Here is a 221,410-nt window from a genome sequence, read left to right as displayed (position 1 = left end):
CTGCTGCTGGTCTTGACCTTCGCCAACGGCGTGGGCCTGGCGATGCGCTGGCCGGTGTTCGCGGCGATCGTGCCGGAGCTCGTGCCGCGCGCGCAGCTGCCGGCGGCCCTAGCGCTCAACGGCGTGGCGATGAACTCGTCGCGCATCATCGGCCCGCTGGTCGCCGGCGCGCTGATCGCGAGTGCCGGCAGCGCCTGGGTGTTCCTGCTCAATGCGGTGCTGTCGGTGGGCGCGGGCTTCATCGTCATGCGCTGGCGGCGCGAGCACCGCGAAAGCCCGCTCGGCCGCGAACGCCTGAAAAGCGCGATGCGCGTCGGCCTGCAATACGTGTGGCAGTCGGGCCGCATCCGCGCGATCCTCCTGCGCGTCGCCCTCTTCTTCCTGCACTCGACGGCGCTGCTCGCCTTGCTGCCGCTGGTCGCGCGCAGCCTGCCCGGCGGCGCGGCGGGCACCTTCACCGTGCTGCTCGCCGCGATGGGCGCGGGCGCCGTCACCGGCGCGCTGCAGATGCAGATGGTGCGCCGCTTCGTGCAACTGCAGCCGCTGATCTTCGCCGGCACCGCCTTGCAGGCAGCCGCGGCCGTCGTGGTCGCCTTCGCGCCCAACATCTACGTCGCCGTGCCCGGCATGTTCATCGCCGGGGCCGCCTGGCTGGCGGTCGCCAACTCGCTCACGGTCGCCGCGCAGATGGCGCTGCCCGACTGGGTGCGCGCGCGCGGCATGGCGATCTACCAGATGGCACTGATGGGTGCGACGGCAACCGGGGCGGCGCTGTGGGGCCAGGTGGCGACCTGGACCAGCATCCAGGACGCATTGCTGATCGCCGCGGTGGCGAGCGTGTCGCTGATGGCGATCGCGCAGCGCCTGGTGATCGACCGCGGCATCGAGGAAGACCTCACGCCTTCCAACGCGATCAAGGCGCCGCATGCCGAAGCGCCGCCGCGCACCGGCCGCATCCTCGTCACGGTGGAATACCGCATCGACCCCCAGCGCCTGGACGAGTTCATGCGGGTGATGCAGGACAGCCGGCGCAGCCGCATGAGCCAGGGCGCGCTCGACTGGCAGGTGGTGCGCGACCTCTACGACGAGGGCCGCGTGGTCGAGCACATCACCGACGAATCATGGACGGAGCACCTGCGGCGTTTCGACCGCGTCACAGCCTCGGATGTGGCGCTGCGCGATCGCAAACTGGCGTTCCACGTCGGCGAGTCGCCGCCGGTGGTGACGCGCTACCTCATCGAGAAGTGACGAGATCGGCGTACTCCGGGCGCTTGCGCACGAAGCCCTGGACGTAGCTGCAGGTCGTGACCACTTTCAGGCCGCGCGATCGGGCATCGTCCAGCGCGAAGGCCGCGATCTTCCCGGCCAGGCCCTGACCTTCGAATCCGGGCTGCACCACGGTGTGCTCCAGGTCGATCGTGCCGGAACCCAGCATGTGGTACACGATCTCCGCGGCCTTGCGGCCGCCGATGGCCAGCTCGTAGCGGTGTCGTTCGGGATGGTTGGCGATCAGCATCCTGGAATCATAGAAGAGCTGCGCCCAGCCGCGCCATGCCCTCGTCCCAGGCGCGCGCCATCACGGCCAGTGCCTCGTTGGCGTCGAACAGCTTGCCGGTCGCGGCCGTGCGCGCGCCCTTGAGGATCAACGACTTGTTGGCCGAGGAGATTTCGCGAAAGCGCGCGGCGGGCTCCTCGATGCCGAGCCATCGCAGGTGCGCCGCCGCCAGTTCGAAGGCCGCGCCGGCCTGGCGTATCGTCGCGAAGGCCCACGCGTGGTACTGCGCGAGGCCCGCTTCGCGCATGGCAGGCAGCTCCTGCGCCAGCCGTTGGCCGAAGGCGCCGAAGGGATTGCGCCGGGGCCGCCATTCGTAGTGGTTGCGCAATAGGCGCAGCGCACGATCCTTCAAGTCGCGGTCGCTGCGCTGCACGCATCGCTCGATCCGCACGAGTTCCGCGAACAGCGGCATCGGCCCCGCGCGAAAAAGCTCCTCCCAGTCTTCCCCTTCCAGCTCGAAGTAGCCCGCGTTGTGGAAGTACCCGAGCCGGCGCGCCTCGGTGTCGATGGTGTTGACCAGGATGGTGGTCTTGGTGTGCTGGCTGCGGTAATCGGTGCCGGCCGTATCGGGCAGCCAGAACGAGTCCGCTTCCGTGCTCACGAGCTTGCCGGCGGCGAGGTGCTCGAGCACGTGGTCGGCCAGGGGCCGCCACACCGTCATCTCCTGCACGTCGACGCCATACAGCTCGCGCAGCTCGGCATGCGGCGGCTTGAAGAAGGTCCACTGGTCGCCTTCGAAATCGACCGCCACCGTGTGCCCGAGCATCGCCAGCGGATCGAGCTTCAGGGCGTGCAGCAGTTCGATCCACAAGTCGGCATAGCAGTTCTTCTCGGGCCAGTCGCTGCCCTCGCCATGCAGCGCGTGGCGCGCGTCCCTGCGCGCGTCCAGGCCTTCGATCACGCACAGGCGCGTCATGGCCACAACTGACGGCGCACGTCGTTCGACCACTCGCGGGTGTCCAGGCCATGCGTGTTGAGCAAGGCCAGCGCCACGCGCTCGAGCCCGAATCCCAGGCATGCGGTCTGCGCCGTCGCGCCGTCCGCCGAGCGGATGCCGAACTTGCCGCTGAAATGCTCCTGGTGCCAGTTGAACGAGCACACCGCCGTCGGCTGCTCCTGCGAGATCACCGGCACGAGGATCTCGAACTTCAGGCGCTGCTCGACCTGCTGGGCGGCCATCATCTTGCCCGTGCGGCCGAAGAACGGGTCGGCGGCGACATCGCTGGTCGCCTCCAGACCGAGGCGCCGCAGCAGCTCCAGCCCGCGCTGCAACCAGCCATCGCGCCACGCGACCACTTCGTCCTGCGCGCCGAGGCGGATGAATTCGCGCATGCGGAACGACTGCAGGCGGGTCGGTTCGTCGGAAGGCTCATGGCGGAAGACCCAGCCCATCACCGTCACGAGCCGGCCGCCCCCGGGCAGCAGGCCGCTGAAGTTCGGGTACACCGGGTAGCATGCCGCGGGTGCAAGCATCACGTCGGTGGGCGCGAGCATGCCTTCCCAGCGCTCGCCCTCGCGCGCGCGCCGCGCGATTTCGCGCGCCTCGCCCTGTCCACCGAGGAAGCTGTGCACCGATCCCGCGAGCTGCGGGAAGTTGTCGAGGTAGCCGAGCTTCTCGATCAAGCTGCGCGGCACCACCGGCGGGAACTGCAGCGGCTGCGCACCGTCGTCCTTCGTTTCGCGCATCACCAGGTCGTCGAAGCGCTGCACGATGTCCTCGAAGGCCGTGCCGCGTCCCCACACGCCTTTCACGCCGGAAGGCATCACGTAGCCGTGCTCCACCAGGCCGCGGTGGAAATCGTCGATGGCGTAACGCATCAGGGCAGGTCCTTCGATACCAGCAGCATCGACGCACTCCTGGCGTTGATGCGGTCGTTGGAGATCATGATCGATGCCGACAGCACGTCGCGGTAGTGGCGCCCGAGGCTGAACGGGCTGTCGTTCTTGTAGCCCAGGATGCCGACGATCTGCAGCGCGCGATGCACGATGCGCGGGGCCGCTTCCGAGCACGACACCTTCAGGTTGTTCAGGCGCAGCGCCCAGGGCATGCCCATCAAGGGTTCGCGCTCGTCGGCCAGCGCGTCGAACGCGTGCGCGGCAGCCCACCAGGTCTGCTTCATCGCCTGCAGGTCGGCCCACAGCTCGGCAAGCCTGGGCGCCGTCGGCGGCACCGAGCCCGGAGCCTGGCGCGCCTGGCCGCGCACGAAGGCCGCGGCACGCGCGACCGCGTCCGCCGCGATGCCCCACCACAGCGAGGACCACAGGATGTGCGAGTACGGCACCATGGTCTGCGCACTGCTGTCGGCGAACGCACCGGGGATGATCTGGCGCTCGTCGCCGCCCGCCTCGAGCCGGAAGCCCGGGCTGCAGGTGCCGCGCATCCCCAAGGTGTCCCAGCTCGTGGTCTGCCTGAGCGTGCAGTCGCCCTGCCGGACCATCACCAGCACCTGGTCACCGCGCGCGGCTTCGCTGTCGCGCCGGCAGGTGACGAGGATGGCGTCGGCGTGCTCGCAGTACGAGCCGGTGGTGGCGTCCTTGTTCAGCACGAAGCGCCCACCGTGCCGTTCGACGGCACAGATGCTCGAGCGCGTGTCGCCGAAGGTGCCGACCTCCGAGGTCATGGACGCGAGCAGCCATTGCTCGCGCACCATGGCGCGCGTCCAGTCGCGGAAGAAGTCGCTGCGCAGTCCGTGCCGCGCGATGCAGGCCAGCTGGCTGTAGTGCATGGCCAGCACCATCGCGCTCGAACCGCAAGCCTGCGCGAGTGTGGAGCACAGTTGCGCGAGCTCGCCCATGCTGCAGCCCGCGCCGCCCAGCTCGGGCGGCACGCAGGCGGACAGCACGCCGCTGCCCCGCAGCGCATCGATCGTTTCCCGGGGGAAGCGCGCCTTGGCATCGACGTCGGCCGCGTTCGGGGCCGCGATTTCCAGCGCGATTCGTTTGACCGAGCCCAACAATGACTGGAAGTCCTGCACGGATTTCGAAACAGCTGCATCCATGGCGCGGATTGTTGCCTCATCGGCTGCGCGCGGTGTTGCCCTGCCGTGTCAGACAACGCCGCGAGACGTCGAGAGTGCCAGCGTGAGCGGTTCCGCACGAGATGGAATTTGGGTACAAACCCAGCATATCGGAGCAGCAGCAGTACACGCAGGAACAGGGAGAAACGACGTGCCCGAACTCGAGGTTGGCCCCCAGTGGCCCGCGTTGCAAGGCGCAAGGTTGGGCTTTGACCTCGTGCATGTGAGCGGCATCGCCGAATCGATCCGCCTGTTCGGCCGGCGTTTCACCGACCGGCTGTTCACGTCCCAGGAACTCGACTACGCCCTTTCGGGCGCGGGCCAATGCGCCGAACGCCTGGCCGCGCGCTTCGCTGCGAAGGAAGCAGTCATCAAGGCCCTGGGGCTGTCGGAGGCCGGCGTGGGCTGGCGCGACATCGAGGTCGTCAAGCACAGCGACGGCAGCTGCGCCGTGGCGCTGCATGGTCCGGCGCGCCGAACTGCCAACCGGATGGGCGTGCGCGAGATCCTACTGAGCCTGAGCCACGACGGCGATTGCGCCGGCGCGGTGGTGCACGTCCTGCTCGACCCAGAGGAGAAGAAACCCCATGAACACCGCCACTGACATCGAGTTCGAACCACGCATCCGACGGGTGCTGCGCGAGCACGGGCGCCTGAACAAGGACGTCGATCACCTCGCGCCCGACACGGACCTGTATCAATCGGGCATGACCTCGCACGCCAGCGTCAACGTGATGCTCGCGCTGGAAGGCGCGTTCGACGTCGAATTCCCGGACCACATGCTCAAGCGCAGCGTGTTCGCCAGCATCGGGGCGATCCAGCAGGCGTTGATGGAACTGACCGCGGGCTGAGCGGATGGAGGCGATCCGGCGCCAGCTGCCCCAGGCCCAATGGTCGCTCGGCGACGCGGACCCGGTCGCCATGGCCGGGCCGATGACGGCCGCTGCGGCGCTGCGTGCGGCGGGCCGCTGGAGCCTCGACGGGCCGAAGCGCGATTTCGACGACGAGTCGTGGGTGTTCCGCGCACGTTTCGATGCCGCCGATGGCGCGCAAGTGCTCGGCCTGGACGGCATCGCCACGATCGCGGAGGTCTCGCTCAACGGCGAGCGGATCCTGGCGAGCACGAACATGTTCGCCCGACACCGCGTGGACGTCACCCGGCTGCTGCGCGCGCGGAACAACGAGTTGCTGGTGCGCTGCGCCCCGCTGAATGCGCAGCTGAAGGGCAAGCGCCCTCGCCCCCGCTGGCGCGCTCCCATGGTTGCGCACCAGCAGCTGCGCTGGTGGCGCACGACGCTTCTCGGCCGCACGCCGGGCTGGTCCTTGCCCGCAGCGCCCGTCGGCTTGTGGCGCGACGTGTGGCTCGGCCCGCGCGAGGCGCCGGCGCTCGATGCGCTGTGGCTGCACGCGCGTGTCGAAGGCGGCGACGGTGTCGTGCAGTGCCGCATCGATGATCCACTGCTTGCAGACGCGCAGCTTCGGCTCAGCCGCGACGGACGTGAATGGTCGCTGCGCCTGTCCGAGGCTGAACTGCGCATTCCCGGCGCCGCTCTGTGGTGGCCGCACACGCACGGCGAGCCGGCGCTCTATGAAGCGCGGCTGCGCATCGGCTCGCGGGAGATCGAATTGCCGCCGCTGGGGTTCAGAACCATCGAAGCCGATACGTCGGATGGCGGCTTCGCGATCCGCGTCAACGGCGAGCCGGTGTTCTGCCGCGGCGCGGTGTGGACGCCGCTCGACGGCGTGAGCCTGCGCGCGAGTACCGGCTCATACATCAAGGCCCTGGCGCAGGTGCGCGAAGCCGGCATGAACATGTTGCGCGTCGCCGGCACGACGGTGTACGAGGAAGATGCGTTCTACGAAGCCTGCGACCGCGCGGGCGTGCTGGTCTGGCAGGACTTCATGTTCGCCAACATGGACTACCCCTCGGACGACGAAGCATTCGCGCCGTCCGTGGACACGGAGGTGCGGCAGCAATTGCAGCGCCTGCACGCGCATCCCTGCCTGGCGGTGCTCTGCGGCAACAGCGAGGCGGAACAGCAGGCCGCCATGTGGGGCGCGCCGCGCGAGGCCTGGCGGCAACCGCTTTTCCACCGGACATTGCCGCGCCTGTGCGAAGAACTCGCCCCCGGCATTCCGTATTGGCCTTCGAGCGCCCACGGCGGGGCCTTGCCGCAGCAGCCGGACACGGGCACCACCTCGTACTATGGTGTCGGCGCGTACCTGCGGTCGATCGAGGACGCACGCCTGTCGAACCTGAAATTCGCCACCGAATGCCTCGCGTTCGCCAACGTGCCGGGCGAGTCCACCGTGGCCCGCATGCCGCCGGGCGCCCTCGCATGGAAGGAACGCACGCCGCGCGATCTCGGCGCCTCGTGGGACTTCGAGGACGTGCGCGACCATTACCTCGAGCGCCTGTACGGTGTCGATGCGCGCGAGCTGCGGCGCGGCGACAGGGAGCGCTATCTCGCTCTTTCGCGTGCGGTCACGGGTGAGGTGATGGTGCGCGCCTTCAGCGAATGGCGCCGCCCGGGCTCCGCATGCCGCGGCGCGCTGGTACTGATGTTGCGCGACTTCTGGCCCGGCGCGGGCTGGGGGCTGCTCGACGACCAGGGCGCACCGAAACCCTGCTGGCACGCGCTGAAGCGCGTTCTTCAACCCGTGACGGTGCTGCTCACCGACGAGGGCATGAACGGCCTGTACGCGCACGTGCTGAACGAAACCGCGCAGGCCCGACGCCTGAAGCTGCAATTGCGCGCCTGGCGCGACGGCGACGTGCTGGTCGCGAACGCCGCCCGCGAGCTCGACGTGGCGGCACGCAGCGGCACCACGGTTCCTTGCGCCGACCTGCTCGATCACTTCATGGACCTCAACGGAAGCCATCGCTTCGGCCCGCCGCCCTGCCACGTCGTGTCCTGCACGTTGCTCGATGAAACAGGCGCGGCGCTGGCGCAAGCGCGACACTACGCGCCCGGACACCTCCCGCTGGAGTCAGCATGAACGGCCGGCCGGTCCTCTTTCATTGCGGCGCGGGCGCCTGCGTCGGGTGGTTCCATGCGGGCGCGTCGCCTCGGCGGCGCGTCGCCGTCGTGATGTGCCGCCCGATGGGCTACGAGGCCCTGTGTTCCTACCGCACTTACACGCAACTGGCCGAGACGCTCTCGGCCGCCGGCTTCGACGTGCTGCGCTTCGACTACCAGGGCACGGGCGACTCGAGCGGCGGCGACGCCGATCCGCAGCGGGTGGACGCGTGGCTGGCCAGCATTCGCGCCGCCATCGACAAGGCCTGCCGGCTCGCCGGGACCACGCAGGTCGCGCTGTTCGGCATGCGCTTCGGCGCGACGCTGGCCGTCCGGGCGGCGCTGGATCGCGGCGGCATCGGTGCGCTCATGTTATGGGCGCCCTGCCCCAGCGGGCGGGCGTTCGCGCGCGAGATGCGCGCGGCGGAACTCGCGCGCGGCGTCGCATCGACCGCCCCGGGCCTGGAAGCCCTCGGCACGCACTTCACGCCCGAGACGCTGGATGCGATGCGCGCGCTCGACGCGACGAAGATCGAGGCCGCGCCGGCGCGCGATGTCCTGATCATCGGCCGCGACGACCTGCCCGACCAGGGACCGCTGCCCGAACGCTTCCGCACGCTCGGCGCTGAAGTGACCTTCACCGTCTGGCCGGGCTATGCCGGCATGATGGCCGAGCCGCACGAAGCGGTGCTCGCGCCCGAGACACTGGCGTCGATCACGCAATGGCTGTGCGCGCGCCATCCCGACCTTCACCCCGATCCGGCACCGCCGTGGTCGCCGGCGATGCCGGGGCCGCTTGCCGCCGGGCCGGTGATCGAGACGCCGGTCGCGTTCGGCAACGACGGCGGGCTCTTCGGCATCCTTTCGGAACCCAGCGCCGGCGCAGCGCCCGTGCGCACGCAGACGGCCGTGCTGATGCTCAACGTGGGCGGCAACTACCGCATCGGCCCCAACCGCAATTACGTGAAGGCCGCGCGCGAGCTCGCATCCGCCGGCTACTGCAGCCTGCGTTTCGACGTGTCCGGGATCGGCGACAGCCGCACCGAAGCCGGCTTCTCGAGCGACAGCATGTACCGCGACTGGGCTGTCGTCGACGTGAGCGCGGCCATCGACATGCTCGCCGCGCGCGGCTGCCGGCGCTTCTTCCTCATGGGCATCTGCTCGGGCTCGTACCTCGCGTTCCAGACCGCGCTGAAGGACCCGCGCGTGAGCGGCATCATGCTGATGAACAGCCGCCTGCTCGAGTGGAATGCGCAGAAGAGCGGGCCATGGCAGATGGCCATGCAGCAGTACTACAAGTCCACGCGCTACTACCGCCAGGCCCTGCTGCGCTCCGAGCTGTACGCGCGGCTGCTGCGCGGCGACGTCAACGTGCGCGGCATCGCCGGGCGGATGTGGGACCTGGCGCGCGCGCGGCTGGCGCGCACATGGGACCGCTGGGTGCGCCGCGGTCCGCCGCAGGAAGGTGTGCTGGCGAAGTTCAGGCACCTGGCGAGCCGCGGCGTGGAGACGCTGGTGGTCATGTCGGAGCACGACGACGCGCTCGACTATGTGGAGTTCCACCTGGGCGTGGGCGGCAGCCGAATGCAGGGCCACAAGGGCTTCCGGTACGTGCTCATTCCGAATGCGGACCACACGTTCTCGACCGTGGCGAGCCAGCGCGCACTTCTCGATGTGCTCCGGGACCACCTGCAGCGCCGGCACGAGCGCGGCGAAGCAGCACGGAAGAGCAACACTACCCGAGCGACCCGTGGGGAGACTGCCCCCATCGCATGATGGGTGCTTCCGTTTCCACACAAGGACAACCCATGGCCAATACAAAAATCGCCGTCGTCGTCGGCAGCCTTCGCAACGACTCGATCAACCGCAAGCTCGCGCTGGCGCTGGCAGCGCTGGGCCCCAAGGACTTCAGCTTCGAGCATGTGCGCATCGACGACCTGCCGCTGTACAACCAGGACCACGAGAAGAACCCGGCCGAGACCGTGAAGCGACTGAAAAGCGAGATCAGCGCCGCCCAGGGCGTGCTCTTCGTGACGCCGGAATACAACCGCTCGATTCCCGGCGTGCTGAAGAACGCCATCGACCATGCCTCGCGCCCCTACGGCCAGAGCGCCTGGGCCGGCAAGCCCGTGGGCGTCATCGGCTGCTCGGGCGGCCAGGTCGGCACGGCGCTGGCGCAGCAGCACCTGCGCAACATCTGCGCTTACCTCGACATGCCCGCGCTCGGCCAGCCCGAAGCCTTCATCCAGTTCAAGGAAGGACTGGTGGACGAGAAGGGCCACATCACCGTCGATGCGACGAAGCAGTTCCTGCAGAAGTGGATGGACGCCTACGTGGCGTGGGTGAGGAAGCACGCGCCGGCGCGCTGATCACGGCACCGCCGCTCAACGCCTCGCCACGTCGATGGCGCGTTGAATGTCGGCGCTCGACGTGAAGTCCCGCAGTTTGCTGATCGACAGGCTGGGAAAGTTGTCTCGCTCGCAGGTGACTGCGACGAACGGCGTCCCGGCCGACTGGGCCGCCTCCCAGTCGCCGACGGAATCTCCGAAAAATACGGGCAGGACTGATGGGGACTTTGCGCTAACGATGGCTAGCGCTTCGCTCTTCGGCGTGGACGCACCGAAGACGGCATCGAAGCATGGAAGCAGGCCGCGCGTTTGCAGTTGCTGGTGAACCTCGCTGTCGGGCGCCGACGAACTCAGGGAAAAGCTGTATCCGGCGCTCCGGACAAACTCTCCCACACCGGGAACCAGCGGCGCCGAAAGGAGAGCGTCTTCGAGCTGGTCCGAATACCGCGACAGGTAGTGCGGCAATTCATCCTCCGGCCGGGAATGTCCCAGGAAGGTCCCCAAAATGTGCGCGATCTTCAGGTCGCGCCGGACGCCACCGTTGGAGAGGATGTAATCGCTGATCCGGCGCTTCAGGCGATCGTCCACGTCGAATAGCGACAGCATGGCCGCATGCTTGATGCCGTTGGTCTGCAGCACCACGCCATCGAGATCGAGGACGATGGGGGAACAGTCAGACAGAATGGCGTAGCTCCACCAGTTGGCCCGGCTCTTTCAGCAACCGCGACGGCTTAGCCGAGCGTAGCTCCTCTTCCGAGCCGTGGCCCCAGAGCACACCAATGGCACCGAGGCCGTTGGTGCTGGCTGCTTCCACATCGACAGCGCGGTCACCGATCATCAACGCCGCCTTCGAGACGGCGCCTTGCGCCAGCAGCGCGGCGAGCTGCTGCTTCTTGTGCACGCCGATCTCGCCGCCGCTCAGGAAGGCGAAGTGGTGCCGCAGGCCGAACATCCGGAGGATCGACTCGGCGAAGTCGACGCGTTTGGACGTGCACAGCCCGAAGCGGACGCCCGCCTTCGACAGCGCATCGAGCGCCTCGGGGATGCCCGGATACAGCACGTTTTCCGAATACCCCACGTCAGCGTAGCGCTCGCGGTACTTCGCCACCAGCGCCGCGATGTGCTCGGCCGAGGAGGTGCCGGTGAGCGCCCGGAACGACTGGTCCAGCGGCGGGCCGATGAACGGCGAGACCTGGTCCAGCGGGACCGGTGCGTAGCCGAAGTGCTCCAGCGCGTAGTTGATCGAGCGGCCGATGCCGACGGCCGGGTCGCTGATCGTGCCGTCGAGGTCGAAGACCAGGTGCGCGCGCTCGCTCACGCCGACTTCTTCTGCCCCAGCTTCGATTCCTTGCCGGCGACCAGGCGCGAGATGTTCTCGCGGTGGCGCCACGCGAGCAGCAGGGCCATCACGAACAGCGCGGTAGCGATGCGGGCGTCGGCATACCACGCCACGCGGTCGGCGAGCAGGTAGTACACCGGCGCGAACGCGGCGCTCACCAGCGAGGCGAGCGAGGAGTAGCGGAAGAAGAACGCGATGATGATCCACGTCGCGCCGGTGCCCAGGCCCAGGATCCAGTGGATGCCGAACACCACGCCGATGAAGGTCGCGACGCCCTTGCCGCCCTTGAATTTGAAGAAAACCGGATACAGGTGGCCGAGGAAGGCCGCCACGCCCACCGCCGCGACGGTGCCGTCGTCCAGGCCGTAGGGCTGGCCGAACAGGCGGACCAGCAGCACCGGCACGAAGCCCTTCAAGCCATCCAGCAGCAGCGTGACGATCGCAGCGGCCTTGCTGCCCGAGCGCAGGACGTTGGTCGCGCCGGGGTTCTTGCTGCCGAAGGTGCGCGGATCGGCCAGGCCCATCGCGCGGCTGACGATCACCGCGAAGGAGAGCGAGCCCACCAGGTAGGCCGCGAGGGTCGCGCCGATCGCATACACGTAATCCATGTCGTCTCCTCCTTGGCCTATTCTGCCAGCGCGCAGTTCACCGGCTTCGCGCCCAGCAGCTTCACGCACACCTGCGGCTCGATGCCCACGAGGTAGCCGCGCCGGCCGCCGTTGATCAGGATCTTCGGCAGCGCGAGGATCGTCTCCTCGATGTACACCGGCATCTGCTTGCGCGTGCCGAAGGGCGAGGTGCCGCCGACCAGGTAGCCGCTGTGGCGGTTCGCGACTTCCGGCTTGCAAGGCTCCACCGATTTCGCGCCGATCTGCCGCGCGAGGTTCTTGGTCGAGACCTTGCGGTTGCCGTGCATCAGCACGACGAGCGGACGCGCCTTCTCGTCTTCCATGACGAGCGTCTTCACCACCGCGAACGGATCCCAGCCCAGGACTTCCGCGCTGTGCTGCGCGCCGCCGTGTTCGAGGTACTCGTACGGGTGCTCGGTGAAGGCGACCCCATGGGCCTTGAGCATCGCCGTCGCCGGCGTTTCGCTGACGTGCTCCTTCTTCGCCATCAGACGGCCGGGTCGCGCATCTCCCAGCGGATCTTGTCGATTTCCGCCAGGAGCTCGGGCGACAGCTGCGTGCCCCAGGCGGCCAGGTCTTCGTCGAGCTGCGCCAGCGAGGTGACACCGATGATCGTGCTGGCCACCTGCCACTTCGTGTAGCACCACGCCAGCGCCATCTTCGTGGGCGTCAGGCCGTTCGCGCGCGCGAGCGCGTTGTAGCGGCGCGCCGCCGCCAGCGCCTCGGGCCGGCCCCAGCGCTGCTTGCGCACGGACTCGAACTTGCCGATGCGCGCGTTGCGCGGTGTGTTCGGGCCGTCGGTGCCGCTCTCGTCGTACTTGCCGGTGAGCAGGCCGAATGCGAGCGGCGAATAGGCCAGCAGCGACACGCCCAGGCGATGCATGGTCTCGTCCAGCCCGTTCTCCAGCGAGCGGTTCACCAGGCAAAAGGCGTTCTGCACGGTCGCCACGCGCGGCAGCTGGTGCTGCTCCGCCAGCCGCACGAACTCGTGCACGCCGTAGGGCGTTTCGTTCGACAGGCCGATGTGGCGCACCTTGCCCTGCTTCACCAGCTGACCCAGGGCCTCGAGCTGCTCGTGGATCGAGGTCTGCGACCGCTCCTTCGCCGGGTCGTAATACATCGCGCCGAACATGGGCACGTTGCGCTCGGGCCAGTGGATCTGGTAGAGGTCGATGACGTCGGTCTTCAGCTGCCTCAGGGACTTCTCGCAGGAGTTGAAGATGTCCTGCGCCGTCATGCCCTCGCCTGCGCGCACCCACGGCATGCCGCGCGACGGACCGGCGACCTTGGTCGCCAGCACGACCTTCTGGCGCATGCCGGGGTTCTTCTGCAGCCAGTTGCCGATGATGGTCTCCGTCGCGCCGAAGGTCTCCTTGCGCGCCGGCACGGCGTACATCTCCGCCGTGTCGATGAAGTTCACGCCGCGCTCGACGGCGCGCGACAGGATGGCGTGCGCGGTGGCTTCATCCACCTGCTCGCCGAAGGTCATGGTGCCGAGGCAGATGGGGGTGACCTTGAGGTCGCTTTGTCCGAGGGTGATCGTTTGCATGGGTCGATCTTATCCACGCTTCCTGGCCAGGATCTTCTCGATCTCGTCCATGATCGAGTTCATCCGCGCGACGATCGCCTGGTACGGCGCAGGCGTGGCGAGGTCCACGCCGGCCTTCTTCACCAGCTCGTAGGGATAGTCGGAGCTGCCCGATTTCAGCAGCGTGGTGTACCTCTCCAGCGCGCCGGGCTCGTTGGCGAGCACCCGCTGCGCGAGCAGCGAACTCGCCGCGATCGAGGTGGCGTACTGGTACACGTAGAAGTTGTAATAGAAGTGGGGAATGAAGGCCCACTCGATGCAGTACGGATCGTCCACCTTCAGCACGCCTTGCGCGTCGCCGTGGTAGCGCTTGAGGATCTCGCAATAGGTCTTGCTGAACGCCTCGCCCGTGAGCGCCTCGCCGGCATCGACGCGCTTGTGCACGTTGCGCTCGAACTCCGCGAACATCGCCTGGCGGAAAAACGTGCCGCGCAGGCCTTCCAGCGCGGATCCCAGGTAGAACAGGCGCTCCTCGTCGGTCTTCGCGACCTTGAGCATGTGGTCCAGCAGCAGCTCCTCGTTGAAGGTCGACGCGATCTCCGCGATGAAGGTCGCGTAGTCCGACGTGACGAAGGGCTGGTGCCTGTTGCTCAGGTACGAGTGCATCGCGTGGCCCCACTCGTGGGCGATGGTCGTGAAGGACTCGTAGTCGTCGTTGTAGTTGATCAGCAGGTACGGATGCACGTCGTACGCCGATCCGGCCATGTGCCCGCCCGACTGCTTGCCCTTGCGCGGGTACACGTCCATCCAGCGCTCGTCGAAGCCCTTGCGCATCGCGGCGACGTAGTCCGGCCCGAGCGGTGCCACGGACGCGAGCGTCTCGCGCCGCGCCACGTCGATCGGGAACTTGATGGCCGATTGCACCAGCGGCGGGTAGATGTCGTAGTAGCGCATCTCCTGCACGCCCAGCATCTTCGCGCGCAGCTTGAAATACCGATGCAAGGTGGGCAGGTTCGCGTTGGTCTGCGCGATCAGCGTGTCCATGATGGCCACCGGCAGGCGGTTGTGGTCCAGCGATGCGCTGATCGAATCGGGATACTTGCGCACCTTCGCGAAGGTCATGTCCTCCTTCAGCTTGGCGTACAGCATGATGCCGAAGGAGCGCTCGTAGGTCTTGAGCGAGGCCATGAAGGTGTCCATGGCCAGCTTGCGGTCGGCGCGGTTCGTCGCCTGGCGGTACTTCTCGTAGCCGGGCTGGTCGATGACGGCCTCCTCGCCGCTCGCGAACTTCACCTTGGGCCACGGCAGGTCGGAATTGGTGAGCGTCGTGTGGACGTTGTAGCCCGTGCCGCCGATCAGGCCGAAGCTCGCGACCAGTTCCTCGCCCTTCCTGTCCAGCGTGTGCTGCGCCGTGCGCAGCACGTCGTCCAGCGGGTGGGCGTAGATGCGCAGCGACGCGTCCTTGGCGAGGAAGGCATCGATGCGCTTGCGCCCGATCTTCAGCAGCTCGGGCGCCACGAAGGACTCGGCCTCGCCGAGCTTCGTGCCCAGCAGTTCGGCGCGCTGCTGCAACTCCAGGTTGGCCGCCGCGCCCGTGTCGTCGGAGAACTTCTCTCCGGCGTAGGTGGACAGGCGCGCCATGCGCTTGTCCATGTCGGCGCGTAGTTGAATGCATTGCTTGAAGCGCGCGCCGCTGTCGCCCAGGTGGCCCGCACACTTGGCGAAATCGGCCATCTGCTTGTCCAGCTTCGCGGCATCCGCGTTCCACGCCTCGGCGGAGGCGTAGATGTCGGCCAGGTTCCAGGTGTCCTTCACATCGACCGTCTGCGCGTGGGTCGTGCAGAGCGTCAGCGCGGCGATCGCCGCGGCCAGGTGGTTTCCTTTTCTCACGGGTTCTCTCCTCGGGCTTTTTCTTCCTCGCGCAGCCGCAGCACGCGGCGTTGCACTTTCCCCGTCGTCGTCATCGGCAAGGCGTCGATGAACTCGATCTCCTTGGGGTATTCGTAGGGCGCGAGCTTACCCTTGACGTGCAGCTGCAGTTCCGCGACCAGCTTGTCGCTGGCCTGCGCGCCGGGGGCGAGCACCACGAAGGCCTTCACCAGCGCGCCGCGCTCCTTGTCGGGCTTCGGCACGACGGCGGCATTGGCCACCGCCGGATGCTTCACCAGGCAGTTCTCGATCTCGCTCGGGCCGATGCGGTAGCCCGCGGCCTTGAAGACGTCGTCGGCGCGGCCCTGGTACCAGAGATAGCCGTCCGCGTCGCGCGTGGCGAGGTCGCCGGTGCGGCACCAGTCGCCCGTGTACTTGCGGCGGGTGGCGTCCTCGTTCTTCCAGTAGCCGAGGAAGAAGATCGGGTCGGGGTCGCCGTGCACGTCGTAGCGGTTCACGGCGACATCGCCCGGCACGCCGTCGGCGCATTCGTTGCCGTCGTCGTCGATCACCGCGACACGATGGCCCGGGTACGGCCGGCCCATGCTGCCGGGTCGTGCCGGCCAGTACTTCGCGCAATTGCCGACGACGTAGTTGATCTCGGTCTGCCCGAACATCTCGTTGACGGTCACGTCTAGGTGATCGCGGCAATACGCGAACACCGCGTCGCCCACGGCTTCGCCCGCACTCATGAGGCCTTGCAGCTTCAGCTCGAAGCGCTTCTTCGGCTCGGGAAAGGCCTTCATCATGGCCTTCAGCGCCGTGGGGAAGAGGAAGCTGTGCGTCACGCCGTGCTCCTGCATCAGCGTGAACGCGAGTTCGGGCGAGAAGCGGCCGTTCCAGGCGACGATGGGGCGTCCGAAATACAGGGAAGGCAACAGCGCGTCCATCAGGCCACCGGTCCAGGCCCAGTCCGCCGGCGACCAGAACACGGCGTCGCTCGACTCATTCTTTTTCCCGTCGAAGCCGAACCAGTTCTGGCTGCAGACGAACCCGGGCAGGTTGCCGATCAGCGCGCGGTGCGGGATCAGCGCGCCCTTGGGCGGGCCGGTGGTGCCGCTGGTGTAGATCAGCACCGCGCCCTCGTCGGCCTTCGTGCGTACGCTCGTGAACTCCGGGCTTTGTCGCGCCGTCATCCGTGCGTAGTGCACATCGGCCTGCTCGGCGGCGGCGCCCACGCCGATCACCTGCCGCAGCGCGGGGCACGCGGCGCGCACCTCCTGGATCGCTGCGAACGAGTTCTCGTCGCAGATCGCGATGGTGGCGTCGCTGTTCTGCAAGCGGTATTCGAGCGCCTCGGGCCCGAACAGGATCGACAGCGGCATGGCCACCGCCCCCATCTGGAATACCGCCATGTAGGCGACGGCGGTCTCGAAGCGCTGCGGCATCACGATCGCGACGCGATCGCCGCGCTGCACGCCGCAGGAGGCGAGCACGTTCGACAGGCCGTTGGCCATCAGCTGCAGCTCGGCGAAGGTGAGCGTGCCCCACGCTTCCTCCGCGCCGTGCGCGCGGATCGCGACGCGCGTGTCCGCATCGGGCCGGCGCGCCCAGCGCCCGCAGCACACCTGCGCGATGTTGAACTCCTCGGGCACTTGCCAGCGGAAGTTCGCATGCATCGCGGCGTAGTTGTCGCTGCGTTGACTGACGGCCATGGGCGTGCTCCTTATGATCCGTCGAATGTACCAACCGAAGAAAGCCGCGCGCAGCGAGTTTGTCCGCATCCGCGGCCTGAAGTACCACGTGCTGCAGTGGGGCGAGCCCGCCCCGGGCAAGGTGCCGCTGGTGATGGTGCACGGCTGGATGGACGTCGCCGCCTCCTGGCAGTTCGTCGTCGATGCCTTCGAGGGCGACCCGTGGGTGATCGCCCCCGACTGGCGCGGCTACGGCCTCACCGAATCGCCGCACGCCGACAACTACTGGTTCCCGGATTACCTCGCCGATCTCGATTTCCTGCTCGATCACTATTCGCCCGGGTCGCCCGTGAACCTGGTGGGCCACAGCATGGGCGGCAACGTCGCGATGCTGTATTCGGGCTCGCGGCCCGAGCGCGTGCGGCGCCTGGTCAATCTCGAGGGCTACGGCATGCCCGCGACGAGTCCATCGATGGCGCCCAAGCGCTATGCAAAGTGGATGGGCGAGCTGAAAGCGCTGCATCGCGGCGAGTTGGCGCTGAAGACCTACGATTCTGCGGCCGGCGTGGCGCAGCGCCTGATGAAGACCAACCGGCGGCTGACCCAGGACAAGGCCGACTGGCTGAGCCTGCACTGGGCGAAGCCCGACGCCAGTGCCCAATGGCGCATCCTGGGCGATGCGGCGCACAAGATCACCAACGCGCAGCTCTACCGTGTGGACGAGGTGTTGGAAATCTACAAGTCCATCAGCGCGGCTACGCTGCACATCGACGCCAGCGACGACAGCCTGGCGCAGTGGTGGCAAGGCAGGTACACGCTGGCCGAATACCACGAACGTTTACGATCTGTTCCCGATTACCGCACCGCCCGGGTGCAGGATGCCGGGCACATGCTCCACCACGACCAGCCCGGGCAGGTGGCCCAGCTCATCGAGCGCTTCGTGGCCTGACGCCAGTGCGGCGCGCCGAAAGCGCGAAAAATTACCGCTGGGCTGGCCTGCTCGACGTAAGACGCACGGAGGCCTTGAAGTAGGAGCCGTCCTACCGCACACTGAGGTCACGCTTTGTGATCGAGGTGACGAATGCGTCGTGGTTGTTGGGGTTTATTGCTGGCTTTCCTGCTGTTGCCGTTCTCGGCGATGGCGGATGAACTCGACCAGGGTCTGCAGACCCTGTGGGAAGTGCTGTGGCACCAGAGCGGCACGCCCACGCGCATCGTGCGCTGGGAAAACGACATGCGCGTGCGCTTCACGGGCGTGAACGTCGCCGCGCACCGCGACCACATGATGGACGCGCTGCGCACCGTCTCGGGCGAAGCGCACGTCAAGCTCACCGACGTCACGGGTACCGTGGACGAGCAGACCGCGAATGTCACCGTCGAGATCCTTCCCGACACGGCGCTGGAAGACAACCAGCCCTGCGTCACCTTCCTGGACTTCAAGACCGAAACGAAGATCGACACCGCGTCCGTGCAGATGCGCGACCACGACGCGTGGCGCTGCGCGTTCCACGAGTCCATGCACGTGATGGGCGTGCGCGGCCACCCGGCCGGCCAGACGGTACTGAGCTACTTCCCCTGGAAGATCGACGGCCTGCTGCCGCTGGACCGCGTGATGCTGCGCGCCTGGTACAACCCGCGCATGCAGGGGGGCATGACGCCCTTCGAAGCGCTGCCTATCCTCGCGGACGAACTGGTCGCCACGGTGCCGCCGGCACAGCGCCAGGCGGCGATGAAGGCGCGCGACACCTTCTATGTCGACACCATCCGGCAGATGCACGCCTATGCCAACGGCACGGGCGACGTGCCCTCGATCGTGAAGCGCTCGGGCAAGTCCACGCCCGACGGCATCCGCTACGGCCGCGCGGAGATGAGCTACTTCCTGGGCATCGCCTATCTCGAAGGCGCGACGGTGCAGCGCGACGCCACCCAGGCCGTGCGCTGGCTGGAGCGCGCATCGGCGATGGGCAACCGCGGCGCGCAAGCGAAGCTGGGCGCGTTCAAGTAAGCCTTGTCACCCAGGCGCAAGCCGGAGGTCGTGAGCGGTGAGTCAGCTAGACTGGCTCATCCATTCCTTCCCACGACGCCCCGATGCTTTGCTCTGGCCGACTCTTCCTGCTACTGGCCCTATTTGGGCTGACAATTTTCGGTACGGCCGATGCCTACGCCGAAAGCAAGCGCGTTGTCGACCTGCGACTGGACACCTTCCAGACGGGTCTTCAAGCGATCGGCTGGTCCATGTGGGTCGACGACAACCACTTCATCGTCACCACTTTGGAAGAAGGTGCCGAAGAGCATGTCACCGGCACACCCTCGCGCGTAGCCTTGGTCGACTTCAAGAACAAGACTATCAAATACATCGCGCGGAATGCTGAGGTGATGAGCTATTCCTTCGATAGGAATGCCCGGTCTTTCTTCGTCGGTCACGTGCACCGCACAGAATTTCTGGACGCTCAGGGTCGCATGATCAAGAACGACCTGATCGAATACGAAGATCTTCGGGAACTTCGCATTCAGCCAGGCGGTGAAATCATTGAGGTCAAGCGCTATCCACCTGATTCGAGTCCGCGAAGCTCGATGGCTGATAAGCCAAAGGAACTGCAGCCTTCTTATCGATCGCTGGATGACGGAGCAGGCGGGTTTCTCTTCGAGAAGAGCAAGAACTCCTCCGTCATGAATTGGGTGCGCCGAGGGAAAGACGACGTCGAGGTTCGGATCCGTTGGGAGGAGATCGATGGAGGCGAATACCTGCCCTTTCTCGACAAATACCTTGTCGGGTGGTCGTGGAAATTAGACAAGCCACTACGCCTGCTGGCACAGGACGGAAAAATCGAGGAAGTTCCTTATCCAAAATTCATCGCCGAATACGGAATCGGTGATCGGGCACGCAATGGCTTCCAATATTCGAATTTGACTCTCACGCGTCGCGGGATCGTCGTTCGGCGGCAGCGCGAGAACGGAGTTCGACCGGCGATCTTTCTCTATCGCCAAGACCGGTTGTATAGGGTTGCAGCAGGAACCGAAAAGAAAGCTTCGACAGGCTCGCTTCCGCCTGCCGACGGGATTTGGTCGCAACAGCTCTCTCCCGACGGCTGCAAGATTGCGTACCAACAGCGCCGTGACGCTGACCGCGGCAAATACGACGCGCCGCGTTTTTTCGCGATCATCGACATGTGTTCCGAGGGAGTCACGCCGTCCCCCCACCAGCCGGCTACGCGAAGCGCTGAAGATTCAAAGAAGTTCGCAGTGGCGTCAAACCTCATGTACATGAAGGCGATGGTCGTAGGTTGTCCGCTTGATTCCAACATTTCGTTGGCGCTGGACATGGTCGCGATGAGGGTGTTTCCGACCTTGGGGCTTGATCCGGACGACGCGGATGATGCAGAAGACGAAGCAGGTGCCCGAGCGGCTCGCGCGTTGGCGAGCTCGAAAGCCAACTCGTGTCATGAAGCCCAGACCGCGGTTGAGGGTGCGGTCAAGCTGATGCTGAAGAGCCGCTAGAGCGTGAACTGACGCCAACGGGCCCGGCATTCGCTGCGGTGGCTACGTCGTGCGAAAATCCGCCCTTTCGAATCGGCAGAACAACATGGACGCAGAACGCATCAACCTGATCGGCACCCAACTGGCCGATCTCGCCTCCCGCACCCAGGCCCTTCGGGGGTATCTTTGACTTCGACGCCAAGTCGGAGCGCCTGAGAACGGTCAACGCCGCCCTGGAAGACCCGGCCGTCTGGAACGAGCCGAAGAAGGCCCAGGAACTCTCCAAGGAGAAGAAGCAGCTCGAAGGCATCGTGGTCACGCTCGATGACCTCACGCGCGAGCTGTCGGACAACCTCGAGCTCTACGACATGAGCAAGGAGGAAGGCGACCTGGCCGGCCTCGAAACCATCGAGACCGACACCGGCCGGCTGGCACGCCAGGTCGAAGGGCTCGAATTCCGCCGGATGTTCAACAACCCGGCCGACCCGCTCAACTGTTTCCTCGATATCCAGGCCGGCGCCGGCGGCACCGAGGCCTGCGACTGGGCGTCGATGCTGCTGCGGCAGTACCTGAAGTACGCCGAGCGCAAGGGCTTCAAGGCCAGCGTCGAGGACGAGACCCCCGGCGACGTGGCCGGCATCAAGAGCGCCACCATCAAGATCGAGGGTGACTACGCCTACGGCCTGCTGCGCACCGAGACCGGCGTGCACCGGCTCGTGCGCAAGTCGCCGTTCGACTCGGCGGGTGGTCGGCACACGAGCTTCGCCTCCGTGTTCACCTACCCCGAGATCGACGACTCGATCGAGATCGACATCAACCCGGCCGACGTGCGCGTGGACACTTATCGCGCCTCGGGCGCGGGTGGCCAGCACATCAACAAGACCGATTCGGCCGTGCGCCTGACCCACATGCCCACCGGCATCGTGGTGCAATGCCAGGACAGCCGCAGCCAGCACTCCAACCGCGACGTCGCGTGGCGGCGCCTGCGCTCGCGCCTGTACGACTTCGAGATGCGCAAGCGCATGGAAGAACAGCAGAAGCTGGAAGCGACCAAGACCGACGTGGGCTGGGGCCACCAGATCCGCAGCTATGTGCTGGACCAGAGCCGGATCAAGGACCTGCGCACGAACGTGGAAATCTCCAACACCCAGAAGGTGCTGGACGGCGACCTCGATGCGTTCATCGAGGCCTCGCTCAAACAGGGCGTATGACACAAGGCGTGTAAGCGCCGCGCACAAGGAGACTGCACATGCGAGAAGGACACACGAACGTCATCTACCGCGCCGATTACCGGCCGCCCGCCTACTGGATCGACAGCGTCGAACTCACGTTCGACCTGGACCCGGCCAAGACGCGCGTGCTCAATCGCATGAAGGTGCGGCGCAACGACCAGGTCGAGGCGCAGGCGCTGCGCCTGGACGGCGAGGAACTCAATCTCGCGCGCGTGCTGGTCGACGGCCAGGGCACCTCGTTCAAGCTGGAGGACAACCAGCTGGTGCTGGAGAACCTGCCGGCCGAACCGTTCGAGCTGGAGATCTTCACGACCTGCGCGCCGGGCAAGAACACCAAGCTCTCGGGCCTGTACACGAGCAACGATTCCTTCTTCACGCAGTGCGAAGCCGAGGGCTTTCGCCGGATCACGTATTTCCTCGACCGCCCCGACGTGATGGCCAGCTACACGGTGCTGATCCGCGCCGACAAGGACAAGTACCCGGTCCTGCTGTCCAACGGCAACCTGGTCGAGCAAGGCGAGCTGGGCGACGGCCGCCACTTCGCGAAGTGGGTCGACCCGTTCAGGAAGCCCAGCTATCTGTTCGCGCTCGTCGCCGGCCAGCTCGTCGCCCGCGAGCAGCGCATCACCTCGCGCGCGGGCCGCGACCACCTGCTGCAGGTCTACGTGCGCGCCGGTGACCTGGACAAGACCGAGCACGCGATGAACTCGCTGATCAAGTCGGTCGCGTGGGACGAGGCGCGCTTCGGGCTGTCGCTGGACCTCGAGCGCTTCATGATCGTCGCGACCAGCGACTTCAACATGGGCGCGATGGAGAACAAGGGCCTGAACATCTTCAACACGAAGTACGTCCTGGCGTCGCAGGCCACCGCCACCGACATGGACTTCTTCAACATCGAGTCCGTCGTCGGCCACGAGTACTTCCACAACTGGACCGGCAACCGCGTCACCTGTCGCGACTGGTTCCAGCTGTCGCTGAAGGAAGGCCTGACGGTCTTCCGCGACCAGGAATTCAGCCAGGACCTCGCGGGCGAGGCCTCGGCACGCGCGGTGCGCCGCATCGAGGACGTGCGCGTGCTGCGCACGGCGCAGTTCCCCGAGGACGCCGGCCCGATGGCGCACCCGGTGCGGCCCGACCAGTACCTGGAGATCAACAACTTCTACACGGTCACGATCTACGAAAAGGGTGCGGAGGTCGTGCGCATGCAGCAGACGCTGGTCGGACGCGAGGGCTTCCGCCGCGGCATGGACCTGTACTTCCAGCGCCACGACGGCCAGGCCGTGACCTGCGACGATTTCGCGCAGGCGATCGCGGATGCCAATCCCGAATCGAAGCTAGCGCAGTGCCTCGACCAGTTCAAGCGCTGGTACTCGCAGTCGGGGACGCCGCGCGTGAAGGTCGCGCGCGAGTGGGATGCCGCTGCCGGCATCTACAAGCTCACGCTGTCGCAATCGTGCCCGCCCACCGCGGGCCAGGCGGTGAAGCAGCCTTTCGTGATCCCGATCGCGCTCGGCCTGATCGGCAACGACGGCCGCGAACTCGCGAGCGGCCTTCACGTGCTCACGCAGGAGAGCGAGACGCTCACGTTCCCCGGCCTGCAGTCCGAGCCGGTGCCGTCGCTGCTTCGCGGGTTCTCCGCGCCGGTCGTCCTGGAGTGCGACTACAGCGACGAGCAGCTCCTCACGCTCCTCGAACACGACACCGACCCGTTCAACAGGTGGGAAGCCGGCCAGCGCCTGGCGCTCAATCGCGCCCTCGCGTTCCTGCGCGAGCCCGGCCTGACCAAGAACGACGTGCGGCTCGACGAGCCCTATGTCGAGGCGATGCGCCGCATCCTGCGTCACCCGCAACTCGACGCCGCGTTCAAGGACCTCGTGCTCACGCTGCCCGCCGAGAGCTATATCGGCGAACAGCTCGATGTCGTCGATCCGCAGCAGGTCCACGCGGTGCGCGAAGGCATGCGCGAACAACTCGCGCTGGCGCTGCTGCCGGACTGGGAATGGGCGTATGAAGAGAACAAGGACACCGGCGCCTACGTGCCCGAGCCGCAGTCGGCCGGGCGCCGTTCGCTCGCCGGCCTCGCGCTCCTGAACCTGTGCCTGGCCGCGCGCAAGAACGGCGACACGGTGTGGCCGGGCAAGGCGCTGCAGCGTTTCAAGGACGCGAGCAACATGACCGACCGCTTCAATGCGCTGACCGCCCTGGTCATCGCCGGCAGCGGGCTGGCGCCTGCCGCGCTGGACCGGTTCCACGCCCAGTTCAAGCACGAGGCGCTCGTCATCGACAAATGGTTCGCGCTGCAGGCGGGCGCGCCCGACCGCGGCGGCAACGTCCTGGGCATCGTGAAGCAGCTGATGTCCCATCCGGACTTCACGCTGCGCAACCCGAATCGTGCGCGCGCGCTGATCTTCGCGTTCTGCAATGCGAACTCCGGCGCGTTCCATCGCGCCGATGCGGCGGGCTACGTGTTCTGGAGCGAGCGCGTGATCGAGATCGACGGCATCAACCCGCAGCTGGCCGCGCGCCTGGCCCGGGCGATGGACCGCTGGAAGAAGCTGGCCGAGCCGCAGCGCAGCGCCGCCCGCGAGGCGATCGCGCGCGTGGCCGCGAAGCCGGACCTGTCGAACGACGTGCGCGAGGTGGTCTCGCGCGCGCTCGCGGATTGAGGAGAACCATGGCGACGAAAAAGAAGAACGCGTTCTACGCGCAGTCCGGCGGCGTGACGGCCGTCATCAACGCTTCCGCCTGCGGCGTGATCGAGACCGCGCGAACCAACAAGGACAAGATCGGCAAGGTCTACGCCGGCCGCAACGGCATCATCGGCGCTCTGACGGAAGACCTGATCGACACCAGCAAGGAATCGGCCTCGGCGATCGCCCAGCTGCGCTACACGCCGTCCGGCGCGTTCGGCTCGTGCCGCTACAAGCTCAAGTCGCTGGAAGCGAACAAGCGCGAGTACGAGCGCCTGATCGAGGTCTTCAAGGCCCACGATATCGGCTACTTCTTCTACAACGGCGGCGGGGACTCGGCCGACACCTGCTACAAGGTCTCGCAGCTCTCGGAAGCCATGGGCTACCCGATCCAGGCGATCCACGTGCCCAAGACCGTGGACAACGACCTGCCGATCACCGACTGCTGCCCCGGCTTCGGCTCGGTCGCCAAGTACGTGGCCGTGTCGGCGCTCGAGGCATCCTTCGACGTGCGTTCCATGGCGAAGACCTCGACCAAGGTCTTCGTGCTGGAAGTCATGGGTCGCCACGCCGGCTGGATCGCGGCTGCGGGCGGCCTGATCGAGGATCACGGCATCCCGGTCGTCGTGCTGTTCCCCGAAATCGAGTTCGACGAGAAGAAGTTCCTCGCGCGCGTCGACGCGCTGGTGAAGAAGCACGGCTACGTGACGATCGTGGTGAGCGAAGGCTGCCATTACCCGGACGGCAGCTTCCTCGCCGAACAGGGCACGAAGGACGCCTTCGGCCACGCGCAACTGGGCGGCGCCGCGCCGGTGGTCGCCAACATGGTGAAGAACGCGCTGGGCCACAAGTTCCACTGGGCCGTCGCGGACTACCTGCAGCGCGCCGCGCGCCACATCGCGTCGAAGACCGACGTGAAGCAGGCCTACGAGCTGGGCGTGGCCGCGGTGAAGCTCGCGCTCAAGGGGCACAACGCCGTGATGCCGACCGTCGACCGCGTGAGCGACAAGCCCTACAAGTACAAGATCGGCGTGGCCCCGCTCGCGAAGGTGGCGAACGTCGAGAAGTTCATGCCGCGCGACTTCATCACGGCCGACGGCTTCGGCATCACCGACAAGTGCCGCCGCTACCTGCTGCCGCTGATCCAGGGCGAGGACTACCCGAAGTACGCCGGTGGCCTGCCGGTGTACGCGACGATGAAGAACGTCGCCGTGGAAAAGAAGCTGCCGGCCTTCGACCTGAGGTGAGAACTGCGCCCGAAAGGGCGCAGCGCATCTCAGTCCAGCAGGCGGCCGTCGGCGTCGATGCGGTGCACCTCGCCGAGGCCCAGCTTGCGGATACCGGCTTCGACCTTCGCCATGTCGCCCACGACGACCCACACCTGCCGGTCGGCAAGGATGGAGCGGCGCGCGAGCTCGTTGGCCTGCGCCGGCGTCAGCGCCAGCGCCGTCGGCGTGAAGCGCGTGTAGTAGTCCTGCGGCAGCCTGTACTGCACGATGCTGCGGTACGCGCCCGACAGTTGTGCCGCCGTTTCGTAGCGGCCGGGCAGCGCGAGCGTCTCGCGCTTTTGCACCTGCGTGAGCTCGTCGGGCGTGATCGGCCGCCCGCCCGCGACGCCTGCGTACTCGCCCGCGATCTCCTTGAACGCCTCGGCCGTCTTGTCGGTCTGCACCGGCGACTGCGAGATCAGCAGGCGCTGGCCCGTCACCATGGGCGAGAGAGAGCTGAACACGCCATAGGACCAGTGCTTGTCCTCGCGCAGGTTCATGTTCATGCGCGAGCTGAAATTTCCGCCGAACACGCCGTTCACCAGCTGCAGCTGCACGAGCTCCTCGGGATTCTTCGGCTGCGCCAGCTGCGCGCCCACGATCACGCTTTGCAGCGAACCGGGCCGGTCCATCAGGTAGACCACGGACTTCGCGGGCGGCTGCACGGGCGCGATGTTCTTGGCGGGCACGTCGCCCCGCGCCCAGCCCGCGAAGGCCTTCTCGAGCAGCGGCTTGATCGCGGCTTGCGTGGTGTCGCCCACCACCAGCAGCACCGCGTTGTTCGGACGGAACCAGCTGCGGTGGAACGCCGCCAGGTCCTCGCGCGTGGCGCGCTTGACGGCCGCTTCGGTTCCCGTGCCCGTCAGCGGTTGCGCATAGGCGTGGCCGCTGCCGAACAGCAGCGGGGCCAGCACACGCATGGGCGCCGAACGCGGATCGGACTTCTCGCGCGCGATGGCGGCCAGCTGGCGCACGCGCACGCGCTCGAGTTCATCTGCCGGAAAGGCCGGATGCAGCACGATGTCCGCGTAGATGTCCAAAGCGCGCGGCAGCGTGGTGCGCAGCGCATTCAGGTCCACCGACACGCCGTCGAGATTCGCGTTCGTGCCCAGTGTCGCGCCCAGGGTCTCGAGCTCCTCGCTGATGCGCGCGGCGTTGCGGGTGGCCGTGCCCTCTTCCATCATGCGCAGGGTCAGCGTCGCCAGGCCCGGCATGTCCTTCGGATCGGCCGCATAGCCGCTGTCCACGAGCAGCGAGAGGTTCACGACGGGCGCGGTGTGGCGCTCGGCCACCAGCACCTTCAGGCCGTTCGCGAGCGTGAACTCCTGCAGCGGCGGCATCTTCAGCTCCTGCGGGCCGCCCACCGGCGCACCGGCCTTGCGGTCGAACGCGGGGGCTGCGGCGGCTGCCACTTCCGGATACGGCTGCACCTGCAGCACGTAGTCGCCGTCGGCCAGCCATTCGACCATCGCCTTGTGCACGCTCGCCGGCGTCGCTTCCTTGATGCGGCGCACGTACTTCTTGTAGCACTCGGGATCGGCGGCGTACGTCATGCATTGCGCCAGCGTGTCGCTCTTGCCGCCGAAGCCGCCGATGCGCTCGGCGCCGCGCGCGTAGCGCGCGAGGATGGTGGTGCGGGCCAGCTCCAGCTCCGCCGCGGTAGGACCGGTGCGCAGCAAGGCCTGCAACTCCTGCGCGGCGGCCCCTTCCATCCTGTGCACGTCGGCGCCGGGACGCGCCGTGAGCGTCATTCCGAACTGGCCGGCGATCTCGCTGCTGTCGTTGCTGGCCTCCACCGCGGTCGCGAGCTGGTCCTTGTAGACCAGCCGCTTGTACAGGCGCGAGGTCTTGCCGCCGCCGAGCACCTGCGCCGCGAGGTCGAGCAACGGCTCCTCGGGCGTGTTCGCCCCGGGCACGTTCCACACGCGGTAGATGCGCGCCTGCGGCACACGGTCCTGCACGGCGGCGCGGTGCGTGCCGGTCATCTTGGCGACCCACGCATGCTGGCGCGCGATCGGCGGGCCGGGCGGGATGTCGCCGTAATACTTCTCCACCTTCTGGCGCGCGGCCTCGGGCGTGATGTCGCCGGCCAGCACGAGGGTGACGTTGTTCGGGCCGTAGTAGGTCTTGAACCACTCGCGCACGTCGTCCATCGACGCCGCATCGAGGTCCTTCATCGAGCCGATCACGGTCCACGAGTACGGGTGCCCCTTGGGCCAGGTGTTCTCGGTGAGGATTTCCTCGACCACGCCATAGGGCTGGTTCTCGCGCTGGCGCTTCTCGTTCTGCACCACGCCGCGCTGCAGGTCCAGCTTCTTCTGGTCCAGCACGCCCAGCAGGTGGCCCATGCGGTCGCTCTCGGCGAACAGCACGTAATCGAGCATCGACGTGGGCACGTTCTGGAAATAGTTCGTGCGGTCCTGGTTGGTGGTGCCGTTCAGGTCGGTGGCGCCGATGGCCGACAGCGCCGAGAGGTAGGTCTTGTCGAAGTTCTCGCTGCCGCTGAACATCAGGTGCTCGAACAGGTGCGCGAAACCGGTCTTGCCCGGCCGCTCGTTTTTCGAGCCCACGTGGTACCAGGTGTTCACGGCCACCACCGGCAGCTTGTGGTCCTCGTGCACCAGCACCGTCAGGCCGTTCTTCAGCACGAACTTCGTGTACGGGATGTCGGGCACCGGCACATCGGCGGTTTGCGCGCTTGCATGCATCGCGCCGGCAAGCGCGATCGTGGCGAGCGCGGCACGCGCCCACGTCGTCTTCTTCATGGTTTCCCCCTCAGGCTTGCGCGTGGTATCCGCGCGGAATCGCGGCCAGCAGCTGCTTCGTGTACGGATGCTGCGGGTTCGCGTAGATGTCCTCGGCGCTGCCGCGCTCGACCACTTCGCCACGGCTCATGACGAGGATGTCGTCGGCCATGTACTTCACTACCGCCAGGTCGTGACTGATGAATACGTAGGTGAGGCCGAACTCCTCCTGCAGGTCCAGCAGCAGGTTCAGCACCGTGGCCTGAACGCTCACGTCCAGCGCGCTCACGCTCTCGTCGCAGACGATGATCTCCGGCCGCATCGTGAGGCAGCGCGCGATCGCGATGCGCTGGCGCTGGCCGCCGGAGAACTCGTGCGGGTACTTGCCGAAGGCCGCCTGCGGCAGGCCCACGCGCTCGAGCCAGCCCAGCGCGAGGCGGGCCCGCTCGTCGTCGCTCGCACCGATGCCGTGGATCTTCATCGGCTCCATCAGGATCTGGCCGACCGTGAAGCGCGGGTTGAGGCTGGCGTACGGGTTCTGGAAGATGATCTGGATGCGCGGGCGGAACGGCCGCAGCGCCTTGCCTTCGAGCTGCGCGAGGTCCTGCCCTTCGAACAGGATGCGCCCGCCCGTGGCCTGCGTCAGCCGCGTGAGCATCATGCCCACCGTCGTCTTGCCCGAGCCCGATTCGCCCACCACGCCCAGCGTGCGGCCCTTGTGCAGCACGAAGTCCGCACCCTTCACGGCATCGACCGCCTTGCGCTGGAACAGCCCCGTCTTGAGCTTGTAGGTTTTCGCGAGGCCTTGCACCTCGATCAGCGCGGGACCCTCGACGGGTCGCGGCTTGCGCTGCTCCGTCACGAGCGGCCGGTTGTTCACGATGTCGTCGATCACCGGCAGGCGGCGCGGCCGCGTGTCCAGGCGCGGTCGGCAGGCCAGCAGGGCGCGTGTGTACGAATCCTTGGGCGCGTCGAAAATCTCCCTGACGGACCCCGCCTCGCGCACGATGCCGTGACGCATCACGACGACCTGCCTGGCCACCTCGCCGACGAGGCCCAGGTCGTGCGAGATGAACAGCATGCTCATCTTCTTGCGTTCCTGCAGCTTGGCGAGCAGGTCCACGATCTGGCGCTGCACCGTGACGTCGAGCGCGGTGGTCGGCTCGTCGGCGATCAGCAGCTTGGGCTCGCAGGCGATCGCCATCGCGATCATCAGGCGCTGCTGCTGGCCGCCCGAGAGTTCGTGCGGGTAGGCGTTCAGGCGCGCCTTCGCTTCTGGGATGCCGACCTCGGTGAGCAGCTCCAGCGTGCGCTCGCGGATGCCTTTCGCATCCAGCGGCATGTGCATGCGCAGCACTTCGGCGACCTGCTCGCCCACGGTGAGCACCGGGTTCAGCGAAGACATCGGCTCCTGGAACACCACGGAGATGTCCTTGCCACGCATGCGGCGCATCTCCTCGGGCGAGGCTTGCAGCAGGTTGCGGCTACCTTCCCAGAGGACCTGGCTCGCGGGGTCGACCACGGCGTTGTCCGGCAGCAGCCGCATGATGCTCATCGCGCTCACGCTCTTGCCGCTGCCCGACTCGCCCACCAGGGCGACGGTGGTGTTGGCGGGCACCTCGAAACTCACGCCCTTCACGGCCTCGTGCAGTTCGTCGCCCAGGCGGAAGGCGACCTTGAGGTCGCGCACTTCGATCAGTTTGTCCATTCCAGCCCCTAGCGCAGTTTCGGGTCCATCGCATCGCGCAACGCGTCGGTGAGCAGCGCGAAGGCGGTGACGAAGACAGCCATGAAGAGCGTGGCCGCCGCGAGCTGCCACCAATAGCCCAGCACCAGCTCGGTCTGCGCGTCCGACAGCATCGTGCCCCAGCTGACCATGTCGATCGGCACGCCGAGCCCGAGGAAGGACAGGATCACCTCGGCCTTGATGAACGAGACCACGTGAAGGCTCAATTGCACGAGCACCACGTGGCTCACGTTCGGCAGGATATGCACGAACATGCGCGAGGCGTGGCTGGCGCCGATGGCCTCGGCCGCTCGCACGTACTCGCGCGAGCGGTGCTTGATGTATTCGGCGCGCACCAGCCGGTAGATGCTGGTCCAGCCGACGGCGCTCAGGATGATGACCACCGCGGCGATGCCGTTCGTGAAGGTCTTCGCGAGCGGCCCCGACTTGAAGATGGCCGCGAGCGCGAAGATCAGCAGGATGTACGGCATCGCGGTGAAGACGTTGTAGAGCCACTCCAGCGCGTCGTCCACCCAGCCGCCGAAGTAGCCGGCCAACGCGCCGAGGAGCGTGCCGATGATGGTCGCCAGCAGGGCCGCGCAGATGCCCACGAGGATGGAGATCTGCGCGCCCTTGATCGCCTTGGCCAGCACGTCGCGCCCGAGCCGGTCAGCCCCGAACGGACGCGTGTCGGACTTGACGACGATCTCGGTCTTCACCTCGGCGGCGCGCTGGTCCCATTCCTTGTAGCGCGGGGCGAGCGGGTCGACGTCGCTCAGGTCGATGTTGGGGATCCTGGCTGCCTGCTCGTCCACCTGCTCCTGCACGGCGGGGCCGAGGAAGGTCGGCGGCGCGAAGGGCTCGGCAACGTCGCGCTGCCAGTCCGACGCGACGACCCCGAACTGCGCGAGCAGCACCAGCACCAGGAACACCGCCACGACCCAGAGCGACACCACGCCGACGCGGTCGCGCCGCAGCCGCTCCCACGCTTGCGCCCAGACACCGGGAGATTTGGGCAGCGCCACCGCCGCGGTGGGCACGGCTTCGGCCAAAGGTGCGAGCTGGTCCTGCAGGGCGCTCATTTGAACACCACCCGCGGGTCGACCACCTTGTACATGAGGTCCGTGATGAGGTTGATGACCATCGTGAGCACCGCCAGGTAGATCGTCACCGCCTGGATCACGGGGTAATCGCTGCGGTTCACGGCGTTGTAAACCTCGCGCCCGAGCCCGGGTACCGAGAAGAAGATTTCGAGCAGGAACGAGCCGATGAAGATGCCGGGCAGCTGCGTCGCCACGTTGGTCAGGATCGGGATCAGCGCGTTGCGCAGCACGTGCCTGAACAGGATGGCTTTCTCCGGCACGCCCTTGGCGCGCGCGGTGCGCACGTAGTCGTGCCCCATCTCGTCGAGGAAGAAGGTGCGGTACAAGCGCGTGTTCGGCGCCAGGCTCACGAGCACCGCGAGCATCACGGGCAGCGGGGTGAACACCGTGAGGTTGGTCCAGAGGCTGTTGGTCCAGCCCTGCACCGGGAACCACCCGAGCCGGAACGCGAACAGGTACTGCGCGACGATCACGTAGACGAGGAAGCTGATCGACAGCGCGAGGGTCGTGATGATCATGACCGCCCGGTCGGTGAGGCTGCCGCGCACGTAAGCGACCGCCATGCCCGCCACCGTGCCCAGCACCACTTCCAGCACCATGATGGGCACCATGATGGTCAGCGTCGCCGGCAGGCGCGTGCGGAAGATGTTGGAAATCGCCTCGTTGGTCGTCCAGCTGCGGCCCCAGTCGAACGTGACCACCTGCTGCACGAAGATCCACAGCTGCTCCAGCACCGACTTGTCCAGGCCAAGCTGCTTGCGGATGGAGGCGATCTGTTGCGGCGTCGCCCGCAATCCCCCCAGGATCTCTGCTGGGTCACCCCCGAAATACTTGAAGAGGAAAAATACCAGCAGGATCACTCCGACCAGGGTCGGAATCATCTGCCAAATCCGTCTTATGGCGTATGAAAGCATTTGTTGGAGCCGCGTCGGGGGTGGGACGGCAGCACATGACTTAGGGGAAACCGCTCGTGGCGGGACTCTGGGCGCGCATTATGCTTGCGGCCTCGCGATCCCGTATAGGTGTTTCCAAGCATGAACATCAAGAACTGGGCCCGGGCCATCAGCCTGTGCCTGGCACTGGGCGCCGCCTCCTACCCGTGTGGCGCGCAAAGTCCCTCCCCACCGGCCGAAAAGGTCTTTCGCTACGCGTTCCCGATCGCCGAGACGGGGTTCGATCCCGCGCAGTTGTCCGATCTGTATTCGCGGATCGTCACCGCCAACATTTTCGAGTGTTTGTACGGTTACGACTACCTCGCCCGTCCCGCCAAGGTCGTGCCTGCGCTGGCCGAAGGCATGCCGCAGATCTCGAGCGACTTCAGGACGTACACGGTCAAGCTGCGCCACGGCGTCCATTTCGCCGACGACGCCGCATTCAACGGCAAGAAGCGCGAGCTCACCGCGCAGGACGTCGTCTACACGTTCAAGCGCTTCTACGACCCGGTCACCAAGAGCCCGTCGCTCTCGAGCATGCTGGAAGAGGGGATCGTCGGCCTGGAGGAACTGAACAAGCGAGCGGTCGAAACGGGAAAGTTCGACTACGACACGCCGGTCGAAGGGATCCAGGCATTGGATCGCTACACGGTGCAGTTCAAGCTGCAGCGGCCCCGCCCGCGCTTCATCTACACGCTCGCCGACCCTGGCGTCGCCGGCATCGTCGCCCGCGAAGTCGTCGAGAAATACGGCCCCGCCATCATGGAGCACCCCGTGGGCACCGGCGCGTTCATGCTCAGCGAATGGCGGCGCGCGTCCAAGATCACGCTGGTCAAGAATCCCAACTACCACGAGGTCTACTACACCGCCGAGCCGCCCGCCGATGACGCGAAGTCGCAGGCGATCTACGCGAAGCTCAAGGGCAAGCGCCTGCCGCTCCTCGACAGGGTCGAGGTCTCGATCATCGAGGAGCCGCAGCCGCGCTGGCTTGCGTTCCTGAACAAGGAACAGGAGTTCGTCGAGCGGCTGCCCTACGCGTACGCGCCCGAAGTTGTGCCGCACAACAAGCTCGCGCCCAAGCTGGAAAGGCGCGGCATCCAGCTCGAACGCGTGCCGCTCTCGGACGTGACGTTCATGTACTGGAACCTGCAGGACCCGGTGGTCGGTGGCTACACGCCCGAGAAGATCGCATTGCGGCGCGCCATGGCGCTCGCGTATAACGCGCAGGACGAAGTGAAGCTGCCGCGTCGCGGTCAGGCGATCGTTGCGCAAGGCCCGATCATGCCGCGGACCAGCAGCTACGACCCCAACTTCCGCTCCGAGATGGGCACGTACGACGTGGCGCGCGCGAAGGCGCTGCTGGACATGTACGGCTACAAGGACCGCGACGGCGACGGCTGGCGCGAACTGCCCGACGGCTCACCCCTGTCGATCGACTATTACACGCTCGCCTCCGCCGATTACCGTGAACTGGACGAGATCTTCAAGCGCTGCATGGACGCGATCGGCATCAAGGTGGTGCTGCGGATCGGCAAGTGGCCGGATCACCTGAAGAACGCGCGCGCAGGAAGACTGCAGATGTGGGCGCTGGGCCTTTCGGCGAGCACGCCGGACAGCGGCCCCTCTCTCTCGTATGGCTACAGCAAATCCTGGGGCGAGGACGACATCGCATTCTTCAAGAACGCGAAGTTCGACGAGCTGTACGAGAAGCAGGGCTTGATGCCCGACGGCCCGGAGCGCGACGCCGTGCTTCGCGAGGCCGTGAAGATCATGGTGGCGTACATGCCCTACAAGTACCGCACGCACCGCATCGGCATCGACCTCACGCAGCCCTGGGTGGTCGGGTACCGCCGCCATCCCTTTGCGCGCGATTTCTGGCGCTACATCGATATCGACACCTCGAAACTCCCGAACAAATGAAAAAGACCTCCCTTACCCTCGCCGGTGTCCTGGCGCTCGCCCTTGCGCTGCCCGCTTCCGCCGCGCTCGTTCCCCCCGGCGTACAGCTGCACGCGACGCAGACGCTGATCCGCAACAACGGCTCCGAGCCCGAGTCGCTCGACCCGGCGGTGGCCGAAACCGTCGGCGCCAACAACATCACGCGCGACCTGTTCGAGGGCCTCACGGCCAACAACATCGACGGCAAGATCGTCCCCGGCGTCGCCGAAAGCTGGCGCCAGGTGAATGCGATCACCTGGGTGTTCAAGCTGCGCCAGAACGCCAAGTGGTCCAACGGCGACCCGGTCACCGCGCAGGACTGCGTGTACGGCATCCAGCGCTTCCTCGACCCGAAGACGGCCTCGAAGTACGCCTCGACCTACGGCGTGTTCCTGCTCAATGGCAAGGAGGTCGCGGCCGGCAAGATGCCGCCCAGCGCCGTCGGCGTGAAGGCGCTGGACAAGTACACAGTGGAGATCAAGACCGCCTTCCCGGTCTCCTTCCTGCCCTCGCTGCTGTCCAACAACAACCTCGGCCCGGTGCACAAGGCCACCGTCGAGAAGTTCGGCAAGGACTGGACCAAGCCGGGCAACATGGTGAGCAACGGCGCCTACGTGCTGAAGGAATGGGTGGTCAACCGCAGCGTCGTCATCGAGAAGAACCCGAACTACTGGGACGCCGCGAACGTGCAGCTCACGCGCGTGACCTACCTGGGCGTCGAGGACGGCAACGTCGACGTGAAACTGTACGAAGGCGGCCAGAACGAATGGGTGTACCAGCTGCCGCCCGGCACCTTCGACGACCTGAAGAAGAAGTACCCGAAGGAGATCCGCAACGCCCCGATGCTGGGCCTGCGCTTCTACGACTTCCAGACCAAGAGCGCGGCATTCAAGGACGTGCGCGTGCGCAAGGCACTGTCGATGGTGCTGGACCGCGACATCCTCGCCAACAAGATCACCGCCGACGGCCAGCTGCCGTTGTACGGCCTGATCGTCAAGGGCATGGAAGGCGCGGACATGACCGAGTACGACTGGGCGCACTGGCCCATGGCGAAGAAGGTCGAGGAAGCCAGGAAGCTGCTGGCCGAGGCCGGCGTGAAGCCGGGCACGAAGTTCACGTTCTCCTACAACAACAGCGAGTACCACAAGAAGATGGCGATCTTCGCGCAGTCGGAGTGGAAGACGAAGCTGGGCATCAACATCGAACTCGAGGCGATGGAATTCAAGGTACTGGTGAAGAAGCGCCACGACGGCGCCTTCGAGATGGCGCGCGACGGCTTCATCGCCGACTACAACGACGCCACCAACTTCCTGGCGCTGGTGCGCTGCGACTCGGACCAGAACAACAACTTCAACTGCAACCGCAAGGCCGAGGAGTTGATCCAGCACGCCGAACAGAGCGACGACCCGGTCAAGCGCAAGGAACTTCTCACGCAGGCGACGAAGATCGTGATGGACGACTACCCGATCATCCCGCTGGTGCAGTACTCGCTGCCGCGGCTGGTAAAATCGTACGTTGGCGGGTACTCGCTGCTGAACGCCCAGGATCGCTACCGCAGCAAGGACCTGTACATCGTCAAGCACTGAGTCGCGCGACCCGCGCGGCCGGCATGACGCCCCACGCAGCACCCCGCGCGGGGCGTTTCACCGTTTGAGGAGCCACCACGTATGTGGTCTTACACATTGCGCCGCCTGCTGGCGACGATCCCGACGCTGCTGGCCGTCATCACGGCCTGCTACATCCTCGTGCACGCGGCGCCCGGCGGCCCGTTCGACGAGGAACGCAACGTCTCCGAGGCGGTGCTCGCCAACCTCCAGGCCAAGTACCACCTGGACGAGCCGCCGCTGATGCAGTACCTGCACTACCTGTGGAGCCTGCTGCACGGCGACCTAGGCGCGTCCTTCCGCTATGCCGACTGGTCGGTGAACGACCTGGTGGCGGCGGCGCTGCCGATCTCCCTGTCGATCGGCGGCATCTCGATGGTGTTGTCCATCGTCATCGGCGTGGGGCTCGGCGTGACCGCAGCCCTGCGCCAGAACAGCGCGGTCGATTACGGCGTGATGATGGTCGGCAACCTGGGCAGCGTCTTTCCTTCGTTCGTGATCGGGCCGGTGCTCGTGCTCGTGTTCGCGATCATGCTGCACTGGCTGCCCGCCGGCGGCTGGGACGGCTTCGCCCCAGCCTACATGATCCTGCCGATCGCCCTGCTCACGTTCATCAACGTGGCGACGATCGCGCGCGTGATGCGCGGCAGCCTGATCGAGGTGCTGCACAGCAACTTCATCCGCACCGCGCGCGCCAAGGGCCTGCCCACGCGCGTGGTGGTCCTGCGCCATGCGCTGAAGCCGTCGCTGCTGCCGGTCGTGTCCGTGCTCAGCCCGCTGGCGATTTCGTCGATCACCGCCGCGCTCGTGACCGAAACCGTCTTCTCGCTGCCGGGCATCGGCAAGTTGATGGTCAACGGCGCGGGCAATCGCGACTACACGCTCGTGCTCGGGCTGGTCGTGCTGATCACCGTGATCGCGGTGACGCTCAACTTCCTGGTCGACCTCGCCTACGCGGCGCTCGACCCGAAGATCCGCTACCGCTGAGGCCGGCCCCGATGATGCTTTTCACCCGCAAGACCGAGCTGATGGACCAGCTCGCCCAGGTGCCCGCGGCGGCGCCCAAAGGCCGCAGCCCCTGGGCCGACGCGCGCGACCGGTTCATGCGCAATCGCGCCGCCGTCGCCAGCGTGATCATCCTCGCCCTCATCACGATCGCCTGCGTCGCCGGCCCGTGGGTGCTGCCCTACGAGTTCGACACCGCCGACTGGGACGCGATGAAGATGCCGCCCACCTGGCAGGGGTTCCACGTGTGGGGCACCGACGAATCGGGCCGCGACCTGCTGGTGCGCTGCCTGATCGGCGGGCGCATTTCGCTGATGGTCGGCATCCTGGCCACGATCTGCTCGGTGGCGGTGGGCATCGCCTGGGGCGCCACGGCCGGCTTCATCGGCGGCAAGGTCGACAACTTCATGATGCGCGTCGTCGACATGATGTATGCGATCCCCTACCTGCTGATCGCCATCCTGCTGGTCACCATCCTCGGGCGCGAGTTCTACCTCGTCGTGCTGGCCATCACCGCGTTCTCGTGGATGGACATGTCGCGCGTGGTGCGCGGGCAGACGCTGTCCCTGCGCACCATGGAATTCGTGGAGGCCGCGCGAGCGATCGGCGTGCCCACCCGTCGCATCATCTTCGCGCACGTCGTGCCGAACCTGCTGGGGGTCGTCGTGGTCTATACCACCGTCACCGTGCCGGCCGTGATCCTGACCGAGTCGGTCCTGTCCTTCCTCGGCCTGGGTATCCAGGAACCGATGACGAGCTGGGGCGTGCTGATCCACGACGGCGCCGGCGTGATGGAAGCGGCGCCCTGGCTGCTGCTGTTCCCCTGCGCGATGCTGTCGCTCACGCTGTATTGCTTCAACTTCATCGGCGACGGCCTGCGCGACGCGCTCGACCCCAAACAGCGATGACCAAACTCATAGACGTCCAGGACCTCAACGTGAGGTTCGACACGCCCGAAGGCGTGGTCACCGCCGTCAACGGCCTGTCGTTCGCGCTGGAGCGCGGCCAGACCTTCGGCATCGTCGGCGAATCGGGCTCGGGCAAGAGCCAGAGCATGATGGCCATCATGGGCCTGCTGGCGGCCAACGGCCGCGCGAGCGGCCGCGCGCTGTTCCAGGGCGAGGACCTGCTCTCGATGCCGGCGGCCAAGCTCAACCGGGTGCGCGGCAACCGCATCGCAATGATCTTCCAGGACCCGATGACGTCGCTGAACCCCTACCTCACGGTGGAGCGGCAGATGACCGAGGTGCTGGAGCAGCACAAGGGCCTCACTCGCCGCAGCGCGCTCACGGTCGCCATCCAGACGCTGGAGCAGGTGCGCATTCCCGATGCCGCGCGCCGCATCCGCATGTACCCGCACGAATTCTCGGGCGGCATGCGCCAGCGCATCATGATCGCGATGGCCCTGCTGTGCCAGCCGGACCTGCTGATCGCCGACGAACCCACCACCGCGCTGGACGTGACGGTGCAGGCGCAGACGATGGCGCTGCTGCGCGACCTGCAGCGCGACTTCGGCACGGCCATCATCCTGATCACGCACGACCTCGGCGTCGTCGCGGGCCTGTGCGACCAGGTGATGGTGCTGTATGGCGGCCGCATCATGGAACAGGGCAGCGCCGAAAACATCTTCTACCATCCGACGCACCCGTACACGCTGGGCCTGCTGGGCGCTGTGCCCAAGCTCGACCACGAAGGCGAGAAACTGGTCGCCATTCCCGGGGTGCCGCCCAACATGGCGAAGCTGCCGGCCGGCTGCCCCTTCTCGCAACGCTGCTCGTTCGTGATGGACCACTGCGCCACGCAGCGGCCGCCGCTCGTGCCCTCCGCCCACGACCCGCTGGTACTTCGCGCGTGCCATCGCCCGGTCGCCGAAGTCGCGCGTGAAGCCGAGCAGGTGCTGTCATGAACGCGGTATTGAAGGACTCCACGCAGGATCGCGAGCCCTTGCTGTCGGTGCGCGACCTGCACGTGCACTTCGACATCCGCGGCGAAGGCCTGTTCCCGAAGAAGCGCACGCTCAAGGCCGTGAACGGCGTGAACCTGGACTTGTACCCGGGCGAGACGCTGGGCATCGTCGGCGAATCCGGCTGCGGCAAATCGACGCTCGCGCGTGCGCTCCTCAACCTGATTCCGGCCACTTCCGGCCACGTGGTGTGGCTGGGCAAGGACATGGCCGATGCTTCGGCCAGCGACTGGCAGGACGTGCGCAAGAGCGTGCAGATGGTGTTCCAGGACCCGCTCGCGTCGCTGAACCCGCGCATGAACGTGCTGCAGATCATCGGCGAGCCGCTGCGCACGCACCGCCCCGAGCTGTCGAAGGACGAAGTGACGGCGCGCGTGAAACAGGTGATGGCGCGCGTGGGCCTGATGGAGAACCAGCTCTATCGCTATCCGCACGAGTTTTCCGGCGGCCAGTGCCAGCGCATCGGCATCGCGCGGGCGCTGATCCTCGAGCCGAAACTGATCGTGTGCGACGAGCCGGTGTCGGCACTGGACGTCTCGATCCAGGCGCAGATCATCAACCTGCTGCGGGACCTGCAGAAGCAGATGCAGCTGGCGCTGATCTTCATCGCGCACGACCTCGCCGTGGTCAAGCACGTGAGCCAGCGGATCCTCGTGATGTACCTCGGCCGCGTGATGGAGCTCGCCGACAAGCACGAGCTCTATGCCAACCCGAAGCACCCGTACACGCGCGCGCTGCTGTCGGCGGTGCCGCTGGCGGACCCGCGCCTGGAACGCGGCAAGCAGATCCAGCTGCTGCAGGGCGACCTGCCCTCGCCCATCGCGCCGCCTTCGGGCTGCGTGTTCCGCACGCGCTGTCCGCACGCGTTCGACAAGTGCGGCGTCGACGTGCCGCCGCTGATCCCGGTGAACGCTCAGTCGCAGGCGGCCTGCTGGCTGTACTGATGGCGGGAAGCAACGGGGGGTTCCGCCTGCCGTGGCGCATCGGCCCGGACGACCTGCTGCGCAACCTGCTCTATCGGCGGCTGTGGCTGTCGATCCTGACCAGCGGCTTCGGCGCGCAGATCACGATGCTGGCCATTCCCCTCACGGCCGCCGTGCTCCTGCACGCCAGCCCGACGCAGATGGGTGCGCTCACGTCGATGGAGCTCGCGCCTTTCGTGCTGTTCTCGCTGCCCTCGGGCGTGTGGCTCGATCGCGTGAAGAAGCTGCCGGTCTACGTGGCGGGCGAGCTCACGGTGGGCCTGATGCTGGTGACGGTGCCGGTGGTGTGGTCGATCGGCCTGCTGAACATGGGGTATCTCTACTTCGTGTCCTTCGTGATCGGCTGCGTGTTCACCACGGCGGGGTCCGCATCGCAGATCGTGTTGACGCAGATCGTGCCGCGCGCGCGCCTGGTGGAAGCGCACGCGAAGAACGCGCTGGCCAACTCGCTGGCGGAAGTGACGGGCCCGGGCATCGCCGGCGCGCTGATCCGGCTGGTGGGCGCACCCTTCGCGCTGCTGGTGGATGCCGCGCTCCTCATGGGCAGCGTGATGATCCTGCGCGGCCTGAAGATCGACGAGAAGCCGAACGAGAACGTGCCCGAGAGCTTCTGGCACGCCCTGAAGGAAGGCCTGCAGTTCGTCGCTGGCGTGCGCCTGCTCGTCGTGATGGCCGCCCTCGTGGGCCTGTGGCAGTTGTGCCAGCACTCGGCGATGGTGGTGCAGATCCTGTTCGCCACGCGCGAACTCGGGCTGGACGAGAAGCAGGTCGGCTTGTGCTACGTGGGCCTGGGGCTGGGCACCATCACCGGTGGCGCACTCGGCCATCGGATCGCCAGCCGCATCGGCGTCGGCGCGGGCCTGTTGTGGGGCATCGCCATGTGCGGCATCGGCTGGCTGCAACTGGCGTTCGCGCCGGCCAACGCGTGGGGGATCGCCTCGTTCGTGCTGATGCTCGTGTGCTTCGGCTTCGGCGCCGTGCTGATCTTCATCAACTTCCTCTCGCTGCGCCAGGCCGTCACGCCCGAGCCGCTGCTGGGACGCATGACCAGCACGATGCGCTGGCTGATCCTGCTGCCGTCCATTCCCGGCGCGCTGATCGGCGGCTGGATCGGCGAGCACGTGGGCCTTCGCTTCGCGCTCGCCTCGGGCGGCATCGGCGCGATCGTGCTGGCCGTCGTCGGCTGGCGTCTGACGCACCTGCCCAGGCAGATGAAGCTGCCCACTGCGGCGGCCGCGGCCTAGTTCCCCGGCACACCCATGGAAAAAGGCCTCCGAGGAGGCCCTTTTGATGGAACGGCCGCTTGCGCGGCCGGCACTCGCGTTGACTTAGAAGTCGTAGCGAGCGGTGAACTTCACGCTGCGGGGCGAGCTGTAGGCGATCACGCGGCCGAAGGTCGGGTTGATCGGCTGGTTGGCGGCCAGCGTCACGACGCTCTGCTCGTTCACGGCCTCGACGTGCTGCTTGTTGAACGCGTTGAAGAGGTCCATACGCAGGGACAGGCCCTTCACGCGCTCCGGACGGTACGTGACGTTCAGGTCGAGGCGCTGGTCCCACGGCAGATGACCGAAGGTGCCGCGCGGCGACGGTGCGCCGAAGCAGTAGTGCCCCCAGTAGACCGAGGCGTTGCCGCCTGCGGCCGGGTCGGGGATGAAGCCCACGCAGCTGCGAGGACGGCCCGACGCGATCAGCGCGTTGGCACCCAGCGTCCACTCCGGGGTCAGCGCGTAGTAGCCGAAAGCCTTGATCTGGTGCGTCCGGTCGTTCGGCAGCAGGCCGTTGGCGTACTGCATCACGTACTGGTTGTCCCAGGTCTGCGTCGCCGCCACGTCGGTTTGGCCGATGTCGGACAGCGTCTGGCCCTCGGTGTTACCCGTGCTGCGCGACCAGGTGTAGTTCACGCGGCCATACCAGCCGTTGCGGAACGGGTGCTCCAGGAACAGGTCGATGGCGGTGTAGGTCCGCTTCGCCTTTTCCGTGAAGCCCATGTCCGCTGCGCTCAGCGAGACGGTCGTGTAGTTCTTGCCCGTGCCGCTGTAATCCACCAGGAACGTGTTGGTCCGGCCCGGGTTGATCGACGCGCAGTTGAAGCCGCCCCAGTTGCTCTCGTCGATGCCATGCGCGGTGGCGTAGTTATCGAACGGCGTCTGGTCGCAGAAGTCGTCGATCGTGTTCACCAGCTTGCGGTAGGTAACACGAGCGCCGTAGCTCACGTCCGGGTTCAGCGCCTTCTCGAAGCCCAGCGTGATCTCATCCTGCTGGTTGGGCTTCAGGTTGGTCGCGGCCAAGGTCTTGGCGTCCTTCGGCTGTCCCAGCTCGTTGTTGGGCGAGAACACGTTCGACACGTTCACGCGGCCCGTCGGCTGGCCCGTCACCGGATCCACGCCCGTATACGTGAAGTACTGGTCGGTCAGCGTAGAGGGACCCGCGCCGCGCACAGCGATGTGCGTCGGAATCTGCACCGAGTAGCGGCCGGCCGAACCGAACACCTTGAAGGAGGCGTCGCCCAGCACGTCCCACGACGCGCTGAAGCGCGGCGACAGGACGTTCTTCTGCTCGAGGAACGTTTCCTTCGCGTTGTTCTTGTTCTTGAACGACTCGTTGCGCAGGCCGAACGTGAGCAGCAGGTTCTTGGTCGCTTGGTAGCGGTCTTCGATGTACTGCGCCGACTGGTCCGAGTACGCGTCCGTGATATCGGTGAAGATGCGCTCGCGGCCGAAATAGCCGTTTGCGCCCAGCGTGCCGGGGATACGGATCGTCGTGCAGCTCGGGTCCGAGCAGACGATCCCGCTCGCCCGGGTGGTGAAGCGGTAGCTGACGGTGCCGCCGCCGGCACGCGCATCGCCGGCGTTGTTCGAGATCAGCCGCACTTCGTCCAGGCCGCCGCGGATCGTGTGCTGGCCCAGCTTGTACTCGAGGTCGAAGCGGCCGGCCTTGACCTTGTCCTGGGACGACGGGGCGTTGAGGTTCTGGTCGGCCAGCGCGTTCGGGTTCGTGTAGGTGATGCCCGGGGCGGCCGCGGAGCTCGTGGACAACACCACACCCTCGGGGAAGCCGCCCGCGGACGACGTGAACCCGTTGCTGTGCGGCGACTTGCCCTCACCATACAGGGCCGTCACCGTCAGATCGTCGGTGAGGTAGCCGGTGTACTTGAGGATGGTGTCGTTCATGCCGACCGGCGTCACGTCCGGCGCGTTCTTGTAGTTGGCCGTGAAGCGGGTGACGTTGTCGCGCGCGCCGGTGGCGTAGTCGTAGCCGGACAGAGCCTCGCGGCGCTTCGACTCGTCGCCGATCATCGTCAGCTCGAGGTGGTGGTTGTCGGTGACGTTCCAGTCGAACTTCCCGAGATAGCGCGTGGTGGTATCGCGGCGCTCGGACCAGCCCCACCTGCCGATGTCGCCGGATTTGATGTTCGTGGTGGACAGCGCCGGGTTCACGCCGGAGAACTTGTCCTTCGTCTCCTCGGCGGCGACGAACATGAACAGCTTGTCCTTGATGATCGGGCCGCCGACGTAGAAGCCGTAGGACTGATCGGTCAGCTTGTTCACCGAGCGGCGGCGGTACAGCGTGCCGTCCGTGGCCGCGTTCGTCGGGTCACCCGTGTTGGGATACAGGATGTCCTTGTACTTGCTGCGCAGCGAGCTGGGCTCGATGCTGTACTGGACGCCGCCGTGCCACTCGTTCGTGCCGCTCTTGGTCGTGATGTTCAGCACACCGCCCATGGAACGGCCGAATTCCGCGCCGAAGCCGCCGGTCAGCACCTGGGCCTGGTCGATGGCGCCGAAGGGCAGCTGCGACGACCCGAGTTGGTTCAGCGGATTGGTGACCGGAAAGCCGTTGATGTAGGCCGAGTTCTCGGACGGAGCGCCGCCGCCCATGCTGGCCGCATTATTCGCATAGCGCGGGTCGGCACGCGTGGTGTTCGGCGCGAGCTGAATGATGGCATCGACGGTGCGCGCGATCGGCAGCTGGTCGAGCTCCTTGGACGTGAAGGTCGCGCCGTTGTTGGTGGACGAGACGTCGATGCTGGCGCGACGGCTCACGACCTGCACGGTCTGCAGCGTCTGGCCGCCGGCGAAACGGACTTCCGCACCTTGACCCAGGATCACTTCGACGTCGTTCGTCTCGGTGACCTTGCCGTCGCGAACGAGCTGCACGCGGTAGTCACCGACCGGCAGCGACGTGGCCTGGAAACGGCCCGTGGCGTCCGGCGTGATCGTGCGCTTGACGCCCGTGCCCTTGTTTTCGATGACGATCGAGGTGCCGGTCGGGACGGAAACCTGGCCATAGATGTTGCCGGTGGCGTTGGACTGGGCGAACGCGTCGGTCGGCAGGCCCGCGGTGATGGCGGTGGCGCTGAACGCCAGCATCAGCGCGCGGACGACGAGCTTCTTCTTGAATCGGGTGGTCTGGGTTGTCATGACCGCTCCTTGGGGTTGGGGGAAAGGGAATGGGACGAAGACAAGGTCGCGAGGGTCGCCCGCGCTCCTGCCTGCGTCGCGAAGCCACGCAACGCCATGTCGGCGTGCGGGGACTCCGCTTGTCTAAACCTTGGTTTAGCGGTTCTCATGAGTTCTCCAGACTGATCCTGCCGAGATAAAAACGAGGATCGGGACGATGCCCGATCCATGCCTTTGGAGTGACGGCCCACCTTCGGTGGTACTCGCCGATCCAACTGGAGTTTGTACACAAACGCAACACGCACGTCACTCGACGGATACCCCAAATCGCATCGTTTGTTGCCCAAACGCATCGCCCGAATTGAGGGCGAAAAAAAAACCCGCGCGCCATTGGCGTGCGGGTTGCGGACGGAGCCGTCGCCGGCTACTCGAATTTGAAGTTGAATTCCTGCGTTGCGAGGATGTCGCCGCTTCCGGAAATGCAGCTGTATTGCAGCATTGCCGTCCGTACGGCGCTGTGGTAGACGCGCGGCCCTGACAGGATCTGCACATCCACGACCTTGCCGTTTCGGATGGTGGCCTGCGCCCTTACGACCCCTTCGACGTTGTCCCTTTGCGCCTGTTTGGGCACTTCGGGTTTCACCTGTGTCGGGCACGCCACACCGATGTCCTGCCGTCCCGAAGGCGCAGGCGGAGCGGCGGGCGGCGGCGGCGGTGCGATGACCGGCGGGGTCTTGGGCGGCTCCGCGACGGACGGAATCGCGATCGCCGTGGGCGGGGGAGTCACCTCCGGCGGCGGCACGAAGGGCGGCGGCGGAGCCTCGACCTTCGGGGTCACGGGCTTGACGATCTCCTTCGGCGGCGGTGGCGGGGGCGGCGGCGGGATGATCACTTCCTGGATCACCGCGGCCTCGAGGGGCTTCTTGACGATCTTCAGCACGTTCATCGTCGTGCCCGTGATGAGCCCGTACAGCACGATCGCGTGCACGAGCGCGACCACGATCCAGCCGATCAAGCGGCGGGTCGGGTCCTTCTGCCCGTACTTGCGGTGATGCAAAGGGACGTTCTGGGTGGCGGCGGCGTTCATTGGACGAACTGCTCATGGCCGATCACGGCCACCTTGTTGAGCCCCTTGCGTTTGGTCGACGACAGCACGTTCGCGAACACGGCGTAGCTGCAGTCCTTGTCGGGGCGGATCTGCACGATCGGCTGCGGGTTCATCGTGGCCACCAGATCCATCTTCTGCTCGAGATCCTGGGCGCTGACCGGCAGGCCCTGCCAGTACACCGTGCTCTTCTCGTCGATGTTGATCAACAACTTCTCCGGCTCGATCGTGGTCGGCGGAGCGCCCACCGGCATCTCCAGGTTCACCGCGTGCAGCTGGATCGGGATGGTGATGATCAGCATCACGAGCAACACCAGCATCACGTCGATCAGCGGCGTGGTGTTGATGTCCATCATCACGTCCGGGTCCCCGGCACCGAAACGGCGGCCCTTCGTCTTCAGGTTCTGTTTCATGAAGGCCTCGCGTCAGCCGCCCAGCGGCGGCGGTTCGGTGATGAAGGCCACCTTGGTGATGCCGGCGCGCTGGCACGCGAGCATCACCTTGCCCACGCCCGCGTAGCGCGCGGCCAGGTCGCCGCGGATCTGCACTTCGGGCTGGGGCTTCATCGACGACACCTTCTTGAGCTTGTCGACAAGGAACGCATCGTTCGGCACTTTCGCGTCGTACCAGTAGATGTCGCCCTTCGTGTCCACCGAGATGATCACGTTTTCGGGCTTGGTTTCGCGAACCTCCACGCGCTCCTTCGGGAGCGTCACGGGGATCGATGTCGTCACCACCGGGATGGTGATCAGGAAGATGATCAGCAGCACCAGCATCACGTCCACGAGGGGCGTGGTGTTGATGGCGGACATGACTTCGTCTTCGTCGCCGGATGCCGGGCCGACAGCCATTGCCATGGCTTGACTCCTAGAGGGTCAGCTCGGGGGCCGCTTACGCGGCTTTCCCGGCCGAGCCCACGATCACGGCATTGAGTTCGTCGGCGAACTCGCGCACTTCGTCCATCACGGCCTTGTTGCGGCGGGCGAGCCAGTTGTAGGCGAGCACCGCCGGGATGGCCACGGCCAGGCCGATGGCCGTCATGATCAGCGCCTCACCGACGGGGCCGGCGACCTTGTCGATCGAGGCCTGGCCGGAGATGCCGATGGCCGTCAGCGCGTGATAGATGCCCCACACCGTGCCGAACAGGCCGACGAAGGGGGAGGTAGAGCCCACGGTGGCGAGGAACGCCAGGCCGCCTTGCGTGGTGGCATGGACGCGGTCCACCGCGGCGGTGATGCTCATGGGAATCCAGTCGCCCATCGGGATGTGGCTCTTGAGGCCCCCGTGGTCGCTGGTGGCGGCAACGCCCGCCTCGGCGATGAAGCGGTAGGCGCTGTTCTTCTCGAGCGAATTGGCTGCGGCGCTGACGGACTGGTTGCCCCAGAACTTCTGGTCCACGGTGCGGGCGTGGCGGTTCATCTTGGTCTGCTCGAGCAGCTTGGTGATCAGGATGTACCAGCTGCCGGCCGACATGATCGCCAGGATGATCAGCACGCTGCGCGCGATGTTGTCGGAGCCCTTCCACAGCGCTTCGAGGCCGTAGGGATTGTCCGTGGATGCGACGTCGCCGTTGGGCTTCTTCTGCGAAGCGGCCTGGGCGGCGGCAGCGGCCGGAGGCGTGGCCGCATCGCTCGCCACGGCGGCGAGAGCGGACGCCGGGGCCTGCGCGTGAGCGGGGGATTGGAAGAGGATCGCGAGGGGCAGCAGCGCCGTCGCGGCTGCGCGAATGAGGAAGGCCGAGGTCCGCAAGATGAAATCCTTTGTCTTTTGGGGTGCAAAAGGCTTTGAATGAACGAATGACGCCGGATGGGTGCCACGTGCTCGCTTTGAACCATGGTGGCTCCCGGTAGGGACCCCACCTTTGTCCAAACCGACGAGTATAGTTTGTCAGGGGCGTGCGAAAAACCACCTCGGGCCGCCTTGGCCTCAGGATAACTACCGAGTTGGTTTGCCATCCGCCCATGAACCGGCCGGTTCGTCGCAAGAACTGCGCCAAGCCGTTCAGTCCAGGCGCCGAAGCCGGGACGCTATAATCATTGGCTCAGAAGAAGAAAAGCCGGTGTAGCTCAGTTGGTAGAGCAGCTCATTCGTAATGAGAAGGTCGGGTGTTCGAATCATCTCTCCGGCACCACCCTACAGAGCCCCGTGATCGCCAGGTCACGGGGCTTTTCATTCAGCCCGTCGCCGTGCGGACCCCGCTCGCCCGCCGCCCGCGCGGGACGGCCTGCGGCACGGGCTGCTCCTGCACCGGTTCCCGCCCGCCCGGCTCCATCAATGCGAGGTTGCTGCGGCCCATGCCGATGCAGGTGACGCCCGCCGCGGCGAGCTGGTGCGGGTCGTACAGGTTGCGGCCGTCGAACACGAGGGGCGTGCGCATCGCCTTCTTCAGCGCGGCCAGATTGAGCATCCGGTAATTGCGCCACTCGGTCACCAGCAGCAGCGCGTCCGCGCCTTCCAGCGCCTCCATGGGCTTGTCGACGTAGCGCAGGCGCGCCAGCAGGTGCGGCTCCTGCGCCAGGTCCTCGCCGAACGCGCGCCGCGCCTGCGGCTGCGCGACGGGGTCGTGCGCCACGACTTCGGCTCCCGAGCGCAAAAGGCCGGCGACGATCGTGCGGCTCGGCGCCTCCCGCATATCGTCCGTGTCGGGCTTGAATGCCAGCCCGAACACCGCGAAGCGCCGTCCAGCCAGGCGCGGGCCGAACTGCGCGGCGACCTTGGCGAGCAATGCGTGACGCTGCGCATCGTTGACCGCCTGCACCGCCTCGAGCACCTGCATGCGCAGGCCATGCGCCTGGGCGGTGCGGCACAGCGCGTCCACGTCCTTCGGGAAGCAGGACCCGCCGTAGCCGCAGCCCGCGTAGAGGAAGCCGTAGCCGATGCGCGGGTCCGAGCCGATGCCCTGCCGCACCAGCTCGATGTCGGCCCCCAGCCGGTCCGCGAGGTTGGCGAGCTCGTTCATGAACGAGATCCGCGCGGCCAGCATCGCATTGGCCGCGTACTTCGTGAGCTCCGCGCTGCGCACGTCCATCACGCGCGTGCGCTCGTGGTTGCGGTTGAAGGGCAGGTACAGCTCGCGCATGACCTTGAGCGCGCGGCGCCCCGCCATGTCGTCCTCCACGCCGAGCACGATGCGGTCGGGCCGCATGAAATCCTCCACGGCAGCACCTTCCTTCAGGAACTCCGGGTTGCTCACGACGGAGAAGTCGAGTGCGCGGCCGCGCGCCCCCAGCTCTTCGCGCACGATCGCCGCCACCTGCGACGCCGTGCCCACCGGCACCGTCGACTTCAGCACGATGACCTTGAAGTTGTCCATGCGGCGGCCGATCGCGCGGGCCGCCGCGAACACGTGCGTGAGGTCGGCAGCGCCGTCCGCCGCCGGCGGCGTGCCCACCGCAATGAACAGCACGTCGCCGAAGGCCACGCTGGCCGCGACGTCGGTGGAATACACCAGGCGGCCTTCCTCGACGTTGCGTTGCGCGATCTGCTGCAGCCCGGGCTCGTGGATCGGCATGCGCCCGGCCCGCAGCTGGGCGATCTTCGACGCATCCAGGTCGAGGCAAAACACGTGGTTGCCCAGCTCGGCCAGGCAGGCACCGGTCACGAGACCCACATAGCCCGTGCCGACGATGGTCACGTTCATTTCGCTTGAGCTCCGGTTCGGATTGCAGGAGGGACACCGCCAGCGTACTTACGTGTGTCTCGGCCATAGGTGACGCTCAAGCCCGTCGTCACGTCGGTGTGGTCCTGCGCCGAGTTCGATATATCGCCGCGCGACATGAATTGCGGCGAGTTCCGGCCCACGGCTGCACCGATTCTCGATATAACGGACCGGTCAAGGAGAGCTTTGGCCCATGCGCAACTACAACGAACGCATGCGCGTGCTCGTCACGGGCGGCGCGGGATTCCTGGGCAGTCACTTGTGCGAACGGCTGCTGGCCGATGGCCACGAGGTGCTGTGCGTAGACAACTTCTTCACCGGCACCAAGCGCAACATCGAGCACCTGCTGGAGGACTCGCGCTTCGAACTGCTGCGGCACGACGTGACGATCCCGCTGTACGTGGAGGTCGACCGGATCTACAACCTCGCCTGCCCGGCCAGCCCGGTGCACTACCAGCACGACCCGGTGCAGACCACCCGGACGAGCGTGCACGGCGCCATCAACATGCTGGGCCTGGCCAAGCGCCTGAAGGCACGCATCTTCCAGGCTTCCACCAGCGAGGTCTACGGCGACCCGCAAGAGCATCCGCAACGCGAGAGCTACTGGGGCCACGTGAACCCGGTGGGCGTGCGCAGCTGCTACGACGAAGGCAAGCGCTGCGCCGAGACGCTCTTCTTCGACTATCACCGGCAGTGGCAGCTCGACATCCGCGTCGCGCGCATCTTCAACACCTACGGGCCGCGCATGCACCCGAACGACGGGCGCGTGGTCTCGAACTTCATCGTGCAGGCACTGCGCGGCGAGCCCATCACGGTGTACGGCGACGGTTCGCAGACGCGCAGCTTCTGCTACGTGGACGACCTGATCGAAGGCTTCTTGCGCTTCATGGCCGCCCAGGCGCCCTGCCCCGGCCCGATCAACCTCGGCAACCCCGGCGAGTTCACCATCCTGCAGCTCGCCGAGCGCATCATCGACCTCACGAACTCGACGTCGAAGATCGTGCGCAAGCGGCTTCCGGCCGACGACCCGGCCCAGCGGCGCCCGGACATCGCGCTCGCGCGCGAGCGGCTGCAATGGGAACCCAAGGTGCCATTGAGGGAGGGCCTCGGGCCCACGATCGAGTACTTCGACCGGCTGCTTCGGAACGGCCAGTGAGCGGCATCGAGGACGACGTCGCGCGCGAATGGATGTCCGCGATGCGTCGCGGCGACTGGGAGGCCGCATGGCGCCAAAGCGACCGCCTGCCCTCGCACCTCGTCTGGGACGGCACTCCGTTCGACGAGCGGCGCGTGCGGGTGCGCTGCCTGCACGGCCTGGGCGACACGTTGCAGTTCATGCGCTTCGTGCCGTTTCTCGCGGGGCGCGCCAGTCACCTCGATTTCCTTGTCCAGCCTGCGCTGCTGCGGCTCCTGCGAAACGCGCCCGGGCTGGGCGAAGTGTCCAATGCATGGACCGACGACCCGCCGCCTTGCGAGGTCGAGATCGAGGTGATGGAACTGGCGTATGCCCTGCGCTGCCGAATGGAAGACCTGCCTGCGCCGTACCCCCACCTGGCCGGGCAGGTGCGCGGCCGTGCGCCGCTGCCGATCGCGAACGATGGCCGCTTGCGCGTGGCCGTGATGTGGTCCGTGAGCGACTGGGGCACGAGCCGGTCGGTGCCCTTGCGCGCGCTCGAGCCCCTGCTGAAGGTGCCCGGCGCCGTTTTCTACAGCCTGCAGCAAGGCCGGGCCATGAACGATCGCGACATCGTGCGGCTGGGGCTCATTCCGCTGTCCGCGCGCACCGAGGACATCGCCGACGCGGCCGCGGCGATGCTGCAGATGGACCTCGTCATCACGCCGGATGCGATGCCCGCGCACCTGGCCGGCACATTGGGCCGCCCGACCTGGATGATGCTGCAGCACGAGGCCGACTGGCGGTGGATGGAAAGCCGCGACGACACCCCGTGGTACCCGACGGTTCGGCTGTTCCGCCAGCCCGCCCCCGGCGATTGGGCCGGCGTGGCTCATGAAATGGCCGAGACGCTCAGGCGCGACTGCAGTTCACGCAACGCACCTTCGACCAGCCCTCGCCCAGTTCGATCACGCTGAAACTGGCGCAGCCGATCTCGAATCGCTCGATGTCGTCGAGCGACATCGACAGGTGCGCGGCCAGGAGCGCCTTGATCACGTCCGCGTGCGAGACCACCGCGACCGTGGCCGCGGGGTGCGCACGCCGCAGGCGCCGGGCACCATCGGCGACGCGCTGCTGCACTTGGGCGAAGGGCTCGCCGCCCGGCGGCCTGGCTGTCGCGCGGCGTTCGACCCAGTCGCGCCAGCCCGCCGCGCCTGCATCGAGTTCCGCCAGGCTGCGCCCGGTCCACTCGCCGAAATCGATTTCGTCGAACTCGGGCGCATCCTGCACCGGCAACATCAGCCGGCGTGCGATCACGCCGGCCGTTTCCCGCGCGCGCTGTTGCGGGCTGCTGTAGAGCGCGGCGATCTCGAAGTGGGCGAGCGAGTCGGCGAGCGCCTGCGCCTGTGCCCGGCCCTGCGCGTTCAGGGCGACGCCCGGCATCCGGCCGGCGATGCCGCGGCCCACCCAATCGTGCGCGGCATGACGCACGAGCACGAGCAGCGTCACGTGCCCGTCGCGAGGGCGGCCTCGCGCCCCGCGCCTGCGCCGGACCTGCCGGCCGCGTAGCGCCGCACCATGCGGGCGCAGAATTCGGCGTATTCCTCGGCGACTTGGGGCGCGCTCGTGTGGTGGGGGTGGATGCCGCGATGCTCGGGCGTGAAGCACAAGGTGAGCGTGACGTCGAAGTCTTCCAGCGCAAGCATCTGCCGGTCGAACCACGCGTCCGCGCCGGGGCGGCAACTGTCGGCCCAGGACAGGCCGGTGCGCAATTTCTTCACGCCCAGCTTCTTCAGCCAGCGCACCGCGTCGTCGAGCCGGTGGTCCTCGAAATGGAACCACTGGCAGATGCCCACCTCGGGCGTGTACTTCGGGAAGAGCCGGCAGGCCAGCTTGGGCGTGCCATCCTCGCGCAGCAGCCCCATGTGGAAGTGGCGGTAGTAGCTCGAGCCTTCCGCTTCCTTGTGCCGCGTCGTCGCGGGCCAGGCCTTCGGCAGGTCATACAGCGAATACCAATGAATTCGCACCGCGCGGCCGACCAGCAGCTCCGCGGTCTTCTGCAGGCCCCACTCCTGCACTTCCTCCGCGCCGAAGGTCGAGACGCCGACCTCCGTCACCCAGATGGGCAGCGGAGTCACGGCCCGGATTTCGGCGAGCTTGTCCGGCCATTCGTGGATCTGCCAGTGATTCCAGTCGAGCGGGAAGCCGTGTACCGCGACAGCGTCCATGCGGTCGAGCACGCCCTGGGCCTCGAGGTTCCGCATGAACGCCGGATCGATCGGGGAGATGCCGCCCAGCACCCGCGTGAGCGGCGCATTCTCCGCCTCCACCGCGGAAGCCGCGAGCTTGACCATGTGCGCATAGCGCTCCCAGGTCGGGTCGAGTTCGAGGTCCCAGTGCGACTTGTTGTTCGGCTCGTTCCAGAACTTGACGGCTTCGATCATTCGTGGGGCGCCATGGTTTCGGCGGGAACGGATTCGGGCTCGCCGCGGATGAACGCCTCGACCAGCTCGCGCGCTTCGTCGTCCGTGTACTGCAGGGGCGGCGACTTCATGAAATAGCTAGCGGGCCCGTTGAGCGCGCCGCCGATTCCGCGGTCGAGCGCGATCTTCGCGCAGCGGACGGCGTCGATCACCACGCCGGCCGAGTTGGGTGAATCCCAGACCTCGAGCTTCACCTCGCATTGCAGCGGCACGTTGCCGAACGCCGTGCCCTCCATGCGGATGTGGCAGAACTTGCGGTCGGCCAGCCAGGGCACGTAATCGCTCGGGCCCACGTGCACGTTCTCGGCCTTCAGCTCGTGCCCGAGCTGGCTGGTGACGGCCTGCGTCTTGGAAATCTTCTTCGACACCAGCCGCTCGCGCTCCAGCATGTTGAGGAAATCGGTGTTGCCGCCGAAATTGAGCTGGTACGTGCGGTCGAGCCGCACGCCGCGCTTGCGGAACAGGTCGGTGAGGATGCGGTGCACGATGGTCGCGCCCACCTGCGACTTGATGTCGTCGCCGATGATCGGCAAGCGCCGCTGCGCGAAACGCCTGTTCCAGTAAGGCTGCGACGCGATGAAGACGGGGATGCAATTGACGAACGCGCAGCCGGCCTCCAGCACCTGCTCGACATACCACTTGGTCGCCATTTCCGATCCGACCGGCAGGTACGAGACGACCACATCCGTCTTCGTGGACTTGAGGATACCGACGATGTCGTCGGTGGAGCCCGACGCCTTGGGCACCAGGTCCTTGAGGTAATGGCCGATGCCGTCGTGCGTCATGCCCCGGTGAACCTTCACGCCCAGCTTGGGCACCTCGTCGAAGCGGATCGTGTTGTTCGGCTCCGCGTAGATCGCCTCGCCGAGATCGAGGCCGACCTTGTGCGCACTCACGTCGAAGGCGGCGCTGAATTCGATGTCGGCCGGCCGGTAGCCGCCGAGGTCCACGTGCATGAGGCCCGGAACGAAGTCGCCGTCCTTCGCGTCACGATAGAAGTGGACACCTTGCACCAGCGATGAGGCGCAATTGCCCACGCCGATGATCGCGACCCGAACCTTTGCCATGCATCGCTCCCTTGTCTTCTTGTTCGCACGAGCCTGAGTGCAGGAAATCCTAACTTCCAGAGAACATGTCGTGTTGCGATGCACGCTCGGCAGCAGTTTTTTTTTGTTGCTGAGACCGTAACCGCCCCACGGCATTCGCGGCCCGACCTACTATCGGTCGGCAAGACGAATAAGGAATCAGCGATGAAAGACGTCTTGATCACGGGAGGCGCTGGTTTCATCGGCTCGCATCTGGCCGATGAACTCCTTGCGCATGGCTATCGCGTGAAGGTGCTGGACCTGCTCCATCCGCAGGTGCACGGCGAAGGCAGGCGACGACCGCCGTACCTCGATCGCGAAGTGGAACTCCTCGCGGGCGACGTGTGCGACAAGGAAACGGTGCGGCGCGCGCTCAAGGGTGTCGATGCGGTGTTCCACTTCGCGGCCGCGGTCGGCGTGGGGCAAAGCATGTACGAGGTGGCGCACTACACGCGCGTGAACAACCTCGGCACCGCCACCCTGCTCGAGGCGCTCATCGAGAGGCCCGTACAGCGATTCGTCATTGCCTCGAGCATGAGCCTGTATGGGGAAGGGCTGTACCGCCGCCCCTCGGGTGAGTTGCGCGCCGCGGCGACTCGCTCGATCGAACAGCTGCGGCGCGGTGAGTGGGAAGTTCGCGATGCGGACGGTGAAGTGCTCGAGCCCGTGCCTACGCCGGAGAGCAAGGCACCCGCGATCGCATCCGTGTACGCGTTGTCGAAGTACGACCAGGAGCGCATGGGCCTGATGATCGGCAGCGCCTATGGCATTCCTGCCGTCGCGCTGCGCTTCTTCAACGCCTACGGCCCGCGGCAGGCGCTATCGAACCCCTACACCGGCGTGCTCGCGATCTTCGCGTCGCGGCTTTTGAACGACAGTGCACCCGCGATCTTCGAAGACGGCCTGCAGCGGCGCGACTTCGTGAGCGTGCACGACGTCGCGAGGGCCTGCCGCCTGGCGCTCGAGGTCGAGCAAGCCGCCGGCCGGGTCTTCAACGTCGGCAGCGGGCAGCCGCAGACCGTGTGCGAGATCGCAGCGCGGCTGGCGCGCGTGATGGGCAAGGAACACATCCGGCCCGAGATCCTGGGCAAGTACCGGGTCGGCGACATCCGCCACTGCTTCGCCGACATCACCACGGCGCGGCAGGTGCTCGGCTACGAACCGCAGGTGACGCTCGACGAAGGCATGGCCGAACTCGCGTCGTGGCTCGAAGGGCAGGCCGCCGTCGACCGCGTCGCGCAGGCAAGCGCGGAGCTGAGCCAACGGGGGCTGACGGTATGAGTCGCCGGGCCGCTCCCAAGACTCATGGCAACGCAGCGCGCAGCGCGGAGGTTTCTCCATGACGCAGCTCACGCTCGTCACCGGTGGCGCGGGGTTCATCGGGTCCAACCTTGCCCACCGCCTGCTCGCCTCGGGCCGGCGCGTGCGCATCCTGGACAACCTCTGCCGGCCCGGTGTCGAACAGAACCTCGAGTGGCTTCAGGGCAGCCACGGCGACCGGCTCGAAGCGGTCATTGCCGACGTGCGTGACGCGGAGGCGGTCAGTCGCGCGATGGTGGGCGTGTCGCAGGTGTTCCATTTCGCGGCGCAGGTGGCCGTGACGACGAGCCTGGACGACCCGCGCGAAGACTTCTCGGTCAATGCACAGGGTACGCTGAACGTGCTGGAGGCTGCGCGCACGCGGCCGGTCGCGCCCGCCCTGCTCATGACGTCGACGAACAAGGTCTATGGCGGCCTGTACGACGTCGAGCTCGCGCTGCAGGGACAACGGTATGTGCCGCTCGATCCCGGGCTGCGGGCGCGCGGCGTCGCCGAGTCGCGCCCGCTCGACTTCCACAGCCCGTACGGCTGTTCCAAGGGCACGGCGGATCAATATGTACTGGACTACGCGCGCAGCTTCGGCTTGACCACGACGGTGTTCCGCATGAGCTGCATCTATGGTCCCCGCCAGTTCGGCACCGAGGACCAGGGTTGGGTGGCGCACTTCATCCTGCGCGCGCAGCGCGGCGAGCCGATCACCATCTATGGCGACGGCAAGCAGGTGCGCGACATCCTTTTCATCGACGACCTCGTCGATGCCTTCCTGCTCGCCGAGCGGCATGCGACCAAGATCTCCGGACGGGCCTTCAACATCGGCGGTGGACCGGGCAGCACGATCAGCCTGTTGGACCTGCTGGACCAGATCGAAGCGCTCCACGGCAAGCGCCCGCAGGTCTCGTTCGACCGTTGGCGCACGGGCGACCAGCGTTATTACGTGTCCGACACGCAGGCCTTCGAGCAGACCACCGGCTGGCGCCGCAAGGTGGACGCCGTGGACGGCGTCGCTCGGCTGTACGACTGGCTGCTGAGCCGCCCGCGCGTCGCACGCAGGGCGAGGCGCAGTGCGGCGATGGCCGGCGTTCAATGACGGAGCCGCGATGCAAGCCTGCGTGATCGCCTCGCCCAAAGAGGCCCTGCTCACGGACGCCCAGATCCCCGAGCCCGCCGAGAACCAGGTGCTGCTGCGCCTGGAAGGCTCGGGCGTGTGCGCGTCCAGCGTGCCCCTGTGGGAGGGCCGCGAGTGGTTCACGTATCCGCAGCCGCCCGGCGCACCCGGCCACGAGGGCTGGGGGCGCATCGCGGCGGTGGGCCGCGGCGTGCAGGGATTGAAGGAAGGCGATCGCGTGGCCGCGCTCACCTACCGCGCGCACGCGCAGTACGACATCGCCGATGCCGCGGCCGTGGTGCCGCTGCCCGGGTCGCTGGCCGGCGCGGCCGTGCCCGGCGAGCCGCTGGGCTGCGCCTGCAACATCTTCCGGCGCAGCCGCATCGAACCCGGCCAGACCGTGGCCATCGTCGGCATCGGCTTCCTCGGCGCGCTGCTCACACAGCTGATATCGCATGCCGGTGCGCGGGTGATCGCGATCTCGCGCCGGCCGTTCGCCCTGGAGTTCGCCCGCAGCTGCGGCGCGGCGCACACGCTGGTCATGGACGACCACGCCAAGGTGATCGAGCGCGTGAAGTCGCTCACGGACGGCCGCTGGTGCGAGCGCGTCGTCGAATGCACGGGCTTGCAAGGGCCGCTCGGGCTCGCAGGCGAGCTCACCGCAGAGCGTGGCACGCTGGTGATCGCCGGCTACCACCAGGACGGCCTGCGGCAGGTGAACCTGCAGCTGTGGAACTGGCGAGGCATCGATGTCGTGAACGCGCACGAGCGCGACCCGAAGACGTATGTCGACGGCATCCGCCATGCGATCGCCCTCATGGCGGAAGGCGTGCTCGATCCGGAGCCGCTCTACACGCACCGCCTGCCGCTCGAGCGGCTGGGCGAAGCGCTCGAGCTCACCGCCACCCGGCCGGACGGCTTCATGAAGGCGCTGGTGACCGCATGAAGCCGCGCCTCGCTTTCCTCGGCCTGGGCTGGATCGGCCAGCACCGCATGCGCGCGCTGCTGGATGAGGACGCGTGCGAGCCCGTGGCGTTCCTGGACCCGTCACCCGACGTGCAGGCGCGTATGCGCGAGCTGGCACCGGTCGCGCAGCCGGTGGCGTCACTGGACGAATTGCCGGAGCACGAACTCCATGGCGCCGTGATCGCCACCCCGAGCGCACTGCACGCCGGCCAGGCGCTCGCCTTGCTCGACCACGGTATCGCCGTGTTCTGCCAGAAGCCCCTCGCGCGCACCGCCCACGAGACGCGCGCGATCATCGATGCGGCACGCCGTGCCGACCGGCTGCTCGGTTGCGACTTCTCCTACCGTCACACGGAGGCGATGCGGCGCGTGCGCAACTGCGTGGTGGAAGGCGAGCTCGGCAAGGTGTACGCCGTCGACCTGGTGTTCCATAACGCGTACGGCCCCGACAAGCCCTGGTTCCGCGACCCGCTGCTGGCGGGCGGCGGCTGCGTCATCGACCTCGGCACGCACCTGATCGACCTCGCGCTGTGGGTGCTCGGGCACCCCGAGGTCACCCGGGTCACGAGCCGCCTTTTCGCGCAGGGCCGGCCGCTCGCTGCGAGCGACAACGTGGTGGAGGATTACGCGGTCGCGCAAATCGACCTGGCGAGCGGTGCCGTGGTGCGGCTCGCGTGCTCGTGGAACCTGCCGGCCGGTTGCGACGCCGTGATCGAAGCGCATTTCCATGGCGACAGGGCGGGCGCGGCGATGCGCAACGTGAACGGCTCCTTCTACGACTTCATCGCCGAGCGCAACACCGGCACCCGGCGCACGCTGCTCGCCTCGCCGCCCGACGCCTGGGGCGGGCGCGCCGTGGTCGAGTGGGCGCACCACCTGGCCGCCGGCGCCGGTTACTCCCCTTCCATCGAAGCGGCCCTGCAGGTCGCGTCCACCATCGACAGGATCTATGGCCGCTGAACCCGTGTCCCCGGTGCTCATGACCGCGGACACCGTCGGCGGGGTCTGGACCTACGCCGTCGAGCTGGCCCGCGCCCTGTCGCATGCGGGTGTGCGCTTGCACCTGGCGACGATGGGCGCGCTGCTGAAGGACCACCAGCGGCAGCAGCTGCAGGGCATCGCAGGCCTGATGTTGCACGAGAGCGATCACGCGCTCGAATGGATGCGCGACCCGTGGGCCGACGTGGACCGGGCCGGCCGCTGGCTGCTGGAGATCGAGGAGCGCGTGGCACCGCGGGTCGTGCACCTGAACCAGTTCGCGTTCGGCGCACTGCCGTTCCGCGCGCCGAAGCTGGTGGTGGCCCATTCATGCGTGCTCTCGTGGTGGCGCGCCGTCCACGGCGAGCCGGCGCCGCAGGACTGGGACGAGTACGCGCGCCAGGTGATGCGCGGCCTGCGCGGCGCGAAGCTGGTCGCCGCGCCGACGCGGGCCATGCTCTCGACGATTTCCGAGAACTACGGCCATCGCGGGCCCCAGGTCGTCCTGCCCAACGCGCGCGATCCGTCCCGATTCCAGCCCGCGCCCAAGCGCGGCGTGATCTTCTCGGCCGGCCGCCTCTGGGACGAGGCGAAGAATCTCGCCGCGCTGGAAGCCGCGGCCGGGCAGCTGCCGTGGCCGGTGCGCGTGGCGGGCTCGTGCATCGCGCCGCACGGCGGCACGCTCCAGCCGCGCTGCGTGCAGGCGCTGGGCGAGCTGGGCGCGCACGAAGTCGCGCGCGAGATGGCGTGCGCCGCGGTCTACGCGCTGCCCGCGCGCTATGAACCCTTCGGCCTGTCGGTGCTGGAGGCGGCGCTCTCGGGGTGCGCGCTGGTGCTCGGCGACATCGCCAGCCTGCGCGAGACCTGGGGCGACAGCGCGCTGTACGTGCCGCCCGACGACCACCGGGCCCTGCGCGATGCGCTGATGCGGCTCATCGTGCATCGCGAGGAACGCGAGGAGCTCGGCCGCCTGGCGCGCCGGCGCGCGCTCGGGTTCCACCCGCAGCGCATGGCACAAGCGTACCTGCGCGCCTACTCGCAGTTGCTCGAGGAGGAACCCGTGTGCGCGTGATCCTGTTCTGCCACTCGCTGGTGTCCGACTGGAACCACGGCAACGCGCACTTCCTGCGCGGCGTCTGCGGCGAGTTGCTCGCGCTCGGCCACGAGGTGATGGTGTACGAGCCGCGCGATGCCTGGAGCGTCGCGAACCTCGTCGCCGAACACGGCGAGCAGCCGCTGCAGGAATTCGCGCAGGCCTATCCGCACCTGGTCAGCCGCCGTTTCGACGGGCGATCGCTGGACCTGGACGAAGCACTGGACGGCGCCGATCTCGTGATCGTGCACGAGTGGAACGACCATGCCCTCGTCAAGCGCATCGGCGAATTCCGGCGCGACCATCGCGACATGCGCCTGCTGTTCCACGACACGCACCATCGCAGCGTGACGCAGCCGGCCAGCATGGCCGCCTACGACCTGCGCCACTACGACGGCGTGCTCGCGTTCGGCAGCGTCATCCGCGACCTCTATCGGCGGCACGGCTGGGCGCGGCGGGCATGGACCTGGCATGAGGCCGCGGACACGAGCATGTTCCTGCCGATCGTCTCGCTGGAACAGGCCGGCGACCTGGTCTGGATCGGCAACTGGGGGGACGACGAGCGCACGGCGGAACTGCGCGAATTCCTGCTCGAGCCGGTGCGCGACCTGCGGCTGCGCGCGCGCATCCACGGTGTGCGTTATCCCGGGCACGCAGTGCGCGAGCTGCAGGCGGCCGGCATCGATTACGCGGGCTGGCTGCCCAACTACAAGGTGCCGGGCGTCTTCGCGCGCCATCGCGTCACGGTGCACGTGCCGCGGCGGCCCTATGTGCAGGCGCTGCCGGGCATCCCGACGATTCGCGTGTTCGAGGCGCTCGCCTGCGGCATCCCGCTCGTGTGCGCGCCCTGGGACGACAGCGAAGGCCTGTTCGAGCCGGGCCGCGATTACCTCCTCGCGCGCGATGGCGAGGAGATGCGTCGGCAGCTGCGCGACGTGCTCGGCGATCGCGAACTGGCGAGCGAACTCGCCCAGCACGGCCGCCGCACCATCCTCGCGCGCCACACCTGCGCGCACCGCGTGCAGGAGCTGCTCGCCATCTACGACGAGATCGCACCGCCGGTCACCGAAGGAGCCATGCCCAAGTGAAGATCGCCTTTTTCGCCTCGAGCCTCGTCTCGGCCTACTGGAACGGCGCCGCGACCTACTACCGCGGCATCGTGCGGGCGTTGCACGAGCGCGGCCATCGCATCACGTTCTACGAACCGGACGCATTCGACCGCCAGAAACACCGCGACATGCAGGACCCGCCCTGGGCGAAGGTCGTGGTGTATTCGGCGCAATCCGAAGGCGAGGTGTTGCGCACGCTGGAACAGGCGCGCGGCGCCGACCTGGTGGTGAAGGCCAGCGGCGTCGGCGTGCACGACGATCTGCTGGAGCGCGCGGTGCTCGACTTGCAGGGACCGGCCACGCGGGTCGCGTTCTGGGACGTCGACGCGCCGGCGACGCTCGACCGTGTGCAGCGTGAGCCCGACGATCCCTTCCGTCCGCTCATACCGCGCTACGACCTGGTGCTGACGTACGGCGGCGGCGAGCCGGTACGGCGCGCGTACCTGGCGCTCGGCGCGCGCGAGTGCGTGCCCATCTACAACGCACTCGATCCGGCCACGCACCACCCCGTGCCGGCCGACGAGCGCTTCGCCGCCGACCTCGGCTTCCTGGGCAACCGCCTGCCGGACCGGGAGGCGCGTGTGGAGGAGTTCTTCCTGCGCGCGGCCCGGCTGCTGCCCTCGCATCGCTTCCTGCTCGGGGGCAACGGCTGGCAGGACAAGGCGCTGCCGGCCAACGTGCGCAACCTCGGCCACGTCTACACGGCCGACCACAACGCGTTCAACTGCACGCCACGCGCGGTCTTGAACATCAGCCGCGAGAGCATGGCGCGCTACGGCTTCTCGCCCGCCACGCGCGTCTTCGAGGCCGCCGGTGCGGCCGCGTGCCTGATCACCGATGCGTGGGAAGGCCTGGAAACGTTTTTCGAGCCGGGCCGCGAAGTGCTGGTGGCGCACGATGGCGAGGAGGTCGCCGAGCAGGTCCGCGTGCTGGACGCGGAGACCTCGCGCCGCATCGGCCTCGCCGCCTATGGGCGCGTGCTGGCGCAGCACACGTACGCGCATCGTGCGGCCCAGCTGGACGAGGTGCTGCAGGGCACGCGTGTGCGCGACGCCGTGGAGGCGGGCGCATGAAGCTGCGCGTCGTCGTCCTCGGGCTGTCGATCACGTCGTCCTGGGGCAACGGCCACGCGACGACGTACCGCGCCCTGCTGCGCGAATTCGCGGCGCGCGGGCACGAGGTGCTCTTTCTCGAACGCGACCAGCCGTGGTATGCCGCCCACCGCGACATGGCCCGGCCCGGCTTCTGCCGCATCCGGCTCTACACGAGCCTGGCCGAACTGCGCGAGCGCTTCGCGCGCGAGGTGCGCGATGCCGACCTCGTCATCGTCGGCTCGTTCGTGCCCGAAGGCGTCGCCATCGGCGATTGGGTGCAGCACACCGCGCGCGGCGCCACGGCCTTCTACGACATCGACACGCCGGTCACGCTGGCGCGGCTCGCGCGCGGCGAACACGACTATCTCGCCCCCCGCCAGATCCCCGGCTATGACCTGTACCTCTCGTTCACGGGCGGGCCGACGCTCGAGCGCCTCGAGCGCGAGTTCGCGTCGCCCCGCGCGCGCGTGCTGTATTGCTCGGTCGATCCGGCGCTCCACTTCCCCGAGCCGCGGCGCAGGCGCTGGGACCTGGGCTACATGGGCACCTACAGCGACGACCGCCAGCCCGGCGTCGATCGCCTGCTGCTCGAAGCGGCACGGCAGCATCCCGAAGGCCGCTTCGTCGTGGCCGGCCCGCAATACCCCGAAGACATCGCCTGGCCCGCGAACGTCCACTACAAGCCGCACCTGCCGCCGGCCGAACACCGCGCGTTCTACAACAGCCAGCGCTGGACCCTCAACATCACCCGTGCCGACATGATCGCGGCCGGCTGGTCGCCCAGCGTTCGCCTGTTCGAAGCCGCGGCTTGCGGCACCCCGATCGTCAGCGATCGCTGGAGCGGCATCGAGTCGCTGTTCGTGCCGGGCAAGGAGATCGTGCTGGCCGATCGTACGGCGGACGTCTTGCACCTGCTGCGCCAATCCGGCGAGGACGAGCGCCAGCGCATGGCCGAGCGCGCGCGCGAGCGCATCCTCGCCGAGCACACGGCGGCGCACCGGGCCGAGCAGCTCGAGGCCTACACGTGCGAACTGCTGCGCACCGGCATGGCGGTGGAGGCCACATCGTGAGCGCGCGCGATACGCCGCCCGACGACCTGCGCGCACAGGCCGAACGGCTGGGGCCGTGGTTCCACAACCTGCATCTGCCGGGCGGCGTGCAGACCGTTCCCGACCACTTCCTGGGCGGCGACTTCCCGCGCTTCAAGTGGCTGGAGATCGCGCCGCACATCCCGCAGGACCTCACCGGCTGGCGCGTGCTGGACGTCGGCTGCAACGCGGGCTTCTACAGCTTCGAGCTGGCCAAGCGCGGCGCGCAGGTGCTCGCGATCGACCACGACCCGCACTATCTCGCGCAGGCGCGCTGGGCCTGCGCGCAGTTCGGGCTCGAGGACCGCGTCGAGTTCCGCCAGCTCGGTGTCTACGCGTTCGCGCGCTGGCCGGAGAGGTTCGACCTGGTGTGGTTCATGGGCGTGTTCTATCACCTGCGCTATCCGCTGCTCGCGCTGGACCTGCTGTCGTCGCTCACCCGCCGCATGATGGTGTTCCAGACACTCACGATGCCCGGCGAGGAGGTGTACGAAGACACCGCCGATCATCCGATCACCGAGCGCGAGCCGCTGCTCGATGCGGGTTGGCCGAAGATGGCCTTCATCGAACATTCGTTCGCGGGCGACCCGACCAACTGGTGGATCGCCAATCACGCCGCCTGCGAGGCGATGCTGCGCTCCACCGGCCTGCGCGTCACCGCGCGGCCCGCGGACGAGATCTACGTGTGCGTTCCGCAGCAACGCGACGAATGGGCGCAGGCGCAGCTGGATGAGGTTCTGAAGTCATTGAAGGCCTGACCCGTGGTCCGGGTCGACGGACGGGGAGGACTTTTCTCCGGGACACGCTCGCGACCACCATCGCGTCGTTGAAGGTCACGCCCTCCCGCCACGATCGCGCCAGAACTACCCGCTGGGGTACGCGAATGGCCCCGCGAAAAGCCCTCCCCGACCGCAACCCTGCATCTCTGGTCTTCACAGAGGGTCGATCGAGCGCTGCGCGCCACTCGCGTCAGGCGGTGCCCGGCGGGCCGATTTTTAGATGAGGCCTGACGGGCACCGCCTGACGCGAGCCCCCGTGCGAGGGTTCAGGCCGTCGGCCGCTTGGCCACCAGCGTCAGGATGTCGTAGCTCGCGACCAGCTCGCCGTTCTGGTTCGTCACCTCGACGTCCCACGCGACCACCCCCTGGTCCTTCTTCTTGTCGATCTTGCGCTTGGCCGTGAGGCGCGCCTGGATCGTGTCGCCGATGCCCACGGGCTTCACGAAGCGCAGCGTGTCCAGGCCGTAGTTCGCCAGCACCGGGCCGGGCTTCGGCTCGACGAAGAGGCCGGCGGCGGCCGACAGCACGAAGTAACCATGCGCGATGCGCTTGCCGAAGGGACTCTCTTTCGCGGCGATCTCGTCGAAGTGCATGTAGAAGTAGTCGCCCGAGATGCCGCCGAAGTTCACGATGTCGGCCTCGCCGACGGTGCGCCGGTGCGTGAGCAGCGAATCGCCGACCGCAAGGTCCTCGAAATACTTGCGGAACGGATGGACGCCGTCCTCGTGCACCTTCGCGCCGCGCACATGCTCGCGCGTCACGGCCGCCAGCATGGTCGGTGAGCCTTGCACGGCGGCGCGCTGCAGGTAGTGCTTGACGGCGCGTACGCCGCCCAGTTCTTCACCGCCGCCGGCGCGGCCAGGGCCGCCGTGCTTGAGCATCGGCAGCGGTGAACCGTGGCCGGTCGATTCGGCCGCGGCCTCGCGATCGAGGATCAGGATGCGCCCGTGCGTCATCGCGGCCATCGGCACGAAGCGCGCGGCCGTGGCCGGGTCTTTCGTCACGAGGGTGCCGACGAGACTGCCCTTGCCCTTCGCGGCCAGCGCGGCGGCCTCGTCGATGTCGTCGTACGCCATGAGCGTGCTCACCGGCCCGAAGGCTTCGATGTCGTGCACGCTGTCGTCGCCCAGCGGATTGCGCGCCAGCAACAGCGTCGGCGCGAAGAAGGCGCCCTCGGCCACGCCGTCACCTTTGGGTGCGAAACCGTCGCGTTCGCCGAACACCAGCTCGGCGTTCTTCATCAGCGCCGCCACGCGCTCGCCCACGTCGCGCTGCTGGTCGTGCGAGGCGAGCGCGCCCATGCGCACGTCCTCCAGCGACGGATCGCCGATCACCGTTTTCGCGAGTCGCGCCTTCAGGCGTTTCGCGACCTCGTCGACGTACTGCTTCGGCACGATCGCGCGCCGGATCGCCGTGCACTTCTGCCCGGCCTTCACCGTCATCTCGCGCGCGACTTCCTTCACGTACAGGTCGAACTCCTCGTCGGCGGGGGTGACGTCCGGCGCGAGCACGGCCATGTTGAGCGAATCGGCTTCGGCGTTGAACGGGATCGAGTGCCGCACGATGTTCGGGTGCACGCGCAGCTTCGCCGCCGTGTCGGCCGAACCGGTGAAGGTCACCACGTCCGAGCCTTCGAGGCGATCGAGCAGGTCGCCCGTGCCGCCGATCACGAGCTGCAGCGCGCCCTCGGGCAGGATGCCGGACTCCACGACCAGCCGCACCATTGCTTCGGTGAGATAGCTCGTGGACGTCGCCGGCTTGCCGATGCACGGCACGCCCGCCAGGAAACTGGGCGCGAATTTCTCGAGCAGGCCCCACACCGGGAAGTTGAACGCGTTGATGTGCACCGCGAGCCCGCCGCGTGGCACCAGGATGTGCGTGCCCGCGAACGCGCCTTTCTTGCCGAGCGGGATCGCCGGGCCCTCGTGCACTAAGTTGCCCGAGGGCAGCTCGTTCGCGCCGACGCCTGCGTAGGCGAACAGCGTGCCGCTGCCGCCTTCGATGTCGATCCAGCTGTCGGTGCGCGTCGCGCCGGTGTGCGTCGAAACGGCGTACAGCTCCTCCTTGCGTTCATTGAGGAACTTCGTCAGCGCCTTCAGCCGTTCGGCGCGCTGCTGGAAATCGAGCTTGAGCAGGTTGGGCACGCCGGCCCTGCGCGCGTATTCCACCGCCTCGGCGAAATCGATCTTCTCCGCATGCGTGCTCGCGACCGGTTTTCCGTTGATCGCGCTGCGCAGCGGCTGCGAAGCCTCGCGGCCGATCCAGCGTCCGCCGATGTAACTCTGCACCACGTTCATGTTCGTCTCCTGATCAGCGCTCGTCGAACGACAGCACCACGCGTTCGGTCATCGGGTGCGCCTGGCAGGTGAGCACGAAGCCCGCGGCGACCTCCTTCTTGTCCAGCGCGAAGTTGCGCTCCATGCGCACGTCGCCTTCGACCACCTTCGCGCGGCAGGTGCCGCAGACGCCGGACGTGCATGAGAAGGGCACCTCCAGTCCCGCGGCGGACGCGCAGTCGAGGATGCTGGGCTGGCCCTTGTAGAACTGGATCTCGCGCTTGAGGCCATCGCGGATGATCGTCACCTTCGCCTGTTCGGCATCGCCCGGCTGCGCGTCGTGCACCACCGCGCCCACCTGCGCGGCGGCCTGCTGCGGCACGCCGAAGCGCTCGATGTGGATCCGGTCTTCGGGCACGCCGGCCGCCAGCAACGCGGCCTCGGCCTCGTCGTTCATCTGGAACGGCCCGCAGATGTAGGCGTGGTCGATGCCCGCCGCGGGAACGACAGTGTCGAGGAACTCGCGGATCTTGTCGCGGTTCATCAGGCCCATGTTGATCGGCGCGTCGGTGTGCTCGTCGGAGAACACGTGGTGCAGCACCAGCCGCGTCATGTACTTGTCCTTGAGGTCTTCGAGCTCCTCCTTGAACATGGTGGATCGCAGCGACCGGTTGCCGTACACCAGCGTGAAGCGGCTCCCGGGCTCGCGCGCGAGCACCGTCTTCATGATGGAGAGGATCGGGGTGATGCCGCTGCCGCCGGCGATGCCGACGTGATGCCGCCGCGCTTGCGGCTCGATCGGCACGAAGAAGCGCCCTTGCGGCGCCATCACGTTGATCGTGTCGCCGGGCTGCAGGTGCTCGTTGATCCAGATCGAGAACGTGCCGCCCTTCACCTTGCGCACCCCCACGCGCAGCTCGCCGTCGTCCACGCCCGCGCAGATCGAATACGAGCGCCGCAGGTCCTGGCCGTCGATCTGCTTGCGCAGCGTGAGGTACTGCCCTTGCGTGAAGCCGAACACTTCACGCAGCTCGCCGGGCACCTCGAAGGTGACGACGACCGCTTCCTGCGTGTCGGGCGTGATGCTCTTGACGCGCAGCGGATGGAACAGGGCGCTCATTGAGCCTCCGCCGGGCCGCCCCAAGGAGGCGAGGGCCCCCTCGGGGGGCAGCGATCACACGAAGTGGTGAGCGTGGGGGTCGTCATATCGGCTTGAAATGTTCGAACGGCTCGCGGCAGGACAGGCAGCGGTACAGCGCCTTGCAGGCCGTGGAGCCGAACGCGGAGAGCTTCTCGGTGTGCAGGCTGCCGCAGTGCGGACAGGCGATCGCCTCGGTGCGGCGGCCGACCAGGCGGATCGGCACGGCGGCTTCGGGCATCGTCGGACCCGGCGGCGCGATCCCGTACTCGCGCAGCTTGCGCTTGCCTTCGTCGCTGATCCAGTCGGTGGTCCACGCCGGGGCGCGCCGCAGCGTGGCGCGCGCAGGGCCCAACCCCTCGGCGGCAATGGCCGACAGGACGCTCTCTTCGATGACTTCGGTGGCCGGACAGCCCGAGTACGTCGGCGTGAGGACGACTTCCAGCTCGTCGCCGTGATCGATCACGTCGCGCACGATGCCGAGGTCGCGCACCGACAAGGCCGGCACCTCGGGATCGAGCACCCCGCCGAGCACCGCCCACGCACGTTCGGCGCGCGTCACCACGTGCCTCCCGGGTACGCGCGCTGCAGGTACTGCATCTCGGCGAGGATGAAACCCATGTGTTCGCTGTGCACGCCGGTCTTGCCGGTCGAAACGAAGGGCGTGCGGGCCGGCAGCGCGAGGTCCGCTTCGCGCAGCAGCGCACCCATTTCGGTGAGCCACGCGTCCTGCAATTCGCTCCAGCGCGGGCCCAGGCCCGACTGCGCCGCGGCTTCGTCCACCTTGTCGTCCGCAAACAGCTCTGCGGTGTAGGGCCAGAGCTCGGCCAGCGCCTTCGTCACGCGCCGCTTCGATTCTTCCGTGCCCTGGCCGAGCCGCACCAGCCAGTCGGCCGAGTGCTGCTGGTGATAGCGCGCTTCCTTGATCGCCTTGCCCGCGATCGCGGCGACCTCGGCGTCGCTCGATTCCGCGAGCCGCGCCCACAGCAACTTGAAGAACGTCGCCATGATCGTGTTGCGCATGACCGTCACCGCGAAGTCGCCGCGCGGCAGTTCCACCAGCGTGACGTTCCGATACTCGCGCTCCTCGCGCAGGAAGGCGAGCTGGTCCTCGTCGTGCCCCGCGCCCTCGATCTCGCCGGCGCGCGTGAGGAGGCCGCGCGCCTGCCCGAGCAGGTCCAGCCCGATGTTGGCGAGCGCGATGTCTTCCTCCAGCACCGGCGCATGCCCGGTCCATTCGGCCGTGCGCTGCGCGAGGACCAGCGCGGTGTCGCCGATGCGCAGGAGGTATTGGACTTGCGGGTGCGTGCTCACCCGGATCGATGTCGCCTGCATCGCGGCCCTCACATGTGGTCGACGGATGGCGGCAGCTTGTAGAAGGTCGGGTGGCGGTACACCTTGTCCTCCATCGGGTCGAAGTACTCGCCCTTCTCGCCCGGGTCGCTCGCCACGATGTGGTCCGAGCGCACGACCCATATGCTGGTGCCTTCCTGGCGTCGCGTGTAGACGTCGCGCGCCATCTGGATCGCCATCCTGGCATCGGCCGCGTGCAGGCTGCCGCAGTGCTTGTGGTCCAGGCCCGACTTCGAGCGCACGAAAACCTCCCACAACGGCCACTCGTTCTTCACCACATCAGTCATGCGGCCTCCTTCATCTGCTGCTTGTCCGCATACGCCAGCGCCGCGTCGCGCACCCACTGGCCTTCGTCCCAGGCCTTCACCCGCGCGGCAAGGCGTTCGCGATTGCATGGGCCGTTGCCGTTCACCACGTTCCAGAACTCGTTCCAGTCGATCGCGCCGAAGTCGTAGTGCTGGCGCGCCTCGTTCCATTTCAGCTCGGCGTCGGGCAGCGTGATGCCGAGCACCTTCGCCTGCTCGGCGGTCGCGTCGATGAAGCGCTGGCGCAGTTCGTCGTTCGATACGCGCTTGATGCCCCAGCGCATCGACTGCGCGGAGTTGGGCGACTGGTCGTCGGGCGGGCCGAACATCATGATGGACGGCCACCACCAGCGGTTCACCGCGTCCTGCACCATCTCGCGCTGCGCCTGCGTGCCCTTTTCCATCATGGTGAGCAGGCTCTCGAAGCCTTGCCGCTGGTGGAAGCTCTCTTCGCGGCAGATGCGGATCATCGCGCGCGCGTACGGGCCGTAGCTGCAGCGGCAGATCGGCACCTGGTTCATGATCGCCGCGCCGTCGACGAGCCAGCCGATCACGCCGACATCGGCCCAGGTAAGCGTCGGGTAGTTGAAGATCGACGAATACTTCGCGCGGCCCGTGTGCAGCGCCTCGATCATCTGGTCGCGCGAAGTGCCCAGCGTCTCGGCCGCTGAGTACAGATAGAGCCCGTGCCCGCCCTCGTCCTGCACCTTCGCGAGCAGGATCGCCTTGCGCTTGAGCGTGGGCGCCCGCGAGATCCAGTTGCCCTCGGGCAGCATGCCGACGATCTCGGAGTGCGCGTGCTGGCTGATCTGCCGCACCAGCGTCTTGCGGTAGTGCTCCGGCATCCAGTCCTTGGGCTCGATGAACTCGCCATCGGCGATGCGTGCCTCGAAGGCGTCCTCGCGCGCAGCGTCCTCGGCCGAGCGCACGGCCTTGGGCTTCGCGACGCCGCCCTCCTTGCCCATGGTGTCCATGGCCTGCGTGTACATGCGGTTGTCTCCGGGATTGATTAACCGACCGGTCGGTTGGGTAATGATAAGGGGAATGCCGCCGTGGCGCAAGGACACCGCGAGGTCAGCCGCTGTGCCTGCCCTCCGACGCGTGGGGACACTACAGCCAGTCGTTTGTATGCGTACAGACGGGAGCGGACTTTCTCGCTAGCGCCCGTGAACGCATCACCCCGGACAAACCCGCGATCACTACCAACTTCACTTTCGCCAAGACAAAATCGTCCAGGACACAGGAGGCAACGCGATGAGTACCCGAGACCAGTTCGTCCGCTTCGCGGGCGCGCTCGCCGTCGCAGCGGCACTGGCACCTGCCGCACATGCGGCGTGGGAGCCCACCAAGCCCGTTGAATTCGTGGTGCCGGCCGGCACCGGTGGCGGGGCCGACCAGATGGCGCGCCTGATCCAGGGCGTCGTGGCCAAGCACAACCTCATGAAGCAGCCGCTCGTCGTCGTCAACAAGTCCGGCGGCGCGGGCGCGGAGGGCTTCCTCGACGTGAAGAGCGCCAAGGGCGACCCGCACAAGCTCGTGGTCACGCTCTCGAACCTGTTCACCACGCCGCTGGCCACCGGCGTGCCGTTCAACTGGCGCGACATGACGCCGGTGTCCATGATGGCGCTGGACAACTTCGTGCTGTGGGTCAACGCCGACACCCCGTACAAGACGGCCAAGGAATACCTGGATGCGGTGAAGGCCGCCGGCCCGAACAAGATGAAGATGGGCGGCACCGGCTCGAAGCAGGAGGACCAGATCCTCACCGCGGGCATCGAGAAGGCCACCGGCACCAAGTTCATCTACGTGCCGTTCAAGGGCGGCGGCGAGGTGGCCGTGCAACTGGTCGGCAAGCACGTGGACTCCACCGTCAACAACCCGATCGAGGCCGTGGCGCAGTGGCGCGCCGGCCAGCTGCGCGCGCTGTGCGTGTTCGACGACAAGCGCATGCCGTATCCGGCCAAGATCACCGACAAGCAGTCGTGGCAGGACATCCCGACGTGCAAGGAGTCGGGCGTGCCGACCACCTACACCATGCTGCGCGGCATCTTCATGCCGCCGGGCGTGACCGAGGACCAGAAGAAGTTCTACGTGGAGCTGCTCAGGAAAGTGCGCGCCACGCCCGAATGGAAGGACTACATGGAAAAGGGCGCCTTCAACCAGACCACCATGGAGGGCGAGGCGTTCGTCAGCTGGCTGGGCAAGGCCGAACAGATGCATCGCGAGCTGATGAAGGACGCGGGCTTCCTGGCCAAGTAGGCGCACGATGGAAACGCAGGGCAGCGAAAGCGGCGCCGTCCGCCGCGGCGTCGGGACGTTCGCCATGGAGCTGGCGGTGGCGCTGATCGTGTTCGGCCTCGGCCTGACGGTCCTGATCGGCAGCTGGCACCTCGGCTCGAAGTGGACCAGCGACGGTCCCGGCCCCGGCTACTTTCCCTTCTACATCAGCCTGATCATGTGCATCTCGGGCGCCGTCATATTCGTCCAGACGCTGCGCCATCGCCCCGACGACATCTTCGTCGACCGCGGGCAGCTCAAGCAGGTGCTCACCGTGCTGATCCCGGCGGCCTTCTACGTGCTGGCCGTGCAGCTGATCGGCGTGTACATCGCGTCAGCCGTGTACATCGCGCTCTTCATGACGGTGCTGGGCAAGTATTCGCCGCTGAAAGGCACGATCGCCGCCGTGGTGATCATGGCCCTCTTCTTCTTGATGTTCGAAGCCTGGTTCAAGGTGCCGCTGTTCAAGGGCGAATTCAACCTGCTCCAGTTCACCGGCTACTGAGGACCGCATGGAAGAACTCAGCTCCCTGTTCCATGGCTTCGCGGTCGTGCTCTCGCCCCTGAACATGGGGCTGATGATGGTCGGCATCGTCCTGGGTGTGCTGATCGGCGTGCTGCCGGGCCTGGGCGGCGCGAACGGCGTGGCCATCCTGCTGCCGCTCACGTTCAGCATGTCGCCGACCTCGGCGATCATCATGCTGTCGTGCATCTACTGGGGCGCGCTCTTCGGCGGCGCCATCACCTCCATCCTGTTCAACATCCCCGGCGAGCCCTGGTCCGTCGCCACCACCTTCGACGGCTACCCGATGGCGCAGAAGGGGCAGGCGGGCAAGGCGCTCACCGCGGCATTCACCTCGTCCTTCGTCGGTGCCTTCGTCGCGGTGGTGATGATCACCTTCCTCGCGCCGCTGGTGGCGAAGTTCGCGCTGAAGTTCGGGCCGCCCGAGTTCTTCGCGGTGTACCTGCTCACCTTCTGCAGCTTCGTGGGCATGGGCAAGGGCTCGCCCTTCAAGATCCTGGCCTCGATGACGATCGGCTTCGCGCTGGCGGCGGTGGGCATGGACACCGTGACGGGCCAGTTGCGCCTGACCTTCGGCATCCCGGACCTGATGCGCGGCTTCGACTTCCTGATCGCGGTGATCGGCCTGTTCGGCATCGGCGAAATCCTGCTGTCCATGGAAGAAGGGCTGGCGTTCTCCGGCAAGACCGCCAAGCTCGATCCCAAGGTGGTGCTGCAGACGTGGAAGGAGCTGCCGCGCTACTGGGTCACCTCGCTGCGCAGCGCCGTGGTGGGCATCTGGATGGGCATCACGCCGGGGGGCGCCACGCCCGCATCGTTCATGTCCTATGGCCTGGCCAAGAAGATGTCGCGCGACGGCGCCAAGTTCGGCACCGGCCAGATCGAAGGCGTCGTCGCCCCGGAGACCGCGGCGCACGCCGCGGGCACGAGCGCGCTGCTGCCGATGCTGGCCCTGGGCATCCCGGGCTCGCCGACGGCGGCGGTGCTGCTCGGCGGCCTGCTGATCTGGGGGTTGCAGCCCGGACCGCTGCTGTTCGTGGAGCAGAAGGATTTCGTCTGGGGCCTGATCGCCTCCATGTACCTGGGCAACATCGCGGGGCTGCTGATCGTGCTGACCACGGTGCCGCTGTTCGCCGCCATCCTGCGCGTGCCCTTCTCGATCATTGCGCCCGTCATCGTCGTCATCTGCGCGATCGGCGCGTACACGGTGCACAACGCCATGCTCGACGTGTGGTTCATGCTCGGGTTCGGCGTGATCGGCTACGTGTTCAAGAAGCTCGACTATCCGCTGGCGCCGCTGGTGCTGGCCCTGGTGCTCGGCGACAAGGCCGAGGACTCCTTCCGCCAGGCGATGCTGGTGTCGCAGGGCGACGTGCTCATCATGTGGTCGAACCCGCTCGTGGGCACCATCACCACGCTGGCACTGCTGCTTCTGGTCTGGCCGCTGCTGTCCAGGGCGTGGGCCCGCATCCGCCGACCGAAGCCGATGGAATTCGCCCAGGAGCAGCCGGTCGACTGAACCATCATTTTCCACACACCTCCAGGTAGTCCACCATGAATGCCGAAACGCAAGCCGCGGAAGCGACGGATGGTTTCCATCTCGTCATCGATGCACTGAAACTCAATGGCATCGACACGATCTATGCCCTGCCCGGGATCCCGATCACCGACTTCCTGCGCATGGCGCAGGCGCAGGGGCTGAAGGTGATCTCCTTCCGGCACGAGCAACACGCGGGCAACGCCGCGGCCGCGCACGGCTACCTCACGGGCCAGCCCGGGATCTGCTTCACGGTGTCCGCGCCGGGCTTCCTCAACGGCCTCACCGCACTGGCGAACGCCACGACGAACTGCTTCCCCATGATCCTGGTGTCGGGGTCCAGCGAGCGCGAGATCGTGGACCTGCAGCAGGGCGACTACGAGGAGATGGACCAGCTCGCCATCGCGAAGCCGCTGTGCAAGGCGGCCTTCCGCGTGCTGCATGCCGAGGACATCGGCGTGGGCTTGGCGCGCGCGATCCGCTCCGCGCTGTCGGGCCGTCCCGGTGGCGTGTACCTCGACCTGCCGGCGAAGCTGTTCGCGCAGACCGTGGATGCCGAAGCCGGCAGGAAGTCGCTGATCAAGGTCGTGGACCCCGCACCCAAGCAGATCCCGGCGCCGGACGCAGTGAAGCGCGCGGTCGACCTGCTCAAGGGCGCGAAGAAGCCCCTCGTGATCCTGGGCAAGGGCGCCGCGTACGCGCGGGCCGACGCGGAGATCCGCAAGTTCATCGAGACTACCGGCGTGCCCTACCTGCCGATGTCGATGGCCAAGGGCCTGTTGCCCGACACCCATGCGCAGTGCGCCTCGGCCGCCCGCTCCTACGTGCTGGCCGAAGCCGACGTGGTGATGCTGGTGGGCGCGCGCCTGAACTGGCTGCTCTCGCACGGCAAGGGCAAGACCTGGGGCGCCGCATCGGCCAAGGAACCGACCCGGGCGAAATTCATCCAGGTCGACATCTCCCCCATCGAGCCCGACAGCAACGTCGCCACCGCCGCGCCGGTGATCGGTGACATCGGCTCGTGCATGGCGGCGCTCAACGCCGCGATCGGCTCCGGCTGGAGCAAGCCGCCCGCCGACTGGACGGGCGCCATCGCCGAGCGCAAGGACAAGAACCTCACCAGGATGAGCGAGACCCTCGCGAAGGAGACCTCGCCGATGACGTTCCAGACGGCGCTCTCCGTCGTCCGGGACAAGATCAAGGAACGCCCGGACGCGATCCTCGTCAACGAAGGCGCCAACACGCTGGACTTCTGCCGGTCCATCGTCGACATGTACCAGCCGCGCAAGCGCATCGACGTGGGTACCTGGGGCATCATGGGCATCGGCATGGGCTACTCGGTGGCAGCCGCGGTGGTCACGGGCAAGCCCGTCATCGCGGTGTGCGGCGACAGCGCCTTCGGCTTCTCCGGCATGGAAGTGGAGACGATCTGCCGCTACAACCTGCCGGTCTGCGTGGTCGTCTTCAACAACAACGGCATCTACAAGGGCACGGACGTCAACCCGCGCGGCGACGCGATGGCGCCCACGCAGTTCGTGAAGGACGCCCGCTACGAAATGATGATGCAGGCCTTCGGCGGCGTCGGCGTGCGCGCCGCCACCCGCGCCGAACTGCGGGCGGCCATCGACGAAGCCGTGGCCAGCGGCAAGCCGACCCTGGTCAACGCGATCATCGACGAAGCGGCCGGCACCGAGAGCGGACGCATCACCAGCCTGAACCCCGCGGCGGCGAAGAAGGGGAAAGCATGAGCGCCGCCCGGCCGCCCGTAGGCGCTCGCACCGCAGTGCACAGCACGGAGGTTTCCGAATGAGCAGAGCCCTCGATGGGGTGAAGATCCTCGACTTCACCCACGTGCAATCCGGCCCCACCTGCACGCAGCTGCTGGCATGGTTCGGCGCCGACGTGATCAAGGTGGAGAAAGCGGGTGAAGGCGATGCGACGCGCAGCCAGCTGCGCGACATCGACGGCGTGGACAGCCTCTACTTCACGATGTTGAACCACAACAAGCGTTCGATCACCGTCAACACCAAGGACCCCAAGGGCAAGGAGGTGCTCGAGCGGCTGGTCAGGGAATGCGACGTGCTGGTCGAGAACTTCGCGCCCGGCGCGATGGACCGCATGGGCTTCGGCTGGGAGCGGATCCAGCAGCTCAATCCGCGCATGATCATGGCGTCGGTCAAGGGCTTCGGGCCCGGCCCCTACGAAGACACCAAGGTGTACGAGAACGTCGCGCAGTGCACGGGTGGGGCCGCCTCCACCACCGGCTTCGACGACGGTCCGCCCCTGATCACCGGCGCGCAGATCGGCGATTCGGGCACGGGCCTGCACCTGGCGCTGGGCATCGTCACCGCGCTCTACCAGCGCAACACCACCGGCAAGGGCCAGCGCGTGCTCGCCGCGATGCAGGACGCCGTGCTGAACCTGTGCCGCGTGAAACTGCGCGACCAGCAGCGCCTGGAGCGCCGGCGTGTGCTCGAGGAGTATCCGCAGTACCCGGACCGGGAATTCGGCGAAGCCGTGCCGCGCGCGGGCAATGCCTCCGGCGGCGGCCAGCCCGGCTGGATCCTGAAATGCAAGGGCTGGCAGACGGACCCCAACGCCTACATCTATTTCATCACGCAGGCGCCGGTGTGGGAGGCGATCTGCAAGGTGATCGGCGAGGAGCACTGGATCACCGACCCGAACTACGCGACACCCAAGGCGCGCCTGCCGCACCTGAAGTCGATCTTCGCGCGCATCGAGGAGTGGACCAAGACCAAGACGAAGTTCGAGGCGACCGATATCCTGAACAAGTACGACATCCCGTGCGGGCCGATCCTGTCGATGAAGGAACTCGCCGAGGAGCCGTCGCTGCGCGCCACCGGCACCGTCGTCGAGATCGACCACCCCACACGCGGCAAGTACCTGTCGGTGGGCAACCCGATCAAGCTGTCGGACAGCCCCACCGAAGTCACGCGCTCGCCGCTGCTGGGCGAGCACACCGAGGAAGTCCTGAAGCAGCTCGGCTACTCCGCCTCGGAGATCGCCGCGATGCGCGCCGCCAAAGTGATCTGAAAGGAAGCGTCATGAATTTCGACAAGAGCAAGGTCCGCCAGATCCTCGACGACGTCAGGAAGGCGGGCCGCGACTCGCTCACGGCGCCCGAAGGCAAGCTCGTGTGCGACGCCTACGGCATCGGGGTGCCCAGGGAAGGCGTGGTCGCGAGTGCCGCCGAAGCATCGAAGCTCGCGGATTCGATGGGCTACCCGGTCGTGATGAAGATCGTGTCGCCGGACATCCTGCACAAGACCGAAGCCGGCGGCGTGGTCGTGGGCGTGAAGAGCGCGGCGGAAGCGGCCGCGGCGTACGAGAAGATCGTCGCCAACGCGAAGAAGTACAAGGCCGACGCGAAGATCGCCGGCGTGCAGGTCCAGCAGATGATCCAGGGCGGCCAGGAAGTCATCGTGGGCGCGATGACGGACGACAGCTTCGGCAAGCTGGTCGCCTTCGGCCTGGGCGGCGTGCTGGTCGAAGTGCTCAAGGACGTCACCTTCCGCCTTGCCCCCGCGACGAAGGAAGACGCCCTGTCGATGCTCGATTCGATCCAGGCCGCGGAGATGCTCAAGGGCGTGCGCGGCGGCGATGCGGTGAACCGTGAGGCGCTCACGGACATCATCGTGCGCGTGAGCCAGCTGGTGCACGATTTCCCCGAGATCGCCGAGATGGACCTGAACCCGGTGTTCGCCAGCAAGAGCGGCGCGATCGCGGCCGACGTGCGCATCGTCGTGAACTTCGAGCCCAAGCCTGCGCGCTATCGCCCAGACGAGAAGGACGTGGTCACGGCCATGAACCGGATCATGCGGCCGAAGGCCGTGGCGGTGATCGGCGCGTCGAACGAGACCGGCAAGATCGGCAACTCGGTGATGAAGAACCTGATCAACGGCGGCTACAAAGGCACGATCTACCCGATCCACCCGAAGGAAGCCGAGATCATGGGGATCAAGGCCTTCAAGAGCGTGAAGGACGTGCCGGGCGAGATCGACACCGCCGTCTTCGCGATTCCCGGCAAGCTGGTCGCGAGCGCCTTGAAGGAATGCGGCGAGAAGAAGGTCGCCGGCGCCATCCTGATCCCCTCGGGCTTCGGCGAGACGGGCAACATCGAAGGCCAGGAGGAGCTGCAGCGCATCGGGCGCGAGTACAACATCCGCCTGATGGGGCCCAACATCTACGGCTTCTATTACACACCCGCCAACCTGTGCGCCACGTTCTGCACGGCGTACGACTACAAGGGTTCCACCGCCCTGTCATCGCAGTCGGGCGGCATCGGCATGGCGATCATCGGTTACTCGCGCTCGGCGAAGATGGGCGTGTCGGCGATCGTCGGCCTGGGCAACAAGTCCGACATCGACGAGGACGACCTGCTCCTGTTCTTCGAGCAGGACGACAACACCAAGGTCATCGCGCAGCACGCCGAGGACCTGAAGGACGGTCGCGCGTTCGCGGAAGTGGCCAAGCGCGTCTCGAAGAAGAAGCCCGTGATCATGCTCAAGGCCGGCCGCACCGCGATGGGCGCCGCCGCGGCCGCGTCGCACACCGGCGCCGTCGCCGGCACCGATAGGATCTACGACGACGTGCTGCGCCAGAGCGGCGTGATCCGGGCGAAGAGCCTGCGCCAGATGCTCGACTTCTCGCGCGGCGTGCCTATCCTGCCCACGCCCAAGGGCGAGAACGTGGTGATCATCACGGGCGCCGGCGGCTCGGGCGTGCTGCTGTCCGACGCCTGCGTCGACAACGGCCTGAAGCTGCTCAAGCCCATGCCCAAGGACCTCGACGAGGCGTTCCGCAAGTTCATCCCGCCCTTCGGCGCGGCCGGCAACCCGGTGGACATCACCGGCGGCGAGCCGCCCATCACCTACATGAACACGGTGCGCCTGGGCCTGGAGGACGACCGCATCCACGCGCTGATCCTCGGCTACTGGCACACGATCGTGACGCCGCCCATGGTGTTCGCGAGGAACATGGTGACGGTGGTCAACGAGATGAAGGAGAAGGGCAAGGTCAAGCCCGTGGTCGCCTCGCTCGCCGGCGACGTGGAAGTCGAGGAGGCCGCGCAGTACCTGTACGAGAACGGCATCCCGGCCTACGCCTACTCCACGGAGATCCCGGTGGAGATCCTCGGTGCGAAGTACCAGTGGGCCCGGGCCGCGGGCCTGCTGTGATCGGCGTCAGCGCTGCTTTCGCGGCCGGGGGGCGGCCTTGGGCGCCTCGAAAGGCAGCCGCGTCTCCGACTTGATCTCCTTGAGCACGACGCTCGATCTCACGTGCGTCACGCCGGGCATCTTGAACAGGCGCTCGTGCAGGAAGCCTTCGTAGGCCTTGATGTCGGGCACGAGCACCTTGATCACGTAGTCGGCCTGGCCGGTGGTCGCGTAGCAGCTCACGATCTGCGGGCAGGTGGCCGCTTCGCGCTCGAAGCGGCGCACGTCGTCCTCGTTGTGCCGCGTGAGGTTGATCTCGGCGAGCACGCACAGCTGCAGGCCGACTTTTTCGCGATCGACCAGCGCCGTGTAGCCGCGGATCACGCCGCTGGACTCCATCTCCTTGATGCGCTTCCACGCCGGCGTGCCCGACAGGCCGGCGGCGGCGGCGAGCTGCTGCACGGTCTGGCGCGAATCGCGCTGCAGCTCGGAAAGGAGAATCAGATCCTGGCGGTCCAAGGCTTCCATAGAACAACATTCTCCCACCGCTGGCGTACCGGCAGAAAAGAGAACCCTTTTTCCCGTCCCGCGGCCTAAGCTTGGCCATGCTCGAGACCGTCCCTTCCGAATCGGCGATCGCCCGCCCCGACTACCAGCTCAGCGACTCGCTCTGGGCGAAAAGCGGCGCGATCTTCCTCACCGGCACGCAGGCGCTGGTGCGCCTCATGCTCATGCAGCGGCAGCGCGATGCAGCCGCGGGCCTGGACACGCGCGGCTTCATCAGCGGCTACCGCGGCTCGCCGCTGGGCATGGTCGACCTCGCGGTCTGGAAGGCCGGCAAGAAGTTCGAGGAAGCCGGCATCCGCTTCCTGCCCGCGATCAACGAGGAGCTCGGCGCCACCGCGGTGCTCGGCACGCAGCGCGTCGAAGCGGACCCCGAACGCACCTGCGAGGGCGTCTTCGCGATGTGGTACGGCAAGGGGCCGGGCGTCGATCGCGCGGGCGACGCGCTCAAGCACGGCAACGCCTATGGCGCGTCGCCGCACGGCGGCGTGCTGATGATCGCGGGCGACGACCACGGTTGCGTCTCGTCGTCCATGCCGCACCAGAGCGACCGGGCCTTCCAGTCCTGGCATGCGCCCATCGTCTCGCCGGCCAACGTCGCCGAGTACCTCGAGTTCGGCCTGTACGGCTGGCAGCTGTCGCGCTTCTCGGGCAACTGGGTCGGCTTCACGGCGCTGTCGGAGGTGGTCGAGAGCGCCTCCACCGTCGATCTCGACCTGGTCAACGCGCGCGTGGCCGCGTGGCAGGACGCGAAGACCGTGATGGAGGCGACCGGCTACACGCCGCCGCCCGGCGGCCTTCACTACCGCTGGCCCGACCTGCCCTCGCTCGTGATCGAGCAGCGCCTGCACGCCAAGCTCGACGCCGTGCGCGCGTTCGCGCGGGTGAACTCGATCGACCGCCACATCGCCGAGAGCGCGCACGCCACGGTGGGCATCGTCACGGCCGGCAAGGCGCACTACGACTTCATGGAGGTGCTGCGGCGGCTGGAGATCTCGCCGCAGACACTCGCGCAGCACGGCGTGCGCATCTACAAACTGGGCCTCACCTACCCGATCGAGCCTGCGCGCATGACCGAGTTCGCGCGCGGCCTCGGCGAGATCCTGGTGATCGAGGAAAAGGGCCCGGTGGTCGAGACGCAGCTGCGCGACCTCTTCTACAACGCGGCCGTGCGGCCCGCCATCATCGGCAAGAAGGACGCGAGCGGCGCGGCGCTGGTGTCCGACGTCGGCGAGCTGCGGCCCTCGCGCCTCATCGAGATCATCGCCAACTGGCTCGCCGCGCATTACCCGGACCTGGACCGCCGCCACCTGGTGCGCGACTTCACTCCCCCACAGCTGCTCTCCAACGAAAGCGACAGCGTCAAGCGCCTGCCTTACTTCTGCGCCGGCTGCCCGCACAACACCTCGACCCAGGTGCCCGAAGGTTCGCACGCGCAAGCCGGCATCGGCTGCCACTTCATGGCCAGCTGGATGGACCGCGCGACCGAAGGCCTGATCCAGATGGGCGGTGAAGGCGTGGACTGGGTCTCGCACGCGATGTTCACGAAGGTGCCGCACGTGTTCCAGAACCTGGGCGACGGCACCTATTACCACTCCGGTTACCTCGCGATCCGCCAGGCGGTGGCCGCGCGGACCACGATCACCTACAAGATCCTCTACAACGACGCAGTGGCGATGACGGGCGGCCAGCCGATCGACGGATTCATCAGCGTCGACGGCATCGCGCGCCAGGTGGAAGCGGAAGGCGTGAAGAAGGTCGTCGTGCTCTCGGACGACATCCACAAGTACGACGCGATGCATGGCCGCTTCCCCGCGGGCACCGAGTTCCACGACCGCAGCGAGCTCGACGCCGTGCAGCGGCGCCTGCGCGAGATCGAAGGCGTCACGGTGCTGATCTACGAGCAGACCTGCGCCGCCGAAAAGCGCCGCCGGCGCAAGAAGGGCGAGATGGTCGATCCGGCGCGGCGCGTCTTCATCAACGACCGCGTGTGCGAAGGCTGCGGCGACTGCTCGGTGCAATCCAACTGCGTCGCCGTGCTGCCACTGGAAACGCCGCTGGGGCGCAAGCGCAAGATCGACCAGTCCAGCTGCAACAAGGACTACTCCTGCGCGAAGGGCTTCTGCCCCAGTTTCGTCGGCGTGCTGGGCGGCAAGGTGCGCAAGCAGGCCGGGGCATTGGCGGGGGGATCGGGCGACTTCGTGCGCCGCGTCGCCGCATTGCCGCGCCCCGCAACATGGAACTGGACCGGCCCCTACGACCTGCTCGTCACGGGTGTCGGCGGCACGGGCGTCGTCACGGTCGGCGCGCTGATCTCGATGGCCGCCCACCTCGAAGGCAAGAGCGCGAGCGTGCTGGACTTCATGGGCTTCGCGCAGAAGGGCGGCTCGGTCCTGAGCTTCGTGCGGCTGGCGGACGTCCCGTCGCGCCTGAACCAGGTGCGCATCGACACGCAGCAGGCCGACGCGCTGCTCGCCTGCGACGTCGTGGTCGGCGCCTCGCCCGAGGCGCTGGGCACCGTGCGCCACGGCCGCACCCGCATCCTCGCGAACGTGCACGAGGTTCCCGTCGCCGAGAGCCTGCGCAACCCGGACGCGAGCCTGAAGATCCCGGCGCTGCTCGACAAGCTGAAGTTTGCCGCCGGCGCAGAGCGCGTCGAAACGCTGGATGCGCAGACGCTCGCGGAAACCTTCCTCGGCGACTCGATCGTCTCGAACATCCTCTCGCTCGGCTACGCGTGGCAGCGCGGCCTCGTGCCGGTGAGCCTGGAAGCGCTGATGCGCGCGATCGAACTCAACGCCGTCGCGGTGGAGAACAACAAGCTGGCGTTCTCGCTCGGACGGCTGGCCGCGGCCGACCCGCAGGCCATCGCGCAACTGCTGGCCGGCGAGGAAGATGCCGGGCTCGATGGCGAGCCCCGGCTCGAAAGCATCGAAGCCTTGATCGCGCGCGGCGTCGCGCATCTCACCGGCTACCAGAGCGCGGCCTATGCGAAGCGGTACGAAGTCTTCGTGCGCGCGGTGATGCAGCGCGAACAAGGCGCCGCGATCGATGGGCAGTTGCCCTTCACCCGCGCCGTCGCCCAAAGCCTCCTGAAGCTCATGGCGTACAAGGACGAGTACGAAGTGGCGCGCCTGTACACCGACGGCCAGTTCCTGCGCTCGCTGCACCACCAGTTCGAGGGCGACGTGCAGCTGGAGTTCTACATGGCGCCGCCGGCGATCGCGAAGGCGAAAGACGGCCAGCCGCCGCGCAAGGTGCGCCTGGGCCCGTGGATGATGCCGGCGATGAAGCTGCTCGCGCACGGGCGGCGACTGCGCGGCACGGCCCTGGACCTCTTCGGCCGCACGCAGGAGCGGCGCATGGAACGCGAGCTGATCGCGCAGTACCGCGATCGCATCGAGGCGATCTCCTGCGCGTTATCGCCTGAGCGCCTGAAGGTCGCGTGCGACATCGCCGCGCTGCCGCTCTCGATGCGCGGCTTTGGCCACGTGAAGCTCGCCAACGTCGCGCTGGCCCGGGCGCGCGAAGCGGAACTGTTGCACCGGTTCGATCCGCAGAGGTACCCGCGTCCGCCCCAGTCGCGCGAAGCGGGACAGATCCGCGGCATCCGCGTCAGCGCTGGCGCGCATTGAACGCGCGCGGCATGCGGGCCTCCAAGAAGGATTCACTTTCAAGGAGCCTCGACATGAAGACATTGGCCTATCGGATGGCGTTGGCTGCACTGGCCGCCAGCGCAGGCGCGGCGCTGGCGCAGACCAGCCCGGGCGCGCCGCTCGGCTCGCCTTGCGGCACCACGACGAGCTCGCAGGCGCTGGGTTCGAGCACGCTGGGCAGCAGCGGCCCGGTGTCGTCGAGTTCGAGCGCGGGCCCAACCACGGGCAGCGTCGTGGGCACGGCCAATATCGGGGCGACCGACAGTGCGGTCTCGAGCGCGCTGGCGGGCCCGACCACGCCGGGCAGCCTGGGCAGCACGACGCCATCGACCGGCACCAGCGCGATGGGCGGTCCACCGGCCAGCACGCTGGGAAGCTCGTCGACGCTGGGCAGCAGTGCCAGCACGACTCTTCCCGGCTCGACGGCGCTGAATGGCGATCCCGCGGCAACCGCGGCAGCGACCAACGGCTGCCGCTGAAAGGATGGGCCTGGCGGGGCGGCCCCTAGAATCCGCCCATGCTCGGCTCCATTGCCTCCATCGCCGCCGGCGCTTCCCTGGGCGCGCTGCTGCGCTGGCTGCTGGCCGGGCGCTTCAACCCGCTGCACGAGTCCCTGCCTCTGGGCACGCTTGCGGCGAACCTGCTCGGCGGCTACCTGATCGGGATCGCTGTCGCCTATTTCGGCGAACGGCCCGACCTGCCGCCGGAGATCCGTCTGTTCGTCGTGACGGGCTTCCTCGGCGGGCTCACCACCTTTTCGACCTACTCGGCCGAGGTCGTGGTGCTGATGCACGAGGCGCGCTTCCTCGCGGCGTTCACCGTGGCCGCGGTGCACCTGGCCGGGTCCTTCGCGCTCACCGCCCTCGGGATCTGGACGGTGCACCTGTTCAGGTCATCCACCTGAAGGTCAGGCCGGCTTGGGGGCGGGCCGGATCGGCGGCGCAGCGCGACCGGCCATCCGGTCGACCAGCGCATTCATGTTCGACAGCGAGGCCAGGTGCATGGAGACGAGGTGCAGCTCGCCCGAGCGGAACAGCGACAGCGCCACCGCATCGGGCAGGGCCATCAGCTTGGGCTCGTCCACCACGTACAGGCTACTCACGGTGAAGCTGCGGCCGTCGGTGAGCTGCGCATTCGCGTTCATCTCGCGCAGCAGTCCCGCTTGCTCCAGCCGCTGGCAGAAGACTTCGGTGCGCGCGAACTCGCGCTGGTAGCGCTCGAGGAAGTCCATGGCATTCGCCAGGAACGGCGTGTTGGCGCCCTTCTCGTCGAACAGGGCCTCGCCTTCCTCCTGGTTGAAGCCCCCGTAGGCCTCGTCGATGCACACGCCCAGCTGCTCGCCGCCGAGCTGCGCCAGCACGAAGGGGTAGCGCCGCACGAAGGCCGGGACATAGCGCGCGCTCCACTGCTCCTTCTCGTCGATGAACAGGTTCTCGCGTTCGCGCAGCCCCAGCATCGCGACCGGCACCATGCGGCCGCTCGTGGCGCGCGTGAAGACGATGGCGTACTCCTTCATCGCCTCGCTGAATTCCACGCCGGCGAGGTACACCGAGTTGGCCTGGCGCGCGAAAGCGAAGCTGTGGCTGGCACGCACCTTCAGGCGCTTGTGCCGCTCGCGATCCAGCAGCACGGGTTTCTCGTAATAGACGGCGTTCGACACCGGGCTCGCTCCTCGCCGCGCTCAGGACACGCCAGCCGCATCGGGCTCGGCCGCGGGCGCGGGCGGCGCGTGCACGGCCAGCACCTTGTCGATGCGCTTGCCATCGAGATCGACGACCTCGAACATCCAGTGCGCGCACTCGATGCGCTCGCCGGTCGCCGGCAGGTGGCCCGACACCGACATCAACAGTCCCGCCAGCGTGTTGTACAGCCCCCGGTCCTCGTCGGGCAGCTCGCGGATGTCCAGGCGCGCCTTCAGCTCCGCCACCGGCATCAGGCCGTCGAGCAGCCACGAGCCGTCCTCGCGCTGCGTGGCCCATGCTTCGGTGTGGACTTCGGGCTTGAGCTCGCCCGTGATCGCTTCCAGCAAATCGTGCGGCGTCATGATCCCTTGCACCACGCCGTACTCGTCGACCACGAACACCATGCGACCGGACTTCGCGCGGAACTGCTCGAGCAGCTCCATGCCGGTGAGCGTCTCGGGCAGGAACTGCGCGGGCGTGGCGATCGTGTCGATCGTCTTCGTCGTCTCGTCGCGCAGGGCCAGCAGCTGCGCCACGCTCACCACGCCGACGACGTCGTCGAGCGAGCCGCGGCACACCGGGTACCAGGAATGCGGCTCGGCGCGGGCCACCTGCGCGATGCACTCGGCCGGCGTGCGGTTCGCCTCGAGCCAGTCGATGTCCGAGCGCGGCACCATCATCGAGGTGAGCGGCCGGTCGTCCAGATGGAACACGTTCTGCACCATCTGGCGCTCGTGCTGCTCGATCACGCCGGCATCGACGCCTTCCTCCAGGCTGTGCGCGATCTCCTCCTCGGTCATGCCGCGCACGCGCGTGTTGTCGATGCGCAGGAGCTTGAGGATCGCCTGCGTCGTCCAGGAGAGCAGTTTGACGAACGGCCCGGCGGCGCGCGCCAGCAACGCCATCGGCCGCGCGCACCAACGCGACACCGGCTCGGGATAGATCTGCCCGATGCGCTTGGGCACCAGCTCGCCGATGATGATCGTGATGAACGTGATCGCCGCGACGACCAGGCCGGTGGCGACGATGCCCGACGCGCCGGGCGCCAGGCCCAGCCCTTCCAGCCAGCGCGCGACCCCGGCGCTGAACGCCGCCTCGCCCACGATGCCGTTCAAGACACCCGTGGCCGTGATGCCGACCTGCACTGTGGAGAGGAACTGCGTCGGATGGTCCATCAGGCGCAGCGCGGCATGTGCGCCGCGGTCGCCTTCCTCGGCCATCGCCAGCAGGCGCGCCTTGCGGCTGGACGCCAGCGCCATCTCGGACATGGCGAACACGCCGTTGAGCAGCGTCAGCAGCGCGATCAGCAGGACATCCATCAGGCAATGGGAGAATCGGACACGATGGCACTGTATCTGATCGGCGACGTGCAAGGCTGCGACGGGCCGCTCGGGCGGCTGCTGGAGAAAATCGCCTTTTCACCCAGCCGCGACACGCTGTACTTCCTCGGCGACCTGGTGAACCGCGGGCCCGAGTCCGACCGCGTGCTGCGCCGCCTCATGGCTTACGGCGGTTCGGCGCGCTGCGTGCTGGGCAACCACGACCTGAGCCTGATCGCCGTCGCGCGCGGCCATCGCGCGCCGCACGGCAACGACACGATGGACGTGGTGCTGCAGGCACCCGAGCGCGAGGCGATGCTCGATTGGCTGCGCGCGCAGAAGATGGCGATGCACGAGCACGGCCTGTTGATGGTCCATGGCGGCGTACTGCCGCAATGGGACGCGGCGCAGGTCATGGGGCTGGCGGCGGAAGTCGAAGCGGTGCTGCGCGGAGCGGAACTCTCGATGTTTCTGCCGAAGATGTACGGCAACGAGCCGGCGCAATGGAGCGATGGCCTGCGGGGCGCCGACCGCCTGCGCGTCATCGTCAACGCCCTGACGCGCCTGCGCTTCTGCACGCCCGACGGCACCATGCACCTGAAGGCCTCGGGCGGCCCGGGCCAGGCGCCGCCGGGCACGCTGCCCTGGTTCGACGTGCCGGGCCGGCGCACCGCGAACGTCACCATCGCCTTCGGCCACTGGTCCACACTGGGCTGGCTGCGCCGGCCCGACCTGATCTCCCTCGACACCGGCTGCGTGTGGGGCGGCTGCCTGTCGGCCTTGCGCCTCTCGCCGCAAGGCGACCACGAGCTGATTCAGGTCGACTGCGAGCAGGCGCAGGCGCCGGGCGAGTGACTCACGCCGGCTCGTAGCCGGCTTCGCGCAGCGATTCGACGATCTTCTGCCGGTCGGCTTGCGAGTCGACCTGCACCTGCTTCGTGCCCAGGTCGACCGCGACCTTCGCCTGCGGATCGACCTGCTGCACGGCCTGCGTCACCGCCTTCACGCAATGGCCGCAACTCATCGAGGGGATGTTGAGCTGGATCATGCGTAAAAGTGTAGACCTTCCCACAATGGGAAGGTCAAGGGCTCCGCGGGACTTGACATTGACATCATGGGAAGCTTGATACTGCGCCCATGAGTACGGATTGGACATTGCCGGTCGAAGGCATGACCTGCGCGAGCTGTGCCTCGCGGGTCGAAAAGGCGCTGGCCAGGGTGCCGGGCGTGCGCGAGGCGAGCGTCAACCTGGCGACCGAGATCGCCACCGTGAAAGCGGATGCGGGCGTCAAGCTCGATGCCATGCGGGCGGCGGTCGAGAAGGCCGGCTACGAAGTGGGCGAAGCCGAACGCCGGCAGCCGCCGAAGCACGACGGTTGGCCGGTGGCCTTGTCCGCTTTGCTGTCGCTGCCGCTGATCCTGCCGATGCTCGCGATGCCTTTCGGCGCCGCCTGGGCCCTGCCCGGCTGGTGGCAGTTCGCGCTGGCCACGCCGGTGCAGTTCTGGCTGGGCGCACGCTTCTACCGCGCCGGCTGGAAGGCGCTCGAGGCCCGCGCCGGCAACATGGACCTGCTGGTGGCGCTGGGCACCTCGGCGGGCTACGGCCTGAGCGTGTACGAGCTCGTGAAGCACGGCGGGGACGCGATGGGCCACCTTTACTTCGAGGCCTCCGCCGTCGTGACCACGCTGGTGCTGCTGGGCAAATGGCTGGAGGCGCGCGCCAAACGCCAGACCACGGAAGCCATCCGGGCGTTGAATGCGTTGCGGCCCGACGTTGCGCGCGTGCGCCGCGGCGATGACGAGGGCGAAGTCCCGATCGCGCAGGTGCGGCTCGGCGACATCGTGGTCGTGCGTCCCGGCGAGCGAATCCCCGTGGACGGCACGGTGCTCGAAGGTGCGAGCGAAGTGGACGAATCGCTGATCACCGGCGAGAGCCTGCCGGTGGCCAAGCACGAAGGCGACCACGTCACGGGCGGCGCAGTGAACGCGCAGGGACTGCTGGTCGTCAAGACCACGGCCGTGGGCGCCGAGACGACGCTCGCGCGCATCGTGCGGCTGGTCGAGACGGCGCAGGCGCGCAAGGCACCGATCCAGCGGCTGGTCGACAAGGTGAGCGAAGTGTTCGTGCCCATCGTCGTGGCGATCGCCTTCGTCACGCTGCTCGGCTGGGGGCTGCTGACGGGCGACTGGGAGGCGGCCATCCTCGACGCCGTCGCCGTGCTGGTCATCGCCTGTCCCTGCGCGCTGGGCCTCGCCACCCCGACGGCCATCATGGCCGGCACCGGCGTGGCGGCGCGGCATGGCATCCTGATCAAGGACGCCGAGGCGCTCGAGCTCGCCCACGGCATCACGACCATCGCTTTCGACAAGACCGGCACGCTGACCGAAGGCAAGCCGCGGCTGGTCGCGATCGAACCGGTGCAGGGCGATCGCGATGCGCTGCTCGCAGCCAGCGCGTCCATCCAGCAGGGCAGCGAACATCCGCTGGCTCGGGCCGTGGTCGAGGCGGCGGTGCGCGAAGGCCTTGTGTTCGAGCGCGCGACGAACGTCCGCGCCCTGGCGGGCCGCGGCGCCGCCGCGCAGGTCGCCGGGCGCGAATTGCGTCTGGGCAGCACCCGCCTGATGAACGAATTGCATGTGGAAACTTCGGCCCTGCAAGCGCGCGCCGCACAACTGCAGGCAGAGGGCCGCACCGTGTCGTGGGCGGCCGACGTGACGAACGAACCGCGCTTGCTCGGCCTGCTCGCCTTCGGCGACACGGTCAAAGCTGGCGCCGCCGACGCGATCGCCGCGCTGCATGGGCAGGGCGTGCGCACGGTGCTGCTCACGGGTGACAACGCCGGCAGCGCCGCCGCGGTCGCGAAGCAACTCGGCATCGCCGAAGTGCGCGCCGAGATCCTGCCGGAACAGAAGGCAGCCCTGGTCGCGGGCCTCAAGCGTCCGGGCGAACGGGTCGCCATGGTGGGCGACGGCATCAACGACGCACCCGCGCTCGCCGCGGCGGACGTCGGCATCGCGATGTCCACCGGCACCGACGTGGCCATGCACGCAGCCGGTGTCACGCTGATGCGCGGCGACCCGGCCCTCGTGCCCGATGCGATCGACATCTCGCGCCGGGCCTACGCGAAGATCCGCCAGAACCTGTTCTGGGCCTTCGTCTACAACGTGGTCGGCATCCCGCTGGCGGCGCTCGGGCTGCTCAGCCCGGTGATCGCCGGCGCCGCGATGGCGTTCAGCAGCGTGAGCGTGGTGACCAACGCGCTGACACTGCGCCGCTGGAAGGGAACTGCACGATGAACATCGGTGAAGCCGCCAAGCTGTCGGGTGTGTCCGCCAAGATGGTGCGGCACTACGAATCGCTGGGACTGCTGCCCGCCGTCGCACGCACCGACGCGGGATACAGGCAGTACGGCGACAAGGAAGTGCACACGCTGCGCTTCATCCGCCATGCGCGCGATCTCGGTTTCTCGATGGCCGAGATCGGCGAGCTGCTCACGCTCTGGCAGAACCAGCGCCGATCGAGCGCCAGCGTGAAGAAGATCGCGCAGCGCCACCTGGCGGAGATCGACGCGAAGATGGCCGAGATGGCCGCCATGCGCCAGACGCTGCAGCACCTGGTGCATTGCTGCAGCGGCGACGAGCGGCCGGATTGCCCGATCCTGGAGGAGCTGGCGAGCTGAGTCCTATTGGGACTTGAACAGCGCGGCGACCTTGCGCTTCGGCTTGATGTTGGCCGACACGCGCGGCGCGGCCTTCGCCTGTTCCCAGGCCGGCGGCTGCTCGGTCGCGGGCGCCTCGTAGGGCTTGTCGAAGAAGGGGTCGCGCGGCGCCGGTGCCGGGCGCTGCCGCTGTTCGCGCGGATTGCGATCGAGCACATCGCGCGGATCGCCCAGCTCGCCCGCTTCGCGCCAGGTGCGGCGGCCGTCGTTGATGCGGCCGCGCGGCCGGTCTTCCTCGAACTCCACGGGTTCGAGCTCGATCTTGCGCTTCAGGAGTTTTTCGATGTCGCCGACCAGGCGCGTGTCGCTCGGCGCGACGAAGGTCACCGCCAGGCCGGACGCGCCCGCGCGGCCCGTGCGTCCGATGCGGTGCACGTAGTCCTCGGCGTTGAACGGCACGTCGAAGTTGAAGACGGCCGGCACGTCCTTGATGTCCAGGCCGCGCGCGGCGACGTCGGTAGCCACCAGCAAATCCACTTCGCCGGCCTTGAAGGCGGCGAGTGCCTTCAACCGCTCGTCCTGGCTCTTGTCGCCGTGCAAGGCGGTGGTCTTCAGGCCGTCACGCTCGAGCGAGCGGGCCAGTCGCGCGCAGCCGAGCTTGCTGTTCACGAACACGAAAGCCTGCGCCAGGCCGCGCTGGCGCACGATCTGCTTGAGGGCCCGGCGCTTGTCGTCATCGGACACGCTGTAGAAGTGCTGTTCGACGGTGGAGGCGGTCTCGTTCGGCCGCGCCACTTCCACCGTGACCGGGTTGTTCAGGTAGCTGTTGGCCAGCCGCTTGATCTCGGGCGAGAAGGTCGCGGAGAACAGGAGCGTGGTGCGCTGCTTGGGCAGGTACGACAGGATGCGCTGCAGGTCCGGCAGGAAGCCGATGTCGAGCATGCGATCGGCCTCGTCGAGCACCACGTACTCGACCTGGTTCAGCACCGCGTTCTTCGCCTCGATGTGGTCCAGCAGGCGCCCCGGCGTGGCCACGAGGATCTCGACTCCGCGCTTCAGTTCGGCCGTCTGCGGCTTCATGTCGATGCCGCCGAAGACCACTGCACTGCGCAGCTGCGTGTACTTCGCGTACAGCTTCACCTGCTGGGCGACCTGGTCCGCCAGCTCGCGCGTGGGCAGCAGCACCAGGGCGCGCACCGGGTGGCGCGCCGGCGAGGTGGACGCGTTCTCGTGCTTCAGCAGCCGCTGCAGCAAGGGCAGCGAGAAAGCCGCGGTCTTGCCCGTGCCGGTCTGGGCCGCGCCCATCACATCCCGGCCCGTCAGCACCACGGGAATCGCCTGCGCCTGGATCGGCGTCATCTGCTCGTAGCCCATTTCGGCCACGGCGCGCGCCAGCGGCTCGGCCAGCTGGAGATTCTTGAAGGAACTAGGCATGAACTCGGTATTGTCCCATGCCGGGGGAAAGTACGTCAGGCGCGGCAGCCGCGCCTGCCCCGATCAGGGACTGGAGCTCTGGAACGTGTCGCAGGCCTTGACGCTGCCGGTCTGGTAGCCCGTCTGGAACCAGTGCTGGCGCTGGGCGCTGCTGCCGTGCGTGAAGCTCTCGGGCACCACGGCCCGGCCGGCCGATTTCTGCAGCGTGTCGTCGCCGATCTTGGCGGCCGCGTTCATCGCCGATTCGATGTCGCCCGGGTCCAGCCAGTCCTTGCTCTGCTGCGAATGATGGGCCCAGACGCCCGCGAAGCAGTCGGCCTGGAGCTCGACCCGCACGGAGACCGCGTTGGCCTGCGTCTGGCTCATCCGGGAACGGGCGGCATCGACCTTGCGCGTGATGCCCAGCTCGTCCTGCACGTGGTGGCCGACCTCGTGCGCGATCACGTAGGCCTGCGCGAATTCGCCGGGCGCGCCCAGGCGGCTGCGCAGCACGTCGTAGAAGCCCAGGTCGATGTAGATCTTCTGGTCACCCGGACAGTAGAACGGGCCCATCGCCGCCTGGCCCATGCCGCAGGCCGTCGGGTAGGCGCCGCGGAACAGCACGAGCTTGGGCGGGTGGTAGGTCGCGCCGCCGGCGTGGAACAACTGGCCCCACACGACCTCGGTGTTGCGCAGCACGACCGAGACGAACTGCGCCGCCTTGTCATTGGCGGGCGGCGCATGCGTCGGACCCGCTTGCTGCTGCACTTGCGCGGGGCCGCCCCCGCCCTCGAGCATCGAGAGGATGGTGAGCGGGTTGATGCCGAAGATCGCCCCGCCGACCAGCGCGATCACGATCGCGCCGATGCCCAGGCCACCGCCGATCGGCAAGCCGCCGCCACCGCCGCTCGAATCGCGCGCGTCTTCGACGTTGCTGGACTCTTCGCCGCCTTCCCAACGCATGGTGTTCTCCCGGGATGTTGAGCCTACGCTACAGTGGCCCGATGGTAGCGCCATCAGACAACACCGCCAGCGGCTGTCAGGTCGTGCTGGTGACCGGCTTCGAGCCCTTCGGTGGCGACGAGGTGAACCCGAGCGCCATGGCGGCGCAGGCGCTGCACGGCCGCGTCGTGGCGCGTCACCGTGTCGTCGGCGCGCTGCTGCCCACGGTGTTCGACGCGGCCATCGAATCCCTGCGTGTGTTGCTGCACAGGCATCGCCCGTCGCTCGTGATCTGCACCGGCCAGGCGGGCGGGCGCGCGGCGGTTTCGCTGGAGCGCGTCGCGATCAACGTGAACGATGCCCGCATCGCCGACAACGCGGGCGAACAGCCGGTGGACACGCCGGTGATCGCTGGTGCACCGGCCGCCTATTTCACGACCTTGCCGATCAAGGCCATGCGCGCCGCGCTTCTGGAAGCCGGCATCGCCGCCGAGGTCTCGCAGACCGCCGGAACGTTCGTATGCAACCATGTGTTCTACGGGCTCATGGACGAACTGGCGACGCAGCCCGAACTCGCCGCCACACGCGGCGGCTTCATCCACGTGCCGTGGCTGCCGGGCCAGGGCGAGCCCTCGATGCCGCTGGACAGGATCGTGGCCGGCCTGCGCCTCGCGATCGAGTGCGCGGTCCGCACGCGGCAGGACATCCGCCAGCAGGCCGGCACGCTGAATTGACAGCAGTCCAAGTCCCCGCACCGGCGCAGCGGCACCCCGGCTCCTAGAATCGCAGGGTGTCCATCCTCAATGCCGACCTGCACAGCCACTCCGTCGTGTCCGACGGCACGCTGACGCCCGAGGCACTGGCGGCCCGGGCGGCCGCGAACGGCGTGGAGCTATGGTCCCTCACCGACCATGACGAGATCGGCGGCCAGCCGCGTGCGCTGGCCGCGGCGCGCGCGCATGGCATGAAATATCTCACGGGCACCGAGATTTCCGTCTCCTTCGCCGGCCGCACGGTGCACATCGTCGGGCTGGGCTTCGACGCCGACGACGAGGAGATGTACCGCGGACTCGTCGCCGTGCGGGGCGGGCGCGACGCCCGCGCGCGCGAGATGGCCGAGGGGCTCGCCCGCGCCGGCATCAAGGGCGCCTACGAAGGCGCGCTGCGCTATGTCGGCAACCCGGAGCTGATCTCGCGCACGCACTTCGCGCGCTTCCTGGTGGAATCGGGCGTGTGCCGCGACACCTACGACGTGTTCGACCGCTTCCTCACCGAAGGCAAGCCGGGCTATGTCGAACACAAATGGGCCGCTCTGGGCGACGCGGTGCGCTGGATCACGCGCGCCGGCGGCATGGCCGTCATCGCGCACCCGGCGCGTTACCGCTTCACGCCGACCGAGGAATACGCGCTGTTCACCGAGTTCAAGGCGCACGGCGGCACCGGTGTGGAGGTCGTCACAGGCAGCCACAGCGCGGCCGAATACGTCGTGTACGCCGAGGCGGCCAAGGAGTTCGGGCTCGCGGCCTCGCGCGGCAGCGATTTCCACAGTCCCGAGGAAAGCCACACCGACCTGGGGGCCCTGCCCTTCCTGCCCGGCGAGCTCACGCCGGTGTGGGAAGTGCTGGCCGGACGCATCCAGTGAGCGCCGCTCGGGATCCGATAGCGGGCATCGCACTGGTGATCGGCGCGTGCGCGTGCTTCTCCTCCCTGGACACGACCACCAAGTACGTGAGCCAGTTCGTCCCGTTGCTGATGGCGCTGTGGTTCCGCTACGCCTTCCAGGCCGTGGCCACGACCGTCACCGTGCTGCCGCGGCGCGGCCTCGCGGCGCTGCGCACGGTGCATCCGAAGTTCCAGGTGCTGCGCGGGCTGCTGCTGCTCGCGAGCAGCCTGTTCGCCTTTGCCAGCCTGAAGTACATGCCGGTCGGCGAGTTCACCGCGATCGTGATGATCGCGCCGCTCGCCGTGACGCTGCTCGCCGCCACGGTGCTGAAGGAACAGGTCTCGCCCCTGCGCTGGGTGCTGGTGGCGGGCGGCTTCCTCGGCTCGCTGGTGATCATCCGGCCGGGCGGCGAGGCGTTCAACTGGGCCAGCCTGCTGCCGCTGGGACTGGTCGTGACCAACGCCTGGTTCCAGGTGCTCACGAGCAAACTCGCGCGCACCGAGGACCCGGTGACCATGCACCTGTGGACGGGCTGGGTGGGCACGCTCGTGGCGAGCCTGGCGCTGCCCTTCGTCTGGACCTGGATCGCGAACCCGTGGCTGTGGGTGCTGCTTTGCTTCATGGGCATCGCCGCGACGGTCGGTCATTTCTTGTTGATCCTCGCGTACCAGCGCGCACCGGCGGCGACGCTCACGCCTTATCTCTATTCGCAGATCGCGTTCGCGATGGTGGCGGGCCTGGTCGTGTTCTCGCACGTGCCCGACGGCTGGGCGCTGGCCGGCATGGTGCTGATCGCGATCTGCGGCGCGGCGGGCGGGTGGCTCACGGTGCGCGAAACGCGCGTCAAGATGGAGCCCATCGAGGCGTAGCCAATGGCGCAGCTTTTCGAGGTCCACCCCGACAACCCGCAACCGCGCCTGCTGAAGCAGGCCGCCCTGCTGCTCGAGAAGGGCGAGGTGCTCGCGGTGCCCACCGACTCGAGCTACGCACTGGCCTGCCATCTGGACGACAAGGCCGCCGCCGACCGCCTTCGGCAGATCCGCCACCTCGACGAGAAGTACCACCTGACGCTGCTGTGCCGCGACCTCTCGGAAGTCGCGAACTATGCGCGCGTGGACAACAAGCAGTACCGCTTGCTCAAACTGGGCACACCCGGGCCCTACACCTTCATCCTCGAGGCCACCCGCGAAGTGCCGCGCCGCGTGAGCCATCCCCAGCGCAAGACCATCGGCCTGCGCGTGCCCGACCACCACGCATTGCACGAGCTGCTCGCCCTGCACGGGGCGCCGCTGCTGTCGACCACCTTGATCCTGCCGGGTGACCACGAAGCGTTGAACAACGCGCAGGAGATCCGCGACCGCCTGCAGCGCCAGATCGCCGGCGTGGTCGACGCGGGCGCGTGCCCGTCGAAGCCGACGACCGTGCTGGACCTCGTCCCCATGGGCACCGGCGGCGAGCCGGTGGTGATCCGCGAAGGGCGGGGCAGCCTGGCGGTGCTGGGGTTGTGAGTCTTTCAATACCCGTAGAACTCCTCGCTGCGGATGTCCTCGCCATGGATTCCCGCGTCTTCCAGTTCATCGCGCAGCGCCGCCACCAGGGCGGGCGGGCCGGCAACGTAATAGACGGGCGCCGCCAGTCCCTCCGCGGCGCGGCGGACCATCGCCTCGTCGATCCTGCCGGTTTCCCCCCGCCAGGCAGCGCGGGACCGCGCCATGTCGGTCATCGTGGCGACCAGCTGGAAGCACGGGTTCTCGCGTTCGAGCCGCTGCAGCTGCGCAAGGAACACGGTGTCCTCGGGCCGCCGGTTCGAATAGAGCAGGACCAGCTTCTGCCGCGAGGCTTCGTGCGCTGCATGGCGCAGCATGCTCATGAAAGGCGTGATGCCGATGCCGCCCGCGATGAACACGGCGGGCCTCTCCGCCCTCTTGTGAAGGGTCAATGAACCGAAGGGCCCCTCGATGGCGGCGGCCGCGCCGAGCGGCAGGCGCGCCAGCGCATTCTTGAACGCGCTGTCCCGCATGCGCGTGGCGACCGTCAGTTCGCCTTCGTGCGGCGCGCTGACAATGGAAAACGCGTGGCGCGCCGCCGGGGCGTCCAGCGAGGCGGATTCGGGCAGGATCAGGTCGATGGCCTGGCCCGGCTTGAACGTGAAGCCCGCGGGCTTGTCGAAATGGAAGGCCATCGTGCGCTCGGCCACTTCCTCGCGCCGCTGCAGGTGGACTGGTAGGGACATCATGGTGCTGCTCCGGCCAGGGACTCGTCTGGCTCGCTGGCATAGACGTCACGACCGCGGCGTGCGTTCCGGGTTCAGATCGCCGGTCGACGGCGTCTGCGAGAATCGACGGTTCAATGTCCTCCGATCTCATTCAGACAGTCCTCATTTACGCGCTGCCCGTGCTCTTCGCGATCACGGTGCACGAGGCGGCGCACGGCTACGTCGCGCGCTGGTTCGGCGACGACACCGCGTACATGATGGGCCGCATGACCTTGAACCCGGTCAAGCACATCGACCCGATGGGCACGATCCTGATGCCGCTGCTGCTGTACTTCGCGACTTCGGGGGCTTTCCTCTTCGGCTATGCGAAGCCGGTGCCGGTGAACTTCTCGCGCCTGCGCCACCCCAAGCGCGACATGGTGTGGGTCGCGCTGGCCGGGCCCGCGTCGAATTTCATCCAGGCGATCCTGTGGGCGATCGCATTCACGGTGATCGCGGGCACGGGCGTCACCGAGCGCTTCTGGCTGGAGATGTGCAAGGCCGGCGTGCTGACGAACCTGGTGATGTGGGCCTTCAACCTGTTCCCGCTGCCCCCGCTCGATGGCGGCCGGATCGTCGTCGGGCTGCTGCCGCGGCGCCTGGCCTGGTCGTTCAGCCGCATCGAGCCCTGGGGCTTCTTCATCGTGATGGCGCTCGTGATCGCCGGCGTCGTCAGCAACTGGTGGCTGCGCCCGCTGATCGGCGCCGGCTATTCCATCCTCGACATCCTGCTCTCGCCGCTCACCGCGCTTTTCGGATCATGACCGCGCCCGTCCGCTTCCTCACCGGCATCACCACCACCGGCACGCCACACCTGGGCAACTATGTCGGCGCCCTGCGCCCCGCCGTCGAGGCGAGCCGCCGGCCCGGCACGGAGAACTTCTACTTCCTCGCCGACTACCACGCGCTGATCAAGTGCGACGAGCCGGCGCGCGTGCAGCGCTCCACGCTGGAGATCGCCGCCTGCTGGCTGGCCTGCGGGCTCGACCCCGAGCAGGTGTACTTCTACCGCCAGTCGGACATCCGCGAGATTCCCGAGCTCACCTGGCTGCTCACCTGCGTGACGGGCAAGGGCCTGCTCAACCGCGCCCATGCGTACAAGGCGCAGGTGGACAAGAACACGGCCGCGGGCGTGGACGTCGATACCGACGTCACCGCCGGCCTGTTCATGTACCCCGTGCTGATGGCCGCCGACATCCTGATGTTCAAGGCGCACAAGATTCCCGTCGGCCGCGACCAGGTGCAGCACATCGAGATGGCGCGCGACATCGCGTCCAGCTTCAACCACCTCTACGGCGAGCACCTGGTGCTGCCTGAGGCGGCGGTGGACGACACGGTGGCGCTGCTGCCGGGCACCGACGGCCGCAAGATGAGCAAGAGCTACGACAACGTGATCCCGCTGTTCGCGCCGCGTGAGCAGTTGCGCAAGCAGATCATGGCGATCGTCACCGATTCCAGCGCGCCCGGCGAGCCCAAGAAGGTCGAGGGCTCGTCCCTGTTCCTGATCTACGAAGCCTTCGCGTCGAAGGAAGAAACGGACAAGCTGCGCCAGGCCTACGCCCAAGGCATCTCGTGGGCCGATGCGAAGCAGATGCTCTTCGAGCGCATCGACCGCGAGATCGCACCGATGCGCGAGAAGTACGACGCATTGATCGCCAACCCGGCCGAGATCGAGCGCACGCTGCAGCGCGGCGCCGAAAAGGCGCGGGCGCTGGCCGCGCCCCTGATGGCCGAACTGAAGGATGCGGTCGGGCTGCGCAGCCTGGCGGCCAAGCCCAGGACCGCGGCGAAGAAGGAAAAGAGCGCGCTGCCCAGCTTCAAGCAGTATCGCGAAGCCGATGGAAAGTTCTACTTCAAGCTCGTGGATGCCGAGGGCAAGCTGCTCGCGCAAAGCCGGGGGTTCGATTCGCCCAAGGCGGCGGGCGAAGCGGTGCGGCAACTCAAGGACGGAACGCTTCGCCCGCTTGCCGATTTCGTCACGCTTTCCGTGACGGAAACCGAACTCAGGAATGCCCTGGCCGCGCTGGCAAATAGCTGACGGATCGATGGCATGCTAATGCCATTCCTCTTACATAGAAATGTCGATGCGGTTATCCTTGGTTCTATGGCCATGACTGAAACCAGACCCGCACCCAAGCCGATGAACCTGTTCGTCATCGACGACCATCCGCTCATGCGTGAAGCCGTCGTGATGCTGATGCGGCGTTTGCGCCCGGGTGCCAATGTGGTCGAGCTCGAGCGCCTGGGCGGCGTCAACGCGGCCGTGCGCCAGCACGGCGCGCCGGACCTCGTCTGCCTGGACCTGAAGCTTCCCGACACGACGGGCACGTCCGGCATCATCGAGCTCAAGAAGCTCTTCCCCGAAACGCCGCTGGCGGTGCTCTCCGCCTCCCCCGCTGCGGATGCCGAGGAGGCCTGCATCGAAGCAGGCGCCGACATCTACATCGAGAAGTCCGCCGGTGCGCAGGAGATCGGCAACGCGCTGCGCGCGCTGATGAACGCGGACGGCGGCTTCGAGGAACTCACCCCGACCGACAACAAGCTCTCCAAGCGCCAGAAGCAGCTGATCGTGATGCTCGACCGCGGCCTGTCGAACCGCGAGATCGCCGACGAGCTGGGCATCAGCGAGCACACGGTGAAGGTCCACCTGTGGCGCCTGTTCCGCCGTCTCGGCGTGAAGAGCCGCACGCAGACCATCCACTACGCCCGCACGCATGGCATGCTGACCAGCTGAAGCTGTGGGAGCCTGGGCCGCCCAGGCTCTAGGGGATGCTCACGAGCTGAGCGCTTGCGGCGGCCGCGCGCTGCGCGGCCTCCTGCGCGTCGGTCGGCTTGAGCATCACCCGGAACACGGTGCCGCGCCCCAGGCGCGAGGCCAGCGTCACCGGATGCCCGAGGATCGCCGACAGGCGCGCCACGATGTAGAGCCCCAGCCCGAACCCGTCCTCGGTGCCGGCATGGCTGGGCACCTTGAAGAACTCCCGGAAGATCTCCTTCTGGTGGACCGGCGCGATCCCCAGGCCGGTGTCCCACACCTCGATCACGCATTCGCCGCCGCGGTGCCGCACGGCCAGGAGCACCCCGCCCTGGTGCGTGTACTTGATCGCATTGGAGACCAGGTTGCCGAGGATGCGCCGCAACAGGATGCCGTCCGAGATCACGCTGCCCGGCTTGCTGCGCGTGCTGAACTCCAGGCCCTTGGCCTGGGCCAGCGGACGGTATTGCAGCTCCAGGTCGTGCAGCACCTGGTGCAGGTCGACCGGCCCGATGTTCAGCTTGATCTTTCCCGTGTCCAGCCGTACCAGGTCGAACAGCGAATCGAACAGCGCGTTCACCGCCTTGGTCGATTCGACGATCTTCGGCGCGATCTCGTGCACGAGTTCGGGCTCGGCCCCCAGCCAGTCGGCATAGAGTCCCAGGGCGTGCACCGGCTGGCGGATGTCGTGCGCGGCGCTGGCGAGGAAGCGGTTCTTGATCTCCACCGCGTCGAGCGCGGCCTGCGTCTGGCGCGTGAGCGATTCGATGAGCTGATTGTTGCGATACTGCAGCTCGAAGTTGCGCCGGTGCGTCATGTGCAGCCGGTGTCCCGCCTGCCTCAGCACCTGCCAGAACGCCAGCAAGAGCGCGATGATCCACCAATGGTAGAAAGGACCGCGAAACTGCAGCTCCACCGCGACGCGCCACAGGATCACGGCCAGGCACGAGAGCGCCAGCGTGTCCAGCCACCGGCGCAGCGTGCGCAAATGGCTCGACAGGCTGTTGATCGAGAACATGGCCAGCCCGGCAATGACGAGCCAGCAGATGAACTGGTCGGCCAGCGGCGAGCGGTCGAAGAAAAGCAGCGTCGAGGCGCCCCACACGAGTGCGCTCACCGGCCACAGGAAGCCGTACTTCTCGAAGAAGGCCAGGTGGGCGCGCGAGCCGGCCCCCATCACCTCGCGCACATACTTGCCGATCACCCAGGTCCGCGCGCCCATCACGGCCAGCGCGCAGAGCGTCCAGATGGAAAGCGCCACCGTCTCGTTGTCGTCGTAGAGCACGCCCAGGAACACCGGGATCAGGAGCACGCCCACGACCTGCGTGTTGCGCGCGATGCGCATCAGGCTGCGCACGAGCTCCGCTTCCACCCACAGCGTTTCCGCGGGCGTGGCGATCGCGGGCGAGACGTCCGGCTTCATGAGAAGGAGTCTATGCGACGGATGGGTTGGGTGCGATGACCGCCCCGCTGCACCGCCTGCGACAACGCCTCGAGCGCGCGTGGCCCACGGCGTCCCTGCGCACGTATCTCGCGGCCGTGGTGCTGCTGGCGCTGCTGCCGACGGCCGCCATCCTCTCCTGGCAGGTCTGGTCCGATGTGCGCGAGGAGCAGCGCCGCACCGAGGGCGAGCTGGAACGCGCGGCCGCGGCGTTCGCGCAATCGGTCGACCGCGAGGTGGCGTCTTCGATCGAGGCCCTGACGGTGCTCTCCCAATCCGAGCTGTTCCAGCAGGGCCGCATCGCCGCCATGGGCCGCCTGCTGCAAGGCCGCCCGCGCCGCGACTGGGACAGCGTGTTCCTGCTGGATGCAGGCGGCGCCGTGGTGCTCGACACCGAGGCGCATGCCTCCCCGGCACAGGCCTTTCGCGAGCTGCACGCGCGGGCGCTGCGCGAGCGCGGCCCCGTCGTCTCGGGCGTGACCGGCGCGCCGGGCATCGAGATCGCGCTGCCGATCGTCCAGGGCGGGCGCGTGCGCTATGTGCTGGGGGTGCGCACCAGCGACGCCGTGTGGCCGCGCCTGGCCGAAGCGGCCGCCCGGCCGGAAGGCGCGCAGGCGCGCCTGTACGACGCCCAAGGGCGCCTGATCGCGCAATCGGGCAACGGCGAGGAGCCGGAAGACACTTACGACGCGGCGGAACGGGTCGCCTTCGCGGGCTGGCAGGCGAGCGTGTCGGTCGCGGCGGGGCCGATCGATGCGGCGCACCGGCGCGCCATCGCCGGTGCCCTCTCCACCAGCGGCCTGAGCCTGCTGCTCGGACTCGCGCTGGCGATGCTCGTTGCGCGGCGCATCGGAATGCCATTGCGACAACTTGCGACGCGCGGGCCCGAGGGCGTGCCCGGTCATGTGCCGGTACGCGAGATCGCGATGCTGCGCGATGCCTTGGCAAAAGCACGCGGGCGCAAGGATGAGTAGCGGCGCGGCCAGCCCGTCTCCTGCGCGACGGCGCGGACGCAGTGTTACTGTTTTTCAGGCGTCGCCCGCGAATAATCCGCCATCGTTCAGTCGTTCCGATGGAACGTGCGAAAGGAAAACGCAAATGGCATTCGAGGAATCTCCCGCGCGCACGGAGTCGAGCACGTCGCGCCGCAGCCCCCGCGGCTTTGCCGCCATGGACCCGCAACGGCAGCGCGAGATCGCCAGCCTGGGAGGCCGGGCCGCCCACCAGAGCGGGCACGCGCACGAGTTCACCACCGAGGAAGCACGCGCGGCCGGCCGCAAGCGCCACGCCAAGGGCAACGGCAGCGCGGGCAGCGCGCGCGCCGAACGCACCTGACCCTGGCTCGAAGGGGCTGTAGGACGCACCGGCCTTTCGCAGGTTGCGTGGGCTGACACGGGCAGCGCGATGCGCGCCCTAGGATGGACTGCAGACATCCGGGGGGTGCATCGTGATGGAATCGCTGGAACAGGCTTGCACGGCGCTGTGGCTCGCCACGCTCTCGCTCATGACGGCCTTCATGCAGACGGCCGCCCCGGCGCATCGCTTGCTGCTCGCGCGCCGCATCGCGCGCAACTTCGGCACGCTGCGCGAACAGCCTTGCTACAGCGACGAGGCGCGCGCCAGCTTCGACAAGCTGGCGCGGCGCTGGACGCACAAAGCGGACTTGCTGTCGCCGCAGCACGAAGAGCGGCCCGGTGTATTCACGCGGCTGCAGCGCCTCTTGGCGCGCTGAGCGTGGGTCTTGCCATCGGCGGCGCGCCGATGCGGCCTCCCGCCGCGCGCAACTGCTCCTGGTAAGCGCGGATCACCGCTTCGGGATCTTCGGCGGCGGTGATGCCGCTCATCACCGCCACGCCCGCCGCGCCGCATCCCTTGGCCCTGCGCGCGCGCGCCGGGTCCATGCCGGCGATCGCGACGACCGGCACGGCCAACAGGCTGCACCAGTACGCGAGGTTGCCCTCGCCCTGCGGGATCCACGGCATCTTCTTCGCCGCCGTGAGGTGGATCGGCCCGCAGGCGACGTAGCTGGGGCGCAGCGCCCAGGCGCGGCACACCTCCCAGTACGCGTGCGTGCTCACGCCCAGCCTGAGCCCCGCCCGCGCGATTCGCTCGAGGTCCGCGTCGTGCAGGTCCTCCTGCCCGAGGTGCACGCCGTACGCGCGCTCCTCGATCGCGAGCTGCCAATGGTCGTTGACGAACAACTGCGCGCCCGCCCGCTCGCTGGCCGCGACAGCGCGCCGGATCTCTTCGCGCAGCTGCGGGTGTGACGGGTCCTTGATGCGCAGTTGCACCATCTTCACGCCGGCCGCGAGCACGCGCTCGATCCACTCGGCACTGTCGACGACCGCGTAGAGGCCGAGATGGGCATCGCGCAGTGGCGCGAAAGCGGCGCGCGATTCGTGCGGCGTGGCCACGAACTGCGGCAGGTTCTCGAGGCGCGACGCGAACTCGCGCGACGGCCGCACCGGGCCCGCGCCGCGGCCCGCCGGGTACGCCCCGCGCAACGCCTGCGCGGTGGCCATCTTCGCGAGCACGACGGACTCGACTTCGACGAAGCCGAGGGCCAACGCGGCCGCGGCGCTCGAAGCGAACACACAGCCCGTGCCGTGGTGGTGCGGCGTGGGCACGCGCGGCAGCCGCAGCCATCCCTGTGCGTGGGGCGCGTGAACGTAATCGTTCGCCAGTTCCTCGCTGGCATCCCCGCCCGTGATCGCGACCGCAGTTGCACCCGCTTCACGCAACATGCGCGCGGCCTGTTCCACCTGGCGCGCATCCTGCAGGTCCGGCACGCCGAGCAAGGCCGCCGCCTCCGCGCGATTGGGCGTGACGAGCGTGGCGCGCGGCAGCAGCTGCTCGCGGTAGGCGCGGCGCAGCTCCTCGCCGGCGAACGGCGCACCGGTGGTCGCGCGCAGCACCGGGTCCACCACGACGGCCAGCGACGCATCCGCGACGCGCAGGCGGTCGATCCAGCGCACCACGACTTCCAGGTTGGCCACGGAGCCGAGCATGCCCGTCTTGATCGCGGCGGCCGGCATGTCCGCCGCCAGTGCGGCGAGCTGCGCGTCGAGCATGTCCGGCGACACGGCCTCGATCGCCTCGACCGCGACCGAGTTCTGCGCCGTCAGCGCGGCCACGGCGCTGCAGCCGTGCACGTCGAACGCATCGAATGCGCGCAGGTCCGCCTGCAGGCCGGCGCCGCCGCCGCTGTCGGATCCGGCGATGGTCCAGACGATGGGGCGGGCGCTCATAGCGTGAACGGGCGGCCGGTGACCGGCGTGGTCGCCACCGCCATCTCCTGCTTCGCCATCACGCCGGCTTCGTACGCGATGCGGCCCGCTTCGACCGCGAGGCGGAACGCCCGTGCCATCGCGACCGGGTCGTGCGCCTGCGCGACGGCGGAATTGAGCAGCACGGCGTCGAAGCCGAGCTCCATGGCCTGCACCGCGTCCTTGGGCGAGCCGATGCCGGCATCGACCACCAAGGGCACATCGGGCAGCCGCGCGCGCAAGGTGCGCAGCGCGGTGGGATTCAACAAACCCTGCCCCGAGCCGATCGGCGCGCCCCAGGGCATCAGGATGCGGCAGCCCGCGTCGAGCAGGCGCTGGCAGGTGACGAGGTCGTCGGTGCAATAGGGAAACACCTCGAAGCCGTCCGCCACGAGCTCGCGCGCGGCGGCCACCAGCTCGAAGGGATCGGGCTGCAGCGTGTAGTCGTCGCCGATCACCTCGAGCTTGATCCAGTTCGTCGCGAACAGCTCGCGCGACATCTTCGCGAGCGTCACCGCTTCGCGCGCGCTCTTGCAGCCCGCGGTGTTCGGCAGCAGGCGAGCGCCGCTGGCCTGGATCAGGCGATAGAAGTCGTTCGGCGCGCCGGCCGCGGCGAGTTGCCGCTTGAGGCCGACGGTGACCACCTGCGTGCCCGAGGCGGCGATGGCCTCCTGCAGCACCTGCGGCGACGGATAGCCCGCCGTGCCGAGGAAGAAGCGGCTGTCCAGTTCGACATCCGCGATGCGCAAACCCATGTCAACCTCCTGTGATCGGCTGAAAGGTGAAGACCGCGTCGTTCTCGTGCAGCGCGCATTGCGCGCGTGCCTCGCGCGGCACGAATTCGCCGTTGACCGCCGTGGCCAGCGCCTGCGGCGCCTGGCCGAGCGACGCGATGAGGTCGGCGAGCGTCGCGCCCGGCTCGACCGGGCGCGGCTCGCCATTGAGCGTGATGGTCACAGGCATGTCGTGATCGCCTCCTCCACCAGCGCCGGCGCGATCAGCCAGCCATGGCGGAACAGCCCGTTGATCCGCACCAGCCCGGGTTGCGCGGCGATGCGCGGCAGGTTGTCCGGCAGCGCGGGCCGCAGGTTCGTGTCGCTGCGCAGGATGCGCGCCTCGCCCAGCTGCGGCACCACGCTGTAGGCGGCCGCGAGCAATTCCACGGTGGTGCGCAGCGACACCGGCGAGCGGTCCTCGGACTCGATCTCGCTGGCGCCCACCACCACCTGCTCGCCCGCGCGCGGCACGATGTACACCGCGTAGCGCGCATGCAATAGCCGCAGCGGCCGGCTGATCTCGACCCCCGGCGCATGCAGCGTGAAGATTTCCCCGCGCACGCCGCGCACCGCCAGCTCCGGTTTCGCGCCGACACCGCGCACGTCGAACACGCAGTCGAACGGACGGCGCTCGCCGCGCGCCCACAGCGCGCCCGGCTCGATGGCGTCCACGCTGCGGCCCCAGTGCCAGCGCACGCCGGCCTGCGTCGCCGCCGCCGCGAGTGCCAGCATCGCCTGCACGGTGTGGATACGCCCTTCTCCCGGCAGCAGCCACGCGCGCGCCGGCCCTTGCACCGCCGGCTCGAGCTCGCGCACCTGTTCCATCGTCAGCGCCTGCGGCGCGAAGCCGGCCGGCGCCTTGCGCGTGAGGAAGTCGATGGTACGGCTGGCAATGCCCTCGTCGCCGCGATGCGCGAACAGAAGGCTGCCTTCGCGCTGCACGTCGACTTCCACCTCGAGCTGCTGCGCGATCTGCGGCCACAGATCGAGCGAGCGCAGGCCCAGCGCGAACACGCGCTCGTCGGCGCATTGCAGCTCCGCCACCGGGCACAGCATGCCGGCCGCGGTCCAGCCGGCGGCGCCCCGTGCTTCCGCATGCGGTGCCGGATCGAACACGTCGACCTCGTGCCCCGCGCGAGCGAGCTGGAAGGCCAGCAGGCGGCCGAGCAGGCCGGCGCCGGCGATGCCGATGCGCATGTCAGCCCTTCTGGATCGGGATGTAGATCTCGCTGCCGGCGGCCTTGAACTCCGCGCTCTTGGCTGCCATGCCCTCCTGCGCCGCCGTGTAGTCGCGCACGTCCTGCGTGATCTTCATCGAGCAGAACTTCGGGCCGCACATCGAGCAGAAGTGCGCGACCTTCGCGCCGTCGGCCGGCAAGGTCTCGTCGTGGAAGTCCTTGGCCGTGTCCGGGTCGAGCGACAGGTTGAACTGGTCCTGCCAGCGGAATTCGAACCGCGCCTTCGACAGCGCCTCGTCCCACGCGCGCGCGCCGGGATGGCCCTTGGCCACGTCGGCCGCATGCGCCGCGATCTTGTAGGCGATGATGCCCTGCTTCACGTCGTCGCGGTCGGGCAGCCCCAGGTGCTCCTTCGGCGTGACGTAGCACAGCATCGCGGTGCCGAACCAGCCGATCATCGCCGCACCGATCGCCGACGCGATGTGGTCGTAGCCGGGCGAGATGTCGATCGTCAGCGGGCCGAGCGTGTAGAACGGCGCCTCGCCGCAGTGCCTGAGCTGCTCCTCCATGTTGGCCTGGATCATGTGCATGGGCACATGGCCCGGGCCCTCGATCATCGTCTGCACGTCGTGCTTCCACGCGATCTGCGTGAGCTCGCCGAGCGTGTGCAGCTCCGCGAACTGCGCCTCGTCGTTCGCGTCGGCGCCGCTGCCCGGACGCAGGCCGTCGCCCAGCGAGAAGCTCACGTCGTACGCCTTCATGATCTCGCAGATCTCCTCGAAGTGCGTGTAGAGGAAGTTCTCCTTGTGGTGCGAGATCATCCACTTGGCGAGGATCGAGCCGCCGCGCGAGACGATGCCGGTGCGCCGCTTCGCCGTCAGCGGGATGTACGGCAAGCGCACGCCCGCGTGGATGGTGAAGTAGTCCACGCCCTGCTCGGCCTGCTCGATCAGCGTGTCGCGGAAGATCTCCCACGTGAGGTCTTCGGCCACGCCGCCGACCTTCTCCAGCGCCTGGTAGATCGGCACCGTGCCGATCGGCACCGGCGAGTTGCGGACGATCCAGTCGCGCGTGGTGTGGATGTTCTTGCCGGTGGACAGGTCCATCACCGTGTCCGCGCCCCAGCGGATCGCCCACACGAGCTTCTCGACCTCTTCCTCGATCGACGAGGTCACCGCCGAGTTGCCGATGTTGGCGTTGATCTTCACGAGGAAGTTGCGCCCGATCGCCATCGGCTCGATCTCGGGGTGGTTGATGTTCGCGGGGATGATCGCGCGGCCGCGCGCCACCTCGTCGCGCACGAACTCGGGCGTGATGATCTCGGGGATCGTCGCGCCCATGGCGTTGCCGCGCAGGCGCTCGTTCTTCGCGGCGTCGGCCAGGTACTCGGCCATCCATTCGCGCTTGCCGTTCTCGCGCAGCGCGACGAACTCCATCTCGGGCGTGACGATCCCCTTGCGCGCGTAGTGCATCTGCGTCACGTTGGCGCCCGCCTTCGCGCGGCGCGGCGCGCGCTGCAGGCCCGCGGCTTCGGTGCGCAGCGCGGCAATGCGCGCGGCCTCGCGCTCTTCGCTCTTGGTGCCGTCGTCGATCGCGCGCCTCTCGCGGCCGGCGTAGCTTTCGGTGTCGCCGCGCGCGGCGATCCAGTCGTTGCGCAGGCCCGCCAGGCCGCGGCGCACGTCGATCATCGCGGAAGGCTCGGTGTACGGCCCCGAGGTGTCGTACAGCGTGACGGTCTCGCCGTTGGTGAGTTTCACCTCGCGCATGGGCACGCGCACGCCCGGATGCGCCTGGCCGGCGACGTGGACCTTGGTGGAGGCGGGAAAGGGCTCGCGCGTGAGGGCGAGCAGTTGCGCGAGTTTGTCGGGTGCGTTCATGTGCCTTCCTTGTGAAGCGATGCCATCGATCGCTCCAGGGATGGCAGGACGCGCGCCGTGGGGCAGGGCCTGTCAGCTCTTCTTACGCCGGTACGAACCGGTTCAAGTTCACGGGTTTGGACTCACCATCTCAGCGATAACGGCCTGCATCGACCGCTCGCACCCCGGAGCGATGGCAAGTATAGGGCGTGCTCGCCGCGGCGCACGCGCGGGGCCGTGCATTATTTTTCGATCTTGACCTTGGTCAACCCTGCCTTCGTGGTCACCTTTCCAGCCATATGCCGAACGGTCGGTAGTACGCGCGCGTACCGGCGGGTGGCGCTGCCACAATGCGCCGGCCTTCCACCTGAGGAGATTCGATGTCTGTGATCACGGTGCACCGACCTGCGCGTGCCCCACGAGCCGATGGCCGCTGGACGGTCGCGGCCGTGCGCGAGCTGTTCGAGCTGCCGTTCAACGAACTGGTCTTCCGCGCGCAGGCCGTGCATCGCGAGCATTTCGATCCCGCGCAAGTGGAGCTCGCGACGCTGCTGTCGGTGAAGACGGGCGGCTGTCCCGAGGACTGCGGCTATTGCCCGCAGGCCGCGCAGCACGACACCGGCGTGGCCGCGACGAAGCTGATGGAGCCCGACGAGGTGCGCGTTGCCGCGCAGCGTGCCAAGGACGCCGGGGCGACGCGCTTTTGCATGGGCGCCGCCTGGCGCGCGCCCAAGGACCGCGACATCGAGAAGGTCGCCGAACTCGTCGCCACCGTGAAGTCGCTCGGCCTGGAGACCTGTGCCACGCTGGGCATGCTGGAAGACGGCCATGCCGAAACCTTGCGCGATGCGGGGCTGGACTACTACAACCACAACCTCGACAGCGCGCCCGAGTTCTACGGCGACATCATCACCACGCGCGTGTACCAGGACCGCCTGGACACGCTCGAGCGCGTGCGCGATGCCGGCGTGAAGGTCTGTTGCGGCGGCATAGTCGGCATGGGCGAATCGCGCACCCAGCGCGCGGGACTGATCGCGCAGCTGGCCAACCTCGATCCGTATCCCGAGTCGGTGCCGATCAACCACCTCGTGCGCGTCAAGGGCACGCCGCTGGCCGACGAGGAACCGCTCGATCCTTTCGAATTCGTGCGCACGATCGCCGCCGCCCGCATCACCATGCCCAAGGCGCGCGTGCGCCTGTCCGCCGGCCGCCGCGAGATGGGCGATGCGGTGCAGGCGCTGTGCTTCCTGGCCGGCGCCAATTCGATCTTCTACGGCGATAAGCTGCTGACGACGGGCAATCCGGACACGGAGGCCGACCTGCGCCTGCTCGATCGACTGGGCTTGCAGGCCCGCGGGCTGGCCTAGCGCTTCGGCAGCACCGAACGCTGGAACTTCGATTCGGGAGGAAAGATGAGGGTGGACGCTGCCGGATCGTGGAGCGTATCACCCCGCCCCCGTCGCGCCTTCGACCAGATGAGGGCCAGGAGGACAGCGGCCACCAGGGCCAAAGGCACGCAGACCAGGAGCGTCTCTCGCCACGCATAGGCGCCCCATGCCGCGCCGGCGGCGATGGCGAGAGAGGCGACTACCGTGATCTTGCTGGACGACATGAGCTCAGCATACGGCAGGACACCGGGGGCTGCGCAACTGTGGGCTTACCGGAATGTGGCATGCTGCCGACACCCTTGTGTCTGGCGGAGCAGGAGCTTGTCAAACGCCGCGCCGATCCTGGCGATGGTCGTGCCAGTGGCGTTTCATCAAACCAGGCCGAGCATGGCCGGCGTGACCTGCGCGAACACCCGCTGCGAGTCGGCCTCGCGAAGCGCGAACTGCGACTCGAAGATCCCGCCGAGCACCGCGCGATAGTCGTTGAGCACCGGCCAGTCGCGATTCTGGAAGAGGCTCGCCGGTGTCACGGCGACCTGTTCGCCCGCCACCGGTGCGCGCTTGCTCGACCCGCCCAGCACCCACATCACGCCGCCGTGGCCATGGTCGGTGCCGCGATTGCCGTTCTCGCGAAACGTCCGGCCAAATTCGCTGAGCACGACGACGGTCGTATCCGGCCACAGCGGCCCCATCTCGCTCACGAAGGCGGCCAGACCGCGTCCGAGTTCATCCAGCCGGCCCGCGAGGTATCCGGTCGCGCCGCCTTCGCCGACATGGGTATCCCAGCCACCGACGTCCACGAAGCCGAGTGTGAAGCGCTCGCGCATCAGGCGTGAGATACGGCGCGCCTCGAGCTCGAAGCCCTTGGTCGTGATCGCGCTGCGGCTGGCCGCTTGCATCTCGGCGGCCATCCCTTTCGCGACGTCATCGCGCACGGCGAAACCCTCTTCCACCTGCCCGGCCCAGCGGCTGCCGCGGTACATCGAGGCAATGATGGCGCTTTGCCGCGCATCCAGTCCCGGCTTGCCGACGGAGCGCAGCGAGGTATTCGGCACTTGACCTGCCCCGCCCTGGAACGCCAGCGGCAATTGATCCGTGAACGCGATGGGCGAACAACCCTGGATCACGGACGCGAGCCGCGCCATGAAGCCGGAGCGAAAGTCTCGCCGCGCCGACAGCGGCTGGCCGAGTTCGATGCTGTCCTGGGTTTCGAAGTGGCTGCGCGACAGATCGTCCGTACCGCAAAACGGCACGAACGCGATCTCGCGGCGCGCGAGCAAGGGACCCATCGACTCGCGCAGCACCGGGTGCAGACCCCAGTCCGCGTCGAGCGGCACCGCGCTGAGCAGGTCGGACGACGGCCGTGCGATGGCGATGTTCGGTCGCGATTCGTAATAGAAGCTGCTGGACACGGGGACCAGCACATTGGCCGCGTCGCAGCCGCCGCGCAGCAGGACAAACAGGAAGCGCGACTGGGCGGCCGGCGCGGCGAACAGCCGCGCGTGTCCGGCCGTCAGCGCCAGTGTCGCGACCGTTTGCGTGAAATGGCGGCGTTGCATCATGTTCACCGTTGCATGAATTCCGGGGACGACAGCAGGAAAGTGTTCCATTCCTGCGGCGACGTGGCCTGTGCCAGCGCGGCGCGGCTGGCCGGGCCCAGCGTCGCGGCCCGCCAGTCGTAGTACAGCGGCGTCGCGAGCTGCGGAAACGCGGGCTGCTCAATGGCGCCGGAGCCTTCGCTTCGGAACAGGCCCGCGCTGCCCGAGCCGATCGCCTTGGCGATCTCGAAACGCGTGGCCATCTGTCCGGCGCTGCTCCAGCCGCTCGAGTCGAGCGCGTAGCCGTCCGGCGTCTGCCGCCCGTACAGCGGCTCGCCCATGCGCGCCAGCCAGCCGAGAATGGGCGCCGTATTGAGGATGGGACGCTCGTCGTAAGCCTGTCTCACCGCGGAGATCGCATAGCGCATCGGGTCCTTGAACTTGCGCGCGCGCCAGAACTCGGGCTCCTCGAAGAGCGTGTGCAGCACGCGCGCGATGTCGCCGTCGTGCTCTGCGAAGCTGCGTGCCATGCGGTCGACCGTGCCACGATCCGGTTCGTCCGACATCCAGAACAGCGCGAGCTTGCGGCAGACAAACCGCGCCGTCGCAGGATGCCGCGCAAGGCGATCGAGCGCTTCGTCCAGTTCCGGCAGGCCGCGCGACACGATGGGCGCGCCCAGCAGCCGCTTGGGTCCGAAGTCGTGCCGATTCGGATGGAACTCGAACGGGCCCCGTCGCACGTAGTAGGACTGCAGGTCGCGCCGCAGGTTGGGTGTCGCGCCGCTGAGGTTCACGCCCACGCCTGTCAGCACCCGCGCGAGTTCCTGGACATCGGCTTGCGTGTAGCCGCCATCGACGCCGAGCGTGTGCAGTTCCATCAGCTCGCGCGCGTAGTTCTCGTTGACGCGGCCCGCCGCATTCTGATCGTTGTCGAGGTAGCGCAGCATCGCCGGGTGGTGCGCGACGGCGCCCAGCAGATCGCGAAAACGCCCGAGCGCGTGCGCGCGTATCGTGTCGTCGTAGTCACCGAGCATCGCGCGCAGGTTGTGCTTGTACTGGTGCACGCTGAAGTGGTTCAGCCAGAACCAGTTCATCTGCTCCAGCACTTGGTCGGGTGAATACAGCGCGCGCAGGACGTGACGCGAGGCCGCCTCGCGCGCGAGGCGATTGAGTTCCTGCTGGTAGTCCTGTTGCGCCGCCTTCCTGGCATCGTCCCCGCCGCTCGCATCGACGGCCTTGCGCTTGTCTTCCATCCGAAGGACGAGCGCCTCCAGCGGCTCGCGACTGATGGTCATTTGCGCGATGCGCGCCTGCAGTTCCGGCGCCAATTGCATCTGCGTCGGATGCAATTGCCGATCCAGGTAGGTCTGGAATCCCTCGTGCGACGCACGCGCGAAGGTCGAATCGTTCGCGCCCCACGTGATGCGGTCGACCCGGGCCGTCAAGGAGCGCACATCCGCGTCGCGCGCGGGCCCCTGTGACGGGACTTGCGCGCAACCTGTCAGCAGCGACAACCCCCCTGTTGCCGTGGCCGCGAGCAGCTGCCGGCGCGAAATGGCTCCTTCGCTCATGTCGAACGGAACGCAGGCGCCGTGATCCGCGATGACACTCTCGGCCGCGCACAAGGGTTTCCACCGTCCAGCGATGCTACCCGCGAGCCGGTCGACCGTCGTTAGCGCTCGCGTCAATCTGTTCGCATTTGCATGCGCTTTACAACGGGGCTGTCAGCCGGCGCACGCCGGCCGCGCGTTGCTGGAGCAGATCGGCGCGGTGCTGATCGCCAACCCCAAGGAGATCGAACATGTCCAAATCCAGGATCCTGATTGGCGCGCTGCTCGCCTCGTGTGCCCTCGTCAGCTTCGCGCAGACCGCGCCGAGCCCGGCCGCCTCCGCCGCCCGGAAGGAAGAATGGCGCGAAAACCACCCGCGGCGCGCGCAAGTCAATGCGCGGCTGGCCAACCAGAACCGGCGCATCCACGACGAAGTCAAGGAAGGCGACATGAGCAAGGCCAAGGCGACCAAGCTTCATCGCGAGGACCACCTGATCCGGCAGGAAGAGCGCGACATGGCCGCGCAAAACGGCGGCCACATCACCAAGGCGGAACAGCGCGTGCTGAACCAGCAGGAAAACCAGGTCAGCAGGCAGATCGGCAAGTAAGCCGCGGCGCGCGTCGATCGCGTTCCGCTATGCGCTGGGACTGCCGGATACTCAGGTGCTGCCGCGCAGGACCACCTCGAAGCCGATGTCCATCGCGGGCTGCGGCGGCTGCTGCCGGTGCATGAGCCCCAGCAGCATGCGGGCCGCGGCGGCGCCGATCTCGTCGCGGCGAGTACGCACTGTCGTGAGGGGTGGAACCATCTGGTCGCTGCCGGTGAGGTCGTTGAATCCCGCCACCGCGACGTCGCCCGGCACCCGCACACCCAGGCGAAGGGCGGCCAGGAGTGCGCCCTGCGCCAGGTCGTCGTTGCAGAAGAAGATCGCGTCCACGGCCGGCCGATGCGCCAGGATCTGCTCGACCATCAGGGCACCGAGCTCCATCGAGGAGGGCGCCGGGTTCATCCACTGCAGCTTCGGGTCGTAGCGGCCGTGCCGCTCGAGCTCGGCGCGCCAGCCGTCCAGCCGCTGGAGCGTGCGCGGGTCCAGCTGCGCGGCGCCGAAGGCAATGCGGCGGCGACCGCGTTCGAGCAGATGGCGCGTCAGCGCCGAGGCCGCCTCGCGCTGCGAGAAGCCCACGCTGTACACGCCGGGCTCGTGGGTCGTCTCCATCATGTGCACGCAGGGCACACCGCTGCGGGCGATGAGCTCGCGCGTCGCGTCGCTGTGATCGAAGCCGGTGACCATCAGGCCGGCGGGACGGTGCAGCAGCTGTTCGCGCAGCAGCTGCTCCTCCTCGCTCTTGTCGTAATGGGTGACGCCGATCAGCGTCTGGTAGCCCGCCGGGCGGAGGGTGCGCTGCACCGCCTCGACCACGTCCACGAACAGCGCGTTCGACAGCGCGGGAATCAGCACGCCGACGTGCGAGCCATGATGCGACGCGAGCGCGCGCGCCGCCGGGTCGGGGACGTAACCGAGCTTGCGCGCGGCTTCCTGCACCCGCTCGATCAGCTCCGGCGCGACGCCGCGCTCGCCGCGCAGCGCGCGCGACACGGTGATGGGGCTGACACCGGCGCGGTGCGCCACATCCGCGAGAGTGGTGCGGCCGGTGCCGCGGCGGTTGCGACGGGGTTGCATGTGGACTCCGGGGAAGTACTTAGAGGAAAGTGGAAAGGCCTGCTTTAGGATAGCGCTATCCGCAGCGGTTCCCATTGGGGCTTTCACCGCCTCGTCTGTTTTATTCCCTCGTGCTTCGTCGCTTGTCGTCCTCTCCCCCCTCGTTCCTTCCTGCACTGGATAGCGCTGTCCAGACTTCGCCCGCGCCGCTGGTGATCATGGGCGTGGCCGGCTCGGGCAAATCCACCATCGCCCGCGCCGTGGCGCTGTCCGCCGGCCGCGTGCTGGCCGACGGAGACGACTTTCACCCGCCAGAGAACATCCGCAAAATGAGCGCCGGAATTCCGCTCTCGGACGAGGATCGCGGCGGGTGGCTGGACCGCATCGCGCAGGAACTGCAGGCCGGCGGTGATCAAGTCGTCGTTTCCTGCTCCTCGCTGAAGCGGGCCTACCGCGATCGGCTGAGGGCCGCGGCGCCGGCCCTGCGTTTCGTCTTCCTCGAAGTCACGCCGGTGCTGGCGGCCGAGCGCGTGCTGGCCCGCGCCGGCAGCCACTTCTTCCCACCCAGCGTCCTTGCGAGCCAGTTCGCAGTCCTGGAAGACCCCAGCGGCGAGCCCGGCGTGTTGCACCTCGATGGCACCCTGCCGGTCGCCGAACTCACCGCGTACGCGCTGGCCTGGGCCGGCGCGGCCGCTCATCCTGTCCTGCCCGCCCAAAAACCGCAAAACCCATGACCCGCAATCTCATGGTCCGCGCCGCCGAACGAAGCGTCGAGGCGCTGATGGCGCTGGACCTCGCCCTGATCGTGCTCCTCGTCTTCTCCAACGTCGTCAGCCGCTACGGCTTCGGCGCCGGCTTTGCCGGGGCCGAGGAGATCTCGCGCCTGCTGTTCGTGTGGCTGGTGTTCCTGGGAGCCATCCTGGCGCTGCGCCGCAAGGCGCACCTCGGCGTGGAGCTGCTGCAGGCGCGCCTGCCGCGCCCGCTGCGCCGCGCGTGCGCCGTCCTCACGCACGTGCTGACGCTGGGTGCGCTGTGGCTGTTCCTCGCGGGCAGCTGGACACAGACCCAGATCGGCCTGCACACCTATTCCACCGTGCTGCACTACCCGAACGCCTTCATGGCGGCTTCGGGCCTGGTGTGCGCGGCGTCGATGCTCGTGATCGTCGCGGCCAACCTGCTGCGCATCGTGGTCGACGCGCCCGATGCAATTGTTCCGGGCGACCCGGAGCCGGCGACGCCGGGCGTACCCCGCGAAATGGCGTTGGGAGCCGCCGAATGAGCAGCGTCTTCCTGTTCCTCGGCTCGCTCACGGGCCTGATGGTCTTGGGCATGCCGGTCGCCTTCGCGCTGATGCTCACCGGCATCGCGCTCATGTACCAGCTGAATTTCTTCGATGCGCAGCTGGTGGCGCAGAACATGATCGCCGGTGCGGACATCTATCCGCTGATGGCGGTGCCGTGCTTCATCCTCGCCGGCGAACTGATGAACGCCGGCGGCATCTCGCGCCGCGTGATCGCGCTGGCCGCGGCGATGGTCGGACACATCCGCGGCGGCCTGGGCTTCGTCGCGATCGGCGCCACGTTGCTGCTCGGATGCTTCTCCGGCTCGGCGATCGCCGACACCGCCGCCGTCGCCACCATCCTGATCCCGATGATGCGCGACAACGGCTATCCGGTGCCGCGGTCTGCCGGCCTGATCGCCGCGGGCGGCGTGATCGCGCCCATCGTGCCGCCTTCGATGCCCTTCATCATCTTCGGCGTCGCGACCAACACCTCGATCACCGGCCTTTTCGTGGCCGGAATCGTGCCCGCCCTGCTGCGCGCCGGCGGCCTGGTGGCCGTGTGGAGCCTCCTCTCGCGCAACATGGAAGTCTCCCTGCAGCCGCGTCGCAGCTGGGCCGAGCGCGGCCGCGCGCTGGTCGACTCGCTGTGGGCCCTGGTGCTGCCGGTGCTGATCGTCGGCGGCCTGCGTGGCGGGATCTTCACGCCGACCGAAGCGTCGGCCGTCGCCGCGGTCTACGCGCTGTTCGTCAGCTTGTTCGTCTACCGCGAAGTGAACCTGAAGCAGTTGCCCGAGCTGCTGGTGAAGGCCGCGCGAACCACCGCCACGGTGATGTTCCTGTGCGCCGCCGCCTTCGTCTCCTCGTACATGGTGACCCTGGCCGACCTGCCGGCGCAGGTGACCGACGTGCTCGGGCCGATGATGGGCCACCCGCGGCTGCTGATGGCGGTCGTGATGCTGCTGCTGCTGGCAATCGGCAGCGTGATGGACCTGACGCCCACGATTCTCGTGCTCGGCCCGGTGCTGATGCCGCTGATGGTCAAGACCGGCATCGATCCCACCTACTTCGGCGTGATGTTCATTCTGGTCGGCACGCTGGGCCTGATCCATCCGCCGGTGTGCACGGTGCTCAACGTGGTGTGCGGCATCGCCCGCATCTCGCTGGAGAGCGCCACTCGGGGCGTGTGGCCCTTCCTGCTGGTCGAAGCCGTCCTGGTTTTCCTGTTCGTTGCCTTCCCCGGGTTCATCACCGTCCCGATGACCTGGTTCCACTAAATCATCCAAGGAGCAAAGCTTGAAGAACTTCAAACACCTGCTGGTCGCACTCGCCGTGGCGGCCACTACCGTGGCCGCGCACGCCGGCGATTTTCGGCCGCACATCATCCGCTTCGGCTACGGCCTGGCGGAGCAAAGCAACCAGGGCCGCGCGGCGAAGTTCCTGGTCGACGACCTGGCCAAGCGCACCGGCGGCAAGTTCCACATGAAAGGCTTCGCGAGCGCTGCCCTGGGCAGCGACATCCAGATGCAGAACGCCCTGATCGGCGGCGCGCAGGAGATGACCGTGGTGTCCACCGCCACGCTCGTCGGCATCGCGGACGATTTCGGCGTGTTCGACCTGCCGTTCCTGTTCGCCAACGAGAAGGAAGCCGATGCGGTGCTGGACGGTCCCGTGGGCCAGAAACTCATGGCCAAGCTGGAAAGCAAGGGCCTGGTGGGGCTGGTCTATTGGGAGAACGGCTTCCGCAACCTCACGAACTCCAAGCACGCCATCGCGAAGATGGACGACCTCAAGGGCGTGAAGCTGCGCGTCATGCAGAACCCGATGTACATCGACATGTTCAACGCGATGGGCGCCAACGCGGTGCCGCTGTCGTTCTCGGAGCTGTTCACCGCCCTGGAGTCGAAGACCGTTGACGGCCAGGAGAATCCGGTCAACACCATCGAGTCCAGCAAGTTCTACGAGGTGCAGAAGTACCTGTCGATCACCAACCATGTGTACAGCCCGTGGATCGTGCTGGCCAGCAAGAAGTGGTGGGACGGCCTGAACGCCGACGAGAAGAAGGCGGTGATGGAGTCCGCCGTCGCCTCGCGCGACTTCGAGCGCAAGGACAGCCGTGCCGAAGCCGCCCGGGCGCTTGAGGACCTGAAGAAGAAGGGCATGCAGGTCACCGTGCTGAACGAGAAGGAGCTCGATCGCATGCGCGCCACCGCGCGTCCCGCCATCGTCAAGTTCGCGGCAGCCGGCCACGCCGACCTGGTGAAGGAGCTGGACGCCGACCTGGGCAAGCTGCGCAAGTAGTGGCTTTCTGCCTTGCGTGCGGCCTGAAGGCTCGCACGCGTCTTCGCTTGGGCCCATGCGGACGCATGCCGGGCAATCTCCCACCGTTGACAGCAGCGCGTTGAGGTAGGCCCAAGCGAATCATGTTGGAACGAGGAATACTGGAACGCGTTGCAGCGGCACTGCCGTCACTGCCGCCTTCGGAACGGCGCGTCGGGCGCCTTGTCTTGGAGGACCCGCAGACCTTCGCGGCGCTGCCCGTCGACGAGCTTGCCTACCGCAGCCACGTCAGCCCCCCCTCCGTGATGCGGTTCTGTCGGAGCGTTGGCTATTCCGGCATCGCCGACTTCAAGCGCAAGTTGGCTGGAGATGCGCAGGTGGGCGTGCCTTTCGTACACCGCAGCGTCGACTCGGATGACAAGACTGCCGATGTTTTTGTCAAGGTCTTGGACAATGTCGCCGCGGCTTTGCTGAAATACCGCGACGAGGCGCATCTGGCGCCGATCGACAAGGCCGCCGAAGCAATCAGCGCCACACACAAGTCGGGTGGACGCCTGGAGTTTTATGGGGTGGGTAATTCCGGGATCGTCGCCCAGGATGCCCAGCACAAGTTCTTCCGCCTGGGGGTCAATGCCGCAGCCTGCAGTGACGGGCACCTGCAGATGATGAACGCTACCCTGCTCAGACCCCAGGACACCGCGGTGATCATCTCGAATTCCGGGCGAACCCGCGACCTGGTCGACGCATGCGACATCGCCCGCGCCAAAGGCGCTTGCGTCGTGGTGATCTCGAGTGGTGAATCGCCTCTCGCCGAGCGCGGGTCGATCGTTCTCACGGTCGAACATCGGGAAGATTTCGATCGCTACAGCCCTATGGTCTCGCGGCTGCTGCACCTTGTCGTCATCGACGTTCTCGCGACCACGACAGCATTGCGCATCGGCCCCCACGTGCAGCCGCAACTCGAGGAACTGAAGCGCAACCTGAGGGCCAAGCGATACACCTGACTTCATTCGCCGGCACTGCCGTCTTTCTCGCGACAGACCGGGTCCTGATTTCGTAATCAATGCGTAACCCACGTCCCTGGCGCATCCTTACCATGACGCCATGTGTGCATCGCGTCTCGTTGAATCAGTTACGGATCGCATCCGCAAGCGCAGTGCGCCTTGTCGCAGTGCCTATCTTCAGCGGGTGGACGAACTGTCCGCGCGACCCCGCGGCGACGAACGCATGGGTTGTGCGAACGTGGCCCACGCGTTCGCCGCACTGCCCGGCAGCGACAAGTTCCGTGTAGTCAGGGAGCGTGCGCCGAACATCGGCATCGTCACCGCCTACAACGACATGCTGTCGGCCCACGCGCCGTACGCGCATTTTCCCGACATCATCAAGGACGAGGCGCGCCGAAGCGGCGCCACCGCGCAGGTGGCCGGCGGCGTGCCCGCGATGTGCGACGGCGTGACGCAAGGCACGCCGGGCATGGAGCTGAGCCTCTTTTCGCGCGACACCATCGCGCTGGGAACGGCCATAGCGCTTAGCCACGACGTGTTCGACTGCGCCCTGATGCTCGGCATCTGCGACAAGATCGTGCCCGGACTGCTGATCGGCGCGTTGCACTTTGGACACCTGCCGATCGTGTTCGTTCCGGGCGGGCCGATGCCCAGCGGCCTGTCGAACAGCGAGAAAGCCAAGGTGCGCGAGCAGGCCGCGCAAGGCCTGATCGGTCGCGAGGAACTGCTCGCCGCGGAGGAGAAGGCTTACCACACGCTGGGCACCTGCACGTTCTACGGCACCGCCAACAGCAACCAGATGCTGATGGAGGCGATGGGCCTGCACGTGCCCGGTGCCGCGTTCGTCCATCCGCAAGGCAGCTTGCGCGAGGAGCTCACGCGCGAGGCGGTGCGCACGGCGCTGGCGAACGTCAAGGCTCGCCGCTTCGCACCGATCGGCCGCATGGTCGACGAGCGCGCTATCGTCAACGCGATGGTCGCCTTGCTCGCCACCGGCGGGTCAACCAACCATTTGATCCACTGGGTCGCCGTCGCGCGCTCGGCAGGCATCACGGTCGACTGGAATGACTTCGAGGATCTCTCGCGCGTGACGCCGCTGATCGCGCGCGTCTACCCGAACGGCCAGGCCGACGTGAACGAGTTCCAGGAGGCTGGCGGCCCGGGCTTCGTCATCCGCGAGCTGCTCGACGCGGGCATGATGCACGAGGACGTGCTCACGGTGCGTGAAGGCGGCCTGCGCGAATACACAAAAATTCCCGTCACGGACGGCGGCGCGCTTGCGTGGCGTGGCATTGGCGCCTCGCGCGACACGAGCGTCGTGCGCGCGGCATCCGAGCCGTTTAGTGCGACCGGTGGCTTGCGGCTGATGCGAGGCAACCTGGGACGCAGCATCGTCAAGACGTCGGCCGTGCCCGAAGACCGTCATGTGATCGAGGCGCCGGCGCGCATCTTTGATTCTCAGGAGGACCTCCACCTCGCGTTCAAGGCCGGCGAGCTCAACCGCGACGTCGTTTGCGTCGTGCGCTGGCAAGGTCCGAAGGCGAACGGCATGCCCGAGTTGCACAAGCTCACGCCGCCGCTGGCCGTCCTGCAAGGAAAGGGCCATCGCGTCGCGCTCGTTACCGATGGCCGCATGAGCGGCGCGTCGGGGAAGGTGCCCGCCGCGATCCATGTCACCCCCGAAGCGGCCGACGGCGGGCCGCTCGCGAAACTGCGCGATGGCGACATCGTGCGGCTCGACGCGAACGCCGGCACGCTCGAAGCGCTCGTGCCCGCGCAGGACTGGGCGGTGCGCGAGCCTGCGCACATGCCGGAACCGCTGCGACACCTCAACAGCCTCGGCATCGGCCGCGAACTGTTCACCGCGTTCCGGCGCAATGCGCTCACGGCCGAAGAAGGGGGCTGCACATGGACATGAACCTCACCCCGCGCGACGTGATGCACGACGCGCCGGTGATCCCGGTGATCGTGCTCGCCGACGCGGCGCACGCGGTGCCGGTCGCCCGCGCGATAGTTGCAGGCGGCATCCGCATGCTCGAGGTCACCATGCGCACTCCCGCTGCGCTCGCGTGCATCGAGGCGATAGCCCGTGAGGTGCCCGAGGCGGTGGTCGGCGCCGGCACGGTGCGTACGGCGGCCGATGCCCACGCCGCGGCGAAAGCCGGAGCGCGCTTTTTGGTGAGTCCCGGCTACACGTCATCGCTCGGCCGCACCTGCCGCGAGATCGGCCTGCCGTTCGTGCCGGGCGTCGCGACCGGCAGTGAGATCATGGCCGCACAGGACGACGGCTGGGACGCGCTGAAATTCTTCCCCGCCGTGCCTGCGGGCGGCGCTGCGATGCTTCGAGCGTGGCAAGGGCCGTTCGGCGATGTCCTGTTCTGCCCAACAGGCGGAATCGCGCCTGGCAACGAGCGAGACTTCCTCACGCTCCCGAACGTTGCGTGCGTCGGGGGGTCGTGGATCACTCCTCAGGATGCGATCGAGCAGGGCGACTGGAAGCGCATCGAGCGCTTGGCGCATCAAGCGTCAGGGGTAGCTCGTGGACAAACCCGAATTGCGGAAGCACGCTACTGACAGGGCGGCCATCGGCCAGGCACTCCTGCATTAGCTGCCGCTCGCCGCTGCAAGGCGAACGCGGGTAATTCCGGGCTGGCGATGCGGGTCGTGCGGCATATCATCGCGTTTTGGATAGCGCTATCCCAACCAAAAAACCGAGGAGTCCCTACATGTTTCGCTTCCGCCGCATCCTGGCGCTCGGCGCGCTGCTTGCATCCGCGTGCATCGCGCACGCCCAATCCGCCAGCAGCAATGCCATCACGTTCGGCTACGGCCTGAACGAGCAAAGCAACCAGGGCCGTGCGGCTCGGGTGTTCGCCGAGCGGTTGGAGGCAGCGTCCAAAGGACGCATCAAGGTGAAGCCGGTCGGGGGGGCCGCCCTCGGCTCCGACGAGCGCATGCAAGGGGCACTGGTCGCCGGAACGCAGGAAATGATGGTCGGTTCCACTGCGACGCTGGTCGGCATAGTGAAAGAAATGGCGCTGTGGGACACCCCTTTTCTCTTCTCGAATGCGCGCGAGGCGGATCTGCTGCTCGACGGCCCGATCGGCGATCGCATCCGCGAGAAGCTCAAGGACAAGGGCTTGGTCGGTCTCGTGTATTGGGAAAATGGTTTTCGGAACCTGACCAACAGCAAGCGGCCCATCACGAAGATGGAGGATCTGGATGGCGTGAAGCTGCGCGTGATGCAGAACAGCATTTTCCTGGACAGCTTCCGAACTCTGGGTGCGAACGCCGTGCCAATGCCGTTCTCGGATCTGTTCGGCGCGTTGCAGTCCAGCACCGTTGATGGGCAGGAGAACCCGTACAACACGATCCTCTCGAGCAGGTTCTACGAAGTCCAGAAGTACCTCACGGTGACCAACCATGTCTACAGCCCCTGGATCGTTTTGGCCAGCCGCAAGTGGTGGGACAAGCTGTCGCCTGAAGACCAGAAGGAGATCGTGAACGCGGCACGCGCCAGCCGTGATTACGAACGCCGGGACACGCGCGAAGAGGCCGCTCGCGCCATGGCGGAGCTCAAGGCCAAAGGCATGAAGGTCAACGAGCTGTCATTCGCCGAAGCAACGCGCATGCGCAACCGTCTGACCCGGGTTTATGCGCAGATCGGCTCCAGCGTGGGCATGGATCTCTGGATCGAGACTCAGAACGAACTCATGAAGGTTCGAGCGGACGCGGACAGGAGGGCTGCGCATTCGCAGCGGGCCCTCTAGGGGCGAACGCCCGACTGGTGTCCGCGCCGCTGCTTAGGTGGCTGAGCGCTTTCCGATCTATGCCGATAAGTATTCTTATCGCCATAGGTGCATTGATGCCCGAAAGCGGATGGAACGACCCCGATGCAAGTCATGCATCCAGCCACACGTGCTCAGCGAACGAATATCCCATCATGCCGCCCACGGGGATGGGCGACAGGCCCTTGAGACGCTTGGAGTGGCCATCCAGACTCGACATGAAGAACGGAATGCCGACGCCGCCTTCGCTGTTGATCATCATCTGCATGTCCGCGTACATCTGGGCGCGCCTCGCCACATTCGTTTCGGCGCGCGCGGCCATCAGCAAGCGGTCGAACTTCTCGCTCTGCCACGCCGCTTCGTTCCATGGCGCATCGGATTTGAAGAATTGGGTGAGGATCACGTCCGCGCTCGGACGCGGGTTGATGTTGCCGAATCCCACCGGGTGCTTCATCCAGTGCTGTGACCAATAACCGTCCGCCGGCATGCGGCGCACGTCCAGGTTCAGGCCGACCTGCCGGGCCGCGTGCTGCATCACGAGCGCCATCTCCGCCGAATTGGCCGCCGCGGGCGACACCACCACGGGGACCGCCGCGCTGCCCAGGTTGGCCTTCTGCACGTGCCACCTGGCCTTGTCCGGATCGTAGGCGCGCTGCTTCAGGCCCTTGAAGTAGAAACGGTTGCTCGGATCGATCGGCTGGTCGTTGGCGACGACGCCATGACCGAGCAGAATGGAGTCGACCATCTGCTCGCGGTTGAACAGGTGCTTCATCGCCAGCACGAAGTCCGGGTTGTTGCCCGGGCTGCTGTCGCGGCGCATGACCAGGTCGGTGTACAGGCCGCACCGTGTTTCGAAGATCGTGTGCCTGGCAGACGCCTTGACGCGATCGACGGAGCGCGGGTTCACGGCTGCGATCAGGTCGAGCTCCCCGGCCAGGAGCGCGTTGATGCGCGCGACCTCATCGCCGATGCCGACGTATTCGATCTCGTCCAGGTAGGGCTTGTTCGGCTTCCAGTAATTCTCGTTGCGCACCGCGATCGAGCGCACGCCGGGCTTGAACTCCTTGACCTTGTAGGGCCCGGTGCCCACACCCGCCAGATGCGCGTTCACGTCCGTGATGCCGTCGCGCACGATGTGGAAGTGGAAGGTGCCCAGGATCACCGGCAGGTCGGCGTTGGGCGACACCAGCCGGATCGTCACTTCGTTCGGGCCCGTGGCCCTGACCTCCTCGATCTGGTCGGCGAGGACCTTGGCCTTGGAGCCGGTGGCCGGGTTCTTGTGCCGCATCAGCGAGAACACCACGTCGGCCGGCGCGAGTGGCTTGCCGTCGTGGAAAGTGACGCCCTTGCGCAGCTTGAACACCCAGGTCTTCGCGTCCTGGGTGGTGAACTCCTCGGCCAGCGAGGGCTGCGGCGACAGGCTGCCGTCCAAGACCGTGAGCCCGTTGTAGAACATGAAGCCGCGGATGTAGTCCGAGTGGTTCGACTGCCTCGCCGGGTCCAGCGTGTCGCTGAATGCCGCGGTGATCCCCGCGACCTTGATGCGTCCACCCTTGCGCGGCACCTCGGCACGGGCTCCGGTCGCAAGCGTCGCGGCCGTGCCCGCCATGGCAGCCTGCATGCCGCCGGCCGCAAGCATCGCGAGCACGTCGCGACGACTCGCGCCGCGTTGCACCTCGCCCAGGATGCGCGTGCTCTCCCCGGCCCCCAGCAGGCCGTTCAACTCTTCGTGTTCGGTCATCCTGTTTCTTCTTCTGATGGAATTCAGCACGTGGCGGCCGGATCCGGCGCGCCCGTCCAGCGGCGCGGCGCGACGCCCGCATAGCGCTGCACCGACAGGTCGTCGCAGCGGATTTCCGGCGGACGGCCGCTGATCACATCGGACAGCAGGCGAGCCGAACCGCACGCCATCGTCCAGCCCAGCGTGCCATGGCCGGTGTTGAGGTACAGGTTGGGAACGGGCGTGCGACCCACGAGGGGTGTGCCATCGGGTGTCATGGGTCGAAGGCCGGTCCAGAACGTGCCGACACCGGCGTGGGCTGCGCCGGGGAACAAGTCGTTCACGCACAGATGCAGCGTCTCGCGCCGCCGGGTGTCCAGGCGCTGGTCGAAGCCGCGCAGCTCTGCCATGCCGCCGACGCGGATGCGGCGGTCGAAGCGCGTGATCGCGATCTTGTAGGTTTCGTCGAGCACCGTCGACTGCGGCGCGCGTGCCGCATCGGCGATCGGCAGCGTGATCGAATAGCCCTTCACCGGATAGACAGGCAGTCGCACGATGCCGCAGAGCATGCGTGTCGAGTACGCGCCGAGCGCCATGACGTAGGCGTCTGCGGTGTGCAGTCGCGTGCTTCCGGCGATGCCGGTCACGCGGCCCGCGCGTACTTCGATGCGTTCGACGCATTCCCCGAACGCGAATCGAACGCCCATGCGCTGCGCGAGTTGCGCAAGGCGAGCGGTGAACAAATGGCAGTCACCCGTTTCGTCGCCCGGCAAGCGAAGCCCACCCACCAGCGGCGCCGTTGCGATCGCCGGCTCCGCACGCGCGAGTTCTCCAGCCGCCATGAGTTCGAACGGCACGCCGGCCGCGGACAACACGTCGACGTCCTTCCCCACCGCGTCGAGCTGCGCGGCGTGGCGAAAGACCTGCAGGGTTCCGCCCTGGCGTCCCTCGTAGCGCAGCCCCGTGTCCTGACGCAGCTGCGCGAGGCAATCGCGGCTGTATTGCGCAAGCCGGACCATGCGCTCCTTGTTGGTCGCGTAGCGTTCGGGACTGCAGTTGCGCAGCATGTGCCACATCCACCGCAGCTGCTCCCACGTCCCGTCCAGGCCGATCGCCAATGGAGCGTGCTTCTGGAACATCCAGCGCAAGGCCTTCAGCGGCACACCCGGTGCGGCCCACGGCGCCGCGTACCCGGGCGACACTTGGCCCGCGTTGGCAAAGCTCGTCTCCTGCGCCGGGCCCGCCTGGCGGTCGAGCACCGTGACTTCATGGCCGGCGCGGGCGAGGTAATACGCCGTGGTGGTGCCGATCACGCCGGCACCCAGGACCAGCACCTTCATGCGAGGTTGCCCTGGCACAAGTACTTCGTGTGCAGGTACTCGTCCAGCCCCCAGTGCGACCCTTCGCGGCCGTAGCCCGACTCCTTCACGCCGCCGAAGGGCGCGGCAGGCGCAGCGATCGCGCCCTCGTTGATGCCGACCATCCCGGTCTCGAGCGCGGCGGCCACACGCCAGACGCGCTGGATGTCGTTCGAGTAGAAGTAGCCGGCCAGGCCGAAGGGCGTGTCGTTGGCTTCGCGGATGACTTCATCTTCGGTGCCGAACCGGAACACCGGCACGACCGGCCCGAAGGTTTCCTCGCAGGAGAGCGCCATCTCCTTCGTCGCGCCGGTGAGCACCGTCGGCGCATAGTAGTTGGGCCCGTCCGCGACGTCATTGCGAATGCGATGGCCGCCCACGACGACCTTTGCACCATGAGCCAGCGCGTCGTTCACATGGCGCTCGATCTTCTCGACGGCGCGCGCGTTGATCATGGGCCCGATCTCCGCCTGCGGCCAGCTCGCCGGCCCGACGCGCAACGCGCCCACGCGCGACGCGAGCTTGTCGACGAAGCGATCGTGCACGGCATCGTGCACGTACACGCGGTTGGGGCTCACGCAGGTCTGGCCGCCGTTGCGGAACTTCGCGGCCAGGAGGCCTTCGACCGCGGACGCGATGTCCGCGTCCTCGAAGACGATGAACGGTGCGTTGCCGCCGAGCTCCAGCGACAGCTTCTTGAGCGTCGCCGCCGATTCGCGCGCGAGCAGCTTGCCGACGGCGGTGCTGCCGGTGAAACTCACCTTGCGCACGCGCGCATCCGCGAGCCATTCAGCGGCCACTTCCGGCGTGCGCTCGCGCGAAGCGGGAACGATGTTCAGGACGCCGGCCGGCACGCCGGCTTCTTCCGCCAGCTCCACGAGCGCCAGCGAAGTGAGCGGTGTGTCCTCGGCAGGCTTGGCCACCACCGTACAGCCGGCAGCGAGCGCGGGCGCGATCTTGCGCGCGATCATCGCGGCCGGGAAATTCCACGGCGTGATGACGGCGACGACGCCCACCGCCTCCTTCACCACCATCAGGCGGCGAGACGATACCGGCGCTGGAACGATTTCGCCGTAAGCGCGCACGCCCTCTTCCGCGAACCATTCGACGTAGCCATTGGCGTAGGCGATCTCGCCGCGCGCTTCGCCCAGCGGCTTGCCCTGCTCGCGCGAGATCAGTTCGGCGAGCAGCTCCCCGTCGCGTTCGATCAATGCGTGCCACTTCTTCAGCACCTGGCAGCGATCGCGCGGGGTGCGCGCCTTCCAGGCGGCCAGCGCCTGCGCCGCGGCATCGGCCGCGAGCCGCGCGTCGGCGGCGCCGCCGTCGGCGACTCGCGCGATGAGGCTCTCGTCCGCCGGGTTGCGGACGTCGAACTCGCGCCCGTCCTGGGCCGCTTGCCAGCGGCCCGCGATGTAGGTCAGTGTTTCCATTCGTTCGGTCGATTCAGTGATGAGTGCGTCAGGCTGCGTGTTCTTGCGCTGCGGCGCTGCCCTGCAGCGCCAGCAGGTCGGCGCCGCTGCGATGGCAGAACACCTCCACGCCGCCTTCGAGCATGCGGCGCGGCGGCGTGCGCGTGTCGCACTGCCCGGCGACGCGCAGCGGGCAGCGGTCCAGGAAGCTGCACAGCCCCGCGCGCTCGGCGGGTGCGGCGACGAGTGGCAACGGCGCGCGGCACGCGGCGCCGACTGCGTCCAGCCAACCCGGCCGCAGCTCGGGCACCGATGTCGCCAGCAAGTGGAAGTACGGATGGCGCGCGGCATGGCCGAAGGTCGAGCGGCTCAGGGACTCGACCTTCTGGCCCGCATAGAGCACGACGATGTCGTCGCACACGGCGCGCACCGTGTTCAGGTCGTGGCTGATGAACATGTAGGCCAGGCCCAGTTCCTTGCGCAGCTGCGCGAGCAGGTCGAGGATCGCGGCGCCGACCACGGTGTCCAGCGCGGACGTGACCTCGTCGCACAGGATCACGTCCGGCTCCGCGGCCAATGCTCGCGCCAGGTTCACGCGCTGCTTCTGGCCGCCGGACAGGCCCGCCGGCAAGCGGCGCGCGCAGGCCTGCGGCAGCTGCACCAGATCCAGCAGCTGTGCGATGCGCTTGTCGAGCGCGTCGCCCTTGAGCCCGCGATACAGCTGCAGCGGCCGCGCGAGGATGTCCGCGATCGTGTGCGAGGGGTTCAGAGCGGTGTCCGCCATCTGGAACACGATCTGGATGCGCCGCAGCTCCTCCTGCGTACGCTGCTCGACGAGTCCTGGCAGCGGCTTGCCGTCGAACAGCACCTGTCCTCCGGCCGGACCGATCAGGCCGGCGACCACGCGCGCCAGCGTCGTCTTGCCCGATCCCGATTCGCCGATCACGCCGATCGCCTGGCCGCGATGCAGCTTCAGGCTCACATCGTCGAGCACCGGCGCGGTCGGCCTGCCGTGCTTGTCCAAGGGCCCGTAGCCGGCGACGAGCTGGCGCACTTCGAGCAAGGGCTTCGCGCCCTCGGCGACCACCTCGCCGCTGCGCGGCTTCGGCTTTGCCGCGGCGATGAGGCTGCGTGTGTACTCGTCCTGCGCGCAGGAGATGATCTGCGTCGTGGCGCCGATCTCGCGCTGCGCGCCGTCGCGCAGCACCAGGATGCGGTCGGCCATCTGCGCCACCACGGCGAGGTCGTGCGTCACGTAGACCGCGGTCGTGCGGCGCTCGCGCACCACGCGGCGGAACGCGTGCAGCACTTCGATCTGTGTCGTCACGTCGAGCGCCGTCGTCGGCTCGTCGAAGATCACGAGGTCCGGATCGCTCATGAGCGCCATCGCGGCCATGAGCCGTTGCAGCTGGCCGCCCGAGACCTGGTGCGGGTAGCGCTGCCCGATCGTCTCCGGATGCGGCAAGGCCAGTTCGCGGAAAAGCTGCACGGCCTTTTTCTCGGCCTGGGCACGCGGCATCAGCGAGTGGATGTGCGCGGTCTCGACCACCTGGTCCATGATGGTCCGCGACGGGTTGAACGAGGCCGCGGCACTTTGCGCGACGTAGGAGACGCGCCGCCCGCGCAATGCGCGCCGTTCGGCGTCCGGCAGCCCGAGCACGTCGGTGTCGCCGATGCGCACGGCGCCGCCGGCGATGCGGCAGCCACGGCGCGTGTAGCCCATCAGCGCGAGGCCGATCGTCGTCTTGCCGGATCCCGACTCGCCGATCAGGGCCAGCACTTCGCCGGGCTCGATGCGGAAGGAGACGTCCTTCACGATCGTCGTCTCCGCCCCGCCGGCGGCCTGCGCGACGATGCGCAGTTCGTTCACGAGGACAGTCGCGCCCATCAGTGCGTCTCCCGGTCGGCGTCGGCGTGGCCCGGCAGGTTGTCGATGACCATGTTCACGGCGATCGTGAGCACGGCGATGGCGAGCACCGGGGCGAGCACCGACACCCCGCCCATGGGCAGTACGCCCAGGTTCTCACGGACGAGGGAGCCCCAGTCCGCCATCGGCGGCTGCACGCCGAGGCCGAGGAAGCTCAGGCTCGCGAGCAGGCGCAGCGCGTAGACGAAGCGCAGGCCCAGGTCGGCCAGCACGGGCCCCATGATGTTGGGCAGGATCTCGCGCCGCATGATGTAGCCGCGCCGCTCGCCGCGGGCGCGCGCCACCACCACGAAGTCCATCGCGTTGATGTTGACGGCCAGCGAGCGGACGATGCGGTAGGCACCCGGCGTGTACACGATGGCGGCCACCGCGATCAGCAGCGGGACCGAGGAGCCGAAGCCGGCGATCACCACCAGCGCGAACATCTTGCTCGGGATCGACACCAGCGCGTCGAGCGCCCGGCTGAGCGCGGCGTCGAACGCGCCGCCGGTGACCGCTGCCAGCAAGCCGAGCACCGCGCCCACGCCGCAGGCGATCAGCGTCGCGGCGAAGGCCACGCCGAGGGTGTACGGCGTGCCCGCGACGATGCGCGTGAGCATGTCGCGGCCCAGGTAGTCGGTGCCCAGCCAGTGCTGCGCACTCATGCCCTGGAACACGCCGGCGTCGGACATCTCGCCGAGCGCGCTGTCGGGCAGGAAGCCGGCGTAGATCGCCACGGCCACCCAGAAGGCCAGCACCGCCAGGCCGAGCTTGCCGGTGCGCGACCAGCCGGCGAGCCAGCCGCGGCGCCGTGTCGCGGCCGTCGAACGAACGAGGGTTGCGACGCTCATTGGTGCCTCAGGCGCGGGTTGGCGACGATGCCGCACACGTCGGCCAGCATCACCAGGATCAGGTAGGCGGCGCAGAAGATCATGGCGCAGGCCTGCACCAGCGGCATGTCCCGCTGCGCGACGGCGTCCACCATGAGCTTGGCGATGCCCGGGTAATTGAAGATCACCTCGACGATGATCACGCCGCCCAGCAGGTACGACAGGCTCAGCGCCACTGCGTTGGCGATGGGGCCGATGGCGTTGGGCAGCGCGTGGAACAGCACGGTGCGCGCTTCGCTCGCGCCCTTGAGCATGACCATCTCGATGTAGGCCGCGGCCAGCTGGTCGATGACGGCGGCGCGCGTCATGCGCAGCATCTGCGCCACGATCACGCTGCCCAGGCTGAGCACCGGCAGCGCGAACGATCGCAGCATCTCGGCGGGCGAGGAGATGTCCGGCGCGTTCGAGAGCGCGGGCAGCCATTTGAGCTGCACCGCGAACACCAGCACCGCCAGCGTGGCCACCAGGAACTCCGGCACCGACACCACGGCCACCGTCGCCATGCTCGTGAAGCGGTCGAAAGCGGAGCCGCGCCGCAGCGCGCACAGGATGCCCAGGCCCAGGGCCAGCGGTACCGCGAAGGCCGTCGTCACGCCCGCCAGCAGCAGCGAGGCCGGCAGGCGGCTGCCCACGGCCTCGCCCACCGGCATGCCGGTCACCACCGACTTGCCCGCGTCGCCGCGGGCCATGCCGCCCAGCCAGTCGAAATAGCGCAGCACCGGGCTGCGGTCCAGGCCCATCTCCTTGCGCAGCGCCGCCACCGCGTCGGGCGTGGCGTCCTGCCCCAGCCTTTCTTCGGCCGCGTCGCCGGGCAGCACGGCGGTGATGGCGAACACCATCGCCGACACCGCCAGCAGCGAGGCGAGGCCGGAAGCGATCCGGCCCGCCACGAGTTTGAGGATGGTGGAGTTCACGCGATCATGCCTCGAGCCACACGTTTTCGGCGAAGTTGGAGCCCATCATGCCGCCCAGCGGGATCGGCTGCAGGCCCTTGAGCTTCAGGGTGTGGCCGTCCAGGCTCGACAGGAACATCGGGATGCCGACGCCGCCGTCATTGTTGATCATGGTCTGCATGTCGGCGTACATCTGCGCGCGCTTGGTCGCGTCCGTTTCACCGCGCGCGGCCACGAGCAGCTGGTCGAACTTCTCGTTCTTCCAGCCAGCCTCGTTGGTCGCGGAGTCGGACTTGAAGAACAGCGTCAGCGCCAGGTCGGCCGTCGGGCGCGCGTTGATGTTGCCGAAGCTGACCGGGTGCTTCATCCAGTGCTGCGACCAGTAGCCGTCGGCGGGCATGTTGCGCACATCCAGGCTCAGCCCGGCCTGCCGCGCCGCGTACTGCAGCACCAGCGCCATCTCCACGGAGCTGGTCGCGGCGGGCGAAGCCACCACCGGAATGGCAGCGCCGCCCAGGTTGGCCCTCTTCAGGTGCCACTTGGCCTTGTCGATGTCATACGGACGCTGCGGCAGGCCCTTGAAGAAGAAGCGGTTGGCGGGGGCGATGGGCTGGTCGTTGGCCACCACGCCGTGGCCCAGCTGGATGGACTTGAGCATCTGCTCGCGGTTGAACAGCAGCTTCATCGCCATCACGAAGTCGGGGTTGGTGCCGGGGCCGCTGTCGCGCCGCATGATCAGGTCGGTGTACGACACGCCCCTGGTCTCGAAAATGGCCGCCTTGCCGCTGCCGTTGATGCGGTCGATCGAGCGCGGGTTGACGGTGCCGATGAGGTCCAGCTCGCCCGCCAGCAGTGCGTTGACGCGCGCGGGCTCGTCGGCAATGCCCACGTACTCGATCTCGTCCAGGTAAGGACGCCCGGGCTTCCAGTAGTTGTCGTTGCGCACGGCGATGGAGCGCACGCCGGGCTTGAACTCCTTGACCTTGAACGGGCCGGTGCCGATGCCGGCGTTGAAGTCGGTGGTGCCGTCCTTGACGATGTGGAAGTGGTACGTGCCCAGGATCGCCGGCAGGTCGGCGTTGGACGCGACCAGGCGGATCGTCACCTCGTTGGGGCCGGACGCCGTCACCTCCTCGATCTGGTCGGCCAGGACCTTGGCCTTGGAGCCGGTGGCCGGGTTCTTGTGGCGCATCAGCGAGAACACCACGTCGGCCGGCGCGAGCGGCTTGCCGTCGTGGAAGGTGACGCCCTTGCGCAGCTTGAACACCCAGGTCTTCGCGTCCTTGGTGCTGAACTCCTCGGCCAGCGAGGGCTGGGGCGTGAGGCTGCCGTCCAGCCAGGTGAGGCCGTTGTAGAACATGAAACCGCGCGCGTAGTCGGTGTAGTTGGACTGCTTGGCCGGATCCAGCGTGTCGTTCACGCCGGATGCCGCGCCCGCGACCTTGATGCGGCCGCCCTTGCGCGGCGTCGCAGCTTGCACTCTGACGGCCGCGCCCGCGATGCTGCCCGCGAGCGCGGCCTGCATGCCGGCGGCGGTGAGCATGGCGAGTACGTCGCGCCGGTTCGCGCCGCGCTGGAGCGCGCCCATGATGCGGGTGCTCTCCTCGGGGCTGACCATGCCGGCGAGTTGCTTGTCGTGTCCCATGTCTGTCTCCTGTTGAGGCCTGTGCGTCTAGGCATTGGAGCACCGGCCGGCGAATCTTGTGTCGCGATCGCGTGGCGGCGATTGGTCAAAACTGCGGTTTTGGGCAGGGGCAGCGGCATGGTCTGCGGCGTGGTGCACGGGGGATGCACCCCGGCAAGTTCGTCCTAGCGTTGCTGGTGCACGCGCGGCGAGGATGGTGCCCCAGATGACCTCCACAAGCGCCCGCGGCGACATCGCCGACCTCCTGCCCGATCTGGTCGCCTTCCGGCGCGACCTGCATGCCCACCCCGAGATGGCCTTCGAGGAACGCCGCACATCGCGCCTCGTGGCCGACGCGCTGCGAGAGCTCGGGATGGAAGTGCACGCGGGCATCGCCGGCACGGGCGTCGTCGGTGTGCTCAGCAGCGGCACGTCGGCGCGCATGGTGGGCCTGCGCGCCGACATGGACGCGCTGCCGATCCTCGAACAAGGCGAGCGCCCTCACGTCAGCCGGCATGCGGGCGTGCACCACGCGTGCGGCCACGACGGCCACACCACCATGCTGCTCGGCGCGGCACGCCAGCTTGCGCGCACGCGCGACTTCGACGGCGCCGTCGCCTTCATCTTTCAGCCGGCCGAAGAAGGGCGCGGCGGCGCACGCGAGATGGTCAAGCAGGGCCTGTTCGAGCGCTTCCCCTGCGAATCGGTCTACGCCTTGCACAACTGGCCCGACCTGCCCGTGGGCGTTGCCGCCACGCGGCCCGGCGCCATCATGGCCGCGGCCGATCGCTTCGACATCGTCGTGCGCGGCAAAGGCGCGCACGCGGCCTTGCCGCACCAGACGCCGGATGCGGTGCTTGCCGCGGCGGAACTGGTCTCGCAGCTGCACACCATCGTCTCGCGCCGCGTCCCGCCGACCGAGAACGCGGTGCTCTCGGTCACGCGCATCAGCGGCGGCCAATCGCACAACGTGCTGCCTTCCGCTGTCGAGCTGACCGGCACCGTGCGCGGCTTCGATGCGAAGGTGCAGGACACGATCGAGAACGCCGTTCGCGACATCGCCGAAGGCGTCGCGCGCGGCAGCGGCACCAGCATCGAAGTGCGGTACCTGCGCTACTACCCGGCCACCGTGAACACCCCGGCCGAAGCGCAGATCGCGCTCGAAGCCGCTCGACGAGCGGGCCTGGAAGCGGTGGTCGCGCCCGCCCCCGCCTTCACGTCGGAGGATTTCGCCTTCATGCTGCAGCAGCGGCCCGGCGCCTACCTGTGGCTCGGCCAGGCGCGCAATGCGGGGAACATGCCGCTGCACCACCCCGCCTACGATTTCAACGACGACGCGCTGGCCGGCGGGGTGCGCTGGCTCGTCGCGGTGGCGCGGCTCGCGCTCGAAAGGACAGCCCATGCGAAGTGACGCCACCTTGCTGCTGCTCGACAAGGACGCGGTCGAAGAACTCTTGACACCCGACGACGTGACCGAAGCGGTGTGCGAAGCCTTCCTGCTGCACGGCCGGCGCGAAGGACGCGTGTTTCCCGTGGTGCGCGAAAAGCTTTCCACCGGCGGAATCTTCGGCATCAAATCCGGCGACGTCCCGTCGCAAGGCCTGCTCGGATTCAAGGCGGCCGGTTTCTGGCCGAACAACCGCCAATGCGGCGGCGAGCCGCACCAGGCAACGATCCTGCTGTTCGACCCGGCCACCGGGCGGCCGCTGTGCGTGATCGACGGCAACGCGATCACGACAGTGCGCACGGGCGCGGCGGGAGGCTTGGGACTGCGGACGCTGGCGCGGCAGGACAGCGCCCGCCTCACGGTCTTCGGCACCGGCGTGCAGGCGCGCTCGCAGCTTCGCTTCGCGCTGCGCACGCTGCCGCGCCTGTCATCCGTGCGCTACGTGTCGTCCGACCGCCAGCCCGACGCGGCGTTCGAATCCATGTTCGCGAGCCGGTGCGAGATCCGCTGTGCGCACGATGCGAACGAGGCCGTGTCGGAAAGCGATGTCGTGATCACCGCCACGCCCGGCGGCGGTCCGCTGTTCGACCCTTCGGCCGTGCGCCCCGGCACGCACCTGAACTGCGTGGGCGCCGACACCGCGGGCAAGCGCGAATTGCCGCCGGGCCTGCTGCAACGCGTGCGGCTGGTGGTGGACGACCGCGAGCAGGCACTTCAGCTCGGCGAGCTGCAGTGGGCGCGCGACACACCGTGCGTGGAACTCGGTGAGTTGCTGCTCGGCAAGACGCCGTTCGCGCGCGACGACACCGACATCACCGTGTTCGACATGACCGGTCTCGCCTTGCAGGACCTGACCGTCGCGAAGCTGGTTTTCGCGAAGGCGCAGGCGCAAGGGCTCGGTACGCGCGCGGCCTGGCCCTGGTAGTTCTCAAGGAAACGCCGGGCCGCCCCAAGTTTCCTTGCGCCCCCTTTGGGGGGCCGGGCGCCGCTTGCGGCGACCTTGGGGGCTCAGAACGGCACGCCGACGATCGTCTTCACCGTCAGCCTGTCGGCGGCTCGGGTGAGTCCACGCCCGATGCCGAAGTTGATGGACCAGCCGCCGAACTCGGCGTCGATCGCGCCGTACAGCGTCTGCGCCTGACCCTGCAGCGTCGGGCGCGAGGTCGTGCCCGCATCGGCGTAATACTCGATGCCGACCGAGACGTCGTGCGCCACCGTGCGCGCGATCTTCGTGCCGAGCGAGAGGTCCGCTGTGCTGCTGCGCAAGCCGTCGGACAGGTTCCAGCCGAACACCGGGTTCAGCGCGATCAGCCAATCCGGGTTGCGCCAGCCGCTCATGAGCCGCAGTTCCGCGCTGGTGCGCGACTCCGAGAAGCGCTTCTTCAGCCGCGACAGCTCGCCGTTCGCGCCGAAGAACCAGCCGGCCTCGCCTTCGGCCGGCTTCACCGGCAGCCACTTGAGGCGCACCTTCGCGCCGGCGAGCTCGGTGTTGCCGTTCGCGTCGCGGCTCGCCGGCAGGTACAGGCCCGCCTCCCAGTCGGGCGCGAGCCCGTACGAGAACTCGGGCGTGACGCGCACGCCGCGATGGGGCACCACTTCGCCCGGATAGTCCGGGGTGGCGCGTCCCTTCGGCGTGGCGTTGACGTGCATCTCGAGGCCGAACTGCCCCGGCGCATTGATGTCGTCGGTGTAGACCTGGATCTCGTCGATCAACGCGGCGTGCGCGAGCATCACCGGCGCGGCCAGGAGGCCAGCGAGCAGGGCTGTGGTGCGAATCTTCATTGCTGTCACTGTCGTCGTTCTCACTGCACCCGGAACTCGAATGCCTGCATCGCCACCGTGCCGTCGGGGGCCGTGCAGCGGTACTTCTGCATCGCCTCGCGCACGGCCGCGTGGAACACGCGCGGGCCCGAGACGATCTCCACCGCGCTCACCACCCCGCCGACGATGGTGGCCTGCGCGTGCACGGTGCCCGAGACGCCGTCGCGGAGGGCTTTGGCCGGCACCTCGGGCTTGGCCTGCGTCGGGCAGGCGATCGCGATGTCGATTCTCGCGGGTGCGGGCGCGGGAGCGGGTGGTGCGATGGGCACCGGCGCGGTGGGTGGCGTGGCCGAGGACTGCACCACCGGCGCGTCGACGCTCGGCTGCACCGGCGACTCCACCGGCGGAACGACGGGCGGCGGCGGCGCCGTCTGCTGCACCACCTGCTTGGGCGGCTCCGGCGGCTTGGGCGGCGGCGGTGGAGGCGGCGGCAACACCACTTCCTGCAGCACCACGGCTTCCAGCGGCTTCTTCACCGCGGCGACCATCTCGCTGCCGAGCCCGGACGCCAGGCCCCATCCGATGATGAGGTGGATCCCGACGACCACACCGACGCCCACGCGGCGCCCGCCGTGCCGGCCGGGATCGAAGTCCTGATACCTGATCGTGCTCATCGCCTGCTACTCCACGAACTGCTCGCTGCCGATCACGGCCACTTTGGTCAGGCCCAGGCGCTTGGTGCTCGCGAGCACCGCGGCCACGACCTCGTACTTCGCCCGCTTGTTCGGGCGCAGGTGCACGTCCGGCGGGGCCTGCAGCTGCGTCAGCTCGCGCAGCCGCGTCTCCAGCTCGCCCAGGCCGGACAGCGCCACGCCCTGCCAGTACAGCGTGCTGCGCTCGTCGATGTCGATCTGCGCGACCTCGGGCTTCACGTTGCTGGCCGGCGGCGCGCCGACCGGCAGGTTCAGGTTGACGGCGTGCAGCTGGATCGGAATGGTGATGATCAGCATGATCAGCAGCACCAGCATCACGTCGATCAGCGGCGTGGTGTTGATGTCCACCATCACCTCGGCATCCCCGTTCGCGGGGCTTCCCGTGCTCATGGCCATGGCGGCCTCCTTTCTCAGCCGCCGGCCGGCGGCTCGGTGATGAACGACACCTTGGCGATGCCGGCCAGCTGGCACGCGTAAAGCACGCGGCCCACGCCTTCGTAGTCGGCGTGTCCGTCGCCGCGCACCTGCACCTCGGGCTGCGGCTGCATGGTGGCGGCGCGCTTGAGCCGCTCGGTGAGCGCGCGCGTGTCGGGCATGCGCGCGTCGTACCAGTAGATCGCGCCGGCGGCGTCGACCGACAGCACGATGTTCTCCGGCTTCGTCTCGCGAACCTCGACCGCCTGCTTGGGCAGCTCCACCGGGATCGAGGTGGTCACCACCGGGATCGTGATCAGGAAGATGATGAGCATCACCAGCATGACGTCGACCAGCGGCGTGGTGTTGATGGCGGACATGACGGCGTCTTCCTCGCCGTCGTCCGTGCCGATGGCCATCGCCATCACGCCACCTTCACGGACGCGAGCAGCGCGGGATGCAGCTCGTTGCCGAAGGCGCGCACTTCGTCCATCACGCCCTTGTTGCGGCGAACGAGCCAGTTGTAGCCCAGCACCGCGGGCACCGCGACCGCGAGGCCGATCGCCGTCATGATCAGCGCCTCGCCCACCGGGCCGGCGACCTTGTCGATGCTCGCCTGCCCGGCCACGCCGATGGCGGTGAGCGCGTGATAGATGCCCCACACGGTGCCGAACAGGCCGACGAAGGGCGACACCGATCCCACCGTCGCGAGGAACGCGAGGCCGCGCTGCATGCGGCTTTGCACGCGGTCGGTGGCGCGGTGCAGGCTCACCATCAGCCATTCGTTCAGGTCGACGTGCGCGAGCACGCCGCTGTGCCGGCTCACCGCCGCCACGCCGGCATCCGCGATGAAGCGGAACGGGCTGCCGGTGTCGAGCAGGCCGGCGCCGTGCGCGATGCTGGGTGCCTGCCACACGCCCTCGACCCCGCGGGCCTGGCGATTCATGCGGGTCTGCTCGATCAGCTTGGTGATCATCACGTACCAGCTGCCCACGCTCATGATCAGCAGGATCACGAGCACCGTGCGGGCGACGATGTCGCTGCCGGTCCACAGCGCCCTCAGGCCATAGGGACTGTCGGCGGCGGCGGCCGTCGTCGAGGCGCAGGCGATGGCGGCGGCCACGCCGATGCGTGCGAAGAGATGGTTGGGTTTCATGGACGACTCCTTCGGTCAGAAATAGCGCACCCAGGCGCGCGAGCTGCGGCGCTTGTAGCGGGCGAAGGCGCGGCACGGGAAGTACAGCGCGGGGACGAGCAGCGCGGTGACGAGCCACACCACCCAGAAGTGATCGGGCGCCACGCCGAAGCGGGTGCCCTGGTTGGGGCCGAACACGGCCAGCAGGATCCTGTAGCCGATCATCAGCACGTACAGGTGCAGGAGGTAATAGAACATCGGCGCGCCGCCGAAGGTGCTCGCGACGCGCGTCGCCGCGTTGTCGACGCGCTCGAGCGCCGCGAGGACGAGCGTGCCCGCGCCCAGCGTCATCAGCAGGAAGTCGAGCGACGGCGGGTACTTGGTGAAGTTCAGGAAGGACATCACCGTGTGCACGGCGTCGCTGCCCGGCACCCACGGCGCGTTCTCGCCGTAGATGTTGAAGCCGCGCAGCACCGCCAGCAGCGTCCAGCAGCCCAGGCCGAGCGCGACGAGCACGCGCCGTCGCCGCCGCGCGTCGAACCCGGCGCCGAACAGCGGGCCCGCGACCCAGCCCAGGAAAATCACGCCCACCCACGGCAGTACCGGGTACGTCAGGCGCACCCTCACCGCCGCGTCCTGCACGGCCCAGCCGCGATGCAGCAGCAGCGTCCACGGGAGGTACAGCGGATGGCCGGGCGGCAGGTTGATGCCGGCCAGTGCGTTGTGACCGAACACGATCACCAGCGCGATGGTGGCGATGAGACGCCCAGGCAGCGCCGACGCGAAGGCCAGCACGATCATCGCGATGCCGATCGCCCAGATCACCTGCAGGTAGATCACCTTCAGCGGGAAGTCACCCGTCCAGGCGAAGCTCACCACCGTCACCTCCAGCACCAGCAGCAGCAAGCCGCGCTTGAGCAGGAACTCGCGCACCGGCTTCGGCGTGCCGCCCGGCGGATTCGCGTACAGCCACGCACCCAGTCCGGTGAGGAACACGAACACGGGTGCGCAGAAGTGCGCCGCCAGCCGCGAGAAGAACACCTGCGGCGGCGTGGCGGCCACGTCCATCGGGTCGCCGACCTGCAGGTGCAGGTACAGCGTCTCGCGCACGTGGTCGATCGCCATGATCAGCATGACGAGGCCGCGCAGCGCGTCGATCGACGTGATGCGCGTGCGATGCGCCGAGGCGGCCGGCATGCCGGCCTGGGCCGCGGTGAACGCAGGGGTCGGCGTGAGCGGGACGGCGGATGACATGGTCCTGCCCGCGTCAGAAGCGATAGTTCAGGCCGAGCGTGTACTTGCGCGGCGAGCCGGGCGCCACCCACAGCTGGCTGTACGAGTTCACGTAGTAGGCCTTGTTGAAGACGTTGTCCACGTTGAAGCTCACGCGCGTGTGCTTGTCCACTTGCCAGGCGGAGACGAACTTCACCACCGTGTAGGCGGGCAGCGTGAAGCTGTCGTTCACGTCCACCGAACCCAGGCGCGCGCCGACATAGGCGATGCCGCCGCCCACCGACAGCGTCCCGCGCACCGGCGCGGCGAAGCTGTAGATGCCGAACAGGTTGGCGCTGCTGCGCGGCACGTTCGGGAAGAAGCGCCCTTCCGCGAGGCCGGTGTTCACGGCCGCGGGATTGCTCTTCGTCACGCGCGCGTCGGTGTAGGCGTAGGAGGCCGACAGCCGCAGGTTGCGCGCGACCTCGCCGGAGAAGTCGAACTCCAGTCCCTTGCTCTTGACCTCGCCCACCGCGATGGAGTAGTTGTTCGGGTCCCTCGGGTCGGGCGTGAGCACGTTCTCCTTGGTGATGCTGAAGAGCGCGACCGTCGCGCTCATCTTGTCGTCGACCGAGTCCCACTTGCCGCCGACCTCGTAGGAGCGGCTCGTTTCCGCCGGGAACGCCGCGCCGGAGAAGCTGATGCCGCTGTTCGGGCGGAAGCCCTTGGCCGCGGTCGCGTAGAACGACAGCGTCTTGTCCGGCTGGAAGACCAGGCCGGCGCGCGGGCTCGAGGCGCTCAGCTTCTGCGAAGTCGAGCGCGCGAGCAGCCGGTCGTCCACGTCCTGGTCGTAGCTGTCGTAGCGCAATCCGAGCAGCGCCTTCCATCGCGCCGAGAACTCGATCTGGTCCTGCGCGTAGACCGCGTGCGAGCGCTGCTTCTCGAACGTGTTGGTGATCGGCTTCATCGCCGGCGCCACCGACACGCCGTAGACCGGCTCGTAGATGTCGATCGTGTAGGGCGTGGCCGCCGATCGGCCGCGCAGCTGCAGGCGCTTGTCGTCGAAGGCGTAGGCATCGACGCCCACCAGCGCGTTGTGAACGATGGAGCCGGTCTTCAGCTTGTTGCCGAGCAGCTCGAGCCGGCCCGACGTGTCGGTGGCCTCCAGATCGCGCTCGCGGCGCTGGCGTCGCAGCGTGCGGTTGTCCGGCTGCAGCGTCCACGCCTCGGTGGCGGTGCCCTTGAGCGAGCTGTCACGATAGCTCACGCCGGTCTGCAGCGACCAGGTCTCGTTGAAATCGTGCTGCAGGAACACCTGGTGGCCGAGCGACTCGATGGTGATCGGCCCGTCGCCCGGCTCGCCGAGGAAGCGCGACACCGGCACCAGACCGAGCTGGCCGTTGACCGCGACCACGCCGCGGTCCAGCGGCGTCTTCTGCTTGATCGCTTCGACCTCGTAGGACAGCGTGGTCTCGGGCGAGATCATCCACAGGAACGAGGGCGCGAGCAGGTAGTGCTTCTGCTTCACGGTGTCGCGGAAGCTGTGCGCGTCCTCGAAGGCGGCGTTGAGGCGCCAGGCGAACTGCTCGCCGATCGGGCCCGTGAGGTCCACGGCGGTGCGGTACGTGCTGAAGCTGCCGGCGGACAGGTCGATCTCGTAGCGCGGCTGGAACAGCGGCTTCTTGGTCGTGATGTTGACGGTGCCGCCCGGCTCGCCGCGGCCGTACAGCGCGGACGACGGGCCCTTGAGCACTTCCACGCTCTGCGTGTTCTGGCCGTCACGCATGCCGTTGTAGCCGCGGCTCGAATTGAAGCCGTTGACCATGTAGTCGGACCCGAAGTTCGGGTCACCGGTGAAGCCCCGCATCGCGTAGCTGTTCCACAGCCCGCCGAAGTTGTTCGCGTGCGAGACGCCGCTGGACAGGTCCAGCGCGCCGGCCAGGTCGGACACGCCGGCGTCCTTGAGCACCTCCGCGTCGATCACGCGCACGCTCATCGGCAGGTCGCGGATCAGCGAGTCGTTCTTCGTGGCGCCGGTGGCCGACAGGTTGCGATAGGGCTGCTTGGTAACGGTGACGTTGACGGTGTCGAGCGTGGTGGGGCCCTGCTGCGCCCAGGCGAGCGAGCTGCAAAGCAGGCACGCCGCTGCGGGGATCAGGGCCGGTCGGAAGCGATGGGTCGTGGACATGGCGAGCTGTAGCTCCTCTGAGTTGGATGGAATGCAATGTCTTTCGCGGCGGCGACGGCGTCTTGTACGAATCGCGTCGTCATGCGCACCACGGGGCAAAGCGGCGAGGGTTTCTCTCCCTGGGCGAGCCGTGCATCAAAGGGCATCGGTGGGCCCTCCGTGCACGAGGCTTTCGGTGGCACGGCGCCCCACCGCCGCATACGCCAGGGGCGTGAGCAGCGTGTCGAGCAACGTGGAACTGATGAGGCCGCCGAAGATCACCACCGCGACCGGGTGCAGGATCTCCTTGCCCGGCGCGTCGGGCGCGAGCAGCAGCGGCGTGAGTGCGAAGGCGGCGACCAGTGCCGTCATCAGCACGGGCGTGAGCCGCTCGATGGAGCCGCGCACGATCATCGGCACGCCGAAGGTCTCGCCCTCGTGGCGGCACAGGTTGACGTAGTGGCTGATCTTGAGGATGCCGTTGCGCGTGGCGATGCCGGCGAGCGTGATGAAGCCCACCATCGAGGCCACCGAGAGGCTCACGCCGGCGAGCCACATCGCGATCACCGAGCCGATCAGCGCGAGCGGGATGTTCGCCATGATCAGCGCCGCGAGCACCGCCGACCGGTAACGCGAATAGAGCACGAGGAAGATCAGCGCGAGCGACACCAGCGACAGCGCCGCGATCAGGCGCGCGGCCTGCTCCTGCGCCTGGAACTGGCCTTCGAGGCTCACGAAGTAGCCCCCAGGCAACGGCTCCGCGGCGATCGCCTCGCGGATGCGCGCGACGATCGCGCTCATGTCGGAGCCGTCCGTGTTGGCGTACACGACGATGCGGCGGCGCGAGTTCTCGCGGCCGATCTGGTTGGGCCCGTCGGTCTCCTCCACCGTCGCGATCGCCGACACCGGCAGGCGACCGGCCGGCGTGTCGATCAGCGTCGCGGCGAGGTCCTGCGGGCCGCGCCGGTCGTCGGGCAAGCGCAGCACGAGGTCGTAGCGGCGCTGGCCCTCGGCCACCTCGGCGCCGTGCGCGCCATCGGTCAGGGCCTTCAGCAGCCGGATCGCCTCGCCGGGTGCGAGCCCCGCCTGCGCGGCCTTGCGGTGGTCGATGCGCACCGCGATCTGCGGCACCAGCACCTGCTTTTCCACGGTGAGGTCGACCAGGCCGGGGATCGTCGCGAGCCGCCCGCGCAGTTGCTCCGCCAGGCCGCGCAGCGCATCGACATCGTCGCCGTAGATCTTCAGCGCGATCTGCGCGCGCACGCCCGACAGCAGGTGATCGAGCCGGTGCGCGATCGGCTGGCCGATTGCAACCTGCGCCGGCAGCACCGCAAGGCGCTGGCGGATATCGGCCATCACCTGCTCGCGATTGCGCGACGAGGGCTTGAGGGCCACGTCGATCTCGGACGCGTGCACACCTTCCGCGTGCTCGTCGAGCTCGGCGCGGCCCGTGCGCCGGCCGACGTGCACGACCTCCGGCACTTCGGCGATCAGCCGTTCGGCCGTGCTGCCGATGCGATTGGCTTCGGCGAGCGACGTGCCCGGGGCCATCAACATGCCCAGCACGAGCGAGCCCTCGTTGAACGCCGGCAGGAAAGCGCGGGGAAAGAACGGCACGCTCGCCGCGGCCACCACGACGGCCACCGCGGCCGCGGCGAGAAGGGGCTTCGCGCGCGGGAACGACCAGGCCAGCAGCCGCTCGTCCTGGCGCTTGAGCCACGCGACCAACGGACTGTCGCCGTGCTCCAAGGTCTTGGTGCGCGGCAGCAGCCAGCTCGCCAGCACCGGCGTCACGGTCATCGACACCGCCATCGAGGCCAGGACGGACACGATGTACGCGACGCCCAGCGGCGCGAACAGGCGCCCTTCGATGCCCGGCAGCGCGAACAGAGGCACGAACACCAGCACCACGATGACGGTGGCGTACACGATGCCCGAGCGCACCTCCACGCTCGCACGGCGCACCACTTCGAGCACCGGCAGCGGCACGGCCGCGATGCAGTTCTGCTTGAGCCGCCGCACGATGTTCTCGACGTCGACCACCGCGTCGTCGACCAGCTCGCCGATCGCGATCGCGAGGCCGCCCATCGTCATCACGTTGATCGACTGCCCCATGGCGCGGAACACCAGGAAGGCCGCCGCCATCGACAGCGGGATCGCGATCAGCGAGATCAGCGTCGTGCGCGCCGACAGCAGAAAGGCGAACAGCACGACGGCCACCATCACCGCGCCTTCGCGCAGCGCTTCGGCGACGTTGTCGATCGAAGCGCGGATGAACTCGGCCTGGCGGAACAGCACCTCGGGCGCACCCATGCCGGCCGGCAGGCCGCGGCGCAGCTCGCCCAGCGCGGCGTCGATGTCGCGCGAGACACGCACGGTGTCGGCCTCCGGCTGTTTCTGCACGCTCACGATCACGGCGGGCCGCCCGCCGAAACTCGCGTCGCCGCGCTTCATCGCCGCAGCCCAGTGCACGTCGGCCACCTGCTCCAGCAGCACGGGCCGTCCGGCGGTCCACGCAACCGCAACGCCCCGCAGGTCATCGAGGCGACCGGTGCGCGTCAGATGGCGGATCAGGTACTCGCGCCCGTTCAGGTCGATGAAGCCGCCGCCCGCGTTCTCAGCGTAGCCGTTCAATGCGGCCTGGACCTGCGACAGCGTGACGCCGGCCAGCGCCATGCGTTGCGGATCGGGCTCGACCCGCAGCGTGCGAACCTCGCCGCCGATCGGGATCACCTGCGACACGCCGGGCACCGCGAGCAGCCGCGGGCGCAACACCAGGTCCGCGTACTCGCGCACCTGCATCGGCGATGCCCCCTCGCCGAGCGGCAGCGCGATCAGCATCACCTCGCCCATGATCGAGGAGACCGGCCCCATCGCCGGCGTGATGCCGCCCGGCAGCCGATCGCGCACCAGCGCCAGGCGCTCGGCCACGAGCTGGCGGTTGCGATAGACGTCCGTGCCCCAGTCGAACTCCGCGTAGACGATCGAGAGGCCGATGCCCGACGTCGATCGCACGCGCGTGACGCCGGGCATGCCGTTCAGGGCCGTCTCGATCGGAAAGGTCACGAACTGCTCGACCTCCTCGGGCGCCATGCCGCCGGCCTCGGTGAGGATCGTGACCAGCGGCTTGTCGAGCGCGGGGAACACGTCCACCGGCGTGCGCAGCGCGGCGATGCCGCCCCACACGAGCATCAGCAGCGCGAACGCGAGCACGAACAGGCGGTGCGAGAGGCTGACGCGGACGATGCGATCGAACATCGGCGGCCCCTTCAGCGGATCTGCGCGAGCAGCGCCGCGCCTTGCACGACGACGCGGTTGCCGTCGCCCAGTCCCTGCGTGACGACCACGCGCCGCGCATCGAGCGCGCGCGTGCGCACCGGCTGCGCGATGTAGCGCTCGGCACCGGACTTGATCCACACCACGGGCTCGTTGGCCGCGTTGCGCACCACCGCTTCGGCGGGCAGCACCATGCCCTTCGTCTTGTCCGCGAGCGTCGCGATCACCGTGACCGGCTGCCCGATCGCGAGCGGCAGCGTCGCGCCGCGCGGCGCGCGGGCGCGCAGCATGAGCGGCAGCATGCCTTCGCGCAGGCTGCGCCCCGCCCCCTGCCACTGCAGCGGCAGGTCGGGCAGCCCCTTGAGCTGCGCGCCGGCGATGCGCGGCGGCAGCGTCGGATCCGCCGTGGCGGCTTCCACCAGCGCACGCGAGGGATCCACCACTTCGAACAGCGGCGCCCCCGCGGCGACCACCTGGCCGAGTGCGGCGTCGGCGCGCGCGATCGCGCCATCGACGGGCGAGCGCAGCGCCTCGCGCGCGACGAGACTGGCCGCGATGCTGCGCTCGCGCTCGGCCAGGCTCTCGGCTTCCGCACGCGCGGCCTCGATGTCCTTGCGCGGCACGCTGCCCTCGAGGCTCGCGAGGCGCTGCGCGCGCTGCTCGGCGACCTTCAGGTTGCCGCGCAACTCGGCGAGCAGCGCCTGCTGCACGCCCAGCGCGTGCGGCTCGGGTTCGAAGCGAACCCACGCGAGCACCTCGCCGCGCTTCACGCGCTGGCCGACGATCGGCAGCCCGCGCGGGCCGGCTTCAACGCGGCCGGGCCGCGTCGGTTGCACCTGCCCGCCAGTCGCCGGGTCCAGCAGCACGCGGCCGGGCAGCTCCATGCTGGCCGCGGCTTCGCTCGCCACCGGCATCGACGTGCGGATATCCATGCGGCGCTGCGCGGCCATCGGCACGCTCACGCTGCCGTCGGGCAAGCGACCGAGGTCGCCGCGCGCCGACTGCGTCGGCGCGTCGAGGTGCTCGCCGTTGGGGCCGTGAGCGCCGGGCGATGCCGACGCCACGAGCGGCGCAACGAGGAGCAGCGCGATCGCGAGCGTCCTCATGCTTGCCTCGCTTTCCGGCGCCGCCCGAACAGTGCGACACCCGCAACGACGGCGGCGGAAGCGGCCATCGGCCACGCCGCGGGGGGCAGTCCCTGCACCTTGTCGGGCGCAGCGGACGCGACACGCAGCTTGCCCTCGAGCAGGTCGGCATCGGGGCCGGCGCTGATGGTGAACATCAACGCGTGCGTGCCCGGTTCGCGCAGGGACCGCAGCAGCGCGGGGTCACTTGCGCGGTAGCTGCCGCTTGCAGCATCGAAGACGGCTTGCGCCTTCACCGCGCCGCTTTCGATGTCGAGCCTCGCATTCGCGACGGGCTCGTTGTTCGCGTAACGGCCCAGCTCCACCACCAGGGCATCGGAGTGCAGCCGCGCGACGAGCTCGAAGCTTTCCGAGAACGTTTCGAGGCGCGGGTCGGTTGCTGCCGCCGCCGGCGTGGGCGCGGCCGCGTCGAGATGCTCGCCGTTGGGACCGTGCGCGCCGGGTGAAGCGGCTGCGGCACACGCGAACGCGGCCAGCACGATGGCGAGAGGAAAGGACATCCGGTTCATGGAAGAACTCCCATTGCTTGGTTCAGCCGCGCGCGCGCCAGGCCGGCCGCGGCCTGCTGCTGCACCACGGTCGCGGCGGATTGCGCGGCGGCCGCGCGCGCGCGCAGGCGCTCGGGCAATCCGGTTTCGCCGGCCTTGAAGGCCGCGTCGACGAGCGTCGCGCGTTGTTGCAGGAGATCGGCGCGTTGCCGCGCCGCGGTGAGTTGCGCTTCGGCGGCCGCGAGCAATGCCGATGCGGCAGCACGCTCGGCGCCCAGCTGTTGCTGCAGCGTCGCGACCTCGGCACGCGCCGCCTCGAGTTCACCGAGGGCGGCCGCTCGCTTCGGCCCGTTGCGCGCATCGGTGCCGAAGGACCAGCGCACGCCCAGGATCACGGTGGCCTGCCGCGGCTGGCCGCGTTCGACCCGATCCTGGCGCAGGCCGATCGCGAGCTCCGGTGGTTCGCGCAATGAGCGCTCCACGTCCTCCAGCGCGCGGCTCGCGCGCTGCACGGCGAGCTCCGCGACGCGCAGCAGCGGGTGGTCGGCGGCCGGCACATCCCGCGGCGCTTCCGCGGCGTCCGGCAACGCCGACAGGCCCGTGAGCCCGGTCCACTGCGCCTGCGCCGCGGCCAGCTTCGCGCGCGCCTCGTGCAGCTGCGCGTCCGCGGCGAGCACCTCGGCCTGCAGGTCCAGCTGGTCGATGCGCGCGAGTTCGCCCGCCTTCACGCGGCGGGCCGTGTCGTCGGCCAGAGCCTTCAGCGACGCAGCCTGGATCTCGGCCTGGCGCTGCTGCGCCTGCGCGGCCGCGAGCTCCCACGCGCGTTCGCGCACCTCGCCTGCGAGCTTGAGCTTGTCCGCCGCCTGCGTGGCCTCCGCCCAGGCCGATTCCGCATCGGCGGCCGCGATGCGCGCGGTGCGCTGGCCGGGCAGCCACAGCGGCAACCGCAGGCCGACCTCGCGCTCGTTCGCGCCTCGGTTGGCATGCCAACGGTCACTGCGATCCGCCAGCTCCAGGGCCGGCGCCTCAGGCAACCAGCTGCGCGCCGCGACCTCCGAGGCATGCGCGCGCCGCAGGCGATCCTGCGATGCGTTCGCGGCGGATCGGTGCTGCCACGCCGCCTCGACGGCTTGGCGCAATGTCGCCGTGTTGGAAGAAGGCGCGGACTGGGCCAGGGCCGTGCACGCGCAAAGCGCCGCCACGACCCCGGCGGCGATCCGCCGGACTGTGCATGAAGACAAGACGATTCCCGCAAACCGTGGGCGCGATCGCGCGGCGTCGCTGCCCGGTGGACGATCCCTGCGGCGCGTGGCCTCGCGAGAGGACGCGCGCGCGCAGGCGCTGAAGTGGTCAGCGCAGGAAGCGAGGGGGTCGTTCGGGAAGCGCGGGGAACGCTGTCTTGGGCCGCGCGTGCGCCAGCGGCGCCGGCGGAATCACCGGCATCTCGGCGACGGCCGTGCCGTCCGGCACCGATGTCAACGCCGGGCTGAGCAGCAGGTTGTCGATCTGCAGGTGCTGCGCCGAGTCGGCGCCATGGTGCTTGTGCACGCCGCCGTCATCGTGATGGTGATGGTCCAGCCCCAGCCAGTGCATGAGGGCATGCTGCGCTTCGTCGCCGGACGCGACGCCGCCCTGCCAGGCCCCAGGCAGCGCCGCGCCGTGATGGATCACGGCGAGCAGCAGCAGCAATCGAAGGACCTTGCGCAACATGGTGATGTGACTTTAGGTGCTGGTCCGCGGGTCATCTTGGACGGATTTGCTGGAACCCGTTCATGGTTTCCACTACGCCGCCGCTTCGCCCCATCGCGGCGCGCGGCGCTGCGTGAAGGTGCGCACGCCGCAGCAATTCCTGCCATTGCCCGCCCTCACAACGCAATCGTGTGCGTGCCGAGGGGCGCATTTCGATCCGAGCTGCGGTATGCGTTGCCTACCATGAGTTTTCATGAATCTGCAACCAACGCCACCGCTCGAGCCACCCGGCATGCCCACACACCCCGGCATCGTGTGGGCCATCAGGTACATCGACGAGCATCTCGACGAGCGACTGTCGCTGAACGAGCTGGCCGCGAAGGCGGGGCTGAGCGTATGGCGCTTCTCCACGGTGTTCCGGCAGCAGGCCGGGATCTCGCCGCGCCGCTATATCTGCGGGCTGCGCGTGCAGAAGGTGCAGATGCTGCTGGCCAACGGTGAATCGCTCGCCTCCGCCGCGCTGGTCGCGGGCTTCTACGATCAGAGCCATCTCTGCCGGCACTTCAAGAAGACGTCGGGCATGACACCGGGTGAGTTCGTCAGCCGCCAGCGCAGCGCCGGCGCCGGACTCCAGGCGGCATGAAGTTCGCCTACCAATGGCACCGCCGCGCCGGCTGGGTGCTCGCGCCGCTGCTCGCGATCTCCGCGTGCAGCGGCATCGTCCTGCTCTGGACGCAGCCGCTGCTGGCGTCGCCACAGGCGAGCCCGCCGGCGGTGCAGGCATGGACGCAGTCGCTCGACACGGGCCTGAAGGCACTCGCGTCGCGGCATCCGCAGGGCGAGCCGGACATGGTGGACCTGCCGCGCGCTTCCGGCGCGCCGATCCGCGTGCACCTGCGCGATGCCGGCTGGGCCGAGATCGATCCTGCAAGCAACGCGGTCGGCGCGGTGCAGCCCGACAGCAGCGACGCGAGAACGATCCTGCTGGGCCTGCACGAGCACCTTCTGCTCGATGACGTCGGCCCCTGGGTGCTACGCGCGGTGGCGCTGTGCGCCCTGGTCCTGATCGGCATGGGACTGCGCATCTGGTGGCGCGTGCGCAAGCTGCCGGCGCGCTCCGTGTGGCGCAAGTGGCATAGGCGCATCGGGCCGGTGGCGATGTTGCCGATCGCGCTGATGCTGGCAAGCGGCTTCGTGCTGCGCTCGCCGGAGTTGGCGCGCGCGGTGTTGCCGGGCGAGGCCGTGGCCCTGAAGGTCGAGCCGTCGCCGGGCAACGAGTTGCAGTCGGTGTCGATGGGGCGGGCACTCACCGTGGCCGCGGCGGCGCTGCCGCAGGCACGCCCGGTGCGGATCTATGCCGCGCGCGACGGCGTGCTGCGCGTGCGCCTGCGCGAGGGCGAATGGAATCCGTTCGGCTTGCACTACGTGTACCTGCGCGCAGCGGACGCGTCGGTGCTGCGTGTCGTCAAGGCGAGCGAGCAGCCGCTGGCGGTGAGGTATCTGGATGTGGTGTATCCGTTGCACGCAGGCTGGGTGCCGGGGAACGCGGGCACCGCTGCGGCCGTTGCGTGGCGTGTGCTGTGGACGCTGGTCGCGCTGTCGCTGGCGGCGATGGCCCTGTCGGGCGCGGTGCAGCGCTTCACCGCCAAGTGAGTCGTCCCCGCGCAGCGGCGGGGACGACGGTGGATCACTTGATCACGAAGCGCGCGCTGCTCGTCGACTTGTCTTCCATCGTCACGAGCGCAATCACCTTGTCGCCCTTGGCGAGCTTCAGGCCGCGCGCCACCAGCTTGTCGTCGGCCGCCGGCTCCAGCCTCGCCTCGCTCTTGCCCGCGCCGCTCATCACGGTGAGCTTGCCGGCGAGTTTCGCGGTGGGCATCGTCTGCCCGTGATCGTCCAGGTACAGCTCGACGGCGTCGCCGCGGGCCACCAGTTCGAACTTCACTTCGCCCGCCATTTCCACCACGCCGCCATGGCGCGCCGTGAGGTCACCGTGGGCGAACGAGATACTCGTCACGGCCGCGGCGATCGCGGCCAGCAGGAAGTTTCGTTTCATCGTGATCACTCCGGCAGGTGCGGCAGCACGAACGACAGCGTCGCCAGGTGCTCGTCGCGGAGCGTCTTGGCCGGCTCGGCCGGCGGTGCGTCGAACACCGCGGTGATGACGTTCAAGGCCTGGTTGCGGATCTTGATCGTGGCCGTGCCGTCGGCGCCGGTCTTGATCGGCTCCGCATCGGGATCGGTGACGAAGTCGGACTGCACCTTCGCGCCGGCGACAGGCTTGCCTTCGTACAGCACGCGCACCGTGAACGGCGCGCCCATCTGCTCGGGGATCTGCCTGGCCACCGGCACGACCTGCAGCTTGTGACCGGGCAGCACCGGCACCATGCCGTTCAGCGGGCGGCGCAGGTGCACGGCGTACTTCCAGGTGTGCTCGCTCACCTTGGCGTCCGGCACTTCATCCTTGCCCTTGTTGTGCCATTTGCCGTCGGCCGTCTTGCTCCACAGGCCGTTGTCCAGAACGGCGGCCACGATGGCGGGCTGGTCGTCGATGTTGGCCAGCACGAGCGGGCCCTGGGCCGACAGCTGCGTCTGCACTTCCTTGCCGTCTTCGTCATAGGCCGTGACGCTCTTCACCTTGGACAGGCGCTTGACCATGTCCAGGTCGTCGGCGCCGACGCCGTAGATCAGCGCGAGCTGGTTGGCCCGCTGTGCGAACCAGATGCCGTGCGCCTGCGCTACTGTCGCGGCACCCAGGCTGGCAATGACGCTCGCCGTCACGGCGAGCTTCGCGAACGTTCTCATTTCACTCTCTCCTTGGCTCTGTGGTTGAGCCTGGGCAACTCTAGTCGCGGCGAGGCACGTGTTATTGGATGGTTTTGCCGTTGGCGGGCACGCTCGTTCACGCGCAGGCGTCGGCGAACAGCGGCAATGCCATCCGCAGCCGGCTTTCGGCCAGCTCCTCGTCGACGGCGTCGGCCAGCTCGCACAGCGTGGCGAAGCGCCAGTCGGCCCGCGCCGGCTTGTCCACCGGCCACGAGACGCCGCAGCCCCGCCGCCTCGCGTGCCGATCGATCCAGCAGGTGCGCCAGTCGAGCGCCTGCGCGACGCGGATGTCGCGGAACTGGCAATGGCCCACGTGCAAGGTGTCGGCCCGCGGGATGCCGTGGCGCGCGAGCAGGTCGCGCAGGGCCATGAAATAGCGCGGGTCGGGTTTCTCGTAGCGGCTGTCTTCGCGCGTCAACGTGAAGTCGAAGGGCGTGCCCAGCGTGTGCTCGAAGCAGCCGAGCGCCCAGCGCTGCGTGTCCGTCGCGGCCACCAGCTGGAAATGCCGGTGCAGCCGCTTGAGGGACTGCACCGCATCCGCGAACGCCGGCCAGTACGCGACCGAGGCGCGAAAGCCGCATGCGGCCTCGCGCGGCAGGCCGAACTGGTTCGCCAGGACCTGCCACACGCGCTCCAGGTCATCCGGGAAAGGCCGCGCGAGGGGCGACGCCCGCGCATCGCGACAGGCGGCGAGGAATTCGTCGTCGCTCACCTGCGCCTCGGGCACGGCCGCATGCAGGTAGTCGAGGATCCCGCGTTCGCAGTCGATCAGCGTGCCGACCACATCGATCGTAAGGGCCTTGAATCTCAGGAGGGACATGATGCTGCTCCTTGGGGCCTGGAACATGCATTCAGGTTAGGTCAAGGCGCCGGCGCATGACGCCGAAGCGGCTCGCCGCGGCCGCATTCGTTCCCGTTCTTCGGCGGCGCGCAGCATCTTCTGCCGCGCGACAAGTTCGTCCATTGCATACCTTCGGGCGACGCCAAGCAGATTCTCCTTTTCGCGCGCGATCTTCAGCATCGTCCGTCGCACGCCACCAGCGATCCGGCAACTCCCGCTGCGCCACCGCACCTAGGATTGACCGCATGATTCCCACCGCCCAACTCTCGCTCAACGAATCGCTGGTGGCGCTCGACCGGGCGCACCTGGTGCACCCCGTCGCCAACTGGCGCGCGCATGAACAGCGCGGCGCGACGGTGCTGCAGTCCGGCCACGGCGCATGGCTGCGCGACGCCGACGGCCGCGAGCTGCTCGATGCATTCGCCGGCCTCTGGTGCGTGAACATCGGCTACGGCCACGACAGCGTCGTCGAAGCCGCGGCGCGCCAGATGCGCAAGCTGCCTTACGCCACCGGCTATTTCGGCTATGCCAGCGAGCCCGCGATCGAGCTGGCGGCCAAGCTGGTCGAGATCGCACCCGCGGGCCTCGACCACGTCTACCTGACGCTGGGCGGCTCCGAAGCCGTCGACGCGGCGGTGCGCCTGATCGTGCAGTACTACAACAGCACGGGGCGACCGCAGAAGAAACAATTCATCGCGATCGAACGCGGCTACCACGGCTCGTCGTCGACCGGCGCGGGCCTCACGGCGCTGCCCGCGTTCCATCGCGGCTTCGACCTGCCGCGTCCCGAGCAGCACTACATCGCTTCGCCCTACCCTTATCGCAACCCGGCGGGCAGCGACGCGCAAGCGGTGATCGCGTCGTCCGTGGCGGCGCTGCGCGAGAAGGTGAACGCGCTGGGCGCGGAAAGCGTCGCGGCCTTCTTCTGCGAACCGATCCAGGGCTCCGGCGGCGTGATCGTTCCGCCCGTCGGCTGGCTCAAGGCCATGCGCGAGACCTGCCGGGAACTCGACATCCTGTTCGTGGCCGACGAGGTCATCACCGGCTTCGGTCGCACGGGACCGATGTTTGCGTGCGAAGCGGAAGGCGTATCGCCCGACCTGATGACGGTGGCCAAGGGCCTGACCTCGGGCTATGCGCCGATGGGCGCGCTGCTCATCTCCGGGCGCGTGTACGCCGGCATCGCCGACGGCACGCCTGCGGGTGCGGTCGTCGGGCACGGCGCCACCTATTCGGCGCATCCGGTCAGCGCGGCCGTTGCCCTCGAAGTGATCCGCCTCTACGAAGAAGGCGGCATCCTCGCGAACGGCCAGCGCGTGGCGCGCGACTTCGAGTCGGGCCTGCGGGCGATGCTGCGCCACCCGCTGGTGGGCGACGCGCGATCGCGCGGCCTGCTCGGCGCGCTGGAGCTCGTGAGCGACAAAGTCACCAAGGCACGATTCGATACGGCCCTGGACCTGCCGGATCGCCTGGCCGCCGCAGGCTATCGCAACGGCCTGATCTTTCGCGCGTTCGGCGACGGCATCCTCGGCTTCGCGCCGGCGCTTTGCTACACGCCGTCCGAGTTCGAGCAGCTATTCGAGCGGCTCAAGCGCACGCTGGACGAAGTGCTGGACCAGGCCGATGTCCGGCAAGCTCTCGCCTGAGTTCATCATGGACACTTCCATCACGACGCGAACGACCATCGCCCTGGTGCTGCACCGCGCCGACGGGACCCCCTCGCCCACCGTCTTCCGCCGGGCCGCATTCGGCAGCGACGACCCCTTCGCGCGCCAACGGGACATCGCCTGGCAAGGGCCGGGCAGCATGGCTGCGGGCCGGGCCAGCTTCATCGGCGAGCTCGAGGTCGAGCGCTTTCCGCACACCGAGGTGATCGTCGTCATCGAGGGCGAGCTGGTCCTCGCGGCGGAAGGCGCCCAGCCGCTGGCGATCGGGCCCAACGCGGGCGCCGTCATCGCGTGCGGCACGAAGCTGCGCATGCACGCGGCGTCGCGCGCGCGGTTCGTCTGGTGCGCCGCCCGATGCGAGTGGCCGGGCGCGGCGGGCGTCGCACCCTTGCGCGCCGAGGCGAACTTCAAGCCCTCGTCTCCCCCGCCGGCGCACACGCTGCTCGGCCCCGCGCCGCAATGCCGCAGCGACAACGTGTTCACCGACGAGAGCACCGGGTTCCGCGCGGGCACCTGGGATTCGACGGGCTACCACCGCATCGTGCGGCCGCATCCGGTCAACGAGTTCATGCACCTGCTGGCGGGAAGCGTGCGATTCGAATGCGGCGACGGCCAGGTGGTGATGGTCCACGCGGGCGATACGGTCTTCATCCCGCAAGGCGAGCCCGTCGGATGGGAAAGCAAGGAGCGCGTGGCCAAGTTCTACGTCGTGCAAAACGTCCAGCCGTGACGCGCTCATGATCCGATCGATCGCATTCATCCATACGGTGGCGCTGCTGGTCGAACGTTTCCGGTCGCGCTTCCAGTCGGAGCTGCCGCAGCAGCGGTGCTTCCACATGCTGGACGAGAGCGTGCTGCAGGACCTGCTGCGTGACGGCCTTTCGCCCGCCATCACGCGGCGCATCGTGACGTTGGCGACGCTCGCCGCCGATGCGGGTGCGGATCTGATCATCTTCACCTGTTCGTCCACGTCTCCCGCCATCGACGTCGCGCGCAGGCTGGCGCCGGTGCCTATAGTGAAGATCGACGATGCGATGTACGCCGAAGCGGCGCGCAGCGACGGCCGCGTCGGCCTGCTGTGCACGACGCGCTCCACGTTGGAGCCGAGCCGCTCACTTCTGGGCGAGCATGTCGCGGCGTCGGGGACGCAAGTCGAGGCCGAACCCGTCCTCGTGGATGGCGCGTTCGACGCACTGTCCGCCGGAAAGCGCGAACAGCACGATGCGCTGGTGACCGAATCCGCGCTGGCCCTCGCGCAACGTTGCGACCGGCTGGTTCTGGCACAGGCCTCGCTCGCCCACCTTGCCGAACCGCTCGCCCAGCGCAGCGGCAAACCCGTATTCGCAAGTCCCGAATGGATGGTGCGCGACGTCCTTGCGCGCGTCGCGGCCGCGGCCTGAGCCATGGCCGCCCGACCACCCGTCCTCGGCTGCATTGCCGACGATTTCACCGGCGCCACCGACCTCGCCAACAATCTGGTGCGCGGCGGCATGCGCGTCGTGCAGACGATCGGAGTGCCCGACAGCGCGCTCGACGAAGAAGCCGACGCCATCGTCGTGGCGCTCAAGAGCCGCACGATCGCCCCGGCGGATGCAGTGGCGCAGTCGCTTCACGCACTGCACTGGCTGCGTGCGCAGGGCGTTCGCCAGGTCTACTTCAAGTACTGCTCCACCTTCGACTCCACGCCGGCCGGCAACATCGGCCCGGTCACGGATGCCCTGATGGCCGCCATGGGCTGCGATTTCACCATCGCCTGCCCTGCGTTCCCCGACAACGGCCGCACGGTGTTCAAGGGCTACTTGTACGTGGGCGACGAACTGCTGCACGAGTCGGGCATGCGCAACCATCCGCTCACGCCGATGACCGACTCCAACCTGGTGCGGGTGCTGCAGGCGCAGACGACGCGCAAAGTTGGCCTCATCGATTATCGGATCGTCGCCCGCGGGGCGCAGGCCGTGCGCGAGCGCATCGCGCAGCTCCGGTCCGAGGGCGTGGAGATCGCGATCGTGGACGCGACCTCCAATGCGGAGCTCATGGCGACGGGGCCCGCCTGGGCCGAGCTGCCGCTGGTGACAGCCGGCTCGGGCATCGCCATCGGACTGCCGCAGAACTTCGACTTGCGCGAAGGCGGTGCGGCGGCCGCACGCCTGCCGGCTGCGCAAGGCTTGCGCGCCATCGTTTCCGGGAGCTGCTCGGTGGCGACCAACGCCCAGGTGCGGTCCTTCCTCAACGCGGGTGGCGCCGGGTTCCCGATCGACCCGCTGCAACTGGCGAATGGTGTCGAACTGGTCGGGAAGGCGCTGGACTGGGCGCGCCCGCAGCTCGCCCGTGGCACGGTGCTGATCTACGCCACGGCGGAGCCTGCGGCGGTGAAGGCGGTCCAGCAGAAGCTCGGTGTCGACACTGCCGGCGCGCTCGTGGAATCCGCGCTGGCAGCCATCGCGCGCGGGCTCGCAGCCGAAGGGGTCCGCCAGCTCGTCGTGGCCGGCGGCGAAACCTCAGGGGCCTGCGTGCAGGCGCTCGGCATCACCCGGATGCGCATCGGTCTGCAGATCGCGCCGGGCGTTCCCTGGTGCCATGCGCGGTCGCCCTTCGCGCCGCAAGGGCTGCACTTGACGCTGAAGTCGGGAAATTTTGCGGGGCCGGCGTTCTTCCGCGACGCCTTCGAATGCCTGGCATGAACGAGACGCAGGCCCGCGATGCCATCTGCGCCATCGGCGGAACTGGAGGAAAATGCGCGGCTGGCGCGGTCCAGGAACTGCGCGCCGCCTTCGGCGCGCAGTGGTAGCACCGCAAAGCAGACTCTCCTTTCAACGCCTCAATAAGAGCATAAGTCGATTGCGCGCGGCCCGCGATCCGGCAGCACCGGCTGCCCCGGCGAGCCTACGATTGCCTCATGAACCTGCCGCTGACGATGAAACGCGCCCACGGCGCTGAGACAACGACGAAACCCACCCTGCAGCAGCCCCTGCGGCTGATCGAGAGCTCGCCCCAGCTTCCATCGCATGCGGACGTGGTCGTGATCGGCGGCGGGATCATCGGCTCATTTGCCGCCTATTACATGGCCCGGCGCGGCCTGTCGGTGGCCCTGGTCGAGAAGGGGCGCATCGGCGCCGAGCAATCGAGCCGCAACTGGGGCTGGTGCCGGCAGCAGAACCGCGACGCGCGCGAATTGCCGATGGCGACCAAAAGCCTGGAGCTGTGGGAACAGTTCACCGCGGACACGGGCGAGGACACAGGCTTCAACCGCCACGGGCTGCTCTACCTCAGCAACGACGACGAGGAGATCGCCGGCTGGGCCCGCTGGCACGATTTCGCCAAGACCGCAGGCGTGACCACCCACATGCTGAGCAGCCGCGAAGCGGCGGAGCGGGGCCGCGCGACCGGTCGCACGTGGAAAGGCGGCGTGTTCTCGCCCACCGACGGCACCGCCGACCCCGGCAAGGCGGCGCCCGCCGTGGCCTCCGCCATCCTGAAGCTCGGTGGCAGCATCCACCAGAACTGCGCCGCGCGCGGACTCGAGCTGGAAGGCGGCCGTGTCAGCGGCGTCGTCACCGAGGCCGGCACCATCAAGACCCGCACGGCGGTGCTCGCCGGCGGCGCCTGGGCCTCGTCGTTCTGCCGCCAGCTCGGCATCCGGTTTCCGTCTGCCACGGTGCGACAGGCCATCGTGCGCGTGACTCCCCCGGCGCATCCTGTGCCCGATGCCCTGGTCTCGTCGGGCGTGGCCGTCACCCGGCGCAGCGATGGCACCTTCAACCTGTCCATCAGCGGACGCGGCTGCGTCGACCCTACGCTGCAGCTGCTGCGTTTCGCACCGCAGTTCACCGCGATGTTTGCCAAGCGCTGGCGCAACGTGTCCCTCGGCGGCCTGGAAGGCATGCGCTGGGGCCATGAATCCCTGGCGCGCTGGAAACTCGACGAGCCCACCCCCATGGAGCGGGCGCGCATCCTCGACCCCAGGCCGGACCCGAAGGGCGTGCGCGACACGCACCGCCGCGCCCTCGAGTTGCTGCCCGTCCTGCGCGAATCCCGCATTGCCAGCACCTGGGCAGGCTACATCGACAGCACGCCAGACGGCGTCCCCGGCATCGGCGAAGTGCGGGAGGTCCCCGGATTCATCCTGGCCGCGGGCTTCTCGGGACACGGCTTCGGCATCGGTCCGGGTGCGGGCCACCTGATCGCCGACCTGGCCGCCGGCGACAAGCCCATCTTCGATCCCGTGCCGTTCCGGCCAGAACGATTCAACAAGTCGTCCTGGGGCAAGGTCGCTGATTTCTAGAGATCGGCGAGAGCGCGCCTCACTGGGCGCCGTAGATGATCCAGATCTTTCGCGTGGTCTCGATGCAGTGCCACTTGCCGACGTAATCGGGCTTCATCACGAACGCGTCGCCGGCCTGCACGCGGACCGGCGCCTTGCCGTCCTCGATGAGCTCGGACACGCCCGACAGGATGTAGCAGAACTCCCAGACGCCGCCCTTGATGGAGCGCAGCGTGCCCGGCGTCGTCTCCCACACACCCGTGCGCACCTTGCCGTCGGGCGATTGCTCCACGTCCCAGTTGGTGAAGCGCGGGTCGCCGGCGAGCAGGCGTTCCGGCAGCGGCGCGCTCTCGCGGCCGGGGCCGAGGTCGTCGAATTTGAAGAAGGTCAGGTTGCTCACTGAGTTCATGCTTTTGTGCTTAACAAGGCTGTGCGTATCCGAGGATCGCCTTCGTCTCGAGGTATTCCCCCATGCCCTCGATCCCGTACTCGCGGCCGTTGCCCGAGCGCTTGTAGCCGCCGAAGGGTGCGTTCGGGTCCCACGCCGGGTGGTTGAGATGGACCTGCCCCGAGCGGATGCGACGCGCGACGGCGCGCGCGGCTTCCATGTCCGTGCCCTGGACGTGAGCACCCAGTCCGTACACGGTGTCGTTCGCGATGGCGATCGCTTCTTCCACGGTGTCGTACGGAAGAATGGCGAGCACGGGCCCGAAGATCTCCTCCTGCGCGATGCGCATGTCGCGGCGCACGTTCGAGAAGATCGTCGGGCGTGCATAGAAACCTGCGTGAAAGCCGTGGGGCCGCTCGCAACCGCCGGTGACGAGGTCCGCGCCTTCTTCGATGCCGACGGCAATCATCGATTGCACGCGTTCGAATTGGGCGCGGTTGGCGATGGGGCCGTGCGTGGTGCGCTCGTCCATCGGATCGCCCACCACGAATCCATCCACCGCCGCCGCGGCGAGTCCTTCGACTTCCGCGAGCCGCGAGCGCGGCACGATCATGCGCGTCGGCGCGCTGCAGGACTGGCCGACGTTGCGGAAGGCCGCGGCGACACCGAGCGGCACGGCGCGCGCGAAGTCTGCATCCGGCAGCAGCACGTTCGGCGACTTGCCGCCCAGCTCCTGCGCGACGCGCTTGACGGTCACGGCCGCCGTTTGTGCGACGAGGACGCCCGCGCGCGTGGAGCCCGTGATCGAGATCATGTCGACCTCGGCATGCGCGGCGAGCGCGCCGCCCACGACCGGCCCCGTGCCGTTGACGAAGTTGAACACGCCCGCCGGGCAACCGGCATCGTGCACGACCTGCGCGAACAGCAGCGCGGACAGCGGCGACAGCTCGCTGGGTTTGAGCACGACAGTGCAACCTGCCGCGAGCGCCGGGCCGACCTTCGCGGTGATCTGGTACAGCGGCCAGTTCCACGGCGTGATCAGCGCGCACACGCCGATCGCCTCGCGCACGATCGTGGTGGTGCCGCGCTGCTCGGTGAACGCATAGCTCGCGCAGTTGTCGCGCGCGACGCGCAAGTGCTCGGCCGCGAACGGCACGTGCGCCTGGCGCGCATGCGTGATGGCCGCGCCCATTTCGGCGGTGATGGCCTGCGCGAAGAGCTCGCGCCGCTCCAGGACGAGCGTGTGCAGGCGATCGAGGAGCGCCGCGCGCTGCGCCGCCGGCGTGCGCGACCAGCCGTCGAAAGCCTGCCGCGCCGCCCGCACGGCGCGATCGACGTCTTGTTCATTGCCCAGCGCAACTTCGGCGATCGGCAGCTCGGTCGCCGGATTGACGACGGCAGCCCATGCCGAACCCGAAGGCTTGCGCCACTCGCCATCGATGTAGAACATGCCCGTCTGACTCATTGCCAGCCTCCGAAACGCGGCCATTCGGCATGCACCTGCGCCGACGTGCCGCGCACGACGTTGTACGCGCGATGCTGCGCGCCGGTGGCACACGCGTGGTTCGGCAGGATGCGCACGCGGTCGCCGATGGCGAGTTCGGGCAGCACGCCGTCCGATCCCACGCGGACGGCGACGATGCCGTGCTCCTGGTTCGCATCGACGACGATGAGATCGGGATACGGCTTGCCCGCCAGGTCGCAGACGATGCCGTACCCCTGGTCCACCGCCTGCCGGCGCGTGCCGCGGTCCTGGGACAGGGCCATCCAGCCCGCGTCGATGAGGATCCATCCCTTCTCGCGCTGGTGGCCGATGACGGTTGCCAGGACGGAAACCGCGATGTCGTCGGTGCTGCACACGCCCACGCCCGCCATCACGAGGTCGAAGAACATGAACACGCCCGCGCGCACCTCGGTGACGCCCGTGAGGTCCGCCGCGTTGTGCGCCGTCGGGGTCGAGCCCACGCTGACGACGGGGCACGGCAGGCCTGCCTCGCGCAGCGTCGCGGCAGCCTGGACGACGCTGCGCCGCTCTTCTTCCGCGCAGCGCTGCAGGGCGTCCTGGCCGCGCGCGCCGTAGCTCGCACCCGCGTGGGTCAACACGCCGCGAAGTTCCGCGCCGTCCTCGAGCGCGCGGCCGATCGCCACGAGCCGCTGCGCGTCGTCCGGCAGCACGCCGGAGCGGTGGCCGTCGCAATCGATCTCGATCAGCGCCGGGATGCGATGGCCGGCGCGCTGCGAAGCGGCCGCGACCGCGCGCGCCTGCTCGACCGAATCGAGCACCACCACGAGGTCGACGCCCGCGGCGCGCAGCGCGAGTACCTGCGGCAGCTTGGCCGGCACGATGCCGACCGCATAGATCATGTCGCGCACGCCGGCAGCGGCGAACTGCTCCGCTTCCTTGAGCGTCGACACCGTCGCGGGCCCGGCCGGCGACGACATCACGCGCCGCGCGACGTCGACCGACTTGGCCGTCTTCAGGTGCGGACGAAAACTCACGCCCAGCGCATCGAGCCGGCCCCTCAGGCGCGCGACGTTGCGCTCCATGCGCTCGGCGTCGAGCACGAGGCACGGTGTCGCCAGGTCGTTCAGCGTCGTGTTGTTCATCGTCGCGCTCACAGGCCGACGAGCGCCGGCAGGCCGTTGATGTCGCGGATCTCCGCGAAGCTGTAGGCGTCGTTGGGCCGCGGTTCATGGCCGCGGCTCACGAACACCTTGTTCACGATGCCGACGTCGTGCGCGGCGAAGATGTCGTAGCGCGGGTTGGCCGACACGTGCAGGACGTCTTCGGGCGCGCAGCCCAGCTGGTCCAGCATGTACTCGAAGGCCTGCAGGCGCGGCTTGTAGGCGCCCGCGTCCTGGGCCGTGTAGATTTTCTCGAAAGGCGCCTTGAGCTTCTCCACGTTGGAGCGGATGTGCTCGTTCATCGCGTTGGACAGGATCACCAGCGGGATCTTCCTGGCGACGCGCGTGAGCGCATGCGGCACATCGGCGTGCGGACCCCAGGTGGGAACCGCGTCGTACACCCGCTTCGCGTGCTCCGGCCGGAACGCGAGCCCGTGCCGCTTGCAAGCGCGCTCCAGCGCCGAGTGGAGGACCTCGAGATACGGCTTCCAGTCCCCCATCACCTCGTCGAAGCGGTAGTCGGAAAAGTTCTTGATGAACACCTGCATCTGCTCGGGCGGCAACTGGCCTTCGTAGATGTCGTAGGCCACCTGGTGCATCGGAAAGTAGGTCAGCGTCCCGTAGCAGTCGAAGGTGATGTACTTGGGGCGGAAGATCATGGCGCGCGTCTCCTCGGACGAGTGGGTTGATTCGGTGTGGAAATGCTAGGGTCGCGGGCGCCGCAGATGCTGCGGTTGTTCCCGCGACCGCCGCACCAAAGACCGGAAGTTCGGCGCGCGCGCGCAGCGATGTGCCGTAGTCGTTGCGCGACAAGTTCGTCCTAGCCCTTCGCGTCCAGGTGCGACCAGCATGCGCGGATGAACGACAAGGAATCGAACAAGCCGGCGCTGCGCAGCGCCCGCTGGTTCCGCAAGGATGACCTGCCCGGCTTCGTCCACCGCGCGACGCTCGCGGCGGCCGGCTGGAGCCGCGAAGACCTGATGACGCGCCCGATCGTCGGCATCCTCAACACCTGGTCCGACCTGAACCCGTGCAACCTGAACCTGCGCGCGCTGGCCGAAGAGGCGCGCACCGGCGTGCTGGAGGCGGGCGGCATCCCGTTCGAGGTGCCGCTGATGTCGATCAGCGAGAACATCGTGAAGCCGACGTCGTTCCCGTTCCGCAACCTGCTCGCGATGGAGGTCGAGGAAACGCTGCGCGGCTACCCCTTCGATGCCGTGGTGCTGCTGGGCGGCTGCGACAAGACGCAGCCTGCCTTGCTCATGGGGGCGGCGAGCGCACGCATGCCCTTCGTGTTCCTGGCCAGCGGGCCGGCCACGCCGCGCTCCGCGGGCGGCGGTCCGCTGGCCAATGCCACCGGCGTCTGGCGCCTCGTCGACCAGTTGCGCGCCGGTGATTCGCACTGCGACTTCGCCGCCTTCGAGCGGGACGTGATGGGGACGGTGGGCCACTGCGCGGAGATGGGCACGGCGTCCTCGATGTCGACCATCTGCGAAGCGTTGGGCGTTGCGCTGCCGGGCAGCAGCCTGGTGCCGGCCACCGACCGGCGGCGCAGCCACTTCGCGCGCGAAGCCGGGCGCCGTGCCGTTGGGCTCGCGTCCAGCGGCGGGCCGCGGCCCGAGGATATCCTGGATGCGCGCGCCTTCGACAACGCCATCACGCTGCTGTGCGCGGTGGGCGGGTCGACCAACGCGATCATCCACCTGCTGGCGCTGGCCGGCCGTGTCGGCGTCCCGTTGGCGCTGGACCGATTCGACGAGATCGCGCGGCGCGTGCCGCTGATCGCGAACGTGCAGCCGGCGGGCGAACACCTCACGGAGCGCCTGATGATGGCCGGCGGCGTGCCCGCGCTGCTCAAGACGCTCGCGCCCTTGTTGCACCTGAACGCGCGCACCGTCGACGGCCGCACCATCGGCCAGATCGCCGAGGGCGCCGAGGTGCTGGACCCCGAAGTGATCCGGCGCCTCGACAACCCGGTGAAGCCGGGCGAGACGCTGGTGGTGGTCAAGGGCAATCTCGCACCCGATGGCGCCGTCATCAAGACGTGCGCCGCTCATCCCAGGCTGCGGCAGCATCGCGGCCGCGCGGTGGTGTTCGAGGACGTGCAGACCGTCGCGGACCGCATCGACGACCCGGCGCTCGACATCGACGAGGACAGCGTGCTCATCCTGCGCAATGCCGGCCCGGTGGGCGCCGCGATGCCCGAATGGGGCATGCTGCCGCTGCCGCGGCGGCTGATGGAACGCGGCGTGCGCGACATGCTGCGCATCTCCGATGCCCGCATGAGCGGCACGGCCTATGGCGCCGCCGTGCTCCACGTCTCGCCGGAAGCCGCCGTGGGCGGTCCCCTCGCGCTGGTGCGCGACGGCGATGTGATCGAGCTCGACGTCGACCAGCGGCGTCTGCAACTGTGCGTGAGCGACGAGGAGCTGGCACGCCGGCGCGAAGCGTGGACGCCTCCACCGCGCAGGCATGCGCGCGGCTATCGCAAGCTGTACGACTCGCAGGTGGAACAGGCGCATCTCGGCTGCGACTTCGAGTTCCTGCGCGGCGCCGACAGCGACACGCTGCCCGAGGGCCTGTTCGACGGCTGGGTCGGGGGCTGGTAGGCGATGGCCATCCTCTATCGCTCCGACGCGGCGCGCGGCGCTGCCTGGTCCCGCTTCTTCGCCGAACACGCGCCGGACCTCGACTTTCGCGTCTGGCCCGACGCCGGGAACCTGACGGACATCGAATACCTGATCGCGTGGCAGGCGCCGCGCGAATTCATCGCTTCCCTGCCCCGGCTGAAGGTGCTGTTCTCCTCCGGGGCCGGAGTGGACCACGTGGACTTCTCCGCGGTGCCGCAGCAAGTGCCGTTGGTGCGCATGGTCGAGCCCGGCATCATCGACGGCATGGTGGAGTACGTCAGCCTGGCGGTGCTCGCGCTGCACCGCGACTTCTTCGATTACGTGGCGCAGAAGGCGGCGTGCAGGTGGAACCCCCTCGAGGTGCCGCCCGCCTCCTCGCGCACCATCGGTGTGATGGGGCTCGGCAGCCTGGGCGGCGCGGTGCTGGAGCGGCTCGCGACCTACGGCTTTCGGCTGCGCGGCTGGAACCGCTCGGCGCGCGCGCTGGCGGGCGTGGAAACCTTCACCGGCGTCGAGCAGCTGCGGCCTTTTCTCCAGGGCTGTGACATCCTGGTGTGCCTGCTGCCGCTCACGCCTGCGACCCAGGGCATCCTGAATCGCGAGGTGTTCGCCGCGCTCCCCGCCGGCGCGTCGCTGGTCAACGTCGGTCGTGGCCCGCACCTGGTCGATGCCGACCTGCTTGCGGCGCTCGATTCGGGCCGCCTGTCGCGCGCCATCCTCGACGTCACCGACCCGGAACCCCTGCCCGCGGACCATCCGTTCTGGGTCCACCCGCGTGTGTTCGTGACGCCGCACGTGGCCAGCATGACGCAGCCGGAAACCGCCGCGCCGATCCTGCTGGAAAACATCCGGCGGCACCGGCGCGGGGAGCCCCTGGACGGCGTGGTCGATCGCGCGAAGGGCTATTAGCGCAGCTCAGCGCACGACGTCCATCAGGCGGTAGTACGCGCCGACGACAGGAAGAAACCAGGGCTTGCCGAAATGCCCAGGGATCGCGGGCCAGTCGAAGTCCTTCCAGGGATTGCGGTCCGGGCCGCCGTCCATGATGTCCGCCATCACGGCGCCCATGTGGACGGACATCTGCGTTCCATGCCCGCTGTAGCCCATCGAATAGTAGACGCCATTGCGCTCACCGGCGCGGGGCAGCCGGTCGCGCGTCATGTCGACGACGCCGCCCCAGCAGTAGTCGATGCGCACGTTCGAGAGGTACGGGAAGGTAGCGACCATGTCCCTGCGCAGGATTTCCCCGCTCTTCGGGTCGGATGTCGGGCCCGGGGCGGCGAAACGCGCGCGGCCACCGAAGAGGAGCCGGTTGTCCGGTGTGATTCGGAAGAAGTTGACGAGGTTGCGGGTGTTCGTCGCATTCCGGCGCCGCGGCAGGATCCGATCGATCACGTCCTGCGGCAGTTGCTCCGTGACGATGATGTAGGCACCCACCGGAACGATGCGGCGGCGGAACCAGGCGAGCGGGCCTACCGCCGATGTCCCTGTCGCAAGCAACACCTGGCGCGCCTGCATGTAGGTGCCGGGCGTTTCGACCTCGTGGCCCCCTGAGGTGCGGCGCAATGCGATCAAGGGCGTGTTCTCGTGGATCCGCACGCCATGGCGAGCGGCCGCGCTCGCCAGCCCCTGGACGAACTTGCCCATGTGCATGGCCGCGCTCTTGCGGAACACCAGCCCGCCGTAGTAAGCGTCGGACCCCAATTCCTCCGACAGCGCCGCCTTCGGCACCATGTGCGTGTCCGGATCGACTTCGCGTGCGAGCAATTCCTGTGAACGCGCCAGCTTGTCGTAGTGCGCGGGCTTGGCCGCGAGCTTGAGCTTGCCGACCCGGCGGAAGTCGCAATCGATTCCCTCCTCGCCGACGATCCTCTCGACCGTGTCCACTGCAGCGTCGAAGCTGCGGTAGAGCAGGTTCGCGCGTTCGGAGCCGAGCCGCGCACACATGGCCCCGTAGTCCTGGGCGAAGCCGTTGTTGACGTGGCCGCCGTTGCGGCCCGACGCGCAACTTCCGACACGCTCGGCTTCCAGCACCACGACCTGCGCGCCCTTCTTTGCCAACGCCAGGGCGGCCGAAAGGCCGGTGAACCCACCGCCCACGACGACGACGTCGGCGCGACCACCCGGGGGCGCTTGAACCGCCCCGTCGAAGCGCGGCGCCGTGTCGTGCCAGTACGAGGCAAGTTTCATCAGAGGCCCACCAGTGCGGGCAGCCCCGAGATGTCGCGGATCTCGGCGTGCGTGTAGGCCTCGTTGGGCCTGGGCTCGTGGTTGCGGTTCACGAACACCTTGTTCACGATGCCCAGGTCGTGCGCCGACATCAGGTCGTAGCGCGGGCTGGAGGACACGTGCAGGATGTCCGTCGGCGCGCAGCCGAGCTGGTCGAGCATGTACTCGAAGGCCTGCAGGCGCGGCTTGTACGCGCCGGCGTCCTGCGCCGTGAACACCTTATGGAACGGCGCTTCGAGCTTGCGCACGTTGGACATGATCTGCTCGTTCATCGCGTTGGACAGGATCACCAGCGGGATCTTGCCGCCGATGCGCGTGAGCGGCTCCGGGACGTCCGCGTGCGGGCCCCAGGTGGGCACCGCGTCGTAGCATTTCTGGCCGTCTTCGTCGCGGTAGGCGATGCCGTGGCGCTTGCAGGTGCGGCGCAGCGCCGACTTCAGGATCTGGTCATAGGGCTTCCAGTCGCCCATCACCTCGTCGAGACGATACGCGGTGAAGTCCTTCTTGAACTGCTCCAGGCGCCCGCCGGTGAGCTGGTCGCCGTACAGCTTTTGCGGCATGTCGTGGATGCGGAAGTTGGTGAGCGTGCCGTAGCAGTCGAAGGTGATGTACCTGGGCCGGAAGGTCATGGTGTCTCGCTGTTCGTCGGGTGGTGATCCCAGCAATGCTAGGCAGGGGCCGCCGCAGATGGTGCGGTTCTGCGCCGTGCGCACACAGCATTCGCCGGATGTGCGGCCCCGTGCTGGCGATTTGTGCCGTTGTTCCGGCGAGGCGGCTTTGCGCCAAATTCGTACAAGCCGTGGTTCGTTCCGCCACGCATGATCGTCAGCGATCATCATCGGCCAGCAACAGGAGAGCCCATGTCCGACCACGTCCTCGTTCCACAAGCGGCGTCGGCCGCCGTCGGCCGCGCCCTGCCCGACGGCGTTTCGCTGCGCCGGCTCACGGCGGACGACATCGAGGACGCGCAGGCCCTGTCGCGCGAGTTCCAGTGGCCGTTTCGGGTGGAGGACTGGCGCTTTTCCTTCGCGCACGGCGGCGGCGTGGCGGCGATCCGCGACGGCGAGCTGGTGGGCACCGCCTTGCGCTGGCTGTGGGGCAAGCGCCACGCCACCGTCGGCCATGTGATGGTCGCGCCGAAGATGCAGAGGCAGCGCCTCGGCCAGCACCTGATGCATGCATTGATGGCCGACCTCCAGGACCGCACGGTGCTGCTGAACGCGACAGCCGAAGGCCGCGGCGTTTACGAGCGCATGGGTTTCGCGATCACCGGCGAGGTGCGCCAGCACCAGGGACTCGCGTCTCCCGGGCAGGTCATTGCGCTTGCCGAAGGAAGACGCTTGCGCCCGTTGGGCCGCAACGATGCGAAGCGGCTGATCGCGCTGGACACGCACGCGTGCGGCATGCCTCGGGATGCGATGCTCAGGCAGCTGCTCACCGAAGGCGAAACGGTCGTGCTCGCGCGTGATGGCGAAGCCGAGGGCTTCGCCACGATCCGCCGCTTCGGCAAGGGCCACGCAATCGGGCCGGTGGTGGCGCCTGACATCGAAAGCGCGAAAGCGCTGATCGCGCACTGGTGCAGCCGCTTCGCGGGCAAATTCGTGCGCATCGACGTCGACGCGACGGGCGGCCTGCCCGAATGGCTCGAGGCGCAAGGACTGCCGCGCGTGGGCTCGGTCACGACCATGGTGCGCGGCGGGCCGCTGCAGCGCGGCCCCGTCGCCGGCGGCTGGGCGCTGGTGACGCAGGCACTGGGCTGACATGGCCTTTCTCTACAAGGGCGAGTCGCACCGCGGCCTCGTCTGGGCCGAGCACTTCGCGCGCCAGTTGCCCCATCTTCCCTTTCGTACATGGCCGGAGACCGGCGATGCATCGCAGGTGCGCTTTCTCGCAGCGTGGCAGCCGCCCGAGGACATCGCGCGCGCCTTCCCCAACCTGGAGATCCTGTTTTCCACGGGCGCGGGTGTGGACCAGTTCGACTTCACCGCGCTGCCGGCGCACTTGCCGGTCGTGCGTATGGTCGAGCCAGGGCTGGTCGCGTGCATGACCGAATACGTCGCCTGGGCCGTGCTGTCGCTGCACCGGCAGGCGCCCCTTTACATGCGGCAGCAGCGGCGCGGCGAATGGAAGGAGCACGCGGTGCGGCCGGCCCGCACGCGGCGCGTCGGCGTGCTGGGCATGGGAACGCTGGGCCGCGCTGCGCTCGCGCAGCTGAGGCAGCTCGGCTTCGATTGCGCCGGGTGGAGCAGATCGCCACGCAGCGAGCCCGGCGTGCAGTGCTTCGCGGGTGACGCGCAGCTGCAACCCTTTCTCGCGCGCACGGACATCCTCGTCTGCCTGTTGCCGCTGACGCCCGAAACCCGCGGCATCCTGTCGCAACGCGTCTTCGATGCGCTTCCCGAGGGCGCCGCGCTGGTCAATGCCGGCCGCGGCGGACACCTGGTGGAGCGCGACCTGCTGGCGGCACTCGAATGCGGCCGGCTTTCCGCCGCCATCCTCGATGTCAGCGAGCCCGAGCCCCTGCCCAGGGAGCACGTGTTCTGGAATCACCCGTCGATCTGGCTCACGCCCCACGTCGCCAGCGCCACGCAGGCCGAGACGGCCGCCGAGGCGATCGTGCACAACCTGCGCCGCCACGAAGCCGGCCTTCCGCTCGAAGGCCTGGTCGACCGCATGCGCGGCTATTGAGCCGATAGGCTCGCGCGCGGGCTGAAAGCTTGACTTGAACCAGCAAGTTGCATAGAAGGAAGAGGCAGATGAACACCTCCGCCGGAACCCCGAAGCTGGATCGCCTCGACCTGCGCATCCTGTGCCACTTGCAGAAGAACGGACGCGCGACGAATGTCGAGATCGCGGATGCCGTCGGCCTGTCGCCCAGCCCCTGCCTCGTGCGCGTCAAGCGCCTCGAACAGGCCGGCTACATCGCGGGCTATGGTGCGCAGATCCGGCTCGAGAAGCTAGGGGACACGCTGATCGTCTTCACCGAGGTGACCTTGCAGGACCACAAGCGCGAGGACTTCGTCCTGTTCGAGACGAGCATCCGGCCGGTCGACGAGATCGTGGAGTGCCATCTCGTGTCCGGAGGCTATGACTACCTGCTCAAGTTCGTCACGCGTGGGGTGAACCATTACCAGCAGATCATCGAGGGGCTGCTGGAGCGCAACATCGGAATCGAGAAATATTTCAGCTACATCGTGATCAAGACGCCGTTCGTCAAGAACTACTACCCGATCGAGCGCCTGATGCAGGACGCACACTAGCGGGCGCCCGGGCGGCGCCGCAGCTTTTGCTGCGCCGGCGCGCGATTCGACATTTGCTGCTGACCCGCGGCCGCAACGCGGGCGCATCTTCCGCGCGACCGGCCCTAAGCTCCCCCCATGTCCCACTCGCCGGTCGCGCCCCCCGTCCGAGCCGCCGCCATGCAGCGGGTCGTGCAGCACATCGAACGGAACCTGGGGCAGCCCCTCACGCTGCACGAGCTGGCGCAGGTCGCTGGGCTGAGCATCTGGCGCTTCGCGACGGTCTTCCGCCAGCAGGTCGGCGTCTCGCCGCACCGGTACATCTGTCGCCTGCGCGTTGAGCGCGCTCGCGAGCTGATGCGAAGCGGCCTCTCCGCGGCCGGCGCCGCGACGGAAGCCGGGTTCTACGACCAGAGCCACCTCTCCCGGCATTTCAAGACGGTCTGCGGCGTGACGCCAGGACAATTCCTGGCGTCGTTCCGCGGAGCATCGAGCGCGTGCTAGCCTGCGCCGGCGCCGGCGCAGGCCACCAGCCGCCGGCTCACTTCTTCAGGTCGAATCGATCCAGGTTCATCACCTTGTTCCACGCGGCGACGAACTCGCGCACGAAGCGCTCCTTCGTGTCGTCGCTGGCGTACACCTCGGCCAGCGCACGCAGCTGCGAGTTGGAGCCGAACACCAGGTCCACGCGCGTGGCCGTCCACTTCAGCGCGCCCGTGGCGCGGTCGCGGCCTTCGAACAGGTCGGCGGCCGGCGAGGTCGGCTTCCAGACCGTCCCCATGTCGAGCAGGTTCGCGAAGAAATCGGTGCTCAGCACGCCCGGGCGCTGCGTCAACACGCCGTGCTTCGCCGCGCCCACGGTCGCTGCGAGGCTGCGCAGGCCACCGACCAGCACGGTCATTTCGGGTGCGGTCAGCGTGAGCAGCTGGGCCTTGTCGATGAGCAGCGCTTCGGCGGGTACGGTGTAGCCGGTCTTCAGATAGTTGCGGAAACCATCGGCGACCGGCTCCAGCACGGCGAACGATTCGGCATCGGTCTGCTCCCGCGTGGCATCGGTGCGGCCCGGCGTGAAAGGCACTTCGATCGCATACCCACCGGCCTTGGCTGCCTGTTCGATGGCCGCGCCACCGCCCAGCACGATCAGGTCGGCCAGCGAGACCTGTTTGCCGCCCTTGTTGGCGGCATTGAAGTCGCGCTGCAGGTTCTCCAGCGCCGACAGCACCTTCGCGAGCTGCGCCGGCTGGTTCGCTTCCCAGTCCTTCTGCGGCGCCAGACGGATGCGCGCGCCGTTGGCACCGCCCCGCTTGTCCGAACCGCGGAAGGTGGACGCACTGGCCCAGGCGGTGGACACGAGCTCCTGCACCGACAGGCCGAACGCCAGGATCTTCGACTTCAGCGACGCGATGTCCTTCGCGTCGACGAGCGGATGGTTCACCGCGGGCACCGGGTCCTGCCAGATCAGGTCTTCGGCCGGCACCTCGGGGCCGAGCAAGCGTGACTTCGGGCCCATGTCGCGGTGGGTCAGCTTGAACCAAGCGCGGGCGAAGGCATCGGCGAAGGCGGCCGGGTCCTGGTGGAAGCGCCGCGCGATCGGCTCGTAGACCGGGTCGAAACGCAGCGACAGGTCGGCCGTGGTCATCATCGGGGCGTGCTTCCTCGACGGGTCGTGCGCGTCCACGATCATGTGCTCGGGCTTCACGTTCTTGGCCACCCATTGCTTCGCGCCGGCGGGGCTGCGCGTGAGCTCCCACTCGTGACCGAACAGCATGTCGAAGTAGCCGTTGTCCCACCGCGTCGGGTTCGGCTTCCACGCGCCTTCGATGCCGCTGGTGGTGGTGTGCGCGCCCTGGCCCGACTCGAACTGGTTGATCCAGCCGAGTCCCATGGCTTCGAGCGGAGCGGCTTCCGGCTCCGGGCCGACGAGCTTGGGATCACCCGCGCCGTGCGCCTTGCCGAAGGTGTGGCCGCCGGCGATGAGAGCTACCGTTTCTTCGTCGTTCATGCCCATGCGGCCGAAGGTGTCGCGCACGTCGCGGCCGGAGGCCACGGGGTCGGGGTTCCCATCCGGTCCTTCGGGGTTGACGTAGATGAGGCCCATCTGCACCGCGGCCAGCGGGTGCGCGAGCTGGCGCCCTGCGGAGTACCGGCTGTTCGGTTTGTCGCTGGTGGCGAGCCATTCGGCCTCGGCGCCCCAGTACACGTCTTCTTCAGGGGCCCAGATGTCTTCGCGGCCGCCGCCGAAACCGAACGTCTTGAAGCCCATGGACTCGAGCGCGACGTTGCCGGCGAGGATCATCAGGTCGGCCCACGAGAGCCTGTTGCCGTACTTGCGCTTGATCGGCCACAGCAGGCGACGTGCCTTGTCGAGGTTGCCGTTGTCGGGCCAGCTGTTCAGCGGTGCGAATCGTTCGTTGCCGGTGCCCGCACCGCCGCGGCCGTCCGCCGTGCGATAGGTGCCGGCGCTGTGCCAGGCCATGCGAATGAACAGGCCGCCGTAGTGGCCCCAGTCGGCCGGCCACCAGTCTTGCGAATCGGTCATCAGCGCGCGCAGGTCTTCCTTCACCGCGGCGAGATCGAGCTTCTTGAACTCCTCGGCGTAGTCGAAGCCGGCCGGCATCGGACTGGACTCGCGCGTGTGCTGGTGAAGGATGTTCAGGTTCAGCTGGTTCGGCCACCAGTCGCGGTTGGCGCGGCCGACGGCGGGGGTGGTGGCGCCGTGTCCGAAGGGGCATTTCTTTTCGCTGGTCATGGGATGTCCTTGGATATCGGTTGAGAGAAACCTCTGATGGCTCGCGCCGCGAATCTCCGCAGCGCGATCGAGGATCAGTCTCGTCAATCCGGGGCCGTCCGGCCATTTGCTTGTGCAAATGGCGACCATAGGCGGCGCGACTATCGAGGCGATAGGCGCGACATGGGGCTGGCGATCGCAGGACTCGGAAAAGCGAAGGGCCTGTGCTGCAGTTTTTGTAGCACAGGCCCTTGTGTCTGGCGGAGCAGGAGGGATTCGAACCCTCGATACGGTATAACCGTATACCGGATTTCGAGTCCGGCGCATTCGACCACTCTGCCACCGCTCCTGTATTCGGTATCGCGTGGTGCGAAGCCCGCTAGTTTAACCGATCACGGACGCAGCATCGCCAGCCCGCCCATGTAGGGCCGCAGCGCCTCGGGAACCGTCACGGAGCCGTCGGCGTTCTGGTAGTTCTCGAGAATCGCCACCAGCGTGCGGCCCACGGCCAGCCCGGAACCGTTGAGCGTGTGCACGAGCTCGTTCTTGCCGTGCGGGGTCTTGAAGCGCGCCTGCAGGCGGCGGGCCTGGAAGGCCTCGCAGTTCGACACCGAGCTGATCTCGCGGTAGGTGTCCTGCGCGGGCAGCCACACCTCGAGGTCGTGCGTCTTGGTCGCACCGAACCCCATGTCGCCCGTGCACAGGAGCACCACGCGGTACGGCAGGCCGAGCTTCTGCAGCACGTTCTCGGCGTGGCGCGTCATCTCCTCGTGCGCCTCGTAGCTCCTGTCGGGATGGACGATCTGCACCATCTCGACCTTGTCGAACTGGTGCTGGCGGATCATGCCGCGCGTGTCCTTGCCGGCGCTGCCCGCTTCCGAGCGGAAGCAGGGCGTGTGAGCGGTGAGCTTCATCGGCAATTGCGATTCGGCCAGGATCTCGTCGCGCACGAAATTCGTGAGCGAGACCTCGGCCGTGGGGATGAGGTACAGCGCCTGCTTCTCCTCGTCCCCGAAGCCTTCCTGCCCGCCCTTGGTGACGGCGAAGAGGTCGGCTTCGAACTTGGGCAATTGCCCGGTGCCGCGCATCGTTTCCGCGTTCACGATGTAGGGCGTGTAGCACTCGGTGTAGCCGTGCTCGTTGACCTGCAGGTCGAGCATGAATTGCGCGAGCGCCCGATGCAGCCGCGCGATCGGCCCGCGCATCGTGGTGAAGCGCGAGCCGCTGAGCTTGACGCCCATCTCGAAATCCAGGCCGAGCGGCGCGCCGATGTCGACGTGGTCCTTCACCGGGAAATCGAACTTCTTCGGCGCGCCCCAGCGGCGCAGCTCGACATTGCCCTTCTCGTCGTCGCCCACAGGCACGCTCTCGTGCGGCAGGTTCGGCACCGAGAGCAGCAGCGCCTGCATCTCGGGCTGGATGCGATCGAGCCGCGCGGCCGATTGCTCGAGCTCGGTCTTGATCTGCGCGACCTGCGCCATCACCGCATCGGCGCTCTCGCCCTTGGCCTTGAGCTGGCCGATCTGTTTGGAGAACTGGTTGCGCTGCGCCTGCAGCTCCTCCGTGCGCGTCTGGATCCGTTTGCGTTCGGCTTCGAGCGCCGTGAAAGCGGCCACGTCGAGGAACTTCTGCGGCTTGCCGCGCGTTTCCAGGCGCGCGACGACGGCCGGCAGGTCCTTGCGTAACAGGGTGATGTCGAGCATCACCCGATTCTACCGAGCGGGTGTCACCTCACGCGGCGATCACCAGTTGCGTCTGCGTGACGACGGCGCACAGCTTGCCGTCGTCACGCCGGATCGAGGTCTGCCACACCTGGGTCGTGCGGCCGCGGTGCAAGGCCAGGGCCTCGCCCGTCACCACGCTGTCCACCTTCGCGGCGGCGATGAACTTGGTGCTCGAATCGGTCGTCGTCGTGCGTGCACCTTGCGGCAAGGAGACGAACGTGCCCACCGCGCCGAGCGTATCGGCGAAGGCCATGTAGGCGCCGCCGTGCAGGATGCCGCCGGTGGTGCACAGGTCGGCGCGCACCTTCATCTCGGCGACGATGCGGTCCTCGGACACCGACACGAGCTTCACGCCGAGCAGCCCCGGCAGCAGCGGGTCCAGCACTTTCTGCAGCGTGGCGACATCGAGGACAGGCATGCGGTCTCCTTTCAGGCGATGGCACGGCGCAGGGCCGCGCGGGCGAGCAGGCGGGTGGAATCGAGCGTCGGCAGCGGCGAGTTGGCGTCGGAGATGATCAGCGGGATTTCGGTGCAGCCGAGGATCGCGGCCTCGCACCCCTGTGCCTCCAACCCTTCGATCACCGACTGGAAGTAGCGCACCGCCTGTTCGGTGAAGCGGCCGCACACCAGCTCGTCCATGATGAAGCGGTTCATCTCCGCGCGCTGTTCCGCCGGCGGCTTCACGCATTCCAGTCCCGCCGCTTCGAGTTGGCGCGGGTACACGTCGCTGTCCACCAGCCAGCGCGTGCCGGTCAGGCCCAGGCGGCGCCAGCCCCGCTCCTTCGCGGCCTGCGCCACCACTTCGGCGATGTGCAGCCAAGGCAGGGGCGAGCGCGGCTGCACATACTCGAACGCCTGGTGGATGGTGTTGTCCGGGCAGACCAGGAAATCGGCGCCGGCTCGCGCGAGCTTGTGCGCGGACGAGAGCATCAGCTCGCCGACACCCGGCACGTCGCCGGCATCGAGGCACGTCACGTAATCCGCCAGCGAATGCGTGTGCATCGAGACCTCCGGGTGCGCATGCGGCCCGAGGAACTGCGCGCCCTCCTCGCAGATCGTTCGATAGCACAGCGACGCGCCCTCGGCCGAACAGCCGACGATGCCGATGTGCAGCGGCCGGGTCATGCCAGTTGCGCGACCATCAGGTGATACGTGTTGCGCAGGCCTTCCTTGCGGAAGCCGCAGCGCTCGTACAGCGCGATCGCCGGGTTCTGCGGATGCACGGTGAGCGACACCTGTGCGTAGCCCGCAGCGCGCGCGGCATCGAGCGCGGCCAGCATCATCGGCCGGCCATGGCCGCGGTGCTGGAACGGCGCCTCGAGCGCGATGCCCAGCTGGGGCGTGCGCTCATCGACATATGCGAGCCCGACGCCTTCAGGCAGCAGCCGCATCCAGCACGCGCCGGCATCGGCGCCATCCACCTGCGCCACCACGCCGACGTCGCTGGGGCGGCCCCAGTCCTCGGCGTAGATGCGCACATACGGCGACTGCAGCAACTCGATCGGGCGCAGGCCTGCGGGCGGCGGGTCCCACAGCGCGATGTGCAGCCAGTTCCAGAGGGCCGCCTGGTCGGCGGCGATCAGCGGGCGAAACGACAGCATGGCGCGAACCATACCACCGCGGCTTTCCTCACGCGTGGCCGGAGAAGAAGACCAACCAGGTCACGCGCCCGGGCAGCGCCGTGAACAATCCCACGCCCACGGTCGCCCCGAGCACCAGCACGCGCATCAGGTGCGCGTGGCCGGCGACGTCGCGGCGCCGCGCGAGCCAGACCGCGCGGGCGAGCAAGACCAGCACGACGATGGCGAGCAGTTGCAGCACGCCGAGCTTGCCGGTGTCGATCAGGAGCGCGCTGAGCGACAGCGCCACCATGAGGACCGCCCACGCATAGCCGACGGCGCGATGCCGCGTCGTTCCTTTCGGAAGCCACAGCTGCAGCAAGCCCAGCACGATCGCCACCGCGCCCGCTGCCACATGAACCTGCTTGCTGGCCGAAGCGCGGGCAAACGCCTGGGGATGGACGCCGAAGCCGGCGAACGCATTCGGGAATTCGCGCAGGCGCTCGTCGAGCACGAGAAGGTAGGCACCGGCGACGATGCCGACGGCCAGCAATGACTTCAGCGTGGAATTCACGCGCGCGAGGACTTGCCGTTCGTATTCAAGGCCACCGCAGCGCGGACAAGCGTCTTGAACGCGCCCGCGTCCACCTGCTCGCCCTCGCCGATGTCGATCGCGCGCCGGGTGTTCCCGTCCAGGCTCGAATTGAACAGGCGGGCCGGGTCCTTCAACGAGGCACCCTTGGCGAACGTCAGTTTCACCTTCGCCTTGTAGGTCTCGCCGGTGCAGATGATCCCGTCGTGCGACCAGACCGGTAGGCCCCACTTCCACTCTTCCACCACGCCCGGGTCGGCCTCCTTGATGAGCTTGCGCATCCTGCTCAAGGTCTCGCCGCGCCAATCTCCGAGCTCCGCGATTCTCCGGTCGATCAAATTTGCACTCATACCCTCTTCACCTTTCACTGCCCGCGTGGAACACAGCTCAATTCCACCAGGACCTGGTTGAGCTTCAATCCCAGACGATGCGCCTGCGGCTCGTCCGGCGACACACTTCCTTCGAATGGCGTCAGCGAAGCATCCGACGCGCTGCGAAGTGCCGCTGCGACCTGGCGCGTTCGCGATGTCGGCCCCGAGCTGGCTTTTCCCAGCGGCAGGGCGGCCACCTCCTGCACCATGACAGCGGCGTTTGCCGGCTCGAGACACTCGTGCCTGGCATCGTCCAGCATGGATTTGAGGACCGCGGCACCGTCCGGCGGCAGCTGCGACGAGCCGGCCTCGAACTCGATGGCCACGCGATGAACCAAGAGGCGGGTGCCGCTCCAGCACGCCAGCGAGACCATCGCCAGCAGCAACGCGATGACTGGCCGGCCAGGGCTCACCTTGGGGCCTCGATCATCTTCCATCCGTTGCCGGACGGATCCCGAAAGCCGGCGTCGACGGTGCCGTAGCGATCCGCGGGTGCCTGCGTGAACTCGACACCGCAAGCAGCCAGGCGCTCGTAGGCGGCACGGCAGTTGTCCACCTGGAGCACCAGCGGCGGCATGGCCCCCTTGGCCACGACCTCGCGCAGCGTCTGCGCGGTCGCCGCGTCATGAACCGGCGGCCCGGGCTTGAACAAGCCGAGCTGGACCGAGGGCTGCTGCGGATGCTGCACCGTCAGCCAGCGATAGTCGCCGTTGCGAACGTCCGTGTGGACGCGAAATCCCAGCTTGTCGACGTAGAACGCCAGCGCTTCATCCTGGTCGCGTACGTACAAACCAACCACATTCACGCCTTGGGTCATGGAGCCTCCTTCGATTGAAGCGCCATTGTCCCCGCCCTCTTCTCCCGTCGCTTCTCCGAAACTGCTGTCTTGAGATCCGGACGGTGCGCAGCGCGCACCACGCACTCGGGGACATGCTCTCGCCCATGCGGGGCCGGCCGCTCCCGTGCCCGCAGCTCCCCCGGGCTCTCGTCGGTGATGTCGCGGAAAACGCGCGAAAAGGTACCGAGGCTGCTCCAGCCGGTCTGGAACGCAACCTGCGTGACGGGCAGATCGGTGTCGCGCAGCAGCGCAATGGCCCGCTCGATGCGACGTGTCAGCAAGTAGCGATGTGGGGGCAGGCCGAAGGCCTTCTTGAATTCACGCGCGAAGTGTGCCGGCGTGACCGCGCTCACTTCGGCCAACCGGTGCGCGGGCCAATCCTCTTCCGGCGCGCCGTCCATCCGGTCCTTCGCCCGCAACAGCCGCCGCAATAGCTCGGGACTCTGGCCCACCTCGTGTCCTCGCCTCACTGACGCACGTAGCGCAAGTGCGTGGCGGCCGGACCGTCCAGAACCCTGTCGACGCGAAACTGCGGCCCGGGCTCGCGCAGGTTCTCGAAGAGGCGCCGTCCGCCGCCGAACAACACCGGCGCCAGGGCGATTTCCAGCTCGTCGACGACACCCAGGTTCAGGTACTGCTGGATCACATCCGCTCCACCCGCGATACGCACGTCACGAGCGCCTGCGGCTTCCCGCGCCAGCTCCAGGGCACGCGCCGGCCCCTCGTTGACGAAATGGAAGGTGGTCCCACCGGGGCGCACCCAGGGTTCGCGTCGCTCGTGGGTCAGGACGTAGACCGGCGTGTGAAACGGCGCCTCCTCCGGCCAGGCGACCTCGCCCTGGTCGAACATCCGCTTGCCCATGATGTTGGCACCGATGCGCTCCGTGGTGCTGCGAACCAGGTCATTGACCGGGCCCGTCTCTCCCCCGGGACCGAGCTTGAGGTTGTCGCGGAAGGACTGTTGCTTGATGAGCCAGCCCATCATGGCACCCCACTTCGCGCCCCAGTTCTTGTACTCGGGCTTGCCCATGGTCATGCCTTCCGGCGCCATGTAGCCGTCGAGGCTCAATCCGATGTTGACGAATACCTTGCTCATCACGGCTTCTCCGCGCTGGAACAGCATCCACGAGCTTCCTGAACGGGCGGACACTTGACCGAACCGTAGGAGCAGAACACGCAACAGTCCCCCGCCTTCGGCGTCAGAAGCGCCTGGCATCCCGCGCACCTGAAGAAGTACAGACACGAATCCGTCGGCATCGTTTCGACCGACGAAAAGCCACAGTGCGGGCAGGTGAGCTCGGACTCGAGGACGGTGGTGGGCGGCATTGATTGAACGGCACGGAGCTTGAACTCGGTGCCGTATCGATTGATCTTGACTGGTCCTATTGGTTTCCGCATTGATCGCTCTCTCCGTTAGGTTCGAGTGTCAACCAAAACGATGCAAGCTCCGCGTCCGTGTCGAAGGACCTGTTATGCGGGCTGCTAACCATACGCGCTCCTCGGATGCTTAAAACGTCATTAGGCCAACAAGAGCCAGCAGAGAAATGACATTCACGACGAGCACCATATCACCCGCCCGAGTGACCTCCCGTACTTCCAGTTTGGCGTACGTGCGTCTGAGCATATAGCCGGTGGCTTGCCAGATACGGTTGCTGTCGCCAGAGCCAGACAAGATGAGAAGGCTCAGATCGTCAATTAACGGACTCTCAGGCCCAACGTGGGCCTTGAGCACCCGAAGGAACCGGGCCATAACCCATCCCGACGCCAAAACGACACTCGCCAAGACAAGGTAACGTGCCCAGACCATTGCCGTTCTAGCTTAGCGCGAATGGCGTCTTACGGCCATTTAATGCACCACTGCCCGTATAACGTAGAGGTAACCGGCGCGCAAGGACAGAAGCGCACAACGTGCGCGGACGCACTTGCGCGGGAACTTGCTTCGGTTTAGTTGACACTGGACGCCCCCTGCGTTTGGCTCTCGTAGGCCGCTGGCGGCAAGTATCGCAGCGATGAATGCAGCCGTCGATGGTTGTAGAACCGGATGTAGCTGTCTAGCGCGCTACGTAGCTGCGGCTCCGTCTCGAACTTCTTGCCATAGAGCTCTTCGCACTTCATCGAGTGGAAGAACGATTCCATGTGTGCGTTGTCGTTCATCCGGCCGGGCCGGTTCATGCTTTGCACCATGCCCAGCTCGCTCAGTTGCTTGCGGAACTCGAAGTTGGCGAACTCGATGCCGCGGTCGCTGTGGAACACTACCCCAGGGCTAACGCAGCGGCTCCAGGCTGATTGCACGAGAGCCTCTCGCGTCAGCGCCGCATCGCGCCGCGGGCCCAGGCTCCAGCCGACAATTCTTCGGGTGTGCTTGTCCATCACGGCTGCCATGTAGCGCCATTGGCCAGCGACCTTCAAATACGTCACGTCGCCGACCCAGACCTGGTCCTGGCGCTGCGTGGTCGCCGACTCGGGCAGGTACGGCACCCCGGCGTAAAAGGCCCGCTGAAGCACCTTGGAATGGCGGTACAGGCGAGCGCTTCGGCCCTGCAGGCCGGCCTCGCGCATCAGCCTGGCGACGCGGCGCTTGCCCACGCTGCGGCCGTCCAGGCGCAGTTGCCCCACCACCCGTGGACTGCCATAGAACCCGCGGCTGTCCGCGTGAATCTGGCAGACGCGCTCCCTCAACGCCTGATCGTCCTGGGCTCGCCGGCTAGGCTGCCGTTTGCGCCACGCATAGAAGCCCGAGCGGGTGACCCCGTGCAACTCGCACATCACTTGGACCGGAAAGGCTTGCCGGTTTGCCTCGATGAAGGCGAAGACTTCATCTTTCGTTCGGAGGCAAACCGGATAGCTTTTTTTAGCAGATCGTGCTCCATCTGAAGGCGCTTGAACTGCCTTTCCACATCGCGCAGCCGTTGCAGTTCCGCGGTCTCCTGAGGTGCGAGCGGCGGTGGATCTCCCTTCAGCTCGCCGTCCCTGACCTGCTTGCGCCACTTGGAGAGCATGAAAGGATGAATGCACAGCGACTCCGCCACATCCTTGACCAGCACCCCCGGCTGCGAACTCAATTGGACTGCCTTGAGCTTGAACTCCAGGCTGTACTGCTTGATCTTTGCTGGCCCTATTCTCTTTGCCATTGACCACTCTCTCCGTTAGGTAAGAGTGTCAACGAAAGCGAGGCAAGCTCCGCGTCCGTGTTGACCGCCTTGTTAGGTTGCGGCTTCATTGTTCTATCAAGAACGCGATGAAGAGAACAAGCAGGGCTGCCTCCATTGTCAGTGCGGCGAAACACGCCACGTGCAGAAGCGTGTCGCGCACCTTAAGGAATTTCAGGCGGAGTGTCCAGGCCACGAAATTGCGGTGCGTGCGCGAAAGACTGCTGTTGCCGAAACCGGGCGAGCCCATGGATTCCCAGAGTTCGCGATGCGAGTTCTTCAACCGCGCGTAGATCCACGCCCCGTTTGCGAGTGACGCGGCCAATACGGCCATGAATGCGACGACGATGTGCATCCGCAACCTAACGTCGGCGATGACCGGCGGACAGTGGGCCGGCGAAGCCGGCCGATAGGACGTCCGTGTCGATCAACTTGTTAGACCGCAAGCGCTCAATTGGCTTCATACAGCCAAATGCTAAGCGATACACCCAGCTGCCCCAACGCGGACAGCAACGTGGGCTCAATGCACAGGGCCAACGAGCCGCGCTCGGCCTTGCAGTCTATGTACGGGGCGTAGTTGGCAGCTCGCAGGTTCGCTAGCGCTTCAGCCTTCGGCGTAAGAAGGTCGACCCACTGAGCGAGTTGTTCTTCCACCGTATCGTCCGCGCTCAGGCTCGGTAGGTCGAGTTTCCAAATGCCCATTTGAGACGGCGTTTCGGGTCCACCCCAAATCCTCGTAATGTCGCCGACTTTGAGCGTCTCCGAGGGAGTAACACCCAGGAGCCGGGTGACGAACTCCGGGTCAACGTTCTCGCGGCAGAACACGAGGTGAGTCTGGTTGCGCGTGTGATCGAGCGGATCCATGAATTTGCGGTCTAACGTAGAGGTAACCGGCGCACAAGAACAGGAGCGCCGTGAGCGAAGCAACGGAGCGGACGCACTTGTGTGTCCGCGTTGACCGCCTTGTTAGCCTGCATTGCGTGGTTCCTCATGATTGGCAATTCCACTGTACGCCAATGCGAGCAGCAGCACACCGGCAACGACTGCCAATGCCGCCCATGCGAACCCAGCCCACGAGATTTTGAGCCACGCAACCCCACCGAACACAAGCACGCCCCCGACAACCGCGAGAACCTTGCGGTCCGGCGGCAGCGGAGCGAGCGCGGCTTGAATACCGACGGTGAAATCGGGCTCGGGCTGCACGTGAGAAGACGCGGTGCCTGCGCGGACTGCACGCGCGTGCGCGATTTGCGCTCCGGTAGCGCGCGCGGGGAAACCACACCTAGAACACGCCGCTGTGCCAGCTTCGTTCACTGACTCACACACGAAGCAGCGCCAAGAATAGCCGGGTATCACGTGCAGGCTAACGTCCGAGTTGACCGGCGCGCAGCGGCATTGCGCCGCGAGGCGTACGCTCACCAGCACGCGGCGCGGCGCAATGCCGCTGCGTGTCCGTGTCGAACGACCAGTTAGACAGCTTGCACACGAAGGCACTCCTCATTCAGTTCTTCCAAATGCAGCAGACCGAAGACCTTCGTATCTTGCAGCAGGACACCAGACCCCAGGTACTTCCATTCTTCGGCGTTGAAGCCTTCAGCTGCTTCAGATGTGGGAATGATCACGACGACCCGCATCTGCGGCCCATGCCCCGCACCGACGTCCACTACGTCGCCCAGGTGCACAGGTTCACCGGAGGAATAGGTAGGGCACTGGGACATGCTGTCTAACGTAATGTCTGCCGCACTCCCAAACCTGTTATCCCGCAATTGCCGGATAACACCTGGAGCGAGCTCGTTGAATTTTGCTTTTGCATCAACGCAGTATCTCCGTTTTTGGCGGTTAACAGGTCCACACGCGAACGCGGCGTTCTCCTTCATTTGGAGGACTTGGCCGGTTTCCGGATAACACTGCGGGATAACCTGGCTCTTTGTGCGCAGGGCCCCCCATTCTGGAGCCCTTGCCAGCTGGGCCCCGCGCTCATATACTGTTTATTAATACAGTATAAACGCCGATGAACTCCCGCACGCCGCTTCTGCCTCCGATGCCCTCCGCTTCAGCGTCTGTGCCGCCGCGCTCCGTGCGCTTGCTCGATCAGGTGCGTGAACGTGCTCGCTACCTTCACTACAGTCTCGCGACGGAGAAGGCGTATGCGTACTGGATCCGGTTCTTCATCCGCTGGTCCGGCATGAAGCATCCGCGCGACATGGGCGCGCGCGAGGTTGAAGGGTTCCTCACCATGCTCTCCACACAGCGGCGCGTTTCTTCCTCCACGCACAACCAGGCGCTGAGTGCCGTGCTGTTCCTCTATCGGGAGGTGCTCGGCGTCGATCTTCCGTGGTTGCAGGACGTGGCGCGGCCCACGCGGCCGAAGCGCATCCCTGCCGTGCTGACGCGCGAAGAAGTTGCATTGTTGTTCGGTGCGATGCAAGGCGACATCGCTGTCGTTGCGCACCTGCTGTACGGCACGGGCATGCGCCTGATGGAAGCATTGCGGCTTCGGGTCAAGGACGTGGATTTCGAGCGGCAAGTGATCGGCGTGCGGGAAGCCAAGGGCGGCAAGGATCGTGTCGTGATGCTCCCGCGCACGCTGGCCGAACGCTTGCGGCTGCAGCTGCGCGCGGCACGTGCCATGTGGGAAGCCGATCGCGCTGCCGGTCAGGCCGGTATCGAGGTGCCGCATGCGCTCGAGCGCAAGTACCCGAACGTCGGTCGCAGCTGGGGCTGGTTCTGGCTCTTTCCTTCTCCCACGCTGGCCCGCGATCCGCGCACCGGCATCGAGCGCAGGCACCATGTGTACGAAGAGCGGCTGCAGCGCGCGATCAAAAAAGCCGTGCGGGCGTGCGGTCTTGCTCGGCACGTCTCCGCGCACACCCTGCGCCACTCCTTCGCCACGCACCTGCTGCAGGCCGGCACGGACATCCGCACCGTGCAGGAGCTCCTGGGCCACTCGGACGTGAGCACGACCATGATCTACACGCACGTGATCAAGGTGGCGGCAGGCGGCACCTCGAGTCCGCTCGATGCCCTGCCGCACCAGGCGAAGGAGCCTGAGGCGGTTTACGCCTGATTCGGTATCAGTCCGCGGTGATCGCCCAGCGCTCGTGGTCGCGCCAGCGTCCGCCCACCTTCAGGTAGCGCGGCGAGAAGCCTTCCTTGCTGAAGCCGCACGCGCGCACGAGCGCGATCGAAGGCGCGTTGCCGGGCTGGATGTTCGCTTCCAGCCGGTGCAATTTCATCTTCATGAAGGCGTGGCGCACGAGCGCCCGCATGCCTTCGGTCATCAGGCCCTGCCCCTCGTGGCCGGCGAAGGCGTAGTAGCCGAGGTAGGCGCTGCGGAACAGGCCGCGCACGATGTTCGAGACGTTGATCACTCCGACGAGCGCGCCGTCGTCCTTGCGGCAGACGACGAAGGCCTGGTTCTCGGGCGTGGCCATGCGCTTGGCGTACACGCGGAATTTCGCGGGCGTGTCCGGCGGGCTGACCCACGGCCTGTGCAGTGCCGCGCTCCTTTTCACTGCCGCGAGGAAGGCGCGCTCGTCGGCGGACACGAGCGGGCGGATGACGACCCGCGCCATCACATCCCGATCACGTCCGTGAACTTCTCGGCCTCGCCGCTGGACTGCTGCTGCAGCGCCCACATCTCCGCGTAGCGCCCGCCCTTGGCGAGCAGTGCGCCGTGCGTGCCGCGCTCGACGATGCGGCCGGCGTCCATCACCAGGATCTCGTGCGCATCCACCACCGTGGAGAGGCGGTGCGCGATGACCAGCGCCGTCTTGTTCTGCGCCACGCCCTTCAGTTCCGCCTGGATGGCGCGTTCGTTGGCGGAATCGAGGGCCGACGTGGCCTCGTCGAAGATCATGATCGGCGGGTTCTTCAGCAGCGTGCGCGCGATCGCAACGCGCTGCTTCTCGCCGCCCGACAGCTTCAGCCCCCGCTCGCCCACCATCGTGTGATAGCCCCTGGGCGTGGACATGATGAAGTCGTGGATGCGCGCGGCGCGGGCCGCGTCGTGCACTTCCTCGCTCGACGCGCCCGGCCGGCCGTAGGCGATGTTGTATTCCACCGTGTCGTTGAACAGCACCGTGTCCTGCGGCACGATGCCGATGGCGCGGCGCACGCTGGCCTGCGTTACCTCGCGGATGTCGTGGCCGGCGATGGTGATGCGGCCATCCTTCACGTCGTAGAAGCGATAGAGCAGGCGCGCCAGCGTGGACTTGCCCGAGCCCGAGGGGCCGACCACCGCCACGGTCTTCCCGGCGGGGATCTCGAAGCTGACGTCGTGCAGGATCATCCGCGCGGGCTCGTACGCGAAATTGACGTGCTCGAAGCGCACCGACCAGTCGCCGTTCTGCGCGGCGAGCTGCGGCGCCCCGGCCGGGTCCTGCACCTCGCGCTCGCGGTCCATCAGCACGAACATCTTGTCCAGGTCCGTCAGGCTCTGCTTGATCTCGCGGTACAGCACGCCCAGGAAGTTCAGCGGGATATACAACTGGATCATGAAGGCGTTGACCATCACCAGGTCGCCCAGCGTCATGCGCTCGTCGATCACGCCCTGCGTGGCGCGCCACAGCATCGCGACCAGGCCGATGGCGATGATCATCTGCTGCCCGGTATTGAGCATCGACAGCGTGGTCTGGCTCTTCAGGCGTGCACGGCGCAATTGCTCCAGGCTCTGGTCGTAGCGATTCGCCTCGAAGCCTTCGTTGTTGAAGTACTTGACCGTCTCGTAATTGAGCAGCGAATCCACCGCCTTGGTGTGCGCGGCCGAATCGAACTCGTTGGCCTCGCGCCGGAATTTCGTGCGCCACTCGGTGATGCTGACCGTGAAGATCACGTAGACCACCAGCGCCGCGATCGTGATCCAGGCGAACCACGCGTCGAACTTCACGGCCAGGATGGTGAGCACCAGCGCCACCTCGATGAAGGTCGGCACGATGCTGTAGAGCGAATACGAGATCAGCGATTCGATGCCGCGCACGCCGCGCTCGATGTCGCGCGTCATGCCGCCGGTCTGGCGCTCCAGGTGGAAGCGCAGCGAGAGGGAATGCAGGTGCTCGAAGGTCTGCAGTGCGATCCGGCGCGCCGCGCCCTGTGTCGCCTTGGCGAAGACCAGCTCGCGCAGTTCGGTGAAGAGCGAGGTGGACAGCCGCAGCAGCCCGTACGCGAGCAACAGGCTCGCCGGCACCACCAGCACCGCCGTCGCGTCGCCGGGCTTGATGCTCATGGCGTCGATCAGCTTTTTCAGCAGCACCGGCACGCCGACGTTCGCGAGCTTGGCGCCGATCATGAACAGCAGCGCCGCGATCACGCGGCCCTTGTATTCCCACAGGTAGGGAAACAGGCGCTTGAGCGTGGCCCAGTCGGCGGACGCGCGCGGAGGCGCGACTTCACCGGGGGCCAAGGGCAGGGAGCGGGCGGAGAGTTCGCCGGAGCGGCGCATGAACGACAATTCCTTCTAACGGAGATTGTGCCCATGTCCGAAAACTCAAGCGCGCCCTTGGCCTCTTTGCCCGACGATCATCGCGAGCTGGTGATGAAGGTCATCCCCATGCCCGCCGACACCAACGCCAACGGCGACATCTTCGGCGGCTGGGTCATGGCCCAGGTCGACCTGGCCGGCTCGGTGCTGCCCGCGCGCCTGATCAAGGGACGCATGGCGACCGTGGCCGTCAACGAGTTCCTGTTCAAGCAGCCCGTGCGCGTGGGCGACCTGCTCTCGTTCTACTCGGAGGTGGTGCGCGTCGGCCGCACGTCGATCACCGTCAAGGTCGAGGTTTTCTCCGAGCGCTTCCGCTCGCAGGGGCAGTACATCAAGGTGACGGAAGCGACGGTGACCTACGTGGCGATCGACGAGCAGGGCCGGCCGCGCGAGATCCCGAGCAACTAGAACTTCCCGTGCCGCCCTTCGCCTGACGCGAAGCGCACCGCCCCTTCGATCCCGTCGGCGATGCGGTGCTTGCTGCGCTCCCACTCGGCGTGCAGCGCCTCATTCAGCGGCTTGCCCCATTGCTCGTAGGCGTTCATGCGATCGGCGAGCATGGTCGCCTGCGGGAATTTCGCGAGCTGCAGCGCGAGGTCGATGGCCGCATCCCTCGCCTGTCCCAGGGGCACCACGCGGTTGGCCAAGCCCATCTGCAGCGCCTCGGGCGCTTCCACCTTGCGCCCGGTGAGGATCAGGTCCATCGCGTGGCCCAGGCCGATGAGGCGCGGCAGGCGCACCGTGCCGCCGTCGATCAGCGGCACGCCGAAGCGGCGGCAATAGACGCCGAAGTAGGCATCCTCTTCCATGACCCGCAGGTCGCACCACAGGGCGAGCTCCATGCCGCCGGCCACCGCGGCGCCGCTGACGGCGGCGATCACGGGCTTGGACAGCAGCAGGCGCGACGGCCCCATCGGCCCCAGGGGGCGAGCGGCATCGGCATCGAAGTCGAGATGAGCCAGGGACTGCGCCGCCAGCCGCGCGCCGGCCTGCAAATCCCAGCCGGCGCAGAAATGGCCGTGCTCGCCATGGAACACGGCCACGCGGGCGTTGTCGTCGGCATCGAAGGCCACGAAGGCGTCGTACAGCGCGCGCGCCGTGGCGGCGTCGACGGCATTTCGGACCTCGCGCCGGTCGAGGGTGACCACCGTGACGGGGCCGAGTCGTTCGGTGCGGACAGTCTCGGACATGACAAGGATTAAACGCCGATTCGGGCCAACCCTGTACGCCGCACCACAACGCGGACGCTATAACGTCCCCATTGACGCACCGACGGCGGGGACGCATTGCAGATCGTTCAACTGGTGATCAGCGGCATCGCGCAGGGCTGCATCTACGGGCTGATCGCGCTGGGTTTCGTGCTGATCTACAAGGCCACCGAGACGGTGAGCTTCGCCCAGGGCGACCTGATGATGCTCGGCGCGTTCGGCGGTCTGGCGGCCCTCACGCTCCTGGGCCTGCCGTTCTGGGCGGCGGTCATCGGCGCCATCGTCGGCATGGCCGTCTTCGGCGTGCTGCTCGAGCGCATCGTCATCCGCCCGATCCTGGGGCAGCCGGCGTTCTCGATCGTGATGCTCACCATCGGCATCGGTTATGTCGCGCGCGGCCTGATCACGATGATCCCCGGCATCGGCACCGAGACGCACGCGCTCGCGGTGCCCTACAAGGACCAGATCTGGACCGCCGGCACGCTGGTCATCAACGTCGAGCAGGTGGTGGTGATCGGTGCGACCGCCGCGCTGTGCCTCGTGCTCTACACGGTGTTCCAGTACAGCAAGGTCGGCATCGCGATGCAGGCGGCGTCGCAGAACCAGCTCGCGGCCTATTACATGGGCATCCCGGTCAAGCGGCTGAACGGGCTGGTGTGGGGGCTCGCGGCGGCGGTGGCCGCCATCGCGGGCCTTTTGCTCGCGCCGATCACCTTCGTGTACGCCAACATGGGCCTGATCGGGCTGAAGGCGTTTCCCGCTGCAGTGGTGGGCGGCTTCGGCAGCCTGCCGGGCGCGATCGTCGGCGGCCTCGTGATCGGCATCGTCGAATCGCTCGCGGGCTTCTACCTGCCCGAAGGTTTCAAGGACACGGCGCCCTACATCGTCGTGCTGCTGATGCTGATGATCAGGCCGAACGGCCTGTTCGGTGAACGTTTGAGGAAGAAGGTCTGAAACGATGCGCTTCGTCTTCAAGACCGATTACGCGCAGGACATCAAGCTCGCCAAGCATGGCGGGCATGTCTTCTGGTACGGGCTGCTCCTGCTGCTGCTCGTCGCCGCGCCCTGGCTCTTCGCCGAATACTGGCTGGCGCAACTGACCTTCGTGCTGATCTACGGCATCGTCGGCCTCGGGCTGATGCTGCTGGCCGGCTTCACCGGCCTGTTCTCGATCGGGCATGCGGCCTTCCTCGGCGTGGGCGCCTACACCGAGGCGGTGCTGGTCAATCACGGCTGGCCGTTCCCGGTGGCGCTGCTCGCCGCCGCGGCGCTGTCGGCAGCGGTGGGCGTGGTGGTGGGCCTGCCGGCACTGCGCGTCAAAGGCATCTATCTCGGCATCGCGACCATCGCCACGGCCTTCGTCGTCGAGGAGGTGCTCGCGCGCTGGGAATCGGTGACGGGCGGCAACTCCGGCATCAGCGTGAAGAAGCCGGCGCTCGCGAGCTGGACGATCGACACGGCCACCGGCTTCTATTTCCTCTGCCTCGTGCTCGCGGTGGCGGCGACCCTGGCCATCCTGAACCTGCTGCGATCGCCGACCGGCCGCGCCTTCGTCGCCATCCGCGATTCGGAGATCTCCGCGCAGAGCATGGGCATCCACCTCGCGCGCTACAAGACGCTGTCGTTCTCGATCTCCGCGGCGCTCGCGGGCGTCGGCGGTGCGCTCTACGCGCACAAGCTCACCTTCATCTCGCCCGACCAGTTCGACATCCTGCAGTCGATCGACCTGCTGCTGATGGTGGTGATCGGAGGCCTGGGCTCGGTGCACGGCGCCTTCCTCGGCGCGATCTTCCTGATCTCGATGCCGCAGCTCATCTCGCTGTCGAAGGACTGGCTGCCCCCCGCGATCGGCCAGGCGCCCGGCCTGCAAGGCGTGGTCTACGGCGCGGTGCTGATCGCCTTCGTGCTGTTCGAGCCGCTCGGGCTGTATGGCCGCTGGCTGAAGGTGCGCACCTACCTCGAGCTCTTCCCGTTCTACCGCAAGGGACTGTTCAGGCGGCAGAAGACCTTCACCAAGTCGGACCGGCTGAGATGAGCGACATCCTCCTTTCCGCAAAGAACATCAGCGTGCGCTTCGGCGGCGTGCTGGCGGTGAACGACGTGAGCTTCGACGTGCGGCGCGGCGAAGTCTTCACGCTGATCGGCCCGAATGGCGCGGGCAAGACCACGGTGTTCAACCTGATCAGCCGCATCTACCAGCCGACATCGGGCGCGATCGCGTTCGAAGGCCAGGAACTCACACGCCAGCCCCCACATCGGATCGCATCGCTGGGCATCGCGCGCACCTTCCAGAACATCGAGCTCTTCGAGCACGCCACGGTGCTGCACAACCTGCTGATCGGGCGCCACACGCACCGGAGAACGGGGTTCTGGCGCGACATGTTCTTCACGCCCAACGCGCGGCGCGCGGAGATCGAGGCGCGCGAGAAGGTGGAACAGGTGATCGACCTGCTCGACCTGCAGCACCACCGCGATTCGATGGTGGCCGGCCTGCCCTACGGCGTGCGCAAGGTGGTGGAGCTGGCGCGCGCGCTGTGCACCGAGCCGAAGCTGCTGCTGCTCGATGAACCTTCCTCGGGCCTGAACGTCGAGGAAACGGAGGACATGGCCTTCTGGATCGCCGACATCAAGAACGAACTGGGCGTCACGGTGCTGATGGTCGAGCACGACATGGCGCTGGTGTCCAAGGTGTCCGACCGCGTGCTCGCGATGAACCAGGGCGAGGTGCTCGCCATGGGCACGCCGCGCGAAGTGCAGACGCACCCGGGCGTGATCGAGGCCTACCTCGGCACGGTGCACGACATGAGCAGCCTGCGCAGGATGGCGGCATGAGCACCAACCCGCCCTCGATCAGCGACACGCCGGTCCTCAAGCTCTCGAACGTCGAGTCGGCCTACGGCCCGATCAAGGCGATCCGCGGCGTGAGCCTGCAGGTGCGGCGCGGCGAGATCGCCACCGTGCTCGGCTCCAACGGCGCGGGCAAGACGACGATCCTCAAGACCATCAGCGGCATCATCGATCCGCGCAAGGGCAGCGTCGAGTTCAAGGGCGAGGAGATCACGGCGCGCGATCCCGCCTACATCGTCGAGCAGGGCCTGTCGCACGTGCCCGAGGGCCGCGAGGTGTTCCCGCTGCTCTCCGTGCACGACAACCTCGTGATGGGCGCCTACACGCGCAGCGACCGCGACGGCGTCGCGCGCGACATGGAGGCGGTGTACCACTACTTCCCGATCCTGCAGGAGCGCGCCAGGCAGGACGCCGGCCTGCTCTCCGGCGGCCAGCAGCAGATGCTGGCGATCAGCCGCGCGATCATGGCGTCGCCCGACCTGATCCTGCTGGACGAACCCAGCCTGGGCCTGAGCCCCAAGCTCACGAAGGAGATCTTCGAGATCGTCGTGCGCATCAATCGCGAGCGCGGCACCACCCTCCTGCTGGTCGAGCAGAACGCGAACATGGCGCTGAACGCCGCGGACTATGGCTACGTGCTGGAGAACGGCCGCATCGTCATGGAGGACACCTGCGCGCGCCTGCGCGAGAAGGAAGACATCAAGGAGTTCTACCTGGGCCTGAAGGAAGCCGGCGTGCGCGGCGAGCGGCGCTGGAAGAAGCGGAAGAACTGGCGATGAGCAAGCTCTGGGACCTGGGCCACATCCAGCCGGAAGGGCGCGTCATCCTCGAGGGCGACACCATCCCGCGGATGTTCTGGAACGCGGTCGCGCAGCGCGGACCCAGGACCTGGCTGCGCCAGAAGGAGCTGGGCATCTGGCGCGCGTGGACCTGGCAGCAGACGGGCGAGGCGGTGCGCGAAGTGGCGCACGGCCTGATGGCGCTCGGCTTCGCGCCCCACGAGACCTGCTCGATCCTGTCGAACACCGTGATCGAATGGGTGCTGGCCGACCTGGCCGTGCTCTCGTGCGGCGGCGTCGCCAACGGCATCTATCCGACCGATGCCGCCTCGCAGGTGCAGTACCTGTGCGAGGACTCGGGCACGTCCATCCTGTTCGTGGAAGACGATGAACAGCTGGACAAGGCACTGGAGGTGCGCGCGCAACTGCCGCTGCTGAAGAAGATCGTCGTCTTCGACATGGAAGGCCTGCGTGAGCTGAAGGACCCGGGCGTGATCAGCTTCGACGAGCTGCGGGCCCAGGGCCGCGGGTACATGGCGCAGCATCCGCAGGAGCTGATGCGCCGCGTCGACGCCGTGAGGCCCGGGGACCTCGCGATCCTGGTCTACACCTCCGGCACCACGGGCAAGCCCAAGGGCGCGATGCATTCGCACCGGGGCCTGGTCTACACCGTGCGCGGCTACAACACGCTGGTCTCGCAAGACGAACATGACGAGCGCATGTGCTTCCTGCCCCTGTGCCACATCGCCGAGCGCCTGGGGGGCGAATACTTCGGGCTGTACACCGGAGCCAAGCTGAATTTCGTCGAGAACCCGGAGACGGTGCCGGAGAACGTGCGCGAGATCGCCCCGACGGTCCTCACCGCCGTGCCGCGGGTGTGGGAGAAGTTCTATTCGGGCGTGACGATCGCGCTGAAGGAAGCGACGCGGCTGGAGCAGGCCACCTACCGCTGGGCGATCGGCGTCGGCACGCGCATCGCCGACAAGGTGCTCGCGGGCCAGCCGGTCGACGGGCTGCTGAAGTTCCAGTTCATGCTGGCGCGCTGGCTGGCGCTGGACAACGTGCGCAAGCTGATCGGCATCCATCGCTCGCGCTTCCTCGTCACCGGCGCGGCGCCGATTTCGCCCGAGCTGGTGAAGTGGTACCTGGCGCTGGGCGTGCCCATGCTCGAAGTGTGGGGCATGACGGAATCCTGCGGCGCCGCCACCGGCGTGCCCGCCACGCGCATCAAGCCCGGCTCGATCGGGCCGGCGGCGACATACAACGAGGTGAAGCTCGATCCGGAAACGAACGAGATCCTCGTGCGCGGGCCGAACGTCTTCATGGGTTACCTCAACCAGCCCGAGAAGACCAAGGAGGCGATCGATGCCGACGGCTGGCTGCATACCGGCGACGTCGGCGCCGTGGATAGCGACGGCTACTTCCGCATCATCGACCGGATGAAGGACATCATCATCACCGCCGGCGGCAAGAACGTGACGCCCAGCGAAATCGAGAACGAGCTGAAGTTCTCGCCCTACATCACCGACGCGGTGGTGATCGGCGACCGCCGTCCGTATTTGACGGTCATCATCATGATCGACCAGGAAAACGTCGAGAAGTACGCGCAGGACCACGACGTGCCGTTCTCGAATTACGCGAGCCTCACGCGCGCGCCGCCGGTGCAGGAGCTGATCCAGGGCGAGATCGACCGCGTCAACGCGAAGTTCGCGCGCGTCGAGCAGGTCAAGAAGTTCTTCCTGCTCGATACGCAGCTGTCGGCCGAGGACGAGGAGCTCACGCCGACGATGAAGCTCAAGCGCAAGCTGGTGCAGACCAAGTACGCACCGCAGATCGACGCCATGTACGCGTAAGCGGGCGTCGTCGCGGCCCTAGTGGATTACGCCAGCTTGACACCCCGTTGCGGGGGACAAGAATCGTCCCGGTTCACCCCTTCCCGAGGAGACAGAGCATGAAGATGAAATTCGCCGCCGCGGCGCTTGCGTTCGCCGCCACGGCCGCCCTGGCGCAGACGCAAGGCGTGACGAAAAACGAGATCGTGCTGGGTACGATCCAGGACTTGTCCGGCCCCATCGCCGGTTACGGCAAGCAGGCGCGCAACGGCATGCTGCTTCGGATCGACGAGCTGAACGAGCAGTCCGGCGGCGTCCACGGCCGCAAGATCAAGCTGATGGTCGAGGACAACGGCTATGACCCGAAGAAGGCTGCGCTGGCGGCGCAGAAGCTGGTGAACCAGGACAAGGTGTTCGCGGTGGTGGGCCACATCGGCACCGCGCCCAACATGGCGGCGATGCCGATCCAGTTCGAGAAGAACGTGATCAACTTCTTCCCGATCACCGCGGCGCGCGAAATGTACGACAACCCGCCGCATCGCCTGAAGTACTCGTTCGCGGCGACGTACTTCGACCAGATGCGTCTCACCCTGCCCAAGGTCGTGAAGGAAAAGGGCGCGAAGAAGGTGTGCACGATCTACCAGGACGACGACTTCGGCCTGGAGGTGATGCGCGGCGCCGAGGCGGGCCTGAAGTCGATCGGCATGGAGCTGGCCGAGAAGACCAGCTACAAGCGCGGCGCCACCGATTTCTCCTCGCAGGTCGCACGCATGAAGTCCTCGGGCTGCGACATGGTCGTGCTCGGCACCATCATCCGCGAGACCATCGGCACGGTGGCCGAAGCGCGCAAGACGGGTTTCAATCCCACCTTCATCGGCACCAGCGCCCTCTACAGCGACCTGATCCACAAGCTCGGCGGCAAGGCGATGGATGGCATCTACGGCACGATGACGGTGCAGAACCCGTACCTGGACGAAGCCTCCCAGCCGCTGCGTTTCTGGGCGAACAAGTACAAGACCAAGTTCAACGAGGACCCGACGGTGTTCTCGGCCTACGGCTACATCATCATGGACCAGTTCATCCAGGCAGCGCAGAAGGCGGGCCCGAACCTCACCACCGATTCGTTCATCAAGACGATGGATTCGATGAAGTTCGAGCCGGACATCTTCGGCAGCCCGCCGAGCAGCTACGGCCCGAACAAGCGCCTGGGCAACGAGACCTCGCGCCTGTCGCAGATCAAGGACGGGCGCTGGGTCGTGGTGTCCGACTATGTGAAACCCTGAGACGGCGTCACTCGCGTGACAAGGGCCGGCCGCATGGTCGGCCCTTTTACATTCGCGAGTCACTTAGGTGAAAGTCTCCTGCGCGGCCTCCCCGGAAGATTCGCCCGCCAACGAGGAGACACACCATGAAGCTGAAACTTGCCCTGCTCGCGCTGTTGTGCGCGGGCGCCGCCTTCGCGCAGAACGCGCCGGGCGTGACGAAGAACGAAATCGTGATCGGCACGCTGCAGGACCTGTCGGGGCCGCTCGCCGGCTATGGCAAGCAGATCCGCAACGGCATGCAGTTGCGCGTGGATGAAGCCAACGAGACGGGCGGCGTCAACGGGCGCAAGATCCGGCTGCTGGTCGAGGACGACGGCTACGACCCGAAGAAGGCCGTGCTCGCCGCGCAGAAGCTCGTCTCGCAGGAGCCCGGCATTTTCGCGATGGTGGGCCACCTGGGCACCGCGCCCAACATGGCGGCGATGCCGGTGCAGTTCGACAAGAACGTGATCAACTTCTTCCCGATCACCGCCGCGCGCGAGATGTACGAGCCGCTGAACAAGCTCGCGTTCGCGAACGCCGCCACCTACTACGACCAGATGCGCATCGCGGCGCCCCGTCTCGCCAAGGACCACAGGATCAGGAAGGCTTGCGTCATCTACCAGGACGACGACTTCGGCATCGAGGTGATGAAGGGCGCCGAGGCGGGGTTGAAGACCATCGGCATGCAGATTGCGGAGAAGACGACGTTCAAGCGCGGCGCCACCGATTTCTCGTCGCAGGTCGCGAAGATGAAGTCCGCCGGCTGCGAGCTGGTCGTGCTCGGCACCATCATCCGCGAGACCGTGGGCACGGTGGCCGAGGCGCGCAAGACCGGCTTCAACCCGGTGTTCGTCGGCTCGAGCGCGGTCTACGCCGACCTGATCCCGAAGCTGGGAGGCAAGTCGGTGGATGGGGTGTACGCGACCATGACGGCGGTGCATCCTTACCTGGACGCGACCGAGCAACCGGTGCGCTTCTGGGCCAACAAATACAAGACGAAGTTCAATGACGAACCGACGGTGTTCTCGGTGTACGGCTACGGCGCGATGGACGCCTTTCTGCGCGTCGTGGCGAAGACCGGCCCCAACCTCACGACCGACGCGTTCGTGAAGACGATGGAAGGCATGACGTTCAACCGCGACATGTTCGGCACGGCGGAGCTCACGTTCTCTTCCACGAAGCACCTCGGCAACCAGTTCTCGCGCCTGTCGCAGATCCAGGACGGCCGCTGGAAGGTGGTCTCGGACTATGTCGCCTTCTCCGGCCTGAAGCCCACGCTGCAGAAGGACGGCCGGTGGACGGTCGAATCCGAGTTCTTCAGGGACCAGTGACCAGGGGCCATTGAATGGGCGCCGCGGGCTATGATCGCCCGCGCATGGCGACCGACCCGCTCAACTCCCCTTCCCTGCAAAGCAAGGCCTTGCTGGGCCTGGTGCTGGTCGTCACGGCGCTCTTCGCGGTGGTGCTGTGGCCGATGAGCGGCGCGATCTCGTGGGCGGTGTTCATCGCCATCGTGTTCTCGTCGCTGCAGGAGCGCTCGGTCCGCGTGTGCCACGGCAGGCGGGGCTGGGCAGCCTTCGGCACGCTGGTCGTCATCGTCGTGAGCGTGCTGCTGCCGATGGTGCTGCTCACCACCGCCATCACGCAGGAGGCGGCCGCGTTCTACGCGCGGTTCAAGTCGGGCGACATCCAGCTGGCCGACTACTTCCAGCGCATGGTGGCCGTGTTGCCCGAGTGGGCGCGCGGCGCGCTGGTGCGCTGGGGCGTCGAAGACCTCGCCGCCCTGCAGCACAAACTGGCCGTGGCGCTGGGCGCCAGCAGCCAGGCGCTGACCGAGCGGGCCGTGCTGATCGGGCAAGGCACGCTGGACTTCGCCGTCAATTTCTTCGTGATGCTGTACCTGCTGTTCTTCCTGCTGCGTGATGGCCAGGCCCTGGCGGCGAAGACGGCACAGTCGCTGCCGCTGGAGCCGACGCACACGCGCCGCGTGCTCGACCAGTTCGCCACCGTCGTGCGCGCGACCGTGAAGGGCAACGTGGTCGTCGCGCTGGTCCAAGGCGCGCTCGGCTGGCTCGCTTTCTGGTTCCTGGACATCAACGCTGCCCTGCTGTGGGGCGCGGTGATGGCGCTGCTGTCGCTGCTGCCCGCGGTGGGTGCCGCGCTGGTGTGGGGGCCCGTGGCCGTCTACCTGCTGACGACCGGGTCCATCGTCGCCGGGCTGGGCCTCATCGCCTGGGGCGTGCTGGTGATCGGGCTCGTCGACAACGTGCTGCGCCCCATCCTCGTCGGCAAGGAAACCAGCCTCCCCGACTGGCTCGTGCTGATCGCCACCCTCGGCGGGCTGGCCGTGTTCGGGCTGAACGGCTTCGTCATCGGCCCGGTGATCGCGGCCGTGTTCATCTCGGTGTGGGAGATCTTTTCCGAAGCGCGGCGCGAAGAGAAGCGGCGCTAGGAAATCATGTAGGCGCCGGCGCCCGTCGACAGCAACTTGCCGTCCGCCCCGAGGAACTCCATGCGCGTGGACGCGACGCGCGAGCCCAGGCGCAGGACCTGCGCACGCACGTCGAACGACTCGCCGATGGCGGGACGCAGGTAATCGATGCGCAGGTCGATCGTGCCCAGCTTGGAAAAGCGCTGCAGCCGCTGCGCCGGCGTGTCGTCCATGTGCCGCGCGCCCATGGCCGCCATCGCCGCCAGGCCGCCCATCGCATCGATCGACGCGCTGATCACGCCGCCATGCAGCCGGTTGTGCGCGTAGTGCCCGACGAGCTCCGGCCTCATCGCGATGCGGCCTTCCGCGCCCTCGGCATGCAATCGCGTGATCCGCAGCCCGAGCACCTGGTTGAACGCGATGCGCTGCTCGAAAATCTCGCGCAAACCCTCGACGAAGTCGGGCTCGAAGACGACGTGCTCCGGTGGCTTCTTCATAGCCCGAGCTGCCTCGCGGCCAGGTCCTTCATGATCTCCTCCGCCCCGCCGCCGATCATCATCACCTTCACCTCGCGATAGATGCGCTCGCACTTCGTGCCGCGCATGAACCCCATGCCGCCCAGGACCTGCACCGCCTGGTCGGCGCAGAACTGCATGGTCTGCGTCGAATGGTTCTTCAGCATGCACACCTGCGCCACGCATTCGGGGTCGGATTCCAGTTTTCCTTCGTCCGCGAGGGCCGTCACCGCATCGAGCCATGCGCCGGTCGACGCGATGCGCATCCGCATGTCCACGAGCTTGTGCCGGATCGCCTGCTTCTCGACGAGCGCCGAACCGAAGGTCTTGCGCTCGCGCGCCCACGACAGCGCCTCGTCGTAGCAGGCCTCCGCGAATCCCAGCGCCATCGCCGACATCGCGAGCCGCTCGCCGTTGAAGTTGCTCATGATCATCCTGAAGCCCGCACCTTCCTCGCCGACGAGGAAGCGCGCCGGGACGTGCACGCCGTCCATGCGCAGGTGGGCGGTATCGGACGCGAGCCAGCCCATCTTGTCGAGCGCGGTGCGCGACAGGCCTTTCGCGTCGCCGGGCACGACGATCATCGAGATGCCCGAGGGCCCTTTGGGCTCTCCGGTGCGCACGGCCATCGTGATCCAGTCGGCGCGCATGCCGGAGGTGATGAACACCTTCTCGCCGTCGATGATGTATTCATCACCGTCGCGCCGTGCGGTCGTGCGAAGGGCCGCAACGTCCGATCCGCCGCCCGGCTCGGTGATCGCCAGTGCTGCGATCCGCTCGCCGCGCAGCACGGGCGGGATGACTTCCTGCTGCAGGCCGCGCGAGCCGTGCTTGAGGATCGGCGGCAGCCCGATGTTGTGCGAGAACAGGGCCGCCAGCACGCCGCCGCTCGCGCTCGCGCGCGCCATGGCGACCGACAGCGCATTGCGCAGCGCATACGGTGCGGGCGTGCCGCCCCACTCCTCGGGGTAGCCCAGCCCCAGCAAACCGAGCGCCGCCGCGTCGCGATGCAACTCGCGCGGCACCCGCCCCGCGCGCTCCCACGACTCCAGGTGCGGGACGATCTTCTCCAGCGTGAAACGCCGCACGGTCTCGGTGAGCGCCTCGACGTCGGATCGCAATTCGGCGTTCATGCGGCCTCGAAGGTGACGAGCACTTGCGCGGTGGCAGCCTGCTGGCCGGGCTCGATGTGGATCGCCTTGATCACGGCGTCGCATGCCGCGGCGAGCGAGTGCTCCAGCTTCATGGATTCGATCACGAGCAGCGTGTCGCCGCGCGCGACCCTGGCGCCCGCTTGCGCTTTCACGGCGATCACCTTGCCGTTGAAGGGCGCGCGCAGTTCGGTGTGGGCCGCGGTCCCGGATCCGCGCGACACCGGCTCGTACGACGCGTCGTCGACGAAGAAGTCGAGGGTGTCGTGATGCAGGTGCCAGGTCGTCCCGGCGACAAGGACCCGGTCGACACGTTGTGCAGCCGGCGCATTCGTCACGTCGACCAGCCCGCCGCGATGGCGCACGCGCAGCGGACGGGTGAACGGGCACGCGAGATCGCTGGCCACCGGCGCGAAAGCGGCCGCACATGCGCCGGCAAGGATGCCGTCTTCTTCGGCAGCCAGTCGCGATCGAAGTTCTTCGGCCTGCTCCGAAAGGAACGGTATTCGCGCGTCGCCGGCGCGAAACTGGGGATGGCGCAGGCACGCCGCGAGGAAGCGCCGATTGGTCGGCAGGCCGAGGATCATCGTGCGATCGAGCGCGGCGACCAGCTTGTCGATCGCCTCCTCGCGCGTCGGCGCATGCGCCACCAGCTTGCCGAGCATGGAGTCGTAATACGGCGGAACGGATTGGCCCTCGAAGATCGCGTGGTCGAAGCGGATGGCCGTCGGCGCAGCGAAGCGGGCCACATGTCCCGCGTGCGGCGCGAAGTGCTCGTCCTCGGCACACAGCCGCACCTCGATCGCATGCCCCTCGAAGCGCACCTGCTCCTGCGCGAGCGGCAGCGGCTCGCCCTGCGCCACGCGCAATTGCCACTCGACCAGGTCGAGGCCCGTGACGCACTCGGTGACGGGGTGTTCGACCTGCAGGCGCGTGTTCATCTCCATCAGGTAGAACTCGTCCCCCTCGAGGAGAAACTCGACGGTGCCCGCGCCGACATAGCCCGCGGCCTGCGCCAGTTCCACCGCGCAGCGGCCCATGCGCTCGCGCAAGCCCGCATCGACGGCAGGGCTCGGCGTCTCCTCGACCAGTTTCTGGTGGCGCCGCTGCACCGAGCAATCGCGCTCGCCGAGATGGATGCAGTGTCCGTGCGCATCCCCGAACACCTGCACCTCGACGTGGCGCGGGGCCAGCAAGGCGCGTTCGATGAGCAGTTCACCCGAGCCGAAGGACGACTGCGCCTCCGAGCGCGCGCTCTGCAAGGCACCAGGCAATCGGGACGACTCGATCACCAGCCGCATGCCGCGCCCACCGCCGCCGGCCGCGGCCTTGACCATCACGGGGTAGCCGATGCGCTGCGCCTCGACCGTGAAACGTCGGTCGGACTGGTCCTCACCGAAATAGCCGGGCAGGCAGGGCACGCGGCGCCCTTGCGCGATGGCCTTGGCCGACGACTTGCTGCCCAGCGCACGTATCGCGGCGGGCGGCGGGCCGACCCACACGAGTCCCGCATCGATCACCGCCTGCGCGAACTCGGCGTTTTCGCTCAGGAACCCGTAGCCGGGGTGCACCGCGTCGGCTTTCGTCGCGTGCGCTGCCGCGATCAATTTGTCGATGCGCAGGTACGACTCGGCGGAGGCGTTGCCGCCCAACGCGTGCGCCATCGTCGCTTCCCGCACATGCAGCGCCGTGGCGTCGGCGTCCGAGTACACGGCGACGGTCTCCACGCCGAGGCGGTCGCAGGTACGGATGATCCGCCGTGCGATCTCGCCGCGGTTGGCGATGAGGAGTCGCCGGATCTTCATGCTGCGTTCGGCCTCTTCGCGACACCCATGATCCTCGACAGGATCTGCAGCATCACCTCGTCGGCGCCGCCACCGATCGAAGCGAGCCGGCCGTCGCGGTACATGCGAGACACTTTGTTCTCCCACGTGAAGCCCATGCCGCCCCAGAACTGCAGGCAGGTGTCGGGCACCAGGCGATTCAGGCGTCCGGCCTTCAGCTTCGCCATCGAGGCGAGCTCGAGCACGTCCTGGCCTTGCACGTAGAGGTCGCAGGCGCGGTAGGTCAGCGCGCGCAAGGCTTCGACCTCGGTCTTGAGTTCCGCCAGCTTGAACTGCACCCATTGCTGGTCCGCGAGCGAGGTACCGAACAATTTGCGCTCCTGCGCCCATTCGATCGTCCACTCGATGCAGTTGGTGAGCGACACCAGGCAGCTCGCCGCCGCCCACAGGCGCTCCTCCTGGAACTGCTGCATCTGGTAGATGAAGCCCTGCCCTTCGGCGCCGATGCGATAGCGCTGCGGCACGCGCACCTCGTCGAAATAGATCAGGCCCGTATCCGACGAGTTCATGCCGATCTTCCTGATCTTCTTCGCGACCTCGATGCCCTGGGTCAGCTTGCCGTTCGGCCCGTCGCGCATCGGCACGATCACCAGCGACTTGTTCTTGTGCACGGGGCCTTCGCCGGTGTTCACCAGCATGCACATCCAGTCGGCCTGCAGGCTGTTGGTGATCCACATCTTCTGGCCGGTGATGACGTAGTCGTCGCCGTCCTTGACCGCGCGGCTCTTGACGCCGGCGACGTCGCTGCCGGCGCCCGGCTCGCTCACGCCGATGCACGCGACCATCTCGCCCGCGATGGCCGGTGCCAGGAACTGGCGCCGCAGTTCGTCGCTGCCGTAGCGCGCGAGGGCGGGCGTGGCCATGTCCGTCTGCACGCCGATGGCCATCGGCACGCCGCCGCACTCGATGTGGCCCAGCGCCTCGGTCATGGCCATCGAGTACGAGTAATCCAGCCCCGCGCCGCCGTAAGCCTCGGGCTTGGTCAGCCCCAGCAGGCCGAGCTGGCCCAGCCGCTTGAAGACCTGGTGCGCCGGAAAGATCTCCGCCGCTTCCCACTCGTCGACGTGCGGATTGATCTCCTCATCGATGAAGCGCTTGAGCGTCTTCTGGATCTCGAGGTGTTCGTGCGTGTATTGCATCGTGGGCTCCTACATGCGGGCGACGCCGAACTGCATGGTCCGCAGCTCCCTTTCGTCCGCTTCCGCGATCGTGGCCAGGCAGAACGCCAGGACGGCGCGCGTGTCGCGCGGGTCGATCACGCCGTCGTCGAGCATCAGGCCCGAGGTGTAGAACGCGTCGGCCTGCGCCTCGAACATCGCCACGATGCGGTCGAACTGCTTCTTCGATTCCGCCGGATCGGGCGTGAGGCCTTTGCGTGCGAGGCCGGCCTCCGTGACGATCTGCATGGTGCGCGCGGCCTGCTCGCCGCCCATCACCGCCGTCTTCGCGGACGGCCAGGAGAACAGGAAGCGGGGCGCGTAGGCCCGGCCGCACATGCCGTAGTTGCCCGCGCCGAACGAGGCGCCGCACTGGATCGTGATCTGCGGCACGGTGGCATTCGTCACGGCCTGGATCATCTTGCTGCCGTGCTTGATCATGCCGTCCTGCTCGCTCTGCTTGCCGACGATGTAGCCGGTCGTGTTCTGCAGGTAGACGATCGGGTGGCCGAGCTGGCACATCCACTGGATGAAGTGCGTCGCCTTGTTGGCGCCGGCGACGTCGATCGGGCCGTTGTTGGTGATGAAACCCACCGTGTGGCCGGCGATCCGGCCCTGCGCGCAGACGGTCGCGGCGCCATAGAACGGCTTGAATTCGAGCATGTCGGCGTCGTCGACCAGGCGGACGATGACTTCGCGCATGTCGAGGGGTTCGCGCAGGCTGGTGGGGATCAGCCCCAGGATGTCATCCCTGGCTTGACCCGAAAAGACACTGGATTCCGGCCGGCGCCGGAATGAAAAGCTGGCAACCACCTCGCGGCAAATCCCCAGCGCATGCCGGTCGTCCTCCGCCAGGTACTCGCCCAACCCCGACACGCTCGTGTGCATCTCGGCGCCCCCGAGTTCCTCCTCGGTCGCGATCTCCCCGGTGGCCGCCTTCAACAGCGGCGGCCCGGCGAGGAAGGCGCGCGAGCGCCCTCGCACCATGATCACGATGTCGCTCAGCCCCGGCATGTACGCGCCGCCCGCCGTGCCCGAGCCGTGCTGCACGGTGATGACGGGCAGCCCCGCCGCCGACAGGCGCGCGAGGTTGCGGAACAGCGCCCCGCCGTGCACGAAGCCTTCGACGCGGTAGCGCATGAGATTCGCGCCTGCGCTCTCGACGAGGTGGATGAACGGCAGCTTGTTCTGCAGCGCGATGTCCTGCGCGCGCAGCACCTTGTCCAGGCCCATCGCCTGGATCGCGCCGGCGTCGATGCCCGAGTCGCTCGCGACGATCATGCAGCGCACGCCGCTGACGAAGCCGATCCCCGCGATCACGCCGCCGCCCGGCACCGATTCGGAAGGCTCCTTCGTGTCCTGCAGGTAGCCCGCCAGCGACGACAGCGGCAGGTACGGCGCGCCCGCATCGACCAGCAGCGCGACGCGCTCGCGCGGCAGCAGCTGGCCGCGCTTGTCGAACACCGGCTTCGACTTCGCCGAGGCCGCGGCGGCGCGTTCTTCCAGCGCGCGCAGCTGCGCGATGCGCTCCAGCATGGCCGCGCGCCTTTGTTCGGTGGAGCTAACCATGGATGAAAAGCGCCAGCGCGGCGTCGGTGAGTTCGTCGAGCGAGGCGCCCTTGCGCCGGTCGTACCACTGGGCCGACCAGTTGAGCGCGCCGAAGATCAGGAGGCGCGCGAGTTTCACGTCGGCCTTCAGGCGCCCGCTCGCGTGCAGGGCTTCCAGCACCGGCGTCCACGCGGTCTCGTACTCGCTTTGCAGGTCGGCGATCGCGCGCCGCTGGCGGGCGTTGAGCGACCGCGCTTCGTACAGCATCACCGGGATGAAGTCGCTGCCCGGGCCGAGCAGCACGTCGAAGTGGTTGCGCACGAGCACCCGCAGCCGCGCCGCCGGCGCGAGGCGCTCGCCCGCGGCTTCGATGGCGCGTTGCTGGCGCGCGATCGCGTTGTGCATGCCCTCTTCCATCACGGAGAACAGCAGCGCGCCCTTGCTCGGGAAGTGATAGAAGGGCGAGCCGCTCTGCATGCCCGCGGCCGCGGCGATCTCGCGGGTGCTGGTCGCGTCGAAGCCGTTCTTGCGGAACAGCCTGGCCGCCGAGCGCAGCAGTTCGCGCCGGCGGTTGCCGTCTTCGAGCTCGTCGGCCGTCTTGCGCGGGCGCCCGCGGGGGCGCTTGGGCGCGAGCCCGGCATTCAGCGGCATGTCCATGGAGCGCGACCTTAGCAGCGCGGCTTATTTTTAGCAAGCAGATGCTCGGTAAAAATGGCCGATCGCGCCCGACGACTACGCATTACCCACGACCGGCACTCGGGCACCGGATCAAGGAAAATGCCCGTTTCCCCTCACGACCCTTCGGCTGGACAGGAAGACATGACCTACCCCAATACCCAACTCTTCATCAACGGCGAATGGCAGGACGCGCAGGACGGCAAGACCCTGGCCGTCTTCAACCCGGCGACCGGCAAGGAGATCGGCCGCGTGGCGCACGCCGGCACCGCCGATCTGGACCGTGCCCTGGCCGCGGCGCAGAAGGGCTTCGAGACCTGGCGCGACATGCCGGCGATCGAGCGCAACAAGATCATGCGCAAAGCCGCCGCGTTCATGCGCGAACGCGCCGCCGACATCGGCGCCGTGCTCACCCAGGAACAGGGCAAGCCGCTGGTCGAGGCCAAGGGTGAGGCGATGGCCGCGGCCGACATCATCGAGTGGTTCGCCGACGAAGGGCTGCGCGTCTACGGCCGCCTGGTGCCCTCGCGCGGCAACCTGGCGGCGCGTCAGATGGTGCTGAAGGACCCAGTGGGCGTCGTCGCCGCCTTCACGCCCTGGAACTTCCCGATCAACCAGGTGGTGCGCAAGCTCGGCGCCGCGCTGGCCGCCGGCTGCTCGATGATCGTCAAGGCCGCAGAGGAAACGCCCGCCGCGCCGGCCGCGCTGATCAAGGCCTTTGCCGACGCGGGCATCCCCGCGGGCGTGCTGAACCTGGTGTACGGCAACCCCGCCGACATCTCCAATTACCTGATCCCGCACCCGGTGGTGCGCAAGATCACCTTCACCGGCTCGACGCCGGTGGGCAAGCAGCTCGCGGCGCTGGCGGGCAAGCACATGAAGCGCGTGACGATGGAACTGGGCGGCCACGCGCCGGTGATCGTCTGCGAGGACGCCGACATCGCGCTCGCCGTGAAGGCTTCGGGCGCCGCCAAGTTCCGCAACGCCGGCCAGGTCTGCATCTCGCCGACGCGCTTCCTGGTCCACGAAAGCGTGAAGAAGGACTTCGCCGATGCGATGGTCAAGCAGGCGACGTCCCTGAAGGTCGGCGACGGCTTGGCCGAAGGCACGCAGATGGGCCCGCTCGCCAACCCGCGCCGCCTCACGGCGATGGCCGAATTCACCAAGGACGCGATCGAGAAGGGCGCGACCGTGCTGGCCGGCGGCGACCGTATCGGTGACGCCGGCAACTTCTGGCAGCCCACCGTGATCGCCGACGTGCCGCTGGAGGCCAAGGTGTTCAACGACGAGCCCTTCGGCCCGCTCGCCGCGATCCGCAGCTTCAAGACCCTGGACGAAGCCATCGCGGAAGCGAATCGACTGGCCTTCGGCCTGGCGGGCTACGCCTTCACGAAATCGCTCAAGAACGCCGACCTGCTGGCCCGCCGGGTCGAAGTCGGCATGCTCTGGATGAACATGCCGGCCCTGCCCACGGCCGAGATGCCCTTTGGCGGCATCAAGGACTCCGGCTACGGCTCCGAAGGCGGCCCGGAGGCCATGGAGGCCTACCTCAACACCCGCGCGGTCACGATCATGAACGTCTGACGCCCAGCTCTTCCGCTGGAAAACGGCCCGCCAAGCGGGCCGTTTTTCTATGCGCATGCGATTTCAATTGATGGGTCGCAACCGTAGTGCTAGATTCGCATGAACTTCAAGGGTGGAGGACGGCCGATGACGTCGGACAGGAAGAAGCCCGGTGAGGACAAACAGCCGCTCCCCTCGACGGGCGAGGGGTCGGACAGCGCACTCGATGTGCTGAAGAAGAAGCGCGGGCAGGCCCCGCCTTCGGCGGACCCGAGCCTGCCCCTCAGGCCGGGAGTTACGCCGCCGCCGAAGCCGAAGCCGTGACCGCCCGCCTGCGCCCGAGCAGGCGCATCACCAGGCGGTACAGGAACCGCACCAGCACCAGCGTCAGGATCGCCTCGAAGAAGGTCGCGAGGAACGCGAGCACCACGTTGCCTTCGCTCTCGCGACGGTGGAACTTCGCGAACATGCGGTCGTGCGCCACCTCGATGCTGTCGTAGAACGACGGCACGACCAGCAGCGTGAGCACCGTGGAGGTGATGGTGCCGCCGATGATGGCAATGGCCAGCGGCCGGTAGAAGTCCGCGCCCTCGCCGATGCCGATCGCCACCGGCAGCATGCCCGCGATCAGCGCGAAGGTGGTCATCAGGATGGGCCGCAGCCGCGCGCGGCCCGCGGCCATCAGCGCCTCCTCGCGGTCCTGGCCCTCGGCCTCGCGCTTGCGCGCGGCGTCGAGCAGCAGGATCGCGTTCTTCGCCACGAGGCCCATCAGCATGATGATGCCGATGAAGCTCATGAGGTTGAGGGTTGCGTGCGTCAACAGCAAGGCGAGCACCACGCCGATCAGCGACAGCGGCAGCGAGAGCATCACGGCCAGCGGCGCGGTGAACGAGCCGAACTGCATCACCAGGATCAGGTACATCAGGCCCACGCCCATCACGAGCGCCGTGGTCATTGCGCCGAACACTTCCTTCTGGTCCTTGCCGGCGCCGCCCAGCTCCACCCCGTAGCCTTCCGGGAAGTCGATCTGCTGCGCCAGCTTCATCGCGTCCTTCGTGATGTCGCCCGAAGCGCGGCCTTGCGCATTGGCGCCCACCGAGATCATGCGGCGGCCGTTCAGGTGCTGGATCTGCGCGGGGCCGGTGCCCATCGTCACCGTGGCGATCTGGTTCAGGGGCACGACCATGTTCGCGCCGGTCACGGCGATCGGGAGGCGCTCGATGTTCTCGGCGTCCACGCGGTCGGACGGGTCGAGCCGCACGGCGACGTCGCGGGCCTGGCCGGACGGATCGATCCAGTCGCCCACCTCGACGCCCGCGAACGCCACGCGCAGCGCCTGGGCGGCGTCGTTCACGGAAATGCCCAGCGAGTTCGCGAGGCCTCGATTGAGTTCGATGCGCAGCTCGTCCTTCGGGCTCAGCTCCGACAGGCCGACATCCACGGCACCCGGCACGGTGCGCAGCCGCTCCATGTAGGCATTGGTGATGGCGAGCAGCGTGCGCGTGTCCTGCCCGTAGAACTGGATCTGCACGGGCTTGCGCGTGCCGTTGTTCAGGTCGTCGAACACGGTGTACTCGGCGCCCACCAGTTGCGACATCAGCCGGCGCAGGTCCACCGCGATCTCGCGCGCCTTGCGCTTGCGCTGCGAATACTTGCCGATGTCCACGTACACGCGGCCGCCGCCGATGTTCACCCGGCTGTTCGTCGCCACCGTTTCCGGCAAGGTGCGCGCCAGTTCGGCGGCTTTCTCCACCTTGAGCTTGGCGTATTCGAGGCTGGCCGATGACGGCGTGCGGACCTCGATGGCGATCGTGCCCACGTCCTGCTGCGGCAGGAAGCTGGAGCCGCCCAGCCAGGCGTGCAGCCCGATCGCGCCCGCGAAGCTGGCCACGGCGGCCAGCGCCATCCACTTGCGGTGGTGCAGGGCCCAGGCGATGACGTTGCCGTAGCGGTCCGCCTGGCGGTCGAACCAGTCGTTGAAGCGCTTGAGCAGCATCGACAGGCGGCTGCGATCCGTCGCATGGTGGTAGCCGGGCGGGTCGCCCCAATAGGCCGACAGCATCGGGTCGAGCGTGAACGAGATGAACAGGCTCACCAGCACGGAGCAGGCCACGGTGAGCGCGAACGGCCGGAACCACTCGCCGGCCACGCCCGGCATGACGGCCACGGGAATGAAGATCGCGATGATCGAGAAGGTCGTGGCGGCGACCGCGAGGCCGATCTCCGCCGTGCCCATGCGCGCCGCGGTCATGCGGTCGGCCCCGCGTTCCATGTGCCGCACGATGTTTTCGCGCACGACGATCGCGTCGTCGATCAGCACGCCGATCGCGAGCGACAGCCCCAGCAGCGTCATGAAGTTCAGCGTGAACCCGCAGGCCCACACGGCGATGAACGCGGCGATGGCCGAGGTTGGCAGGCTCGTCGCCGTGATCAGCGTCGAGCGCCAGGAGTTGAGGAACAGGTAGACCACGAAGATCGTCAGGCCGGCGCCCAGCGTCAGCGCGTGGATCACGTTGTTCAGGTTGTCCTGCGCGTCCTCGCCGCCGTCCTGCGTCACCTCGAGCTTCGTGCCCTCGGGCAGGGTTTTGTTGATCTCCGCCACCATGGTGCGGATGCGCTTGGCGACGCTCACCGTGCTCGCGTCGCGGGCCCGGGTGACGTAGATGCCCACGTTCGGGTGGGCGCTGCGCAGGCTGAAGCTGTCGCGCTCGCCGAAGCCGTCCACGGTGGTCGCGACCTGCGCCAGGCGCACGATCTGGTCGCCGTGGCGCTTGACGATGATCTGCCCGAACTCGGCCGGCGATTCGATGCGGCCGATCAGGCGGATGCTCTGGTCCTTCAGCGGCCCGATGATGCGTCCCACCGGCGCGTTGGTGTTCGCGTTCTGCAGCGCACCGATCACTTCCGCGATCGACACGTTGTACTCGCGCAGGCGGTCGGCCTTGAGCAGCACCGACATCTCGCGCTTCAGGGACCCGCCCACCTCCACCGTCGCCACGCCGTCGACGCCGCGCAGCTTGTCCGAGAGGGTGTCCTCGGCCAGGCGCGAGATCTCCGCGTGCGACTGCTTCGTCGACGACAGCGCCAGGTTCATGATCGGCTGGTCGCTCGGGTCCACGCGCTGCAGCACGGGCTCGCGCATCTCGATCGGCAGCTTGTAGCGCACCGTCGCGATGGCGTTGCGCACCTCGTCGCTCGCCTCGATCATGTTCTTCTTGAAGTTGAAGATGATGACGATCTGGGCGTTGCTGTCCTTGGCGGTCGAGCGGATCTCGTAGACGCCCGAGATGCTTTGCAGCGATTTCTCGATGCGGTTGATGACCTCGCGCTCGACGGTTTCGGGCGACGCCCCCGGGTAGAGGATCGAGACGACCAGCACGGGCTGCTGCACGTCGGGGATCTCGTTGACGCGCAGCTTGGTCAGCGCGAGCACGCCGAACGCCATCAGGGCGATGATCAGGACCACCGTCGCCACCGGACGGCGGATGGAAAAGTCCGACAGGAACATGGCGTGCTCCTTACGGCGTCTTGGGGGCTTCGGCGGGCGAAGCGGCGGCGGCCGACGGCGTGTCCTTGACGGCCTGGCCGTCCTTGAGCGTCGCCACCGGGTGCCGCAGCAGCCGGTCGCCTTCGGCCAGGCCCGCGCGGACCACCCAGTCGCCGCGGCGCGTGTCGCGGTCGCCCAGGGCCAGCGCCACCTTCTGCAGCACGTTGTTCTTGAGGCGCCACGCGAAGGCGCGCTCACCGTCGCGTGCGATCGCGGAGTCCGGGATCATCAGCACGCTGGTGCTCGACGCCTCGACGCGGCCCTCGGCATAAAGGCCCGCCAGGCGCGCGGGCGCATCCCCCGCGATCTCCACGATCACCTCGACCTGGCGCGTCGTCGGGTTCGCGGTGGGGCTCACGAACTTCACGCGGCCCGCGAAATCCTGCTTGCCGTAGCCGTTCACGCGGAAGCTCACGGCCTGGCCGACCTTCACCGACTGGATCGCGTCCGACGACACCAGCCCTTCGAAGCGCAGGCTGCGCGGATCGATCACCTTCAGCAACTCCTTGCCGACCTGCGCGGTGTCGCCGGCGGAGACCTTGCGGTCCGCGACGATGCCGTCGAACGGCGCGCGCACTTCGGTGCGCTGGAGCATCTGGCGCGCGCTCACCACGCGCGTCTTCGCCGCCGAGAGGTCGCTTTGGGTCGAGTTGCGGCGGATTTCGGCATCTTCGAGCTGCTGGGCGCTGGCCATGCCCTGTTCGCGCAGCGTCTTCATCCGCTGGTGCTGGCGCTGGGCCTGGTCGAAGGCCTGCGCCGCGGCGCGCTCGGCTTCCTGCGCCGACAGCAGGCTGTCGCGGATCGACGTGTCGTCCAGCCGCACGAGCAGGTCGCCCCGCTGCACGGGCTGGCCGTTCTCCTTGAGCACGCCCATCACGACGGCGGAGACTTCGGCGCGCAGGTCGGCGCGCCGTTCGGGCTCGATGCTGCCGGTGACGAGCGGGCCGGCGGTGAGCTGGCCGGCCCTGGCGGTGAAGACGTCTTCGGGTGCGACGAGCAATGCCGGGGCGGCGGCGGCCTGCGACTTGGCGTCGGCGCCGATGCGGTTGCAGCCGGCCAGCGCGAGAGCCAGTGCGGCGATCACCGCAGTTAGGAATAAACGCATGAATCTCCTCCGGAAAAGGCGGAGCTTGTGGCTCCGGAACGGGGTTATAGGGCCTTCCGGTCGAAGGCTCACCCACTTTGTGACGAAACGCAGTATGGCGCGACAGACTGCGGGATGACGCGCATTTTCCGCGACTGCTGACGCGCCGCTGCGCTGCCTGCTGACAGGCAAGCGGTCGCAGGCTTTCCATAGTTGGCTGCATGGACGAGCCCACGCACGCCCGCGAAAGCCAGTTCTGGGACCAGGTCGCCGACTGGGTCCTCGATGCGCGCGGGCACGGCACCGTGGAACTCACCGAGGCCGACCTCGAGGCGATGCTGCGCGAACTGCGCGACGACCTCGATGGCCTCGACGACGCGTCCTGACCTTCCCGCCTGCCCTGCACTTGCGCTGGATCAAACCGCTGACCCTGGCTTGGGGTTGCAAATGAAAATGATTTGCATTAAGATCGGTTCATTGCTGCACAACAGGAAGAACTCATGGCATCGATCCGCCGCCGGCTCGCCCTGGCCGCTTCCGGCCTCCTCGTCGCTGTCGCCGTCCAGGCGGCCGAGTCCGAGGTAACGCTCGTCATCAAGAACCACCGGTTCGAGCCGGCCGAAGTGAAGGTGGCGGCGGGGCAGAAGATCAAGCTGGTCGTCCATAACCAGGACGCCACGCCCGAGGAGTTCGAGAGCCACAGCCTCAACCGCGAGAAGGTGATCCCCGGCGGGCAGAAGGCCACCATCTTCATCGGCCCGCTCAAGCCCGGCAAGTACAGCTTCTTCGGCGAATACAACGAGAAGACCGCGCAAGGCACGGTCGTCGCCGAATAAGGGACCGCCTCCATGTTCGCCGCCGCGCTCATCGTCTTTCGCGAATCGCTCGAAGCCGCGCTCTTCGTGGGCATCGTCGCCGCGGCGACGCGCGGCCTCCTGGGCCGCGGCCGCTGGCTGGGTGCGGGCGTGGGCATCGGCGTGCTCGGCGCGATGATCCTCGCCGCGCTCGCGCCGCACGTGAGCGAATGGTTCGACGGGCTCGGGCAGGACGTGATCAATATCGCCGTGCTGTCGGTGGCGCTGTCGATGCTGCTGTGGCACTGCATCTGGGTGGCGGCGCACTCGAAGGAAATGGCGATGGAAGCGCACCGGCTCGGTGAGTCGGTGCAGGGCGGCGAACGCAAGCCCTGGGCGTTGCTCACGGCCGTCGCGCTGGCGGTGCTGCGCGAAGGCGCGGAGACGGTGCTCTTCGTCGCCGGCGCGATCACCGGCGGCAACACCACGTTTGCCCAAGTCGCGATGGCCGTCGTGATCGGCGTCGGCCTTGGCGCCGGCGCCGGCGCGGTCATCTATGCGGGCCTGGCCCGCGTGCCGACCCGCCACATCTTCACGACGACCAACGTGCTGATCGCCATCCTGGCCGGCTCGATCGCCAGCCAGCTCGTGAAGTCGCTCGCGCAAGCGGGCCTGCTCGAGCGCTGGAGTGCGCCGGTGTGGGACACCTCGCACATGCTCGCGCCCGATTCCGCGCTCGGCACCCTCCTGCACGCCCTGGTCGGCTATGACGCCACGCCTTCGGCCGCCCAGCTGATGTCCTATGTCGCCGTGCTTGCGCTGATCTACGTCGGCACGAAGCTGATGCGCCGCACGTCGTCGCCGCCGCGCGCGACCTGACGTTTTCCCTTCCTCAACAACAACTTCCCTGGAGAAACTTGATGCGTACCGCCGCCTCGGCGGGGACCCTTGCTGTCCTCGCCGCTTCCCTGATGAGCTTGCACCACGCCGCCTGGGCCGGCCCCGCCGACTATGTCTACGAGCCCGCCGTCGAATACGGTGAGCGCGAGGTCGACTTCAAGGCCGGCACCGCCAAGCTGCGTGAAGGCGATCGCGAGAGCGCGCAGTCGCTCGGCTTCGGCTGGGGCCTGACACCCTGGTGGTTCACCGAGGTCTACGCCAAGTGGCACCAGACGCCCGACGAAGGCAAGGGCTTCGACGCCTGGGAATGGGAGAACAAGTTCCAGCTCACCGAGACCGGCAAGTACCCCGTGGACATCGGCCTGATCGTCGAGATCGAGCGCCCGAAGAACCGCGCCGAGGGCTACGAGCTGCGCTGGGGTCCCCTGTTCCAGACCGACATCACGGACAGGGTCCAGGCCAACTTCAACGTGCTGTTCGAGAAGCACTACCGCGCCGAGGAAGGCGGCCCTGCCGAACTCGGCTACCAGTGGCAGCTGAAGTACCGCTACACGCCCGAACTCGAATTCGGCGCGCAGGGCTTCGGCGAAGTCGGTCCGTGGGACCACTGGTCACCCTCGTCCGAGCAGGCGCACATCGCCGGCCCGGCGATCTTCGGCAAGGTCCGCCTGGGCAACAAGCAGGCGATCAAGTACAACGCCGCCGTGCTGTTCGGCCTGAACCACGGCGCGCCGAAGAACACGTTCCGCGTGCAAGCCGAATACGAGTTCTGATCATGAGGGGCGGCACCCGGGCGATCACCGGGCTATTGGTCGCCGCCGCGCTGGCCGGATGCGGTGGCGGCGGCAGCGGCCAGCCGGCGCTCAGCGCGCAAGCCTCTCTCGGCCAGCTCGCGTTCAATGACCCCGGACTTTCGGCGTCGGGCCGGCTGTCGTGCGCGAGCTGCCACGCCGACAGCGCGGCCCACGCTGCCCCCAACGATCTCGCCGTGCAGCTCGGCGGCCCCCTGATGGACACGCCGGGCCTGCGCGCCTCGCAATCGCTGCGCTATCTCGCGAAGAACACGGCGTTCCATTTCGACGACGAGGGCACGCCCACGGGCGGCTTCTTCTGGGACGGCCGCGCGGATTCGCTGGCGATCCAGGCCGGCATCCCGCTGCTGGGCGCGCGCGAAATGGCCAACGCGAGCAAATCCGCGGTGCTCGAGAAGATCACGCAGGCGCCCTGGGCCGGCGAGTTCCGCCGGCTCTATGGCGACGCGATCCTCGACGATGCCGATGCGGCGTTCGACAAGCTCACGCAGGCCATCGCGCAGTTCCAGCTCGAGGACGAGACCTTCAACGCCTACACGAGCAAGTACGACGCCGTGCTGCGCGGCCGCGCGCAGCTCACGGCGCAGGAAGAGCGCGGCCGCTTCCTGTTCGACGATCCGGCCAAGGGCAACTGTGCCGCCTGTCATCCGTCGGCGAAGAACGCCGACGGCAGCCATCCGCTGTTCACCGATTTCACCTACGACAACCTCGGCGTGCCGCGCAACAGCGCGATTCCTGCGAACGCTGATCCCGACTATTTCGATCTCGGCTTGTGCGGGCGCCCGGACCTGGCGGACCGCACTGAGCTATGCGGCGCCTTCAAGGTGCCCAGCCTGCGCAACGTCGCCCTGCGCAAGACCTTCTTTCACAACGGCCGGTTCAAGTCGCTGAAGGAAGCCTTGACGTTCTACGTGCAGCGCGACACGAATCCCGAGAAGTGGTATTCGCTCAAAGCCGACGGCACCGTGAACAGGTTCGACGACCTGCCCGCGCAGTACGAGGGCAACGTGAACACGGACGAGGCGCCCTACGACCGGCAGGCGGGCGACGCGCCCGCGCTCACCGACACCGAGATCGACGACATCATCGCGTTCCTGCAGACGCTGAGCGACGGCTGGCAACGCTAGCGCAGTGTCATTCGCGTCCTACGCGGCTGAGGCACCGCGCCCGCTAGATTGGGGCGCATGCCTGCCGTTCCCGAGTCCGAGCGCCGTCATCCATGGCGGCTGCTGTGGCTGCTGCTCCTGCTCGTTCCGCTCGCGGCCCTGGCCGGTATGGCCTCGCTGGCCACTATGGCGCGCACGGCGCCGAGCATCGCTGACATCCTGGCCGTCAAGCGCGAGCAACCGTCCGTCGTCCTCACGGCGGACGGTCAGGAGCTCGCCGTCTTCCGCCGCACCAATCGCGAATGGGTGAAGCTCGCGCAGGTGTCGCCCCATGTCGTGGATGCGCTCGTGGCCACCGAGGACCAGCGCTTCTACGAGCACCGCGGGATCGATGTGCGCCGCATGCTGGGCGCGGCCTGGTCCACGCTGCAGGGTGACCTGCAGGGCGGATCGACGATCACGCAGCAGCTCGCGCGCAACCTGTTCCCGCAGGAGATCGGCCGCGCACCGACCATCGAGCGCAAGGTGAAGGAAGCCGTCACCGCGCTGAGGATCGAGTCGATCTACGGCAAGGACCAGATCCTGGAGACCTACCTCAACACCGTGCCCTTCCTGTACAACGTGTACGGCATCGAGATGGCCGCGCGCACGTATTTCGACAAGCCGGCGAGCGACCTCGATGTGCGCGAAGCCGCGACGCTGATCGGCATGCTCAAGGGGACGGCCTACTACAACCCGGTGCTCAACCCGGAGCGCGCGGTGCAGCGGCGCAACCTGGTGCTCGCGCAGCTCGTCAAGAGCGGCAAGCTCGAAACCGCCGCCTACGAACGGCTGAAGGACCAGCCGCTGGGCCTGCAGTTCGAGCGGCAGGAAGAGAACCTGGGCCCGGCGCCGCACCTTGTGCAGCAGATCAAGCGCTGGCTGGCCGCCTGGGCCGACAGGAAAGGCTACAACATCTATGCCGACGGCCTGGTCGTGCGCACCACGATCGATTCGCGCCTGCAGCAGACCGCGGTCGATGCGCTCGCGCGGCAGGCGGACAAATTGCAGGCCATCTCGGACAAGGTGTGGGCCCGGCGTCCACGCAACAAGCGGATGCCGGGGGACGAAGCCCCGCAGCTGCAGGCCGCGTTCGTCGCCGAAGATCCGGTGACGGGCCAGATCAAGGCCTGGGTGGGCAGCCGCGACTTCCGGCAGGACCAGTTCGACCACGTGCAGCAGGCGCGCCGCCAGCCGGGCTCGACCTTCAAGCCTTTCGTGTACGGCGCGGCCTTCGCGATGGGCATCCCCCCGGTCGAATTGTTCATCGACGAGCCGCCGGAGATCTGGGTGGGCACCCATGAAGTGTGGCAACCCTCGGACGTGCACGAAGCCACGGGTCTGCCGACCACACTGCGTGACGGCCTGGTTTATTCCAAGAACACGATCACGGCGCAGCTGGTGCAGCGCGTGGGCGCGAACCGCGTGGCCAGCGTCGCGCGTGCCATGGGCGTGCGCCAGAGCAAGCTCGACGAGGTGCCTTCACTCGCCCTCGGCACGAGTCCGGTGACGCTCAAGGAGATGGTGTCGGCCTACTCCACGATCGCGCATGACGGCGCCTACATCGAGCCCGTGCTGGTGCTGAGCATCGAGAACCGCAAGCACGAGGTGCTGGAGCAGTTCCGCCCGGCGGTTCCCGAGCAGGCGCTGCCCGTGCCCGCGACACGGACGCTGCTCGATGTCATGCGCGGCGTGGTCGACCGCGGGACCGGCGCGGCGGTCCGCTCGCGCTTCGGCCTGCGCGGCGACCTCGCCGGCAAGACCGGCACCACGCAGGACAACACCGATGGCTGGTTCATCCTGATGCACCCGCGGCTGGTCGGCGGAGCATGGGTCGGCTTCAACGACCCGCGCATCACCATGGACAACACGTGGGGGCCGGGTGCGCGCAACGCGCTATTGATCGTCGGCGACTTCTTCCAGCAGGCCACGAAAGCCAGGCTGGTGGATGGCAAGGCGAAGTTCAGCGCGCCGCACGATACCAGCGAGCCCGACCCGCTGGTGCTGGCGCGCATGATGGAGCAGGTGAACGGCGGCATGCAGGCGGCACCCGAGGTGCAGCCGCAGTCCCCGTTCCAGGGTCCGTTGCCGATGGCGGGCGAAGCGCCGATCGTGCTCGCGCCGGTCCCGCCGCCACCGGTTCCTGAAGGCGGCATTCGCATCCTGCGGGCGTATTGACATCGGCCCGCACGGCTTGAGCTCCGGCGTCAGGGGCCGCACACGGCTGGGTCGAACACTGCGCACATCACGTGTGTCTTCCCGCTGGTCGGACGAACTGGTACGCCGACGTACTGTGAATCCACTCGACTCACGGTCGGGGATCTCAAACTCAAGGAGCACACCATGAAACGCCTAGCCTCCATCCTGGTGCTGAGCGCGCTCGCCGCAGCACCAGCCTTCGCCCAGCAGTCCGGCCTCGTGAACGTCGATATACGAAACGTCGCGAACAACATCGCGCAGAACCTGAAGGTCGACGTCAGTCAGATTCCTGTGACTGTCCAGGCGCCTGTCAGCGTTGCTGCGAATGTCTGCGGCGTCGCGGCGAACGTCCTCGGCCAGCAAACGACGAGCGGCTCCGGAAGCTGCACGGCAACGACGACCTCGGCGGCGCTGAACGACATCGTTCAGCAGCAAATCAAGAAAGGCTGAAACCGGAACGGGCGCCTAATGCCGCGGCGCCAGCGCCGCGGCGCGCTCCAGCAACAGCTCGCGCTCGCGCGCATTGCCCGCGAGCTGCGCGGCGCGCTCGAACTCCGCGCGCGCTTCCTCCTTGCGTCCGAGCTTGGCCAGCAGGTCGCCGCGCACGCTCGGCAGCCAGTGGTAATTGCGCAGCTGCTTGTCCTGCGCGATGCGGTCGATGATCGCCAGGCCCTCGGCCGGCCCGAACGCCATGCCCACCGCGACCGCGCGATTGAGCTCGACGACGGGTGACGGTGTGATGCGCGCGAGCTCGCCGTAGATGTCCGCGATGCGCATCCAGTCGGTGTCCTGCGGCGTCGCGGCGCGCGCATGGCAGGCGGCGATCTGCGCCTGCAGTTCGTAAGGCCCCGGCGCGCCGCCGAGCGCGCGGGCGCGTTCGAGGGCGGCCAGGCCGCGCCGGATCAGGAGGCGATCCCAGCGCCTGCGATCCTGGTCCATCAGCAGCACCGGCTTTCCCTGCGCATCGACGCGTGCCGCCGCGCGCGACGACTGCAGCTCCATCAATGCCACCAGGCCATGCACCTCCGGTTCCGCGGAGGCCAGTTCGGCGAGCATGCGCCCGAGCCGCAGCGCCTCGTCGCACAGCGCGGTGCGCATCCACTCCTCGCCGGCGGTCGCGGTGTAGCCCTCGTTGTAGATCAGGTAGATCACCTCCAGCACCGACGCCAGCCGCGGCGCGAGCGCCTCGCCCTTGGGCAGCTCGAACGGCACGTGCGCGTCGGCGAGCGTCTTCTTCGCGCGCACGATGCGCTGCGCGATGGTCGGCTCGGGCACGAGATAGGCTCGCGCGATCTCGTGCGTCGTCAGGCCTGCGAGCAGCTTGAGCGTGAGCGCGACGCGCGCCTCGGTCGACAGCACCGGATGGCAGGCGGTGAAGACCAGGCGCAGCATGTCGTCGCCGATCTCGTCCTCGCGCGCGGCATCGAGCGCATCGACGAAGTCCGGCACGATCAGCGCCTCCTGCGCCTCGAGGTCATGGCCGATCTCCTCGTGCTTCTGCTCGGCGAGCTTGGCGTGCCGCAGGTGGTCGAGCGCGCGGTTCTTCGCGGTGGTCATGAGCCAGGCCGCGGGGTTGTGGGGCACGCCGTCGCGCGGCCAGCGCTCGAGCGCCGCCACGAGCGCATCCTGGGCCAGCTCCTCGGCCACGCCGACGTCGCGCACCATGCGGGCGACCACCGCCACGATCTTCGCGGATTCGATCCGCCAGACCGCCGCGATCGCATCGTGCGTGGCCGAATGCATGCGGCAGGGTCAGTGCGGCGGAGCCGCGTTCGGGTCCATGTAGACCAGCTCCCAGATGTGCCCGTCGGGATCGTGGAAGCCGTGGCCGTACATGAAGCCGTGGTCCTGCGCCTGGCGATGCGCCACACCACCGGCGGCCACCGCCTTCTTCACCAGCTCGTCGACTTCGGCGCGGCTGTCGCACGACAGGCACACCAGCACCTCGGTGCTCTGGGTCGCGTCGGCGATGGGCCGGTCGGTGAAGGTCTTGAAGAAGGGCTCGACCAGCAGCATCGCGAAGATGTTGTCGGCGATCACCATGCAGGCGCCCTGCTCGTTGGTGAACTGCGGGTTGAACGTGAAGCCGAGTTGGGAGAAGAACGCCTTGCTGCGTTCCATGTCCTTGACGGCCAAGTTCACGAAAATCTGGCGTGACATGCTCGTGTCCTTCAATCGTTGATGCGGGCCAGCTCGGCTTCGAGGCGGTCCAGGTTCTGTTCGTTGGCGGCCACGCAGATCGCTGCGACGCGGTCCCGCGCCTCGGGCGTGTCGAAACGCTGCTGCCAGGTGATGCGCGTGCGGCCCACCTCGGGCACCAAGGCCATCGTCAGCACGAAGTGATGCTGCGACAGGTGCTCGAGCACGATGCGTGTGGGCCGCTCGATCTCGCGCCAGATCGAATGGTTGGGATAGTTCGTGCCGTCCGGCCCGTGGAACATGAACTTCCATTCGCCGCCGGGCCGGAAGTCGAACTGCTCGAAGGTGCTGGAAAAACCGTTCGGACCCCACCAGCGCGCGAGCCGCTCGGGCTCCTCGTAGGCGCGGAACACCTGCTCGCGCGTGGCATCGACGAGGCGCGTCGTGACGATGTCGCGGGGATCGTTGTCCACCATGGCGGTCACTCGATCCCGATCTTCTTGAAGCGCTCCTGGGTCTCTTCGCTCGCGAGGCCCTCGAAGTCTTCCAGCTCGTACAGCGGACGCACCTCGATCTCCGCCGGCTGGTTCTCGCCGACCGGGTTCGGGAAGCGCCGCGTCCACTCCAGCGCCTCCTCGCGGTTGCGCACCTGGATCAGGGTGTAGCCCGCGATCAGCTCCTTGCTTTCGGTGAACGGGCCGTCGATGACGCGGCGCTTGTCGCCGTCGTAGCGAATGCGCCAGCCCTTGCTGCTGGGCTGCAGGCCCGAGGCATCGAGCAGCACGCCGGCCTTGGCGAGCTCCTCGTGGTAGGTGGCCATGGCCTGGAACATCTTCTCGGCGTCGGGCGGGAAGCGGCCGGCTTCGCTGTCGGGCGTGGCCTTCACGATGATCATGAACTTCATGGGGTGCTCCTTGGGTGTGTGTCCTCCCACGACGAGCGACGCCCGCCCGCATCGACAAACTCGGCTACGTAGCGCGCTACGTATAGCAGGGGCCGGTGGCGCGCACCTCGACGGTGGCCCATTCGGCGGCCGGGCATTCGCGCGCGAGCGCGATCGCCTCCTCGCGCGTGGCGACGTCGAGCAGGAAGAAGCCGCCGATCATCTCCTTCGCCTCGGCGAAGGGGCCGTCGATCACGCGCGCCTTGCCTTCGCGCACCTGCAGGCGCGAGGAGTCGTCGAGCGAGGTGAGCGATTCCACGGCGCGCAGCACGCCGCGCTGCTTCAGCGATTTCGCGAAATGCACCATGCGCTCGTACACCGCGTGGCCTTCGGCCTCGCTGCGCCGCTGGCGCTGGCCGACTTCTTCATGGATGAGGAGCATGTAAGCCATCGCCGATCATAAGCACGAGCCGCGCATGGCATGCAAGCTCTTGCAAACCCGCGGGCCGGCGCCACATGCGCCTCATGGGATCGCGCGACGCCCCGCTGCTGGACGCTTATTCGCAAGCCGTCACCGAGGTCGTGGACCGCGTGGGCCCCAGCGTCGCAGCCGTGCGCGTGCAGGGCGAACGCGGCCAGCGCTCGGGTGCAGGCTCGGGCTTCCTCTTCACGCCGGACGGCTACCTGCTCACCAATTCGCACGTGGTGCGCGCCGGCGGCCGAGCGCGGCCCGCGCCCTCCACCGCACTGATCGCCTCGTTCAGCGACGGCCGCGAGTTTCGCGCGCGCTGGGTCGGCGACGACCCCGACACCGATCTGGCCGTGCTGCAGGTGGACGGCCTGTCGCAAGGCGCGCTGCACCATGCGGCGCTCGGCCGGTCGGCCGACGTGCGCCGCGGCGAGGTCGCGATCGCCATCGGCAACCCGCTGGGCTTCGAGCACACGGTCACCGCCGGCATCGTGAGTGCCCTGGGCCGCAGCATGCGCGCGAGCACCGGCCGGCTCATCCCCGACGTGATCCAGACCGACGCGCCGCTCAATCCCGGCAATTCCGGCGGGCCGCTGCTGAACTCGCGCGGCGAAGTCATCGGCGTGAACACCGCGATCATTCCGGGCGCGCAAGCGATCTGCTTCGCCGTGGCGGTGGACATCGCGCACTGGGCCATCCCGCAGCTGCTGCGCCACGGGCGCGTGCGTCGGGGCTACCTGGGCGTCGGCGGCACGACGATGGAACTCGATCGCCGCATCGCGCGCGGCCACGGCCTCGAGCAGGCCCACGCCGTGCGGGTGACGTCGGTGGAGTCCGGCAGCCCTGCCGAGACCGCGCGGCTGAAGCCGGGCGACATCATCGTCGGCCTCGACGGCGTCGCCGTGACGTCGGTGGACACCTTGCACCAGCTGCTCGGGCAGGACCGCGCAGGGCGCGACGTGATCGTCAAGGTGCTGCGGCCGGGCGAAGCGGGGGGCCCGCTGTACCTTTCCGTGCGGCCCGTCGAGACGCGAGCCGACTGAGCCCCCCGGCGATCGCGCCCGTCACGGCTCCTCCTTTCGGCTCGGCGAGCCGCCGATCGACAGGGTGGGTGCAGCGATGCGCTGGCGTTCAGGCCGGCGCGGTGTTGCGTCGCGGACGGCGCACGGCGCGGACCTTGCCGGTACCGCCACCGCCGCAATAGAAGAGATCGGCGCCGTCGGATTCCAGGCCGCTGATGTTGACGCCGGACGGCATCGCCAGCTGCTCCAGCACGGCGCCGCTGCGCGGATCGACCCTTCGCAGCTCGCTCTCGTCGGCTTCCCAGGTCGCGTGCCACAGCTCGCCGTCGACCCAGGTGACGCCGGTGACGAAACGGTTCGATTCGATCGTGCGCCTGATCTCGCCCGTGGCGGGGTCGATCTGGTGGATCTTGCGGTCGCGGTGCTGGCCGACCCAGAGGCTGCCTTCGGCCCAGGTCAGCCCCGAGTCCCCGCCGTGGCCGGGCGCGGGAATGGAGGCGACCACCTGGCCCGTGGCGGGGTCGATCTTGTCGATGCGCGATTCCGCGATCTGGTACAGGTGCGTGCCGTCGAACGCCGTGCCGGCATCGCAGGCGCAGTCCAGTGTGCGCGTGGTCTCGCCGCTCGCGGGATCGAAGGCGACCAGCTTCGCGCCGGTGGCCGCCCAGACATTGCGGCCGTCATGCGTCACGCCGGCCACCTGGTGGGTGCCGGGGAAAGGGCCGTACTCGCGCACGATCTCGGCCATCTGGGCTTGGGCCTGGGCTTGGGGCTTGTCTTGCGTCTTCATGCGATGGGACTCTACGCAATCGGCAGCGAGCTGGGGAGTAACAAGATCGTCGTGAATCCCGCCAGCGAAGGGGCGAGCCAGCGCCGTGCCCGCGCCTTGCCGATGGAGCGAACACGGGCCGCGGCCTCGAGCTCGACCAGGGCGCGCTGCACCGTGCGCTGGCTCGCGCCCAGGGCCCGGGCCAGCGCCGACGTCGACCAGGCCGCGCCGTCGGAGAGCAGGGCCTGCAGCGAGGCCTGCTCGCCATCGAAGGGCGGCGCCAGCACGACGACGTCGACATCGTCGTGCGGCCTCAGCGCGAAGCCGCGTTCGGTCGCCTCGACCCGTGCGATGCCCTTGACCAGCGCGCGCAGGCGCCCGATCTCGACGCGCAGCCGTGCGCGATGCGTCTCGTCGGGACGCCTCGTGCGAAACGCCGTCGCGATCAGCTCATTGCGGGCCACGTCGCGCGGCCAAGCCTGCGCCAGGGCGCGCGCCAGGGTGAACAGCACGGGCCGGCTCGCGAGCGGCTGCCACATCGCCCCCGCGGAGAGCCCGCGCCGGCACCCGTCCACCACCAGCGCCGGCGACGCCCGCAACGCTTCGACTTCATCGAGCCGCAGCGGCTGTTCAGCGCCGGATGTGAGGCGCCGCGCCGCCGGGCGATCGAGCGCGGCCCGCGCCTCGGCGGCTTCGGCGATGAGCGCAGGCACACCGGCACGACAGGCCGCCTCGTGCGCGCGGGCGAGCGCCGCGCGGGCGGGGCCGGTCTTCAGCGATCGCAGCGACAACTCGGCGGCCGTGAGGCCGGCCACGGCGGCGAGCGATGGCGACAGTGCGCGCGGATCCAGCGGCGCCAGCATCGCGGCCGCCTCGTCCAGCCGCCCCAGCAGCAGCAGCCGGCGCGCGGCCACCAGCCGCGCATGGAGCGCATTGGCGCGGTCACCATGCGCATCGAGCGTGGCCGACGCGGATACCAGGTCGTCGGGCGAGCCGGCGAAGTCGCGCACGGCCAGCGCGACCTCCGCTTCGGCGACGACACAGCGGGCGCGAGCGACCTGCTCGTGCGCACCGAAGCCGCGCGCCGCATCACGCAGGAGCTCGCGGGCCCGCGGATAGTCGCCAAGCTGCGCCATCGCGATGCCGCGCAAGGCCAATGCCGGCGGGTCGTCGCGCAGCGCGACGCGCTTGAGCGCGCCCAGCGCGTCGCCGGCAGCCAGCGAGCGGGCCGACGCGGCGATCAGGGAGTCCGTGGCCGGATCTCCGTCAGCGGGCGCGGCCGTCTTCCAGCCACTGCCGCGCCTCGCCGAGATCGGTGAACGTGCGCAGATGCAGCCCGGACTTCTGCGCCGCGCGCTCGCTGTTGCCGCTGCGCGCGGCGACCGGCACGACGGTGGCCATGCGGGTGAGGAAGCCCAGGCGTGTGGCGATGTAGACGCCCAGTTGGAGGTGCTCGGTGAACGAAAGCGCCTGCGCGACGTCGAGCAGGTCCACCAGAACGAACTGGCGCTGCTCGTCGCGGCAGATCGTGGCGATCAGGTCGGAGAAGCCCTTGAGGTCGACCAGCGTCGCCGCACCCCGGCCCTTCACGGCTAGCAGCCCACCCGCTTCGCGCACGACCGACACGTCCAATGCCATGACGCAATTTAACGCGAACAGCGCGAAATCAGAAGGCCAGGTACGGCCCCGGGCCGGCCGGCGTCACCGCCCCGGTGAACGCGAGGAACACGGTGCGCCCGAAGAAGAACGGCAAGCCCCAGTCGAACGCGCCGCCCAGGTCCGCGGAGTCGCCGGCGATCGGCGCCGCGGTCGCATTCCCCGCGAGCGACTGCAGGCCCGAGACGGTGAAGCTCACGTTCGTGGCAACTCCGGTGACCGACGTGATGGTCGCGGTCAAGGTCAGCGGCGTCGGCGGGCAGTAGAAGCCGTTCGCCGGGCACTTGGCCAGGCCGGCGTCGTTGAAGAACAGCGCGTTGGAACCGGTATCGAAGAAGCTGCTGAGAACGCTTCCCTTGTAGGTCGTCCACAGCGAGCCATGGGTGTCGGTCGCGTACACGGTCGCCGTGCCGAGCTGGTTGTTGGCGCGGGTCCCGATGCCGAAGGTGAGCGTGCCATTGACCGTCGCCGCACCCGGGGGCGGCACGGCCGGCAACACGACCACCGCCCCATTGTTGTCGGTGGCGAAGAAGGGCACCGGGTTCGCCACCTGGGAGCTGAGCGGCGCCGTCGAGGGCGAGCACGTGCTCGCGTCGCAGGCGTAGTAGATGCCGGGCGTCGCGGTCAAGGCACAGCCCGTTCCGCAATCGCGCGTGGACACGCCGATGCCGAGGATGCCCTTGGCGCTGCCGCCCACGCCGAAATTGTTGCCACGGCTGGTGCACGACTGCGGCGCGGCCGGGATGGAGGCGTCGTTCACCACCTGCACCGGGATGGCCGCGGCGCTCTCACCGCCAATGCGTATGTCGGCCGTGTGCACCGGGCCCCACGCGTAGCCGCTGGCGAACGGCGCACATTCGGCGAGGCGGCCGCCGGAGGGGGCATTCACCTGCGGCAGCGCAACCGCGGGATCGAGCGCCGAAGCCAGCATCCGCAGCCCGAACGAGCCGGTGTCCAGCAGGACATGGTCGACCTGCTGGCATGCCGCGGTGCCCGGGACGCACACGGTCACGGTGACGAAAGGCGAGTTGAACGCCTGTCCGTTCGTGCCGCCGTCGACGATGATGGCCACGACGTTCGCTTCGGTCGGGCCGGCAGGAGCGGAGCCGGCGTCGCTCGCCGGCGGGACGGCTGCGGGCGCGGGCGCGGGTGCCGGTGCGGGCGCAGGGGAGCCGCCGCCCCCACCTCCGCCGCAAGCCGCCAGGCCGAGCGTCGATGCGACCGCCAGCGCGGCGAATAAGGACCGAAGGTTCTGCATGTCGTTGCCGGCGGATCATAGACGAGCCAGCCGCGCGGGACGGGCCTTCGAGAAGCAACGGTTTATTTCGTGGCACAGTGACAGCCTCGCATTTCCACGGCGGCACCGATGAGTACTTCCGAAGACCTGGCCCGGCGATTCGGCAGCGGGCAATCCGTACGGCGCATCGAAGACGACGCCCTGCTCCGCGGCGAAGGACACTACGCCGACGACGCCGCACCGGCCGACCAGTGCGCGATCGTGTTCCTGCGCTCGCCCTACCCGCACGCGCGCATCCTGTCGGTGGATGCGCAGGCCGCCCGCGGCCTGCCCGGCGTGCGGCTCGTGCTCACCGGCCAAGAGCTCGCGTCGCAAGGCGTCAAACCCTTGCCCGGCACGACGGGATTCCGGCGCCCGGACCGAAAGCCCGGCGCGACGCCGGACCGCCGCGTGCTCGCGCACGAGGTGGTGCGCTACGTCGGCGAGGCGGTGGCGGCCGCCGTCGCCGATACGGTGCAGCAGGCCAAGGACGCGGCCGAGGCGATCGTCGTCGACTACGAGCCGCTGCCGCAAGCCGTGACGATCGAAGAGGCCACGGCGCCCGGCGCGCTGGCCTTGTGCCCCGAAGCGCCGGACAACATCTCGGCCGAGTCGCGGCACGGCGATGCGGCCGCGTGCGACGCGGCGTTCGCGCGCGCGGCGCATGTCGTGTCGCTGGACATCGTGAACCAGCGCGTCGCGGCCGTCGCGATCGAGCCACGCACGGTGCTCGCCTACCGCGCAGAGGACGGGCGCCTCACCTTGCGCATGAGCACACAGATGCCTTCGGGGGTGCGCAACACGCTGGAAGAAGTGCTGGGTCTGAAGCGCGAGCAACTGCGCGTGGTGGTCGGCGATGTCGGCGGCGGCTTCGGCATGAAGACTGGCATGTACCCGGAAGACGCCGCCGTCGCCTGGGCGGCGT

The 221,410-nt window shown here is 67.9% G+C and carries 210 protein-coding genes, 2 tRNA genes and 1 riboswitch (2 of these 213 cut by a window edge); of the genes, 97 read left to right on the top strand and 115 right to left on the bottom strand.

The genetic code is table 11. The annotated features are described in order from the left end of the window. Positions 1-1,248 carry the 3' portion of an MFS transporter gene (locus AC3EF3_RS03605; protein WP_488530788.1) on the top strand. 315 nt of this gene lie to the left of the window's left edge, so only the last 1,248 of its 1,563 coding nucleotides appear in the window; its start codon lies beyond the left edge, outside the window; its stop codon occupies positions 1,246-1,248. Here the strand turns inward: AC3EF3_RS03605 and AC3EF3_RS03600 are convergent. From AC3EF3_RS03600 to AC3EF3_RS03585, 4 genes are read right to left on the bottom strand one after another with little or no spacing between them, the layout of a single operon-like run. Beyond that, positions 1,235-1,516, bottom strand: coding sequence for a GNAT family N-acetyltransferase (locus AC3EF3_RS03600; RefSeq protein WP_488530787.1), 282 nt, complete (start codon positions 1,514-1,516; stop codon positions 1,235-1,237). The genes AC3EF3_RS03605 and AC3EF3_RS03600 overlap by 14 nt on opposite strands. A gap of 7 nt (positions 1,517-1,523) precedes the next feature. Continuing rightward, the gene (locus AC3EF3_RS03595; protein WP_488530786.1) at positions 1,524-2,471 is read right to left on the bottom strand and encodes a DUF1839 family protein; all 948 of its coding nucleotides are present in this window, start codon (positions 2,469-2,471) and stop codon (positions 1,524-1,526) included. Beyond that, a complete protein-coding gene (locus AC3EF3_RS03590) occupies positions 2,468-3,373 on the bottom strand; it encodes an amino acid--[acyl-carrier-protein] ligase (protein WP_488530785.1) in 906 nt (301 codons plus the stop codon). Before AC3EF3_RS03590 ends, AC3EF3_RS03595 begins: the two co-directional genes overlap by 4 nt. After that, positions 3,373-4,554 (bottom strand): acyl-CoA dehydrogenase family protein, encoded by a 1,182-nt coding sequence (locus tag AC3EF3_RS03585; protein WP_488530784.1) that lies wholly within the window; start codon positions 4,552-4,554, stop codon positions 3,373-3,375. The genes AC3EF3_RS03590 and AC3EF3_RS03585 overlap by 1 nt, the downstream gene beginning before the upstream one ends. A 169-nt stretch (positions 4,555-4,723) precedes the next feature. Between AC3EF3_RS03585 and AC3EF3_RS03580 the strand changes: the two genes are divergently transcribed. The 5 genes from AC3EF3_RS03580 to AC3EF3_RS03560 are packed head-to-tail and all read left to right on the top strand — an operon-like array spanning position 4,724 to position 9,961. Further along, positions 4,724-5,176, top strand: a complete 453-nt coding sequence (locus AC3EF3_RS03580) for a holo-ACP synthase (RefSeq protein ID WP_488530783.1) — start codon at positions 4,724-4,726, stop codon at positions 5,174-5,176. Continuing rightward, on the top strand, positions 5,160-5,423 hold the full coding sequence (locus AC3EF3_RS03575) for an acyl carrier protein (protein ID WP_488530782.1): 264 nt from the start codon (positions 5,160-5,162) through the stop codon (positions 5,421-5,423). Before AC3EF3_RS03580 ends, AC3EF3_RS03575 begins: the two co-directional genes overlap by 17 nt. 4 nt (positions 5,424-5,427) lie before the next feature. Further along, positions 5,428-7,572, top strand: coding sequence for a glycoside hydrolase family 2 protein (locus AC3EF3_RS03570; RefSeq protein ID WP_488530781.1), 2,145 nt, complete (start codon positions 5,428-5,430; stop codon positions 7,570-7,572). Continuing rightward, positions 7,569-9,368, top strand: a complete 1,800-nt coding sequence (locus tag AC3EF3_RS03565; protein WP_488530780.1) for an alpha/beta fold hydrolase — start codon at positions 7,569-7,571, stop codon at positions 9,366-9,368. Before AC3EF3_RS03570 ends, AC3EF3_RS03565 begins: the two co-directional genes overlap by 4 nt. A 32-nt stretch (positions 9,369-9,400) precedes the next feature. Next, a complete protein-coding gene (locus AC3EF3_RS03560) occupies positions 9,401-9,961 on the top strand; it encodes an NADPH-dependent FMN reductase (RefSeq protein ID WP_488530779.1) in 561 nt (186 codons plus the stop codon). Positions 9,962-9,976: 15 nt separating this feature from the next. Here the strand turns inward: AC3EF3_RS03560 and AC3EF3_RS03555 are convergent, their stop codons facing one another. The 7 genes from AC3EF3_RS03555 to AC3EF3_RS03525 are packed head-to-tail and all read right to left on the bottom strand — an operon-like array spanning position 9,977 to position 17,020. Beyond that, the gene (locus AC3EF3_RS03555) at positions 9,977-10,603 is read right to left on the bottom strand and encodes an HAD family hydrolase (RefSeq protein ID WP_488533729.1); all 627 of its coding nucleotides are present in this window, start codon (positions 10,601-10,603) and stop codon (positions 9,977-9,979) included. 10 nt (positions 10,604-10,613) lie between these two features. Next, a complete protein-coding gene (locus AC3EF3_RS03550; protein WP_488530778.1) occupies positions 10,614-11,258 on the bottom strand; it encodes an HAD family hydrolase in 645 nt (214 codons plus the stop codon). Continuing rightward, positions 11,255-11,887, bottom strand: coding sequence for a glycerol-3-phosphate 1-O-acyltransferase PlsY (plsY, locus tag AC3EF3_RS03545; RefSeq protein ID WP_488530777.1), 633 nt, complete (start codon positions 11,885-11,887; stop codon positions 11,255-11,257). The genes AC3EF3_RS03550 and plsY overlap by 4 nt, the downstream gene beginning before the upstream one ends. Positions 11,888-11,904: 17 nt before the next feature. Further along, positions 11,905-12,396: a Cys-tRNA(Pro) deacylase gene (gene ybaK, locus AC3EF3_RS03540; RefSeq protein ID WP_488530776.1), complete on the bottom strand. Its 492-nt coding sequence runs from the start codon at positions 12,394-12,396 to the stop codon at positions 11,905-11,907. Then, a complete protein-coding gene (locus AC3EF3_RS03535; RefSeq protein ID WP_488530775.1) occupies positions 12,396-13,457 on the bottom strand; it encodes an aldo/keto reductase in 1,062 nt (353 codons plus the stop codon). Before AC3EF3_RS03535 ends, ybaK begins: the two co-directional genes overlap by 1 nt. A 9-nt stretch (positions 13,458-13,466) precedes the next feature. Further along, entirely contained in the window at positions 13,467-15,326 is a 1,860-nt protein-coding gene (gene pepF / locus AC3EF3_RS03530; RefSeq protein WP_488530774.1) for an oligoendopeptidase F, read from the bottom strand. Beyond that, positions 15,323-17,020, bottom strand: a complete 1,698-nt coding sequence (locus AC3EF3_RS03525; RefSeq protein ID WP_488530773.1) for an acetate--CoA ligase — start codon at positions 17,018-17,020, stop codon at positions 15,323-15,325. Before AC3EF3_RS03525 ends, pepF begins: the two co-directional genes overlap by 4 nt. Positions 17,021-17,045: 25 nt before the next feature. Between AC3EF3_RS03525 and AC3EF3_RS03520 the strand changes: the two genes are divergently transcribed. The 6 genes from AC3EF3_RS03520 (at position 17,046) to AC3EF3_RS03495 (ending at position 25,645) form a co-directional block, all read left to right on the top strand. Continuing rightward, positions 17,046-17,948, top strand: a complete 903-nt coding sequence (locus AC3EF3_RS03520) for an alpha/beta fold hydrolase (RefSeq protein ID WP_488530772.1) — start codon at positions 17,046-17,048, stop codon at positions 17,946-17,948. A 189-nt stretch (positions 17,949-18,137) separates the two neighbouring features. Next, a complete protein-coding gene (locus AC3EF3_RS03515) occupies positions 18,138-19,004 on the top strand; it encodes a hypothetical protein (protein WP_488530771.1) in 867 nt (288 codons plus the stop codon). Between the two features lie 83 nt (positions 19,005-19,087). Then, positions 19,088-20,497, top strand: a complete 1,410-nt coding sequence (locus AC3EF3_RS03510) for a hypothetical protein (RefSeq protein WP_488530770.1) — start codon at positions 19,088-19,090, stop codon at positions 20,495-20,497. Between the two features lie 85 nt (positions 20,498-20,582). Then, positions 20,583-21,687, top strand: a protein-coding gene (prfB, locus tag AC3EF3_RS03505; RefSeq protein ID WP_488530769.1) for a peptide chain release factor 2 whose coding sequence is annotated in 2 segments (ribosomal slippage) — positions 20,583-20,663 and positions 20,665-21,687 — 1,104 coding nt in all. Because the reading frame shifts where the segments join, the coding sequence is not laid out codon by codon here. A 38-nt stretch (positions 21,688-21,725) separates the two neighbouring features. Next, positions 21,726-24,374 (top strand): aminopeptidase N, encoded by a 2,649-nt coding sequence (pepN, locus tag AC3EF3_RS03500; protein WP_488530768.1) that lies wholly within the window; start codon positions 21,726-21,728, stop codon positions 24,372-24,374. A gap of 8 nt (positions 24,375-24,382) precedes the next feature. Further along, positions 24,383-25,645 carry a 6-phosphofructokinase gene (locus AC3EF3_RS03495; protein WP_488530767.1) on the top strand — a complete coding sequence of 421 codons (1,263 nt, stop codon included), beginning with the start codon at positions 24,383-24,385 and terminating at the stop codon, positions 25,643-25,645. Between the two features lie 29 nt (positions 25,646-25,674). Here AC3EF3_RS03495 and AC3EF3_RS03490 read toward each other — a convergent pair whose 3' ends face one another. The 4 genes from AC3EF3_RS03490 to AC3EF3_RS03475 are packed head-to-tail and all read right to left on the bottom strand — an operon-like array spanning position 25,675 to position 32,153. Next, entirely contained in the window at positions 25,675-28,431 is a 2,757-nt protein-coding gene (locus tag AC3EF3_RS03490) for a M16 family metallopeptidase (protein ID WP_488530766.1), read from the bottom strand. A gap of 10 nt (positions 28,432-28,441) precedes the next feature. Further along, positions 28,442-30,118: an ABC transporter ATP-binding protein gene (locus AC3EF3_RS03485; RefSeq protein ID WP_488530765.1), complete on the bottom strand. Its 1,677-nt coding sequence runs from the start codon at positions 30,116-30,118 to the stop codon at positions 28,442-28,444. Positions 30,119-30,126: 8 nt separating this feature from the next. Beyond that, complete coding sequence (locus tag AC3EF3_RS03480; protein ID WP_488530764.1) at positions 30,127-31,218, bottom strand: ABC transporter permease; 1,092 nt, start codon at positions 31,216-31,218, stop codon at positions 30,127-30,129. Further along, positions 31,215-32,153 carry an ABC transporter permease gene (locus AC3EF3_RS03475; RefSeq protein ID WP_488530763.1) on the bottom strand — a complete coding sequence of 313 codons (939 nt, stop codon included), beginning with the start codon at positions 32,151-32,153 and terminating at the stop codon, positions 31,215-31,217. Before AC3EF3_RS03475 ends, AC3EF3_RS03480 begins: the two co-directional genes overlap by 4 nt. Positions 32,154-32,273: 120 nt before the next feature. Between AC3EF3_RS03475 and AC3EF3_RS03470 the strand changes: the two genes are divergently transcribed. The 7 genes from AC3EF3_RS03470 (at position 32,274) to AC3EF3_RS03440 (ending at position 40,908) form a co-directional block, all read left to right on the top strand. Then, positions 32,274-34,091, top strand: a complete 1,818-nt coding sequence (locus AC3EF3_RS03470; protein WP_488530762.1) for an ABC transporter substrate-binding protein — start codon at positions 32,274-32,276, stop codon at positions 34,089-34,091. Next, entirely contained in the window at positions 34,088-35,695 is a 1,608-nt protein-coding gene (locus tag AC3EF3_RS03465) for a peptide ABC transporter substrate-binding protein (protein ID WP_488530761.1), read from the top strand. The genes AC3EF3_RS03470 and AC3EF3_RS03465 overlap by 4 nt, the downstream gene beginning before the upstream one ends. Positions 35,696-35,776: 81 nt before the next feature. Then, on the top strand, positions 35,777-36,700 hold the full coding sequence (gene oppB, locus AC3EF3_RS03460; protein ID WP_488530760.1) for an oligopeptide ABC transporter permease OppB: 924 nt from the start codon (positions 35,777-35,779) through the stop codon (positions 36,698-36,700). A 41-nt stretch (positions 36,701-36,741) separates the two neighbouring features. Continuing rightward, positions 36,742-37,626 carry an ABC transporter permease subunit gene (locus AC3EF3_RS03455; protein ID WP_488533728.1) on the top strand — a complete coding sequence of 295 codons (885 nt, stop codon included), beginning with the start codon at positions 36,742-36,744 and terminating at the stop codon, positions 37,624-37,626. Then, positions 37,623-38,624, top strand: a complete 1,002-nt coding sequence (locus AC3EF3_RS03450) for an oligopeptide/dipeptide ABC transporter ATP-binding protein (protein WP_488530759.1) — start codon at positions 37,623-37,625, stop codon at positions 38,622-38,624. The genes AC3EF3_RS03455 and AC3EF3_RS03450 overlap by 4 nt, the downstream gene beginning before the upstream one ends. Then, positions 38,621-39,625, top strand: a complete 1,005-nt coding sequence (locus AC3EF3_RS03445; RefSeq protein WP_488530758.1) for an oligopeptide/dipeptide ABC transporter ATP-binding protein — start codon at positions 38,621-38,623, stop codon at positions 39,623-39,625. Before AC3EF3_RS03450 ends, AC3EF3_RS03445 begins: the two co-directional genes overlap by 4 nt. Further along, positions 39,625-40,908 carry an MFS transporter gene (locus AC3EF3_RS03440; protein WP_488530757.1) on the top strand — a complete coding sequence of 428 codons (1,284 nt, stop codon included), beginning with the start codon at positions 39,625-39,627 and terminating at the stop codon, positions 40,906-40,908. The genes AC3EF3_RS03445 and AC3EF3_RS03440 overlap by 1 nt, the downstream gene beginning before the upstream one ends. Before the next feature lie 84 nt (positions 40,909-40,992). Here AC3EF3_RS03440 and AC3EF3_RS03435 read toward each other — a convergent pair whose 3' ends face one another. The 5 genes from AC3EF3_RS03435 to AC3EF3_RS03415 form a co-directional block, all read right to left on the bottom strand. Further along, a complete protein-coding gene (locus tag AC3EF3_RS03435) occupies positions 40,993-44,085 on the bottom strand; it encodes a TonB-dependent receptor (RefSeq protein ID WP_488530756.1) in 3,093 nt (1,030 codons plus the stop codon). 403 nt (positions 44,086-44,488) lie between these two features. Continuing rightward, positions 44,489-45,151: an energy transducer TonB gene (locus AC3EF3_RS03430; RefSeq protein ID WP_488530755.1), complete on the bottom strand. Its 663-nt coding sequence runs from the start codon at positions 45,149-45,151 to the stop codon at positions 44,489-44,491. Further along, entirely contained in the window at positions 45,148-45,582 is a 435-nt protein-coding gene (locus AC3EF3_RS03425; protein WP_488530754.1) for an ExbD/TolR family protein, read from the bottom strand. The genes AC3EF3_RS03430 and AC3EF3_RS03425 overlap by 4 nt, the downstream gene beginning before the upstream one ends. Before the next feature lie 12 nt (positions 45,583-45,594). Further along, positions 45,595-46,026 carry an ExbD/TolR family protein gene (locus AC3EF3_RS03420; protein WP_488530753.1) on the bottom strand — a complete coding sequence of 144 codons (432 nt, stop codon included), beginning with the start codon at positions 46,024-46,026 and terminating at the stop codon, positions 45,595-45,597. 34 nt (positions 46,027-46,060) lie between these two features. Then, positions 46,061-46,918, bottom strand: a complete 858-nt coding sequence (locus AC3EF3_RS03415) for a MotA/TolQ/ExbB proton channel family protein (RefSeq protein ID WP_488530752.1) — start codon at positions 46,916-46,918, stop codon at positions 46,061-46,063. A 306-nt stretch (positions 46,919-47,224) separates the two neighbouring features. Between AC3EF3_RS03415 and AC3EF3_RS03410 the strand changes: the two genes are divergently transcribed. Next, positions 47,225-47,300: transfer RNA gene (locus tag AC3EF3_RS03410), tRNA-Thr, on the top strand. 42 nt (positions 47,301-47,342) lie between these two features. Here AC3EF3_RS03410 and AC3EF3_RS03405 read toward each other — a convergent pair. Beyond that, the gene (locus AC3EF3_RS03405; RefSeq protein ID WP_488530751.1) at positions 47,343-48,809 is read right to left on the bottom strand and encodes a UDP-glucose dehydrogenase family protein; all 1,467 of its coding nucleotides are present in this window, start codon (positions 48,807-48,809) and stop codon (positions 47,343-47,345) included. Positions 48,810-49,020: 211 nt separating this feature from the next. Between AC3EF3_RS03405 and AC3EF3_RS03400 the strand changes: the two genes are divergently transcribed. Then, entirely contained in the window at positions 49,021-49,983 is a 963-nt protein-coding gene (locus AC3EF3_RS03400; protein ID WP_488530750.1) for a UDP-glucuronic acid decarboxylase family protein, read from the top strand. After that, positions 49,980-50,918, top strand: coding sequence for a hypothetical protein (locus AC3EF3_RS03395; RefSeq protein ID WP_488530749.1), 939 nt, complete (start codon positions 49,980-49,982; stop codon positions 50,916-50,918). Before AC3EF3_RS03400 ends, AC3EF3_RS03395 begins: the two co-directional genes overlap by 4 nt. Here AC3EF3_RS03395 and AC3EF3_RS03390 read toward each other — a convergent pair. The 3 genes from AC3EF3_RS03390 to AC3EF3_RS03380 are packed head-to-tail and all read right to left on the bottom strand — an operon-like array spanning position 50,854 to position 53,491. Next, a complete protein-coding gene (locus tag AC3EF3_RS03390) occupies positions 50,854-51,450 on the bottom strand; it encodes a histidine phosphatase family protein (protein ID WP_488530748.1) in 597 nt (198 codons plus the stop codon). The two genes, AC3EF3_RS03395 and AC3EF3_RS03390, sit on opposite strands and share 65 nt — an antisense overlap. Then, on the bottom strand, positions 51,447-52,385 hold the full coding sequence (locus AC3EF3_RS03385; protein WP_488530747.1) for a glycoside hydrolase family protein: 939 nt from the start codon (positions 52,383-52,385) through the stop codon (positions 51,447-51,449). Before AC3EF3_RS03385 ends, AC3EF3_RS03390 begins: the two co-directional genes overlap by 4 nt. After that, on the bottom strand, positions 52,382-53,491 hold the full coding sequence (locus AC3EF3_RS03380) for an inositol-3-phosphate synthase (protein ID WP_488530746.1): 1,110 nt from the start codon (positions 53,489-53,491) through the stop codon (positions 52,382-52,384). The genes AC3EF3_RS03385 and AC3EF3_RS03380 overlap by 4 nt, the downstream gene beginning before the upstream one ends. Before the next feature lie 183 nt (positions 53,492-53,674). On the opposite strand from AC3EF3_RS03380, the gene AC3EF3_RS03375 reads away from it, so the two are divergent. The 9 genes from AC3EF3_RS03375 to AC3EF3_RS03335 are packed head-to-tail and all read left to right on the top strand — an operon-like array spanning position 53,675 to position 63,020. Further along, a complete protein-coding gene (locus tag AC3EF3_RS03375) occupies positions 53,675-54,790 on the top strand; it encodes an NAD-dependent epimerase/dehydratase family protein (RefSeq protein ID WP_488530745.1) in 1,116 nt (371 codons plus the stop codon). A 58-nt stretch (positions 54,791-54,848) separates the two neighbouring features. Next, on the top strand, positions 54,849-55,916 hold the full coding sequence (locus tag AC3EF3_RS03370; RefSeq protein ID WP_488530744.1) for an NAD-dependent epimerase/dehydratase family protein: 1,068 nt from the start codon (positions 54,849-54,851) through the stop codon (positions 55,914-55,916). Positions 55,917-55,926: 10 nt separating this feature from the next. Then, positions 55,927-56,880, top strand: a complete 954-nt coding sequence (locus AC3EF3_RS03365; protein WP_488530743.1) for an MDR/zinc-dependent alcohol dehydrogenase-like family protein — start codon at positions 55,927-55,929, stop codon at positions 56,878-56,880. Next, the gene (locus AC3EF3_RS03360; RefSeq protein ID WP_488530742.1) at positions 56,877-57,860 is read left to right on the top strand and encodes a Gfo/Idh/MocA family protein; all 984 of its coding nucleotides are present in this window, start codon (positions 56,877-56,879) and stop codon (positions 57,858-57,860) included. The genes AC3EF3_RS03365 and AC3EF3_RS03360 overlap by 4 nt, the downstream gene beginning before the upstream one ends. Further along, a complete protein-coding gene (locus tag AC3EF3_RS03355) occupies positions 57,850-58,950 on the top strand; it encodes a glycosyltransferase family 4 protein (RefSeq protein WP_488530741.1) in 1,101 nt (366 codons plus the stop codon). The genes AC3EF3_RS03360 and AC3EF3_RS03355 overlap by 11 nt, the downstream gene beginning before the upstream one ends. Then, complete coding sequence (locus AC3EF3_RS03350) at positions 58,941-60,059, top strand: CgeB family protein (RefSeq protein WP_488530740.1); 1,119 nt, start codon at positions 58,941-58,943, stop codon at positions 60,057-60,059. The genes AC3EF3_RS03355 and AC3EF3_RS03350 overlap by 10 nt, the downstream gene beginning before the upstream one ends. Next, a complete protein-coding gene (locus AC3EF3_RS03345; protein WP_488530739.1) occupies positions 60,056-61,153 on the top strand; it encodes a CgeB family protein in 1,098 nt (365 codons plus the stop codon). Before AC3EF3_RS03350 ends, AC3EF3_RS03345 begins: the two co-directional genes overlap by 4 nt. Beyond that, positions 61,150-62,244, top strand: a complete 1,095-nt coding sequence (locus AC3EF3_RS03340) for a CgeB family protein (RefSeq protein ID WP_488530738.1) — start codon at positions 61,150-61,152, stop codon at positions 62,242-62,244. Before AC3EF3_RS03345 ends, AC3EF3_RS03340 begins: the two co-directional genes overlap by 4 nt. Continuing rightward, the gene (locus AC3EF3_RS03335; RefSeq protein WP_488530737.1) at positions 62,241-63,020 is read left to right on the top strand and encodes a TIGR04290 family methyltransferase; all 780 of its coding nucleotides are present in this window, start codon (positions 62,241-62,243) and stop codon (positions 63,018-63,020) included. Before AC3EF3_RS03340 ends, AC3EF3_RS03335 begins: the two co-directional genes overlap by 4 nt. Positions 63,021-63,307: 287 nt before the next feature. Here the strand turns inward: AC3EF3_RS03335 and paaZ are convergent, their stop codons facing one another. From paaZ to paaA, 6 genes are all read right to left on the bottom strand, one after another. After that, positions 63,308-65,338, bottom strand: a complete 2,031-nt coding sequence (gene paaZ / locus AC3EF3_RS03330) for a phenylacetic acid degradation bifunctional protein PaaZ (protein WP_488530736.1) — start codon at positions 65,336-65,338, stop codon at positions 63,308-63,310. Between the two features lie 13 nt (positions 65,339-65,351). Then, the gene (gene paaE, locus AC3EF3_RS03325; protein WP_488530735.1) at positions 65,352-66,437 is read right to left on the bottom strand and encodes a 1,2-phenylacetyl-CoA epoxidase subunit PaaE; all 1,086 of its coding nucleotides are present in this window, start codon (positions 66,435-66,437) and stop codon (positions 65,352-65,354) included. A gap of 82 nt (positions 66,438-66,519) precedes the next feature. Beyond that, positions 66,520-67,020, bottom strand: coding sequence for a 1,2-phenylacetyl-CoA epoxidase subunit PaaD (gene paaD, locus AC3EF3_RS03320; protein WP_488530734.1), 501 nt, complete (start codon positions 67,018-67,020; stop codon positions 66,520-66,522). Further along, on the bottom strand, positions 67,014-67,790 hold the full coding sequence (paaC, locus tag AC3EF3_RS03315; RefSeq protein WP_488530733.1) for a 1,2-phenylacetyl-CoA epoxidase subunit PaaC: 777 nt from the start codon (positions 67,788-67,790) through the stop codon (positions 67,014-67,016). Before paaC ends, paaD begins: the two co-directional genes overlap by 7 nt. An 8-nt stretch (positions 67,791-67,798) precedes the next feature. Then, positions 67,799-68,095, bottom strand: a complete 297-nt coding sequence (paaB, locus tag AC3EF3_RS03310; RefSeq protein WP_488530732.1) for a 1,2-phenylacetyl-CoA epoxidase subunit PaaB — start codon at positions 68,093-68,095, stop codon at positions 67,799-67,801. Then, the gene (paaA, locus tag AC3EF3_RS03305; protein WP_488530731.1) at positions 68,092-69,102 is read right to left on the bottom strand and encodes a 1,2-phenylacetyl-CoA epoxidase subunit PaaA; all 1,011 of its coding nucleotides are present in this window, start codon (positions 69,100-69,102) and stop codon (positions 68,092-68,094) included. Before paaA ends, paaB begins: the two co-directional genes overlap by 4 nt. Positions 69,103-69,367: 265 nt before the next feature. Here paaA and AC3EF3_RS03300 point away from each other — a divergent pair, with 265 nt between their 5' ends. From AC3EF3_RS03300 to AC3EF3_RS03275, 6 genes are read left to right on the top strand one after another with little or no spacing between them, the layout of a single operon-like run. After that, positions 69,368-70,372, top strand: coding sequence for a Bug family tripartite tricarboxylate transporter substrate binding protein (locus AC3EF3_RS03300; protein ID WP_488530730.1), 1,005 nt, complete (start codon positions 69,368-69,370; stop codon positions 70,370-70,372). Between the two features lie 7 nt (positions 70,373-70,379). After that, positions 70,380-70,895, top strand: a complete 516-nt coding sequence (locus AC3EF3_RS03295; protein WP_488530729.1) for a tripartite tricarboxylate transporter TctB family protein — start codon at positions 70,380-70,382, stop codon at positions 70,893-70,895. Between the two features lie 7 nt (positions 70,896-70,902). Next, complete coding sequence (locus tag AC3EF3_RS03290) at positions 70,903-72,432, top strand: tripartite tricarboxylate transporter permease (RefSeq protein ID WP_488530728.1); 1,530 nt, start codon at positions 70,903-70,905, stop codon at positions 72,430-72,432. 35 nt (positions 72,433-72,467) lie between these two features. After that, the gene (gene oxc, locus AC3EF3_RS03285; protein ID WP_488530727.1) at positions 72,468-74,198 is read left to right on the top strand and encodes an oxalyl-CoA decarboxylase; all 1,731 of its coding nucleotides are present in this window, start codon (positions 72,468-72,470) and stop codon (positions 74,196-74,198) included. Positions 74,199-74,256: 58 nt separating this feature from the next. Further along, positions 74,257-75,504: a formyl-CoA transferase gene (frc, locus tag AC3EF3_RS03280; protein ID WP_488530726.1), complete on the top strand. Its 1,248-nt coding sequence runs from the start codon at positions 74,257-74,259 to the stop codon at positions 75,502-75,504. A gap of 11 nt (positions 75,505-75,515) precedes the next feature. Continuing rightward, positions 75,516-77,648, top strand: coding sequence for an acetate--CoA ligase family protein (locus AC3EF3_RS03275; protein WP_488530725.1), 2,133 nt, complete (start codon positions 75,516-75,518; stop codon positions 77,646-77,648). A 6-nt stretch (positions 77,649-77,654) separates the two neighbouring features. Here the strand turns inward: AC3EF3_RS03275 and AC3EF3_RS03270 are convergent, their stop codons facing one another. Then, entirely contained in the window at positions 77,655-78,155 is a 501-nt protein-coding gene (locus AC3EF3_RS03270; RefSeq protein ID WP_488530724.1) for an Lrp/AsnC family transcriptional regulator, read from the bottom strand. A gap of 77 nt (positions 78,156-78,232) precedes the next feature. On the opposite strand from AC3EF3_RS03270, the gene AC3EF3_RS03265 reads away from it, so the two are divergent. Further along, positions 78,233-81,826: an indolepyruvate ferredoxin oxidoreductase family protein gene (locus AC3EF3_RS03265; protein ID WP_488530723.1), complete on the top strand. Its 3,594-nt coding sequence runs from the start codon at positions 78,233-78,235 to the stop codon at positions 81,824-81,826. 67 nt (positions 81,827-81,893) lie between these two features. On the opposite strand, the gene AC3EF3_RS03260 is transcribed toward AC3EF3_RS03265, so the two are convergent. Further along, positions 81,894-82,253: a hypothetical protein gene (locus tag AC3EF3_RS03260; protein WP_488530722.1), complete on the bottom strand. Its 360-nt coding sequence runs from the start codon at positions 82,251-82,253 to the stop codon at positions 81,894-81,896. Positions 82,254-82,364: 111 nt separating this feature from the next. Here AC3EF3_RS03260 and crcB point away from each other — a divergent pair, with 111 nt between their 5' ends. Further along, positions 82,365-82,751, top strand: a complete 387-nt coding sequence (gene crcB / locus AC3EF3_RS03255; protein WP_488530721.1) for a fluoride efflux transporter CrcB — start codon at positions 82,365-82,367, stop codon at positions 82,749-82,751. Positions 82,752-82,754: 3 nt separating this feature from the next. Here the strand turns inward: crcB and AC3EF3_RS03250 are convergent, their stop codons facing one another. Then, positions 82,755-83,507, bottom strand: coding sequence for a SapC family protein (locus tag AC3EF3_RS03250; protein WP_488530720.1), 753 nt, complete (start codon positions 83,505-83,507; stop codon positions 82,755-82,757). Between the two features lie 21 nt (positions 83,508-83,528). Next, entirely contained in the window at positions 83,529-84,848 is a 1,320-nt protein-coding gene (locus AC3EF3_RS03245) for a hemolysin family protein (protein WP_488530719.1), read from the bottom strand. Between the two features lie 24 nt (positions 84,849-84,872). On the opposite strand from AC3EF3_RS03245, the gene AC3EF3_RS03240 reads away from it, so the two are divergent. Beyond that, a complete protein-coding gene (locus AC3EF3_RS03240) occupies positions 84,873-85,703 on the top strand; it encodes a symmetrical bis(5'-nucleosyl)-tetraphosphatase (protein ID WP_488530718.1) in 831 nt (276 codons plus the stop codon). A gap of 1 nt (position 85,704) precedes the next feature. Here the strand turns inward: AC3EF3_RS03240 and AC3EF3_RS03235 are convergent, their stop codons facing one another. Next, positions 85,705-85,896 carry a heavy-metal-associated domain-containing protein gene (locus AC3EF3_RS03235; RefSeq protein WP_488530717.1) on the bottom strand — a complete coding sequence of 64 codons (192 nt, stop codon included), beginning with the start codon at positions 85,894-85,896 and terminating at the stop codon, positions 85,705-85,707. 89 nt (positions 85,897-85,985) lie between these two features. Between AC3EF3_RS03235 and AC3EF3_RS03230 the strand changes: the two genes are divergently transcribed. Continuing rightward, positions 85,986-88,145, top strand: coding sequence for a heavy metal translocating P-type ATPase (locus tag AC3EF3_RS03230; protein WP_488530716.1), 2,160 nt, complete (start codon positions 85,986-85,988; stop codon positions 88,143-88,145). Further along, positions 88,142-88,528, top strand: a complete 387-nt coding sequence (gene cueR, locus AC3EF3_RS03225) for a Cu(I)-responsive transcriptional regulator (RefSeq protein WP_488530715.1) — start codon at positions 88,142-88,144, stop codon at positions 88,526-88,528. The genes AC3EF3_RS03230 and cueR overlap by 4 nt, the downstream gene beginning before the upstream one ends. A gap of 3 nt (positions 88,529-88,531) precedes the next feature. Here cueR and AC3EF3_RS03220 read toward each other — a convergent pair whose 3' ends face one another. Next, positions 88,532-89,941, bottom strand: a complete 1,410-nt coding sequence (locus AC3EF3_RS03220) for a DEAD/DEAH box helicase (protein ID WP_488530714.1) — start codon at positions 89,939-89,941, stop codon at positions 88,532-88,534. A 63-nt stretch (positions 89,942-90,004) separates the two neighbouring features. Beyond that, positions 90,005-90,883 carry a KPN_02809 family neutral zinc metallopeptidase gene (gene ypfJ / locus AC3EF3_RS03215; RefSeq protein WP_488530713.1) on the bottom strand — a complete coding sequence of 293 codons (879 nt, stop codon included), beginning with the start codon at positions 90,881-90,883 and terminating at the stop codon, positions 90,005-90,007. Between the two features lie 41 nt (positions 90,884-90,924). Between ypfJ and pcp the strand changes: the two genes are divergently transcribed. The 4 genes from pcp to AC3EF3_RS03195 are packed head-to-tail and all read left to right on the top strand — an operon-like array spanning position 90,925 to position 94,033. After that, a complete protein-coding gene (pcp, locus tag AC3EF3_RS03210; protein WP_488530712.1) occupies positions 90,925-91,596 on the top strand; it encodes a pyroglutamyl-peptidase I in 672 nt (223 codons plus the stop codon). A 56-nt stretch (positions 91,597-91,652) separates the two neighbouring features. Further along, a complete protein-coding gene (locus tag AC3EF3_RS03205) occupies positions 91,653-92,504 on the top strand; it encodes a 3',5'-nucleoside bisphosphate phosphatase (RefSeq protein ID WP_488530711.1) in 852 nt (283 codons plus the stop codon). Continuing rightward, positions 92,501-93,394 carry a DMT family transporter gene (locus AC3EF3_RS03200; RefSeq protein ID WP_488530710.1) on the top strand — a complete coding sequence of 298 codons (894 nt, stop codon included), beginning with the start codon at positions 92,501-92,503 and terminating at the stop codon, positions 93,392-93,394. Before AC3EF3_RS03205 ends, AC3EF3_RS03200 begins: the two co-directional genes overlap by 4 nt. 3 nt (positions 93,395-93,397) lie before the next feature. Further along, positions 93,398-94,033: an L-threonylcarbamoyladenylate synthase gene (locus tag AC3EF3_RS03195; RefSeq protein ID WP_488530709.1), complete on the top strand. Its 636-nt coding sequence runs from the start codon at positions 93,398-93,400 to the stop codon at positions 94,031-94,033. A 5-nt stretch (positions 94,034-94,038) separates the two neighbouring features. Here AC3EF3_RS03195 and AC3EF3_RS03190 read toward each other — a convergent pair whose 3' ends face one another. Next, on the bottom strand, positions 94,039-94,761 hold the full coding sequence (locus tag AC3EF3_RS03190; RefSeq protein WP_488530708.1) for an FAD-dependent oxidoreductase: 723 nt from the start codon (positions 94,759-94,761) through the stop codon (positions 94,039-94,041). 113 nt (positions 94,762-94,874) lie between these two features. On the opposite strand from AC3EF3_RS03190, the gene AC3EF3_RS03185 reads away from it, so the two are divergent. The 3 genes from AC3EF3_RS03185 (at position 94,875) to AC3EF3_RS03175 (ending at position 97,513) form a co-directional block, all read left to right on the top strand. Further along, positions 94,875-95,543 carry a site-2 protease family protein gene (locus AC3EF3_RS03185; RefSeq protein WP_488530707.1) on the top strand — a complete coding sequence of 223 codons (669 nt, stop codon included), beginning with the start codon at positions 94,875-94,877 and terminating at the stop codon, positions 95,541-95,543. Then, a complete protein-coding gene (locus AC3EF3_RS03180; RefSeq protein ID WP_488530706.1) occupies positions 95,540-96,817 on the top strand; it encodes a tryptophan--tRNA ligase in 1,278 nt (425 codons plus the stop codon). Before AC3EF3_RS03185 ends, AC3EF3_RS03180 begins: the two co-directional genes overlap by 4 nt. Before the next feature lie 102 nt (positions 96,818-96,919). Next, a complete protein-coding gene (locus AC3EF3_RS03175) occupies positions 96,920-97,513 on the top strand; it encodes a response regulator transcription factor (protein ID WP_488533727.1) in 594 nt (197 codons plus the stop codon). A gap of 28 nt (positions 97,514-97,541) precedes the next feature. Here AC3EF3_RS03175 and AC3EF3_RS03170 read toward each other — a convergent pair whose 3' ends face one another. After that, complete coding sequence (locus AC3EF3_RS03170; RefSeq protein WP_488530705.1) at positions 97,542-98,957, bottom strand: sensor histidine kinase; 1,416 nt, start codon at positions 98,955-98,957, stop codon at positions 97,542-97,544. Positions 98,958-98,992: 35 nt separating this feature from the next. On the opposite strand from AC3EF3_RS03170, the gene AC3EF3_RS03165 reads away from it, so the two are divergent. The 3 genes from AC3EF3_RS03165 (at position 98,993) to AC3EF3_RS03155 (ending at position 100,707) form a co-directional block, all read left to right on the top strand. Continuing rightward, the gene (locus AC3EF3_RS03165; protein WP_488530704.1) at positions 98,993-99,949 is read left to right on the top strand and encodes a hypothetical protein; all 957 of its coding nucleotides are present in this window, start codon (positions 98,993-98,995) and stop codon (positions 99,947-99,949) included. Between the two features lie 124 nt (positions 99,950-100,073). Beyond that, positions 100,074-100,310, top strand: coding sequence for a KGG domain-containing protein (locus AC3EF3_RS03160; RefSeq protein ID WP_488530703.1), 237 nt, complete (start codon positions 100,074-100,076; stop codon positions 100,308-100,310). A 115-nt stretch (positions 100,311-100,425) separates the two neighbouring features. After that, entirely contained in the window at positions 100,426-100,707 is a 282-nt protein-coding gene (locus AC3EF3_RS03155) for a hypothetical protein (protein ID WP_488530702.1), read from the top strand. Here the strand turns inward: AC3EF3_RS03155 and thiD are convergent. Genes thiD through thiC form a run of 5 tightly spaced genes read right to left on the bottom strand, consistent with a single transcriptional unit; the run spans position 100,676 to position 106,072 of the window. Then, on the bottom strand, positions 100,676-102,223 hold the full coding sequence (gene thiD, locus AC3EF3_RS03150) for a bifunctional hydroxymethylpyrimidine kinase/phosphomethylpyrimidine kinase (RefSeq protein WP_488530701.1): 1,548 nt from the start codon (positions 102,221-102,223) through the stop codon (positions 100,676-100,678). The two genes, AC3EF3_RS03155 and thiD, sit on opposite strands and share 32 nt — an antisense overlap. After that, positions 102,220-102,996, bottom strand: coding sequence for a thiazole synthase (locus tag AC3EF3_RS03145; protein WP_488530700.1), 777 nt, complete (start codon positions 102,994-102,996; stop codon positions 102,220-102,222). The genes thiD and AC3EF3_RS03145 overlap by 4 nt, the downstream gene beginning before the upstream one ends. Position 102,997: 1 nt before the next feature. Next, positions 102,998-103,204, bottom strand: a complete 207-nt coding sequence (gene thiS, locus AC3EF3_RS03140; protein ID WP_488530699.1) for a sulfur carrier protein ThiS — start codon at positions 103,202-103,204, stop codon at positions 102,998-103,000. Further along, positions 103,195-104,214 carry an FAD-dependent oxidoreductase gene (locus tag AC3EF3_RS03135; protein WP_488530698.1) on the bottom strand — a complete coding sequence of 340 codons (1,020 nt, stop codon included), beginning with the start codon at positions 104,212-104,214 and terminating at the stop codon, positions 103,195-103,197. Before AC3EF3_RS03135 ends, thiS begins: the two co-directional genes overlap by 10 nt. 1 nt (position 104,215) lies before the next feature. Next, entirely contained in the window at positions 104,216-106,072 is a 1,857-nt protein-coding gene (gene thiC, locus AC3EF3_RS03130) for a phosphomethylpyrimidine synthase ThiC (RefSeq protein WP_488530697.1), read from the bottom strand. A 62-nt stretch (positions 106,073-106,134) separates the two neighbouring features. After that, a riboswitch (TPP riboswitch) is annotated at positions 106,135-106,249 on the bottom strand. Positions 106,250-106,431: 182 nt separating this feature from the next. Between thiC and bioB the strand changes: the two genes are divergently transcribed. Beyond that, the gene (bioB, locus tag AC3EF3_RS03125) at positions 106,432-107,418 is read left to right on the top strand and encodes a biotin synthase BioB (RefSeq protein WP_488530696.1); all 987 of its coding nucleotides are present in this window, start codon (positions 106,432-106,434) and stop codon (positions 107,416-107,418) included. Here the strand turns inward: bioB and AC3EF3_RS03120 are convergent. The 3 genes from AC3EF3_RS03120 to AC3EF3_RS03110 all read right to left on the bottom strand — a co-directional run bounded on the left by AC3EF3_RS03120 (position 107,415) and on the right by AC3EF3_RS03110 (position 110,548). Next, positions 107,415-107,663, bottom strand: a complete 249-nt coding sequence (locus AC3EF3_RS03120) for a hypothetical protein (protein WP_488530695.1) — start codon at positions 107,661-107,663, stop codon at positions 107,415-107,417. The two genes, bioB and AC3EF3_RS03120, sit on opposite strands and share 4 nt — an antisense overlap. 147 nt (positions 107,664-107,810) lie before the next feature. Continuing rightward, positions 107,811-108,998 (bottom strand): DUF1501 domain-containing protein, encoded by a 1,188-nt coding sequence (locus tag AC3EF3_RS03115; protein WP_488533726.1) that lies wholly within the window; start codon positions 108,996-108,998, stop codon positions 107,811-107,813. Positions 108,999-109,003: 5 nt separating this feature from the next. Continuing rightward, positions 109,004-110,548 carry a DUF1800 domain-containing protein gene (locus AC3EF3_RS03110; protein ID WP_488530694.1) on the bottom strand — a complete coding sequence of 515 codons (1,545 nt, stop codon included), beginning with the start codon at positions 110,546-110,548 and terminating at the stop codon, positions 109,004-109,006. Between the two features lie 230 nt (positions 110,549-110,778). Between AC3EF3_RS03110 and AC3EF3_RS03105 the strand changes: the two genes are divergently transcribed. Next, positions 110,779-111,135, top strand: coding sequence for a hypothetical protein (locus tag AC3EF3_RS03105; RefSeq protein ID WP_488530693.1), 357 nt, complete (start codon positions 110,779-110,781; stop codon positions 111,133-111,135). Between the two features lie 51 nt (positions 111,136-111,186). Here AC3EF3_RS03105 and gntR read toward each other — a convergent pair whose 3' ends face one another. Then, entirely contained in the window at positions 111,187-112,209 is a 1,023-nt protein-coding gene (gene gntR, locus AC3EF3_RS03100) for an HTH-type transcriptional regulator GntR (protein ID WP_488530692.1), read from the bottom strand. A 197-nt stretch (positions 112,210-112,406) separates the two neighbouring features. Between gntR and AC3EF3_RS03095 the strand changes: the two genes are divergently transcribed. From AC3EF3_RS03095 to AC3EF3_RS03060, 8 genes are all read left to right on the top strand, one after another. Beyond that, positions 112,407-112,922 carry a gluconokinase gene (locus AC3EF3_RS03095; RefSeq protein ID WP_488530691.1) on the top strand — a complete coding sequence of 172 codons (516 nt, stop codon included), beginning with the start codon at positions 112,407-112,409 and terminating at the stop codon, positions 112,920-112,922. Further along, entirely contained in the window at positions 112,919-113,467 is a 549-nt protein-coding gene (locus AC3EF3_RS03090) for a TRAP transporter small permease (protein ID WP_488530690.1), read from the top strand. The genes AC3EF3_RS03095 and AC3EF3_RS03090 overlap by 4 nt, the downstream gene beginning before the upstream one ends. Then, a complete protein-coding gene (locus AC3EF3_RS03085) occupies positions 113,464-114,744 on the top strand; it encodes a TRAP transporter large permease (RefSeq protein WP_488530689.1) in 1,281 nt (426 codons plus the stop codon). Before AC3EF3_RS03090 ends, AC3EF3_RS03085 begins: the two co-directional genes overlap by 4 nt. A 19-nt stretch (positions 114,745-114,763) precedes the next feature. Beyond that, positions 114,764-115,768, top strand: a complete 1,005-nt coding sequence (locus tag AC3EF3_RS03080) for a TRAP transporter substrate-binding protein (RefSeq protein ID WP_488530688.1) — start codon at positions 114,764-114,766, stop codon at positions 115,766-115,768. A 137-nt stretch (positions 115,769-115,905) separates the two neighbouring features. Further along, positions 115,906-116,751 carry a MurR/RpiR family transcriptional regulator gene (locus AC3EF3_RS03075; protein WP_488533725.1) on the top strand — a complete coding sequence of 282 codons (846 nt, stop codon included), beginning with the start codon at positions 115,906-115,908 and terminating at the stop codon, positions 116,749-116,751. A gap of 100 nt (positions 116,752-116,851) precedes the next feature. After that, on the top strand, positions 116,852-118,669 hold the full coding sequence (gene edd / locus AC3EF3_RS03070; protein WP_488530687.1) for a phosphogluconate dehydratase: 1,818 nt from the start codon (positions 116,852-116,854) through the stop codon (positions 118,667-118,669). Then, positions 118,660-119,325 (top strand): bifunctional 4-hydroxy-2-oxoglutarate aldolase/2-dehydro-3-deoxy-phosphogluconate aldolase, encoded by a 666-nt coding sequence (gene eda, locus AC3EF3_RS03065; RefSeq protein ID WP_488530686.1) that lies wholly within the window; start codon positions 118,660-118,662, stop codon positions 119,323-119,325. The genes edd and eda overlap by 10 nt, the downstream gene beginning before the upstream one ends. Positions 119,326-119,477: 152 nt before the next feature. After that, entirely contained in the window at positions 119,478-120,521 is a 1,044-nt protein-coding gene (locus AC3EF3_RS03060) for a TRAP transporter substrate-binding protein (protein ID WP_488530685.1), read from the top strand. Positions 120,522-120,651: 130 nt separating this feature from the next. Here AC3EF3_RS03060 and AC3EF3_RS03055 read toward each other — a convergent pair whose 3' ends face one another. Genes AC3EF3_RS03055 through AC3EF3_RS03025 form a run of 7 tightly spaced genes read right to left on the bottom strand, consistent with a single transcriptional unit; the run spans position 120,652 to position 130,360 of the window. Beyond that, positions 120,652-122,280, bottom strand: coding sequence for an ABC transporter substrate-binding protein (locus tag AC3EF3_RS03055; protein ID WP_488530684.1), 1,629 nt, complete (start codon positions 122,278-122,280; stop codon positions 120,652-120,654). A gap of 23 nt (positions 122,281-122,303) precedes the next feature. After that, positions 122,304-123,599, bottom strand: a complete 1,296-nt coding sequence (locus AC3EF3_RS03050; RefSeq protein ID WP_488530683.1) for a D-amino acid dehydrogenase — start codon at positions 123,597-123,599, stop codon at positions 122,304-122,306. Further along, positions 123,596-125,047: an NAD-dependent succinate-semialdehyde dehydrogenase gene (locus AC3EF3_RS03045; protein ID WP_488530682.1), complete on the bottom strand. Its 1,452-nt coding sequence runs from the start codon at positions 125,045-125,047 to the stop codon at positions 123,596-123,598. The genes AC3EF3_RS03050 and AC3EF3_RS03045 overlap by 4 nt, the downstream gene beginning before the upstream one ends. Positions 125,048-125,075: 28 nt before the next feature. Continuing rightward, positions 125,076-126,914 carry an ABC transporter ATP-binding protein gene (locus AC3EF3_RS03040; protein ID WP_488530681.1) on the bottom strand — a complete coding sequence of 613 codons (1,839 nt, stop codon included), beginning with the start codon at positions 126,912-126,914 and terminating at the stop codon, positions 125,076-125,078. Next, positions 126,914-127,783, bottom strand: coding sequence for an ABC transporter permease (locus AC3EF3_RS03035; protein ID WP_488530680.1), 870 nt, complete (start codon positions 127,781-127,783; stop codon positions 126,914-126,916). Before AC3EF3_RS03035 ends, AC3EF3_RS03040 begins: the two co-directional genes overlap by 1 nt. Continuing rightward, complete coding sequence (locus AC3EF3_RS03030; RefSeq protein WP_488530679.1) at positions 127,780-128,736, bottom strand: ABC transporter permease; 957 nt, start codon at positions 128,734-128,736, stop codon at positions 127,780-127,782. Before AC3EF3_RS03030 ends, AC3EF3_RS03035 begins: the two co-directional genes overlap by 4 nt. Before the next feature lie 4 nt (positions 128,737-128,740). Next, entirely contained in the window at positions 128,741-130,360 is a 1,620-nt protein-coding gene (locus tag AC3EF3_RS03025; protein ID WP_488530678.1) for an ABC transporter substrate-binding protein, read from the bottom strand. A gap of 205 nt (positions 130,361-130,565) precedes the next feature. Between AC3EF3_RS03025 and AC3EF3_RS03020 the strand changes: the two genes are divergently transcribed. Together AC3EF3_RS03020 and AC3EF3_RS03015 are read left to right on the top strand one after the other, a co-directional pair. Continuing rightward, positions 130,566-131,750, top strand: coding sequence for a M20 aminoacylase family protein (locus AC3EF3_RS03020; protein ID WP_488530677.1), 1,185 nt, complete (start codon positions 130,566-130,568; stop codon positions 131,748-131,750). Continuing rightward, positions 131,740-132,711 carry an ornithine cyclodeaminase family protein gene (locus tag AC3EF3_RS03015; RefSeq protein WP_488530676.1) on the top strand — a complete coding sequence of 324 codons (972 nt, stop codon included), beginning with the start codon at positions 131,740-131,742 and terminating at the stop codon, positions 132,709-132,711. Before AC3EF3_RS03020 ends, AC3EF3_RS03015 begins: the two co-directional genes overlap by 11 nt. Positions 132,712-132,794: 83 nt before the next feature. Here AC3EF3_RS03015 and AC3EF3_RS03010 read toward each other — a convergent pair whose 3' ends face one another. The 12 genes from AC3EF3_RS03010 to AC3EF3_RS02955 all read right to left on the bottom strand — a co-directional run bounded on the left by AC3EF3_RS03010 (position 132,795) and on the right by AC3EF3_RS02955 (position 145,807). Beyond that, a complete protein-coding gene (locus tag AC3EF3_RS03010) occupies positions 132,795-133,568 on the bottom strand; it encodes a hypothetical protein (RefSeq protein ID WP_488530675.1) in 774 nt (257 codons plus the stop codon). A gap of 20 nt (positions 133,569-133,588) precedes the next feature. Then, on the bottom strand, positions 133,589-134,221 hold the full coding sequence (locus tag AC3EF3_RS03005; RefSeq protein WP_488530674.1) for an energy transducer TonB: 633 nt from the start codon (positions 134,219-134,221) through the stop codon (positions 133,589-133,591). A 6-nt stretch (positions 134,222-134,227) separates the two neighbouring features. Then, positions 134,228-134,650: an ExbD/TolR family protein gene (locus AC3EF3_RS03000; RefSeq protein WP_488530673.1), complete on the bottom strand. Its 423-nt coding sequence runs from the start codon at positions 134,648-134,650 to the stop codon at positions 134,228-134,230. A 20-nt stretch (positions 134,651-134,670) separates the two neighbouring features. After that, on the bottom strand, positions 134,671-135,099 hold the full coding sequence (locus AC3EF3_RS02995) for an ExbD/TolR family protein (RefSeq protein WP_488530672.1): 429 nt from the start codon (positions 135,097-135,099) through the stop codon (positions 134,671-134,673). Then, entirely contained in the window at positions 135,099-135,830 is a 732-nt protein-coding gene (locus AC3EF3_RS02990) for a MotA/TolQ/ExbB proton channel family protein (protein WP_488530671.1), read from the bottom strand. Before AC3EF3_RS02990 ends, AC3EF3_RS02995 begins: the two co-directional genes overlap by 1 nt. 15 nt (positions 135,831-135,845) lie before the next feature. Continuing rightward, on the bottom strand, positions 135,846-137,063 hold the full coding sequence (locus tag AC3EF3_RS02985; RefSeq protein WP_488530670.1) for an acetyltransferase domain-containing protein: 1,218 nt from the start codon (positions 137,061-137,063) through the stop codon (positions 135,846-135,848). Between the two features lie 13 nt (positions 137,064-137,076). Beyond that, a complete protein-coding gene (locus tag AC3EF3_RS02980) occupies positions 137,077-139,209 on the bottom strand; it encodes a TonB-dependent siderophore receptor (protein WP_488530669.1) in 2,133 nt (710 codons plus the stop codon). A gap of 135 nt (positions 139,210-139,344) precedes the next feature. Beyond that, positions 139,345-142,446 (bottom strand): efflux RND transporter permease subunit, encoded by a 3,102-nt coding sequence (locus AC3EF3_RS02975; protein ID WP_488530668.1) that lies wholly within the window; start codon positions 142,444-142,446, stop codon positions 139,345-139,347. Positions 142,447-142,457: 11 nt separating this feature from the next. Then, positions 142,458-143,570 (bottom strand): efflux RND transporter periplasmic adaptor subunit, encoded by a 1,113-nt coding sequence (locus AC3EF3_RS02970; protein ID WP_488530667.1) that lies wholly within the window; start codon positions 143,568-143,570, stop codon positions 142,458-142,460. Next, positions 143,567-144,109: a hypothetical protein gene (locus AC3EF3_RS02965; protein WP_488530666.1), complete on the bottom strand. Its 543-nt coding sequence runs from the start codon at positions 144,107-144,109 to the stop codon at positions 143,567-143,569. The genes AC3EF3_RS02970 and AC3EF3_RS02965 overlap by 4 nt, the downstream gene beginning before the upstream one ends. A gap of 5 nt (positions 144,110-144,114) precedes the next feature. Then, entirely contained in the window at positions 144,115-145,338 is a 1,224-nt protein-coding gene (locus AC3EF3_RS02960; protein WP_488530665.1) for a TolC family protein, read from the bottom strand. Between the two features lie 109 nt (positions 145,339-145,447). Continuing rightward, entirely contained in the window at positions 145,448-145,807 is a 360-nt protein-coding gene (locus AC3EF3_RS02955) for a hypothetical protein (protein ID WP_488530664.1), read from the bottom strand. A 232-nt stretch (positions 145,808-146,039) separates the two neighbouring features. Here AC3EF3_RS02955 and AC3EF3_RS02950 point away from each other — a divergent pair, with 232 nt between their 5' ends. Together AC3EF3_RS02950 and AC3EF3_RS02945 are read left to right on the top strand one after the other, a co-directional pair. Next, complete coding sequence (locus AC3EF3_RS02950; RefSeq protein WP_488530663.1) at positions 146,040-146,429, top strand: helix-turn-helix domain-containing protein; 390 nt, start codon at positions 146,040-146,042, stop codon at positions 146,427-146,429. Beyond that, entirely contained in the window at positions 146,426-147,439 is a 1,014-nt protein-coding gene (locus AC3EF3_RS02945) for a PepSY-associated TM helix domain-containing protein (RefSeq protein WP_488530662.1), read from the top strand. Before AC3EF3_RS02950 ends, AC3EF3_RS02945 begins: the two co-directional genes overlap by 4 nt. 34 nt (positions 147,440-147,473) lie before the next feature. On the opposite strand, the gene AC3EF3_RS02940 is transcribed toward AC3EF3_RS02945, so the two are convergent. The 4 genes from AC3EF3_RS02940 to AC3EF3_RS02925 form a co-directional block, all read right to left on the bottom strand. After that, positions 147,474-147,842 (bottom strand): hypothetical protein, encoded by a 369-nt coding sequence (locus AC3EF3_RS02940; RefSeq protein WP_488530661.1) that lies wholly within the window; start codon positions 147,840-147,842, stop codon positions 147,474-147,476. A gap of 5 nt (positions 147,843-147,847) precedes the next feature. Then, complete coding sequence (locus AC3EF3_RS02935) at positions 147,848-148,591, bottom strand: DUF4198 domain-containing protein (protein WP_488530660.1); 744 nt, start codon at positions 148,589-148,591, stop codon at positions 147,848-147,850. A gap of 97 nt (positions 148,592-148,688) precedes the next feature. Next, on the bottom strand, positions 148,689-149,432 hold the full coding sequence (locus AC3EF3_RS02930; RefSeq protein ID WP_488530659.1) for an HAD family hydrolase: 744 nt from the start codon (positions 149,430-149,432) through the stop codon (positions 148,689-148,691). 36 nt (positions 149,433-149,468) lie between these two features. Next, on the bottom strand, positions 149,469-149,633 hold the full coding sequence (locus tag AC3EF3_RS02925; protein WP_488530658.1) for a hypothetical protein: 165 nt from the start codon (positions 149,631-149,633) through the stop codon (positions 149,469-149,471). Between the two features lie 65 nt (positions 149,634-149,698). On the opposite strand from AC3EF3_RS02925, the gene AC3EF3_RS02920 reads away from it, so the two are divergent. From AC3EF3_RS02920 to AC3EF3_RS02900, 5 genes are all read left to right on the top strand, one after another. Continuing rightward, positions 149,699-151,099, top strand: a complete 1,401-nt coding sequence (locus tag AC3EF3_RS02920) for an aminotransferase class III-fold pyridoxal phosphate-dependent enzyme (protein ID WP_488530657.1) — start codon at positions 149,699-149,701, stop codon at positions 151,097-151,099. A 7-nt stretch (positions 151,100-151,106) separates the two neighbouring features. Continuing rightward, complete coding sequence (locus AC3EF3_RS02915; protein ID WP_488530656.1) at positions 151,107-151,850, top strand: cupin domain-containing protein; 744 nt, start codon at positions 151,107-151,109, stop codon at positions 151,848-151,850. A gap of 37 nt (positions 151,851-151,887) precedes the next feature. After that, positions 151,888-152,520, top strand: a complete 633-nt coding sequence (locus AC3EF3_RS02910) for an aspartate/glutamate racemase family protein (RefSeq protein WP_488530655.1) — start codon at positions 151,888-151,890, stop codon at positions 152,518-152,520. Positions 152,521-152,523: 3 nt separating this feature from the next. Beyond that, positions 152,524-153,801 (top strand): 3-oxo-tetronate kinase, encoded by a 1,278-nt coding sequence (otnK, locus tag AC3EF3_RS02905; protein WP_488530654.1) that lies wholly within the window; start codon positions 152,524-152,526, stop codon positions 153,799-153,801. A gap of 275 nt (positions 153,802-154,076) precedes the next feature. Then, positions 154,077-155,402 (top strand): NAD(P)/FAD-dependent oxidoreductase, encoded by a 1,326-nt coding sequence (locus AC3EF3_RS02900; RefSeq protein ID WP_488533724.1) that lies wholly within the window; start codon positions 154,077-154,079, stop codon positions 155,400-155,402. A gap of 19 nt (positions 155,403-155,421) precedes the next feature. Here AC3EF3_RS02900 and AC3EF3_RS02895 read toward each other — a convergent pair whose 3' ends face one another. The 4 genes from AC3EF3_RS02895 to AC3EF3_RS02880 are packed head-to-tail and all read right to left on the bottom strand — an operon-like array spanning position 155,422 to position 159,053. Then, positions 155,422-155,790 carry a cupin domain-containing protein gene (locus AC3EF3_RS02895; RefSeq protein ID WP_488530653.1) on the bottom strand — a complete coding sequence of 123 codons (369 nt, stop codon included), beginning with the start codon at positions 155,788-155,790 and terminating at the stop codon, positions 155,422-155,424. A 10-nt stretch (positions 155,791-155,800) separates the two neighbouring features. Beyond that, a complete protein-coding gene (locus tag AC3EF3_RS02890) occupies positions 155,801-157,234 on the bottom strand; it encodes an aldehyde dehydrogenase family protein (protein ID WP_488530652.1) in 1,434 nt (477 codons plus the stop codon). Continuing rightward, the gene (locus tag AC3EF3_RS02885) at positions 157,231-158,376 is read right to left on the bottom strand and encodes a DSD1 family PLP-dependent enzyme (protein ID WP_488530651.1); all 1,146 of its coding nucleotides are present in this window, start codon (positions 158,374-158,376) and stop codon (positions 157,231-157,233) included. The genes AC3EF3_RS02890 and AC3EF3_RS02885 overlap by 4 nt, the downstream gene beginning before the upstream one ends. Before the next feature lie 8 nt (positions 158,377-158,384). Next, positions 158,385-159,053 carry a haloacid dehalogenase type II gene (locus AC3EF3_RS02880; RefSeq protein ID WP_488530650.1) on the bottom strand — a complete coding sequence of 223 codons (669 nt, stop codon included), beginning with the start codon at positions 159,051-159,053 and terminating at the stop codon, positions 158,385-158,387. Positions 159,054-159,251: 198 nt separating this feature from the next. Here AC3EF3_RS02880 and AC3EF3_RS02875 point away from each other — a divergent pair, with 198 nt between their 5' ends. Next, positions 159,252-161,003, top strand: a complete 1,752-nt coding sequence (locus AC3EF3_RS02875) for a dihydroxy-acid dehydratase (RefSeq protein ID WP_488530649.1) — start codon at positions 159,252-159,254, stop codon at positions 161,001-161,003. Between the two features lie 3 nt (positions 161,004-161,006). After that, the gene (locus tag AC3EF3_RS02870; RefSeq protein ID WP_488530648.1) at positions 161,007-161,933 is read left to right on the top strand and encodes a 2-hydroxyacid dehydrogenase; all 927 of its coding nucleotides are present in this window, start codon (positions 161,007-161,009) and stop codon (positions 161,931-161,933) included. A gap of 6 nt (positions 161,934-161,939) precedes the next feature. Here the strand turns inward: AC3EF3_RS02870 and AC3EF3_RS02865 are convergent, their stop codons facing one another. Together AC3EF3_RS02865 and AC3EF3_RS02860 are read right to left on the bottom strand one after the other, a co-directional pair. Next, the gene (locus tag AC3EF3_RS02865; protein WP_488530647.1) at positions 161,940-163,214 is read right to left on the bottom strand and encodes an NAD(P)/FAD-dependent oxidoreductase; all 1,275 of its coding nucleotides are present in this window, start codon (positions 163,212-163,214) and stop codon (positions 161,940-161,942) included. After that, positions 163,214-163,882, bottom strand: a complete 669-nt coding sequence (locus AC3EF3_RS02860; RefSeq protein ID WP_488530646.1) for a haloacid dehalogenase type II — start codon at positions 163,880-163,882, stop codon at positions 163,214-163,216. The genes AC3EF3_RS02865 and AC3EF3_RS02860 overlap by 1 nt, the downstream gene beginning before the upstream one ends. Before the next feature lie 231 nt (positions 163,883-164,113). Between AC3EF3_RS02860 and AC3EF3_RS02855 the strand changes: the two genes are divergently transcribed. The 4 genes from AC3EF3_RS02855 (at position 164,114) to AC3EF3_RS02840 (ending at position 166,996) form a co-directional block, all read left to right on the top strand. Further along, positions 164,114-165,013, top strand: coding sequence for a GNAT family N-acetyltransferase (locus AC3EF3_RS02855; protein ID WP_488530645.1), 900 nt, complete (start codon positions 164,114-164,116; stop codon positions 165,011-165,013). Position 165,014: 1 nt separating this feature from the next. Further along, positions 165,015-165,941 carry a 2-hydroxyacid dehydrogenase gene (locus AC3EF3_RS02850; protein ID WP_488530644.1) on the top strand — a complete coding sequence of 309 codons (927 nt, stop codon included), beginning with the start codon at positions 165,015-165,017 and terminating at the stop codon, positions 165,939-165,941. 68 nt (positions 165,942-166,009) lie between these two features. Then, on the top strand, positions 166,010-166,513 hold the full coding sequence (locus AC3EF3_RS02845) for an Lrp/AsnC family transcriptional regulator (RefSeq protein ID WP_488530643.1): 504 nt from the start codon (positions 166,010-166,012) through the stop codon (positions 166,511-166,513). A 117-nt stretch (positions 166,514-166,630) separates the two neighbouring features. Further along, the gene (locus AC3EF3_RS02840) at positions 166,631-166,996 is read left to right on the top strand and encodes a helix-turn-helix domain-containing protein (RefSeq protein WP_488530642.1); all 366 of its coding nucleotides are present in this window, start codon (positions 166,631-166,633) and stop codon (positions 166,994-166,996) included. Between the two features lie 37 nt (positions 166,997-167,033). On the opposite strand, the gene katG is transcribed toward AC3EF3_RS02840, so the two are convergent. The 18 genes from katG to AC3EF3_RS02750 form a co-directional block, all read right to left on the bottom strand. After that, the gene (gene katG / locus AC3EF3_RS02835; RefSeq protein ID WP_488530641.1) at positions 167,034-169,241 is read right to left on the bottom strand and encodes a catalase/peroxidase HPI; all 2,208 of its coding nucleotides are present in this window, start codon (positions 169,239-169,241) and stop codon (positions 167,034-167,036) included. A 237-nt stretch (positions 169,242-169,478) separates the two neighbouring features. Next, positions 169,479-169,569: transfer RNA gene (locus tag AC3EF3_RS02830), tRNA-Ser, on the bottom strand. Between the two features lie 43 nt (positions 169,570-169,612). Beyond that, positions 169,613-170,923 (bottom strand): serine--tRNA ligase, encoded by a 1,311-nt coding sequence (serS, locus tag AC3EF3_RS02825; protein ID WP_488530640.1) that lies wholly within the window; start codon positions 170,921-170,923, stop codon positions 169,613-169,615. A 28-nt stretch (positions 170,924-170,951) separates the two neighbouring features. Beyond that, entirely contained in the window at positions 170,952-171,362 is a 411-nt protein-coding gene (locus tag AC3EF3_RS02820) for a PaaI family thioesterase (RefSeq protein ID WP_488530639.1), read from the bottom strand. Positions 171,363-171,373: 11 nt separating this feature from the next. Continuing rightward, on the bottom strand, positions 171,374-172,069 hold the full coding sequence (locus AC3EF3_RS02815) for an aspartate/glutamate racemase family protein (protein ID WP_488530638.1): 696 nt from the start codon (positions 172,067-172,069) through the stop codon (positions 171,374-171,376). Further along, entirely contained in the window at positions 172,066-172,545 is a 480-nt protein-coding gene (locus AC3EF3_RS02810; protein WP_488530637.1) for a GNAT family N-acetyltransferase, read from the bottom strand. The genes AC3EF3_RS02815 and AC3EF3_RS02810 overlap by 4 nt, the downstream gene beginning before the upstream one ends. Before the next feature lie 28 nt (positions 172,546-172,573). Continuing rightward, entirely contained in the window at positions 172,574-173,077 is a 504-nt protein-coding gene (locus tag AC3EF3_RS02805; RefSeq protein ID WP_488530636.1) for a DUF2306 domain-containing protein, read from the bottom strand. Then, positions 173,074-173,445, bottom strand: coding sequence for a DUF1801 domain-containing protein (locus AC3EF3_RS02800; RefSeq protein ID WP_488530635.1), 372 nt, complete (start codon positions 173,443-173,445; stop codon positions 173,074-173,076). Before AC3EF3_RS02800 ends, AC3EF3_RS02805 begins: the two co-directional genes overlap by 4 nt. A gap of 14 nt (positions 173,446-173,459) precedes the next feature. Next, positions 173,460-173,903, bottom strand: a complete 444-nt coding sequence (locus AC3EF3_RS02795) for a hypothetical protein (RefSeq protein WP_488530634.1) — start codon at positions 173,901-173,903, stop codon at positions 173,460-173,462. Further along, positions 173,876-174,283: a VOC family protein gene (locus tag AC3EF3_RS02790; RefSeq protein ID WP_488530633.1), complete on the bottom strand. Its 408-nt coding sequence runs from the start codon at positions 174,281-174,283 to the stop codon at positions 173,876-173,878. Before AC3EF3_RS02790 ends, AC3EF3_RS02795 begins: the two co-directional genes overlap by 28 nt. Further along, positions 174,280-174,705, bottom strand: coding sequence for a helix-turn-helix transcriptional regulator (locus AC3EF3_RS02785; protein ID WP_488533723.1), 426 nt, complete (start codon positions 174,703-174,705; stop codon positions 174,280-174,282). Before AC3EF3_RS02785 ends, AC3EF3_RS02790 begins: the two co-directional genes overlap by 4 nt. 65 nt (positions 174,706-174,770) lie before the next feature. Then, the gene (locus AC3EF3_RS02780) at positions 174,771-175,427 is read right to left on the bottom strand and encodes a dihydrofolate reductase family protein (RefSeq protein WP_488530632.1); all 657 of its coding nucleotides are present in this window, start codon (positions 175,425-175,427) and stop codon (positions 174,771-174,773) included. Then, positions 175,400-175,630 (bottom strand): GDCCVxC domain-containing (seleno)protein, encoded by a 231-nt coding sequence (locus AC3EF3_RS02775; RefSeq protein WP_488530631.1) that lies wholly within the window; start codon positions 175,628-175,630, stop codon positions 175,400-175,402. The genes AC3EF3_RS02780 and AC3EF3_RS02775 overlap by 28 nt, the downstream gene beginning before the upstream one ends. Before the next feature lie 618 nt (positions 175,631-176,248). Continuing rightward, positions 176,249-177,106: an IS3 family transposase gene (locus AC3EF3_RS02770; RefSeq protein ID WP_488533722.1), complete on the bottom strand. Its 858-nt coding sequence runs from the start codon at positions 177,104-177,106 to the stop codon at positions 176,249-176,251. Continuing rightward, positions 177,070-177,435: a transposase gene (locus tag AC3EF3_RS02765; RefSeq protein WP_488530630.1), complete on the bottom strand. Its 366-nt coding sequence runs from the start codon at positions 177,433-177,435 to the stop codon at positions 177,070-177,072. The genes AC3EF3_RS02770 and AC3EF3_RS02765 overlap by 37 nt, the downstream gene beginning before the upstream one ends. 85 nt (positions 177,436-177,520) lie before the next feature. Then, the gene (locus tag AC3EF3_RS02760; protein ID WP_488530629.1) at positions 177,521-177,808 is read right to left on the bottom strand and encodes a hypothetical protein; all 288 of its coding nucleotides are present in this window, start codon (positions 177,806-177,808) and stop codon (positions 177,521-177,523) included. A 95-nt stretch (positions 177,809-177,903) separates the two neighbouring features. Next, complete coding sequence (locus AC3EF3_RS02755) at positions 177,904-178,317, bottom strand: DUF4279 domain-containing protein (protein ID WP_488530628.1); 414 nt, start codon at positions 178,315-178,317, stop codon at positions 177,904-177,906. A 605-nt stretch (positions 178,318-178,922) separates the two neighbouring features. Then, positions 178,923-179,330, bottom strand: coding sequence for a hypothetical protein (locus AC3EF3_RS02750; protein ID WP_488530627.1), 408 nt, complete (start codon positions 179,328-179,330; stop codon positions 178,923-178,925). Between the two features lie 164 nt (positions 179,331-179,494). Between AC3EF3_RS02750 and AC3EF3_RS02745 the strand changes: the two genes are divergently transcribed. After that, on the top strand, positions 179,495-180,520 hold the full coding sequence (locus AC3EF3_RS02745) for an integron integrase (RefSeq protein ID WP_488530626.1): 1,026 nt from the start codon (positions 179,495-179,497) through the stop codon (positions 180,518-180,520). A 7-nt stretch (positions 180,521-180,527) separates the two neighbouring features. On the opposite strand, the gene AC3EF3_RS02740 is transcribed toward AC3EF3_RS02745, so the two are convergent. After that, on the bottom strand, positions 180,528-181,028 hold the full coding sequence (locus tag AC3EF3_RS02740) for a GNAT family N-acetyltransferase (RefSeq protein WP_488530625.1): 501 nt from the start codon (positions 181,026-181,028) through the stop codon (positions 180,528-180,530). Then, complete coding sequence (locus AC3EF3_RS02735; RefSeq protein WP_488530624.1) at positions 181,028-182,893, bottom strand: ABCB family ABC transporter ATP-binding protein/permease; 1,866 nt, start codon at positions 182,891-182,893, stop codon at positions 181,028-181,030. The genes AC3EF3_RS02740 and AC3EF3_RS02735 overlap by 1 nt, the downstream gene beginning before the upstream one ends. A 33-nt stretch (positions 182,894-182,926) precedes the next feature. Here AC3EF3_RS02735 and AC3EF3_RS02730 point away from each other — a divergent pair, with 33 nt between their 5' ends. Continuing rightward, a complete protein-coding gene (locus AC3EF3_RS02730; RefSeq protein WP_488530623.1) occupies positions 182,927-183,340 on the top strand; it encodes an acyl-CoA thioesterase in 414 nt (137 codons plus the stop codon). On the opposite strand, the gene AC3EF3_RS02725 is transcribed toward AC3EF3_RS02730, so the two are convergent. Next, the gene (locus AC3EF3_RS02725) at positions 183,337-184,122 is read right to left on the bottom strand and encodes a crotonase/enoyl-CoA hydratase family protein (protein WP_488530622.1); all 786 of its coding nucleotides are present in this window, start codon (positions 184,120-184,122) and stop codon (positions 183,337-183,339) included. The genes AC3EF3_RS02730 and AC3EF3_RS02725 overlap by 4 nt on opposite strands. 96 nt (positions 184,123-184,218) lie before the next feature. Between AC3EF3_RS02725 and AC3EF3_RS02720 the strand changes: the two genes are divergently transcribed. The 8 genes from AC3EF3_RS02720 (at position 184,219) to AC3EF3_RS02685 (ending at position 193,357) form a co-directional block, all read left to right on the top strand. Beyond that, positions 184,219-185,094 (top strand): branched-chain amino acid ABC transporter permease, encoded by an 876-nt coding sequence (locus AC3EF3_RS02720; RefSeq protein WP_488530621.1) that lies wholly within the window; start codon positions 184,219-184,221, stop codon positions 185,092-185,094. A 4-nt stretch (positions 185,095-185,098) separates the two neighbouring features. Continuing rightward, the gene (locus AC3EF3_RS02715; RefSeq protein ID WP_488530620.1) at positions 185,099-186,175 is read left to right on the top strand and encodes a branched-chain amino acid ABC transporter permease; all 1,077 of its coding nucleotides are present in this window, start codon (positions 185,099-185,101) and stop codon (positions 186,173-186,175) included. Further along, positions 186,172-186,972: an ABC transporter ATP-binding protein gene (locus AC3EF3_RS02710; protein WP_488530619.1), complete on the top strand. Its 801-nt coding sequence runs from the start codon at positions 186,172-186,174 to the stop codon at positions 186,970-186,972. Before AC3EF3_RS02715 ends, AC3EF3_RS02710 begins: the two co-directional genes overlap by 4 nt. Beyond that, positions 186,969-187,766: an ABC transporter ATP-binding protein gene (locus AC3EF3_RS02705; RefSeq protein WP_488530618.1), complete on the top strand. Its 798-nt coding sequence runs from the start codon at positions 186,969-186,971 to the stop codon at positions 187,764-187,766. The genes AC3EF3_RS02710 and AC3EF3_RS02705 overlap by 4 nt, the downstream gene beginning before the upstream one ends. After that, a complete protein-coding gene (locus AC3EF3_RS02700) occupies positions 187,763-189,619 on the top strand; it encodes an AMP-dependent synthetase/ligase (protein ID WP_488530617.1) in 1,857 nt (618 codons plus the stop codon). The genes AC3EF3_RS02705 and AC3EF3_RS02700 overlap by 4 nt, the downstream gene beginning before the upstream one ends. A 98-nt stretch (positions 189,620-189,717) precedes the next feature. Then, positions 189,718-190,881 (top strand): ABC transporter substrate-binding protein, encoded by a 1,164-nt coding sequence (locus tag AC3EF3_RS02695; protein WP_488530616.1) that lies wholly within the window; start codon positions 189,718-189,720, stop codon positions 190,879-190,881. Between the two features lie 125 nt (positions 190,882-191,006). Continuing rightward, positions 191,007-192,236: an ABC transporter substrate-binding protein gene (locus tag AC3EF3_RS02690; RefSeq protein WP_488530615.1), complete on the top strand. Its 1,230-nt coding sequence runs from the start codon at positions 191,007-191,009 to the stop codon at positions 192,234-192,236. A 44-nt stretch (positions 192,237-192,280) separates the two neighbouring features. After that, a complete protein-coding gene (locus AC3EF3_RS02685; RefSeq protein WP_488530614.1) occupies positions 192,281-193,357 on the top strand; it encodes an AI-2E family transporter in 1,077 nt (358 codons plus the stop codon). Here AC3EF3_RS02685 and AC3EF3_RS02680 read toward each other — a convergent pair. The 6 genes from AC3EF3_RS02680 to AC3EF3_RS02655 are packed head-to-tail and all read right to left on the bottom strand — an operon-like array spanning position 193,354 to position 200,209. Further along, a complete protein-coding gene (locus AC3EF3_RS02680) occupies positions 193,354-193,833 on the bottom strand; it encodes a thioesterase family protein (protein WP_488530613.1) in 480 nt (159 codons plus the stop codon). The genes AC3EF3_RS02685 and AC3EF3_RS02680 overlap by 4 nt on opposite strands. Continuing rightward, positions 193,830-194,984 carry an acyl-CoA dehydrogenase family protein gene (locus AC3EF3_RS02675; protein ID WP_488530612.1) on the bottom strand — a complete coding sequence of 385 codons (1,155 nt, stop codon included), beginning with the start codon at positions 194,982-194,984 and terminating at the stop codon, positions 193,830-193,832. The genes AC3EF3_RS02680 and AC3EF3_RS02675 overlap by 4 nt, the downstream gene beginning before the upstream one ends. Next, complete coding sequence (locus AC3EF3_RS02670) at positions 194,981-196,801, bottom strand: acetyl/propionyl/methylcrotonyl-CoA carboxylase subunit alpha (protein ID WP_488533721.1); 1,821 nt, start codon at positions 196,799-196,801, stop codon at positions 194,981-194,983. Before AC3EF3_RS02670 ends, AC3EF3_RS02675 begins: the two co-directional genes overlap by 4 nt. A gap of 2 nt (positions 196,802-196,803) precedes the next feature. Further along, positions 196,804-197,985: an acyl-CoA dehydrogenase family protein gene (locus AC3EF3_RS02665; RefSeq protein WP_488530611.1), complete on the bottom strand. Its 1,182-nt coding sequence runs from the start codon at positions 197,983-197,985 to the stop codon at positions 196,804-196,806. A gap of 9 nt (positions 197,986-197,994) precedes the next feature. Beyond that, on the bottom strand, positions 197,995-199,572 hold the full coding sequence (locus tag AC3EF3_RS02660) for an acyl-CoA carboxylase subunit beta (RefSeq protein ID WP_488530610.1): 1,578 nt from the start codon (positions 199,570-199,572) through the stop codon (positions 197,995-197,997). Continuing rightward, on the bottom strand, positions 199,565-200,209 hold the full coding sequence (locus AC3EF3_RS02655) for a TetR/AcrR family transcriptional regulator (RefSeq protein WP_488530609.1): 645 nt from the start codon (positions 200,207-200,209) through the stop codon (positions 199,565-199,567). Before AC3EF3_RS02655 ends, AC3EF3_RS02660 begins: the two co-directional genes overlap by 8 nt. A 162-nt stretch (positions 200,210-200,371) precedes the next feature. Here AC3EF3_RS02655 and AC3EF3_RS02650 point away from each other — a divergent pair, with 162 nt between their 5' ends. Next, a complete protein-coding gene (locus AC3EF3_RS02650) occupies positions 200,372-201,811 on the top strand; it encodes an NAD-dependent succinate-semialdehyde dehydrogenase (protein ID WP_488530608.1) in 1,440 nt (479 codons plus the stop codon). Positions 201,812-202,085: 274 nt separating this feature from the next. On the opposite strand, the gene AC3EF3_RS02645 is transcribed toward AC3EF3_RS02650, so the two are convergent. Together AC3EF3_RS02645 and AC3EF3_RS02640 are read right to left on the bottom strand one after the other, a co-directional pair. Next, on the bottom strand, positions 202,086-205,298 hold the full coding sequence (locus tag AC3EF3_RS02645) for an efflux RND transporter permease subunit (RefSeq protein ID WP_488530607.1): 3,213 nt from the start codon (positions 205,296-205,298) through the stop codon (positions 202,086-202,088). A gap of 10 nt (positions 205,299-205,308) precedes the next feature. Next, a complete protein-coding gene (locus tag AC3EF3_RS02640) occupies positions 205,309-206,442 on the bottom strand; it encodes an efflux RND transporter periplasmic adaptor subunit (RefSeq protein ID WP_488530606.1) in 1,134 nt (377 codons plus the stop codon). A gap of 200 nt (positions 206,443-206,642) precedes the next feature. Between AC3EF3_RS02640 and AC3EF3_RS02635 the strand changes: the two genes are divergently transcribed. The 7 genes from AC3EF3_RS02635 (at position 206,643) to AC3EF3_RS02605 (ending at position 212,721) form a co-directional block, all read left to right on the top strand. Next, on the top strand, positions 206,643-206,807 hold the full coding sequence (locus AC3EF3_RS02635) for a hypothetical protein (protein WP_488530605.1): 165 nt from the start codon (positions 206,643-206,645) through the stop codon (positions 206,805-206,807). A 114-nt stretch (positions 206,808-206,921) separates the two neighbouring features. After that, positions 206,922-207,257, top strand: a complete 336-nt coding sequence (locus AC3EF3_RS02630) for a cupredoxin domain-containing protein (RefSeq protein WP_488530604.1) — start codon at positions 206,922-206,924, stop codon at positions 207,255-207,257. A 12-nt stretch (positions 207,258-207,269) separates the two neighbouring features. Then, a complete protein-coding gene (locus tag AC3EF3_RS02625; protein ID WP_488530603.1) occupies positions 207,270-208,094 on the top strand; it encodes an FTR1 family iron permease in 825 nt (274 codons plus the stop codon). Positions 208,095-208,186: 92 nt separating this feature from the next. After that, positions 208,187-208,888, top strand: a complete 702-nt coding sequence (locus AC3EF3_RS02620; RefSeq protein ID WP_488530602.1) for a hypothetical protein — start codon at positions 208,187-208,189, stop codon at positions 208,886-208,888. 2 nt (positions 208,889-208,890) lie between these two features. Continuing rightward, positions 208,891-210,054: a cytochrome-c peroxidase gene (locus tag AC3EF3_RS02615; RefSeq protein WP_488530601.1), complete on the top strand. Its 1,164-nt coding sequence runs from the start codon at positions 208,891-208,893 to the stop codon at positions 210,052-210,054. Between the two features lie 57 nt (positions 210,055-210,111). Continuing rightward, entirely contained in the window at positions 210,112-212,250 is a 2,139-nt protein-coding gene (locus AC3EF3_RS02610; RefSeq protein ID WP_488530600.1) for a penicillin-binding protein 1A, read from the top strand. 165 nt (positions 212,251-212,415) lie between these two features. Continuing rightward, positions 212,416-212,721, top strand: coding sequence for a hypothetical protein (locus AC3EF3_RS02605; protein WP_488530599.1), 306 nt, complete (start codon positions 212,416-212,418; stop codon positions 212,719-212,721). Positions 212,722-212,736: 15 nt separating this feature from the next. On the opposite strand, the gene AC3EF3_RS02600 is transcribed toward AC3EF3_RS02605, so the two are convergent. The 5 genes from AC3EF3_RS02600 to AC3EF3_RS02580 form a co-directional block, all read right to left on the bottom strand. Then, entirely contained in the window at positions 212,737-214,014 is a 1,278-nt protein-coding gene (locus AC3EF3_RS02600) for an RNA polymerase sigma factor (protein ID WP_488530598.1), read from the bottom strand. A gap of 9 nt (positions 214,015-214,023) precedes the next feature. Then, complete coding sequence (locus AC3EF3_RS02595) at positions 214,024-214,431, bottom strand: VOC family protein (RefSeq protein WP_488530597.1); 408 nt, start codon at positions 214,429-214,431, stop codon at positions 214,024-214,026. Positions 214,432-214,442: 11 nt separating this feature from the next. Beyond that, positions 214,443-214,886: an SRPBCC family protein gene (locus AC3EF3_RS02590; protein WP_488533720.1), complete on the bottom strand. Its 444-nt coding sequence runs from the start codon at positions 214,884-214,886 to the stop codon at positions 214,443-214,445. A 5-nt stretch (positions 214,887-214,891) separates the two neighbouring features. Continuing rightward, the gene (locus tag AC3EF3_RS02585; RefSeq protein ID WP_488530596.1) at positions 214,892-215,314 is read right to left on the bottom strand and encodes a YciI family protein; all 423 of its coding nucleotides are present in this window, start codon (positions 215,312-215,314) and stop codon (positions 214,892-214,894) included. Positions 215,315-215,390: 76 nt separating this feature from the next. Further along, positions 215,391-215,744: a YciI family protein gene (locus AC3EF3_RS02580; protein ID WP_488530595.1), complete on the bottom strand. Its 354-nt coding sequence runs from the start codon at positions 215,742-215,744 to the stop codon at positions 215,391-215,393. Positions 215,745-215,818: 74 nt separating this feature from the next. On the opposite strand from AC3EF3_RS02580, the gene AC3EF3_RS02575 reads away from it, so the two are divergent. Beyond that, a complete protein-coding gene (locus AC3EF3_RS02575; RefSeq protein WP_488530594.1) occupies positions 215,819-216,805 on the top strand; it encodes a S1C family serine protease in 987 nt (328 codons plus the stop codon). A gap of 88 nt (positions 216,806-216,893) precedes the next feature. On the opposite strand, the gene AC3EF3_RS02570 is transcribed toward AC3EF3_RS02575, so the two are convergent. From AC3EF3_RS02570 to AC3EF3_RS02555, 4 genes are all read right to left on the bottom strand, one after another. Beyond that, positions 216,894-217,574, bottom strand: coding sequence for an NHL repeat-containing protein (locus tag AC3EF3_RS02570; protein ID WP_488530593.1), 681 nt, complete (start codon positions 217,572-217,574; stop codon positions 216,894-216,896). An 11-nt stretch (positions 217,575-217,585) separates the two neighbouring features. Then, the gene (locus AC3EF3_RS02565; RefSeq protein WP_488530592.1) at positions 217,586-218,704 is read right to left on the bottom strand and encodes a helix-turn-helix domain-containing protein; all 1,119 of its coding nucleotides are present in this window, start codon (positions 218,702-218,704) and stop codon (positions 217,586-217,588) included. Between the two features lie 115 nt (positions 218,705-218,819). After that, positions 218,820-219,191, bottom strand: coding sequence for a hypothetical protein (locus tag AC3EF3_RS02560; protein ID WP_488530591.1), 372 nt, complete (start codon positions 219,189-219,191; stop codon positions 218,820-218,822). 28 nt (positions 219,192-219,219) lie between these two features. Next, entirely contained in the window at positions 219,220-220,467 is a 1,248-nt protein-coding gene (locus tag AC3EF3_RS02555) for a DUF3443 family protein (protein ID WP_488530590.1), read from the bottom strand. Positions 220,468-220,575: 108 nt separating this feature from the next. On the opposite strand from AC3EF3_RS02555, the gene AC3EF3_RS02550 reads away from it, so the two are divergent. Then, positions 220,576-221,410, top strand: the 5' portion of a protein-coding gene (locus AC3EF3_RS02550; protein WP_488530589.1) for a xanthine dehydrogenase family protein molybdopterin-binding subunit. Its footprint extends 1,496 nt past the window's final position; the window shows 835 of its 2,331 coding nt (coding positions 1-835); the start codon lies at positions 220,576-220,578; its stop codon lies off the right edge, out of view.

Source organism: Ramlibacter sp. GS1-15 (genome assembly GCF_057785015.1).
The sequence above is the reverse complement of the archived record's forward strand: the minus strand, read 5'-3'. Positions and strand labels throughout refer to the sequence as shown.

Excerpts from the sequence above, each read along its gene's own strand:
- AC3EF3_RS03600 (WP_488530787.1), bottom strand. The coding sequence starts at position 1,516 with ATGCTGATCGCCAACCATCCCGAACGACACCGCTACGAGCTGGCCATC.
- AC3EF3_RS03595 (WP_488530786.1), bottom strand. The coding sequence starts at position 2,471 with ATGACGCGCCTGTGCGTGATCGAAGGCCTGGACGCGCGCAGGGACGCG.
- AC3EF3_RS03590 (WP_488530785.1), bottom strand. The coding sequence starts at position 3,373 with ATGCGTTACGCCATCGACGATTTCCACCGCGGCCTGGTGGAGCACGGC.
- AC3EF3_RS03585 (WP_488530784.1), bottom strand. The coding sequence starts at position 4,554 with ATGGATGCAGCTGTTTCGAAATCCGTGCAGGACTTCCAGTCATTGTTG.
- AC3EF3_RS03575 (WP_488530782.1), top strand. The coding sequence starts at position 5,160 with ATGAACACCGCCACTGACATCGAGTTCGAACCACGCATCCGACGGGTG.
- AC3EF3_RS03570 (WP_488530781.1), top strand. The coding sequence starts at position 5,428 with ATGGAGGCGATCCGGCGCCAGCTGCCCCAGGCCCAATGGTCGCTCGGC.
- AC3EF3_RS03565 (WP_488530780.1), top strand. The coding sequence starts at position 7,569 with ATGAACGGCCGGCCGGTCCTCTTTCATTGCGGCGCGGGCGCCTGCGTC.
- AC3EF3_RS03560 (WP_488530779.1), top strand. The coding sequence starts at position 9,401 with ATGGCCAATACAAAAATCGCCGTCGTCGTCGGCAGCCTTCGCAACGAC.
- plsY (WP_488530777.1), bottom strand. The coding sequence starts at position 11,887 with ATGGATTACGTGTATGCGATCGGCGCGACCCTCGCGGCCTACCTGGTG.
- ybaK (WP_488530776.1), bottom strand. The coding sequence starts at position 12,396 with ATGGCGAAGAAGGAGCACGTCAGCGAAACGCCGGCGACGGCGATGCTC.
- AC3EF3_RS03535 (WP_488530775.1), bottom strand. The coding sequence starts at position 13,457 with ATGCAAACGATCACCCTCGGACAAAGCGACCTCAAGGTCACCCCCATC.
- AC3EF3_RS03525 (WP_488530773.1), bottom strand. The coding sequence starts at position 17,020 with ATGGCCGTCAGTCAACGCAGCGACAACTACGCCGCGATGCATGCGAAC.
- AC3EF3_RS03520 (WP_488530772.1), top strand. The coding sequence starts at position 17,046 with ATGTACCAACCGAAGAAAGCCGCGCGCAGCGAGTTTGTCCGCATCCGC.
- AC3EF3_RS03515 (WP_488530771.1), top strand. The coding sequence starts at position 18,138 with ATGGCGGATGAACTCGACCAGGGTCTGCAGACCCTGTGGGAAGTGCTG.
- AC3EF3_RS03510 (WP_488530770.1), top strand. The coding sequence starts at position 19,088 with ATGCTTTGCTCTGGCCGACTCTTCCTGCTACTGGCCCTATTTGGGCTG.
- pepN (WP_488530768.1), top strand. The coding sequence starts at position 21,726 with ATGCGAGAAGGACACACGAACGTCATCTACCGCGCCGATTACCGGCCG.
- AC3EF3_RS03495 (WP_488530767.1), top strand. The coding sequence starts at position 24,383 with ATGGCGACGAAAAAGAAGAACGCGTTCTACGCGCAGTCCGGCGGCGTG.
- AC3EF3_RS03490 (WP_488530766.1), bottom strand. The coding sequence starts at position 28,431 with ATGAAGAAGACGACGTGGGCGCGTGCCGCGCTCGCCACGATCGCGCTT.
- AC3EF3_RS03485 (WP_488530765.1), bottom strand. The coding sequence starts at position 30,118 with ATGGACAAACTGATCGAAGTGCGCGACCTCAAGGTCGCCTTCCGCCTG.
- AC3EF3_RS03480 (WP_488530764.1), bottom strand. The coding sequence starts at position 31,218 with ATGAGCGCCCTGCAGGACCAGCTCGCACCTTTGGCCGAAGCCGTGCCC.
- AC3EF3_RS03475 (WP_488530763.1), bottom strand. The coding sequence starts at position 32,153 with ATGCTTTCATACGCCATAAGACGGATTTGGCAGATGATTCCGACCCTG.
- AC3EF3_RS03470 (WP_488530762.1), top strand. The coding sequence starts at position 32,274 with ATGAACATCAAGAACTGGGCCCGGGCCATCAGCCTGTGCCTGGCACTG.
- AC3EF3_RS03465 (WP_488530761.1), top strand. The coding sequence starts at position 34,088 with ATGAAAAAGACCTCCCTTACCCTCGCCGGTGTCCTGGCGCTCGCCCTT.
- oppB (WP_488530760.1), top strand. The coding sequence starts at position 35,777 with ATGTGGTCTTACACATTGCGCCGCCTGCTGGCGACGATCCCGACGCTG.
- AC3EF3_RS03455 (WP_488533728.1), top strand. The coding sequence starts at position 36,742 with ATGGACCAGCTCGCCCAGGTGCCCGCGGCGGCGCCCAAAGGCCGCAGC.
- AC3EF3_RS03450 (WP_488530759.1), top strand. The coding sequence starts at position 37,623 with ATGACCAAACTCATAGACGTCCAGGACCTCAACGTGAGGTTCGACACG.
- AC3EF3_RS03445 (WP_488530758.1), top strand. The coding sequence starts at position 38,621 with ATGAACGCGGTATTGAAGGACTCCACGCAGGATCGCGAGCCCTTGCTG.
- AC3EF3_RS03440 (WP_488530757.1), top strand. The coding sequence starts at position 39,625 with ATGGCGGGAAGCAACGGGGGGTTCCGCCTGCCGTGGCGCATCGGCCCG.
- AC3EF3_RS03435 (WP_488530756.1), bottom strand. The coding sequence starts at position 44,085 with ATGACAACCCAGACCACCCGATTCAAGAAGAAGCTCGTCGTCCGCGCG.
- AC3EF3_RS03430 (WP_488530755.1), bottom strand. The coding sequence starts at position 45,151 with ATGAACGCCGCCGCCACCCAGAACGTCCCTTTGCATCACCGCAAGTAC.
- AC3EF3_RS03425 (WP_488530754.1), bottom strand. The coding sequence starts at position 45,582 with ATGAAACAGAACCTGAAGACGAAGGGCCGCCGTTTCGGTGCCGGGGAC.
- AC3EF3_RS03420 (WP_488530753.1), bottom strand. The coding sequence starts at position 46,026 with ATGGCAATGGCTGTCGGCCCGGCATCCGGCGACGAAGACGAAGTCATG.
- AC3EF3_RS03405 (WP_488530751.1), bottom strand. The coding sequence starts at position 48,809 with ATGAACGTGACCATCGTCGGCACGGGCTATGTGGGTCTCGTGACCGGT.
- AC3EF3_RS03400 (WP_488530750.1), top strand. The coding sequence starts at position 49,021 with ATGCGCAACTACAACGAACGCATGCGCGTGCTCGTCACGGGCGGCGCG.
- AC3EF3_RS03385 (WP_488530747.1), bottom strand. The coding sequence starts at position 52,385 with ATGATCGAAGCCGTCAAGTTCTGGAACGAGCCGAACAACAAGTCGCAC.
- AC3EF3_RS03380 (WP_488530746.1), bottom strand. The coding sequence starts at position 53,491 with ATGGCAAAGGTTCGGGTCGCGATCATCGGCGTGGGCAATTGCGCCTCA.
- AC3EF3_RS03375 (WP_488530745.1), top strand. The coding sequence starts at position 53,675 with ATGAAAGACGTCTTGATCACGGGAGGCGCTGGTTTCATCGGCTCGCAT.
- AC3EF3_RS03370 (WP_488530744.1), top strand. The coding sequence starts at position 54,849 with ATGACGCAGCTCACGCTCGTCACCGGTGGCGCGGGGTTCATCGGGTCC.
- AC3EF3_RS03365 (WP_488530743.1), top strand. The coding sequence starts at position 55,927 with ATGCAAGCCTGCGTGATCGCCTCGCCCAAAGAGGCCCTGCTCACGGAC.
- AC3EF3_RS03360 (WP_488530742.1), top strand. The coding sequence starts at position 56,877 with ATGAAGCCGCGCCTCGCTTTCCTCGGCCTGGGCTGGATCGGCCAGCAC.
- AC3EF3_RS03355 (WP_488530741.1), top strand. The coding sequence starts at position 57,850 with ATGGCCGCTGAACCCGTGTCCCCGGTGCTCATGACCGCGGACACCGTC.
- AC3EF3_RS03340 (WP_488530738.1), top strand. The coding sequence starts at position 61,150 with ATGAAGCTGCGCGTCGTCGTCCTCGGGCTGTCGATCACGTCGTCCTGG.
- paaZ (WP_488530736.1), bottom strand. The coding sequence starts at position 65,338 with ATGAACGTGGTGCAGAGTTACATCGGCGGACGCTGGATCGGCCGCGAG.
- paaE (WP_488530735.1), bottom strand. The coding sequence starts at position 66,437 with ATGAGCGCCCTGTTCCATCCGCTGCGCGTCAAGAGCATCACGCCCGAC.
- paaC (WP_488530733.1), bottom strand. The coding sequence starts at position 67,790 with ATGCAGGCGACATCGATCCGGGTGAGCACGCACCCGCAAGTCCAATAC.
- paaB (WP_488530732.1), bottom strand. The coding sequence starts at position 68,095 with ATGACTGATGTGGTGAAGAACGAGTGGCCGTTGTGGGAGGTTTTCGTG.
- paaA (WP_488530731.1), bottom strand. The coding sequence starts at position 69,102 with ATGTACACGCAGGCCATGGACACCATGGGCAAGGAGGGCGGCGTCGCG.
- AC3EF3_RS03300 (WP_488530730.1), top strand. The coding sequence starts at position 69,368 with ATGAGTACCCGAGACCAGTTCGTCCGCTTCGCGGGCGCGCTCGCCGTC.
- AC3EF3_RS03295 (WP_488530729.1), top strand. The coding sequence starts at position 70,380 with ATGGAAACGCAGGGCAGCGAAAGCGGCGCCGTCCGCCGCGGCGTCGGG.
- AC3EF3_RS03290 (WP_488530728.1), top strand. The coding sequence starts at position 70,903 with ATGGAAGAACTCAGCTCCCTGTTCCATGGCTTCGCGGTCGTGCTCTCG.
- oxc (WP_488530727.1), top strand. The coding sequence starts at position 72,468 with ATGAATGCCGAAACGCAAGCCGCGGAAGCGACGGATGGTTTCCATCTC.
- frc (WP_488530726.1), top strand. The coding sequence starts at position 74,257 with ATGAGCAGAGCCCTCGATGGGGTGAAGATCCTCGACTTCACCCACGTG.
- AC3EF3_RS03275 (WP_488530725.1), top strand. The coding sequence starts at position 75,516 with ATGAATTTCGACAAGAGCAAGGTCCGCCAGATCCTCGACGACGTCAGG.
- AC3EF3_RS03270 (WP_488530724.1), bottom strand. The coding sequence starts at position 78,155 with ATGGAAGCCTTGGACCGCCAGGATCTGATTCTCCTTTCCGAGCTGCAG.
- AC3EF3_RS03265 (WP_488530723.1), top strand. The coding sequence starts at position 78,233 with ATGCTCGAGACCGTCCCTTCCGAATCGGCGATCGCCCGCCCCGACTAC.
- crcB (WP_488530721.1), top strand. The coding sequence starts at position 82,365 with ATGCTCGGCTCCATTGCCTCCATCGCCGCCGGCGCTTCCCTGGGCGCG.
- AC3EF3_RS03245 (WP_488530719.1), bottom strand. The coding sequence starts at position 84,848 with ATGGATGTCCTGCTGATCGCGCTGCTGACGCTGCTCAACGGCGTGTTC.
- AC3EF3_RS03240 (WP_488530718.1), top strand. The coding sequence starts at position 84,873 with ATGGCACTGTATCTGATCGGCGACGTGCAAGGCTGCGACGGGCCGCTC.
- AC3EF3_RS03235 (WP_488530717.1), bottom strand. The coding sequence starts at position 85,896 with ATGATCCAGCTCAACATCCCCTCGATGAGTTGCGGCCATTGCGTGAAG.
- AC3EF3_RS03230 (WP_488530716.1), top strand. The coding sequence starts at position 85,986 with ATGAGTACGGATTGGACATTGCCGGTCGAAGGCATGACCTGCGCGAGC.
- cueR (WP_488530715.1), top strand. The coding sequence starts at position 88,142 with ATGAACATCGGTGAAGCCGCCAAGCTGTCGGGTGTGTCCGCCAAGATG.
- AC3EF3_RS03220 (WP_488530714.1), bottom strand. The coding sequence starts at position 89,941 with ATGCCTAGTTCCTTCAAGAATCTCCAGCTGGCCGAGCCGCTGGCGCGC.
- ypfJ (WP_488530713.1), bottom strand. The coding sequence starts at position 90,883 with ATGCGTTGGGAAGGCGGCGAAGAGTCCAGCAACGTCGAAGACGCGCGC.
- pcp (WP_488530712.1), top strand. The coding sequence starts at position 90,925 with ATGGTAGCGCCATCAGACAACACCGCCAGCGGCTGTCAGGTCGTGCTG.
- AC3EF3_RS03195 (WP_488530709.1), top strand. The coding sequence starts at position 93,398 with ATGGCGCAGCTTTTCGAGGTCCACCCCGACAACCCGCAACCGCGCCTG.
- AC3EF3_RS03190 (WP_488530708.1), bottom strand. The coding sequence starts at position 94,761 with ATGATGTCCCTACCAGTCCACCTGCAGCGGCGCGAGGAAGTGGCCGAG.
- AC3EF3_RS03185 (WP_488530707.1), top strand. The coding sequence starts at position 94,875 with ATGTCCTCCGATCTCATTCAGACAGTCCTCATTTACGCGCTGCCCGTG.
- AC3EF3_RS03180 (WP_488530706.1), top strand. The coding sequence starts at position 95,540 with ATGACCGCGCCCGTCCGCTTCCTCACCGGCATCACCACCACCGGCACG.
- AC3EF3_RS03175 (WP_488533727.1), top strand. The coding sequence starts at position 96,920 with ATGAACCTGTTCGTCATCGACGACCATCCGCTCATGCGTGAAGCCGTC.
- AC3EF3_RS03170 (WP_488530705.1), bottom strand. The coding sequence starts at position 98,957 with ATGAAGCCGGACGTCTCGCCCGCGATCGCCACGCCCGCGGAAACGCTG.
- AC3EF3_RS03165 (WP_488530704.1), top strand. The coding sequence starts at position 98,993 with ATGACCGCCCCGCTGCACCGCCTGCGACAACGCCTCGAGCGCGCGTGG.
- AC3EF3_RS03160 (WP_488530703.1), top strand. The coding sequence starts at position 100,074 with ATGGCATTCGAGGAATCTCCCGCGCGCACGGAGTCGAGCACGTCGCGC.
- AC3EF3_RS03155 (WP_488530702.1), top strand. The coding sequence starts at position 100,426 with ATGGAATCGCTGGAACAGGCTTGCACGGCGCTGTGGCTCGCCACGCTC.
- thiD (WP_488530701.1), bottom strand. The coding sequence starts at position 102,223 with ATGAGCGCCCGCCCCATCGTCTGGACCATCGCCGGATCCGACAGCGGC.
- AC3EF3_RS03145 (WP_488530700.1), bottom strand. The coding sequence starts at position 102,996 with ATGGGTTTGCGCATCGCGGATGTCGAACTGGACAGCCGCTTCTTCCTC.
- thiS (WP_488530699.1), bottom strand. The coding sequence starts at position 103,204 with ATGCCTGTGACCATCACGCTCAATGGCGAGCCGCGCCCGGTCGAGCCG.
- AC3EF3_RS03135 (WP_488530698.1), bottom strand. The coding sequence starts at position 104,214 with ATGCGCATCGGCATCGCCGGCGCCGGCCTGCTCGGCCGCCTGCTGGCC.
- thiC (WP_488530697.1), bottom strand. The coding sequence starts at position 106,072 with ATGAACGCACCCGACAAACTCGCGCAACTGCTCGCCCTCACGCGCGAG.
- bioB (WP_488530696.1), top strand. The coding sequence starts at position 106,432 with ATGTCTGTGATCACGGTGCACCGACCTGCGCGTGCCCCACGAGCCGAT.
- AC3EF3_RS03120 (WP_488530695.1), bottom strand. The coding sequence starts at position 107,663 with ATGTCGTCCAGCAAGATCACGGTAGTCGCCTCTCTCGCCATCGCCGCC.
- AC3EF3_RS03115 (WP_488533726.1), bottom strand. The coding sequence starts at position 108,998 with ATGCAACGCCGCCATTTCACGCAAACGGTCGCGACACTGGCGCTGACG.
- AC3EF3_RS03110 (WP_488530694.1), bottom strand. The coding sequence starts at position 110,548 with ATGAGCGAAGGAGCCATTTCGCGCCGGCAGCTGCTCGCGGCCACGGCA.
- AC3EF3_RS03105 (WP_488530693.1), top strand. The coding sequence starts at position 110,779 with ATGTCCAAATCCAGGATCCTGATTGGCGCGCTGCTCGCCTCGTGTGCC.
- gntR (WP_488530692.1), bottom strand. The coding sequence starts at position 112,209 with ATGCAACCCCGTCGCAACCGCCGCGGCACCGGCCGCACCACTCTCGCG.
- AC3EF3_RS03095 (WP_488530691.1), top strand. The coding sequence starts at position 112,407 with ATGGGCGTGGCCGGCTCGGGCAAATCCACCATCGCCCGCGCCGTGGCG.
- AC3EF3_RS03090 (WP_488530690.1), top strand. The coding sequence starts at position 112,919 with ATGACCCGCAATCTCATGGTCCGCGCCGCCGAACGAAGCGTCGAGGCG.
- AC3EF3_RS03085 (WP_488530689.1), top strand. The coding sequence starts at position 113,464 with ATGAGCAGCGTCTTCCTGTTCCTCGGCTCGCTCACGGGCCTGATGGTC.
- edd (WP_488530687.1), top strand. The coding sequence starts at position 116,852 with ATGTGTGCATCGCGTCTCGTTGAATCAGTTACGGATCGCATCCGCAAG.
- eda (WP_488530686.1), top strand. The coding sequence starts at position 118,660 with ATGGACATGAACCTCACCCCGCGCGACGTGATGCACGACGCGCCGGTG.
- AC3EF3_RS03060 (WP_488530685.1), top strand. The coding sequence starts at position 119,478 with ATGTTTCGCTTCCGCCGCATCCTGGCGCTCGGCGCGCTGCTTGCATCC.
- AC3EF3_RS03055 (WP_488530684.1), bottom strand. The coding sequence starts at position 122,280 with ATGACCGAACACGAAGAGTTGAACGGCCTGCTGGGGGCCGGGGAGAGC.
- AC3EF3_RS03050 (WP_488530683.1), bottom strand. The coding sequence starts at position 123,599 with ATGAAGGTGCTGGTCCTGGGTGCCGGCGTGATCGGCACCACCACGGCG.
- AC3EF3_RS03045 (WP_488530682.1), bottom strand. The coding sequence starts at position 125,047 with ATGGAAACACTGACCTACATCGCGGGCCGCTGGCAAGCGGCCCAGGAC.
- AC3EF3_RS03040 (WP_488530681.1), bottom strand. The coding sequence starts at position 126,914 with ATGGGCGCGACTGTCCTCGTGAACGAACTGCGCATCGTCGCGCAGGCC.
- AC3EF3_RS03035 (WP_488530680.1), bottom strand. The coding sequence starts at position 127,783 with ATGAGCGTCGCAACCCTCGTTCGTTCGACGGCCGCGACACGGCGCCGC.
- AC3EF3_RS03025 (WP_488530678.1), bottom strand. The coding sequence starts at position 130,360 with ATGGGACACGACAAGCAACTCGCCGGCATGGTCAGCCCCGAGGAGAGC.
- AC3EF3_RS03020 (WP_488530677.1), top strand. The coding sequence starts at position 130,566 with ATGACCTCCACAAGCGCCCGCGGCGACATCGCCGACCTCCTGCCCGAT.
- AC3EF3_RS03015 (WP_488530676.1), top strand. The coding sequence starts at position 131,740 with ATGCGAAGTGACGCCACCTTGCTGCTGCTCGACAAGGACGCGGTCGAA.
- AC3EF3_RS03010 (WP_488530675.1), bottom strand. The coding sequence starts at position 133,568 with ATGAAGATTCGCACCACAGCCCTGCTCGCTGGCCTCCTGGCCGCGCCG.
- AC3EF3_RS03005 (WP_488530674.1), bottom strand. The coding sequence starts at position 134,221 with ATGAGCACGATCAGGTATCAGGACTTCGATCCCGGCCGGCACGGCGGG.
- AC3EF3_RS03000 (WP_488530673.1), bottom strand. The coding sequence starts at position 134,650 with ATGAGCACGGGAAGCCCCGCGAACGGGGATGCCGAGGTGATGGTGGAC.
- AC3EF3_RS02995 (WP_488530672.1), bottom strand. The coding sequence starts at position 135,099 with ATGGCGATGGCCATCGGCACGGACGACGGCGAGGAAGACGCCGTCATG.
- AC3EF3_RS02990 (WP_488530671.1), bottom strand. The coding sequence starts at position 135,830 with ATGAAACCCAACCATCTCTTCGCACGCATCGGCGTGGCCGCCGCCATC.
- AC3EF3_RS02985 (WP_488530670.1), bottom strand. The coding sequence starts at position 137,063 with ATGTCATCCGCCGTCCCGCTCACGCCGACCCCTGCGTTCACCGCGGCC.
- AC3EF3_RS02980 (WP_488530669.1), bottom strand. The coding sequence starts at position 139,209 with ATGTCCACGACCCATCGCTTCCGACCGGCCCTGATCCCCGCAGCGGCG.
- AC3EF3_RS02975 (WP_488530668.1), bottom strand. The coding sequence starts at position 142,446 with ATGTTCGATCGCATCGTCCGCGTCAGCCTCTCGCACCGCCTGTTCGTG.
- AC3EF3_RS02970 (WP_488530667.1), bottom strand. The coding sequence starts at position 143,570 with ATGAGGACGCTCGCGATCGCGCTGCTCCTCGTTGCGCCGCTCGTGGCG.
- AC3EF3_RS02965 (WP_488530666.1), bottom strand. The coding sequence starts at position 144,109 with ATGTCCTTTCCTCTCGCCATCGTGCTGGCCGCGTTCGCGTGTGCCGCA.
- AC3EF3_RS02955 (WP_488530664.1), bottom strand. The coding sequence starts at position 145,807 with ATGTTGCGCAAGGTCCTTCGATTGCTGCTGCTGCTCGCCGTGATCCAT.
- AC3EF3_RS02950 (WP_488530663.1), top strand. The coding sequence starts at position 146,040 with ATGAATCTGCAACCAACGCCACCGCTCGAGCCACCCGGCATGCCCACA.
- AC3EF3_RS02945 (WP_488530662.1), top strand. The coding sequence starts at position 146,426 with ATGAAGTTCGCCTACCAATGGCACCGCCGCGCCGGCTGGGTGCTCGCG.
- AC3EF3_RS02940 (WP_488530661.1), bottom strand. The coding sequence starts at position 147,842 with ATGAAACGAAACTTCCTGCTGGCCGCGATCGCCGCGGCCGTGACGAGT.
- AC3EF3_RS02935 (WP_488530660.1), bottom strand. The coding sequence starts at position 148,591 with ATGAGAACGTTCGCGAAGCTCGCCGTGACGGCGAGCGTCATTGCCAGC.
- AC3EF3_RS02930 (WP_488530659.1), bottom strand. The coding sequence starts at position 149,432 with ATGTCCCTCCTGAGATTCAAGGCCCTTACGATCGATGTGGTCGGCACG.
- AC3EF3_RS02925 (WP_488530658.1), bottom strand. The coding sequence starts at position 149,633 with ATGCTGAAGATCGCGCGCGAAAAGGAGAATCTGCTTGGCGTCGCCCGA.
- AC3EF3_RS02920 (WP_488530657.1), top strand. The coding sequence starts at position 149,699 with ATGATTCCCACCGCCCAACTCTCGCTCAACGAATCGCTGGTGGCGCTC.
- AC3EF3_RS02915 (WP_488530656.1), top strand. The coding sequence starts at position 151,107 with ATGGACACTTCCATCACGACGCGAACGACCATCGCCCTGGTGCTGCAC.
- otnK (WP_488530654.1), top strand. The coding sequence starts at position 152,524 with ATGGCCGCCCGACCACCCGTCCTCGGCTGCATTGCCGACGATTTCACC.
- AC3EF3_RS02895 (WP_488530653.1), bottom strand. The coding sequence starts at position 155,790 with ATGAACTCAGTGAGCAACCTGACCTTCTTCAAATTCGACGACCTCGGC.
- AC3EF3_RS02890 (WP_488530652.1), bottom strand. The coding sequence starts at position 157,234 with ATGAGTCAGACGGGCATGTTCTACATCGATGGCGAGTGGCGCAAGCCT.
- AC3EF3_RS02885 (WP_488530651.1), bottom strand. The coding sequence starts at position 158,376 with ATGAACAACACGACGCTGAACGACCTGGCGACACCGTGCCTCGTGCTC.
- AC3EF3_RS02880 (WP_488530650.1), bottom strand. The coding sequence starts at position 159,053 with ATGATCTTCCGCCCCAAGTACATCACCTTCGACTGCTACGGGACGCTG.
- AC3EF3_RS02875 (WP_488530649.1), top strand. The coding sequence starts at position 159,252 with ATGAACGACAAGGAATCGAACAAGCCGGCGCTGCGCAGCGCCCGCTGG.
- AC3EF3_RS02870 (WP_488530648.1), top strand. The coding sequence starts at position 161,007 with ATGGCCATCCTCTATCGCTCCGACGCGGCGCGCGGCGCTGCCTGGTCC.
- AC3EF3_RS02865 (WP_488530647.1), bottom strand. The coding sequence starts at position 163,214 with ATGAAACTTGCCTCGTACTGGCACGACACGGCGCCGCGCTTCGACGGG.
- AC3EF3_RS02860 (WP_488530646.1), bottom strand. The coding sequence starts at position 163,882 with ATGACCTTCCGGCCCAGGTACATCACCTTCGACTGCTACGGCACGCTC.
- AC3EF3_RS02855 (WP_488530645.1), top strand. The coding sequence starts at position 164,114 with ATGTCCGACCACGTCCTCGTTCCACAAGCGGCGTCGGCCGCCGTCGGC.
- AC3EF3_RS02850 (WP_488530644.1), top strand. The coding sequence starts at position 165,015 with ATGGCCTTTCTCTACAAGGGCGAGTCGCACCGCGGCCTCGTCTGGGCC.
- AC3EF3_RS02845 (WP_488530643.1), top strand. The coding sequence starts at position 166,010 with ATGAACACCTCCGCCGGAACCCCGAAGCTGGATCGCCTCGACCTGCGC.
- AC3EF3_RS02840 (WP_488530642.1), top strand. The coding sequence starts at position 166,631 with ATGTCCCACTCGCCGGTCGCGCCCCCCGTCCGAGCCGCCGCCATGCAG.
- katG (WP_488530641.1), bottom strand. The coding sequence starts at position 169,241 with ATGACCAGCGAAAAGAAATGCCCCTTCGGACACGGCGCCACCACCCCC.
- serS (WP_488530640.1), bottom strand. The coding sequence starts at position 170,923 with ATGCTCGACATCACCCTGTTACGCAAGGACCTGCCGGCCGTCGTCGCG.
- AC3EF3_RS02820 (WP_488530639.1), bottom strand. The coding sequence starts at position 171,362 with ATGCCTGTCCTCGATGTCGCCACGCTGCAGAAAGTGCTGGACCCGCTG.
- AC3EF3_RS02815 (WP_488530638.1), bottom strand. The coding sequence starts at position 172,069 with ATGACCCGGCCGCTGCACATCGGCATCGTCGGCTGTTCGGCCGAGGGC.
- AC3EF3_RS02810 (WP_488530637.1), bottom strand. The coding sequence starts at position 172,545 with ATGCTGTCGTTTCGCCCGCTGATCGCCGCCGACCAGGCGGCCCTCTGG.
- AC3EF3_RS02800 (WP_488530635.1), bottom strand. The coding sequence starts at position 173,445 with ATGAGTGCAAATTTGATCGACCGGAGAATCGCGGAGCTCGGAGATTGG.
- AC3EF3_RS02795 (WP_488530634.1), bottom strand. The coding sequence starts at position 173,903 with ATGGAAGATGATCGAGGCCCCAAGGTGAGCCCTGGCCGGCCAGTCATC.
- AC3EF3_RS02790 (WP_488530633.1), bottom strand. The coding sequence starts at position 174,283 with ATGACCCAAGGCGTGAATGTGGTTGGTTTGTACGTACGCGACCAGGAT.
- AC3EF3_RS02785 (WP_488533723.1), bottom strand. The coding sequence starts at position 174,705 with ATGGACGGCGCGCCGGAAGAGGATTGGCCCGCGCACCGGTTGGCCGAA.
- AC3EF3_RS02780 (WP_488530632.1), bottom strand. The coding sequence starts at position 175,427 with ATGCTGTTCCAGCGCGGAGAAGCCGTGATGAGCAAGGTATTCGTCAAC.
- AC3EF3_RS02775 (WP_488530631.1), bottom strand. The coding sequence starts at position 175,630 with ATGCCGCCCACCACCGTCCTCGAGTCCGAGCTCACCTGCCCGCACTGT.
- AC3EF3_RS02765 (WP_488530630.1), bottom strand. The coding sequence starts at position 177,435 with ATGGCAAAGAGAATAGGGCCAGCAAAGATCAAGCAGTACAGCCTGGAG.
- AC3EF3_RS02760 (WP_488530629.1), bottom strand. The coding sequence starts at position 177,808 with ATGCACATCGTCGTCGCATTCATGGCCGTATTGGCCGCGTCACTCGCA.
- AC3EF3_RS02755 (WP_488530628.1), bottom strand. The coding sequence starts at position 178,317 with ATGGATCCGCTCGATCACACGCGCAACCAGACTCACCTCGTGTTCTGC.
- AC3EF3_RS02750 (WP_488530627.1), bottom strand. The coding sequence starts at position 179,330 with ATGAAGGAGAACGCCGCGTTCGCGTGTGGACCTGTTAACCGCCAAAAA.
- AC3EF3_RS02745 (WP_488530626.1), top strand. The coding sequence starts at position 179,495 with ATGCCCTCCGCTTCAGCGTCTGTGCCGCCGCGCTCCGTGCGCTTGCTC.
- AC3EF3_RS02740 (WP_488530625.1), bottom strand. The coding sequence starts at position 181,028 with ATGGCGCGGGTCGTCATCCGCCCGCTCGTGTCCGCCGACGAGCGCGCC.
- AC3EF3_RS02735 (WP_488530624.1), bottom strand. The coding sequence starts at position 182,893 with ATGCGCCGCTCCGGCGAACTCTCCGCCCGCTCCCTGCCCTTGGCCCCC.
- AC3EF3_RS02730 (WP_488530623.1), top strand. The coding sequence starts at position 182,927 with ATGTCCGAAAACTCAAGCGCGCCCTTGGCCTCTTTGCCCGACGATCAT.
- AC3EF3_RS02725 (WP_488530622.1), bottom strand. The coding sequence starts at position 184,122 with ATGTCCGAGACTGTCCGCACCGAACGACTCGGCCCCGTCACGGTGGTC.
- AC3EF3_RS02715 (WP_488530620.1), top strand. The coding sequence starts at position 185,099 with ATGCGCTTCGTCTTCAAGACCGATTACGCGCAGGACATCAAGCTCGCC.
- AC3EF3_RS02710 (WP_488530619.1), top strand. The coding sequence starts at position 186,172 with ATGAGCGACATCCTCCTTTCCGCAAAGAACATCAGCGTGCGCTTCGGC.
- AC3EF3_RS02705 (WP_488530618.1), top strand. The coding sequence starts at position 186,969 with ATGAGCACCAACCCGCCCTCGATCAGCGACACGCCGGTCCTCAAGCTC.
- AC3EF3_RS02700 (WP_488530617.1), top strand. The coding sequence starts at position 187,763 with ATGAGCAAGCTCTGGGACCTGGGCCACATCCAGCCGGAAGGGCGCGTC.
- AC3EF3_RS02695 (WP_488530616.1), top strand. The coding sequence starts at position 189,718 with ATGAAGATGAAATTCGCCGCCGCGGCGCTTGCGTTCGCCGCCACGGCC.
- AC3EF3_RS02690 (WP_488530615.1), top strand. The coding sequence starts at position 191,007 with ATGAAGCTGAAACTTGCCCTGCTCGCGCTGTTGTGCGCGGGCGCCGCC.
- AC3EF3_RS02685 (WP_488530614.1), top strand. The coding sequence starts at position 192,281 with ATGGCGACCGACCCGCTCAACTCCCCTTCCCTGCAAAGCAAGGCCTTG.
- AC3EF3_RS02680 (WP_488530613.1), bottom strand. The coding sequence starts at position 193,833 with ATGAAGAAGCCACCGGAGCACGTCGTCTTCGAGCCCGACTTCGTCGAG.
- AC3EF3_RS02675 (WP_488530612.1), bottom strand. The coding sequence starts at position 194,984 with ATGAACGCCGAATTGCGATCCGACGTCGAGGCGCTCACCGAGACCGTG.
- AC3EF3_RS02665 (WP_488530611.1), bottom strand. The coding sequence starts at position 197,985 with ATGCAATACACGCACGAACACCTCGAGATCCAGAAGACGCTCAAGCGC.
- AC3EF3_RS02660 (WP_488530610.1), bottom strand. The coding sequence starts at position 199,572 with ATGGTTAGCTCCACCGAACAAAGGCGCGCGGCCATGCTGGAGCGCATC.
- AC3EF3_RS02655 (WP_488530609.1), bottom strand. The coding sequence starts at position 200,209 with ATGGACATGCCGCTGAATGCCGGGCTCGCGCCCAAGCGCCCCCGCGGG.
- AC3EF3_RS02650 (WP_488530608.1), top strand. The coding sequence starts at position 200,372 with ATGACCTACCCCAATACCCAACTCTTCATCAACGGCGAATGGCAGGAC.
- AC3EF3_RS02645 (WP_488530607.1), bottom strand. The coding sequence starts at position 205,298 with ATGTTCCTGTCGGACTTTTCCATCCGCCGTCCGGTGGCGACGGTGGTC.
- AC3EF3_RS02640 (WP_488530606.1), bottom strand. The coding sequence starts at position 206,442 with ATGCGTTTATTCCTAACTGCGGTGATCGCCGCACTGGCTCTCGCGCTG.
- AC3EF3_RS02635 (WP_488530605.1), top strand. The coding sequence starts at position 206,643 with ATGGACGAGCCCACGCACGCCCGCGAAAGCCAGTTCTGGGACCAGGTC.
- AC3EF3_RS02630 (WP_488530604.1), top strand. The coding sequence starts at position 206,922 with ATGGCATCGATCCGCCGCCGGCTCGCCCTGGCCGCTTCCGGCCTCCTC.
- AC3EF3_RS02625 (WP_488530603.1), top strand. The coding sequence starts at position 207,270 with ATGTTCGCCGCCGCGCTCATCGTCTTTCGCGAATCGCTCGAAGCCGCG.
- AC3EF3_RS02620 (WP_488530602.1), top strand. The coding sequence starts at position 208,187 with ATGAGCTTGCACCACGCCGCCTGGGCCGGCCCCGCCGACTATGTCTAC.
- AC3EF3_RS02615 (WP_488530601.1), top strand. The coding sequence starts at position 208,891 with ATGAGGGGCGGCACCCGGGCGATCACCGGGCTATTGGTCGCCGCCGCG.
- AC3EF3_RS02610 (WP_488530600.1), top strand. The coding sequence starts at position 210,112 with ATGCCTGCCGTTCCCGAGTCCGAGCGCCGTCATCCATGGCGGCTGCTG.
- AC3EF3_RS02605 (WP_488530599.1), top strand. The coding sequence starts at position 212,416 with ATGAAACGCCTAGCCTCCATCCTGGTGCTGAGCGCGCTCGCCGCAGCA.
- AC3EF3_RS02600 (WP_488530598.1), bottom strand. The coding sequence starts at position 214,014 with ATGCATTCGGCCACGCACGATGCGATCGCGGCGGTCTGGCGGATCGAA.
- AC3EF3_RS02595 (WP_488530597.1), bottom strand. The coding sequence starts at position 214,431 with ATGTCACGCCAGATTTTCGTGAACTTGGCCGTCAAGGACATGGAACGC.
- AC3EF3_RS02590 (WP_488533720.1), bottom strand. The coding sequence starts at position 214,886 with ATGGTGGACAACGATCCCCGCGACATCGTCACGACGCGCCTCGTCGAT.
- AC3EF3_RS02585 (WP_488530596.1), bottom strand. The coding sequence starts at position 215,314 with ATGAAGTTCATGATCATCGTGAAGGCCACGCCCGACAGCGAAGCCGGC.
- AC3EF3_RS02580 (WP_488530595.1), bottom strand. The coding sequence starts at position 215,744 with ATGGCTTACATGCTCCTCATCCATGAAGAAGTCGGCCAGCGCCAGCGG.
- AC3EF3_RS02575 (WP_488530594.1), top strand. The coding sequence starts at position 215,819 with ATGGGATCGCGCGACGCCCCGCTGCTGGACGCTTATTCGCAAGCCGTC.
- AC3EF3_RS02570 (WP_488530593.1), bottom strand. The coding sequence starts at position 217,574 with ATGAAGACGCAAGACAAGCCCCAAGCCCAGGCCCAAGCCCAGATGGCC.
- AC3EF3_RS02560 (WP_488530591.1), bottom strand. The coding sequence starts at position 219,191 with ATGGCATTGGACGTGTCGGTCGTGCGCGAAGCGGGTGGGCTGCTAGCC.
- AC3EF3_RS02555 (WP_488530590.1), bottom strand. The coding sequence starts at position 220,467 with ATGCAGAACCTTCGGTCCTTATTCGCCGCGCTGGCGGTCGCATCGACG.